We start from the raw sequence: 230686 nt of genomic DNA on the forward strand, positions 1-230686 counted from the left end.
ACCAAGTAGGCGAACTTATTAGCGGCATGGTAAAGAAAGCGACACGCGACAATATTATCTTAGACTTAGGTAATAACGCTGAAGCTGTGATCTTCCGTGACGATATGCTTCCTCGCGAAATGGTTCGCCCTGGTGACCGTGTTCGCGGTTTACTATACGCGGTTCGCCCCGAAGCTCGCGGTGCTCAGTTATTCGTAAGTAGAACTCACCCTGAGTTCCTTATCGAACTATTTAGAATTGAAGTGCCAGAAATTGGCGAAGAAATGATTGAAATCAAGGGTGCTGCGCGCGACCCAGGTTCACGTGCGAAAATTGCCGTGAAGTCTAACGACCGTCGCATTGACCCAGTTGGTGCTTGTGTTGGTATGCGTGGCGCGCGTGTTCAAGCCGTGTCTGGTGAACTTGGCGGCGAGCGCGTTGATATTGTGATGTGGGACGATAACCCAGCACAGTTCGTAATCAACGCAATGGCTCCAGCTGAAGTTGTTTCTATCGTGATGGACGAAGAAACGCATTCAATGGACATCGCTGTTGAAGAAGGTAACTTAGCGCAAGCAATCGGACGGAATGGTCAAAACATTCGTTTAGCAAGCCAACTTACAGGTTGGGAGCTAAATGTAATGACTACAGAAGACTTTAACTCACGTAACGAAGCCGAGTCTGCTCGCTTAACTGAACTATTTACGTCAGGTTTGGACATCGACGAAGATTTCGCGGCAATCCTGATCGACGAAGGGTTCTCATCATTAGAAGAAGTGGCTTATGTTCCTGTAGCAGAGCTGTTATCTATTGATGGTTTAGACGAAGACACCGTTGAAGAGTTACGTGCTCGTGCTCGCGATTACCTAACGACAAAAGCGCTTGCAAGCGAAGAGTCGTTGGAAGGCGCTGAGCCTGATGAAACATTGTTGAATCTTGAGGGCTTAGAGCGCCACTTGGCGTTTGAGTTGGCTGCCAAAGGTGTAGTAACGCTGGAAGATTTAGCAGAACAAGGTATTGATGACCTTGAAGAAATAGAATCGTTAACACCAGAAATGGCTGGCGAATTAATTATGAAAGCCCGCAATATTTGCTGGTTTAGTGAAGAAGATAACAAGTGAGGTGAGAGTTAAATGGCAGAAGTCAAAATAGATAAACTTGCCAGTGATATCGGTACCTCCGTTGATCGCTTGCTGAAACAATTAAGTGATGCGGGTATTACTAAGAAAGCTGGTGATGCTGTAACTGAAGACGAGAAACAGCAACTATTAGCTCATTTGAATAAAGCGCACGGTGGAGACGGCGATTCAGCGCCTGCTCGTATGACTTTAAAACGCAAAACTCGCAGCACTTTGAGTGTTGGCGGTGGTAGCGGAAACAAGGCTGTACAAGTTGAGGTGCGTAAGAAGCGTACTTACGTGAAGCGCGACCCTGTTGAAGAACAAAAGCGTGAAGAAGAAGAGCGTTTAGCTGCTGAGCAAGCAGCTGCAGAAGCTGCTAAAGCGGAAGAAGAAGCGCGTGCAAAAGCAAAAGCGGAAGCAGAGAAGAAAGAAGCTGAAGCCAAGAAAGCACGTGAAGAAAAGCGTAAAGCTCAGGAAGCAGCGAAAGCTAAAGCGAAAGAGCAAGCAGCTAAAACTCCAGAAGAGAAAGCTGCGGCTGAAGCTGCGCGTGTAGAAGCAGAAAAACTTCGTCAAGCGCAAGAAGCTGAAGCGGCTAAGAAAGCTGAAGAAGAAGCTAAACGTCAAGCTGAAGAAGCTCGTAAGCTAGCTGAAGAAAACCAAGCTCGCTGGGAAGAAGAAGAGCGTCAGCGTAAGAAAGCCGAAGAGGAAGAAGTACACTTTACTACTTCTGAAACTGCGAAATACGCTGAAGAGCAGCAAGACAGCGAAGAAGAGCGTCGCTCTCGTCGCAAGAAAACTAAGCAGAAAAAGACCAAAGAAGAAGAGGAACAACCGCGTCGTGAACGTCGTCGTAAAGGCGGTAAGATGCGTGCACCTCAAACGCTTCAGCATGGGTTTAATAAACCAGCTGCACCGGTAGTGAAGGACGTGAAAATTCCTGAAACTATTACAGTAGGTGATTTGGCAAACCGTATGTCGGTGAAAGCTTCTGAACTTATCAAGACCATGATGAAAATGGGCGAGATGGTTACCATTAACCAGGTTCTCGACCAAGAAACAGCGTCTCTTGTGGTTGAAGAGCTGGGTCACACGCCAATTACTGTAAAAGACAATGCGCTTGAAGAGTCGGTACTTAGCGACCGTGAAGAAGCGGGCGAACTAACGCCACGTGCGCCAGTTGTTACGGTTATGGGTCACGTTGACCACGGTAAGACATCGTTATTGGATTACATTCGTAAAGCCAAGGTTGCAGATGGCGAAGCCGGCGGTATTACGCAGCACATTGGTGCATACCACGTAGACACCGGTCACGGCATGATTACGTTCCTTGATACACCAGGCCACGCCGCATTTACTTCAATGCGTGCTCGCGGTGCAGGTGCTACGGACGTTGTTATTCTTGTTGTCGCTGCAGACGACGGTGTTATGCCTCAAACTATTGAAGCGGTACAGCACGCGAAAGCTGCTGGCGTTCCTTTAGTAGTTGCTGTAAACAAAATTGATAAACCAGAAGCAGACCCAGACCGCGTTAAGAATGAACTTTCTCAGCATGACGTAGTTTCTGAAGAATGGGGTGGTGATACTCAATTCGTTCATGTTTCTGCGAAGTCTGGTGAGAACATCGACGCGCTACTAGAAGCTATCTTGTTGCAAGCTGAGTTACTTGACTTGCAAGCTGACCATAACGGTATGGCACAAGGTATTGTTATCGAATCGCGCTTGGACAAAGGTCGTGGTCCAGTAGCTACAGTACTTGTACAAAGCGGTACGCTAAACCGCGGCGACATCGTGCTTTGTGGTTTGGAATATGGTCGTATTCGAGCGATGCGTGACGAACTCGGTAGAGACATACAGTCTGCTGGTCCTTCAATTCCTGCTGAGATTCTTGGCCTGTCAGGCGTACCTCAAGCTGGTGATGAAGTTACCGTGGTGAAAGACGAGCGTAAAGCCCGTGAAGTTTCGAACTATCGTCAAGGTAAATACCGTGACGTGAAACTGGCTCGCCAGCAAAAAGCTAAACTTGAAAATATGTTTAGTAACATGCAGGAAGGTGATGTTTCTGAGCTTAATATTGTATTGAAGTCTGACGTACAAGGTTCACTGGAAGCAATTTCAGATTCATTAATGAAGCTTTCAACTGATGAAGTGAAGGTAAACATTGTGGGTAGCGGTGTAGGTGGTATTACTGAAACCGACGTAACCTTGGCTGGTGCTTCGAACGCAATCGTAATTGGTTTTAACGTTCGTGCTGATGCTTCTGCGCGTAAAGCTATTGAGAGCGAAACCATCGAGTTACGCTACTACAGCGTAATTTACGACCTAATTGATGAAATCAAGCAAGCAATGACGGGTATGTTGTCGCCTGAATTCAAACAGGAGATTATCGGCCTTGCGGAAGTTCGTGACGTGTTTAAGTCACCGAAGATCGGCGCAATTGCAGGTTGTATGGTTACGGAAGGCATCGTGAAACGTTCTGCTCCAATTCGTGTACTACGTGAAAACGTAGTGATTTACGAAGGTGAGTTGGAGTCACTACGCCGCTTTAAAGATGACGTTCAAGAAGTTCGCAACGGTATGGAATGTGGTATCGGTGTTAAGAACTATAATGACGTTAAAGTAGGCGACCAAATCGAAGTATTCGAGACGGTTCAAGTAGAACGTAGCCTTTAATCGTTAAGACAAAAGCCGATCTGTGTGTCGCACTGATCGGCTTTTTTGACTCTAGGAGAAATAAAATGGGTGACTTTAAGCGCGTGGACCGTTTTTCACAGCAGCTGCAACGAGAAGTCGCGATGATTTTACAGCGTGAAATCAAAGATCCGCGAGTCGTTATGCCTACGGTTTCAGACGTCGAAGTGTCTCGAGACCTTTCATACGCCAAAGTTTTTATTACGTTTTTACAAGACGATGATGAGGCGAACAAGCAAGCACTGTCTGTACTTAACGAAGCTTCTGGCTATATTCGCTCGCTATTAGGTAAGCGTTTGAAAGCACGAGTTACACCTCAACTTAAATTTATGCACGACCAGTCAACCACTGAAGGCATGAGAATGTCAGCATTGGTGCGTGAAGCTCGCGAGTCTGATGAGCTTAAGAAGCGTGGTTCGTCAGAGGAAGAATAAGTGGCGAGAAGAAGAAAGAATGGACGTAACGTTCATGGCATGATTCTTATCGACAAGCCTGAGGGTATTACTTCAAACCGAGTGGTACAGGTTACACGTCGCTTGTTTAATGCGAATCGAGCTGGGCATACCGGTGCGTTAGACCCTTTAGCTACAGGTATGCTTCCGGTGTGTTTAGGTGAGGCGACAAAGTTTTCTCAGTTCCTTTTAGACGCCGACAAGTCTTATCGTGTAACGGCTAAGCTAGGTGAGCGCACCAATACCAGCGACGCCGACGGTGAAGTCATAGAAACTAAAAGTGTACCGTCAGTTGGTGTTCCTGAACTTGAACAAGCCATTGCGCCTTTTAAGGGTGAAATTGAGCAAGTGGCGTCAATGTTTTCTGCGCTGAAATATGAGGGGAAACCTTTATACGAATACGCGCGTGCCGGCATAGAAGTACCAAGAAAGAAACGCCGAATAACGCTTTACAGTATCGACATAGTTGATATTGATTTGCCGTTTATCACATTAGACGTGGCTTGTAGTAAAGGAACTTATATTCGTTCTTTTATTGATGACTTAGGCCAAGCTTTAGGCTGCGGTGCGCACGTTACCGTGTTAAGAAGAACGGCTGTTGCTGATTATCCGATGCAGTCAATGTTGTCGTTATCGGCTCTTGAAGAGTTAGCCAGTAGCCTTCCAGAAGGTGAGTACACTGATTTAGATCAGTTATTGCTTCCTATGGACACGCCAGTGGCTTCGCTTCCGTTAGCTACGGTGAGTGACGTGATGGTTGGTGCATTTACTCATGGGCAGCCTTTAGATCTTGAAGCGAGTGAGCCTTTGCTTCGCATATTTGATGACCAGGGTGTATTTTGGGGACTGGCGGAGCAGCAAGAAGATAAGCGCTTCTGGCCGAAACGCGTCGTGGTCTATAGTTAAATTATAGGTTGTAAATTAATAGGCGGGCTCGTATAATGCGCGCTCGAAATTACTGGGGCTAAATTAGTGATTGGCTTCAGTTGACTTAAACGCAAGCACACTCTTGCATATTTTTTGGAGTAAGTTATGTCACTAACTGCTGAACAGAAAGCACAAGTTGTTAAAGATTTTGCACAAGGCGAAGGCGATACAGGTTCACCTGAAGTACAAGTAGCACTTCTAACTGCCCGCATCACGCACTTGCAAGATCACTTTAAAGAGCACAAGCACGACCACCACTCTCGCCGTGGTTTGCTACGTATGGTTAGCCAACGTCGTAAGTTGCTTGACTACTTAAAAGGTAAGAGCGAACAGCGTTACCTAGACCTGATCAAGCGTCTTGAATTACGTCGCTAATCAGCAAAAATGAAGTTTATTTAAAAAAAGGGGCCTAATTGGCCCCTTTTGTTTTTCGTTCGGGCAATGAATCCGTTATACTGCCTGCGCAAGAAATGTAAGATAAACGGTCTATAGTTAGGCCAAATGCACAAATAAAGAGTTTGTGTATGTCAGTCAGCCCGGGTTGGGCAAATGTAAGCAAAGGAAAAGAAAACGTGAATCCAATTATTAAACAATTTCAATATGGTCAGCACACAGTAACGCTTGAAACAGGTGCTATCGCACGCCAAGCAACTGCTGCAGTAATGGCAACAGTGGACGACACTTCAGTATTAGTATCTGTAGTTGGTAAAAAAGAAGCTCGTCCAGATGCTGACTTCTTCCCGCTCACTGTAAATTATCAAGAAAGAACGTATGCAGCGGGTAAAATTCCAGGAGGCTTTTTCAAACGTGAAGGTCGTCCTTCTGAGAACGAAACATTAACTTGTCGTCTTATCGACCGTCCTATTCGTCCTCTATTCCCTGAAGGGTTTTTTAACGAAGTACAAGTTGTAGCAACTGTTGTGTCGTTAAATCCTGAAGTATCTCCAGACATCGTAGCTCTAATTGGTACTTCTGCAGCTCTAGCAATTTCTGGTATTCCATTTAATGGCCCTATCGGTGCTGCTCGTGTTGGTGTTGTAAACAACGAATATGTTTTGAACCCTTCACAAACTGAACTAGAAAGCTCTGATCTTGACCTAGTGGTAGCTGGTACTGAAGCTGCTGTTCTTATGGTTGAGTCTGAAGCAAATCTTCTTAGCGAAGACACCATGCTAGGTGCAGTTGTATACGGTCACGAGCAAATGCAAGCAGTAGTTTCTGCGATTAACGAATTTGCAGCTGAAGTAAATACGCCTAAGTGGGATTGGTCTCCAGCAGAACCGAATACTTCTCTTATCGAGAAAGTTCGTGCTTTAGCTGCTGAGAAGATTGGCGACGCATACCGCATTACCGATAAAGCTGAGCGTAAAGACGCGATTACAGCTGTTCGTAATGAAATGATGGAAAAACTACGTAGTGAAGACGAAGAGCTGAATGAAAAAGAAGCTGGCGATATCTTCCATGACCTAGAGTCTGAAGTTGTTCGCTCTCGCATTATTGCGGGTGAACCACGTATCGACGGTCGTGAACCAGATATGGTTCGTGCATTACACGTTGCAACAGGTGTGTTGCCACGTACACACGGTTCTGCAATCTTTACTCGCGGCGAAACTCAGGCGCTTGTTACTGCAACGCTTGGTACAGAGCGTGATGCACAAAACATCGATGAAATTCTTGGCGCGCGCACAGACCGCTTCATGCTTCACTATAACTTCCCTCCGTACTGTGTTGGTGAAACAGGTATGGTTGGTTCTCCGAAGCGTCGTGAAATCGGTCATGGTCGTTTGGCGAAGCGCGGTGTGTTAGCGGTAATGCCAAGTGTAGAAGAATTCCCGTACACAGTTCGTGTGGTTTCTGAAATCACAGAATCAAACGGTTCAAGCTCAATGGCTTCTGTTTGTGGTACTTCACTTGCGTTGATGGACGCCGGTGTACCGATTAAATCATCTGTTGCAGGTATCGCAATGGGTCTTGTGAAAGAAGGCGACAAGTTTGTTGTTCTTTCTGACATCTTGGGTGACGAAGATCACCTAGGTGACATGGACTTTAAAGTTGCAGGTAGCACTGAAGGTGTAACTGCACTGCAAATGGATATCAAAATCGAGGGTATCACTAAAGAAATCATGCAACAGGCATTGGCTCAAGCTAAAGCTGCTCGTCTTCATATCTTAACCGTTATGGACGAAGCACTGGGCGGAGCACGTGAAGAAGTATCTTCATTCGCGCCTCGTTTCCATGTGATGAAGATTAACCCTGAGAAGATTCGTGATGTTATCGGTAAAGGTGGTGCAGTGATTCGTGAGTTAACCGAGTCAACCAATACTAATATCGAAATTAACGATGACGGTACAATTAAGATTGCTGCAACTGACGAGAAAGACGCGAAAGCTGCAGTAGAAAAAATTGAAGCGTTAACAGCTGAAGTAGAAGTTGGTCGCATTTACGAAGGTAAAGTTGCACGTATCGTAGACTTTGGTGCGTTCGTAACAGTATTACCTGGTAAAGACGGTCTTGTTCATATCTCTCAAATCGCTGAAGAGCGCGTTGAGAACGTGAACGACTACTTAACTGTTGGTCAAACAGTGAACGTTAAAGTTCTAGAGATTGACCGTCAGGGCCGTGTACGTTTAAGCATGAAAGAGGCTGCTCCGAAAGAAGAAAAGCCTGAAGAGAGTGACGGTTCTGAAGCTTCAGAATAAGCTCTATGCTGATGCAAAAAGGCCACTTCATTTGAAGTGGCCTTTTTATTTGTAAAGATTATTTTAGCAGTGGCTGAAATTTAAAGACGGGTATGCTGTAATGAAAACACTAACGATAAGGAGACGTAAGTGTTAAGAATTCTATCGATTGCCGCATTAGCTGTAGGTCTGAGTGCTTGTGCGCAACTTCCTACGAAAACAATTTCCACTTCTGAGCGCACGGATGAAACTCAGGCTTCAGAGGAACCTTCACGCAGCCCTCGTGCTGACTTAGCGATTATCGAGCCGCTACCCGCCTCTAGAGCCGCACAAAGCGAGGTTGCGCAAATCTCTATGCTGTTAGAAGGTGAGGAGTTGTCGGAAGAGCAACGACCAGTCGCTTTGTATCGTAGAGGCGTGTTATACGACCAAATGGGCTTGCCTGCGCTAGCTATGTTAAGCATGAACCAAGTGATTGAACTTGACCCTCGGTTCTTCGATGCCTGGCACTATATGGGCATTTATTATATGCAGCACGGCGACTATCAACGCGCATATGAAGCCTTCGATAGTGTGTTAGAGCTTAGCCCTGAACACGAGTATGTGTATTTAAATCGTGGTTTAGCTTCTTATTATGACCAGCAATTTGATTTAGCCTTAAATGACTTAGCAGATTTTTACTTTCAGAATACCTCCGATCCATATCGAATTATCTGGTATTACTTTGCCTTTAGAGAAGTGAATGAAACACGCGCTGTTGAACAGCTCAGTTCAAATCGAGACGATATTATTGATGATCCTTGGGGCTTAACCTTAGTGGACTATTTCCTAGGTCGGGTAAGCGAGCAACAGCTTATGAATCGAGCGTTTGATAATGTGGAAAGTCATCGCCAACTACTAGAAAGGCTTTGTGAAGCGTACTTTTATTTAGGAAAAGAAGCGGCTATGGCGAATGAGAACAATAGAGCGATGAACTTCTTTAAACTGTCACTAATGACTAATATTTATGACTTTATCGAGTACCGTGTTGCCCGCACAGAGCTAACACGTCTGAGATCCCAAGACTCTGAACAAGCTCAAGGCAGTGAATCTTAAACATTGCCTCGTCATTTTAGGACTAACATTATTGGTTGTGGGGAGTTCTCCTAGCTGGTCTCCCCAAACACGTCTAGCAATGCCATCTACCGCAGTTAAGGCTGCGGCGAACCAACCTAATTTATATGCCCAGAAAGACCTTGTGCGTGTGTATAACGACCTTCAGAAGCGCTCTGAGCATCAACTGTGGCTTCGTCGCTCTGCGTTACTAGGTGATGTTGAATCCGCTATTACACTCGCTAACCTATTGCCGGATGAGAGCAGAGCTTGGCTAACACACGCGGCAGACTTGGGCTCGACACAAGCGCGAGTTGAATTAAGTTACGCGCAAATAGATACACCTCCTAACTATACAATTGCCAGCGAAGCGATAGCTAATTTAACCGTTCCTCAGCGCAATCAATTAGCAATATTGGCAATGAGCTGGGATCAGCAAGCAACAGCTCAGCATTGGCGTAATATCGCGCCAGAAACAACGCGTTGGCAAAACCGTATTGAAGTCGATGATTGGTTTCGTGCCGCGACTAATCAATGTGATCGACATTTAGTGTTGTACACAGAGAACCCTAGTTCGATACCGAAGTTATATGACTGGCTTTATCAGATTAAAAAGCAATTTACCCCCAGTGCAGGAAGACTATGCGTAAGCAAAGCCCTGCCTCATCAAGCCTTGAGTTGCTCGCCTGTTGAAGGTAGGGCGCATTGCCAGCATCAAAGCTTCGAAGTGGAAAATAGCACGGCTGTTTACGTAACAGAGCGGGGGAGAGCGAATACTCGCAATGGTGTGGTATTTATAAACGACAGTACATCGTGGCATGTGTTCATACATGAACTTGCTCACGCTTGGGGTTTAGCCGATGAGTATCGCATGCACATCAGCGTGCGAGAGCCGTTTTGTGAAGGTCAATTCAGTTTTACGGCGAAAAACCTAGTGGTCTCTGACAGTAGTTTACTCACAGATTCTGAATATCAGAATTTCTTGTCTACCTTACCTTGGAGAGAAGAGCTTACTGTAGAAGCTGCGTCTAGGGTAAGAATTATGGGTATTGATTATTGGCGATTAGGCAGCTCTAGCGGTGACGGTATAGGTTTGTATCCGGCTGCAACATGCGAAGGTACAGGTGTTCAAGCTTGGAAGCCTCTGCGGGCTATGACTTTTATGGAGCAAGCTGAAATAGGGAAGATTCCAACACTATATTTAGAGTGGATGCTAGAGCCTAACTTATAGGCTCTAGCTTTAATGGATTATTTAACTTCAATACCTGCAGCTTGAAGATCTGCATGGTATGAAGAACGCACCAATGGGCCCGACGCCGCTTGAGTGAAGCCCATTTTGTCTGCTTCTTCCTTAAACATCGCGAATTCATCAGGTGTGACATAGCGTGTGACAGGAATATGGTGGCGACTTGGCTGCAAGTATTGACCAATGGTAAGCATGTCTACGTCGTGTCGACGTAAATCTTCCATGACCTGCAAGATTTCCTCATTAGTTTCGCCTAACCCAACCATTAATCCTGACTTTGTGCGAACGTCTGGGCGCCGTTCTTTATATCGCTTCAATAAGTCTAGAGACCATTGATAGTTTGCACCTGGGCGAGCTGCACGGTACATACGAGGCACGGTTTCAAGATTGTGATTGAAAACGTCCGGTGCTTCGTCACTAAGAATATCTAGTGCGATATCCATACGGCCACGAAAGTCAGGTACAAGTATTTCAATTTTAATACCTGGCGTGCGAGAGCGTATTTCACGAATACAATCCGCAAAGTGTTGCGCACCGCCGTCTCGAAGGTCATCACGGTCCACAGAAGTAATTACAACGTAATTTACACCCATATCTGCAATGGTTTCGCCAAGCTTTACGGCTTCTTCTGGATCAACCGGTAGAGGTCGACCATGCGCTACGTCGCAGAAAGGGCATCGGCGTGTACATATTGCGCCAAGAATCATGAACGTTGCCGTACCATGATTAAAGCACTCAGGAAGGTTAGGGCAAGAAGCTTCCTCACATACTGAGTGTAAGCCATGCTTTCGCATCGCCTTTTTAATATGGTCGATACGTTCTGTAGAGGCAGGTAACCTTACTTTCAACCATTCAGGTTTGCGGAGCATTTCATCTCGTTCAGTAGGAACGACTTGAACCGGAATTAACGCCATTTTATCGGCGTCTCTAAGTTTTACACCGGGTTCTACTCTAACTGGCTTTGACATATTGACTCTCTAGTCCGCTTTGTTCTTGAGTGGATTCGTACTGCATTTCTTTAATAAAGGCTTGTGTAACACGTTCAGCCGCTTCCGCGAATGTGGTTGGTCCACCGTGGTCCGCGGTTTGTGTCATCACCATACCGGCATAACCGCATGGATTTATGCGATGAAAAGGCGACAGGTCCATGTTTACATTCAGTGCTAAGCCATGGAAGCTGCACCCCTTACGAATACGCAAGCCTAATGAACATACTTTCTCTTCACCAATATAGACGCCAGGTGCGTCTGGTCTTGGAGCGCTCGTAATACCATACGGCTCAAGTGCCTTTACGACACTGTTCTCTATCGCTGTAACCAAGTTACGCACGCCTATTTTTCTTCGGCGAATGTCGATCATGAAATATACGACAACTTGCCCTGGTCCGTGATAAGTGACTTGTCCGCCTCGGTCAACGGGTACAACAGGAATATCTCCTGGAGCTAAAAGATGTTCTTCTTTACCCGCTTGGCCCTGAGTGAAGACAGGAGGATGTTCAACTACCCAGAGTTCGTCTTGTGTGTCTTGGTCGCGGCTATCCGTAAATTCCTGCATAGCGTGCCATACGGGAACGTAGTCAAGCTGGCCAAGATGGCGAATTATGATCTCATTCATACAGGCTGTGCTCTTATAGAACGTGTCTTACGCCTTCGATACGTGCAAGACTCTGATATAAGGTTTCAACGTGGTCTTTGTCTGTTACCGTAACTCGAATTGTTACCGAGTGGTAATTGCCTTTGCTTGAGGCTTTAGTTTCTGGGTTGTAGTCGCCAGGTGCATGTTCTTGCACAACTTCCACCACTTCTTCAGTAAGTCCGTCTCTTGCGACAGCCATTACTTTGTATGTAAACAAGCAAGGGAAGTCTAATAGTTCATCAAATTTAGTTTTCATCGGTAGACTCCTCAACACTAACCGGACGCGAATTTCTAAATGCTTGAGCAAGTTGGTCGGTTATTCTACCAGTTTTTCCGTCTGCGATCAGTTGTTCGCCAACAGTTCCGACCGGTTGAACTTCTCGGGTTGAGCTTGATAGGAAGCATTCGTCTGCTTGCATGAGGTCTTCGACTGAAAACGCCTCTTCTTTAAGCTCTAAACCCAGTTCGTGGGCTAGCTGAATAATCCACTCTCGAGTGATTCCTGCAAGAATTAGCTCATCTGCGGGCGGGGTGTAAATGACTTCATCTTTAACGATAAAGTAGTTACACGACGCTCCTTCTGTAATGCGTCCTGCGCGATGAAGAATAGGCTCAAACCCACCTTTTCTATGCGCTTCTCTCTTTAGATGAATATTGCCTAACAAGCTAATGCTTTTAATATCGCAACGATGCCAACGGATGTCTTCTAGTAACTCAACATTAACGGGTGGTGGAGTTGTTGTAGGTGGTGTCCAATGGGAGGCTGTTGCCATAAATGTCGGTTCAATATCCTCACTTGGAAGGTGAGCACGAGGATATTCCGCACCTCGAGTCACTTGGATATATACAATGGCGTTCGCTTCTGGTACTTGCTCTGCCAATGTTTGTAAAACACTCACCCATTCGTCGTTCGACAAAGGGTTAGGAATATCTATTGCTTCAAGGCTACGCTCTAGTCTTTCTAAATGATGATCGATAAGTAACGGATGACCTTGATAAAACGGAACGACCTCGTAAATACCGTCCGCAAACAAAAAGCCGCGGTCAAAAACAGAGACCACGGCTTGATCAGGGCGAAGCCACTCGCCGTTTAAATAAACTAGGCTCATTCGTCAGAGAATCTCCGCTTAATACTGTCCATCATGCGCTTAAAGAAGCCACCGCGCTGAACTTCATGTAGCGTTACTAATGGGAATGTCGCTATAACTTCTTCGTCCAAAGTTAGATTAACCGTGCCTACTTGCTCTCCCGCTTCTAAAGGAGCTTCTAGCGGACGGTCTAGAATAAAGTTGGCGTCTAAGTTTTGTCTCTGGCCACGTGGGATTGTTACAACCACGTCGTCTTGTACGCCTAATGTAATTTCGTCGCGGCTACCACCCCAAATGCGCTGGCTAGCAAAGCTTTCACCAGACTGGTATGCGGTGATGGTTTCAAAGTAACGGAAACCATAGTTCAATAGCTTTTTAGACTCTACAGCACGAGAATTCTCGCTGTCAGTGCCCATAACCACAGTAATCAGGCGTGTGTCACCGTCTACAGCTGAAGTAATAAGGCTGTAACCAGACTCGTCTGTATGGCCTGTTTTCACACCGTCTACGTCTAAACTTCTGTCCCAAAGTAGAGAGTTACGGTTATATTGACGAATGTCGTTATACGTAAATTCACGTTCGCTATGTAAGCGGTAAGTTTCTGGCAACTCACGAATTAATGCTGCGGTAAGCAAAGCCATGTCGTAAGCTGTTGTTTCTTGCCCTGGTGCCGGTAACCCGTGAGGGTTTCTAAATACTGTATTGGTCATGCCAATGTCTTGTGCATGAGCATTCATAAGGTCTGCGAAAGAGTCTGAAGCACCAGCGATATGCTCTGCCATAGCTACAGAAGCGTCGTTTCCTGAAGAAATAACGATGCCGCGTTGCAAGTCAGCTACGGAAACCTCGCGACCAACTTCGATAAACATTAATGAAGAACCTGGGAAGTTACGTGCCCACGCGTTCTCGCTAATCGTAACCATGTCGTCTAAAGAAATAGTGCCACGCTCAAGTTCTTTACCAATAATATAATTGGTCATCACTTTGGTTAAACTCGCTGGCCCATGCGTATCATGCTCATTCTCACTGGCGATGATTTGCCCAGTCGTGTAGTCCATAAGAATAAAGCTTCTTGCGTCTATGCTGGGCGCTGGGGGAACTATAGCGTTTGCCGAGAAAGAAAGTGCGGAGAGAAGTACTGCACTGGCTGAAATAAGTGGTTTTAAGACGTTCTTGTTCATGAGTCTAGAAGCTCTCTTTGTTCTTTAATTATGAATGGACAAGATTTAGGTGTTCAATAAACGGCGGAATTATACCAGATTATTCTGGTGCCTCCGAGCTTTCAGAAGGGTTTTGTTCGCTATTTTCAGAGCTGAATTCAACTCTAAATGCGCCTTCATAACCGTCAGCTCGTAATTGAGACAACCACCGTGCAGCCTCTAATTCACCAAATGGACCGGCTAACAGTTTATGTAGACCGTTGTTCTGGTAAATAGTTGCGGATAGGTTAAAGTTTTCTTGAAGTTCTGTCGCTGCGTTTTCGGCATTTTTGCGTTCTTGCGTTGCAGCAATTTGAATAAATAGGCCATGCAAAGATTGTGGCAACTCGCTTTGTTGTTCTTCGGGTGCCGCCACAATAGTCTCACTAACTTCAACGGGCTCTGAACTGTCAGACTGCTCCGCTAAATCTTCTAGCTCTGGCTGTAGCACTTCAATACGTACCTGCGCTGTCCCTGTTTCCGTGACACCCAGGCGGTAGGCAGCAGCATAGGAAAGATCAATGATGCGACCATCATGGAATGGACCGCGGTCATTGACGCGAACAATGGCTTCTTCTCCATTGTCTAAGTTAGTTACGCGCACATAACTCGGTAATGGCAGAGTTTTGTGTGCCGCGGACATACTAAACATATTAAAATACTCACCATTTGAGGTGAGATGGCCATGAAATTTTTGGCCGTACCAAGACGCAATTCCTGTTTCTTCGTATCCTCTTACGTCCTCTACAATTTGGTAGTCTTCACCGAATAAGGAGTAGGGCGCGTTACCTTGCCTAGTGTATGGTTCAAACCTAGGCGTTGGGTCCATAGTTTCAGCTTCAGTCGGCGTACGTGTGGGCGCATGGTCTTGGTCTATTTGGTAACGGCCGCCCGAAGTTTGGCTGCAGCCACTGATTAACAGGCTTAAAGCCGAAACTAGAAAGAGATACTTCTTCATTACATCTGCCTACGAAGACGTTCAGAAAGTTGGAACACCACCATCGCATATAACGGGCTGTGGTTATAGCGCGTTATGGCGTAAAAATTTTGGAAACCCACCCAGTAAGATGCGTTGCCTTGTGCTTCTTCAAATTTAAATAATCGAGCTCTTGTGTTGCTTGTTAGCTCTGTTGTGAACGCAACATGGTGCTCCTGTATCTCACCTACGGTATGGGTAAGTTGTGTGCCTCGAGAAGAGATTAGGGTATTAAATTCATGTTCTGAACTAGGCCACGCTGGCGTTATAATAGGCTGGTTTCTTTGCCAATTATGGCGAGCAAAATAGTTTGCAACACTACCAATGGCGTCAACAGGGTTGTTCAGAAGGTCGCGTTGTCCGTCTTGGTCAAAGTCTACCGCGTAGGCGCGGTAACTAGACGAAATAAATTGACCGAAACCCATAGCTCCTGCATAAGAACCATTTAGCGTACTTGGGTCTAGTTGTTCCTCTGCGACTAATGCTAAAAAGTGTTGCAGCTCCGAACGGAAGAATTGTGCGCGAGGAGGGTAGTGAAAAGCTAGCGTATATAAGCTATCCAGAACGCGATGACGCCCCATAATCTGGCCATATGATGTTTCTACACCAAGGATAGCGAGGATAATTTCGGCTGGAACCCCGTATTCCTCTTCGGCTCGCAAAAGAGTGTCTTGGTGCTCTTGCCAAAAGGCTATGCCGTTGGCTACACGTGATTCGGTTAAAAAGATCGGGTAATACTGAAACCAAGGTTTCGCTTCCCAAGGACGGGCTATCGCGTCTAAAACGTCCTGGCTACGCTGGGCATTTTGTAGGATTTGCTCGGCAGTGGTTCGGTCAATCTGAAACTTCTCTTCCAGTTCCTCATAGAAGTCAGCACTAATCTGAATAGGGGTCGAATTAACTTGTGTAGTGAATAGTATGGCAATGCTTATACATAATGCCTTTAAAGCTTTCATAGAATCCCCTAATTACTGACAACGAGTCGACGATGCGTCGCAATAGCCATGATAATACCGAACCCTGCCATCATGGTCACCATTGATGTACCGCCATAACTGATTAATGGTAGCGGCACGCCTACTACAGGCAGTAAGCCTGAAACCATACCTATATTCACCAACACATAAATAAAGAAGGTTAGGGTGATACTCCCCCCCATCAGGCGAGTAAACATGCTTTGTGCGCGAATGGAAATTAACATACTCCGAGTAATCACGAAGCCATAAAGAATGAGAAGTCCGAGTACACCTATTAAACCGAATTCTTCGCTAAATACCGAGAAAATAAAGTCGGTATGGCGTTCTGGTAGGAACTCTAGTTGAGATTGCGTACCTTGTAGCCAGCCTTTGCCTTCAACGCCACCTGAACCAATGGCTATTTTCGATTGGATAATATGGTAACCCGCACCGAGCGGATCGCTTTCCGGATTAAGAAAAGTGAGTACCCTTTGTTTTTGATAATCGTGTAAAGCAAAAATCCAAAGTAAAGGCAGTGATAATGCCGCTAAGAAGCCACCTAGTGTAATGAGTCGCCAACTCATCCCTGCCAGAAACAACACAAATATACCTGATGTCGCAACCAAAATTGCGGTGCCTAGATCAGGTTGTTTGTAAATTAAAAACGTAGGGATCATGACCAAAATAAGCCCACCAATTACGTGGGTTGTACGTATTGGAAGTTCTTTACGAGCGCAATACCAAGCCAGCATAAAGGGTACGGCTAGCTTCAGCACCTCAGAAGGTTGCACGCGAGCAATGCCCAGGTCTAGCCATCGCTGCGCGCCTTTCCCTGTAACACCAACAAAGAGCACGGCAACCAATAATGCAACACCAAATAAATAAATGAGGACTGCCCAGCTGGAATATCGAGCTGGATTAATTTGCGCGACAATGAACAATATGGCGAACGACAATCCAATACGAATACTTTGCGCAATCATAATTCGGCTATTTTCACCGCCAGCACTATAAATAACGAATAAGCTGACAACACATAGTGCTAACAGCCCCAAAAATAAAGGTCCGTCGATATGCAGCTTAGCTAACAGTGGGTGACGATCTCTTTCTTCAGTCGTTTGCATCTGTAGGCTCCTCTGCGGGTTCCACATAGTCGGCAATTGCTGAGATAGGGCGGCCATCGACACTTAAGTGTTCAAAGTAATAGTCCATAACTTCTCTTGCTATTGGAGCCGCATTACTGCCGCCACCGCCGACGTTTTCGATAGCTATTGCGATCACTATTTCAGGGGTGTCTGCGGGCGCGTAACCGATATAAGTTGCATTATCTCGAAAGCGTTCTTCCACATCCTCTGTTTCTGGACGTTCCGCATCGTCTTCATCAGCCAACCTTACAACCTGTGCGGTACCTGTTTTGCCAGCTGCAGTGTAGTTGGCGTCGTTAAAAGCCCGAAACGCTGTACCGGTAACACGAGAAGTTACGTGTTCCATAGCGGTTTGCACTGCATCCCAATATTCTTCGCTATCTACAACAATAGGCGTTTCAAATTGTGGAACAACTCTTCTCAGGCCTGCGTCTTCCTCCACAGCTCTTAAGAATCTCGGAACGCCTCGGCTACCTCGGTTAGCTAATACTTGAGTGGTCGTTGCCAATTGCAATGGAGTAACGGTCCAGTAACTCTGACCTATACCTACGGAAAGTGTTTCACCGGCAAACCAGGGCTCCCCAAAGCGAGCTTGTTTCCATCCCCGCGTTGGCATAAGTGCTGCGTTTTCTTCCAGAATGTCGACACCTGTTCGGTGGCCAAAGCCTACTTGGTGCATAAAGTCTGACAGTGTGTCGATACCAAGCTGTAACGACAGGTGGTAATAGAACGTATTACAAGACTCGGTTATCGCGCGGTCCAAGTTTACCCAACCATGACCACCGTCTTTCCAGTCCCTCATGCGTCGATCAACACCATCTATTTCGAAGTATCCTGGATCCCAAACGCGTGTTTCGGGTTCAATGATTTGTTCTTGCAGACCTAATAGCCCGATCAATGGCTTTACTGTGGACGCTGGTGGATATCGACCTTGTGTAGCTCGGTTAATCAGCGGGTTGTCTTGGTTTGATAACAGCGAACGGTATTGGGCAACAGAAATACCTCCTACAAACCAGTTAGGGTCGTAGGTAGGGGTACTCGCCATCGCTAGTACTCCTCCTGTTTGCGTATCAAGCACTACAATGGCACCGCGCTTGTCACCAAGTTGCTCAATAGCGACTTGCTGCAAACCTGCATCTACTTCTAAATAGATGTCTTGTCCGGGAGTAGGAGAGTTGAGCTCTAATGTACGTAAAACTCTTCCGCGGTTGTTTACTTCTACGGTTTGGTAGCCAACTTCGCCATGCAGCAGGTTTTCATAAAAACGTTCTACACCAAGCTTGCCCATGGTGCGTGTTGCAGCGTAGTTTGCTGACAGGCCGGCTTCTTCAAGTCGAGTCTCATCTTGCTCGTTAATTCTACCAACATAACCTATCGAGTGGGTAAATAATGGGCCAAATGGGTAATTGCGTTGTAAGCGAGCTTCTACAGAAAATCCTGGGAAACGATGCTGATGTACTGAAAACTGCGCAACTTGCTGTTCGGTTAAGTTATCGGCAAGTGCAATTTGCGGGAAACGTCGCGAGTAACGAAGTTGTTGGTTAAATTGTTCAATATTTTCTAAGGGTAAGCTAAGTAACTCGGTAACCTCAAGTAACCTTTCGTCGAGGTTGCGAACCTCTTCGGGAATGACTTCTAGGCTATATACAGGAATATTCTCAGCAAGAATTCTTCCATTGCGGTCATAGATTAGTCCTCGGTTTGGAGCTACCGGTAAAACCATGATTCGGTTACTGTTGGAGCGAGTTTGATATTCTTCGTGAGACGTAACCTGTAGACGATACAAGTTACCTAATAGCACTAGAAAAACAATGCAGACAACCACCAAACAAAAAGCAGCTCTTCTGAAAAACAGTTGAGCTTCAGCTTGATGGTTTCTAATCGGTACGCGTTTTCTTATCATTTTTATTCGCGATGATATGGGTGGTTATTTAATAAGCTCCAAGCCCTAAATAATGACTCTGCAATTAATACTCTGACGATAGGGTGAGGTAATGTCAACGGCGATAATGACCAGCGTTCATCTTTCGCTGCAATACACGCCGGAGACAACCCCTCTGGGCCGCCAACGAGTAATGAAATATCTCTACCATCAAACTGCCACGACTGAAGTCGCTCGGACAGTTGATGAGTAGTCCACGGCCTACCTTCAACCTCAAGCGTAACAATGCGATTAGACCGAGGGACTGCAGCAAGCATTTTCTCGCCTTCTCGTTCGGTAATTCGCACTGTGTCTGCTTTCTTTCCGCGCTTCTCTGCCGGAATTTCAGTTAAGGAAAACTGAATTTCTGGAGGGAAACGTTTGCTGTATTCAGCAAAACCTTCTTGAACCCAGCCGGGCATTTTTGTGCCTACGGCTACGAGTTGAATTCGCATGACTTACGGGTGGCCCCATAACTTCTCAAGTTGGTAAAAGTCTCTAGCACTGTCTTGCATGACATGAACTACAACGTCACCTAGGTCAACCAATACCCACTCAGACTCGTCTTCTCCCTCTAGTCCTAGAGGAGCGTTACCGGCATGTTTAGCTTCGGTTGCAATGTGGTTCGCAATACTCTTCACATGAGTTTTAGAGTTACCCGAACAAATCACTAAGAAATCGGTAACATCTGTTTTATCGCTAATATCGATAATTTGGATATCTCTAGCTTTAATATCTTCGGCTTTATCTACGACAAAATCTCGTAACGCTGTAGCTTGCAAGTTCAGTTATCTCCAATAATGATTTATGACAGGTAAAGTTTATCACGAGTTCCCGAATAAAGGGATTTAACGGTATAAATTATGTGTTTTTATGTAGTTTGCTACTTCAGGAGAAAGCAAACCGTCGGGCACATTATCGATCCCTTTAGTTTGAATCAATTCGCGAAGCTCTGTTGACGATATATTTACAGTGTTGGTTTGTGGAAAGAATAGCTTTCCTTGTTCTTTTTGCTCAGCAGCCCAAGCATTGAGTTCGGAAGAACACTGTGACAAATCATATTTTGGTCTGCCAAACACCACTAGGCGGGCATAATCAGTGAGCTCTCGCCAGCTTAGCCATTTATCTAAAGATACAAAGCTGTCCATGCCAATTAGGAAGTAAAGCTGGTCAGTAGAGTGTTGTTGTTTAAAATGCTTCAGTGTGGGCAGTGTACGCGAAGGCCTTTTCGAGCTTAATTCATAGTCATTGGCAACGAGATAGTTAGCTGTTTCAGCTGCCAGTTGAACCATCTCCCAACGTTGCTGGTCTGTTGCTATAGGCTGGTCGCGGTAGGGCGGTGTGAAGGTAGGCAATAGGTGAATTTGGTTCCACCCAAATTCATGTTGAACCTCCAACACCGGATCTAAGTGACCCGCATGAATAGGGTCGAAAGTACCCCCTAAAATGGCAACTCGCATTACCTAGCCTCTAGCTCTACGCCCGGAAACTCTTGTAGCTGTTCAACGCAATGTGAACGACATAGTGCAACGCCGAATTCAGCAAAAAGGGTAAATATGTCTTCTCCAGACTCGCGTTTAATCGCGAACTCTAAACGCTCTAATAGGTGTAAAAGGTGATGGTTGAGCGACATTTGATATTGTCTGGCAAGGTGCTCAAATTGTCCTTGCTGCTGAGCCCAAATACGTTCTCTATTGTATATTCCACGTAGGTCTTGCCTGGTAGCTATCGCTCTCGCAAGCTGGTCTAAGGTAGATTGCAACTTACTTAACGTCCAACATATCAGTACGGGTTCGGTACCTACTTCACGAAGCCTACTCAAGGTGTGTAAGTATTGCTTTAAGTTCTGCTGAATTAATGCGTCTCTTAGTGCAAAAATGTCGAAACGGCTTTGGTCCGAACTGGACTGTTGTAGCTCTTCAGCAGACCACACATAACTCGCGTCAGGCTGCCTAAGTTTAAGTTTTTTTAATTCTTGGTCTAACGCTAGCAAATTGCCCTCATACCATGTTGCCAATTGCTGAATGGCTTCTGGCTGCAATTGTATTTGGTAAAGTGAGGCTCTAGTTTTGATATATTGAGGTAACTTTGCTGCGTCGGGGGTGTATACCGGTACGAACACTCCAGCTTGAATAAGTGACTTACACCATTTTGTATTCTGCGTTGCTTTATTAATTCTTGGACCGAACACAATTAATACATGATCGTCAGTTCTTTGTTCAAGATACGCTAACAGCGCTTTGCCTCCTTCTTTGCCAGGCGCCGCTTTAGGCAACTCTAACTCTATAAGCTGTTTGCTCGAGAAGAGCGACATCGACTGAGTGGCGTCTGCAAGTTCAGACCAACTAAACTCTTTATCTTGAACTAGGCTTGTACGTTCCTCAAAACCCTGCTGTAGAGCCGCTTGGCGAATTTGCGCAATATGCTTCTGCAACAAAAAAGGGTCGTCTCCGAAGATCAGATAAACCGGCGCTAGGCTGGTGTTTAAGTGGCTTTGGAGTTGATCTGCTCGCAATTGCATTAGTCTTGCCGAACGTATTGGTTCAATAGAATGAGTGCACGCGAAACTGACTCTTGTCTCATTTCTTCAACGACTAATTCTAACTCTCTCATTTTTGCTAGGGCAAAGTTGGGGTTGTCTTGGTAGTCGCGCGTGAGCTGAATTGTTTGTTTCGCTTCTTTTCCTGAGGCAGTAACAAAGGTTACTGGCAAGGTATAAATCAGTTCGTACTCAGCAACTTGGCCAGAAGGTAATAAGGAGAGAATTCTTCTATCGAGTGTGTCTTGTTCAATGATAATCGACGGTATGCCATCTTGCGGTTGAGTAACTTCCACACCGCGTTGTGACAACGCCTGAATGAGAATCTCTCCAACTTCGCTTCTTTCCGGTGCAGAAACTGCTATTTCTTCCACATGTTCGGGAAGCTGGAAATCGCCACGTAAATGAAAACCGCAGCTGCTTAATAGCAGGACGCACAGAGCACAGAGGCTAAACCAGCCTCTGCGACTCCATGATTTAGCGTTAGTTGGCAACAATGTTAAGAAGCTTCCCTGGTACATAAATAACTTTGCGTATTGTTTTACCTTCTGTAAAAGAAGCAACTTGTGGTTGTTGCAATGCCACTTCCTCAAGCGCTTCTTTACTTATATCGGCGGCAACAGTTAATTTCGCTCTAAGCTTACCGTTAACCTGAACAATAATAAGTTTCTCGTCTTCAACCAAAGCGCTTTGGTCGACAGTAGGCCACTGAGCAAAGTTAATGTCGTTGTCGTGTCCTAGTGCTTGCCAAAGTACCTCACCTGCATGAGGTGTAATAGGGAACAGCATAACAACCATAGCGTCTAATGCTTCCTGCATAATCGCCTTGTCTTGGTCGTTGTCGAGTTTTGCTTTTTGTAAGGCGTTACTTAACTCCATGATCGCCGCAATTGCCGTGTTAAAATTTTGGCGACGGCCCATGTCGTCGGTTACTTTTTCAATGGTCTTGTGCAAGGTTCTGCGTAACGCTTTCTGTTCGTTGGTTAACGCTGCAACGTCTACCTTTCCAGCCGTTTCCACATGAGGCTGGAACTCATAGATAAGTCGCCACAAACGTTTTAAGAAACGGTGCGCACCTTCAACGCCAGACTCTGACCATTCCAATGTCATTTCCGGTGGAGCAGCAAACATCATAAACAAACGCACAGTGTCGGCCCCGTATTGGTCCACCATAATTTGTGGATCAATACCGTTGTTTTTAGATTTTGACATCTTGGTGACGCCAGCATGCTGTACAGGTTTGCCGTCAGCTTTTAATACAGCTTGCTTGATACCCCCTTTTTCATCTCTCTCAAGTTCTACTTCGGTTGGAGAGTACCAAGTTTTACTGCCGTTACTGTTTTCGCGATAAAAACTGTCAGCTAAAACCATGCCTTGACATAGTAAACGCTTGAATGGTTCGTCTGACTCTACTAAACCAGTGTCGCGAAGCAATTTGTGGAAGAAGCGCGCATATAAAAGGTGCAAAATAGCGTGTTCAATACCACCGATATATTGGTCTACGGGTAGCCAATAATTAGCTTGCTCAGGGTCAAGCATGCCATTTTCATAGCGAGGAGAGCAGTAGCGCGCGTAATACCACGAGCTTTCCATGAATGTGTCAAAGGTGTCGGTTTCATGTTCAGCTTCTTTGCCATGCCAACTCGTTTGACGCCACTCAGGATCGGCTTTAATTGGAGACGTTACGCCATTCATCACAACGTCTTCAGGTAACCGCACTGGCAGTTGGTCGTCAGGAACGGGTACAGAGTCGCCATTCTCGAGATTAATCATCGGAATCGGTGCGCCCCAATAACGTTGACGCGAAACACCCCAGTCACGTAAACGGTAATTCACTTGGCGCTCGCCGATGTTCATCGACTCAAGTTTGTCTGCAATCGCATTAAACCCTGATTTGATATCCAGACCGTCAAACTCGCTAGAGTTAATTAAGGTACCGTTATCAGTGAATGCGCTTTTGCTAAAGTCGTGCTCGCCCTCGGTAGGTTGAATAACCGGCTGAACCGTTAACTCATACTTTGTGGCAAATTCCCAGTCGCGTTGGTCGTGTGCAGGTACAGCCATAACCGCACCCGTACCGTAATCCATCAATACAAAATTGGCGACGTAAATCGGAATATCTTTACCCGTTAGCGGATGTTTCGCTGTAAAGCCGGTCGCTATACCACGCTTTTCCATGGTGGCTAGGTCTGCTTCGGCTACCTTTTGCTGTTTGCAAGACTCAACAAATTCAGCCACTTCAGCACTATTTTCTGCTGCTACTTTTGCTAACGGGTGCTGCGCTGCAACCGCCATGTAGGTAACACCGTAAAATGTGTCTGGTCGTGTTGTATATACCGTAAGTTGTTGGTCTAAATCGTTTACCGAAAAACTGATCTGTACACCTTCAGAGCGTCCAATCCAGTTCTTTTGCATGGCTTTAACTTGTTCTGGCCACTCATCTAACTGCTCTAAGTCTTCTAACAACTCTTCAGCGTAATCTGTAATTTTGACAAACCACTGTGGAATCTCTTTTTGTTCTACGGGTGCGCCAGAACGCCAACCTTTACCATCGACGACTTGTTCATTGGCAAGAACAGTTTGGTCTACAGGGTCCCAGTTCACCGTAGCGTTACGCTTATAAACCAACCCTTTCTCGTAAAGGCGAGTGAAAAACCACTGTTCCCAGCGATAATACTCAGGGTGGCAAGTTGCTATTTCACGATGCCAGTCGTACCCGAAGCCAAGCGCTTTAAGTTGTGTGCGCATGTCGCCGATATTTTTGTAAGTCCAATTTGCTGGTGCAGTTTCGTGTTGAATCGCTGCGTTTTCAGCAGGTAAGCCAAAAGCGTCCCAACCGATAGGGTGTAAAACGTTTTTACCTTGTAGTCGCTGAAAACGAGAAACTACGTCAGAGAGCGTATAGTTTCGAACATGTCCCATGTGTAGCTTTCCGCTTGGGTATGGGAACATAGACAAACAGTAAAATTTCTCTTTACTTTCGTCTTCTGAAACGTTGAAAATTTGCTCTTTCTCCCAACGCGCTTGAACTTGTGGCTCAATAGCTTGGGGATTATATTGTTCTTCAATTTTTTGCGTCATTTAACTTACAACCTGTCGACGACCTTGCTTTAAATTGATGTTGGCAAGGCTTAAGAAAGCCACATACCTACCCACATAACGAATGCTACAACGACACCCGCAAAACCGAAAAATGCATACTCGACGCGCGTTTTAGCGAGTTCTTCCGCAGATTGTTCTTCCGAACGTACAGGAATAATAGTCATAACAATGCTGGCAAGCCCTAAACCGAGTGCGCCAATCAAAGCCGTAAATAAAACTGCATGGAATAAATCAAGCATAGGTAATTCCTTGTGAGTACGAAATAGAGCCTAATTAAACTCGTACGAGCGCAGGCCCTAAAAATGAAAAATATAGGGTTAGTTTATCTTATTTTTCACTGGTTTTACTATGGCGAAAGGGGAAGTTTCTAGCGTTTTTTGTAGGCTTTACGGATTAACACGATTGCAGAGAGTAACAGGCTGATAAGCCAAGCAATGCTGTCTCCCCATTTTTGGTAAAGAGTTTCCCCTTCAACGAGCACAATTGTTTCTTGTAGCACGCCAGGAGCGAACTGAGCAATTCGTGCTGCTATATTACCGTTGTCGTCGATAACACCGGTTACGCCGTTGTTGGTGACTCTAAGCATCGGTCGGCCTAACTCTTTGGCACGCATTTGCGCTATCTGAAAATGCTGATGCGGACCATGTGAGCGACCAAACCAAGAGTCGTTGCTTATGGTAAGTAAAATGTCCGTGTCGCTGTTTACTTGTTGACGAATGTAGTCGCTGAATACCACCTCGTAACAAATATTGGCAGCAATATTGGTGTTTGCGACATTCAGGTTGTTTTGCTCCGTATCGCCGCGAGAAAACGAGGACATAGGCAAATTAAATAACGGTCCAAGTTTGCTTAACAGTGTTTGAAAGGGCACAAACTCTCCAATAGGCAATAGGTGGTGTTTTTCGTACCGGTTTTCGCCCATGTATTGATAAGGTTGGCTTTCTGAACCTAGTGTAATAATTGAATTAAAGTATTCGCGGGTTTCTCTGTTGTAATTGATAATGCCCGTGACAACTTCTGTACTTTGGGTACGCACACGATGGTCTAGTTCGTTTAGAGGTTGTTGTGCATACGGCTCAATAAAGGTAACTGCCGATTCAGGCCAAAAAACAATGTCGCTACTGGCATATAGTGGTCGGCTCAAGTCTTGATAGGTGAGATAATTAGGCCATTGTTGTGACTCATCCCACTTCAACGATTGCTGAATATTTCCTTGCACTAAGGCTACCGTTCGCGTTTCTCCAGTAGGTTGCATGGGATTAAAGTTCGGACTAAACCAGGCGATGGCGAACAATAAAACCGGTATAGCTAAATACTCGAGCTTGCGTTTTAGGAGAATTTCACAGAAGGCTATAGCAATAAGCCATAGCACGACGGTTATGCCGATCTCACCCATGTGGGGTGCAAGGTTCCCTAGCGTGCTAGATGTTTGCGTGTAGCCCAAACCCAACCATGGAAAGCCAGTGAGAAGCCAGCTTCTTAACCATTCGGAAAAAAGCCAGAATAGTGGAAATGTCCACAATGCGTAGCTACCTGAACGAATACGAAACTTGTGCCAACTCCATGCAGCGATAGCGGGGTAAAGTGCTAGGTAACCACACAATAGAACCATGAGAAGAACAGAAAACAGTAGGGGCAGGCCACCAAATTGGTCGATACTCACGTAAACCCAACTGACACCAGCTCCAAACCAACCTAAACCGAAGGAGAAGCCCACAAGTAAGGCTTGTTTTGCTGTAGTGCTTCTAACTAGGACAAGTAATAAGCCTGTTAAAAGCACAGGCATAGACAAATGTAAGGAAAATGGTGCGTAGCTAAATACGGTAGTTCCACCCAACAGAGCCGCGGCTATGCAGCGGCCCGAAGGGTATCGCCAAAACGACAACCAAAAGTGTTTATTCAGCAGAAGATTCAACTTCATTCTGATTGGTTACGTGAAGGTGTTGAATACGACGACGATCAGCGGCGGCTACTTTAAAGGTAAAGTCGCCAATATCGACTGACTCTCCAATTTCAGGAACATGACCAAAAGCCTGTGCAACAATACCTCCAACAGTGTCGTGCTCTTCATCAGAGAACTCAGTTGCGAAGTAGTCATTGAAGTCTTCAATGGTGGTCAGGGCTTTTACTGAGTATCTAGAAGTACTCAATCGTCGAATATTAGACTTGCTATCTTCATCGTCAGTCTCGTCTTCAATTTCACCGACAATTTCCTCTAACACGTCTTCGATAGTGACTAGGCCAGAAACTCCGCCATACTCATCGACTACAATCGCCATGTGGTAGCGTTTGGAGCGGAATTCTTTTAGCAAAGCATCAACGCGTTTACTCTCTGGAACAATGACCGCAGGGCGCATAACTTTGTCGATAGAAAAGTCTTCGTCGCGTAGGCCAAATCCAAAAGGAAGAAGATCTTTAGCGAGCAAAATACCCTCGATATGATCTTTGTTTTCAGTGACGACGGGGTAGCGGGAATGCTGTGTTTCTATCACGATAGGTAAAAACGACTCTACCGATTGGCTTTTGTCGATGGTTACCATTTGTGAGCGGGGTATCATGATGTCGCGAACCTTCAGTTCAGCAACATCCAGAACACCTTCAATCATTTCTTTGGTATCTGTATCAATAAGATCGTTGTGTTCTGCGTCTTGGATTATGTCAACTAAGTCCTCTCGGCTACTCGGTTCTGCTGTAAAGCTTTGCAGTAACCTGCTCGCCCAAGATTTTTTAGTTGACTGACCCGACGGAGGGTTTTCATCGCTCATGCGTCGCATTCGCTCCTTTGTGGTTATAATTCAACAATTCTCGTCTCCCTCTAGCGTTCTACGTAAGGGTCTTGAATATTCAATTGCGCAAGAATTTGTCGCTCTAAGTTTTCCATTTCTTCTGCTTCTTCGTCATTTATATGGTCATAGCCAAGTAAATGCAATGCCCCATGTATAATCATGTGCGCCCAATGCTCGTGAAGAGCTTTATTTTGCTCTTTAGCTTCTTGGGCTACAACGCCCGCGCATACGATTAAATCACCAAGCAATGGAATAGGTAATTCTATGTCACTGTCGAATGGAAATGACAGTACATTTGTGGGCTTGTCTTTGCCTCGGTAGTCGTGATTGAGAGTTTGGCTCTCTTTCTCGTCGACAATACGAACGGTGAGTTCACCGTTGCTTAACTTCATGACTTCCGCAAAGGTACGCAACCACAAACTGATATCTTCGTCAGTGGGAAGGTTGTTCTGCTCAGAAACAATTTGTAAATCGAGTTCAAGACTCACGAGGTTCACCAGACTGGTGGGCTTTTTTCTTTTTGTCGAAAGCCTCGTAGGCCTGTACCACTTTTTGCACGACGGGGTGTCGAACTACGTCTGCAGCGCTAAAGAACGTGAAGCTTACGTCTTCAACTTCGTGAAGTATTTCGATTGCCTGACGTAAACCCGAGCGTTGGCCTCTTGGCAGGTCAACTTGAGTAATATCGCCAGTAATTACTGCTTTCGAGTTAAAGCCAATACGGGTGAGGAACATTTTCATTTGTTCAGGTGTCGTGTTTTGGCTCTCATCCAGAATAATAAATGCGTCATTAAGTGTGCGTCCACGCATATAAGCAAGCGGGGCAACTTCAATAACATTACGTTCAATGAGCTTTTCTACTTTCTCAAAACCCAGCATTTCAAACAGAGCGTCGTATAGCGGGCGAAGGTACGGGTCAACTTTTTGCGCTAAATCACCAGGAAGAAAACCAAGCTTTTCGCCGGCTTCGACAGCAGGGCGTGTCAGCAGAATTCGACGAATTTCTTGGCGCTCAAGAGCGTCGACAGCTGCTGCAACCGCAAGATAAGTTTTACCGGTGCCTGCAGGACCGATGCCGAAGTTTATGTCGTGCGCGATCATGGCGCGAACATAGTCTTGTTGATTCTTATTTCGTGGCTTAACCAAGCCACGCTTGGTTTTTATCGTGGTGTGCTTGTCGTCTTCAGGTTCACGCGATTGTTCCATGGCTTGGCTTTCTTGAATCGCCAAGTGAACTTGGTCCGGTTCGACTACCGGCATTTTGCCGCGAACAGGAGCCGTTTCTACGTATAAGTCACGCAAAATTTGAGAGGTAGCAAGAATGCTCGCAGAAGAGCCGATGAGTTGAAAGTGATTGTCTCGATAACTAATTTCAACGCCAAGTCTGCGTTCAATATGCTTGATGTTGTCGTCGAATGGCCCGCAAAGGTTGGCAATTCTCTTGCTGTCTGCGGGCTCTAAATACAATTCAAAAGTGTCGAGTTGCGAGCTCAATCAATATCTCCAATTATTTGTGAGGGTTAGCGGTTGGCACATATTTGCCAACACCAGAAGTGTCCACGGTTTCCGCTTTTTGCTTCTGTAAAATACTCTGTGGCGCAACGTCTACACGAAGTCCCATATCTGCTTCTTCACGAATAAGGTCTCCGCGTAAAGAGTTAGGTAATGCTTCGGTAATTTTTACGTCAACAAACTTACCAATCATATCCGGACGACCTTCGAAGTTAACCACTCGGTTGTTCTCAGTTCGACCTGCTAGCTCCATCGGGTTTTTCTTCGATGGACCCGTCACTAAAATGCGTTGCTCTGTGTGCAGCATTTGTCGCGCGTGACGTTGAGCTTGTTGATTAATGCGTTGTTGTAAAAGCTGTAAACGTTGCTTTTTGGTTTCTTCAGAGACGTCGTCTGGCAAGTCTGCCGCAGGCGTTCCTGGGCGTGCGCTGTAAATAAAGCTAAAGCTAATATCAAAGTCTACAGCTTGAATAAGGTCCATTGTTTTTTGGAAGTCGTCGTCGGTTTCACCAGGGAAGCCGATGATGAAGTCAGACGATAGCGCTATGCCTGGTCGTGCCTTTTTCAATTTGCGAATTTGCGACTTATATTCCAAAGCTGTATGGCCACGCTTCATAAGCGCTAAAACACGGTCTGATCCGCTTTGTACCGGGAGGTGCAAATGACTTACCAGCTCAGGAATAGTTTCATATGCGGCAATAATGTCGTCTGTAAATTCTACTGGGTGTGAAGTGGTGTAACGTATGCGGTCAATTCCGTCTATAGCAGCAATCAGTTCCAATAGCTCTGCGAACGAGCAAATCTCTCCATCGAAATGATTACCACGAAATGCGTTCACGTTTTGGCCGAGTAGATTAACTTCTCGAACGCCTTGCTCTGCAAGCTGTGCAACTTCGTAAAGAACGTCATCGACAGGACGGCTAACTTCTTCACCACGCGTATAAGGCACGACACAAAATGTACAATACTTGCTGCAGCCTTCCATAATGGAAACGAATGCGCTTGGGCCTTCAGCAACAGGTTCCGGTAACCGATCGAATTTTTCGATTTCAGGGAATGAAACGTCTACAACTGAGCCTTTACCGCTTTCCAAATCTGCAATCATTGCGGGTAAACGGTGCAGTGTTTGTGGGCCAAACACAAGGTCGACAAAAGGAGCGCGGGTACGAATTGCCTCGCCTTCTTGTGACGCGACACAGCCACCAACACCAATCACTAGATTTGGGTTATCTTTTTTAAGGTTTTTCCAGCGACCTAGCTGGTGAAATACTTTTTCTTGAGCCTTCTCGCGAATTGAGCAAGTATTTAACAGAATAAGATCAGCGTCTTCGGCTTCGGAAGTGCTTTCATATCCCATTTGAGCGTGTAATAGGTCAGCCATTTTGCCCGAGTCGTACTCGTTCATTTGGCAGCCCCACGTCTTTATGTAAACCTTCTTAGACATACTCTCAACTTCGCTTTACTTCATTAAAAAAGGGCGTGTATTTTACTCCGATCTTAATGCAGATGCTACCGTTGTAACGTGGATTCGGTGATTGGCTGAATATTAAGGCGTTGGGTCTTCTAAAACGGTGCGTTTTTGGCGCTTCAGCGCGAAGTAACCCGCGATAAATATAAGCACTGTACCCAAAATCATTTCATGGGTAATTGCTTCACCCCAAACCCAGTATCCCAATAAAGCAGCAAAGATAACCGAGCTATAGGTGAATACACCAACTTTTGACGGTGACGCCAAACCAAACCCTTTGGTCATTGCGAGTTGGCCCGCCACAGCGAGCACTCCGATACCCACGATTCCGGGCCAAGCTTCAACAGGAACGGGTTGCCAACGTAGCATCATGGGTAAAGCTGATAAGAGCGTGGCTAAAAACGAGAAATAAAAGACTATTTTACTGGAAGACTCGGTCACCGAAAGCTTTCGAATGACTGTTTTCGTAAACGCGGCGAAACAGGCTGCGATAAGTGCAACGAACACCATAGGATGAATTGCTTGCTGCCACGGAGAGAGAAATATAATCGCCCCGGAAAAACCGATTGCAATTGCCATAATGACTTGCAGTGTAATCGACTCTTTTAACCAAAAGTGGCTAATTACTGGAATGATAAAAGGCGCCATAAGAAGAACTAGCGTTGCTTGCGCCAATGGAATGGTTGCGATAACCCAAAAGAAAAGGTACATCGCGGCTATGCCTAAGCAAGCGCGTAAAATATGCAAGCCTGGTTGTTGAGTTTTAAAAGCGTCGCCACGCTTTTTCAGAATCCAAGGTAATAAGATAATAAGCGCAAACAAATTTCTAAAAAATACCAAGTGCTCGTAGGGCAGCAATTGCGATGTATGCTTAACCAATGCACTCACACCTGCAAAACACATTTCTGCCAACAGAACGAGGGCAGACGCAATGAAAAGAGGTGACTTGATAGGCATAAAACTTCTGGCTCGTTAGCAAGTAATTCGAGCCATGTAGCTTATCATATAGGGTGAATTGCGGCATAATAAAACGCTTACAAGACAAGGAATAAAGCTTTGCAATCGAGAATACAAACATCCGTGTTAGTTGTTGGTGCCGGTATGGTTGGAGGCGCTTTAGCGATTGGGCTAGCGAAGAAAGGGTACGACGTAACTGTGCTCGACCCTAACTTTACCAGAGCCTGGAGCGCTGCCAGCGACTACGACCTTCGAATTTCTGCGGTAACGGCAGACAACATTGAGTTACTGCAAAGTCTTGGTGTTTGGCCTGAGATTGCAAAGTGTCGTGCAAATCCTTTCTTTCAACTCGCGGTAACCGATAGTTCGGAAAACTGGTTAGAGTTTGGAGACTCGGAGGAAGGTAATCATCCGCTGGGCTATATGATTGAGAATTCTGTATTGCAATATGCAGTTTTCCAACAACTTCAACAATATCCCAATATTCAATTACTCGAGGCAGGTTTACAGTCTATCGACTTCAATAATAGGGTGGTTAAGGCTGAAACAAAGGCTTCACCGGAAGGTGGGGATGAGTCGCATTATGAGGTTGAATTTGAACATTTGCTAGGCTGCGATGGTGCAAATTCAAAAGTTCGTGAGCAAAGTGGTATTGGTGTATCGGGAAAGCAATACAAAGACGCTTGTTTGTTGGTTAATGTGAAAACTGAAAAGCCGGTGGCGAAGCGGACTTGGGAGAAATTTAGCGCGGATGAAATTCATGCGCTGCTCCCTTTGGACCCGAATCACGCTTGTTTAATCGTGTATGCGAATAAAGAAACAATTTCGAATTGGTCGAGCTCGAAAGATCAATTGGCTGAGCATTTGAACAGTCGCTTCGAAAGTATTGGACCTTTTAGCGTCGAAAGTTACGGACACTTTCCTTTGCAAAGGCAGAGTGCTAATCGGTACGGCATTGCGCCGGTTACGCAAAACTCAGAGTTAAAAACACCTTTTATAGCTTTGTTCGGAGATGCCGCACATACCATACATCCACTTGCAGGGCAGGGTGTGAACCTAGGTTTCAGAGACGTTGAATGCTTTTTACAGCAAGTCGACAAATTTGGCTTTAGTCAGCAAGCTCAAGCTCGATATGAAAAGCAGCGTAGGCTCGACAATGAATTCATGGCGCACAGCCTCGAATGGGTCGGCTGGGGAATGCGTTCTGAAAATAAAGCACTTAAGCGAGTGCGAGCTTTCGGTTTGAATATTTTAGGTAGACTGCCGGGAATGCAATACGCGTTGTCTGCATATGCTAGCCGAGCTTGGAAAGTATCAACGAAAGGTTAATGTCTTGAATGGTGCGGACGGAGAGACTTGAACTCTCACGCCGTGAGGCACTGGAACCTAAATCCAGCGTGTCTACCAATTCCACCACGTCCGCAATTCAAAGGTAGTTCTTTTAGGTTTGGCTGGGGTACCAGGATTCGAACCTGGGAATGGCGGGATCAAAACCCGCTGCCTTGCCGCTTGGCTATACCCCATCAGACCATAGCGAGAGGAAGAAGAGTGGCTGGGGTACCAGGATTCGAACCTGGGAATGGCGGGATCAAAACCCGCTGCCTTGCCGCTTGGCTATACCCCAACAGCTCAGAAACTTGGTGCGGACGGAGAGACTTGAACTCTCACGCCGTGAGGCACTGGAACCTAAATCCAGCGTGTCTACCAATTCCACCACGTCCGCATCGTTTTGTTTTGGTGGCTACGGCGGGATTCGAACCTGCGACCCCATCATTATGAGTGATGTGCTCTAACCAACTGAGCTACGTAGCCATCAATGTTTTGTTTCTGTGCACCTCAGCGCGGCGCGTATTATGCGAATCCACGCCGCTACCGTCAATACTTTTTCACAAAAAAACCGTGTTTCTTTTACTAATTGGTCAAAAAAACACAGGATTGCACAAAAGTCGTGCAATTAGAATGGTAGAACTTCGCCATTGCTATGCCAAAACGTTCCGGTGTTATCGATGTTTAACTCTTCGATACGTTGAATAAGCCGTTCAGCAGCTGTGTCCGCACTTATGTCGCCGGCATGGTTCACCATGTCGGTTTGTACGAATCCTGGGTGTAGAAGCGCAACAGCAATACCTTCACCATGTAAATCTCTCGCTAATGAAACGCCAGCAGCATTCAATGCTGCTTTCGACATGCGGTAGCCGTAGTAGTTACCACTACCATTGTCGGTCATTGAGCCCATACGGCTGGTAATAAGCGCCACTTTGGAGCCTTTAGTTAAATGCTTTTTAAGGGCGATGGTCAGGGTTAGTGGGGCGAGTGCATTCACTTTAAACTGCTGAGTAATAGCTTCAGGAGCTGCATTTTCAATCGACTCGCGGGTTAAAATGCCAGCGTTTTGAATCAGTACGTCCAACTGCGTTGTGCCTAGCGCTTCGTGAATTAACGTTGCGGCGTTGTCTGCTGTTACGTCTACGCCAGAAATAATATTGACGTTGGCATTGCTTGCAAGAGACTGCAACTGTTCAGACGGCTGCCGGCAAACGGCCCAAAGCGTGTGACCCTTTTCGCTAAGTTGGCGCGTAAGTGAAAATCCAATGCCACGGTTTGTGCCTGTAATGAGAATATTCAAAACCAGTTTACTCCTGTTGTGGTTGGGTTAAATTTTTAGGATCAAGAAGAGACTCTAACTCTGCTTTAGAAATATCTGTTTGGCGCGCCGCAACATCGATTATAGGCTCACCTGTTTTGTATGCTTCTTTGGCTATTTCTGCTGCTTTGTTATAGCCCACTCTAGAATTCAATGCGGTTACCAATATTGGGTTCTTCGCTACGGTTTTATCAAGTTGTTTCTCGTTGAACGTTAAGCTAGCAATACATTGGTCGGCTAGGCTAATAGCGCTGTTCGTCATTAATTCGATGCTTTGCAATAAGTTATATGCAATCACAGGCAGCATTACGTTCAATTGAAACGAACCTGATTGACCGGCGACGTTTATCGTAGTTTGATTGCCAAAAACCTGAGCACACGCCATTGCAACGCTCTCTGGAATTACAGGGTTAACTTTCCCTGGCATAATGCTCGAGCCTGGCTGCAACGCCTTTAAAGATGCTTCTCCTAAACCAGAAAGAGGGCCGCTATTCATCCAACGCAGATCGTTACTTATTTTCATAAGTGCTGTAGCTAAAGAACTGGTGATGCCGGCTGTTGCGACCGCAATGTCTTGTCCGGCAATTTGGCTAAATGGATTATGCGTCGGTGTGTAAGGGCATTCAGTAAATTCTGATAGTGATCTACAAAACTCTTCCCGAAATTGAGGGTGCGCGTTAATGCCTGTGCCAATTGCAGTACCACCTTGTGGAAGAGCTCGTAATTGGGGAAGCATTTGTTCGAAGCGCTGCTCTGCAGACTCTATTTGGGCTGCCCATGCGCGTAACTCTTGAGCGACTGTCATCGGCATGGCGTCCATTAAGTGTGTTCGCCCCGTTTTAACCAAGGTCTCATTTTCTGAAGCTCGTTTTTCAATGATCTCTCTTAAATGACTTAGCGCGGGTAGTAGCTTTCGTGTAATTCTGCGGGATGCACTTAGTTGAATTGCAGTAGGTATGACATCGTTACTACTTTGCCCCATATTTACGTCGTCATTGGGGTGAATGGTTAAGCCTGAGGCTCTACTGGCAAGTGTGGCAAGCACTTCATTAACGTTCATGTTTGTACTGGTGCCAGAACCCGTTTGGAAAACATCTACCGGAAATTGCGATTGCCAACGACCCTCGAATACTTCAAGCGCAGCTTGCATAATGGCGTCGGCTTTCTCACTGTCGAGTACACCCAGCTTACTGTTGGCTTCAGCAGCACAATACTTAATTAAGGCAACAGCTCGAATGAAAGCAAAGGGAAGTTGCAACTCACTTATGTTGTGATTGTTCAGCGCGCGCTGAGTTTGCGCGCCATATAGAGCGTCTGAAGGAACCTCTACTTCGCCCATGCTGTCTTTTTCCGTTCTAAACTCACGCATTTGTACTCTCCATTAAGGGTTCACTCTTACTATGGTGGTGACAGTTCTTACAATTTTCAACGTAAATTACGTTTGCTATTTGTTCTATTCAGCGCAACTATAGGTAGGAAAAGGGGGAAAGTATGCTATTTCGACAACAATATACTCTGGCTTTTACTGCATTTAGTGCTGTTTGCTTGCTAATTGCTGCTACCGCTCAGGCCGGAGAAGTCTTGATTAAGGACGAGCGAGGCGAGCCTTTGCAGGGCGCTGTTTTAGTTCAGTTCCAAAGTGAATCAGACAGTGCGTCGCGCGAACCCCAGGTTCATATTATGGACCAGGTTAATCGCCAGTTCGCTCCCCAACAAATCGTGATTCGTAATGGCGACTTTGTAAATTTTCCAAACAGCGATAATGTAAGACATCACGTTTATTCTTTCTCAAGTGCAAAAACATTTGAATTAGAGCTATATCGTGCAGGTACTGCAGAAGATATGGAGTTCCCAACACAAGGTATTGTTGTGGTGGGGTGTAACATCCACGACCAAATGCGCGGACATATAGTAGTTTCTGGCTCAGACTTAACCGCTACAAGTGATGAAAACGGGACACTAACATTTAATGATGAATGGACCGGGTTAGGTGATTGGTATGTGTTCCACCCTTGGATGTCTGACCAAGGACTTGAACCTATAGCGGTAGACTTGTCATCATGGTCACAAACCGATGGACAGAGTGAATATATGATTCCAGTGACACGGCCTCGAAGAGACAGAGGCTCTGAGCTAGAGAACAGATTCCGTAGGAGAGGCACGGGTGGCGGCTATTAGTTTTCGAGCGAAGCTCTTACTTTTTATAAGTGGTTTAGTTGTTGCTTCGCTCTCTGTAGTCATCGTTGCGATTGTATTGACCACCAATTCAACGGTAAACCGTAACATCGATCGTGAACTTGGTGTTGCCGAGCGTGTGTTTACCCAGCTTTTGGAAATTAGAGAAAGTCAGTTAAACCAGTCAGCTACTGTTCTTGCAGACGACTTCGGTTTTCGCCAAGCCGTCGCCACAGGTGACGAAAATACGATTCTATCTGTACTGGTCAATCACGGTCAGCGTGTTGCTGCGGATCTGATTACCTTAATCTCTCCTTCCGGAGAAATTGTGGTCTCAACTCATGAGATTGCAGCCCCTGAAACACTTATGACTATGAGTACTACAGACCGAGAAACCGACTTTGGGCTGATCGTGGCTGAAGGGGAGATATACCAACTCGTGGTTGTGCCTGTTCGAGCGCCTCATTTAATTGGTTATGTCGTGCTTGGCTTTGTCGTTGATGACTCATTGGCGACACAGTTGTACCAGCTTACCAATACTCAAATTACCTTTGTTGCTCGCTTCGAGGAAAGAGAACCTATTGTTGTTTCTTCTTCTTCACAGCTTATGGAATCAGGGTTTAGTGCGGCTGTGGCAACAGAATCACAAGTTCATAATTTCCTCTCAGAAAATGAATTGCGCGGTAACTGGATTACCCTGGAAGGTTCGCAAACTTTAGAGGGTATTCAAAAGAAAGACTTAAGTGTGCTTATATCTGCTTCGGTTAAAGAAGCAGCCGCACCGTTTTCTGCACTTCGTTCTAATCTTATAGCTATTGCTTTGGTTACGCTTACGTTATCTACGCTACTTGCCATGCTGATCGGTAATCAGGTGGTAGAGCCGGTCCGAATGTTGGCGAATGTTGCTAAGCGTATCGCTGGGGGGCGCTATGACCAGCGTGTAGAAGTTTCAAAACAAGATGAAATAGGTCAATTAGCCAATAGCTTTAATAAAATGCAGTCAGCGATTTCGGAACGTGAAGCGCGAATCTCTCACCAATCATTTCATGATTTACTTACCGACTTGCCGAACCGACGTTTCTTGAACGAAAAAATAGATGAAAATATCCAGAAAAATAATGGATTCGTAATTGCCGTACTTAATTTAGATAACTTCAGCCGGTTAAACGATATGTTTGGCCAGACGATTTGCGACCAGTTATTAGTGCGCTTGGCAGAGCGGCTGAAGAACCAGTGCGAAGATTTGATGTGGCCATCGCACTTACACGGTGATGAATTCGTAGTTCTAATTCCTGAAGAAAATTACCAAGGGGTAGAACAAATTCGAGACATGTTGGCCTTCTTTAACCAACCCTACGACCTCGAGCAAGTAACATACAACCTGCAGGTTTCAGCTGGAATTGTGCAATACCCACAAGGTGGGGAAGACATTGATATATTGCTTCGTAGAGCTCAATTTGCACGCCTGCGCGCTCGGGAGAATAAGTCGTCTATTGGGGTGTTTGAACTTGGTGATGACGAACCTCACATGCGTAAGTTACAAGTAGCAGCTGCCCTTAGAGACATTACCGAAAGTGGCCAGCTGTCACTCGCTTATCAGCCTCAACTGGACATTCAGTCCAAGAAAATTCATGGCGTAGAAGCTTTAATTCGGTGGATTCATCCTGAATTAGGTTTTGTCAGCCCTGTTGAGTTTATTCCGCTAGCAGAACAGAGTGGTGACATCACTCGCATTTCCTATTGGGTTATTCACGAGGCAGCTCGGCAAGTTGCGCAGTGGGCAGAGAAAGGCCACCATTTGAATATATCAATTAACCTTTCTGCAGCCGATTTAATCGACGAAGGACTGATCGAACACATTATGAGTTGCGTTAACCAATACAAGCTTAAAGCTGAAAACTTCACCTTTGAGGTTACTGAAAGCTTAGTTATGGTTGACCCTGAACGGTCGATCCAAAGGCTGAATGCATTAAAACAAGCGGGAATGGGGGTGGCTATTGATGATTACGGTACAGGGTATTCGTCACTTTCCCAGATGAGAAGTTTACCTGCCGATGAGCTTAAAGTTGACCGAGCCTTTGTTATGGAGATCGACACCAATCAAGACGATCAAACCATAGTTCAGTCGACTATCGATTTAGCTCATCGACTGAATATGCGTGTAGTAGCAGAGGGTGTAGAAGAACAGTCTGGTTGGGCGCAGTTGGGTAAGTTTAATTGTGATATTTTGCAAGGCTATTATATTGCTAAGCCAATGAAAGGTGAAGATTTTACGAGTTGGTTAGAAGCGTTTGACTATGATCAGATAGCACCAAAGTAAGCGCTTAGGATACAGAGGATAAGTATGAAAAAGAGCATGTTAGGCGCACTAGGCGTTTGTTTATTTGCAACAGGCATAGCAAGTGCACACGCCAGTGGCGGTAAGCTATTAGCAACTGGTGGCGTAACCTCAATTGAGGGCGCAGCAGGTGGCGGCTTAACGCCTTGGGCTTTACTCAGTAGTTACGCCGAAGAAGGAGAGTGGGGCGGTACCGCTGCAATGAGCCAAGCCAATGTTAGCGACTTTAGGCTTGACCTAACCGCAGCTAGCGTGAATTACAGTAATAGAATAGAGCTTTCCGTGGCACAGCAAACGTTTGATTTGCCGGAGGTAATTGGTGGGGAACTCGAGCAAACCATTTATGGAGCGAAATACCGTGTTTTGGGTGACGTTATATATGGCAACTACCCTCAAGTTTCGGTAGGAGTTCAATATAAAGAGAACACGCGAGCCGCTTTACCTACAGCTGTTGGTTCGCAAAGAGATTCAGACTACGACGTTTATGTTGCTGCGAGCAGAGCGTGGCTTAACGGCCCGTTTAATCGCACATGGCTAGCCAATGCAGCGGTACGTGCAACAAGAGCTAATGAAATTGGCTTGTTGGGATTTGGCGGTGATTTAGAAGACGACCATCAATGGGTTGCAGAAGTTTCTGCTGGCGTGTTTCTTCATAGGTCATTAGTTGTGGGTGCTGAGTATCGACAAAAGCCAGACAACTTAAGTTTTGCTTCTGAAAGCGACTGGACATCGGTATTTGTAGCATGGTTTCCTTCGAAATCTTTGGCACTTACCGGGGCTTATGTAGATTTAGGCGAAATTGCTGGTTTGAGCGGACAAGATGGGCTGTATCTTAGCCTTCAAGGAAGTTTCTAGGAGGTTTCATGAAATATTTGAACGGTTTTATTTTCGTTTTTGTGTTGGCTTTAAGTGCACCTGCCGCTAAAGCCGAGTCTTTATATCAACAGTTAGGTGAGCAACAGGGTATTTCTGCGTTAGTGGAGCAAATGCTTTTTAATATCGCTGACGACCGCCGTATTAGGCATCATTTTGAAGGTAGTGATTTGTCGCGTGTGCATGAAATGCTTACCGAACAGATTTGCGACCTCAGTGGTGGTCCTTGTACCTACTCTGGTGAAGACATGGAAACTTCGCACAGTGGAATGGGGGTAACTCGCTCAGACTTTAATGCGCTAGTGGAGAACCTGCAGTTGGCTATGGACGACTTAGATGTGCCAACCGGCACACAAAACCAATTGCTAGCTTTACTGGCTCCTATGCACCATGAAATCGTTGAATAAAACGGTATAAGCAATAAAAAAGCCACCCTGAGGTGGCTTTTTTATTAGGTGAAGCGCTTTGCTTAAACGTTAAAGCGGAAGTGAATCACATCGCCGTCTTTAACAATATATTCTTTACCTTCCAAGCGCCATTTTCCTGCGTCTTTAGCGCCTTGCTCACCGTTGTTGCTGATGTAGTCGTCGTAACCTACGATCTCAGCACGAATAAAACCTTTTTCGAAGTCTGTGTGAATACGTCCTGCAGCTTGTGGGGCAGTTGAGTTTTTCTTCACAGTCCACGCGCGAACTTCCTTTTGTCCAGCAGTGAAGTATGTGTGTAGATCAAGTAGCTCGTAACCTGCGCGAATCACTCGGTTTAGGCCTGGCTCTTCAAGGTTCATGGTTTCCAAGAACTCTACTTTCTCTTCGTCTTCAAGCTCTGCAATTTCAGACTCAATTGCAGCACAAACTGGTACTACAATGGCGTTTTCGCTAGCAGCAATTTCTTCTACTTTTGCCAAGTAAGGATTATTTTCAAAACCATCTTCGCTGACGTTGCAAATATACATGGTTGGCTTAAGGGTCAGTAGGTTATATGAGCGAATTGTTTTACGATCGTCGTCTGACAACTCAACCGAGCGCGCCATATTACCTTCAGAAAGAGCTGGTAGTAGTTTCTCTAATACAGCAATTTCTGCTTTCGCTTGCTTGTCTCCACCTTTTGCTTTTTTACCTAAACGGTGAAGCGCCTTTTCAACAGAGTCTAAGTCGGCTAACGCAAGTTCAGTGTTAATGGTGTCGATGTCTTCTTGCGGATCTACTTTTCCAGCGACGTGAACGATATTCTCGTCTTCGAAACAGCGTACAACGTGACCAATAGCATCTGTTTCGCGAATATTAGCGAGGAACTGGTTGCCGAGACCTTCGCCTTTTGAAGCGCCTTTTACCAAACCAGCAATGTCCACAAATTCCATCGTTGTAGGAATTACCTTTTGTGGATTAACAATAGCTGAAAGCTTGTCTAGGCGGGTATCTGGAACCGCTACTACGCCGGTGTTCGGCTCGATCGTACAGAAAGGAAAGTTTGCCGCATCAATACCTGCTTGTGTTAATGCGTTGAATAAAGTTGATTTACCTACATTCGGCAAACCTACGATGCCACATTTAAATCCCATAACACTTTCCTTCTCAGTAATACTTATTCATGTCGTGACGAGTGCAGTGATTGTTTTGCTTCTAACAAGCGGCCCTGCAATAAGTCAGGTACTACACGCACTGCGTCATCAATAATTGCATCTATAATATTTCGTTCCGCTTCAGGTGGCTTGCCTAGTACGTAGCCAGTCACTTTGTCTTTGTGACCTGGATGACCTATACCGATGCGTAAACGATGAAAATCTTTTTGGTTACCTAGAACCGAAATGATGTCGCGCAAACCATTATGGCCACCATGTCCACCACCTTGCTTCAATTTAGCAACGCCAGGAGGAAGGTCGAGTTCGTCGTGAACGACCAATATTTGATGAGGCTCTAATTTATAAAATTGCGCTAAAGGACCCACAGACTGTCCGCTGCGATTCATAAATGTTTGTGGCATTAAGAGGCGAACGTCAGGGTACGGGGAGGGTAGGCGCGCTACCAGCCCTTTATATTTACTGTCGGCTGTTAAACTAACAGAAAAGTAATTTGCTAAGGACTCTATGAACCAAAACCCGGCATTGTGCCGGGTTTTGTCATATTCGGGGCCTGGATTACCCAAGCCCACGATGAGTCGAATGTCGTTGGACATCCTAAACGACTCGCTTACTCAGATTTGTCTTCGTCAGCGCTTGAGTCGCTTGCTGCGTCAGAAGCTTCTGAAGACTCATCTGCGTCTTCGTCAGTTTCTGCTTCAACTTTAGGTGCAGCAATAGTTACGACTACTTGGTCGTGATCTTCACCACGGGTAAGCTCTAGAAGAGTTACACCTTTAGGAAGTTTAAGATCAGTCAAGTGTACGTTGTCACCGATTTCCATGCCGTCTAGATCAATTTCTAGATACTCTGGAAGATCTTTTGGTAAACAGCTGATTTCAACGTCGTTCAAGTTGTGAACCACAACACCACCAGCTTTCTTCACGCTTTCTTCATTCAAGAAATGAAGTGGGATATTTGTGTGAAGCTCTTCTTTCGCACTTACGCGTTGGAAGTCTAGGTGAGTAAGCTTTGGCTTGTACGGGTGACGTTGAATGTCTTTCAAGATAGCTTGGTGCTTCTTGCCGTCGATAGTCAAAGTTAAGATGTGGCTGTAGAAACCTTCGTGGTCTGCAGCGTTGTTCACTTTGTCGTGATCAAGAGTGATAGATACAGCGTCTTTGTTTCCGCCGTATAAAATCGCTGGAACTTTACCCTCGCGACGTAGGCGGCGGCTCGCACCTTTACCCATATCGCTACGGAGTTCAGCGTTAAATTCATAAGTTGGTGAACTCATAATAATACTTCTCCAAAAGAAAATGATGTTGATTTCCGCGACCAGAAATCAACAGGAAGCCCTTTTTCAGGGGCGGCGCATTTTAGCACTATGGCACTGGCCGCGCAACGACCTATAACCTTATATTTATTTTCTAATTGAGCCTGGTCGTTTATTGTATAGTAAGTTTGGATTTGCAAAGTATGAACCGTTCGGGAATAGTGAGCCTGCTGCAAGGCGTATGTTCATGGACAGAATCTTAAGGCAATAATTTTAAAGGACTTTATTCGTGACAAAATCAAAATGGTATAAAAATCCTGAAATGCTAATAGCGCTTTCGGCACTCTTCATCGGTTTTCTTACTGCTATTATTTCCATCTACTCCGCAGCTATTGACCGCCAATATGCGCGAGCCGCTGTCTGGCCTAAATTGGAGATTTTCAGAAGCTTCAGTGCGCACTCATTTAGTTATAGCGTTTCAAACCGAGGCACCGGCCCTGCAATAATTAAATACGCGATCGTAAAAGCTGACACACAATACATAGAGAGATGGTCGGATTTAGATGCCTTCTCTTCCAATGTTAGGCAATCTCATATCAGCACGACAACAATGTCTTCTGGGCAAACTATTAAAGCTATTGAATATTCTGGTGAGTTAGCCTCTAGCGGTATAGCCGAGGTCGACGCCACTTTGTCTATAGAGCTTTGCTATTGCTCTATTTATGATGAGTGTTGGCTTGTTGATAGAACGAATGAGAATAGACCTGTCTCGCAATGTGACGCTACTATTGAGCATGGTTTTGAGCAGTAACGATCAACGAGTTCAAGCAATAATATTATGAACATAAAAACAATCATTCACGAATTCTGGCTTTTTGGCTTAAAACAAGCGAATGCCTGTATCTTCGGTGGCTTTCTACTGGGTGTCATGATCGTTACTAATTATTGGTATCCGATTGAAAGCCTACACCGCTACGACTTCATTTTTCTCGCTGCAATCGCGTTTCAGTTGTTTCTTCTTATTTTTAGACTTGAAACGCCGCGCGAAGCCTTGGTCATTATCGTATTTCATATTGTCGCTACGGTAATGGAGTTGTTCAAAACATCAGACAGCATAGGCTCTTGGGTGTACCCGGAAGAGTTCATCTTTGGCATTGCTAATGTGCCTTTATTTACGGGTTTTATGTACAGCGCTGTGGGAAGTTACATAGCCCGAGTTTGGCGTATTTTCGAGTTTGAGTATTCCCACTACCCGAATAAAGCCGCAACTATCGTGCTGGTTGCTTTAATCTATATGAACTTCTTCACCCATCACTACATTTGGGACTTACGTTGGCTCTTGTTGGCCTTTACTGTGTTCTTGTTTTATCGCACGCATATTTACTTCAAAATTATTAAAACTCACCGCAATATGCCACTTCTGTTAGGCTGGTTTCTGGTTGCTTTGTTTATTTGGATAGCCGAGAACATTGCTACATTTACGAATATCTGGATTTATCCGAATCAGACAGAGCAGTGGGAAATGGTGTCGTTTTCTAAATTGAGCTCTTGGTACTTGTTAATGCTGTTAAGTTTTGTACTGGTGTCGTTGATAAATCAGATTCAAATTCGCCGAGTACTGGGTGCCAAAGCTATTGGGGATAATAGTGAACCTGCAGCTTAGACAATCAAGGAAGCAAAACATCATCGACCGTATTTACCGTATGGTATGGCAAGTGCTTTTGGGGTTAATTCCTCTGCTTGTACTGAGCGTTATTCTGAACGGAAAAGTAGATGACAGCCTAATTACCATGATTGCAGTGTTGACTGGAATTTGGCTTGTAGGTGTACCGCTTTGGATGATGTTTTACAATCGTGGAAATGTTGCAGTACTAGAGTATGGATTAGATGTTGATGATGTTCAGATTAGGTACACCTACTATGACATGGTAACCGCTGTAGATTGGGACAATTATAACGGATTTGAAATATCACTTTTTTGGCCAAAAAGAATAAAGATTATGGCTAAAGAAGGTAAAACTATTGAGTTGAGTTATTACACGTTTTCGGCGGAGCAACGCAAACAAATCTTTCGAGTATTGTCGGAACAACGAGAGAAATTATGAAAGCAGAATTTTGGCACAACCGTTGGAAAAATCGTGAAATTGGTTTTCACTTAAACGAAGTTAATCCATATCTCATTCAATACTTCGACACATTAGCTATAACTCGAGGCGGACGGCTGCTTGTGCCCCTTTGTGGCAAAACCCATGATATTGGATGGTTATTAAAGCAAGGTTACAGCGTAATAGGAGCAGAACTGAGTGAGCAAGCCATTAAAGAGCTGTTCGAGAACTTAGGACTAAATCCAGCAATCGAACCATCGAAAAGTGGGTTGTGGTATCGTGCTCAAAATATTGATGTCTGGGTTGGTGATATTTTCGATTTGAGTGTTGCGGATATTGGCCGAGTTGATGCGATTTATGATAGGGCAGCATTAGTGGCATTGCCAGAAGACATGAGAACACGTTATGCAGGACACTTAGTCAACTTAACTCAGAAAGCACCTCAGCTGTTGATCACGTTTGAGTATGACCAACAAAAAATGGAAGGACCACCTTTTTCTGTGGGTTCAGACAGAATCTCGAAACTGTACCGCGAACATTACAGTAGCAAGCTTTTGCAAAGAGAGCCGCTTGAAGGTGGTTTAAGAGGCAGTGTTGATGCTCAAACCGTAGTTTGGCTGCTTAGGTAATCCAGCTCAGCGTTATCCATACTTTGAAAAACTCAGGGTCACGTAGGTTACATAGGCGAGCAGAAGTAGGCTTGCTTCCGCTCGTGATAGCTTCCTACCCGTATAGAGAAAAACCATAAGCACTGCTGTTGTTGCTAATAATACCCATTGGTCAAACTGCAGGATTCTTTCGTTTATAGACAGAGGCTTTACGACGGCAGAGATGCCAAGAATACCGAGTAGATTAAATATATTACTACCAAGAACGTTGCCAATCGCAACATCGGTGTGCCTGCGGAGTGCCGCTATTACACTGATGGATAGCTCAGGTAATGACGTGCCAATAGCAACTAGAGTTAAACCGATTACGGCTTCAGACACTTGAAAGTGCTCAGCAATATTAACTGCGCCTTTCAACAAGGACTGGGAACCCAGTATCAGTAGCACCAAACCTACGATGCTGACACTTATAGTCCAACCTATACTCCTGATATTTTTCGGTTCTTCTGACTTTGGTTCCTCTGATTCTGTTTGATAAGCATAAATCAGAAATGCAGCGAGTAAGACTATAAATAGAGCACCTGCCAATCTTGAGAACAGGGCGCCCCCAATCAAAATAAAAAGCAATGTTGAAAGTAGGACTGCCGTTCCGTCTCTTTTTAATACAAGAGGCTTCACAGAGAGAGGGCTGATAACCGCACATATCCCAAGAATCAGCAAAATATTGCCAATATTACTACCAATAACATTACCTACGGCAATGTCGGGTTGGCCATTGATTGTTGCATCCAAAGAAACGGCAAGCTCAGGTGCTGATGTTCCGAATCCTACAATAACAAGGCCGGTTAACAGCGGGGAAACATTGAAACGTTGTGCGGTGGCTAAGGCTCCTTTTATCAGGGCCTCGCCTCCCGTAAACAGGAGTGCTATTCCCATCGCAATCAGTAAAATGTCCACTACGGTTCTCCTTTCCACGCTGAGTAGACAATGCTAGCGCTTTCACAGGGATTCTATCAATAGGCTAAAAAATGATATTTGAGAGAAAAGAAAAACGGGAGCAAAAGCTCCCGTTTTTTAATACTTAAAAATGTAAGAATCAATATTCAAACATTGCAGAAATAGACTCTTCATTGCTTACTCTGCGAAGAGCTTCTGAGAGCATTCCGCTAAGCGTAAGCTGAGTAACCATTCCTGTAGCTTTCATTTCTTCTGAAAGCGGAATACTGTCTGTAACAATTAACTCGTCGATTTCTGAGTTTTTAATATTCTCTACAGCGTTGCCTGAAAACACTGGGTGAGTAGCATAAGCGTAAACTTTACGCGCACCATTCTTCTTCAGAGCTTTCGCAGCTTGCGCAAGTGTTCCACCGGTGTCGATCATGTCGTCAACCATAACGCAGTCGCGACCATTCACGTCACCAATGATATGCATAACTTGTGACTCGTTCGCTTTTGGACGACGTTTATCGATAATCGCCAAGTCTGCGTCGTTCATAAGTTTTGCCATTGCACGCGCACGAACAACACCGCCGATGTCAGGCGACACCATTACCGCGTCGTGGAACGTTTGTTGCTTCATGTGTTCAAGAAGTACTGGGCTACCAAAAACGTTGTCTACCGGTACGTCAAAGAATCCTTGAATTTGCTCTGCGTGTAAGTCGACAGTTAAAACACGGTCAACACCTACACTTGAAAGGAAGTCGGCAACAACTTTAGCTGTGATAGGAACACGAGCTGAGCGTACGCGACGATCCTGACGTGCATAACCAAAGTAGGGTAATACCGCGGTAATACGCCCAGCAGAAGCACGGCGTAACGCGTCAACCATAACGATAAGTTCCATGAGGTTGTCATTGGTTGGAGCACAAGTAGATTGGATGATGAATACGTCCGAACCGCGGACATTTTCGTTGATTTGAACACTGATTTCGCCGTCACTAAAGCGACCTACATCGGCATCGCCTAATTTGATGTAGAGTCGATCAGCAATCTTGCGGGCCAGCTCGGGTATTGCATTGCCAGCGAAGAGCTTCATGTCAGGCACGGTAAACCTCGACCAAATTGTTTTTGTGGATGCGGAAAATGTCGGAATTTAATCTTCCAGTTGTTTCGCCAGGGCAAGATGCGCTGTTGAGCGATTCATGCCTTTTGCAACCCAACCCCGATAATCCTTTGGAAGACTTGCCAGAGCTCGTTTTGCTTCGTTTTCTGATGAAAATGGAGCAAATAAGCAAGCACCGGTTCCCGTCATTTTAGACGCCGCGTATTGTAGCAACCACTGGTGCGCAGCCGCAACACTAGGATAAAGATTAAAGACAAGTTGCTGACAATCATTACCAAGTTGCTGCCAGTTTAACCCTGTAATTACTTGGTCTGTATGGTGAATTGGCTTTGTAGAACGAGGCAGTTCTGGATGAGTGAAAACTGCCGCGGTACTTACATGTACTTGCGGATGAACAATGACATACCAGCATTCACTGGGACTTGCAGCTTCCAGTTCCTCACCTACGCCCCGTGCTAAAGATGCTTCGCCGTGGATAAAAATAGGCACATCAGCTCCTAGCTTCACCCCTATATCTGCAAGTTCTTGGTAAGAAAGGTTGAGATGCCAAAGTGCATTCAGCGCAATAAGCGTTGTTGCTGCGTCGGAAGATCCGCCGCCTAAGCCACCGCCCATGGGTAGGTTTTTCGTAAGGTTTATGTCTGCACCCAAAGATGTGTCGCCGGCGATACCTCGCAAAGCTCTAGCCGCTTTTATAATGAGATTCTCTTCTGTGCTCACACCTTCAATTTGTGGAGACAATCGAAACTCGCCGTCGTCACGAGCGCGAAAAGTTATTTGGTCGGCTAAATCTACAAACTGAAACAAGGTTTCAAGCTCATGATATCCGTCTTGGCGCCTGCCCGTAATATGCAGAAACAGATTCAGCTTGGCAGGTGCGGGTAAGGTAATTTCCTTATTCACTAGTAATGTCCCACCTTTGTATCTGCAGTTTAATGCGTGTCCCTGCACCTGTTAACTCAATGCTGGTGGGCAGTTGCACCCATTGTTCTTCGTTGTCGACTAATAATGGATATGCACGGTAGTGGTTAAACTCAACAAACCACTCTTGATAGACATCACTATTTCTATAGGTGTAAGACCAAGGTGTACCGTCTTCATAGTATTTAACAGCCTGTATATCACTTGAGTTTGGAATAAGGCTGGTCATTGCGTTTTGTACCAAAGTGTAGGGTAACGGCAGGTTCAAATAGTAAGACAGAAGGTAATCTACATTTTCAGCGGTATAACTTTCGTCTTCGAGCTCTAACGTAGACATGTCTTGCTGAACAGTTAACCGCGCTAATGTCCCTTGTAACGGGTGGTACAAACGAAATACGGAGCTAGTGGGGGTAACTAATGTACTTTGCCATGTTAGGTTTGCTGCAGAGCGATCCTGATTAACGTCATCGAAAAAAGCTATTCGTCCTTGCACTTGCCAATTACGAATGAGCTGAACTTGTTGTTGATGGTACTCAATTGCGGCGTTGGAAACGTCTTCATAACCCGTTTGATTTGGGCTTTGGGATGCACAACCTACGACAATAAGAGTTGCTAAAACCAGTGATAGAGAACGGAAAAAGTTAATAACATTCACCTTATATTCAAGTAGAAACGCCATGCAACTTGGCTTTTAATCATGTGACCCTTAGCTTACAATAGCGCGCTAAGTTCATGCCAGACGTTTTGCGGGTTTAATTAAGACTTCATGACCATCCTTGCAGTGGGTATTAATCACACAACAGCGACCGTAGACATACGGGAACGTGTTGCATTTCAGCCAAAGCAGCTAGAGTCTGCTTTGCAGTCTATGCTGCAACAAGGGCTGGCAACAGAGTCTGTGATTTTGTCGACTTGTAACCGCACGGAACTCTACTTTTGCGCAGAACAAGACAATTTAGAGCAAGTGATTGAATGGTTGGCCATGTACCACCAAGTGTCGAAAGAAGAGCTTGGTGAATATGTTTATCAACACCAAGACGAACTTGCTATTCAGCATCTTATGAAGGTGGCATCAGGGCTAGATTCACTAGTTCTGGGAGAGCCGCAAATTCTTGGACAAGTGAAAGAAGCATACCAAGCAGCAAGAAATGCTGGTGCTATCGGTAGTGTATTCGACCGCTTGTTTCAAAACACATTCTCGGCTGCGAAGTCTGTGCGTACAGAAACTCAAATAGGTCAAAACGCGGTTTCTGTTGCCTATTCAGCGGTGAATTTGGCGAAGCATATTTTCGACTCGCTAGAAAAAGCTGAAGTATTAATTGTGGGTGCGGGTGACACAGCAGAGCTAGCGGCTCGTCACTTAAAAGACCAAGGTGTACGAAAGCTAAATGTAGCGAACCGCACGCAAGAGCGAGCTGAAGAGTTAACTTCAGTGGTAGGTGGTAAAGCATGGTCGCTCGACCAGTTACAGCATCTTTTGCCACAGGCTGACATTGTTATTAGCTCTACAGCGAGTCCTGTTCCGGTTATTGGTAAGGGTTGGGTGGAAACTGCAATAAAGCAGCGTAAACACAAGCCTATGTTGTTTATTGACTTGGCTGTACCTCGTGATATCGAGGAAGAAGTAGGCGAGTTAAACGACGTATACTTATACACCGTTGATGATTTACAAAAAATTGTTTCGCAGAACAAAGAACAAAGACAGCAAGCTGCAAAAGAGGCGAGTGAAATCATCGCTCGCCATGTTAGTGAATTTGAAGAATGGATGCGCAGCTTGAATGCAGTTTCATTATTGCGTGAATACAGAGTCAATGTGGAACGAATTGCTCAAATTCAAAAAGAAAAGGCGTTAAATGCCATTGCTGCAGGTAAGCCACCTGAAGAAGTTATTCATGAGCTGGCGACTAAACTCGCAAACACTTTGGCACATAAGCCAACAACCGCTATACAGAATGCTGCGAAAAAGAATGATTTAAATGCGTTAGCAGCATATCAACAATTGATTCATCAAGAGGCAGAAGAATAATAATGCTAAAAGCGTCGTTAGTGACCAAGTTAGAGTCGTTACAAGAGCGTTATGAAGAATTACAAGTTCTTCTAGGAAGTCCTGAAATTATCTCGGACCAAAACCAGTTTCGTGCGCTATCGAAAGAGTACTCTCAACTTGAAGAAACAGTAGCCTGTTTTCATGCTTGGCAGCAGGCTAAAGAAGACGAGCAAACTGCACAAGACATGATGAGCGACCCTGACCTAAAAGAAATGGCCGAGGAAGAGCTCGAAACAGCACAAGCTGAACAAGAACGCTTGAGCAGCGACCTACAAATTCTACTGCTACCGAAAGATCCTAACGACTCAAGACCGTGTTACTTAGAAATTCGGGCTGGTGCAGGTGGTGATGAAGCCGCTATTTTTGCGGGCGATTTATACCGAATGTATTCACGTTACGCCGAAGACAACGGTTGGCGAGTAAGCATGGTAAGTTGCAACGAGGGCGAGCACGGCGGCTTCAAAGAGGTTATTGCTTATGTTGCCGGTGACGGAGCTTATGGTCGCATGAAGTTTGAGTCGGGCGGTCACCGTGTGCAACGTGTGCCAGAAACAGAGTCGCAAGGTCGAATTCATACTTCGGCGTGCACCGTAGCGGTTCTTCCAGAAATTCCAGAAGCCGAAGCGATTGAAATCAACCCGGCAGATTTACGCATTGACACTTACCGTGCTTCAGGCGCTGGTGGTCAGCACGTTAACCGTACAGATTCTGCAGTGCGTATTACTCACATTCCGTCCGGTGTTGTTGTTGAGTGTCAGGAAGAACGTTCACAGCACAAGAACAAGGCTAAAGCTATGTCTGTGTTGTCGTCTCGCCTACAAGCGGCAGAAGATGCAAGACGCGCCGAGGAAGAGCAGTCAACGCGTCGCGATTTGGTGGCTAGTGGTGACCGTTCAGAGCGTATTCGTACTTACAATTACCCGCAAGGGCGTGTAACAGACCATCGTATAAACCTTACGCTATACCGCCTTGATGAAGTTGTGGAAGGTAAGCTAAATCTTATTTTAGATGCGATTCTGCAAGAGCACCAAGCTGACCTATTAGCGTCTCTAGCTGACGGTGGCGAATGACCATAGCAGAGGCACTGTCTTATGCAAAAGGGTTATTTATAACGTCTGAAACGCCGTTAATTGATGCTCAGTGGCTGCTTATGAAAGTTTTAGATTGTGACCGTGGGTACTTATACACATGGCCAGAAAGGAAACTTTCCGATGAGCAGTTAGAGCAGTTTAAAGCATTTAGTGAGCGCAGAGCTAAAGGCGAACCTGTCGCTTTTATTACCGGATCACGGTCGTTTTGGACTTTTGACCTAGAGGTTAACGACTCTACATTAATTCCCAGAAGTGATACTGAAATACTGGTTCAAACCTGTTTAGAGCTTGAGGTGCCCGAGCACGCCGATGTGCTTGAATTGGGCACCGGGACAGGAGCTATCGCTTTAGCCCTGGCCTCTGAAAAGCCTGACTGGGCAATTATTGCGGTGGACAAGTCTCATGAGGCGGTGGAATTAGCCCGAAGAAACCTAGCTAGACTGGAGTTTGGTAATGTAGAAGTATTCACGAGCGACTGGTTCAGCAAGGTAGAACTAGGCAAGACATTTAACCTTATTGTATCTAATCCTCCGTATATAGACCCCGAGGATCCTCATTTAACTCGCGGTGATGTTCAATTTGAACCGAAATCTGCTCTTATTTCTGAGCATCAAGGTTACAAGGATATCGAATACATTATTACAAACGGGTTAGATTTTTTGTGCAACGAAGGGTGGCTGGCGCTTGAACATGGCGCTGAACAGGCATTACAAGTGCGGGATATTTTTTTGAAAAAAGGTTATAAAAGGGTTAACACCGTTCAAGATTATGCTAATTTGGATCGCGTAACCTTTGCGCAGAAAAGTGTATAAAGCTCGTTTTCTAATAAGCGACAAGATGCAGTTGGGAGATTGAACGCCTGATGAAAAGTAACTTTCTATTTGCAGATGAAGCAGAGAAAGAGCAGGATTTACCCGAAGAAAGCTGGAAAATCCTTATCGTAGATGATGAACCGGAAGTTCATGCCGTTACTAAGCTGGCTTTAAGTGATTTTCAATTTCTAGGGCGTGGCCTAGAGTTCCATAGTGCTCATTCGGGCGCCGAAGCAAAAGAACTGATTAAGAACAACCCTGATGCAGCAATAGTGCTTTTAGACGTCGTGATGGAAACAGACGACGCAGGGTTAAATGTTGCGCGCTATATTCGTGAGGAGCTTGGCAATCGTTATACACGTATTATTTTGCGCACTGGACAACCAGGACAAGCGCCAGAGCGCACAGTTATCGTTAATTACGACATCAACGACTACAAATCTAAAACTGAACTTACCGCACAAAAACTGTTTACAGCAGTGATGTCTAGCCTTCGTAGTTACCGTGACATTATTTCCATTGTGCATAGCCGTAATGGGTTAGAAAAAATTATTGCTTCGACTAATGACCTTTTTGCTTTGCAGTCAATGGAGCAATTTATTTCAGGTTTAGTCCAGCAATTAAGTTGGCTAATTGGCGGTGCTCGACAAACGTTCTATGCGGCGGCAGATGAAACTCAAAAGTCGAGTGAAATGAAGGTTCGTGCAGCATACGGAGAAGACGCCGACCATCTGCAAGGACAAATTATCAAGTCTGCCTTACCGAAAGAGGCTTTGGTGGAGCTCGACTCGGTTATTCGTACCCATAGTATTTATTATGGCGAAGACTTTGTTTTGGCCTATTGTCCGAGCCAGTGCCGGCCTCAGGGAGCTTTGCTTTGTCTCGCAGGGCTATCTCGCCCCTTAACTGTTAAAGAGAAGGAGTTGCTGCAATTGTTTGCAGACAACGTGCAAGTTGCTCTCGATAACGTAATTTGCCTACAAGACACAGACCAGTTGCTATCAGAGCTAGTTGCTCGCCTTATGGAACTTGAGCAGGAAAGCTATGCTCAACACCCAGAAAAACAAAGCGCCTATGTACAGCTTGTTGCTGAATTTATGAAAGAGTTGAAATGGTCTGGCGAGAAAGCACAGGTTGCCGGCACGGCTGCAACACTGTTTGAGCGCGCGGAAAAGCTATTTGCATTAATAGAAGAGCAACCAGCCAGTAAAGTATCACCTTGCCAACAACGTATAATACGCGCCATTCGACCACTACAAATGGCCGACAGTAAAGTAAGCCAAGTTGCTGTGCGTGCTTTGGATGAGCGTTTAGAACGCAGTGACGGCATGGGACTACCGGCCGGTAAATTAGCAGACGAAATTTCTGATGAAGCATTTGTATTTGGTTTGGCGCGAATGTTTTATGAATTGGTTCACCAAGACCTACCACTTGAAGATATCATTGGCCGTATTGAAGCTGAGAGAGGCAAAATATATCCTGCTGAACTTTGCGACTTGGTTAAGAAAAAAGGTCAGTCATTTTATGAGCTAGTAATGCGGCTCGACTCGTTATAGGAGATATTCAGTGTACGAAGGGTTTAAACATTTACATGCCTTATTTGCGGTATTAAGTTTCGTATCGTTATTGGCCAGAATAGTATTGGCATGGAAAGACTCCAGTAAGCTGAATAGCAAACCACTTAAAATTGTTCCTCATGCTGTAGACGGTTTATTCGTTCTCTCGATTGTGGGTATTTTGGTGGTTACGGGAGCTCATCCATTTACTAGCGGTTTCCACACCGAAAAGTTTATTGGTTTCCTCATTTATGTCGTATTTTCTGTGCTGGCTGTTTTGGCATTGAAAGGGCGTTTCCCAGCTGTAACTAAAGTGCCGTTTTCTCTAATCGCTATTCTCACTTGGTTATGGTTAGCGCACGTAGCATTTGCAAAACAACCTATTTTGTTTGCAACTGTGCTGTAAAAACTTCAAGAGGCGAACATGCAAATTCAACAAGTAGATGTTGCAGGAATTCCTGTTAACAACGACAAGCCGTTTGTTTTATTTGGTGGTATGAATGTACTTGAGTCTCGTGACTTAGCTATGCGAATTGCAGAGCATTACGTAGATGTCACACAGAAACTCGGTATTCCTTACGTATTTAAAGCATCATTCGACAAAGCTAACCGCTCGTCTATTCATTCGTTTCGTGGCCCTGGCATGGAAGAAGGGTTACGTATTTTTGAAGAGATCAAGAAAACATTCTCAGTGCCGTTGATTACAGATGTGCATGAACCTCACCAAGCTGCCCCGGTAGCTGAAGTTGTGGATGTTATTCAGTTACCAGCATTTTTAGCTCGTCAAACTGACTTAGTCGTTGCTATGGCTAAAACCGGTGCAATTATTAATGTGAAAAAGCCACAGTTTTTAGCACCGCATGAAATGCGTCACATTCTGACTAAGTTTGCAGAAGCAGGAAACGAGAAAATCATGCTGTGCGAACGCGGCTCTAGCTTTGGTTACAACAACCTTGTTGTTGATATGCTCGGCATGGACGACATGAAAGCCTTCGCTCCAGTTATTTTCGACGCCACACATGCGCTGCAAAGACCTGGTGGAAGAGCTGACTCTGCCGATGGTCGTAGGGCTCAAGCGGCACAACTAGCCCGAAGTGGTATGGCTTTGGGAATTGCAGGTTTGTTTATCGAAGCACATCCGAACCCAAATGAGGCAAAATGTGATGGTCCATGTGCATTACCACTGTCTCGTTTGGAGACGTATTTACAACAAATGAAAGCTGTAGATGACCTAGTGAAAAGCTTTTCACCGCTAGATACGTCAGTGTAGTTGGGCGATATTTTATCGTTTGACAATACTTGTTCAATATATTGCAGTCAGGTACAGTAACCCAATAATTAAACACCTGTTTTAAACAGGGTGGTTACAGTATCTGGGTGCAAGTATTTCATGAAAAAAGCAGCGAAAACCTCTGAGCGTATTCTTCGAGCAGCAGAAACTTTGTTTTCAGAACAGGGTTTTGAAGCCACTTCTTTAAGAGAAATAACTCAAGTAGCAGATGTTAACTTGGCGTCAGTTAACTATCATTTTGGTTCGAAAAAAGCGCTTATTCAGGCGGTTATGGCTCGTTATCAGTCGGTTTTTATGTGTGCGCTACAAACAGAGCTCGACGCTTTAGATGACAATGAATTACCTAGTAACCAAGATATTCTCGCGTGCTTTGTACGACCACTCTCTCAGCTTGAAGAAGTACGTAATGGTGGCGCTGCAATATATTTAAAACTACTAGGTTACGCATACAGCGAGATACAAGGGCACCTGCGTGCATACACCATGCAAAGATTCGGTGAAACTATTAGCTATGTTTTCAATTTATTTCATCGGGCAAATGCGCATTTGTCTGCCGAAAATCTATTTTGGCGGCTACACTTTGCATTAGGCACAGTTTTATTTGCTCAAGTATCTAGCCAAGCGCTATGTGAAATTGCAGAAGCAGATTTCAATGATCCCGAACCACAAGAGCAAATGCTAACTAGATTATTACCCTATATTGCAGCGGGTATCGCCGCCAAATAGCAACTATTGCATCGGAGTACAGAATGACTTTATTACTGTTAATCATTATTGCCGGCCTTATCGTATTTGGTATTCCAGATGTGCGGAAAAGGCTTATTTCAAAGCCAGCGTTTGCATTTTTCAAGCGAGTACTTCCGCCAATGTCGACGACTGAGCGTGAAGCCATGGAAGCCGGAGATATTTGGTGGGACGGTGAGTTATTCTCAGGTAATCCGAAATGGGAGAACTTGCTAAGTACGGAGCCTGCAAAGTTTACCGAAGAAGAACAAGCGTTTATTGATAATCAGCTAGAAACGCTGTTAGACATGCTCGATGATTTTGAAATTATTGCGCATCAAAAGGACTTACCTGAAGAGGTGTGGAGCTACCTCAAAAAGGAACGATTCTTTGCCATGATTATTGGCAAAGAATATGGTGGCTTAGACTTTTCCCCTGCGGCTAATTCTCATATTGTGGCTCGTATTGCCACCCGTTCATTAAGCGCCGCTGTCAGCGTTATGGTGCCAAACTCGTTAGGTCCAGGCGAGCTTTTAACCCATTACGGTACAGCAGAGCAAAAAGAGCGTTGGCTTCCGGCTTTGGCTTGCGGTGACGAAATCCCATGTTTCGCTCTAACGGGACCAGAAGCAGGGTCAGACGCCGGCGGTATTCCCGACACAGGCGTGGTGTGCCGAGACCAATTTGAAGGCAAAGAGGCTATTGGTATTCGCCTGAACTGGGACAAGCGTTACATTACATTGGCGCCTGTTGCTACAGTTCTTGGCTTGGCATTTAAGCTTTATGATCCCGAGCAATTACTGGGTGATAAGGAAGAATTAGGCATTACCTGTGCGCTTATTCCAACAAGCCATAAGGGCGTAAAAACAGGGGACCGCCATTTACCGCTTATGCAAGCGTTTATGAACGGCACAACTCAAGGTAAAGACGTATTTATACCACTAGACTGGATTATTGGTGGTGTTGACTACGCAGGTAAAGGCTGGCGTATGCTCGTCGAGTGCTTGTCAGCTGGTCGGGGGATCTCATTACCTGCTCTCGCTACTGCCTCCGGCCATAATGCGGAGCGTTACACCGGCGCTTATGCTTATGTAAGACAGCAGTTTGGTTTGCCTATTGGGAAATTTGAGGGTGTACAGTCTGCGATGGGCCGTATTGGCGGTTTAAATTACAGTTTAGAGTCGATGAGACGTTTAACTGTACTGTCTCTTTATAATGGTTATAGCCCTTCTGTGATTACCGCAATGACCAAATACCACATGACGGAAATGGGGCGCACTGTATTAAATGACGCTTTAGACATTCATGCGGGTAAAGGCATACAAATGGGGCCGTTAAACTATTTAGCGAATGGCTATTTGGGCGTTCCTATTTCAATTACGGTTGAAGGGGCTAACATTCTTACCCGAAATCTGATGATTTTCGGTCAAGGTGCAACCCGTTGCCACCCATATGTATTAAAGGAAATGGAAGCCGCAAGCAATTCAGACGAAGAGCAAGGTTTAAAAGACTTCGATGCATTGCTTATTCGCCATATTGGCTTTGCCGCAAGGAACACGTTGGGTAGCTTCTGGCATGCTATTACCTCTTCGCATTTCGCATCTGCTCCTGTGAGCGGTGAATTAGTGCGTTATTACCAGCACTTTTCACGACTAAGTAGGGCACTTGCGCTATGTGCAGATATGTCTATGTTAACTCTCGGCGGAGATTTGAAACGTCGTGAAATGCTTTCCGCGCGTTTAGGCGATGTACTTTCCCACCTATACATGGGCTCTGCAGTTCTTAAACGATTTGAAGACGAAGGGCGCTTAGCTGCCGACTTGCCGTTTGTTCGCTATGCGTTAGATCATCATTTATTTGAGATTGGGAAGGCATTTTCAGCTGCGTTTGATAACTTCCCAGCACGTTACGTGGGTAGTATTTTGCGTCGTCTTACTTTCCCGTTCGGTGTTCATTTCAAAGCACCATCAGACAAAGACGCTCGTGATATTTCAGAGCAAATGATGATACCGGGTGGAACACGTGATCGTCATACGTTCTTGTCATATTACAAAGAAGATCCAAAAGATATGACCGGCCACATGGAACTTGCTTTCCAGCTTATGTTTGAACTGAAGTCAGTATATAAAAAGCTATTGAAAGCAGAAAAAACCGGTGAGTTAGACCGCAACTTAAGCGGTGATGAATGGGTTGATGCTGCTGCAAAACTAGGACTCGTTGACGAGGACCAAGTTCCTGCACTTAAAACCTGTGAAGAGCTACGTAAACGAGCTATAGCTGTTGATAGCTTTGCCTTCGAAGCATTTAAGAACAACAAATATGAGAGCTTAGTCGACTAAGCAAGGACTTGAATAAGATGGAACTTATTTTACCTACCAAGGAATACGAGCTGTCGTATAGAAGCTATATTGAAGAACTAGGGGACGAGGAACGTTATCCTTTTCCCTTAGACTTCGACCATCAAGATTTTTCCGCACTTTTAGAACGTATAGAAGAGATTCGAAACGGTATTCGATTGCCTGAAAATTACGTTGCCAGCACTACCTATTGGCTTATTGATAAAGGTGAAATAGTCGGTGTGTCCAACTTACGGCACCAGCTTAATGACTCCATTAGGTTTATGGGTGGGCACATAGGCTTAAGTACTCGGCCATCGGTAAGGAAAAGTGGTGTCGGTAAAATTCTCATGCAAAAGACTTTAGAGCAGGCAACGAATATGGGTATTCGAGAAATCCATATTCATTGTGAAAAGTCTAATCCAGCATCAGCTAACCTCATTCAGTCATGTGGTGGAGAGCTCCACTCTGAGGTTACTGGTGATGCTCACTCTGGTGTTGTTCAGCGTTTTATAATCCGCACCCTTTGACGGCTGTCACGCTAGGCGTTACAATTGATCAAGTCATTTGCTAATAAAAGAACATTAGAGTTCTTTAATTGGGGGCGTTGTAGGAAACTACCGTTTAGTCTTCATGAGCGGGCTTCAAGAAAGTTGGATTATTTAAATTCGGCTACAAGTATTGAAGATCTGAGAGTTCCTCCAGGTAACAAACTCCACGCATTAAGCGGTGATCGTGTAGGGCAACACGCCATATCAGTTAATGACCAATGGCGCATCTGTTTTCGTTTCGAAAATGGAGATGCTTACGATGTTGAAATATGTGATTACCATAAATAAGGGGGCTATTTTGTCATTGGTTAATTGTAAACGTCCCTACAGAGTGCCTACTCATCCGGGGGCAATGTTAAGAGAGGATTTTTTTCCTGAGTATAATCTCACGGTGAGCTCAGCTGCGCGTTTACTTGGTGTCTCTCGTCAATCCATAAATGAATTAGTTCGTGAGAAAAGGGCGGTAAGTCCAGAGATGGCGTTGAGGTTGTCGCGGTTGTTTGGTAACTCCGCTGATGTGTGGTTAAACGCTCAACGTGAATTAGATTTGTGGTTAGCTGAAAAAGCTATTAAAGATAAGCTTGAGCAAATAGAAACGATTCAGAGCGAAGTTACTGTTAGCTCTTGATTGGATCTTGAACATTATATTTAGGCTAACAAGGAACTCACTATGGCTGTGTACGCGCTAAACCTTTTCGATATTGCAGACAAAGCAAGTTACTTAGCTTACGCCAAACGATCAGTATCCGAAGTTACGGCGCATGGTGGCAAAGTGATTTCGTTGGGAAAGTTTCGTGAGGCTGCGAAGGGTGATATTGAGCCACGCACAGTAATGATACTTGTTGAATGGGAATCTAAAGAGGCTTTTGAGAGCTACCGAAACGACCCCAAACTTGCCGACCTGCATCCTCATAGGGAAAAGGGAGCAACCAACTATATTTGGCACTTGTTCGATAAGCTAGAAGACTTACGCCCCATCTTAAAAGACGAGGCGTAAACTCCACTTAATGCTCGCTTTCAAATTTATCGAGTAGCGGATTTCTTTGCATGGGCTGCCAATCAGTCGTTGAGGTCGTGGCAGTTGCCGGGCAGCTACCGTTCTCAATGTAGTGATAAGCAGTTGACAGCAATGGGTCGTTATTGTCTCCCCAGTCTCCAACTATAGTGTCAGGTGCACTGCAGTCAGGTGCTATGCCATCGAAGTACCCACCTTGTCCTACGGCGTTTACTGTTTCGAAATTGATAGAGAAGAGAATTTCATCGCAGAATTGTCGTGGGCTTTGGCCTACTGGTTTGCCGCACGTTCTATCACCAATGGTGACTACGTCGACAAACGGTCTTAGGCTGTTAATCACTAACTCTGATGAAGAGCAGCTCGATGGCGTAGTAAGTACGTAAACTTTATCTACGTTGAGTCGGGTAATACCTTCACCCAAATCAAATAGAATGGAGTTGGGTTGGAAGTTGTCGTTGTATCTGTAGGTCACGAAGATCTCGTTTTGAACACTGTTCCAAGCGGCTTGAGACGATAATTGATTAGCGATACGAATAAGACCGCCGCTGTTGTAACGCAGGTCGATCACGAGCTCGTCTACGCCGTCTAGTTGGTCATAAGCGGTATTCAAATCTTGTGCAGAGCGATTGATAAACGTGTCGAATACAAAGTAACCCACTTCAACATCACCCACTTGTTCCCTTTGAGTGTGCATAACAGTGTTTGTTTCAACTTCCTCTTTACTCATAATGGCGCTGAGTACTTGACCGTCAGGTGTCCGCCATACAATGTCTTTTTCAATGCCTAATTCGTTCGGTCCGAATATGTCGCTATTTGAGGCAGTGCCCTGTGATATGCGATTGAACCATTCTTCAATGCTAACACCGTCAACCTCAATAATACGGTCTCCACGGTTCAGCCCAGCTTGCCCTGCGGGAGAGCCATCGTAGACATAACGAATTTCAATAACGTCTAGGTCTGTTCTGTTATTGCTGCTAAAGCCAAACCCGTAATAAACAGCATTTACATAGCGGTCGATGTATTCTTGTTCGGTGAGTAAAAACGAGAATTGATCGTCGGGCCTTTTCATCGCATTAAGCAGTGCGTCTAAGCTAGAATACTGGGAGGGATTAATATTCGCAGGAATGTCGTCATTCCAAAGGTAAGATTCATACATGAAAGCAGCCATTTCACGATTCTTCCCTGTTTGGCTACAACTTCCAACAACGTCGCCTACAACTTCCATTTGCGTGAAGTCTTCGACATTACAACTGGTGGCTAACAGACTTAAACCTAAAATAAGCGGATATTTTACTTTCATAACGTTTCACACCTCTAAACATCTTAGTAACATAATGAGTGAGCGTTACCGATAATTCAAGAAGAGAAGAGAGTGCATGAGCGGTTATTTGATTGATATTGAAGGCACAAGATTTGAAGAGAAAGATGCAGAACTGTTCCAACATACTGCTGTACAAGGCATGATTCTGTTCACTCGTAACTTTGACAATACGTTACAATTAAAAGAGCTAATCCAAGACATTCGGAACGCGGTTCAAAGACCTTTTTTGATTTCCGTTGACCACGAGGGGGGGCGAGTACAGCGTTTCCGCTCTGAATTTTCACCTATTCCTGCCATGGCAAGCTTTTACCAGCACTACCCAAACGACCTCGAGAAAGCCCAAAATGACGCGAAAGAGATGGGCTGGCTTATGGCTTATGAGTTGCGATGCTTAGACATCGACCTGAGTTACGCGCCAGTACTCGACGTATTCGGGGACAGTGAAGTTATTGGTAATCGTGCTTTTGCAGAACAACCAGAGCTTATTGTAAAGCTTGCAAGTGCATTTATGCAGGGTATGCGTGAAGCAGGAATGCGTAATGTAGGTAAGCACTTTCCTGGTCACGGAACGGTAGTAGCCGACTCGCACATCGCGATTCCGGAAGATATGCGCAGCAAACAAGAGATATGGTCGAAAGATTTAGTACCATTTAAAGAACTGGTAGACCAATTAGACGCCATTATGCCTGCTCATGTCATTTACCCTGAGCTAGACACTATGCCTGCTGGCTTTTCAAAGTTTTGGGTGCAGGACGTACTTCGTGAAGAATTGGGCTTTAAAGGTGTAGTGATCAGCGACGATTTAACTATGGAAGGAGCTAAGGTAGTAGGCGATGTGAATGCCAGAGCGCAAGCGGCTTTTAGTGCCGGTGGCGAGCTACTGTTAGTGTGTAACGACCGAGAAGCAGCAGAAGCTGTAATTAGCGGAACACCCGTCCCAGAAGGCAATGAAAGCGCGGTTACCAAGCTATTAGGGCAAGCATTTGAGCAAAACCCTGAACGTCACCGCGCTGCGAAAGAACTTGCTTATTCGTACGCTAGTGGGTCTTGAATGTTATTAAGTTCAAAAGCCTGTAAACGTTCGCGGCATGCGCTACAACGTCCGCAGGCTTTTTCTCTACCGTTATAACAAGTCCATGTGTTGCTGTAGTCGAGGTTCATATTTAAGCCATCGGCAAGAATTTCAGCTTTGGAGTTAGTTAGGTAAGGCGAAACAATGTCTACCGGTTCATAGTTAGCTATTTGGCTAACGTCGTTCATGGCTTTTACAAATTCTGGCCGACAGTCTGGGTAAATTGCATGGTCGCCAGAGTGCGCGCCGTACCATACCTCTTGTGCATCCAGTGACACCGCATAGCCAATTGCAAGTGAAAGGAGAATCATGTTGCGGTTAGGCACCACAGTGTTTTTCATGTTCTCTTCTGCATATTCTGCGTCTGGAACATCAATGTCGTCCGTTAAGGAAGAACCTGCAAGAAGCGAGTTAATTGCGCTTATATCTACAACTTTGTGTGGAATGTTGTATTGCTCGCAAACTGCGGCAGCGGCAACCAATTCACGTTTATGACGTTGCCCGTAGTTAAACGACAGTGCGTGAACGTTTTTCCCTGATTGAATTGCTTTGTGCAACACCGTAAATGAGTCCATTCCGCCAGAATAGATAACCACAATGTTTTTCTTTAACGCCGATTCGCTCACAGCTGTCTTCTCCTTTATAATTCCCGTATATTTTAGCGCACTGCGAAGCTCGATAGAACTTTAAATACAATAAGGACCGTTTGCATGAAAATTGCCCCCGCACCCCAAATTCAAACAACTTTGCCGGTGAATGAAGCATTTGAAACCATTCAGGGCGAAGGTGTTTATACAGGTGTGCCAGCAATATTCTTACGCTTACAGGGGTGCCCAATAGGTTGCCCATGGTGCGACACCCAGCATACGTGGCCTATGGAGCAAACCGACAAAATTGAAATTAAAGACGTATTGGCTAAGAAAAAAGAGTCGAGTCAGTGGGCTTCGCAAACTCCAGCGCAAATATTAGAGCAATTCCAGCAACAAGGCTGGACCGCCAAACATGTAGTGATTACCGGGGGCGAGCCATGCATGTTCGACCTAACAGAACTTACCACAACGCTTCACAAGGCCGGTTATCAATGCCAAATTGAAACCAGTGGTACATTTGAAGTGCGCGTACACCCAGACACATGGGTAACCGTAAGCCCGAAAGTAGACATGCCCGGCGGCTACGCCATTTGCGCACAGGCCATGCAACGTGCGAACGAAATTAAGTACCCAATAGCCATGCAAAAGCATGTCGACGCATTAGACGAGTTGCTAAAAGAACACCCCGTAGACCCCACAGTTTCAATAGCATTACAACCCATCAGCCAACGGCCACGAGCAACAGAACTTGCCATAGAAACCTGCATCAAACGCAACTGGCGTTTATCGGTGCAGCTTCATAAGTACTTGGCGATCGATTAAAACCGCTAGGTTTTCTTTCCCAACTTAAATTTGCCTGCTAGACCTTGTGAAAGTGAGTTTTCATAGGGAGGTAGTTATGCGAGTTATCAAGTCTTCAGGTCAAGGTATGACTGAGTACATTGTTATTTTGGCATTAGTGGTGGTGTCTGCTATTGGGGTGTATTCGTTATTTGGGAAAACATTACGTAATCAAATCGCGGGTGTTGCTCAAGAAATATCGGGGCAGTCTGCAAACGATTCTCTCTCAGAAGCTCAAGACGCTGCTGACGATGCTGAAGACTCAGCAGCAGAAGACTATGGATTAGCAGATTACGATGAGTCAAACGAAGGTGATGGAGATTGAGGCTCGCACGGGGACAGGTTCTGGTGCTCGGTGTTTTACTTCTTAGCGGGATGTTTTTTGGGCTAGTAGCGGTGGTTAAGTTAGCAGTTCAGAGCCAACAGCAAGTGCATGTTGAAAAAGTAGCTCATCATGCCGCTCAATCATTGGCAGTTTTGGGGGCTAGAGACTTAAATTTCAAAGCTGCAACCAACCGTGCAATTTTGGCCAATGAAGTCTTTATTGGGCAATTAATGGCACTTCACTCATGGTTTTCTATGACTGAAGATGTCAGCGTGCGAACTGCGTTATTTACGAGTTGGGTTCCATATTTAAATGCAGCAACGCGAAGCCTAGCGAAAACCGTCCAGAGAATGAAGCAGCCCATCAATACAGGGATAAGCCTTACTATTGAAGCCCAGTCAGCGATTATCAAGGGGCTAGAATTCGCTCAAATGGCATTTCATCATGCTAGCTGGGTTTCTGCTTTGGAAACAGTGAATGAAGTTGTTGGACAAAGTGGGGAAGGCTATCAGATCGCGCTTCTTAACCACCAATCTCTTACGGGAGCTTCCGAATTATGGCTTAACTTTCAGCAGCGAAAGCAACCCGAAAATTACGCCGAATGGGTCGGGCATAGCAGAGACCCCTTTACTCGGAATAGGTCATACAATTGGTTCGATCTGCGATGGGTTTCGGTAGACCGTGCTGGAGGTTCTGAACTTGTGTCGAGAAATAACCAAGTGTATTGGCAAAGCATAGACACACTCGCAGTTCATCAGCGTATTCTGTTTAGTCATCATGAGTACCGTTATGGCGGCGGCGCTAGCTATAACCGTCAGCGTCCGCCTCGTAGAGCCTCGAGAAATGAGTTTGGTGGAACTTATCAAATTAATAGAAGAACGACCGGTAGAGCTTTAAACCGAGTGAACAGAATCGCTAGGGCACGTGCGACACCATATCAATATCTTCTGTCAGAAGAGAGTAATGAATTCCCTCAAGTCACCGTAGTGGTTACTTCTTCGGTGAAACATGAATTATCGCAACAACCCCTCCTACATGTAGGTATAGGAAGGTATGAAGTCGCTTTTTCTCGACCTCAATCTCTATTTCCGCGCCGAGATAGAAATACAGAGTCTCCTAACTTATTTAATGGCTTATGGTTTGAGCGAGCGCATCCGGTAACGACTATTGATAGATCTGTAATCGAACAACAGGTTAGGGCGGTAACTTTATGATATTTGAAAAAGGGCAAGCCATGCTCGAGTCCTCACTTTTTATCGGATTGGTGGGATTGATTGTATTGTTCGCGTTTGGAGAATTCTCGGAGCGACTAATCGACAAGTATGACGCCGACCAGCAGGCAAATATTGTGTTAGAACAAGCATGGATTAGAAACGCTTTGAATATGCGCGCATTAATTCCTGAAAAGCTTGACGAGGACTATGATTTTGCTGAAGGAGATGAAATTGATTTCAGTCTAGAAACGGATGAAGAGTATTCTTCGGCGAGCGTTTTATCAGGTGTTTGGAGCACTTTACCTGGAATTGAAAATTCACATTTTCCACTTGGAAACCAAAACCGGGTAAAGGTACTAAATCGTGGCGAAGAGTGGTTTAGTTACCGAAAAATCAATGATAGTTGGAGCGCAAAATCACAAGGTGATCTCTCAAATGCTCCACGCCAATTTGTAACTTCACATCATATATCTAAACTTCCTTTTGAAACCGTTCAACAATGGGTCGCAATCCTTCCGTTTGCTCGTGAGTTTGGCCCGAGTAGCTTGAAACTGGGCTGGGTTGATCCTGAGGTTGTACCCGAGTATCAACCGGAAGAGCATTGAATCTCGCTTTATTAGCTTTGGTGATGAACGGTGAAATTGCTTCGTTCGACATTCCTGAGCACTGGGAAACAAGGGTCGTTCTACCCGCTACAGATCTTCATGTTTTTGAAGTTCAAAGTTTGGAAATACGAGAGTCGTTCTCGGACATTGAAGCTTGGTTAGCAAATCGTTCGTGTCACGAGGTGTATCTGGGTACAAGCGATACATACACAGTCGTAGAAGAAGTTCGAAACTATTGGATATGTGTAGACCCAGAGCAAATAGTCAGTGTGGAAGCTTCGACGAATAAAACATTGTGGCATCAGACGAAATTAAAGGAAAACGCGTCTGAGCATCAGTCATTTGCATATCGTTGGCCAGGGACAATATTAAATACTTCATACAGCTCTATTAGCTTGTGGAGATATGCGAGGAAAATTGAAAGTGAGCTAGGCAGAGGTACGAACCAAGTTGTCCTTCGCCAAGTAGCGACTCAAAGCTATGTAATTGCATGGTATGAAGAGGATAGCTTTGTCGTAAAGACAGCACAAAAGAAAAATGGAAAGTTGCTAACTTTTGAGCTGGAAATACATCAAACGGAAATTGGTGAGTGATACAGCATGAGCAAGAAGAAACTACTTGTAAATTTATTTATTCCCCTAATTTTGGCTGTCGTGTTTTCTGTCGTAGCGTTTGCGATGATGAGACTAGAGGTTGAGCGTCAGGTAAATGCTCGCCCGAGGCTACCTCCTTTACCCGTAGATAAGCGCGCAGTTTTAGTTCCTGTTCGAGACTTAGACGTTGGAGAAGTGGTTTCTAACGAAAACCTTGCGGTTAGAAGACTAGCTGTTGAAGCATTGCCGGTAGACACACTTGTGATAGGCAGTCTAGAAAATGTTACTGGTTATAAGACTAAGGTCGCTGTTTTTGCGGGAAAACCTCTTCAACGCATACATTTACAGGAAGGTGATAATGGATTTGTCGAGCATTTAGAAGAAAATTATTACCCATTTACTGTCGAAGCCGAGCCCGTATGGACTCACGATAGAGCTTTTCAACTCGGTGACTCGGTAAGCATTTATCAAAGAAAGGTAAATCTGTGGGAATTGTTGGTTTCCCAAGCTCCTATCATTAGGTTGTCACCACTGCATGTCGGTCAAAGTGAGCAGGAGTATGACTACGTCACATTTGGAGTTCCACAACGTCAATATGCGTTACTTAATGAGTTAAATCACCGCTCTGAATTGAAATTTGTCATCTCTAATGGACAGTCAGAACCTATTTTAAGGTCATTCACTGAACCTAGTCTCTTTGGCGTAGCTTACGGGGCGCGGTGAAGATGCGATTTCATATACTGGGTTTATCGCTTTATTCCTTTCTGACGCTTCTTTCAATTAAGTTATACGCTAATGAAAGAATGATACTCGAAGTGGGAGAGCAAGTTTCGATAGAACTGCCATTCAATCCAAGTCGAGTGGTGTCGAGTCAGCCAGAGCTTGCGGAAGCATTATTAAGCGATACCTTTCTTCATGTAAGAGGGCTTAGAGCTGGCTCTTTAAACATTACAGCTTGGAATGAAAATGCTACGGAGCGAGAGAAGGTAGAGTATGATTTTGTTATTTCTCCCCCAGAGAGAGCCATTTTAATTCATTTTCTAGATGTGATTTTAGCAGGCAGCAATGTAGAGCGGTTGCAAACACCTGAGAGTATTTGGTTATCAGGACGGCTTGAGGAAAAGACGTTTGAACAGGTAAGACAGCTTGCAAGTTCATTTCAAAGCTTGGATGTCTCACAATTAACAAAAATTGAGAAGCAGCCAGAAATGCTGATTTTTAATATTCAAGTTGCAGAGCTAAAAAAAAGCTCATTAACTCAGTACGGAGTGAACTGGAGCGATAGCGTAAATGGTCCGTCTGTATCTTTATTCACCCAGTTCTCCGAGAGCAATACCGGCAGAAGTGATGCTCTAACAAACTTGAATCTTGGATGGGATTTTTCACTATCTTCGATACTTAGCTTGCTTCAACAAAGAGGTGAAGCAAGGCTTTTAGCCTCTCCAACTATCCGGTCCTTGGAAAATGTTTGGAGTGAGTTCCATGCTGGAGGTGAAATTCCAGTGCCTGCTGCATCAAATGATGGTAACCCCAACATTAACTTTCATCCCTACGGAATTAAAATTAGGACGAAAGGAGAAATCGATGATCAGGGCGATATCAAAGTTTATGTTGATGCGGAAATGAGTAATTTGGACTCGGCAGTATCAATAAATGGTATCCCAGGTTTATTAACTCGCCGATCTCAGTCGGAAGTCGTGGTAGAGCCTAATGAAATTTTGATATTAGCGGGTATGAAAAGCCAAGAAAGCTTTCAGAGTAATAACAATACCCCTTTAGAGTGGCTAGGTGGCTCACAAGAGATTCGTAGTCAAATGACGGAGCTAGTTGTGTTTCTTCAGCCAAACATAGTCTCCTTGCAAGAAAACCGTGCGACCGAAACTGAACTAAGAACAAGACATCTTACAGAGCAACTTCAATTAGCGCAGTGTATTGAATAAATGGAGAGTTAGGCATGGATGCTTATGAACGAATTAAACAGTTAGCAATACGGCAATTGGATCAGAGTCATAATGTTCTAGAAGATATGGAGGAGAGCGCGGTTCGGAATTACCTGACCAACATGATTGATGGAGAAGTTCAAAGTACCTTTGATGAAGGTGGGTTTAATGGAGGATTTGAGCACCCTAGAGAAGTTGTTCGTACTTTACTAGACGATTTGTTGGGGCTTGGTCCTATTGACGATTTACTGAGAGATCAACAGGTTTCTGAAATTATGGTGAACCGGTTTGATACTGTGTTTGTTGAGCGTGGAGGGAAACTTAAGCGTTCACCAGTGAACCTCGAGAGTGAGCAGCGTGTTCGCCAGATCATTGATCGTATTGTTACTCCTCTAGGGCGGCGTATTGATGAGAGCTCCCCCATGGTGGATGCTCGTTTGGCTTGTGGCTCTCGTGTAAACGCGATTATACCTCCTCTCGCTGTTGACGGTAGTAGCCTAACTATTCGTAAATTTTCAAAAAAACAGTTAACCCTTGATGATTTAGTGCAAAGCGATAGCTGTTCAGCGGAACTCGCTGATATTTTACCCATTCTGGTAACGAGTAAATTTAATATTTTGGTAAGTGGAGGAACAGGAAGCGGGAAGACAACTTTACTGAATATATTGTCATCATTTATCCCCGGTGAAGAGCGCATTGTTACTGTGGAGGATGCGGCTGAATTACAGGTAAACCACAGTAACCTTGTTAGATTGGAGGCCAGACCTGCCAATCAAGAAGGTGAGGGCGAAGTTTCTATTCGTAAGTTGGTTGTTAACGCTCTTCGTATGCGTCCAGATAGAATCATTGTAGGTGAGTGCCGAGCTAGTGAAAGCTTAGACATGTTGCAAGCTATGAATACTGGTCACTGTGGCTCTATGACCACAATACACGCAAATACATGCAGAGATGCGCTGAGGAGATTGGAAACTTTAGTGCTTATGTCTGGAATGGAGTTACCGATTAATGCGATTCGTCAGCAAATGACTAGCGCTATTCACTTTGTACTGCAAGTTTCAAGAACATCAGAGGGAAAGAGAAGAATTGAGTCATTGTGTGAGGTTCAGGGATCTGAATCGAACACAATACAGCTCGCAGAACTGTTCAAACGTGATCCGGTAAGTCAAAAACTTATCCCTACTGGTGAAGTCTCTTTGTTGACCCAAGTTTTACCTGAGAGTTATAAAGCGCGAATTATCTCAGCCACAATGGGCGCAGACTAATTCTAGCCGCTGCGATAATGATAAGTATTGGCTTAGTGACATACACGCTGTATTCGGCGTGCAAAGCTGCGTTGAGCGATTATTTTATGGCGTTAGAAAACCGATACGAGGAACAGATACAGCAGGGGTTAGTGGAATTGTTTCTATTTATACCCGCACGGCAATTCTTGTTTATCTGTATGTCATTAGCTGGTTTTTTAGCAATACTATGCTGGTTATTAACCCAAAGCTTGGCTTTAACGTTTAGTTTTTTTCTGATTAGTTTTATTTTTCCTCCAGTCCTTTTAAAACGCCTTAAAAATACTCGTGTATCGAAACTGGTTAAGCAACTTCCCGATGCAAGTATCATGTTAGGTAATCATGTTTCATCTGGAGGCTCATTAAATAGCGCTTTTGACTTTGTTGCAGCTAATGCCGAGTATCCTTTAAGCCAAGAATTAGGGTTAGTAATGAGGCGTGTACGGTTAGGGTGGAAGCTCAATGAAGCTTTGCAAAGAATGGCCGCAAATCTTGAAAATGAACAACTGGAAAGATGGGTGTGCATGTTGACTCTTATATCCTCTTCTGGCGGGCAACTGGCAAAAATTCTTGAATTACTGGCAAACAACATGCGCTTGCGCAGTCGCTTGCAAGACCGGGTAAGAAGCCTTTCGGCGCAAGGTAATATGCAAGGCAAAGTGATGTCGGGTCTTCCATTTTTATTGTTTTTGGCGCTTTACATGATTGAGTCGGAAGCGATCACCATTCTCATAAACAGCACATTTGGAGCTTTACTTATGGGAACCGTTATTTTCTTGGTTGTTACAGGACAGCTTTGGATGAGAAAATTATTGAATGTCAGGGTTCCGTTGTGATTTATATATCGCTCACTCTGTGTATTGTTATTAGTGCGTTTTATTGGTCATTGCGCTACTTGTTGACGCATGGGGTTATTATTAGGCGCTATTTAAATTCTATTGCGGCATACCTATTTGAGAGGCTACCCAAATCGAGTAAAGGCGCATTACTGTTTCCCATGCGCTTAGCTGGATACAGTCAAGAATATGTACAACTAAGAACCACTTTACTCGTGCTGTGTTTCTTTTTGCTGGCACCACTCAACTTTTTTCTAATGAATCCCTTTTTCTTTGTGGCCAGCGCCATCGTTTTATTGTGGCTTTTAAAGCCTTTTTTAAATGCGTCTCGAAAAGCGAAATCGAGAAGAAAAGAAGCTGTATATCAGTTACCGCATGTACTTGATGGTCTTGCGTTACTATCTATAGCGGGTTTTCCCATTGCCACTGCATTGCAGAGGGTGCTGAGGGATATAAGGTCGGGTCCTTTAACGGAAGAGTTGAAGCTAGCTATGAGCCGTCTGAAGACAGGGTACTCTTACTCTCAAGCGATTGAGTCTGTTTACTTAACTTTACCGTGCCCGCAAATTAGAATCTTTATAAACTTACTGAAGCAGTCGGCTCTTCAGGGAAGTGGTGTACATGCTCTCATGACAGAGCAATCTAGAATTAATCGTGAAAATATCGAGTTTGAAATAGAAAAAGTCGCGCAAGAAACGCCTGTAAGGCTTCTTGCCCCGCTCGCATTACTGATCTTTCCCGCTACCTTACTGCCATTTGTTGGTCTGATTTGGGTGAAGATGCAATGAAGCAGTTGTGTGAAGAATATGGCATAGAGAAATTATGGCGCCCCATGTCATTTTGGCATCGAGCATTAGGTTGGATGGTAAAACCGAACCAGTGTGATGCATTGTATTTACCGAAGTGTAAATCAATACACACAATGTTTATGTTTGAATCGATCGATTTGATTTGGCTGGATCATAACGGACGCGCACTTCAGCAGCATAAAGCAGTGAGGCCTTGGTCCGTTAGAACTTGCTGGAACGCTTATGGAGTCATCGAAAAGCGGACAGCTGTAAGCTCTTAAACAAGGACGTAAAAATGAATAAAAATCGATTCCCCGCGTACATGGGGTTTGTACTATCGCTGAGTTTATTGACAGGATGTGAACTTACCGGCTTTGCTCAGTCTACCTGGTCTCCAATTAAACGTTCCGAGTTAGAGTTAAGAGCTAGTCAGGCAATGAATCGTGGGGACTATTTAACAGCGGAAAGCGACCTAAGAAAGCTTTCGCGTAACTACCCAGAAGACTTTCAGTATCAACTAGAACTTGGCTATTTATATCTTCGAACGGGTGAGTATATGAAAGCACATGGGTTGATATATGGCGTAACTCAGCAAATTCCAAAGAATATACAAGCGTGGGAGTTACTCGGACTAGTACAGCTGCGCCTCGCAACCGCGTCATTTATTGAGTCTCAAACATTAGCTTCATCGAACAAGAATAATCAAATTATAGAATGGCTATTCGAACTTCAAACAGGGCAAAACTTTCCTCAATTAGACGAAACAAAAACCACCTTACCGGGTTCTGACTAAACATGGGCATGAAAGGAGGAGCAGGTTATTTTATTCCTATTGCTTTGGCTATTCTTGGGTTGGTGAGTGCAACATTAACTACCGCCATGTTGATTAATGCGGTTAAAACTGCGGAGACTCAACGTAGCTATGCTCTCCAACAGATCCATGAGGTTCGGATGCATCTTCTCAGGCTATATTGGAGTAAATCAAAAACTCAGAGTTTCAATCAATGGGTTGAGAGTAATGGTGTAGTAAAGGCACTCGCCAGTTTAGGAGAAATAGCTACACGCGTAGAGGTATTAGAAAAGCCATTACGTTTAAATATTGCCTTTCTGCGAGCATCGATGGCACAAGAAGTTTCTAAAGTACTTGTGGATGTGTCTCTGGATAACTCTACTGTATCACTGTTGCTGCCAGAGTCCTTTGATATCGTGGGCAGTCGAATTGCTACTAGGGGAGCTCACAATACGAACGGAAATCTACAAATGCGCGCCTCTTTAGAATTTGAAGAACACAATATACAGCAGAGTAACGATGTAAGTGTAACTGATCTACATGCCGAGACTGCAACGAGTGATTCCGCAGATTCTGTTGCGTTGAGCACCGATACTCTAATTGGGAGACATGGGGATATTTCTGAGCTGGACTTTCAGGATATACAAAGCAGTTCTGGAATTCTTGGAAATACAAATATAGGTGCCGCCAGTATGAATGAGGTTAGTTCAGCACAACTGTTAACTGAATCAGCTGATGTAAAGGGGCTCGTCTCCGTAGAAAGTTGGTCAGAAGAACTTAACGCAACTGAAGTTAAGGCTTCGGAAGTCGTCATTCGCAACAATCTTGTTCTGTCTGGTGATGCTAACACGCGATTTTTAGAGGCATTTTATCGCTTAGAAGAATTACAGACTAGCGTAACTCGCTGTGTACAGGTGAGTTTATGGTGTCTAGCCGCAGAGCCTCCCAAACTCAGTAATTACTCTTGTGAAGGGTGCAGTGTGGAGCAAATAGATAAACAATTTAGTGCTACGCTCCATATGCATATCGAGTCATGTATTCATGGCTGTAGTATTCAAGCTCAAGCTTCAAATGGCGCAGAAGTGATGTGTGACAAGAACAATATCCCGCCTCATGAGTTTGGTGATCTTGTTTGCTGGGTAAGCCATGAGCTAACTACTGAGGGGGAATATAATTCGGAAGTTGTGATTTCGGCGAGAAACTTAAAAAGTACCAGTGTCTCCACTTATTTGGTGGCACAAATGGAATGGATAAAACTTCCAGAACATAACAACGAGTGTGCTGGCTATGCGTATTTTCACCCGATATATAACTCTACGCCCCAAATGTTTGCCAATTTTGTGATACCCACTATTCCGTTGAATGAAGTTCATACAGATATCGTTTCAGGACGAGAGTGTGAGATGCTCAACCCTGCAAGTTTCTATAATTGCAGGATTGAACAAAAGTGCGGTTCCGATGGAAACTGGCTTCCTGTGAATGCAAATTGCATTTGCGAAACTTAACGAACCTCGTGCTTCAGCATCCGCTCTTTCTGGCGTGCCCAGTCGCGGTCTTTAATGGTGTCGCGCTTGTCGTGAGACTTCTTACCTTTAGCAAGGTAAATTTCAAGCTTCACCCAGCACTTCTTCCAATACATAGCGGTGGCGACAATAGAGTAGCCTTCGCGTTCAGACTTGCCGATAAGGGTACTTAATTCGCGCTTTTTCATAAGCAGCTTGCGTGTACGCTCTGGGTCGCACACTACATGGCTTGATGCGCTGTTGAGTGGCTGAATGCGAGAACCAATCAGAAAGGCTTCGCCGTTGCGCAACAGAATATAACTGTCGGCAATGTTTACTTTACCTGCGCGGATGCTTTTTACTTCCCAACCTTGAAGCTCGATTCCGGCCTCGAACTTGTCCTCTAAAAAATACTCGTGGCGGGCTTTTTTATTGAGGGCGATGGTACTACTGGAATTCTTTTTTGATTTCATGCGCCTATTATACCTTTTCAGGCGTTGCATGAAAGGAAAAAGAATTGGTTTTTGACGGTAGCAGGCAAGGGCAGTACACGTTAAAATGTGCGCCATTTTGAAAAACTGAACTTCTAATAAAGAGGTTGCGCAATGCCGCAAGTGGAACGCAGCGCTTTAGTGCACTATAGCTGCGAACAAATGTTTGACTTGGTGAACGACATAACCGCTTACCCAGAGTTTGTGCCTGGTTGTGTGGGTGCGCGTTTATTAAGCTCGAACGACGTTCATGGTAACCAGGTTATAGAAGCCGAGCTTTCCATTAGTAAGGCGGGCATTCAGCAAACATTTGCCACGCGAAATACGTTGCATCCGCACCATACGGTAGACATGCAATTGCTGAATGGGCCTTTCAAGTCTTTGCAGGGGGGGTGGAAGTTCGAACCGCTTTCAGACGACGCTTGTAAAGTTATCTTGCAACTCGATTTTGAGTTTTCCAGTAAGTTACTTCACTTTGCCTTTGCAAAGGTTTTTAATGAGGTAACAAGCCGAATGGTAGACGCGTTCGCAAAACGCGCAAAACAGGTATATGGCAGTGGCGGAACTCGTTAATGTTGAAGTGGTGTATGGCACACCAGAAAAACAGAAAATTGTTTCTACGCAAGTTCCTGAAGGAACCACAGTGGAAAAAACAATTGAGCTTTCTCAAATTGATAAGTTTTTTCCTGAGTTCGAGGTAAGTGCCGACCGTGTGGGTATATGGAACCGCACTTGTAAGCTTACCGACACGGTAAAAAATGGCGACAGAGTTGAAATATACCGACCGTTAATTGCCGATCCAAAAGAAATACGCCGTCGCCGCGCAGAGCGTGCGAAAGAAGAAGGGCGCGCCGACAAAGTAACCGGTGGTCGGCCAGACAAACAACGTAGTGAATCGAAGTCGAGTAGTACATCGTGAAGTTATATATTATGCGTCATGGCGAAGCCGAGCCTCCTGTAATGCGCCCATATCCAGGTGCAGACGCGAATAGGGTATTAACAGATTGTGGCCATGCTGAAGCAGAAACTGCGGCGCAGTGGTTGAAGAAGCATGAGAAGGGTATTGATTTAGCTATTGTGAGCCCGTATTCGCGTGCTCGGCAAACCTACGACCATGTTGCTGAGCAAATTCCTGTAGAAGTCACTGAGATTAGTACCGAGATTACACCAGACGGTGACCCTGAAATGTTTGCTGGCGCTTTGTTAGCAAGGTTGCAAATTGAGCCTGCAGAGTCGGTGCTGGTGGTGTCTCACATGCCTTTTGTGTGCTATTTGGTGCATTATTTAGATACCGCAGTGCAAGCGCCTTTGTTTCCAACTGCCGGTATTGCCGTTTTAGATGTAGAGCCTTTAGCCATGAGTGGTGCTCTGAAGTCGTTTTATAAGAATCAAGATGAATAGGAGCTTGCGCCATGGGCGAGAAGCACGAGCACGAAAAGAATACTGAAAGCAAAAAAATAGAGCTAGGCAAAGGTTTAAAAACAATCGCCGACTGGCAGCGCTATATTGCGACTAAGCTTCACCATGAAGACGTTTGGTTTGGCCATGGGGCTGAGAGTGGCTGGGAAGAAGCTAATTTACTTCTTTCTGAAGTGACCTGTTTACCGTTTGAGGCGTTGTCTGAATATGGCAACTGTCGTTTAGCGAAAGAAGAACGAAAGCATTTAGCAAAAATGCTTGAGCGCCGGCTATACGACCGTGTTCCAGCGGCTTACTTAGTGCATAAAGCATGGTTTGCGGGATTGCCGTTTTACGTAGACGAGCGCGTTCTTGTTCCTCGTTCACCCATTGGTGAACTGATTACGAAACAATTCTCGCCTTGGTTAACGCAAGAGCCAATGCGCATTCTCGACTTGTGTACGGGTTCTGGCTGTATTGCTATCGCATGTGCCGCGGCATTCCCTGAAACATACATCGACGCGAGCGATATTTCAGAAGACGCATTAGCAGTAGCTCAAATGAATGTTGCCGAGTACGACTTACATGAACAAGTTACGCTTATTCAGTCGGACGGATTTACAGACATACCTGCACAAAGTTATGACTTAATTGTCACTAATCCGCCTTATGTAGATGCTGAAGACATGGATGACTTGCCGCAAGAGTATCACCACGAGCCGGAATTAGGCTTAGCGGCTGGCGAAGACGGATTAGATCTTGTGAAGAATATTTTGCTCGACGCTCCACAGTATTTGAGCGAGCAAGGTATGCTGATATGTGAAGTGGGCAACAGTGAAGTTCATGTAGCAGAGCGTTGGCCGGAACTACCGCTAACTTGGTTAGCATTTGAAAACGGTGGTACTGGTGTTTTCCTTGCCTACCGTAATGACTTGGTTCAGTTTAAAGACCATATACAAAGCCGTTAAGCAGTGCTCTGTTAAGTACTGATAGCACAAAACTGATTTATTGAAGGGGTCTGTGATGCCTGGCAGTAGTTTGGGAACCATTTTCAAAGTTACAACCAGCGGCGAAAGTCATGGGCCTGCTTTAATGGCCATTGTCGACGGTTGTCCTCCAGGCTTAACTTTAAGCGAAGCCGATATTCAAAAGGAACTAGACTTAAGGAAGCCGGGCGGAAATCGGTACACCACGCCACGCCAAGAAGCTGACCAAGTGAAAATTCTTTCTGGTGTGTTTGAAGGTAAAACTACTGGAACGCCGATAGGTTTACTGATTGAAAATACCGATCAGCGTAGCCGCGACTACTCCAATATTAAAGACCTATACCGACCAGGACATGCCGACTATACGTACGACCAAAAATTTGGCTTTAGAGATTACCGCGGTGGCGGGCGCTCATCCGCTCGAGAAACAGCGATGCGTGTTGCCGCTGGTGCAATTGCCAAAAAATGGTTGTCACAACAAGGCATAAGCATTGAAGCCGCCATGGTACAAATGGGGCATATTCAAGCAGAGAAGCTAGACTTAGAGTTAGCGAAAACCAATGCTTTCTTTTTTCCAGACGACACTAAATTAGATGCGTTAGACCAACTGATCCGCGACTTAAAAAAGGAAGGTGACTCAATTGGTGCTCGTATTCGGGTGCAGGCAAAAGGGTTACCACCTGGTCTTGGTGAACCTGTCTTTGACAGGCTAGAAGCAGATTTAGCAAAGGCATTAATGAGCATTAATGCAGTTAAAGCTGTTTCCATAGGAGACGGTTTTGAAGTTGTCACTCAAAAAGGCAGTGAGCACCGAGACGAAATTACTCCCGAAGGTTTTAAAAGTAACCGAAGTGGCGGAGTGTTAGGGGGCATTAGTACGGGCCAGCCTGTTGTTGCCGACATAGCGTTGAAGCCAACTTCTAGTATTAAAACTGCGGGGCAAACGATTACTAATCAGGGTGAGCCTACTGAGGTTTCAACTGGCGGTAGGCACGACCCTTGTGTTGGAATTCGTGCTGTTCCTATAGCCGAAGCCATGATGGCTTTGGTGGTTATTGACCATTTCTTACTGCAACGTGCTCAAAATGGTGATGTAACACCAACAACTTTCCGGGTTCCATGAAGGCTTTTCGATTATTAGGTTTTGCCTATTTTGGGTACTTTGGCGTACTTGCGCTTCTTGTGCCGTATTTGGGTGTTTTTCTCGACGCGTTAGGCTTTAATTCGAAGGAGATAGGCGAACTTATAGCCTACGCTACGCTGTGCAGAATTATTGGTCCACCTCTCTGGGCAACATACACCGACCGAACAGGCAAGCGCCTGCCCATTATGCGGTTTGCAGTGCTTATTTCTTTAGTCTTCTTAAGCGTGCTCTATTTTGCGGAAAGTTACATTCAGGTTGCTTTTGTACTTGGTGGTATGAGCTTATTTTGGTCGGCTATTTTGCCACAGCTTGAAGTGGTTACTTTAAATACCCTGGGCGACCAACACCAGCGCTACAGTAAAATAAGGTTAGGCGGCAGTATTGGTTTTATTATTGTTGCGCTAGTTGCCGCTGAACTCATGGCATGGGGTGGTAAAACCTCGTTTCCGTTACTCGCAGCCTTGTTGCTTCTACCGCTTGCCGTTGTCGTGTTTTTGCTTCGAGAACCAAATATAAAACCGGTAGAAACCTCGGAAATTGACACGGAATCGCTTTGGACAGCGGTTTTTTCTCGCCCGTTCATCATGTTTATGGCGTCTAGCATTCTATTGCAACTTAGTTTTGCACCGTTTTATGCGTTCTTCGCGCTTTATTTAGGCCAGCTAGGTTACGACCCAACCGCAGTAGGAATAATCATTGCACTAGGCGTTGCAGCCGAAGTGGTTATGTTTGCAGTAGCTGGCAGAATTGTTGGGCGGTTTAGAGTGTCGAGAATTTTGGCATTGTGCATGGGGTTAACCGCAATACGTTGGTGGGCATTAGCTTCTTTTGCCGACATTCTTGTTTTACTTGTCTTAGTACAACTTATTCATGCATTTAGCTTCGCGTTGCACCACAGCACTGCAATGAGGTTTATTCATAGGCACTTCCAACAGAAACACCAAGGTAGGGGGCAAGCTATTTATGTCAGTGTTGGCTTTGCCGGCGGCGGGGCTATTGGTGCATATATTTCAGGTATTTTGTGGCAAGACGGCGCAGGAGCCGATTTAACGTATTTAGCTGCATCTATTTCTGCATTTTTAGGCATGCTAGCTGCGTTCGGTGTGGCTCGCCCTAAACATGAGCGACTACAAAATTCGACCAACCACTGAACTTTACGACTGATAACTCCCTAGTAACTAGAGTCTGTGGCTTATATTGGTAATAATCGAAGCATCTACTTATAAAAAATGAGGCAACTCATGGCAAAAACACAACATATTGTTTCTTTGGCGGTATTGCTGCCGCTTACTTTTGCGTCTTGGCAGGGCGTTACCACGCTTGCTCATGCTGACGAGCCTAGTGGCGAACAGCGACCATTGTCGGTTTCCGATATTATGAAGTTTCGCGAAATTGAGCGCCAAGACTGGAGCGATTCAGGCTTAGTGTATGCGTATGACGCTGTTCCAGATTTAGGCGACCCAACAGGCTATGTTGTTCGTTCAACAGAGCAACTTTCAGTAAGTAATCAATGGGAAGTTGAACGAGGCACACACCCGCGTGTGTCTGCAAATGGTGCTTATGTTGTATTTACACAACGACCTGCTTTGTTAGCACGTGAACAAGCTGAAACGGACGAAGAGAAAAAGGCATTGGTTACCAATCAAGTATTGGTGAACGTGGCTACGGGTGAGCAAACTGTATTCGAGAATGCTGAAAGTGCTGAATTCACGGGGTCAAGCCAAACCTTAGTAGTGTTGCAAACCCAAACATTGAGTGATGCCGAGGATGATGGCAAAGAGACGCCGGTTCTAGTTTTTGTTGATGTAAACACGGGGCAACAACGCTCTGTACAGAACGTTTCACAATTTGTTGTAGCAGATTCGGGTGATCGTGTGGCTTTTCAAACTAAAGCTACCGACGAGAATCCAGGAGAGGTTTGGGTTCGCAATACATCAAATAACTCACAACTAGAGCTTATTGAAAACACCGGAAAAGCAAAGGCTGCGATGAGCTTTGACGAAGCTGGTGACAGTATTGCGATTCTTGCGGCGGCTCCAGACAGCGACAAAGACGAAGAAACACGCCAACTATTTGTTTGGAATTTCGGTGAAAGTGAAGTTTCTTCTGTTGCGTATGAAAGAGACGGTTGGGCTATATCAGAGCATAGCCGAGTTTCTTGGTTATATGACGACACAGCAATTGAAGTAGGTTTTCGCCCGCTAACAGAAGAAAGCGAAGATCTTCCTAAACCAGAAACTCTTGAAGATCTTTACTCATTGGAACGTATTTTGGACGACCGACGCGTACAAGTGTGGCATGGTGACGACGACCGCATTTCTACCCACCAACGTGAAGGTTATCGCCGCTCGCAACGTGCAACTGCGGAGTCTTTATATTGGGTAGATACTCAGTCATGGGTGCACTTAAGCGACGATGTTGAGCTAAGCACTTGGATTGACGACGACTATGCTGCGGCTATGCAGTCGGACGCAACGCCTTATCTGCGTGAAATTACGTGGAACGGCTTCTTCCATGATATTTACCACGTGAATGTTCGCACTGGCGAGAAACAACTTGTAGCGGAGAAAGTGCCGAGCTGGCAGCGTGGAGAAATGTCACCTAACGGTGAATACATTGCATTCTTACAAAACGAGAAACTCAACCTATTCAGTGCCGAAACCAGTACAAGCCAAGAAATCGGTAGTGGAATTGATGTTTCTTGGGTAGACGAAGAAAACGATCGCCCACAAGGTGCTTACGGCTATGGCTTCGGTGGTTGGTTAGCCGATAGCTCTGCGTTCTTTGTTTATGATCGCTTCGACATTTGGCAGTTTAATGCGCAAGGCGACTACCAGAACTTAACGTCTGGACAAGGTCGTGAAACCGAGCGTTCTTTCCGAATTGTAGAGAAGGACGAAGGCTTTTATGGCGCTAACGAGGCGTTGTTCTTACGCGCATACAACGAAGACACCAAGGGCAGTGGTTTCTATGCGCTTAACCGCGGTAACCAAGGGCTTTACGAGTTAGTTGCGGGTGAGAAAACTTACGAACTTGTGCATTGGGAAAACGAAACCAATGTAATTTATTTTACTGAGGAAGATTTCAGACAATTCCCTGACGTTCAAATCACTGACTTTGGATTTGCTGAGCCTACACGGATTACTGAAGTAAACCCTCAACAAAGCGACTTTATTTGGGGTGACGCAGAACTTGTAACTTGGGAGTCAACGGTGGGTGAAGAGCTAGAAGGCATTCTAATTAAGCCTGATAACTATGATCCGAACCGTCAATACCCAGTTATGGTTTATTACTACGAGAAATTCTCGCAGCGTCTGCATCAATTTAACCAGATGAAAGTAAACCATAGACCCAACTTCCCATTTTACTTAGGCCAAGAATACTTAGTGTTCTTACCTGACATTAACTTCCGCGTTGGTGCTCCGGGACCTAGTGCAACAGAGTCACTGGTACCGGCAATGGAAATGTTAGTTGAAGAAGGCATAGCGGACCCTGACGGTCTAGGGCTGCATGGACATAGTTGGTCTGGTTACCAAACTGCGTTTGTTGTTACCGAAACCGATATTTTCGATGCGGCAGTTGCCGGTGCTCCAGTTTCAAATATGACCAGTGCATATAGCGGAATTCGTTGGGGTAGTGGTTTGGCTCGTCAATTCCAGTACGAGCAAGGGCAAAGTCGCCTAGGCGTAAACATGTATGAGGATATCGACCCGTACATTGAGAACTCGCCAGTATTTTTTGCTGACCGTATTAATACGCCAATGCTTATTCAATTTGGTGACGAAGACGGAGCTGTACCATGGGAGCAGGGTATTGAATACTATTTAGCTCTGCGCCGCTTAGACAAGCCTGTGGTGATGCTCCAGTACGAAGGCGAACCACATCACTTGCAACAATACGCAAATAAAGTCGATTACACGCTAAAAATGTTAGAATTCTTTGATTACCACTTAAAAGGTGAAGGTTCACCGAGTTGGTGGCTTGAAGGAGTCGAATATCAGGCGTATGACTGATGAAGTTTTAAATGCAAATGAAATAGTGCGGTTATTTAACCGCACTTTTTTGCATACATATCACACGGAGCTTATCCAAGGTGGCTCTGAGCCACTTTACCTGCCGGCTGCAAGAAATCGAGCCTATCATCAAATTGTATTTAGTCATGACTATGTACGTTCCGCGTTACATGAAATATCGCATTGGTGTGTAGCTGGGAAAGTACGACGTCACCTATTGGACTACGGTTATTGGTATGCGCCAGACGGTCGTAACGCAGCTCAGCAAGCCGACTTCTTAAAAATGGAAGTGAAGCCACAGGCTTACGAGTGGTTGCTAAGCCTTTGTGCTCAAATTCAGTTTGAAGTGAGCTTAGACAACCTAAATGCGCCCCACGCGGTTCAAAGCCAACAGAAGTTACAATTTACGCAGGATGTCGTCGAATACGCGCAAACTTTATACAAAAACGGCTTACCCGAGCGGTTACTGAGCATGTGCGAAACACTGTGTAATTTTCACGAGACAACCATGCCCAATTTTTATGAACTAGAGCACTACGCTCATTCACTGTTAAACCAATGCTGTCAGAAAGAAGGACTTCGCGCTGTATGAAACGACTAAAAATAGGTTTGGTTGTTAACCCATATGCTGGTATTGGCGGCTCGACCGCATTGAAAGGCAGTGACGGCAAAGCTATACGTGAAGAAGCGCTGAAGCGGGGCGCCATTCAGAACGCCCCAAACCGTGCAAAAGCGGCGCTAACGGTATTATTTGAAGCGTGCGGGAATGAGCAAGAAGCCATTGAATGGCTAGCCCCAGAAGGAACTATGGGGGCTGATTTACTGAGAAGCTTTGGCGTGGATCCTGTCGTTTGCTATCAACCTAATGAGCAGCAAACCGAAGCGAGTGATACTCAAAGTTGTGTGCAGGCTTTTCTAGAGCATGGCGTTGACCTCATTCTATTTGCGGGCGGTGATGGCACTGCAAGAGATCTAGCAACCGTAATTAAAGACCAAGAGATTCCAGTTATCGGTATTCCTGCCGGCGTTAAAATTCATTCGGGTGTTTATGCTATTCACCCGCGGGCAGCAGGGCAGGTAGCAAGCATGGTTGTTTCTGGTCAGCTAACTACGGTGCGCTGGGCCGACGTAATGGATATCGACGAGACCGCGTTTAGGCAAGGTACAGTTCGCGCTAAACGATATGGCGAGCTTATGGTGCCCAGCGAGTTGGAATATATGCAAGCCGTTAAAGTGGGTGGAAAGGAAAGCGACGAGCTAGTTTTAACCGACATCGCAGACGATATTATTGAGTCTATGGAGCCAGGTCATTTATACATCATGGGCTCTGGCTCTACTGTAGCCGCAATAATGGAGCGGTTAGGCGTAGAAAATACGCTTTTAGGGGTAGATGCAGTATGTGATGAAAAGCTGGTGGGCCAAGACTTATCTGCTCGGGAACTTGTGGAATTAAAAGAGCAATACCCAGAAACACATTTAGTGATTACATTAATTGGTGGTCAGGGCCATTTACTGGGCCGCGGGAATCAGCAGTTGAGTCCTGAGTTGTTAAGGTTAATTGACCGTTCGAACGTGCATATTGTCGCTACGAAAGAGAAGCTAAAAGCATTGAACGGAAGACCTTTAATTGTTGATTCAGGTCAAAACGACGTGGACGACTTATGGGCTGGACTTATTTCTGTGGTAACGGGCTACCATGACCGAACTATGGTCACGATAGCCGCATTCAACCGAAGTTAGAACTGAGATACCGGCATTCTTACGATAATGCCATCAAGTTCTTCGGTCATTTCGATTTGGCAGCTTAGGCGGCTGTTGTCTTCCGGCTCACGTGCCACGTCGATCATGCTTTCTTCAATATCATCAGCAGCGGGTAGTTTGTTTAACCAAGCTTGATCAACATATACATGGCAAGTAGCGCAAGAACATACGCCTCCACACTCTCCAATAATACCGTCGATCATGTTATCTGTCGCAGCTTCCATTAGGCTTTGTCCAACTGGAACGTCTACTTCATACTCACCACCTTGGTGGTCGATAAATACTGCTTTTGGCATGGAATTACCTTATCTATTCAATCTTTAGTTTAAGCGCTGTCGCGATTACGTTATTGCTAATGCTATGATGTTTAATATTGTACCACGACCCAAAAGTTCAAGGGAAAACAGAATCTATGAGCCAGCACGATCACAAAGAATATTTCGTTTCTTGGGAAGAGTTACACCGCGCTACACGCGAATTAGCCCGCAGACAGTTGCCGGCAGAGCAGTGGAAAGGAGTTATAGCTGTAACTCGTGGTGGTTTGGTACCCGCAGCTATTCTGTCTCGTGAACTGAATTTACGTGTAGTAGACACCGTTTCGATTCGTTCTTATATGCATCAGTCGCAACAGGCAGAACCTGAAATGTTAAAGCCAGTGCAAGCTACTGAAGATGGTGAAGGTTTTATTGTTATTGATGATCTAGTCGATTCTGGTAACACCCTTCGATACTTACGTAAACAATTACCTAAAGCGAAGTTTATTACGGTATACGCTAAACCTGCTGGCTTACCTTTAGTAGACGACTATGAGGCGGATATAGAGCAAACTACGTGGATTCATTTCCCGTGGGATATGCGTTTGCATTATATTGACCCGTTAGCAGGGCATGAAAGTTAAGTTAACTTACTCAAAATAAAAAAATCCGCAGAGGTTTAGGTACCTTTGCGGATTTTCACATCTAGCAAAATAGAATTAGCTCGTTTTCGAACGTAGGAACTCTACTGCATCTGCAAGGCTTACCTTTTCCTTGTCTGAAGCCGAGCGATGTTTATATTCCGCCGCGTTGTCATCAAGGTTCCGCTCGCCAATAACAAATGTGTGTGGAATACCGATAAGTTCCATATCCGCAAACATTACACCAGGACGCTCTTTACGGTCGTCAAACATAACATTGAAGCCAGCCTGTTGTAGTTCCTCGTATAGCTTTTCAGCTGCAGCTTGAACGCGTGCAGACTTGTGCATATTCATAGGTAAAACCACAACGTCGAAAGGGGCCATGCTTGCTGGCCAAATAATACCGTTGTCGTCGAAGTTTTGTTCAATAGCTGCTGCAACGATGCGGGTTACGCCGATACCATAACAACCCATCATAAGGTGCTGATGCTTGCCTTCTTCATTAAGAACGCCAACATTCATAGCTTCGCTATATTTTGTTCCTAGCTGGAAAATATGACCAACTTCAATGCCTCGAGCAATACTTAGCGTGCCGTTACCACAAGGGCTCGGATCGCCTTCAACCACGTTTCGAAGGTCAGCAACGTCGGTAAACTCTGCATCGCGGCCCCAATTGATACCAAAATAATGGAAGCCATCTTCATTAGCTCCTGCACTAAAGTCTGACATCACGGCTACGCTACGGTCGACGATAACAGGCATAGGTAGGTTAATTGGACCTAGAGAGCCTGGACCCGCGCCAACCGCGTCTCGAATTTCTTCGTCGCTCGCGAATTGAAGAGGGCTAGCAACACCTTCAACTTTAGATGCTTTTATGTCGTTTAGTTCGTGGTCGCCACGAACCATTAAAGCCACAAGTTTTGAACTGCCTTCAACTTCGGGATCACCATGTACAATAAGTGTTTTAACGGTTTTCTGAATATCGACCTTAAAGTTCTCAACGAGTGCTTTAATTGTTTTCGTATTAGGTGTTTGTTCTTTGCGAAGCTCTTCAGTCGCAACGTCTTTCTCTGTTTTCTCTGAAATAGCTTCTGCTAATTCAACGTTGGCCGCGTAATTAGAACTGTCGCTGAATGCAATGGCGTCTTCACCTGATTGAGCTAGCACATGAAACTCGTGTGAAGCATTACCACCAATAGAGCCCGTGTCGGCAATAACCGGACGGAAATCGAGCCCTAAGCGTTCGAAGATACGACTGTAAGCGTCGAACATGGCTTGGTATGTTTCTTTTAATGAGTCTTCGTTGGTATGGAAAGAGTATGCGTCTTTCATGATAAATTCGCGCGAACGCATTACGCCAAAACGAGGTCTTATTTCGTCGCGGAATTTAGTTTGAATTTGGAATAAATTAAGAGGTAGCTGTTTATAACTACTAATTTCTTTACGAACGAGTTCGCTTATTACTTCTTCATGGGTTGGGCCAAGCACAAACTCGCGGTTGTGTCGGTCGTTGAGCCTCAGAAGCTCTGGGCCATAGTCTTCGTAACGACCTGATTCTTGCCATAAGTCTGCAGGTTGCACCATAGGCATTAATACTTCGATAGCGCCTGCATTCTCGAGTTCTTCTCGAACGATAGCTTCTACTTTCCGTAGCACACGAACGCCAGTGGGTGTCCAAGTATATAAACCTGAAGCAACTTTACGGATCATTCCAGCTCTTAACATAAGCTGGTGGCTGACAACTTCTGCGTCAGCAGGGGTTTCTTTTAAAGTTCCTAGTAAATACTGGCTCGATCGCATGGGCTCTTTCTCGTTCTCAAATTAGTGTTTTTCGAATGAATGTTTTTAACTCAACATTGACGCGCGAAATGACATGGCATTCTAGCAGTCGAAGCGCCGCACAAAAAGCCTTTCATGCGAGTTGAAGGGTATTTTCAGCGATGCTCTAGCTCGACTACATACGCCACGTTGCTTATTACTCGCCATTTAATATTGAAATCGTATAATGCCATGCCATAAACACGGTCTTCATTCTGGTTTGTATGATAGGCGGGGCGGGGATCCTGTGCTAGAACTTCTTCAATCAGTTTATAAAGGTAAGGGAAATGCTTAGCTTGCGTACTAAGAGCTTCACGGGCGCACTCAGAGAACTCAACCTTAAGATCAGAGCTTGGGCTTTCTTGTGCAAAACCACTTATTGCCTTTGGTAATGCATCTGAGTAAGCAATATAGGGCTTTATGTCTAATATTGGGGTTTGGTCTAATAAGTCGATTCCACTAACACTTAAAGCAACAGTGCCTTTATGTTCATTTATAGCTTCAATTTTCACAACTGAAAGGCCAATCGCATTTGGACGAAACGTCGACCGTGTGGCAAATACTCCGCGCTTTTCATTTCCACCCAAACGAGGAGGGCGAACGAGTGGCTTCCAACCCTTAGCCTGAGTTTCATGAAAAATAAATTGAACCCAAAGGTGAGAAAACTCCTCTAAACCTCTAAAACACTCAGCTTGATTATATGGTGAATAAAAGTCTATACGGCCAATTGCACTAGGAACTAGTCCAGGTTGCCGAGGAATTGCGAACTTTTCTTGATATGGAGAATGAATAATTCCAATTGGATTCATAATTGTTAAATAAGGAAGTCGCTTTTACTGCCACCCGTGTTTAAAGCCTTTTGAATTGGTTTTGGTGCACGACCTTGTCCAGTCCAGGTTTGGCGATTGCCGTTATCATCTATATATGCGTATTTCGCTGGTAATGGCTTACGCTTTTTGCGAGGTTTGGCTTCACTATCACCTCCCTCAATTAATTCCCCAGCGCTAATATTTGCTTCTTTCATTTGGCGCTTTAAGTCTTCAATAACTCTTTGTTTTTCTTCTTGTTCGCGCAAATATTCTGCCTCTTCTTCAACTCTTTTTTCAATAACAGTTTGAAGCTTATCTGCTACTTCTTTTAATTCGGCAACGCTCATAGATTTAGTTGCAGCATTGAGTCTACGAGCATGAGAAAGAATATTTATAAAGTCTTTCATGTTTTTACCTTATTCGGACAATTAGAAATTATTGAAAAACAAATGCGATTGAATATTTATAGATTAACTTTACAGTCAAAATATAGAAATAAACAACACATAAAATTAATAAAAAGGGTAATTCAGATATCTCTTACTGTATTTAATTAATGATTAATTTTTATTTCCATAAATAAATAAGCCGGCGTGAAAGCCGGCTTATTTTGATATTACATATTCGGGTAATTAGGACCACCGGTACCTTCTGGGGTAACCCAAGTAATATTCTGGCTAGGATCTTTAATGTCACAAGTTTTACAGTGTATGCAGTTTTGTGCATTTATCTGAAAAACCGATTCGCCATTGTCGTCTTCTACCACTTCGTATACGCCAGCAGGGCAATAACGTTGCGCAGGCTCCGCATACTTAGCTAAGTTCACTTGAATCGGTATATTTGCGTCTTTTAACCGTAGGTGGCAAGGCTGATCTTCTTCGTGGTTCGTATTCGATAAGTAAACCGAAGAGTTACGGTCAAAGCTTAGTTGGCTATCCGGTTTCGGGTAATCAATTTTGCTCGCTTTACTAGCTTCAAGCATACCTTCATGGTCAGGGCGTTCGTCCTTAATAGTGAAAGGTAGCTTACCGCCAAACCAGTTCTGGTCGATTGTGTTGTATGCGCCACCCATCCATGTACCGAGCTTATGGATTGCTGGACCAAAATTACGAGAACCGTAAAGCTCCTTGTATAGCCAGCTCGCTTTAAAATTAGTTTCGTATTCGGTTAAGTCGGTATGGGACAAGTCTTTCTGAAGCGCTGCAAATATAGTTTCTGCAGCAATAATGCCACTCTTCATTGCAGTATGGTTGCCTTTAATTTTCGCGAAATTCAGCGTACCAGCGTTACAGCCGGTCATAACTGCACCAGGCATGGTCATTTTAGGAAGCGAGTAGAACCCGCCTTTTGCAATAGCTCGAGCGCCGTAGCTTACGCGTTTACCACCTTTCAGTACTTTCGCTATTTCTGGGTGATGTTTATAGCGTTGGAACTCAGCAAAAGGATTAACGTGAGGGTTCGTGTAGTTTAGGTCGACAATAAGACCAACGAAAACTTGGTTATTTTCGGCATGGTATAGGTAACCACCACCTGTCGCTTCATCGAGTGGCCATCCCGTGCTGTGTACTACTAAACCTTCTTCATGTTGTTCTGCAGGTACATCCCAAATTTCTTTAAATCCAATAGCATAATGCTGTGGAGATTTGCCTTCATTCAGGTTGTACTTGTCGATTAGAGTTTTTCCAAGGTGCCCTCGGCAACCCTCAGCAAAAACGGTGTAACGTGCACGAAGTTCCATGCCAGGCATGTAACTGTCTTTCTCTGAACCGTCTTCGGCAACACCCATATCACCGGTGATTACACCTAAAACTTCATTGTTGTCGCCATATAGAACTTCTGATGCAGAGAAGCCTGGGAATATTTCTACGCCCATACCTTCCGCTTGTTCGGCAAGCCAGCGACACATGTTTCCCATGCTGGTAATGTAATTGCCGTGGTTATGGAATGTCTTTGGAACCATAAAGTTAGGAAGTTTGGTTGCGCTGGTTTCATTTTTAAACATGAAAATATCGTCGCGCTTTACTTCGGTGCTCAAAGGAGCACCAAGCTCTTTCCAGTTTGGGAAAAGTTCAGTTAAAGCACGTGTTTCGAACACAGCTCCAGAAAGAATATGAGCGCCAACCTCAGAGCCTTTTTCAATGACGCAAATTGACAGTTCTTGCTCAGCGGCTTGTGCTTGTTGTGCTAATTTACATGCAGTGGACAAACCCGCAGGTCCTGCACCTACAACAAGTACGTCGAACTCCATACTTTCGCGTTCCATAACTACTCCTACAACCTGTTAGTCAATTTGAATGGGCACTAAACCTTCATACCGCGTCAGCAATTCTGTCATTTCTTCTGCTGGGATAGGGCGGCTGAACAAGAAACCTTGCCCAATAGTACAACCACGCTCTAGCAGAAAGTCGAGTTGCTCTTCGGTCTCAACGCCTTCAGCAACGATACCTATGTCTAAGCTATTCGCGAGGTTAATGATGGTTTGTGTAATTGTAGCATCGTCTTTATCGTCAGGTAGGTCGCGTACAAACGAGCGGTCTACCTTTAAAGCATTCACCGGGAAGTGTTTGAGATAAGACAATGATGAATAACCAATACCAAAGTCGTCGATGGCAAGTGTCATACCGTGCTCGCGTACTGCATGCATGAAGTTAGTATGCGACTTTATATTTTCTATAAACACTTGCTCGGTAAGTTCGAGTTCGAGTGAACCATTTGGAATTTTTGTTTGCTTAATTACATCCAGAATGAAATGGATAAGATCCGGCGATTGAAGTTGCTTACCCGACAAGTTTACGGATAGTTGCAGGTCGTCAAACCCGGCGTCGTGCCACTTTTTCAACTGTGCACAGGAAGCCTTCAGTACGTAGTCAGAAATCGGAATAATTAAACCGGTGTCTTCCGCGAGTGGAATAAAGCGGTCAGGTCCAATAATACTGCCGTCTTCGTCTATCCAGCGCACAAGAGCTTCTAAGCCAATAACCCGGCGACTAGTCATGTCTACCTTAGGCTGATAGTAAACCGTTAACTTCTCGTTCTCTACCGCACTTCTTAGCTTCTTCAAAAGCTCAATTTTGTCGTTAAGTTCTTGGTGCAGCTCATGGCTGTAGACGTGGAAAGTACCTCTACCGCGCTCTTTTGCTCGGTACAGAGCCGTGTCTGCGTTCCGCATAATATCTTCGCCTTGGTCTTCGTCAGACTGGCTGATGGCGATACCGATACTTGCGTTTATATAGAGTTCGTAATCGTCGATAATAAAGTGCGTTTCTAACGCGTCAATCACATTGCGGGCTAACGACTCTAACGTGCCGATAGAGTGAATTCCTGTAAGGGTCATGGCGAATTCATCGCCGCCCATTCGCGCAAGTATACCGTTATCACCTTGTAACTGAGACAGACGCTCTGCTACGCGTTTAATAAGTGCATCGCCTACGGTGTGTCCCAGTGCGTCATTTACTTCTTTAAAATTGTCTAAGTCGATAAGTAGCGCGCCGACTTGCATGTCTGTGTTGCGCACTCGCTTCATTGCTTTCTCGAGATGTTCCATAAGCGCGTTTCGGTTGGCTAGGTCAGTTAGCCAATCGTGTTCAGCTAAGTAAGCCATACGCTTTTCAACACGCTCTCGTTCTTCAATTTCGGCATAAAGGTCGAGGTTAGTGTCGGCTAGTTCCTGTGCGCGCACTCGGCTTACGCCTAAAACGACGAGAACGAAGGTAAGCAGCCCTGTAGAAAGTAAGCCTGCGATAACCACAAATAGGGGTAAGCGACCGCGCATTTCGCCTAGTCGTTCTGCAGAAGGCCATAGGTCTAGAGCAAAATTCTGATCAAACAATCGAACGGAGTTTGTGGTCGACCATGTCTGATAATACTTTTTGTCGGCAAAAAACTCGAAAATGGCATGGGTACCATTTGCAGGGCGAATTTGGAACTGAGAGCCTTCAGATAAGAACCGACTTGTCGTGGCTCTGAGGAGTTGGTTCATGTTGATTTCGCCAACATAATAGCCGCGTGGGTCTTGCTCCAACTGAGAAACAACCATTAGCATGTCTGCTGCATGTTGGGCCATATCACCAGCGGGGATAAGATATCGGTTGGATCCGCTTAAACCCGAGAGACTTTGGCCTGAATGTGCTGAAAACCGCTCGTTGCGCATTTCGGAATTCAAAATGGGTGGATACGCTCCTTCGATAACTCCATCCACATTCACCCATAATAAAGAGCGAAAATGAGGGAAGTAAGCGTGAATAGACTCCGCGTCTTCTAACCAAGCCGTACCGGAACTTTGTGGTTGTGCTGAATGTTGCCTTGCGACCCAAGTTAAACCAAACATGTGAAATTGCACTTCTCGCTCAATTTCACTTTGTAGGGCAGAAAGTTCATCTTGTAGACTGGATTGTATGTTTTTATTGTCAATATAGCGAAGGGCTAGCGTAACCACTAAGGTTAACGCTAGACCGCAAATAGCCGCTAAAATTGCCTGTCTATAATGAGTTAATTGCTGCATTTAATTCTGTCTTATTTTTCAAAGCAAGCCCTGATGATTACTTAAACACTACTTTTACGCAACTATAATCACGATTATAGGGTTAACTCTGAACGATCTTTAAACAAGTCTAAGGCTTCAGGATTCGCAAGTGCGTCAGTATTTTTAACCGTTTCACCGTGAATAACCTGTCTTACCGCTAATTCAACAATTTTTCCGCTAATAGTTCTCGGTATATCAGCCACTTGCAAAATAACAGCTGGAACATGTCGTGGTGTTGCGTTAGCGCGAATTGTTTGCTTAATCTTTTTGATTAAGTCGTCATTCAACTCAATGTTTTCGCGAAGACGAACGAATAGCACCACACGTTCATCGTCACCCATGTTTTGACCAACCGCTATACTCTCGAGAACCTCGTCCACTTTCTCAACTTGGCGGTATATTTCGGCAGTACCTATGCGAACACCGCCAGGGTTTAAAACTGCATCTGAGCGACCATAGATGATCACACCATCTTGATCGGTAATTTCCGCGTAGTCACCGTGTGCCCATATATTTTTAAATCTCTCAAAATAGGCGCTTTGGTATCGGCTGCCGTCAGAGTCGTTCCAAAAGCCAATAGGCATACACGGGAATGTTTGAGTACAAACAAGCTCACCTTTCTCATTTCGAACGGCTTCACCTTGCTCGTTAAATACATCCACCGCAAGTCCCAGCCCGCGACATTGGAGCTGTCCTCTGTAGACTGGAAGAATAGGGTTACCTAACGCAAAGCAACTAATAATGTCTGTACCACCCGAAATTGAAGACAAACACACATCTTCTTTGAAGTCCCGGTAAACATAGTCGAAGCTTTCCGGTGGTAAAACTGAGCCTGTAGTCAGCACAGCTTTTAAAGAGCTTAAGTTATGAGTTTCTTTCGGCTTTGCACCAGCCTTTTCTAGTGCAGACAAATACTTAGCACTGGTACCAAACACCGTAATACCTTGCTTGTCGATAAGGTCAGGCATGGCGTTTTCATTCGGGTAGAACGGTGAACCATCAAATAAAGACAAACGCGCGCCAATAGCTAGTCCGGAAACAAGCCAATTCCACATCATCCAACCGCAGGTAGTGAAGTAAAATAACGTATCTTCGCGGCGCAGATTGGTGTGTAGACCATGTTCCTTATAATGCTGAAGTAACGTACCGCCGATACCATGAACAATGCACTTGGGAACACCCGTAGTGCCCGAACTAAACATGATATAGAGTGGGTCATTAAAGCAGCGAGGCTCAAATTCAATGCTCTCGGCTTGGTGATCTAGGAAGTCGTTCCACTCTATGCAGTCACTAACTTGATGCTCAATACCCGCGAAAGGGATGAGGATTTTAGATTCTACGCTCGAAAGCTTGTCTAAAATGCCATTTACTTTGTCAGAAATGTTGAGTGTTTTGCCGTTATAGAAATAACCATCTACGACAAATACCACCTTTGGTTCGACTTGGCCGAAACGGTCTAATACACCCTGTTCACCGAAGTCTGGAGAACAGCTAGACCAAACTGCGCCTAAACTGGTGGTGGCTAACATCGCCACAATCGTCTCGTTGCAGTTAGGTAACATACCAGCAACGCGATCTCCTGGCTTTACACCAGCTTTCTTCAGCGCTGAAGCCAAAGCTGCAACTTGACTGTAAAGTTGTTGGTAACTTAATTCTTGGGTTTGACCATGCTCGTTTTGAAAGATAAGAGCAGGGCGGTTGTCTCGATACCGCAATAGGTTTTCGGCGAAGTTTAATTTCGCGTCTGGAAACCACTGCGCACCGGGCATCTGCCCTTCATTAATTAAAGTCCGCTCGCCACGCTCACCAATAACATCGAAATAGTCCCAAATCATCGACCAGAACGTGTCTTTATGCTGAATTGACCAGTCGTATAGAGACGAATATCGTCCTTGAAATCGTTGATTCTCGCTTTTCTCAACGTAATTCATAAAGTCTGTCATGCGAGCGCTTTTAATTGTTTCTTGGCTCGGCTTCCACAAGGGTTGACTAACTTCTGAGCTCATTGGGTTCTCTCTTAAACTGTTTATGGTGAATTATGATGTAGCTAATGCCGCAAGACTAACATTAGAACGCGGCCCATGCTCTAGGTGTTGGCAGATTTCGTGACCTGCTCGGATGACTTTGTCTAAGTCTACGCCTGTTTCTATGCCCATCCCGTGCAACATATAAAGCACGTCTTCTGTGGCTACATTACCACTCGCACCTTTGGCGTAAGGGCAGCCGCCTAAACCGGCAACTGCACTGTCGATAACACTTACACCCAGTGGTAAACATGCGCATAAGTTTGCAAGCGCCTGACCGTATGTATTGTGAAAATGCAGCGCTAGGCACTCCATGGGCACTTGTTGCGCGACAGCGGTGAGCATTTCGACTGCCTTGGTGGGAGTTCCGATTCCAATGGTGTCACCTAGTGATATTTCATAGCAGCCCATGTCGAAAAGTGTTTTGGCGACACGCACTACGTCTTCTAAAGGCACTTCTCCCTGGTACGGGCAACCCAACACACATGAAACGTAGCCCCGTACTGGTAGGCCTTTTTCTTTTGCGGCTTCAATGACCGGTTTGAAACGCTCCAAAGACTCTTCGATAGTGCAGTTTATATTCTTTTGGCTAAATGCTTCTGATGCCGCACCAAAGACCGCTACTTCGTCAGCATTTACCGCGACGGCGTTTTCAAAGCCCTTCATATTAGGTGTCAGCGCTGAGTAGGTAACGTTCTGCTTGCGGTTGATCTGTCCAAAAATTTCCGAACTGTCAGCCATTTGAGGTACCCATTTAGGGCTCACAAAGCTACCAGACTCGATGGTTTGTAAACCCGTTTCGGACAGCGCATTGATCAGAGCGACTTTGGCCTCCGTTGGCACTGAAGTTTCGTTCTGTAAGCCGTCTCGCGGCCCAACTTCAACAATTTTCACTTGCTTAGGTAATGCCATAATAAAGCCTTAACCTTCCTCGTTCGGTAACAGTGAGACTAGTTCCGCGCCGTCGCTAACAAGGTCTCCAGCCGCAAAAAACACTTGGTCTACTTGCGCATCTACGGAGGCTCGAATGGTGTATTCCATTTTCATCGCTTCCATAATAACTAGCGCGTCACCTTCTTGAACGTTATCACCAGCTTTCACTAGAACTTCCAGAATAGTACCGTTCATGGGTGCTGTTAGCGTTCCTTCGGCTTCTTCATGCTCTAATGCAGAAATAGGGTCATAGTGTAGTGCAGACAATTCACCTTGCGATGAAAATAAGTGATATCCATCTTCGGTAGCGTACACATTATATTGGCTGCGATGACCATTTAGTGTCGCCGTGGTTGCGTCATGCCAAGTAATGGCTATGTCGTGCTCTTTATTTTCAAGCGTTTTGCCATTTTGGCTGAATAGAAATGTTTCTACATTCTCGCCAATCAGTAGCTCTACTCGGTGTTGTGGGCGCTTGTTCAGGTGCCAGCCTTTAAGTTGTTCCCACACGTCACTGCCTTCGTTAGCTTGAGAGGCCACCCAGCTCGCTAAAATCCAAGACAGTTGAGAATGAACTTCCGTTTCTAAGCTATGTTTTAAATCGTCTTGGTAGTCATCTATAAAATGGGTACTAGCTTTAGCATCTACAAACACTGGGTGTGTCGCAATGCTATGCAGATAATTGGTGTTGGTATGAGGACCTACAATGTGAGTTTCTCGCAAGGCATTCTGTAGCTTACGTAACGCCGCATCACGGTTTTCGTCCCATACGATCAACTTCGCGATCATGGGGTCATAAAAAGTCGTAACCTCGTCACCTGCAATTACTCCAGAGTCTATGCGCACACTCTCGCTAGCCTCTGGGAATTCGAGTACATTTAATACACCAGAGCTTGGCATAAAGTCTTGTTCGGCATTTTCTGCGTATATCCGGGCTTCAAATGCGTGGCCATTAATCTGGATATCTTTCTGTTTCAGAGGCAAAACTTCACCTGCAGCAACACGAAGTTGCCACTCAACTAAGTCAACGCCCGTGATCATTTCGGTTACTGGGTGCTCTACTTGAAGACGAGTATTCATTTCCATGAAATAGAAACTCTCGTCTTTGTCGAGTAAGAACTCTACGGTGCCCGCACCTTCGTAATTAATCGCTTGTGCAGCTCTAACCGCGGCTTCACCCATTGCTTTACGCGTATCTTCCGACAGGCGTGGGGCAGGGGCTTCTTCAACTACTTTTTGATGTCTACGCTGAACTGAGCAGTCACGTTCTGCTATATATACCGCGTTACCGTGACCGTCACAGAATACCTGAATCTCAACGTGGCGCGGTTGTGCAATGTATTTTTCAACTAGCATCTTGTCGTTAGAGAATGACGATGTTGCTTCGCGCTTGGCTGAGGCTAGTGCCTCGCTGAACTCACGCTCGGAGTTCACGATTCTCATACCTTTACCGCCACCGCCGTAGGCTGCTTTGAGTAAAACGGGGAATCCTATTTTCTTCGCTTCGCCTAGAAGAAAGCTCTCTGCTTGCTCTTCACCGTGATAGCCAGGAACAAGTGGAACGTCTGCTTTTTCCATAATGGACTTTGCGGCACTTTTTGAGCCCATTGCCGCAATTGCAGATTCAGGCGGACCAATGAAGGTAATGCCAGATGCCTGCAAGGCATTTGCGAAGGTTTCATTTTCAGAGAGAAAACCATAACCAGGGTGCACCGCTTGAGCCCCTGTAGACTTCGCTGCTTCAATAACTTTGTCTACTTGTAAGTATGACTCACTGCTTGGAGCTGGGCCGATATAAACAGCTTCGTCTGCTTGCAGAACGTGTTGTGCGTTTTTATCTGCTTCCGAGTAAACCGAAACGGTTTTTACGCCAAGTTTCTGGGCTGTGCGAATAACTCGGCAGGCAATTTCACCTCTGTTCGCAATTAAAATTTTACTAAACATGTATTAATTCCCGTCCGTTGACTCAATCCAAGAGGGCTTTCTTTTTTCTAAGAAAGCAGACAAACCTTCTTGCCCCTCTGGAGACACTCGAATTTCCGCAATACGTCTTGCTGTTTCGGCAATCAGTGCTTCGTTAATCTCAGCATTTGTGACGTCTTGAATAAGTTTCTTACCTGCTGCAACAGCTGCAGGACCATTTTGTGAAACGTGATTCAAAATATTTTGAATACCTTCGTTTAAGGCTTCTTCAGACGCGTAAATGTCGTGTAGTAGTCCACAATCTTTTGCTTCTTGAGCAAAAAACCGCTCTGCGGTTAAGGTATATCTTCTTGCAGCTCGAGGACCCATGGCTCTGGTTACATAAGGACTAATAACCGCAGGAATGAGCCCAATTTTTACTTCAGATAAGCAAAAACTTGCGCGCTCTAAACCCAAGCCAATGTCACAACATGCGACTAAGCCTACAGCGCCTCCGAATGCCGCGCCTTGCACTCGAGCAATGGTTAAGCAAGGGAGTTCATCTAGTTCACGCATAAGCGCGCCTAGGTTGCCCGCGTCTTGCACATTCTCTTCGTAGTTTTTCTTCGCCATCGAGCGCATCCAATTTAGATCTGCGCCGGCTGAAAAGCTTTTACCCTCTGAACACAAAACGAGAGCCCGAATGTCTCCGCGGACACGTATTTGGGCAAGTGCTGCACGAAGGTTGTCGATCATTTCGTCGTCGAATGCGTTATGCACTTCCGGTCGGTTCATGCTCAATGTAGCAATACGATTCTCGTCTATGTCTAACTGCACGTAATTCATACTTTCACCTTACATTCGGAATACGCCGAATTTCGTGTCGTTAATTGGAGCGTTAAGCGCGGCGGAGATACTTAAACCAAGCACATCACGAGTTTGTGCAGGGTCAATTATGCCGTCGTCCCATAATCTGCCTGAAGCGTAGTAGGGGTGACCTTGGCTCTCGTAGGTATCAACTATTGGTTTCTTGAATTTTGCTTCGTCTTCAGCAGACCAAGTTTCACCTTTTCTTTCTTTTCCGTCGCGAGTAACTTGCGCCATAACGCCAGCAGCTTGTTCGCCACCCATCACGGAGATTCGTGCATTTGGCCACATGAACATCATGGTTGGGTCGTAAGCTCGTCCACACATTCCGTAGTTACCTGCGCCATAGCTACCACCAATGAGTACGGTAAACTTAGGTACTTGTGCACAGCTCACTGCGGTCACCATTTTAGCGCCATGCTTGGCAATGCCCTCGGCTTCGTATTTTTTCCCGACCATAAAGCCGGTGATGTTTTGCAAAAATACCAATGGAATTTTACGTTGCGCACAAAGCTCAATGAAGTGTGCGCCTTTTTGTGCCGATTCAGAGAAAAGAATCCCGTTGTTGGCGACAATCCCGACGGGAAACCCGTGAATTCGAGCAAATCCTGTGACTAAGGTATTGCCGTAATTCTGTTTAAACTCATCGAAATCAGAGTCATCAACGATGCGTGCAATAACTTCATGCACGTCATAAGGCTTTCTTAGATCGGTGCCAACGATGCCGTATATTTCTTCAGGGGCATATTTCGGTGGCTGAGACGGACGAATATCTAATTTCGTCTTTTCCTTTTTGTTCACACGTTTAATGGCATTTCTCGCTAAACCTAAAGCGTGTTCGTCATTTACTGCATAGTGGTCCGCAACACCTGAAATCCGTGTGTGAACATCTGCGCCACCTAATTCTTCAGCACTTACTTCTTCGCCGGTGGCTGCTTTTACAAGCGGTGGTCCTGCAAGGAAAATCGTACCTTGTTCTTTGACGATAATGGACTCGTCAGCCATGGCTGGTACATAAGCCCCACCAGCTGTACATAACCCCATAACCACCGCAATTTGCGGAATACCTTGGGCAGACATATTCGCTTGGTTAAAGAAAATACGTCCGAAGTGGTCTCGATCTGGAAATACTTCGTCTTGTCTCGGAAGGTTTGCTCCGCCAGAGTCGACTAAGTAAATACAAGGTAAGTGACAGCGTGCAGCAATGTCTTGGGCGCGTAAGTGCTTTTTCACGGTTAGCGGGTAATATGTACCGCCTTTAACCGTAGCGTCATTGGCAATAATCATGCATTCAGTGCCTTCGACACGACCGATACCGGCAACTACACCAGCAGCTGGGACATAATCTTCGTATACGTCCCAAGCGGCGAATTGACCAATTTCTAAAAATGGTGAGCCCGTGTCGATTAGGCGTTCGATACGGTCGCGGGCCAACAACTTACCCCGTGAAACATGGCGTTCTTGGTAGCGTGGACCGCCACCTTGCTTGATTTGCTCTAGTTTCTCTTGCAAGTCACTCAATGCTTCAAGCATCGACTCGCGGTTTGCAAGATAGGTTTCGTCTCGCGTATTAACTTTCGACTGAAGAATAGCCACAAAGCTTCTCCTTTAACTCAGGTACTATTTAGACTCGTTGAATAGCTCGCGACCAATCAACATACGACGAATTTCTGAAGTTCCTGCGCCGATTTCGTATAGTTTTGCGTCGCGCAATAAACGACCTGTAGGGTATTCGTTGATGTAACCGTTACCGCCAAGTAATTGGATGGCGTCTAGTGCCATTTTAGTTGCGAGTTCAGCTGCATAAAGAATAGCACCTGCTGCGTCTTTACGAGTTGTTTCGCCGCGGTCACAAGCCTTGGCTACTGTGTAAACATAAGCTCTTGCTGCGTTCATTTGGGTGTACATGTCGGCTACTTTGCCCTGTACTAATTGGAATTGCCCAATTTCCTGACCAAACTGTGTACGCTCGTGAATGTACGGCACTACAACGTCTAAACAAGCTTGCATGATGCCTAGAGGGCCAGCAGCTAATACTGTGCGCTCATAGTCTAAACCACTCATAAGCACTTTTACGCCCTCGTTAAGGTTACCCAAAACATTTTCGGCAGGCACACGAGCGTCTTCAAATACAAGCTCACATGTGTTGGAACCACGCATGCCTAACTTGTCGAGTTTCTGCGCCGTGCTAAACCCTGGTGTGTTGTCGCGTTCGATAATAAACGCGGTAATACCTTTAGAGCCTTTAGTAGGTTCTGTTTTTGCGTAAACAATTAGAATGTCAGCGTCTGGGCCATTGGTAATCCACATTTTGTTGCCGTTCAATACGTAGTGGTCGCCGTCTTTTTTTGCTGAAAGCTTCATGCTCACCACGTCAGAACCTGCATTCGGTTCACTCATAGCTAGTGCGCCCACGTGATCACCAGAACATAGTTTGGGTAGATACTTTTCTTTTTGTTCTTGTGAGCCATTAATTTTTAACTGGTTTACACAAAGGTTTGAGTGCGCACCGTAGCTTAAGCCAACAGAAGCCGAAGCACGGCTAATTTCTTCCATTGCTACGATATGTTCAAGGTAACCCATACCCGAGCCACCAAACTCTTCAGGAACGGTAATTCCGAGTAATCCCATGTCGCCAAACTTCTTCCATAAGTCCGCTGGGAACTCGTTTTTCTCATCGATCTCAGCCGCTCTTGGTGCAATTTCCTCGCGCGCAAAACTGTTAACTGCTTCACGCAACATGTCAGCGGTTTCACCAAGATCAAAATTCATGGCTTTGAATTGACTAATCATTACTTCTACTCCTCGGAATTAACTGGCTTCTGGGGTTTGCTCAGGGGCTAAACCATCGGTTACCGGTTTGGATTTTTCTTCAAGTTCGGCACGACAACCGGCTTCAACTGCGGTTAATTCGTGAAGAACAACTTGAATGTCGTCTAATTGTTGATGTAGAGCTGCTTTTTTGTTTTCTATCAGCTCTAGCATGATTTGAAGTTGATTGGTTGAGCTGCCGTCGCGGTCGTACATGTCGAACAGTGTTTTAGTTTCCGCTAAGGTAAAGCCAAGACGTTTGCCTCGAAGTATAAGCTTCAGGCGAACTCGGTCCTTTTGGTGATAAATCCGCGTTTGCCCACGTCTTTCTGGTTTCAGTAGGCCCTGGTCTTCATAGAAACGAATACTGCGGGTAGTAATGTCAAACTCGCGTGCTAAATCACCAATACTAAAGGTGTCTTGGGTACGGCGCACGCGCTCTGGATTCATTTTAAATGTGTTGTTCATGGCTCAGCACTCAACATCTAAGAACTGCACAATAGCTTAGATGAAGTTTACGTTAACGTAAAGTTTTGTGTTGAGTGACTGAGCCGAATGGAATGTTAAAAGGGATAGACCAGTGAGAAGCCAAAAGCTTTCGGTGCGGTGTCGTACGAAATGTTAATGCCAAAACGGTCGTCTCGCCCAAAGCGATAGAGGAAACCTGTATTTACATTAAGGTAGTTTTTGTTTCTTTCGCCGATGGAATTTGCAGAGTCAGTATACACTTGGTGAGCGTAACCAAGACCGCCATAGACTTGGAACTCTTGAGAGAACGAATAAATACCGCCCGCATTTAGGAGATTAAAGTGGTTGTCGTCTGCAGAAACCCCAGTAATTTTATGCTCGGGAATGCCTAGTGAAGCGTAAACACCAATGCCGCCAGGCTCTGCATTAAACTTTCCGACCCAGCCAATGTAGTATGCTGGGTCACCTAATGAAGCTTGAATTAACCTGTTCCCTGCGTCGTTTTCAGTACCAGAAGCAACGCCCACGGTGAATACTGATTGAATATCATCTGCGTATGCATTAACCGAAGCTAAAGTGAGTAGCAGTGGCAAAGTAATCTTTTTAATATTCATAACAATCCTTTGAAATCGGTGATTCTTCTATTTTATAAATCATGTGAATAGATTACGCCAATGGCGATTAGTTCAACATTTGTTTTACTGCATGATTGTGCGAGAATGCTGCGCAAATAATTTAAGGAGTTTAGTATGAATTCAGATCCAGTAGTTATTGTTTCAGCTTCGCGTACCCCAATGGGCGGCTTTCAAGGCTCATTAAGTGACGTTTCAGCGACCGAATTAGGTGCTTCTGCCATTAAGTCTGCGTTAACTAAAGCAGGCGTTGACGGCGGTGACGTGAGTGAAGTTCTTATGGGGTGTGTGTTACCTGCTGGCCTTAAACAAGCTCCAGCACGTCAGGCTATGTTAGGCGCGGGCTTGCCATTTGGAACGGGAGCTACAACGTTGAATAAAGTCTGTGGTTCTGGATTAAAAACAGTAATGATGGGACACGATTTGATTGTTGCAGGTAGCGCGGATGTGGTTGTTGCCGGCGGTATGGAAAGCATGTCGAATGCACCTTACTTGCTAGACAAAGCACGCTCTGGCTACCGCATGGGGCACGGGCAAGTTATCGACCATATGATGTGGGACGGCCTACAAGACGCTTATGAAGGCAAAGCTATGGGTTGCTACGCGCAAGACACAGCCGACCAATATGGCTTTACGCGCGAAGACATGGACAACTTTGCAATTCGTTCTTTAACACGCGCACAAAAAGCGATTGAAAGTGGTGCGTTTAAAGATGAAGTTGAGCCCGTTACTGTTAAATCTCGTCGCGGAGATACGGTTGTAGAAATTGACGAGCAACCCGGTAATGCGAAAATCGATAAAATTCCGAGCTTAAGACCTGCATTTGCTAAAGACGGAACCGTTACTGCAGCAAATTCTAGCTCGATTTCAGATGGTGCTGCAGCATTGGTACTGATGCGTGCTTCTGAAGCAGAAAAGCGCGGATTAAAGCCATTAGCAAAAATTGCTGGGCATGCAACGCATTCACAAAAGCCTTCTGAATTCACCATGGCGCCAGTTGGAGCAATGAATAAATTGCTCGAAAAAGCGAACTGGACAAAAGACGATGTAGATTTGTGGGAAATCAATGAAGCATTCGCCATGGTAACCATGATTGCGCTAAAAGACATGGACTTAGACCCGGAAAAAGTAAATGTGAACGGCGGAGCTTGTGCATTAGGTCATCCTATCGGAGCCTCTGGCGCACGATTATTAGTTACACTGCTACACGCGTTGAAGGCGAACAACAAGCAACGTGGTGTTACCTCGCTGTGTATCGGTGGCGGTGAAGCGGTAGCGCTCGCAGTAGAAATGCTTTAATTTTTGCGTAGGTAAGTTAAAAAGCCGCTAGTTATTAAAGCTAGCGGCTTTTCTATGCTTACGAGTGTGGTTTGGGGGAGTGGGAACCTAGCCAAACAGACAGAGCTATAATGGCTCCGCCGACACTCAGTGCGAGCCAATTGACACTGCTTTCCCAGAACAGGAAATTTACGATGAGACCCGCTGGAATGAGGGCGTTATTCATCGTTGCCAACTGCGCTATATTGACTTTTTTACTGGCGATACTCCACGCCACATAACCTATTCCTGAAGCGACCACACCTAGCCATAGTAATACTATCCAATGGGTAGTTGTGCTGGGTAGTTTGCTCGAATCTCCAAAAAGAGCAAAGGCAATTGAACTGACTATAGTTGCGCCAATAAAAAACCAGCCATATTGGGTTATTTGAGTGTAAGTGCCTTCAATAGGAAGTCGCTTATATGCAACTTGCCCGGCTGCGAAACACAGATTTGCCGCTTGGATTAGCAAAAAGCCGACCATAAAGTCACTCGAGGGCTGTTGATACCGAATAATAGCGGCACCCAGTACAGAAAGTCCTGCTGCAACCCACCATTTCATGGGTATTCTTTTTCTATTGATGATGAATTCGTCAATAAGTGTGATGTAAAGCGGCGTCAAAATGGTAAAAAGCAGAACCTCTGCTACCGATAAATAGGCGAATGCGTGATAAAGAAATAAGTACATCAAGCCTATTTGTACTGCACCAATTGTCATCAGGTTTAAGGGTAAGCGCGAAGCATTCGGTCGGGATCGTTTTATATGCCCGTATATCAGAATGGGCAGTAGAAGTAGGGTAGCTAGAATCATTCTAATGGCGACAGCCGCATATGCGTCCACACTACCTGAGAGATACTCACCGATAAGAGAAAAACTTAACGCCCATAAAATGGTAATTGCGATTAGTGCGGTCATAAAATGAAACAAATTCCTCGGTTAATACACAGTGTTTTTAATCACTTCATTAAAGCTGCGTAGTATTATACGGATACTGGAAGGGTTCAATCTTTGTGTGAAATTCACAATGATCTGGTGAATTTTCCCAATTATAGGTTATTTATTTTGGTTTAACCGACAAGGTATTTTAATAAAGTATTGATTTGCATGGTTTTTAAGGGTTGGCAAACTATTTGCAGTGACGTCGGTGATTCTTATCCAATATGTAGAGGAATAAAAATGAAGAATAATGTTTTAAAAGGTATGGTTGCTGGTTTGGCTGCATTGAGCTTAAGTGCTTGTGTTGTTGTAGTTGATGGAAATGGCGACGAAGATGGAAGCTGGCAGAGTCAGGAACGTGAAAACCGCCGTTCGATCGCACGATTAGATTTGGGTGTTACGCCAAACTCTGTAATTCAGCGCATGGGTATTCCAGAGTTTGACGAAAACCTTTCTGTAGATGGCTCTACCTACCGTGTACTCTACTACCGTACCCAGCGTGTTTCTGGTGACGGAGTAACGACGAAAGACGAATGTACGCCTTTAGTGTTTATGAACAACGAACTATTAGGCTGGGGCGAAGCGAAGCTAGATTCAATTCGCTAATTGATATTTAATAAAAAACCTCATTGGCTTGCGCCTTTGAGGTTTTTTTGTGTCTACAGTCTTTTCATTGGTGAACAAGAGCCGAGTTTTCAATAAAAAAATGCCCGCTATTACGCGGGCATTTGAATTATTTGAGTTTAAAGTTAATTGCTATGCATTCTCGGTAGATTCAACATCAGCACTTTTAATGGTTTTACTTCCTTTCCAAACTCTACCCCAATGACTCCGCCAGAACAGCAAACGGCTGTATGCATGAGGTACGAAATACAAGCTTGTAACCGTTGAAAAAATTAGGCCGCTTATGATGGTAATAGCCATTGGTGCGTACGGAGGGCCGTCACCACCTATTTGCGTTGAGCCGAATGCTAGTGGCATAAGACCCAGTATAGTAGTAGCTACGGTCATAAGAATAGGGCGTATTCTTCGAGACGAACCTTCTAAGATTGCATCTTCCAAAGGCACACCTTCGTCGCGTAGCTGGTTGATCTGATCAACCAATACAATGCCGTTATTGACTACAATTCCCATCAAGATCAGCATCCCAATCATAGCCATAACTTCAATGCCTGTGCCCGTTACCATAAGTCCCCAGAATACACCTGTAATCGCGAGCAGAAGTGAACCGATTACTGCACTAGGCAACAATAAAGACTCGAACAATGCGGCCATAACCATATAAACCAAGCATACAGCCAATAACATGTTCACCAGCATAAGTGCTTGTTCTTCTTGTTGACGACGGAATCCGCCATCTAATGACCATTGATAGCCTGTAGGCAGCGCAATTTGTTCCATGACGTTTTGAATTGCGTCTCTCGCTTCATCCATTTCAATGTCATTCAAATTAGCGCTAATACGCATAGCTGTTTCGCGGTCTACACGTCGAATTTGTTCTAATCTTGGATGACGTTCAAAGTGAGCTACTTGATCCAAACGTACAAGCTGATTTCCATCTCTTGCTACCGTCATTGCCTCTAGCAGTTCTAGATCGAGTTCGTAGGTTTCCGGATAACGAGCTTCAATACGTACGTCGCCTTCTGGATTATGTCTAAAAGAGCGAAGAGGTGAGCCGCGTAAAGCGAGAGAAACTTGCTGTGCCACGTCTTGTGTAGACAAACCATAACGCTCAGCTTGTTCACGATTCACAATGACACGCAGCTCGTCGCTACTATTGCCAGTATCGGTTTGGACGTCTTCGATACCTTCAACGTTTTCTAAGATGGGAATAAGCTCATCCGCAATCATTTCAAGGCGTTCGGTAGAGCGTCCTTTGAGCATGATTTGAACACCTTGGTTGTCTCCGCCACCCCAACCGAAGTATGGGTTACTGCGAGACATTGGAGGCATATTAGAGCGTACGCGATCTTGAAGTTCTGCCACAGAAATCGAACGTTCAGGTTTGAGTAGCATCGTTGTTATTGCATAACCAGGAGTGTAGTAGCTATAAACATCTTCTAGTTGGAAAGCTTCCTGATTCGCATACAGGTAGTCTTCGAGAATATTAACTTCATTCTCAACCTCTTCCAGTGAATACTGCCCACCTAAGTCATAGTTGATAAACAAACGGTCATTATATGCAATAGGGGCTTGATCGTTACCCACTTGCGACAATGGAATCGCCGTTGAAGCTAACAACACCAGGATCATAATTGTGGTTGCTACAGGGTGTCTGTGCGACCAACGTAAAGAGCGTAAGTATACTTTTTTCAACTTACTCTCTTTAACGTGCATTTTCTCAGGGTTTACTTTGAGCTTGCTCAACAGCAACGGAATAAGTGTTTGAGCGATTAACAGCGAAGCTAGTAGTGAAATACAAATAGCAATGGCCACATGCTCAAGGAAAATTGTGATTTGCTCTTTTTCACCAAATATATTGGGTAAAAATACAATCGCTGTCGTAAAGGTACCAGCAATAATCGCCAGTGCGACACGACCCATACCAGTTTCTATCACCTCTGTATTTAATGGACGACCTTCGCGAACTGCCATTTCCTGTTCTTGCTTTACACTCTCACTGACTACAACTGCATTGTCGATAAGCATACCAATCGCGAGCATTAGCCCCATCATTGATAAGATGTTTAAGCTGTAGCCAAGCAAGTACATCGCACCCAATGTTAAGCAAATAGAGGCCGGTACAGAAAGCACAATAATGAGAGTGATTTTCCAATCACGCAAGAACATATAGAGCACTGCCGTAGAGAGGAAAGCACCGATAAGTCCAGCAAGCAAAAGGTCACTTAATGACTGAGTTACACTGTCTGCAAGGTTATCCATCATCATAAGTTGGATACCGTCAAACTCTTCAGTTCGGCCAGCTTCGTCAATCACTTTGACCACTTCATTGGCAACGTCTACTAAGTTTGCGGTGGACTCTTTGAAGACGTCAATGCCGATAGCGTAATCCCGGTTAAAGTGACGACCTTCGCGCATTCGTGGCAGCTCGTACTCAACCTCTGCAATATCATCAACGGTTAAGAATTGCGTAATAGGCAGTTGGCGAATCTCATCTAAATTATGAAACTCTGACGAGGCACTAATGCGAAGTTTATTGTTTTCTGTTTCGGTAAAACCGGCTGTTTGCGTAAAGTTTTGGGTACGCAGGGCACCTAATACTTGTTCTGTACTTAAGTTCGCAGCAGTTAAGGCGTCAGGATTCAAACGAATCATGATCGTGCGCGGGTTCACACCATACAAGGTAACTTGGGAAACACCGGGGGCACGCTCTAGTGGTTGCTTGAGGTTTCGATTCAACAAGTCCCATGCAAATTCTAAATCGCGTTCACTAGAAATTCGCAGTTGTAGTACAGGCATATCCTCCGTATTGAACTGCATTACGTATGTGCGCTCTACATCGTCTGGAAGTAGATGGCGAGCTGCTTCTACTTTTTCACGAACTTCAATACTTCGCGCATTAACGTCTTCTTGCCAGTCGAACATGAGCACAATGAAGCCGCTGTCTTCGTTTGAGAAAGAACGAATTTCCTTCACATTGGAAATGGTTGCTAGCGTTTCTTCTAACGGGCGAACAATTAACCGCTCTACTTCCGCAGGAGTGGCATTAGGGTAGGGAACCTGAACCATAACTTGCGGGATGTCTATCGCTGGAAATTTTTCCAGCGGTAGTAGTTTCGACGAGGCTAAACCTAGAATAAGCATCGCTAGGAACGCCATCCAGATAGTTACTGGACGGCGAAGAGCAAAACGCGCTAGCGGAGCTGTGTATTTATTGCTCATGCTGCGGTCTCCTGTACGAAGCGTTTGCGGTCGAACAATTGGTACACGATAGGAATGAAGAACAAGGTAAGTACTGTTGCGAACATCAGCCCTGAAATAACCGTGATAGCCATAGCTTGGGTAAGCTCTGCACCTTCACCTATACCTAGTGCAAGAGGGAATAATCCCAATACCGTAGTTAATGTAGTCATTAGAATAGGGCGTAGACGCTGCGAAGAAGCTTCTTTAATAGCAGCTGTCTTTTCCATGCCTTCGGTACGTAATTGGTTAATACGGTCGATAAGTACAATGGCATTATTAACCACAATACCTGCAAGCATAATGAGTCCGATAAACACCACCACACTTAGCGGGGTATTCGTGAGCCACAGACCAAGAATAGAGCCAGACGCTGCCAATGGTACAGAGAACATGATAAGCAACGGATGGCCGAAACTCTCGAACTGAGATGCCATAACTAAGTAAACAAGGAATATTGCTAGTGCTAAAGCGAACATCAAAGACTTGTAAGACGACTCTAGCATGTCGCTTTGTCCGCCAACACGAACGTCTATACCTGGTGGCATTGTAAGCTCTGCAATCATTCCCTCTAACGTGGCTGCTGCAGCACGTAAATTGCCATCTTTAACACCCATAGACACGATGGCCACGCGCTCTTGGTTTAAGCGTGTAATCTCACCGGGACCTGTCATCAATGAAACCGTTGCCACCGCAGAAAGAGGAAGCTCACGTTCAGCGCCAGGATTTACGATTAGATTTTCGACTTCATTCGGATCTTGTCTGTGAGCGTCTGGGAGACGCACGCGAATGTCGATTTGACGGTCATCTAGGCTGTATTTCGATGCAACTTGCCCACCCATTTTCTGGGTAATGACTTGTGCCACTTCAGGCGCTGTTAAACCTGCAAACGCGAGGCGTGCATGGTCGAAACGAATAGTAAGCTCAGGTTGACCATCTGCGATACCAGCTCTAACATCTTGAAAATTATCGTCTGCCGCAAGGCTGTCTTGTAATTGAACAGCAACTTGACGCACACGCTCGAGGTCATGTCCTTGAATTTCAACAGTTAATGGCATGTCGATACTAATTAAGCTAGGAAAGTCGACAGTGCTATTCAAGTCAGGGTGGTTGCGAAGGGTTTCACGAACATCGTCGATCACTTGAAGTCGCTCATTACTTGTAAGTGACTTCTCAGTAATAACATGAAGTCTACCCCAGTATTCACCACCTTGATTGGCGGAAATTTGCATAAGACTGCCTATCCCTGCAACAGAGAATGATTTTTCAATACGAGGGTCTTCGCTAATTTCCATAGCAATATCTGCCAGGGTTTGGTCGGTGCTCTCGATTGGAGTTCCCCGTGGCAACTCAATTTCAACGTAGAACTCTTGTTGCTCCATGTCTGGTATTAATTGAGCTTTCAATTGGGGTAGCAATACGAAGCTAGCACCGGTAATGGCAACAAACACCACAAAGAATACTGATGGAGCTTTTAATGTCCCTGAAAGCGCCGCTCTATGAGCTTGTTGTATTTTGTTAAGCAAGAACTGGAATGCGCCAAGTACAGGTGAGAACACCAGTCTGGTGACAAACTTCACTGCAGTGCCTATTTTGCGAAGCGTCCATAAAATTAAGTGTGGAAGGAGTACCCACAGTGTGTAGCGTATCCAAGCGAAAGGTGTGAAAATCTTTCTCCAACCTTTGCGTGGTGCAGGGCGTTCCATACGACTTGGGTGACCTGCCAATTTTTGCGGTGCTCCGCGAGACGCTAACATAGGGATAAGCGTAATAGCGACTAATAACGAAGCGATAAGCGCGAATGTTACGGTGAGCGCTTGGTCAAAGAATAATTGGCCAGCAATACCGGAGATAAAGACCATAGGCACGAAAACGGCAAGAGTGGTAAGCGTGGAAGCTGTAACAGCACTTGATACTTCTGAAGTGCCTTCTATTGCTGCTTGCTCAATACCGTCACCCATTTCGCGACGTCGTGAAATGTTTTCCAATACAACGATCGCGTTATCTACCAGCAGGCCAACGGCTAGTGCAATGCCTCCTAAAGACATGATATTCAAGCTTAGATTTGCCGAATACATAAGGAAGAATGAGGCAACTACGGAAATTGGAATAGCCAACGAGATAATCAGTGTGGGCTTAAGCTGGCGTAGAAATAGTAAGATAACTGCCATGGCAAGTATGCCACCAACAATAGCGTTTTCTTTAACCGATGAAATCGCGTTTTTAATAAACAGAGACTGGTCGCTGAGTAGCTCTAGGTTATAGTTCTCAGGCATATCTTCTGTAATTAAGTCCAGAGAGTTTTTCACACGCTCAGCAACCGCTACGGTGTTTGCTCCGCCTTCTCGGTACAAATTAAATTCAATGGCTTCAACACCGTTAACGCGGCTAATTGAAGTACGATCTTTATGACCTAACCGGACCGTCGCAATATCCTTAAGTTGAATAGGACGACCTTCGACAGCGGTAATATATATATTTTCTATCTCAGAGAGGCTCTGGAACTGGTTCATGGTTCGCACGAGAAACTCTAAACGACCACTTTGTACACGTCCTCCTGAGCGGTTTACGTTTTCCTCACGCAAACGAGAGACCACAAATTCAGGCGTAATATTAAGTGCAGCCGTGCGTTGCTCGTCGATAAGCACCTGGATTTCGTCTTCCAGACCACCACCTGTGCGCACTGCGGCAATACCGTCGATGGTTTCAAAGCTTCTTTTTAGCTCTTCGTCGGCGTACCTGCGCAGCGACTGTAAGTCTTCGTCGCCACTCAGAGCAAAGCGTAAGATAGGTTCTAGGTTAGGGTCAAAGCGTAAAAGAATGGGTTTTTGGATATCTAATGGAACTTGCACCATGTCGAGCTTCTCACGAACCTCGATTGCAGCCATGTCCATATTCGTTCCCCACGCGAACTCTAACAAAATATCTGACTGCCCTGCGCGAGCGAATGAAGTAATCGTTCTTATACCTCGAACCGTACCTAATGATTCTTCGATAGGGCGGTTAATAAGCTGTTCAATTTCAGCAGGAGCTGCGCCCGGATATTCAGTTCTAACGGTTAAACTTGGGTAACTTAACTCAGGGAGCAAAGTTACCGGTAAACGGTTAAGCGCCACCATCCCGAACAGCGTGATCGCCAGGGTAAACATCACCACTGTTACGGGACGATGGACAGCAACTTTTACAAGACTCATGGTTCGATTACCTCAACTTTAGATTCGTCTCTGAGGTTCGACTGGCCAGTAATAACAAGCATATTGCCGTCACTTAAGCCTTCTTCGATTTCAACCCAGCCATGGTCTCTGATACCTGTTTGCACTGTAACTTTGTGTGCAACACCGTCTTCTACACGGAATACGTGTGACTGATTATCAACACTAATAAGCGCGTCTTGCGGTATACGTACAACGTTTGTTTTCTCTGCGTAATGGATGTTTACACGAGTAAATAGTCCAGGACGCAGTTGTTGATTCTCATTTGGCACATTTAGCACTACACGGAAAGTACCCGAGCCTGAATCCACGATAGGGCTAATACGCTGAACATGCGCGTCCATAGTATTTAAGCTAGGCAGTGCAGGAACAGCAATTTCAGCATTTTGACCTGACACTAAATGTTGTAGTGCACTTTCTGGTAAATGAACGGTAGCGCGCAGTTGGCTAATGTCCACAATGTGAAACATCGTCTGTGGTTGCCATGCTTGGATTAGGTGACCTTCACGTGCATAACGTTCTGAAATATGACCCGAAATAGGCGCACGTACTGTGGTTTCGTCTAAGTCTTTTTGGGCTAACTCAAGTTGAGCTTGCAACGAGTCGTGTTGTGACTGTAAACGACTTACTGCGTCAGCACTTACGAGTTGTCTTTCAGCAAGTTGAACATGACGAGTTAATTCTTGGCGAACATTTCGAAGTTCAGCATTAATTTGGTTTAAAGCGAGTTGGTAACGTGAAGACTCCAGTTGCGCCAGAATTTGGCCTTCTTCTACATAGTCGCCTTCTTCAACTAAAATTTGCTCTACGATGCCATTTACGCGTGGAATAACGTCAGTGCTTTTTTCTGCTTCTAAAATTGCACTTCCTGTAAATGACGCTTTAACTTCACCAATTGAAGCGGTAACCACTTCAACGGGAACGCCGCGTTCAGTTTCCGCTACTTCTTCCTCTACAGGACCGTTAGCGCCTACATTGCCGCAACCCGCAAGCATAGTGCTTGCAGACACTAGAGCAAAAACCGATAAAAGTTGATTTCTTAAACGTATGTTCACTGCTTAAACCCCCTGGCTAGACACTGTGTGTTCGCCGATTAAACAAATTAAATGAATTAGCATTATCTTCGCTAAGTAAGTTGCCGACTACTCTGCAGCGAGCATGCCAAAGTTGATTTTAACTTATAAGTAACTGAATTATTGTTAATTTTTGTCGATTGTGGATTCTTTGTGGAAGTTTCAGATTTTCCTGATTAACCATTTGTTAGCGGATTTCACACAATAATTGGCGAAATGTTAAATAAACATCTAGACATTTAGCCGTCTAAACGGTTATCTTGGTTTTTTAACGGAGGAGCAGAACCATGAAACCAGAAACAATAGCGTTGCATTTCGGCTATGAGGCTGAGAAGCCACAGCGATCAGCAGCAGTGCCTATTTATCAAACTACTTCTTTCACATTCGACAATACGGCACATGGCGCAGACTTATTTAATTTGCAAGTTGAGGGAAATATTTACTCAAGAATCATGAACCCCACCAATGCAGTGCTAGAGCAACGGCTAGCAGCATTAGAGGGAGGAATAGGAGCGTTAGCTGTGTCTTCTGGCATGGCCGCTATAACGTACACGGTTCAAACATTAGCTCGAGCAGGAGACAACATTGTTAGTGTGAGTCAGCTCTATGGAGGAACATATAACTTATTTGCTCATACGTTACCTCAACAGGGCATCGAGGTTCGTTTCGTAAATGGATTAGACGTGCAAGCCATCGCTTCGTTGATTGACGAAAACACCAAGCTTATTTTCTGTGAGTCGATTGGTAATCCAGCTGGAAATGTTGTGGATATAGCCGCATTGTCAGAGATAGCGAATCAACATGGTGTTGCGTTGGTGGTAGATAACACGGTCGCTACACCGGCTTTATGTAAACCATTCGAACATGGCGCGCATATTGTGGTGCACAGTTTAACCAAGTATATCGGAGGCCATGGAACTACTGTGGGCGGAGCAATAGTAGATAGTGGAACTTTTCCATGGCAGGAACATAAAGTGCGTTATCCGCAACTAAATGAGCCGGACCCGTCTTATCATGGAGTCGTTTATACTGAGGCTCTGGGTGAAGCCGCGTTTATTGGCAGGGCTAGGGTTGTTCCATTAAGAAATACAGGAGCATGTCTTGCCGCTCAAAGCGCATTCCAAATTCTACAAGGTTTGGAAACGTTGAGTCTGCGGATTGAAAAGCATTGCGCAAATACCAAAATCGTAGCGAATTATTTACAGCAACATCCTGGGGTTGCATGGGTGAATTATGCGGGGCTGGAAGACAGTCCATATCATGAATTAGCGACACGTTTTACGAAGGGAACAGCAGCAGGCATATTAAGCTTTGGTATTAAAGGTGGTGAGGCGGCAGCGCAAAAATTCATAGATGCGTTACACCTTATTTTAAGGCTTGTGAATATTGGTGATGCTAAATCTCTAGCCTGTCACCCTGCGTCAACGACACACCGTCAGCTGAGTGACTCTGAATTAGAGAGTGCTGGGGTTACACGTGACCTAGTAAGGTTGTCGATTGGTATTGAACACCCAGACGATATTATCGCTGATATTGACCAGGCTTTAACGGCTGCGCAAAGCGAACTGCAACCAGTTCTCGAGGATGGTGCGACCGTTTAATTGCCAATAGGGCAGCTGGTTAGACGTTTCAGAGTTTGGCGATGGCTTTTGCCAAACTGGAGGCTTTGTAGCGAGGCCACTACGTTGGTCTCGCTTATATTCGTTTTGCAGTGTGTCTTCCGCATATTCAGGGTGAGCAAGCAAAAGCAGCGTTTCATGCTGATCGATAAGCATCGCCGGACCTTCATTCGGCACTTCAAGCAAAGGCTCTATGTGCTCATGTTGCTTGATCTCGTCGGGGTCTATAAAAGCGTAGCGTGATTGCGGTAACCATATACTCGGCTCGAGTCCATTTAAAACAGGGTGATGTTGGCTTTGTTTGTGCTCAAATACACCGAATAGCTTTTCTGAACGAATGTTTGGTGTTAATTGGTATTTTGCATATAAATACGCATTAGCCGCCCAGCATGAGCAGAACATGGGAATTCGATGTTCAATGCAGAAGTCAAATAATGCCGCTAATTCACCCCAGTACTTCACGTCTTGATAAGGTGTTCTACCCAAGGGAGCACCAGTAATAATGAGTGCGTCAAATTGAGCCGGTTTGCCAACACAATAGCGAGGTAATAACAGACTTATGTCGGTACTTTTGGGTTGATATGACTCAGTAATAAAAGGTTGCCAATTGATGTTATTGCGGGTTGGCTCCACTAGCTTTAGCCACTGTCGTTCAGTGTCTATTTTGTTGGGCATTAGGTTGAGAAAAGCAAGAGTGGGGCGCATGAAATTTCAGTTATTGTTATGTTGCCAATGAAGTTTTAAATATGCATTAAAAAAGCCAGCGCGACAACAGGGTATCGGCTGGCTTCTATTCAGTTCAAACCGTTACTTTTTAATAGGTTTGAATTCGCGTTGAGCTTCACCCGTATACAATTGACGTGGACGGCCAATTTTCTGAGTTTTCTCACTCAGCATTTCATGCCAGTGTGACGTCCAACCTACTGTACGCGAAAGTGCGAAAATTACAGTAAACATGCTTGTTGGAATACCAATGGCTTTCAAAATGATACCTGAGTAGAAGTCTACGTTCGGGTAAAGTTTCTTCTCTACGAAGTATGGGTCTTCTAGAGCAATTTTCTCTAGTTCCATGGCTACGTCGAGCAGTGGATCTTCAATGTTAAGCTCTTTAAGAACTTCGTGACATGTTTCACGCATAACTTTCGCTCGAGGGTCGAAGTTTTTGTATACGCGGTGTCCGAAGCCCATAAGACGGAACGGGTCGTTCTTGTCTTTGGCTTTATCAATGAACTCTGGAATACGCTCTACGCTGCCAATTTCGCTCAACATTCTTAGGCATGCTTCATTAGCACCGCCATGTGCAGGACCCCAAAGTGATGCTACACCAGCTGCGATACACGCGTATGGGTTAGCACCTGAAGAACCAGCTAAACGAACCGTTGAAGTTGAAGCATTTTGTTCGTGGTCAGCGTGCAACGTGAAGATTCTGTCCATTGCTTTTGCAATAACAGGGTTTACTTCGTAGTCTTCTGCTGGAACAGAGAACATCATGTTCAGGAAGTTTTCCGAATAGCTCAGGCTATTTTTCGGATAAACGAAAGGTTGGCCAATACTATGTTTGTAACACATAGCAGCGATTGTTGGCATTTTCGCGATTAAGCGATATGCACTGCGAACACGTTGGTCAGGATCAGAGATGTTCAAATCGTCGTGATAAAACGAAGAAAGTGCACCAGTTACCGCGCAAAGCATTGCCATTGGGTGTGAGTCGCGACGGAAGCCGTTAAAGAAGTTATGGATACCTTGGTGAACCATAGTGTGGTTCGTGATGGTTTTGCGGAACTTCTTGTACTCTTCAGCGCTAGGTGCTTCACCGTGAACTAGCATGTAGCAAACTTCTAGGTAGTCAGCTTCAGTGGCAAGTTGCTCAATAGGATATCCGCGATGCAGAAGCACACCGTTGTCACCGTCAATGTAGGTGATTTGTGACTCACAAGAACCAGTTGCAAGAAAACCGGGGTCAAATGTGAAGTAACCGTGCTTACCTAATGTGCGAACATCTATAACGTCATGACCAGCGGTTCCAGAAAGTACTGGAAGTTCGATGGTATTGCCGTCGACTTGCAAAGTGGCTTTTTTGTCAGCCATAAGGAAATCTCCTCGCTTTCGTTGCGTCTCGGGAAAAAAAAGTGCGCTATTTGTACTTGATCCGACCAGTGAATGTCAATTTTACTCGTCCGATCTGCGTAAAAAGTAAGCACTTTCAACGTGGATTTAATCGTTCTTCTAATAAAACGATAAAATTAAAATATGTCGTAATGATGAAGTATAGGTAATTCAGGACAAATTGGATTACTTGAACTTGTCTTATTCTTATACTTTAGTCTAGTACAGAGGTGTTCCAGAGCCATATATAAGAAACACCTTGTTTAACAGGCTATTTTCTGACCTTTGCGACGGTTTCCATCATTGTATTTCTATAATTCGGTGGATATACTTGACGCACCGACCTCCATTGCGTTTTAACAGAAGGCAAAAGTGGTGAAAAAACAAAGACCCGTAAATTTACAACTGAATACAATCAGTTTTCCTCCAGCTGCTATATCGTCAATCTTACATCGCGTGTCAGGCGTAATTATGCTTGTGCTTGTAGGTTTGTTAGTTTGGCTTTTGGCAAACTCACTTCAATCACCTGAAGGGTTCGCGCAAGCGCAAAGCGTTTTTGCTCATCCTGTCGTTAAGTTTTTAGTTTGGGGCTTCTTAACAGCTCTTGGCTACCATTTGTTGGCAGGTATACGCCACATGGTAATGGACTTAGGCATATGGGAAGAGCGTGAATCAGGTAACGCGAGTGCAGTAGTAACAATCGTTCTAGCTGTAATTCTCGCTGTGTTAGCAGGAGTTTGGCTATGGTAAAGGTAGCATCTACTTTCGGTCGTAGCGGAGCGCACGACTTCGTTCTCATCCGCGCGTCAGCATTGATTATGGCAGCATATGCTATTTTCTTGGTGATCTGGCTGGTAGCAAACCCAGGTATTGATTACCAACAGTGGGTAACCTTATACAGTCATATCGGCATGAAAGTGTTTACATTGCTGGCACTCACCGGACTATTAATTCACGGCTGGATTGGTATTTGGCAGGTTTTAACCGATTACGTCAAGAACTCACGCCTACGTGGCGCAATTCAGTACATCACAGTGATAGCGCTCGGCGTATACTGGTTCACTGGCCTATTAGTTTTATGGGGTGTTTAAGTGAGTAACGTAAAAGAATTAGAATTTGATGCAGTAGTTATCGGCGCGGGTGGCGCGGGTATGCGTGCTGCATTGCAAATTTCAGAAAATGGCATGAGCTGTGCGCTTATGTCTAAAGTATTCCCAACTCGTTCACATACAGTATCAGCGCAAGGTGGTATTACCGTTGCGTTAGGTAACGCACACGAAGATAACTGGGAATGGCACATGTTCGACACCGTTAAGGGTTCTGACTACATCGGTGACCAAGATGCAATCGAATACATGTGTAAAACTGGCCCAGAAGCTATTTTAGAGCTTGAAAACATGGGTTTACCGTTCTCTCGCTTCGAAAACGGTAAAATATACCAGCGTCCGTTCGGTGGTCAGTCTAAAGAATTTGGCGGTGAGCAAGCTGCGCGTACTGCGGCTGCAGCAGACCGTACAGGTCACGCACTTCTTCATTTGCTTTACCAACAAAACGTAAAGAACAAAACTACAGTTCTTTCTGAGTGGTATGCGCTAGACATCGTGAAAAACCAAGACGGTGCAGTGACGGGTGTAACCGCATTAGATATCGAAACCGGTGAGGTTTACCACATTAAAGCAAAGTCTGTTGTGTTGGCAACTGGTGGTGCAGGGCGTATCTACGCTTCAACCACTAACGCACACATTAATACAGGTGACGGCGTAGGTATGGCACTTCGTGCTGGTGCGCCAGTGCAAGACATGGAAATGTGGCAGTTCCACCCGACAGGTATTGCAGGTGCAGGTTCGCTTGTAACCGAAGGTTGTCGTGGTGAAGGTGGTTACCTTCTAAACAAAGATGGCGAACGCTTTATGGAGCGTTATGCGCCAAATGCTAAAGACCTTGCATCGCGAGACGTTGTAGCTCGTTCAATGATGACCGAAATTCGTGAAGGTCGTGGTTGTGATGGTCCGTGGGGAACTCACATTAAACTTAAACTTGACCACTTAGGACGTGATGTTCTTGAGTCACGTTTACCTGGTGTATGTGACCTAGCTAAGACATTTGCTCACGTTGACCCGGCGGAAGAGCCTATTCCAGTTATTCCTACCTGTCACTACATGATGGGTGGTATTCCAACTGACGTAAACGGCCAATGTTTGCAAGTTGATGCCAACGGTCAAACGAAACCAATTCAAGGCTTGTTTGCTTGTGGTGAGATTGCGTGTGTATCAGTACACGGTGCAAACCGTTTAGGCGGTAACTCGTTACTTGACCTTGTAGTATTTGGCCGCGCAACAGGTCTTCACTTAGGTGACGCTCTAGCTGCAAATACAGAATCTCGCACTGCTTCTAACGACGACGTAGACGCTGCATTGGCACGCGTTAACCGTTGGAACAATACACAGAAGGGTGAAGATCCAGTACAGATTCGCCGTGACCTACAAAACTGCATGCAAATGAACTTTTCGGTATTCCGTGAAGGTGACGCAATGGAGCAAGGCTTGAAAGAGTTGCGCGAAATTCGTGAGCGCTTGAAGCATGCACGTTTAGACGACACGAGCAGCGACTTCAACACGACTCGCATCGAGTGTCTAGAACTTGATAACTTGATGGAAACTGCATATTCAACTGCTGTTTCTGCAAACTTCCGTCAGGAAAGCCGGGGTGCTCACAGCCGTGCTGACTACCCAGATCGCGACGACACGAATTGGTTAGTACACTCTGTATATCGTCCAGAAGACGAGAGCATGACGAAGCGTGATGTAAATCTCGAACCTAAACTTCGTGAAGCTTTCCCGCCTAAAGCGCGAACTTATTAAGAGGCAGAACGATGAAAAAATTTACTTTTTCTATCTATCGTTACAATCCTGATACGGATACAAAGCCTCGTATGCAGGAGTACACTTTAGAGCTAGAAGATAGCCAAGACTTGATGGTGCTTGAAGCGCTGATCAAGATAAAAGAAGAGCAGGACCCAACGTTGTCGTTTAGACGCTCATGCCGTGAAGGTGTGTGTGGTTCTGACGGCTTCAACATCAATGGTAAGAACGGCTTGGCGTGTATCACCAACCTTTCTTCATTGAAGTCGAACAAAATTACAGTGCGCCCACTGCCTGGTTTGCCTGTTATTCGTGATTTGATTGTTGATATGACTCAGTTCTATCAGCAATATGAGAAAGTAAAACCTTTCCTTATCAACGATGACAAGACTCCACCAGCGCGTGAACGTCTACAAAGCCCTGAAGATCGTGAAAAATTGGATGGCTTGTACGAATGTATTCTTTGCGCATGTTGTTCTACTTCATGTCCGTCGTTCTGGTGGAACCCAGATAAGTTTGTTGGACCAGCGGGTCTATTACATGCTTATCGCTTCCTTGCAGACAGTCGCGACACTGCAACAGAACAACGCTTAGACGATTTAGACGACGCGTTCAGTGTATTCCGCTGCCACGGTATTATGAACTGCGTTAATGTGTGTCCTAAAGGCTTGAATCCAACTAAAGCTATTGGTCACATAAAATCGATGTTGTTGAGTCGTGCGGTTTAGCAAAATCGCAAGGCTTTGATATATTAAGAATGTGCTTTGAGATTCGCCACCCTAATTGCAGGGTGGCAGTTTCTTAAAATCTGAACAATTCCGGTTGTTTTTCACCGTTCATGATTGGAAAGGAAAAGCAATGCAAGAAGGCGCAATGCAAGCCTGGATAGAATCCTCACCTCTGGCCGGAGGTAACGCGGCCTACGTCGAAGAGCTTTTTGAGCTTTATCTTGATGATCCAAATTCTGTGGGCGAAGAGTGGAGAAAACTTTTCGAACAGCTACCTGCCGGCGCATCGAATGACGTTAAACATAGTCTTATTCGTGACCAATTTAGAGAAGCTGCCAAACATAAGCTTAAGCAGTCTGGCGGTGGAGAAGGAATAAACTCGGAATTTGCGGAAAAGCAGGTACGTGTTCTTCAGCTTATCAACGCTTACCGTTTTCGTGGTCACCAACACGCCAATATAGACCCCTTAGGTTTGTGGAAGCAGGAAACTGTTCCTGACCTTTCACTTAACTTCCACTCGTTAGAGAAAGAAGACCTAGATACCGAATTTAACGTGGGCTCCCTCGTTATTGGTAAAGACGTAGCGAAATTAAAAGATATTCATAAGGCCCTTGAGTCCATTTATTGTGGCTCCATTGGCGCTGAATACATGCACATCGTGAGCACAGACGAAAAACGTTGGATTCAACAACGTTTGGAATCTCAACTGGGCCAGCCTAAATTTGACGAAGCTGAGCGTAAGCGACTGTTAAAAGAGTTGGTTGCTGCTGACGGATTAGAAAAGTACCTAGGTAAAAAATTCCCGGGCGCAAAACGCTTCTCGCTTGAAGGTGGTGACGCTTTAGTTCCGCTAGTGAAAGCACTTATTCGCCGCTCTGGTAACCAAGGTGCGAAAGAAGTCGTCATTGGTATGGCTCACCGCGGTCGTTTGAATCTTCTGATTAACGTGCTGGGTAAAAAACCACAAGAATTGTTCGACGAGTTCGCAGGACGCAACACAACTGATAAAGCCGGTGACGTTAAATATCACATGGGCTTCTCGTCAGATTTTGCAACCGACAACGGTAACGTTCACTTAGCTCTTGCGTTTAACCCATCTCACTTAGAGATTGTTAACCCAGTGGTTATTGGCTCTGTTCGTGCTCGAATGGACAGACGTGGGTGTAAAGACGGTAGCCAAGCATTACCGATTACTATCCATGGTGACGCGGCGATTGCCGGCCAAGGCGTAGTTCAAGAAACATTTAACTTGTCGAAAACTAGAGCGTATGGCGTTGGCGGAAGTATCCGCATCGTAGTGAATAACCAGGTTGGTTTTACTACTTCTAAACAGGAAGACGCGCGTTCTACGCAATACTGTACTGATATTGCAAAAATGGTGCAGGCACCAATTTTCCACGTGAATGCGGACGATCCTGAAGCTGTATTATTCGTGTCGCAATTAGCTGTAGACTATCGCAACACGTTCAAGCGTGACGTAGTTATTGATCTTGTTTGTTATCGCCGCCACGGCCATAACGAAGCTGACGAGCCAAATGCTACACAGCCTTTGATGTACCAAAAAATTAAGAAGCATCCGGTTCCTCAGGCGCTTTATGGTAAGCGTTTAACAGACGATGGACTGCTTTCAGAAGACGAGCTGAAGAAGCTTGTTTCTGATTATCGTGATGCGTTAGATAAAGGTGAGTGTGTAGTCGACGAGTGGCGTGAAATGTCACAGCATTCAGTGGACTGGACACCGTTCGTTGGAAAAGAGTGGAACGTAGAGTATGACTCCACAATTTCTATCGATGAATTAAAAGTACTTGGTGAGCAAGTAAGCCACGTTCCAGCCGACTTCAAGCTGAATAAACAAGTTCAAAAAGTATATGAAGAGCGCGCGAAAATGGCGCGAGGCGAGCGTACTTTAGATTGGGGTATGGCTGAAACTTTAGCTTATGCTTCAATGGTAAAAGGCGGCACGCGTATTCGTATGACAGGTCAAGACTGTGGCCGTGGTACGTTCTTCCACCGCCATGCGGTTTTGCATAACCAAGAAGACGGTTCTACCTTCTTACCGTTAACCAAAATTTCTGAAGATCAGGCTCCTATCGAAATTTATGACTCGGTGCTGTCGGAAGAAGCGGTTATGGCTTTTGAATATGGTTATGCGACTGCAGAGCCAAACTCACTCGTTATTTGGGAAGCACAGTTCGGTGACTTCATGAACGGTGCTCAGGTAGTCATTGACCAATTCTTGAGTTCAGGTGAGCAAAAGTGGGGACGTTTATGCGGCCTAACGTTGTTGTTACCTCATGGATACGAAGGTCAAGGCCCTGAACACAGTTCAGCGCGACTAGAACGTTTCCTACAGCTATCGGCAGACCATAATTGGTCGGTATGTGTACCAACTACACCTGCTCAGGTGTTTAATATGCTTCGTAGACAGCAACTTCGTCCGGTTCGCCGTCCGTTGATTGTTATGACACCGAAGTCATTGTTGCGTCACCCAGAAGCAGTATCTAGTTTAGAAGATCTTGCAGAAGGTGTTTACCACAACGTATTGCCAGAACAAGACAAGCTAGACGCGAAGAAGGTTGACCGTGTTGTGATGTGTAGCGGTAAAGTTTATTACGACTTGCTGAAAGCCCGTCGCGACAATGAACAGAATAATGTAGCTATTATTCGTGTAGAGCAGTTGTATCCATTCCCACATGAGGAAATGGCTGAAGTATTGAAGCCATATCAGCACGTGAAAGAATTTGTGTGGTGTCAGGAAGAGCCTCAGAATCAGGGCGCTTGGTATTGTAGCCAGCACCACTTCAGAGAAGCTATTCCGGAGAAAGCTAAACTTACGTATGCAGGGCGTCAGGCATCAGCGTCGCCAGCTGTAGGTTATGCGGCAGTCCACAAAGAACAGCAAGAAAAACTCGTAAATGAAGCGCTAAGCATTTAACAGGTGATAAATAATGGCGATTGAAATTAAAGTACCTGAGTTACCAGAATCTGTTGCAGACGGCACGATTGCGACGTGGCACGTAAAAGAAGGCGATACCGTGAGCCGCGACCAGAATTTGGTTGATATTGAAACGGACAAAGTTGTACTTGAAGTTGTAGCGGAAGCCGACGGTGTAATCGGCAAAATCTCTGCGCAAGAAGGCGACACTGTTAGCGGACAGCAAACCATTGGCTCTATTGAAGAGGGCGGTTCTGGCTCGAGTTCAAGCAAAGACGATGACAAGTCTGACGATAAAGCTGAAGAGAAGAAAGAGTCTGAGAAGACTGAGTCGAAGTCAGAAGAGAAGTCTAGTAGCAAAGGTTCAGGTAAAACGATTGAAGTTAAAGTACCTGAATTACCTGAATCAGTTTCTGAAGCAACGATTGCAACGTGGCATGTGAAAGCTGGTGAGTCTGTAACGCGCGACCAGAACTTAGTTGATATTGAAACCGACAAAGTGGTTTTGGAAGTTGTTGCCGAAGCAGACGGAAAACTTGCTGAGATTTTGCATGACGAAGGTGCAAACGTGAGCGCACAAGAAGTTATCGGTAAAATTGCCGAAGGTGCGTCAGGTAGCTCTAGCTCGAGTGAAGAAAAATCATCGTCGGAAGAGAGCTCGTCGGACAGTGGTAAAGATGCTTCCGATGCAGTTAGCCCGTCTGTTCGTCGTTTATTGGGCGAGCACGGCTTAAACGCTAGCGATGTAAAAGGCACCGGTAAAGATGGTCGAATTACTAAAGAAGACGTAGAGAAACACGTTAAATCTAAAGGTAGTTCAGAAAAGAAATCAGAATCATCAAGTCAAAGTGGAGCTCCTGCAGTGAGTGGAGATCGTACTCAGAAGCGCGTTCCTATGACGCGTTTGCGTAAAACAATCGCTAAGCGTTTGTTAGATGCGAAGAACTCAACAGCGATGTTAACTACGTTTAACGAAGTGAACATGGCGCCAATCATGACCTTACGTAAAACGTATCAGAAAGAGTTTGAAGAGCGTCATGGTATTCGTTTAGGTTTCATGTCTTTCTACGTGAAAGCTGTTGTTGAAGCACTTAAGCGTTTCCCTGAAGTGAATGCTTCAATTGACGGCGACGATATTGTTTACCACAACTACTTTGACGTGAGCATTGCCGTTTCTACACCTCGCGGTCTTGTTACACCAGTTCTTCGTGACTGTGACAAGCTAAGCTTGGCTGAAATTGAAGCCGGTATTAAAGAGCTTGCGATTAAAGGTCGAGACGGAAAGCTAACCCTAGACGAAATGCAAGGTGGTAACTTCACCATTACTAATGGTGGCGTATTTGGTTCGTTGTTATCAACGCCAATTCTGAACCCACCGCAAAGCGCGATTTTAGGTATGCATAAGATTCAGGACCGTCCTATGGCGGTTGATGGAAAGGTGGAAATACTGCCAATGATGTATTTGGCATTGTCTTATGACCACCGCATTATCGATGGTAAAGAGTCAGTAGGCTTCTTGGTGACAGTGAAGAATCTCCTAGAAGATCCGCAACGTTTACTTCTCGATATCTAGTGAAATATCAGCGGCGGTCAACTTAGACTGCCGCTGTCATTTTATGTGTTATGCGCGTATAATATTGCGCGGTAATTCGGGTAAGCAGCTACGGCTGCTTTCGTTTTGAATGAACAGACGGAAAAAGCATCATGAATTTGCATGAGTATCAAGCAAAACAGCTTTTTAAAGAGTTTGGTTTACCAGTATCTGATGGGTACGCGGTAGACACCCCAGACGAAGCTGTAGAAGCTGCTAAGAAAATTGGCGGCGATAAATGGGTTGTTAAATGTCAAGTACACGCAGGTGGCCGTGGTAAAGCAGGCGGTGTTAAGCTTGTAAGCAGCCTAGATGAAGTACGTGCATTTGCAGAAAACTGGGTAGGTAAAAACCTAGTAACTTACCAAACAGACGCGAATGGTCAGCCAGTTGCGAAAATTTTGGTAGAAAACTGCACAGATATCGACCAAGAACTTTACCTAGGTGCGGTTGTAGACCGTGCAACGCGTAAAGTTGTATTCATGGCCTCTACTGAGGGCGGTGTTGAAATCGAGAAAGTTGCGGAAGAAACTCCTGAGAAAATCTTGAAAGCAACTATCGACCCACTTGTTGGTCCTCAACCTTTCCAAGGTCGTGATTTAGCATTCCGTTTGGGTCTTAACCCAGCGCAAGTGAAGCAATTCACTAAAATCTTCTTAGGTCTAGCTGAGATGTTTATCCAGTACGACTTCGCATTGCTAGAAATCAACCCGTTGGTTATCACTGACGAAGGTAACTTGCATTGCCTAGACGGTAAGATCAACATCGATAGCAACGCGCTATACCGTCAACCTAAGATCAAAGAAATGCACGATCCTTCACAAGAAGACTCTCGTGAAGCGCATGCAGCGCAATTCGAACTTAACTATGTTGCTCTAGACGGCAACATCGGTTGTATGGTTAACGGTGCTGGCCTAGCAATGGGTACTATGGACATCGTTAAGCTTAACGGTGGTGAGCCAGCTAACTTCCTAGACGTTGGTGGCGGCGCTACTAAAGAGCGTGTTACTGAAGCGTTCAAAATCATTTTGTCAGACGACAATGTGAAAGCAGTATTCGTAAACATCTTCGGTGGTATCGTTCGTTGCGACATGATCGCAGAAGGTATTATCGGTGCTGTTGAAGAAGTAGGTGTTAAGGTACCAGTTGTTGTTCGCCTTGAAGGTAACAACGCTGAGCTAGGTGCGAAGAAGCTTGCTGAAAGTGGATTAAACATTGAAGCTGCAACCAGCTTGACTGACGCAGCGCAAAAAGTAGTTGCTGCAGCGGGAGGTCAATAATGTCTGTATTGATTGATAAAAATACCAAAGTTATCTGTCAGGGTTTCACTGGCGGTCAGGGTACTTTCCACTCTGAACAAGCAATTGCTTATGGTACACAAATGGTTGGTGGTGTGACTCCTGGTAAAGGCGGTCAAACTCACCTTGGTCTTCCTGTATTCAACACAGTTAAAGAAGCTGTTGCTGAAACAGGTGCAACTGCGTCAGTTATTTATGTACCTGCGCCGTTCTGTAAAGACTCAATCATCGAAGCTGCTGACGCAGGTATCGAGTTGATCGTGTGTATCACTGAAGGCATTCCAACTTTAGACATGATGTACGTGAAAGAATACCTTACTCATAAAGGTGTTCGCATGATCGGTCCAAACTGCCCGGGTGTTATTACTCCTGACGAGTGTAAGATCGGTATCATGCCTGGACATATCCACAAGAAAGGTAAAGTGGGTATCGTTTCTCGTTCAGGTACGCTTACGTATGAAGCTGTTAAGCAAACTACTGACGAAGGTTTCGGTCAGTCTACTTGCGTAGGTATCGGTGGTGACCCAATCCCAGGTTCTAACTTTATCGACATCCTTGAGTTGTTCGAAAAAGACCCAGAAACTGAAGCAATTGTAATGATTGGTGAAATCGGTGGTACAGCTGAAGAAGAAGCTGCTGAATACATCAAAGCCAATGTGACTAAACCTGTAGTATCTTACATTGCAGGTGTTACTGCGCCTCCAGGTAAGCGCATGGGTCACGCTGGTGCAATTATTTCTGGTGGTAAAGGTACAGCAGACGAAAAGTTCGCTGCACTTGAAGCTGCTGGCGTTAAAACAGTTCGTAGCTTGGCTGATATCGGCAAAGCACTTCGCGAGAAGACTGGCTGGTAAGACGCAACAGTAGAGTAAATCGAAAAGCCGAATGACGTGAGTCATTCGGCTTTTTTGTATGCGCGTTGTTATTCGGCGAAATTTTAATCATACTGACATTGCCTTCATGGGGAATAGGACACGCAGATGGGAACGCAAACGATAAAAAAGATCTCCGAACTTCGCGCTGTTGAGCTACTTAGTCGCGCAGCGATTTTTAAGTCTTTAACGTCGGAAGACAAAAGAAGATTCGCAGTTACACCAAACCTATTCCAACATGCGAAAGCAGGCTCAAATGTTATTGAGCAAGGTGATACCGATGCTTGTATTTATATCGTTATGGCAGGTGCCGCGAAGATTATTAAAGACGATGTGCATGTTGCTGATATAGAAGCCGGACAGTTTGTGGGTGAGGTTGCTTTTATTACCGGAGAACCTAGAACGGCTACAGTACAAGCCGAAAGCGATATGATCCTGCTAAGAATCACCACCGGGAATTTTGCCAATATTCCTATTCGGGCAAGAGAAATTATGAAAGACAAAATTATCGGAGGGCTTGAGCAACGTATAGCTGATATGAATGAAATCATTAAGAAATATCGAGCGCAAGAAAACCAGAAAGAGACGACCGAACAGCCTACAGAATAGATAAATGGACCGACAATGAGGTGGTGGTCCGATGTTTAATCCGATACGATGAAATAAAACAACTATATAAGAGGTTTTCATGTACGGATTGTCGGAACATGGGCAGAAATGGCTTGAGCGCGTTACCGCGTTTATGGCCGAAAATATCTTACCTTTTGAAGCTGAATATTACGCTTCTAATATAAAGAATAACGCTCACCCAGACTGGACGAGCTGGAAGCTTGATCCGCATATCGAGAAACTAAAACAAAAAGCACAACAAGAAGGTTTGTGGAATTTATTCCTGCCTGACTCTGAGATAGGCCAAGGACTTTCTACGTATGAATATGCGCCTATCGCAGAGCAAATGGGGCGTAGTTTAATTGCTCCGGAAATCTTTAACTGCAATGCACCAGACACTGGCAATATGGAAGTGCTTTATCACTTTGGCTCTTCCCATCAAAAAGAAACGTGGTTAAAGCCGTTATTGGCAGGCGAAATTCGTTCCGTGTTTGGCATGACGGAACCACAGGTTGCAAGTTCGGACGCAACGAATATGGAAACGGAAATTGTTGCTGACGGTGATGAAGTTGTGATTCGCGGGCGGAAATGGTGGTCGACTGGTTTAGGACACCCCAACACGACATTTGCCATTGTTATGGGAAGAACCGATAAATCTGCTGAACGCCACCGCCAACATTCGATGGTAATCGTGCCGCTGAATTCAAAGGGGGTGCAAATAGAACGCATGCTTCCTGTATTTGGCGACTATGACGCACCTTACGGTCATGGTGAGGTTTCTTTTAACGACGTTCGCGTACCTAAAGAAAATGTAATTGGAAACTTAGGCGCTGGCTTTGCTATCGCACAAGGACGATTAGGGCCAGGAAGGATTCATCACTGTATGCGCGCCATAGGTGCTGCCGAGCGCTCACTAGAGTTGCTCATACGAAGAGCAAGTAGTCGCGAGGCATTTGGTAAACCATTGTTACACCTTGGCGACAACGGCAGGCGTATTGCTCACCATCGCATGGCTATCGACCAAGCACGTTTGTACACCATGCATACAGCGAAAATTATTGACGAACAGGGAGTGCGAGCTGCAGCCAGCGAGATAGCAGGTATTAAAGCCGTTGTACCTAAAATGCTTGAAGCGGTTGTAGACGATGCCATTCAGGTTCACGGTGGTGCAGGACTAAGCCATGACTTCCCACTAACAGCTTTCTTTGCGATAGCAAGGGCGTTGCGCCTTGCTGACGGGCCAGATGAAGTGCACGAAGTGAGTGTACTTAAAGAAGAATTAAAGAAGTATAAGAGGTCTTAGTTATGTCGTTCGAAGATCAAGGTAAAGCCGTTCGAGAAGGAGAGGAGTTACCCATACAGCCTGTAGAGGCGTGGCTGAAAAACGAATTGCCCGATATTCGGGGACAATGTGAGGTGACTCAGTTTCACGGTGGGGCTTCCAATTGGACCTATCGGCTAAAGTACGAAAATTACGATCTTATTCTAAGAAGAGCACCTGCAGGCACAAAAGCTAAGTCAGCTCATAATATGAAACGGGAGTTTGAACTTCAGCAGGCGATAAAGCCCTATTTTACAAAAGTGCCTGATTTAGTTGGCTATTGCGAAGACGATAGTCTGATCGGTTCAGACTTTTATGTCATGCACCGGGTGTCGGGAATCATACCACGAAAAAATTTACCTAGAGGACTTGAGCTTAGTGCAGAGCAGGTACGTTCTTTATGTAAGACCATGATAGACACATTAGTAGAGCTTCATCAGATATCAATTGAAGACAGCGGTTTGACAAAACTCGGTAAAGGCGAGGGGTTTGTTAAACGCCAAGTCGAAGGCTGGAATTCTAGGTATCAAAAATCGCGTACGTGGAATGTACCGAAAGCAAAGAAGTTAATGGAATGGCTACAAGAGAATCAGCCTAGTGAAGAAACATTATGTATGACGCATAATGACTTTCGCTTCGATAACTTAGTTCTTAATGTTGATGACCCAACGGAAGTGCTTGCTGTTTTGGACTGGGAGCTAGCTACTATTGGAGATCCGCTCATGGAAGTGGGGAACCTATTGGCGTATTGGGTTGAAGAAAATGACGACTTTATAGCCCAGTCTACAAGAAGGCAGCCGACTCATCTTAAGGGCATGATGACCCGTGAAGAGGTTATAGAATATTATTTCGAAAAATCGGGCGTAACTCCTGTAGACATGACTTTCTACCAAGTATTTGGATTGTTTCGGTTATCGGTAATTGCACAACAGATTTATTACCGGTATCACCACAAGCAAACACGTAATCCTGCATTTAAGAATTTTTGGTTTCTCATTCATTATCTTCACCATCGTGCATGGAAGCTTATTAAAAAGAGTAGGAAGTCGTCGTGATTGTAACTTTAGTTCGCCATGGACAAGCGTCGTTTGCAGCTGACGATTACGACCAGTTGTCAGAACTTGGACGCGAACAGTCTATACGCTTAGGTCATTTTCTAAAAACACAAGAAGAAGATTTAGGCACTGTTATAACGGGTGGTTTGCTTAGGCATAAACAAACAGCAGAAGCGTTGTTTGAAGGTTATGGTTCCGAATTCAACACCTTGGTAGATGAGCACTGGAATGAGTTTGATCACGTAGATGTGATACGCCAATTTGTTGTGCGCCACCCTCAGTATCAAGACGATGTACTCTCTAAAGATGCTCGTCGAGTGCTGCCTGTACTCGCAGAGGCATTACGTTTTTGGCAAACGGGAAAAGCCGCAGACAGTTACATAGAGTGTTGGGAGACATTTCATCAACGTTTAAAAAAGGGGTGGCAGCAACTCGTTGGCGTAGCGGAAGACACAACCAAAGTTACAGTGATTACATCTGGGGGCCCGATTGCTTTGTCGTCATTGCTTGCACTACAAGCAGACCACAAACACTTCGTAGACTTTAATACGAAGTTGGTGAACTCCAGTTACAGTAGATTCAATTTAACAGCACAGAAGCACGAGCTATTAAGCTTTAATGAACAAGCTCATGTTTCAGGTAAATTTTCAAAGTTAAGAAGTTACAGGTAAGAAAAGTATGGAACGTAAAACAATTATAATTACAGGCGCAAGTTCAGGTCTAGGTGCCGAAATGGCACGTCAGTTTGCGGCTAAAGGCAGAAACCTAGGGCTATGCGCGAGAAGAGTAGAGCGCTTGGAAGGCTTGAAAGAAGAAATTGAGCAAAACCATCCGAACGTAAAAGTAAGCTTGAAAGCACTAGACGTGAACGATCACGATGCAGTATTTAAGGTGTTTAATGAATATAACGAGGAATTTGGTTCGATTGATCGCGTTATTGTTAACGCCGGCATGGGTAAAGGCGGATCGCTAGGCACAGGCCTGTTTAAGCACAATAGAGATACTATCGAAACGAACCTAGTTGCAGCTTTAGCACAATGCGAAGCTGCCTTAACCTTGTTTAGAGAGCAAAATAGTGGCCACTTGGTTACGATATCTTCGATTAGTGCGCTTAGGGGAATGCCAAGAGCTATGACTGCCTACGCAGCCAGTAAGGCCGGCTTAGTGAACCTAACTGAGGGTATCCGTGCTGATTTAATGAAAAGTAAGTCACCGATAGCGGTGAGCTGTATTATGCCGGGCTTTATTCGTTCAGAAATAAATGAGAAGGTGAAAAATACGCCATTTATGATTGATACAAAGCCTGGTGTTGCGGCAATGGTAAAAGCGATAGAGGCAGAGAAAACTTCAGCATATGTGCCGGGCTGGCCTTGGCGTTTAATCGCATTTTTAATGAAAAGGTTGCCGTTAAAACAAGTACTAAAACTAGGTTAACATTATGATTAATATTCCGATTTACCAAGTAGATGCGTTTGCAGATGCGCTATTTTCGGGAAATCCTGCGGCGGTATGCCCGTTACCTCATTGGCTTCCAGAAAAGGTACTTAAAAATATAGCCGCCGAGAATAACCTTTCGGAAACTGCTTTTATCGTCACCCAGCAAGGAGAGCATGAAATCAGGTGGTTTACGCCAGAGGATGAAGTCGATCTGTGCGGTCATGCAACCTTAGCAGCTGCCTATGTCATGTTTCATTATTTAGGGTACGAGCAGCAGTCAATTGCTCTCAATAGTCGTAGCGGTATTCTTAATGTTTCTCGCGAGGGTGAGTATTTAGCGCTCGATTTTCCTGCGCTTATGCCTGAGCTTTGTGAGGCGCCTGAAGCGTTGGAAATCGGATTGGCTATAGAGCCTGAGCAGGTATATAAGGGCTATGACTATATTGTTGAATATGCAAACGAAACCGAGCTTCGAGCAGTAGAGCCGAATTTAGAGGCTTTTTGTCATTTAGACGGGCGAGGTGTGGTATTAACAGCACCCGCAGATGAATATGCCGAGTATGACTTTGTAAGTCGCGCTTTTTTTCCAAAACTTAAGGTTCCGGAAGACCCTGTAACTGGTTCAGCTCATTGCGAATTAGCTCCGTTGTGGGCGTCTGTATTAGGTAAACAGGAGTTAATCGGCTACCAGGCCAGCGCCAGAGGCGGCCGAGTACATTGTACAGTTAAAGATGATCGTGTGACTTTAAAAGGTCAGGTTGTACCTTATTTAAAAGGCGAAATACTCATTCCTTCACAACTTCTTAGGGATTCAGAATGAAAATTATAAAATGGATTACCGTAGCATTATTCGTATTATTAGCTCTTTTGATTATTTGGGTTAGTGTTCTGCATTTACGAAGCTTTGAAGAGTCTGAAGCCTATACTCAGGAGTTCAAAGCGAATGCCGCAGGTGAATTTGTAAGTTTGGAAGTGGGAGAAACTCATTACACTATAGACGGCGACGAAACCGCACCAACAGTCATTTTAGTGCATGGCTTTAGTATGCCTATGGAAGTGTGGGGTACAACAGCAAGAAACCTAGTTGCTAGAGGATATCGTGTGGTTCAATATGACTTGCTCGGCCGTGGTTTCTCAGAGCGTCCGGACGTGCCGTACACGGGCGAGTTATTTGAGCGGCAGTTAATCGGGTTAATGGACGCATTAGGAGTCGATAAAGCTCGAGGAATAGTTGGACTTTCAATGGGGGGAGCGGTGACAGCGCGGGTTGTCGCGAATCATCCGGACCGATTTGAAACAGCCGCTTTTATAGCACCTTTGCACGAACCTATTGCAGCACCTGGCGTGCCAGCGTCATTGGGGTTTTATATGTTTAGTGCGTTTTATGTTCCTTCATTAGAAAACTCGATTTCTCCTGAACATTACGGTGCTTCTGTGGCTGCTCATTTAACTGAAAGTTACCAGCAACAAAGAAAAGGCGAGGGCTTTGTTCGCGCAATTACTTCTTCGGTTTATAACTTCACTCCAGATGATCATCCGGCCTATTACGCACGCATCGCTGAAGCCGGAATTCCAACACTTCTGTTCTGGGGCACGGCAGACAAAACCGTCCCATTTGCTCAACATGAAGCTGTTATGGAGAGTTTAAACTTAGATGCAACAGGCCTTGTAACCTTTGAAGGGGCGGGGCATTTGCCCCACCTTGAACAACCTGATGTTTTCGTGGAGTATCTAACCGGCTTCTTACGTTAACCGTTATGACTCCGCGTTAAATGCGCGGAGTCAGCCCTTTTGTTAAAGCAACTCTGTAACCCATATAGCTCGGCACGAGAGCAATAAGTAAAGTTAATATCACACTGATTATCGCTAACTGTATTACTTCGGTGTTCAATGGATTGGTAGAAATGAGTATTCCATAGGTACTCATCAACCAATTCTGAGCCGCGATGAGCATTCCCCAAATAAGCAGAAATGCACCCACAATAGAACTCAAGATTAAAGCTAGAACCTCTAATTGAATGAGTGCAAAAATGGTCAATGGCTTGGCACCAACGGCACGAAGAATTGCTATTTCTCGCTCTCGCTCTTTCATAGCTGCTAACAAGGTTGTGGTAAGCCCTGTTAACGTTGCAATAAGTACGAGGAAGCTAATCAGTCGAAGTATGTTTTCGAAACTAGACAACGTTTTCCAAAGTTCCGTCATTGCCACGCCTGGAATGATACCGGTTAATGGTTCGTCGTTATATGTGTTCACATAGCGTTGCAACAGTAACGTTGCCGCGCGCATATCGATGCCCACAAAAAATGCACTAATAACACGCGGTTCATAATCTAGACTTATACTCGAATGTTCCGATTGTGCAGCGTCGTGTTCGTGAGCGTGGGCGTTTTCGTGTTCATGCTCATGGTCATCTTCATGGTCATGCGTATCATGGCTTGTGTGCTCTTCATGATCCGATGAGCTTGTAGCCGAAAAGTCAGGTGTTCCTGCTGCAGTGGTCGTTGTTGGTTCACTGTGGTGCAAGGCATCTATGCCTGCAAACGCAACATGGATACTTTGATCAACAGGGGTGCCAGTTGGATTCAATATACCTTGCACCGTGAAATATTGTCCTTCATGTTCACTGAAGCTTATGCCGCCAGTTCCATGGGATATGGTAAATTCATCGCCTAGTTCATACCCTAGCTTTTGGGCAACTTCAGCACCAACTACCGCACCAAATTGAGTATCGAAAGGATGTCCTTGAGAAAATGTTAGGGACTGTTGCCTTCCAAACTGAAAGTGCTCGAAATAATTGTGATTGGTACCAATTACACTGTACCCCTGATGGCTATCGCCTAACGAGATAGGAATAGTCCAAGAAACTCTTGGATGTTCCTTTATAGACGCATAACTCTCCCATGTAACGGCAGAGGTGGGGTTACCCACACGAAATACTGAGTGCAAAAGCAAGTTGAGCTGTCCTGAGCGTGCACCAACGATTAAATCCGTTCCTGAGATCGCGCTTTGAAAACTCTCTTTAGACTGCTGACGAATATGCTCGATGGAAAAAAGCAGTGACAAGCTAATGAGAAGCGACGCAAAGGTCATAATAAGCGTAGCTTTTCGATTCAATAAACTTTTGAGTGCTATACGAATTAGCATACGGCTTGGTCCTTAAACGAGTGTATATCAAGCGTTCGCTGAAAATGCTTAGCGAGTGAACGGTCGTGACTGACAAAAATCACCGACGTGCCATGTTGCTCTGCTTCGCTCAATAGTAGTTCCATAAATTTGTCGCGATTATCGGAGTCTAATGCTGAGGTTGGTTCGTCGGCGACAAGTAACGAGGGTTTAAGGAGTAACGCGCGGGCTATAGCGACGCGTTGTTGTTGGCCGACGCTGAGCTGGGATGCACTCTTGGTCATTGCGTCTGCTTGAAAGCCTAAGGATTCAAGTAATTGCCTAGCACGTTCTTTAATTGTTTTATCGTGCCTATGTGCAAAGTAAGCAGGAAGAAGAACGTTCTCTAAAACACTTAAGTAAGGGATAAGGTTGAGCTGCTGAAAAATTAAACCGATATTTTTACTGCGAAAAACGTCGCGCTTTCCAGTAGACAAGCCGTATAAAGATTGTTTTCCGATAAACACTTCACCTCTACTGGGCTTAAGAATTCCGCATATAATATTCAGGAGTGTCGTTTTACCCGAACCTGAAGCTCCATACAAAAATAAGTGCTCTCCGCGCTCAAGTTGCAGGCTCGGTATGTTAAGCAAAGGCGGTTTGTTGTTCTGCCATGAGAACGTGATGTGCTCGAGTGTTAAAGTGGCATCGTGACTTTGTTGATTTTCCATTTCAGCTCTCTAACTACAAATGAAATGGAAGTGTACCTGAACTTATGGTGAATTCTCTAGCGTTTATGGAGAGGAAAGCACCGACCCATGCACAAGTCGGTGCTTATATTTTCTCTTAGAAAGGCGCTGAACGTGTAATGACTTGTTCAAGTGCGATTTGCTGCTCAGCGTTAGGTAGTTGTTTCATTGACTCTAGTGTTTGAGAAGGAATGCGGATTGAGCTAGTTCTTCTCATTGAGCGAACTTCTGACTCCAACTCAAATTGTGCTGTTTGAGCATTGCTTTGATGGAGGTTTTTGCATTCTTGGCGAGTAGGTTGATAGCCCAAGCGCTCTGAGTATGCGCGCAACACGTTAGTACGGGTAGGACCCATTGCATTAGCTAGTTCGCAGTATTCTACATTGCTAAATGTTTCCATTGCTTGCTCTGTAGCATTAACATGTATGGACGTTGCGGCAACAAACGCGGTTAACATAGTGATTGCAGTTTTCATGGTTAAACTCCGTTGACAAGTTTGAAGGTGTAGTTGAATTTGCCGCGCATGGTAGAGTGAGAATGTGACAGAAATATGAACGGTTTATTTCTTAACCATTAAATATAAATCTCTGAAAAACATGATAAAAATAACAACAAAAAGTGCCTAAAAATTTAACTTTTGATTAATATCTGATTAACAATTCCAACTGTTTTTTAGCAATATTTTGAGTTTTTGGAAGTACGGTTTTGGTTGAATTTAAACTTATAAGAAAAAAAATGCGCTCCATTCGTATTCGGGTAAAGGAACCTTTGGGTGAGGTTGTTGTAAGCGCACCTGTCCGTATCTCAGAAAAGTACATTTATGATTTTGTTCAGTCAAAAAGTGACTGGATTAAGAAGCAGCAAGATTATATTGAACAATTACCCAAGCCCGACGTTATCGATCGAGCTCGTTGCAAACAAATAATGCTTAAACATGTTCCTGAACTTCTCGACAAATGGAGTAAAGCCTTAAATGTCGAGTACTCGGGTTGGAAAACTCGATTTATGAAAACCCGGTGGGGCAGCTGTAATATTCGTACGAGAAATATTAATTTAAATGTAGCCCTTGGCCATTACCCAATAAAGCTCTTGGATTATGTAGTACTTCATGAGCTTGCACACCTCATAGAAAAACATCATAACTCAAATTTTTATGCAATATTAAAACATCATATGCCTGATTATGTTCAGAGAGAAAAGGATTTGAAGCAAGCTCGCTATCTATAATTATTCATTAAATATGAATAAATATATTGAATAGGTAGAGTCTTCGACGTATTATTCATCTCATTAAGAGGAGATGAATAAGTGAAGTGTGTTGTTTTTGGTGCGGCAGGATATGCCGGTGCAGAGCTCGTAGAGTGCATACTACGGCATAAACAGTTTGAGCTTGTACGGGTATTTGGATCTCATGAGTCCGGTCTTAAGAGCTGGCACAAGAATGTTCCGCATAAACCGTACCTGAATGTAGACAATATTTATCCAGCAACAGAAGAAGCTATTAAGGGCGTTGATTTTGACGTCGCATTTTTGGCTTTACCCCACGAAGCAAGCTTCCATTGGGCTTCTTTCCTTGTAGAGCAAGGGGTAAGGGTTTTCGATTTGTCGGGCGCATTTCGCTTGCAGAACGTCGAGCTTACCCAGCAAGTATATGGTTTAAATATTGCTGATGAAGCACGTTTTCAGCATGTACCTTATATGCTCATGCCTTGGTTTGATAAAAGCATTAAAGGCAGTCTATTTTCTATTCCCGGCTGCTATCCCACAGCATCACTTCTAGCGTTAAAGCCGTTGGTGGAGCATGGTTTAATTTCATCATCCGCAGATATTGGTATTACTGGTATAAGTGGGGTTTCTGGTGCGGGCAAGGCTCCGAGTGAGAGAAACTCGTTTTGTGAGGTAAGTATTCAGCCTTACGGATTACTTAATCATCGGCATGAGCCTGAAATTTCAATTCATCTTGGTATACCTGTTCATTTTACTCCGGTGATTAGTGCGATTCCACGAGGTCTTCTGGTTGTTATCGACTTTAAACTGAAAGACTCTGCGACCACCGAACAATTAACAGCTCTATATAACAAAACCTACAAAGACCATGCATTAGTTCATGTTGTTGAGCAGGCACCCGCGGCTCATCATGTGGCGCATACTCCTTACTGTCATGTTTCTATTCATAGTAGAGGCTCAAGTGGCGTAGTGGTTGCCGCAATAGATAACTTAATGATGGGGGCGGCAACACAGGCTCTGGAAGCTGCCAACGTGGTATGTGGCTTTAGCCGTTATGAGGGAATTATAAAATGAGTTTTGTTGTAGTGAAATTAGGTGGTGAAGCACTGGTAGACAAAGGGGCTCTTAGTTATTTTATTACGTCTTTATTGAGTAGCTGTTCTGAACACAAAATTATTCTTGTTCATGGCGGTGGTAGTTATGTGGATGAAGCACTTGAGCATCTTGGTGAAACAACACACAAGATTGACGGGGAAAGACAAACACCAACTCACCATGTGCCTTGGGTCGTAGGAGCTCTTGCCGGTTACGCAAACCAGTCTTTTGTGTCTGTGCTTAAAGCTGCCGGCTTCAATGGAGTAGGACTTTCTTTATCTGATTGCGGTGGCGTTCCACTAATCCAATCAATAACCGCTGGCTCGGTAGCTGCGCCTGATTGGGAGAATGTAGACAAAGCAGAGGCGTTAAAATCAACGCTTAGCTATTTCTGTGGAAAGAATGTTATTCCAGTTGTTAGCCCTATAGGGTTGTTAGATTCCGGTGTACTCGTAAATGTTAATGCCGATCTGGCGGCCGCAGCTTTAGCAATTCTCCTGCAAGCACAACTAGTTTTACTCAGTAATGTTGAAGGCGTACTCGACGCTGATAAAAACATTATTACCACAATACCTGCTTCAGAATGCTTGCAATTGCAACAGTCTAACTTTGTTTCAGACGGCATGAGAATTAAGTTGCTAGCAGCTCAGAACGCGACGATTCGAACACGACGAAGCACCGCGATTACAAGCTGGTCTTCAGCTGAGAATGTAATCGCAGTATTAAACGGTGCCTCAATAGGTACGCAAGTCGTAGTTTAATTATTAGGAAATAGAATGAACGTATTGTCGTTATTTGACTTAAAAGCAGACCAGATTCATCACGTATTAAAAATGGCTGCAACTATTAAAGCGCACCCTTCAGGGTATTTAAATGTTCTGAAAGGGAAAAGCATAGCAATGCTTTTCGAGAAACCGAGCTTGCGAACACGAGTAACGTTTGAAGTCGGTATTCAGCAAATGGGTGGGCACGCAATTTATCTTGACCAAAAAATGATAGAGCCGGGTGGTCGTGAGTCTATTCAGGACATTGCAAACAATTTGTCACTATGGACAGACGCTATTGTGGCACGGGTATTTAAACATGAAACACTTAAGGAACTGGCAGGATCGAAAATACCGGTAATTAATGCTTTGTGTGACATTCATCACCCATGCCAAACCCTGGCCGATCTGTTAACCATTCAAGAGCGGTATCCGGTTGATCTCCGGGTCGTTGATATTTTGTACCTAGGAGAAGGAAACAATGTTTGTCAAAGCTTCATGGTTGGTGCGGCAGCATTGGGACTAAAGCTGACCGTGGTTACTCCGGAGGGATACGGCCCTACTCCTGAGATCTGGCAGGGCATCGATGAGGTTTATCCAAATCATAACATTCGCGTGATTAATGACTTGAGCGAAGTGCAGCATGCAGATGTTGTTTACACAGATACGTGGGTTTCTATGGGCTCGAGTATGAGTGACAAAGAAGCTGTTGATGTTTTTGGTCATCTACAAGTCAATCAAGATCTTATTGAGCGGCTGCAAGCCACAACGTTTTTACACTGTTTACCAGCTCATCGTGGGCATGAAGTTACAGATGAAGTTCTTGATGGACCAATTAGTGCAGTTTTACAACAAGCGGAAAACCGTTTGTACGTGCAAAAAGCGTTGTTACACGAAGTTTTTAACGGTTAGAGGTTATTTAAAATGAGTCAAATTAAAAAGGTTGTATTGGCATATTCCGGTGGTCTAGATACCTCTGCTATCGTTCCATGGTTAAAAGAAAACTTTCAATGTGAAGTTATCGCGTTTGTGGCGGATGTCGGGCAGGGCGCGGAAGAGCTTGAAGGAATTTATGACAAAGCTATCAAGTCTGGTGCATCAGATTGCTATGTGGTGGACCTACAAGAACAATTTGTAGATGAAGTAATCGCTCCATCTCTACGTGCTGGCGTTTTGTATGAAGGCGAGTATTTATTGGGCACAGCGTTAGCTAGGCCAGTGATTGCACAAGCGCAAATAGAGCTTGCGTTAAAATTAGGTGCTGATGCTGTCGCGCACGGTTGCACTGGCAAAGGTAACGATCAGGTTCGTTTCGAAAGTGCGGTTGCGGCCCTAGCTCCTCACCTACAAGTTATCGCGCCATGGCGTGAATGGTCGATGCGGTCTCGTAAAGATCTGTTGGACTACTTGCAAGAGCGCAAAATTGAAACCAGTGCATCTTTAAAGAAAATATATAGTCGTGACGCAAACCTTATGCACATTTCACACGAAGGTGGAGAATTAGAAGATCCATGGCAGTCGCCTAGCGACCAAGTATGGACGTTGTCTAAATCTCCCCAACAAGCTCCAGACGAAGAAGAGGTGGTTACCCTTAGCTTCAAAAAAGGTGAACTAGTAGGTGTGAATAACCAGTCGTTTAATCAGCTTCATGCGCTTAAGAAATTGAATCATTTAGGTAGTGAGCACGGTATCGGACGAATCGATATTGTTGAAAACCGTCTCGTTGGTATGAAGTCTCGTGGTTGCTATGAAACTCCTGGTGGAACCATTTGGAATACTGCTTTACGAGGTTTGGAGTCATTGGTTCTAGACCGCCCGTGTTGGCGTTTAAGAAACCAGCTTGGTGTGCAATTAGCCGATGTTTTGTACGACGGCCAGTGGTTCACTCCGGTGCGGAAGGCTCTTTTAGCTGCTACTGAGAACTTGGCGCAAAACATGACTGGTGAAGTTCGCCTAGGTTTGTATAAAGGACAAGTTCGTGTACTCGGACGCAAGTCTCCGAACTCTCTATATTTGGAGTCTTTCGCGACTTTTGACGAAGACGAAGTTTATAGCCAAAAAGATGCTGAAGGTTTTATTCGTTTATTTAGCTTGTCACAGAAAATTAGAGCGTTGGTGCAGGAGGGCTCATGAGTATGTGGGGAGGGCGCTTTCAAGAAGCGTCGTTACAAGCTTTTAAAGACTTTAATGACTCCATAAGCTTCGATTATGTTCTTGCTCCGTATGAGATTACGGCGTCCTTGGCATGGGCTGAAATGCTTGCAAATAAGGGCATTCTTACGGAAGCCGAACTCAACTCGTTGAAGCTCGGTTTATTGGGATTAAAAAAGGAACTTGAAGCAAATCCAAAGCTTCCGGTTGCCTCGGGTGAAGAAGATATTCATGGTTGGATTGAAGTTACCCTAGAGCAACGAATTGGTTCTGTAGCCCGTAAGCTTCATACCGGTAGAAGCAGAAATGATTTAGTTGCGACAGACTTGCGTTTGTACGCCCGTGAGCAATGCAAACAGCTATCTGCCGCGTTAGCCAAGGTGATTCAAGTGCTCATCGATTTTGCAAAGACATGGGAAGGAGCAGTTATGCCGGGCTATACCCATTTGCAAAGGGCACAACCCATTCTTGTTTCTCACTGGGCGTTAGCTTATGTGGAGATGTTGGAGCGGGATTTCCAAAGGTTACAAGAAGCAACTAGCCGATTAAACGTGTCTCCTCTAGGAGCAGGGGCTTTGGCGGGCTCAGGAATGGCCATAAATCGACTTCAGCTTGCGCAAAGTTTAGGTTTTACTGAACCATCGCGTAATAGCCTAGATGCGGTTTCTGACCGAGATTTCGTGGTTGAAATAGTACATGTGGCAAGTCTTTCGATGGCTCACCTATCACGGTTGTCTGAAGACATCGTGTTTTATTGTTCTGGTGAAGCTGGTTATTTTCAATTAAGTGACAAAATTTCTAGCGGCTCGTCGCTTATGCCGCAGAAGAAGAATCCCGATGTGTTCGAGCTTGTTCGCGGCAAAACAGGCCGAGTTTGTGGGCATTTGCAGTCTTTGCTCATGATGTTGAAGGGTACTCCGTTAGCCTACAACAAAGACTTTCAGGAAGATAAAGAAGCGTTTTTTGATGCCGTTAATCAGTGGCATCAATGCTTGGTGGTGCTACAAGGCTCTATTCCGGAAATATCTGTGAACCGCGAGGCTACTTTGAAGGGTGCTGAACTAGGCTATAGCAATGCTACGGACCTTGCTGATTACCTAGTGGATAAAGGCATACCTTTCAGAGACGCACATGATATTTCAGGAAAGCTTGTGCTCACCGCAATAGAGCAAAGTATTCCGTTAGAAAAGTTAACCCTTGGCGAAATGCAGTCGGCAAGTAAAGAGATTGAAAAAGATGTGTATGACAAGCTGACCATAGCTTCAAGCTTGGAACGCCGCAATATTTTTGGGGGAACTGCGCCTTCGCAAGTGAAGGAAGCAATTCGGCAAGCTCAACTTCGGGCACGAGGAGAGCGAGCTGGAATAGCTAAAGTTCGCCAAGCAACATTGCACGACGTGAACGCTATTGTTTCTTTGATTCAATACTGGGTGAAAGAAGGTGAACACCTTCCTAGAGCTGCAGAAGACATTATGCAGGCCATTCACACCTTTACTGTCGCTGAGTATGAAGGTGAAGTTGTCGGTTGTGGTGCTTTGTATGTATACGGCACTGGATTAGCTGAAATTCGCTCTTTAGGCTTGGTTCCTGAACATGCAGGCAAAGGGCTTGGTAAAGCTATGGTGGAGTTTTCGCTAGAACAAGCTCGTTTACTCGGTATATCACGCGTAATTGTGCTTACCCGAAAACCCGAATTTTTCGAGCGTATTGGTTTCGCTACTGCGAATAAATTCGATTGGCCAGAAAAGGTTATGAAAGATTGTGAAATCTGCCCGAAAAAATCTTGTTGCGATGAAACGGGTCTTGAAATTTGGATTACGCAGCGTGCAAAACTAAATTGATTAGACTAGTATTAGGTTTGACCAACATCATAAATGGGACTTAACTCTATGAACATAAATAAAATTGCTGTGGCAGTTCTCGCTACAACTGCACTCAGTATTCCCCAGCTAGCGGAAGCCCAAAAAGGTAATTTACCGAACTGGCGAGCAAACCCTGTGTTTACAACGGCAACTCTAAACTCAGGCTTTATGCCAGATCCATGGACATACTCCATTCAGGCCGGTGGTTCCCAAGAAGTGCAGGGGTTAGGCTCATCATGTGTTGGCCACATAAACTATCAAGCGCCAGATATTGACCTTAATTACTCGTCTGGTGGCGTTTTAGGGTTGTATGTATATGTTCGCGCCAACAGCGACACAACTTTGGTCATTAACGCACCTGATGGTCGCTGGTACTGCAACGACGATTCAAGCGGCTTAGACCCTATGATCCACTTCGCCAGCCCGCAAAGTGGTTTGTACAACATTTGGGTAGGAACATATAGTGACGGGGAATTACAGCCCGCCACGGTTCATATTTCCGAAATAAATCCGAATAACTAATTCATTTAAAACCCGCCATCCGGCGGGTTTTTTTTATCTAAAAAAGTTTGATCTAGCTCAAAGTTTGTAAAGCAAGTATTGTTATTATATTAGAAAATTCTTATCTAAGGACGTAGCCATGGAACTCGATCCCTTATTACTCTCACGAATTCAATTTGCGTTCGTGGTTTCATTTCATGCCATTTTCCCTGTGTTTACGATTGGATTAGCTTCCTATATCGCCGTACTGCAGGGATTGTCGTTTAAAACTCAAAACCCTGTTTGGGAGCAGTTGTCAAAATTCTGGACTCAGGTGTTTGCCGTAGTGTTTGGTATGGGGGTTGTTTCTGGAATCGTAATGGCTTTTCAGTTCGGAACAAACTGGAGTGAGTTTTCTCGGTTGTCTGCTAACTTCCTTGGACCTGTATTAAGTTATGAAGTAGTGACGGCATTCTTTCTAGAAGCGGCGTTTCTAGGTATTTTGCTTTTCGGTCGAGGCAAAGTTCCACAAGGTATTCATTTTCTGTCTGCGGTTATGGTTGCTACTGGAACCTTCATTTCGTCTTTCTGGATTCTCTCTGCAAACAGCTGGATGCAAACCCCAGCAGGTGTAGAACTGAGAGACGGTTTATACCATGTGGTGAGTTGGAGTGATGCTATTTTTAATGCCTCGTTATGGCCTCGCTTTTTCCACATGGCGCTAGCCTCGTTCCTTACCGGTGCTTTTGTAGTGGCTGGAGTGAGTGCATGGTTTATTCTGCGCAAGCGAGACGTAGAAGTACACCGTAAAGCCTTGTCGATGACCTTATGGCTGCTGCTAGTCATCGCGCCAGCTCAGGTGGTCGTTGGTGATATCCATGGTCTTAACACGCTAGAACACCAACCCATTAAAGTAGCCGCCATGGAGGGGAACTGGGAAAGGAAAACAAACGTTCCGTTATTGCTTTTTGCAATTCCAGATCAGGAAGCAGAGAAGAATCACTTTGAAATCGGTATTCCATCGCTTGCAAGTATAATTCTCGCGCACGACCCAAATGGTGAAGTGCCTGGCATTACAGACGTTCCCAAAGACGAAAGACCACCTGTTGCTATTGTTTTCTGGTCGTTCAGAGTGATGGTAGGCTTGGGTATGTTAATGGTTCTCTTCGCAGTAATTGGCCTAGCATTACGATACAAGCAGAAATATGTGAAGTCACAATGGTTCCTCAAGGGTTTAACTTACATGAGTTTTGCTCCTTTTATAGCGGTGCTTGCAGGTTGGTTTGTGACAGAAACGGGTCGAGCTCCATGGCTTATTTATCAACAGTTGTCTCACGCTGATGGCGTCACTCCGTCCTTAACCGGCTGGATGGCCTTGTTCACTTTGATTGGCTACATCCTTGTGTATGCCATTGTATTCGCCGCTGGTGCTTATTACCTGATGCGAGTCATTCAAACGGGCGTAACCCAAGGTCCAGAAGACGAAAGTGAACACCCGGAGCAACGAGCTAAGAGACCACTGTCAGCCGCTGGTGCAAGCTGGGAATTAGAGGAGCAACAGTCATGAGCGAACCTGTATTTGATTTAACCTTTATTTGGGCCGCTATTATCGCATTTGGCGTCATTATGTATGTGCTTATGGACGGCTTCGACTTAGGGCAGGGAATTCTATTTCCATTTGCTCCAAGTGAAGAGTCGAGAGACGTAATGATGAACTCAGTCGCTCCTGTTTGGGACGGCAATGAAACTTGGCTGATATTAGGTGGAGCGGGGTTGCTAGCGGCATTTCCTTTGGTGTACACCATATTTCTTCCGGCACTTTATATCGGTGTATTCCTGATGCTAGCCGGTCTCATTTTCCGCGGCGTTGCGTTTGAATTTAGATTTAAAGCCAAAACCTCAAAGTATCTATGGAATTGGGCGTTTGCTGGTGGTTCTATTGTTGCTTCTTTTGCGCAGGGTGCTGTTGTAGGGGCTTATATTCAGGGGTTTGAAGTTGTAAACGACGTATATGTTGGTGGTGCTTTCGATTGGCTTACACCATTTACAGTACTTACCGGTTTAGGGATGGTAGCTGGTTATGGTTTGCTGGGGTCGACTTGGTTAATTTTAAAATCTGAGGGTGAAACTCAAGAGTTTGCCTATCGGGTAACAAAGCGTTTATTGCTAGCCGTGCTTGTTGTTTTTGTCGCCATTAGTTTGTACACGCCATTTGTCGACGAGTTTGTCTCGAATCGTTGGTTTAGCGGTATTTCTGTTATTTGGTTGCTTCCTGTTTTGGCATTGTTATGTGCATGGAGAATTTATAGCGCTGTGCAACAAAAGCGTGATGGAACGCCATTCGTAGCCACTATGGGCTTGTTTATCTTCACCTATTTCGGGCTATTAGCCTCTAAGTTTCCTTACGTAGTGCCGCCAAGTATTACTTTGTGGGACGCGGCTTCTGCACACGAAAGTCAACTCTTCCTATTATTAGGGCTGCTTTTCGTGATACCTATCGTACTTGTGTACACGGCATGGACATACTGGGTTTTCAGAGGCAAAGTTAAAGCCGGTCATGGCTATCACTAATTAAACAAACTTTATGTCAGAACAAGAAAAAGCGCGCCAGTTATTGGCGCGCTTACACCGTTCATTCTCTAAAACGTCGACAATTCTGACTCTGTTGGTTGTTTCTAAGCAACTTACAAGAGTAGTTTGGATTGGCTTACTCGCTTATATTCTCGCAACCGTTATTGGAAGTGATCATGACTTGATGCCATGGTCCGCTATTACGTTGTGGCTGTTTGTTACTTTATTAAGTTATCTGATATCTATATGGGAAGTACGTTGGAGCTCAGTACTTCGCTATAAGATGCGTAGTGCGACAAATAATGCCGTAATCAATTATTGGCAAGCTAATGCTGGCCAGCAAATCGACTTTTCTGAATCAAATTTGTTGATAGAGCCTGTTGCCGCAATGGAAAGCTATTTTCTGAAATACCTTCCTCAGCGATATGTGTCTGTTGTTATTCCATTAGCCGTGATCAGTGTTGTTTTCTACTTAGACTGGATCGCAGGTCTATTTTTACTGTTTTCTGCCCCTTTAATACCGTTATTTATGGCGTTAGTGGGGATGGGAGCAGAAAAACTGAACCAAAAGCATTTTCAAACATTGCGGCGGGTTTCTTCTATTTTCATTGATCGTGTCCGAAACATTACCACGCTACGTTTGTTTAACCGCAGTGATTGGGCAGAGCAGGAGATTCACAGAGCTTCCGAACGATACAGAATGATTAATATGCGCACTCTAAAAGTCGCCTTTTTATCGTCAGCGGTGCTCGAATTTTTCACTGCTGTAGCCATAGCAGCAGTGGCCATATATGTAGGGTTCGCGCTTTTGGGCTTTCACAGTATTGGACCCGCTAGCGAGATGACTTGGTTTTCTGGATTGTTACTGCTGATGTTAGCTCCGGAGTTTTTTCAACCGATAAGAGAGTTTGCAAATTACTACCACGATCGTGCTAAGGCACTAGGTGCTGCCGCAGACTTAATCACACGAGTCGACTTCGAGCCATCTACGACTGCTGGCGAGCGTGAGAACTTTGTGGTGCATGCTATTCGCGTAGAGAAACTTGAGCTCGGATACAATGGCGAAAACCTTGCTTTGTCACCCATTTCATTTGATGTGAATAAAGGCGGATGCGTGGTTATTACCGGGCCAACAGGTGTGGGCAAGTCTACTTTGTTGAAAACTATTGCGGGGCTTCAACCTGAAAGAGCTGGCAATGTTCGTATTGAACCGGAGACCTTTGAACAGGCTGCAATTAATTATTTGCCGCAGATGCCAGCAGTTATACAAGGTAGCTTAAGAGAAAACTTTAAGTTGGCAGCTCCGAACTGCACTGATGAAGAGATTATTTTTTGCCTACAGCAGGCGGGGTTGGGATCGCTATTCAATGAGCTGCCGAACGGTTTAGAAACTTATTTAGGGCCGGATGGTTTTGGTTTATCTGGAGGTGAATTAAAGCGGTTGGCGGTGGCGCGAGCATTGATTAGTTCGTCAAATGTCGTGGTGTGGGACGAACCTACGGCGAGCTTAGACCGACACCATGCTGCCCAAGTAATTAACTTAATACAGCAATTGAAACAGCAGGGTTATGTAATGATTATTGCTAGCCACGACGCTGATGTTCTGGCGGTTTGTGACAAAGAGATAGCTATATGTGGCACCGCCTTGGAGTCAGTCAATGTTTAGGCCTATCTTGCACCCTTTGTTTAGAGGTTTGTCAAAAGACAAAGCTTTGGTAAGAACTTTGTCATGTGGGTTGGCCTTAGCTTTTATAAGTTTAATTTCCACGGTTGGCTTACTCGCGCTGAGCGGGTGGTTTATCACGGCTTCGGCATTCGCCGGGGTATTGGCGTTGATTGGAGCTATCAATATTTATACGCCCGGAGCTGCTATTCGACTTTTTGCTGTGCTTAGAACCGTTTCTCGTTACGGTGAGCGTGTGTTTAATCATGACGCTATTCTAAAAATACAGAGTATATGGCGCGTGTGGACCTTTAAACAGCTACGGCAAATGGATTTTGCCACAATAAAAGGGCTCTCCGTTGCTCAACTGTCACACAAAATAAACCGTGATTTGTCGGTTTTGGAACTGTATTGGTTGCGTATAGCAACACCTTGGTTGTTATTCATATCCACTTCTATGTTGATGCTTGTAGTGCTTGCCATCGTGTACTGGCCCGTAGCAATTATCTATGGAGTCTTTGTAGCGTTTACCGCGTGGTTTGTACGTAAAGGGGCCGAAAATGCAAAAATAAAATCGAAAGCAGAATACACCTCTGAGTTCGACTTTAAGAAAAATACATATAATTTCCTGGCGTTATTACCAGAGCGCACTGCTTGGGGCTTAACGGAAACTCACCGAAAATCTATGGTAGAAATCAGTGAGCAGTATGCGCAATCGGTGGATGATAATGAATCCATGATGGGCCTCAAGATGGCAGGAACTGTGTTTATTCATGGAGTAATGGTTCTCTTCATCACACTCACAACTATCCATGCTTGGAAAAATGACAGTATTTCAGGCCCGATGGCTGTGTTTATTGTACTGGGTTTAGTAGCTCTAGCAGAGAGTTGGCAGCAGTTGATTGTAGGTAGCTTACGATACGGCGAAGTAACGTCAGCATTGTCTTCGCTGTCTGAATTGACTCAAGAAACAGGCTCAAAGATTGAGGTTACTGACTGCAATACAAATGGGTTAGTGATAAAAAATTTAGAAATCTACAGGCGTGAACGCTTATTGTTGTCGGTACAACACCTAAAGATTGAAACCCGAAACCATGTCGCGGTACTCGCTAGCTCAGGCGTGGGAAAATCAAGCTTAGCTGACGCTATAGTCGGCATTTTACCTTTAACGAAGGGACGTATTATTTGGGGTGGACAGCCTGTTAGCCCAGAGACTTTAAAAACGCAGCGGATATCTTACCTAATGCAGGGAGATGAAATTTTTTCGGGAAGTTTATGGGAAAATTTAACATTAGGTGATGTGTCTATTACGGAGCAGCGGGTTTGGGATGTGTTAAATACCGTGCAGTTAGATGACTGGGTTAAATCTCACAAGAAAGGATTAGCCATGCTACTGGAAAGCCAGGGCGCTAACGTTTCCGGTGGACAAGCAAGGCGAATATCTCTAGCTCGAGTATTGCTACAAGACAGTGAATTCATTATTTTAGATGAGCCTTTCCGTGGCATAGATAAAGCTACGCGCGAGAAGATTGAGGGAAAATTAAGTCTTTTATTCAAAGACAAAACGGTAATCTACTTCGCTCACAGGAAAGCGGATGTTCCACCCGTAGATCGGTACTTAAACATGACTAATCAGCAGCTTGAAGAACTATAATTTTTGAAAACACTAATAATATTTAATCCTATTTATGCCGAAAAGCGCGCCAAAGTATTGGTGATGCTGAAGCAAAAATTGAAGCAACTTGGGCGTGAATATGTTGTTTTTACAACAGAGCCTAAGTTATCTGAAGCAAAAGACAAATTCTCCGAGCGCCTTGAGAGTTTTAGCGACGCCATAGTCATTGGTGGTGATGGGACGTTGCACCAAGCGGTTAACCTATTAACTGATTTTACTGGGGATATTGGTTATATTCCCGCAGGCACAGGTAACGACTTTGGACGTTATTGGTTGGGGTTAGGTAAAGGCCTTGAGTTCTATATTGAAACCGCCGTACTCGGAAAAAGTGAAAGCTGTGATGTAGGGCAAGTAAACGATACAAAGTTTATTGACTCTGTGGGGATCGGTTTTGATGGCGCTTTAATTAAACGCATTCAGTCCAGTAAGTCTTTCTTTCCTGTTTTAACTTATGCGTTGTCTGCTATTCGTATGTTGTTTACTTATCGTGGTAAGCCATTTTCAGCGACAACAGATGAGGGTGCTATTGAACAGCTGCGATGCTTAATGTTTGTAGTCGCAAACGCTCCGTATTATGGGGCCGGAATGAAAGTTGTACCCCATGCAGATGCTCAAGACGGCTTCTTGTCATATACCTGCGTTGAAGATCGCTCGATTGTTGCGAAAATGCGGGGTTTTGCACAGATATTCAAAGGGACGCATACCTCCAAAAGATTTGTGACTACCGGTCAGTTTAAGTCTATTGATGTAACAACCGACAATTTACCGATGCACGCAGATGGCGAGTATATAGGGGAAACACCGGCGCATATTAGTTTAGCTACGGCGCAGCTTCATATTCGTAAGCGTCTGTAAAATTAAGTACTGCAACTTCTTTGTAGTTGGTTGAGCTCTGACTGATGCTGCTCAAATGCTTGTTGTAATGCTTGGTAATTACCGATGAAATTAAGGTGCTGTTGCCAGCCAGCATGTTGTACTAAACCCTTTAAAGTGTTGATTGATTCACGTGCTACTTCCCCCGCATCTATGGTGCTTGTTACTAAAGGCGATATTTGCTCATTGAACTTAGTCATAATTTGCTGAAAAGCTTCATACTGGGATGGTGTGCAAGTTGATTCTTGTAGTAACTCTTGTAACTGCTGAGATGCGCTTCTGAGTTGCTCTGTAGACCTAGTAATCGACATCCATAATTGAGGTAAATAGCTTCCCCTATGTAACGTTTGCAAACTCTCATTCCATGTTTGTTTGTCAATTGCATAGCCTTCACGTAACTCATTCATGTTATTTAGCTCCTGTGCGACATAGGCGAGTGCTTGAAGCTCTTCAGAGTCGTCTGTAGTTACGCGTGAAAAAGTTCTACTTGAGGGAGTAAGCGCATTTTGCATAGCTTCGCTTGCCACAATAAAGTTATGAATATGAGCGGAAATTTGTGACGTTTTAATAGAAGCCATCTCCTGAAGTGTTAACGCGAGATCTTCGCTGATATTTTGGTTCTCAATACACTGAGGAATTGCTTGTAAAACCTCTATATTATGCAAAAGCTCGTTGGCAGGGACTAATACGTTGCCAAGGGAACTGTTGCGTTGAGCAACCAGCTGCCCCAATTTACAATGATTGAGCTGCAACGAATTGTAGAGCGTTATTTGCGGGTTGTTGAGGTTGATCACAGAGTTTCGTTTCGCCGGCGGCCAACGAATGGAGTCTGTTTCAAACTCTGCATTATTCTCAGAAAATTGAGATATAGCGGCGTGATAACTCAACCATACGGACTCCCCTTTAGTGCAGCTAACTAACGCCATAGTTAGGAGAAAAGCACATATAAGAGAAAGATAGCCTCGGCTGTGGTGGTGAAAATTTAAATTTCGTACAATACGTAACATTATTAAAGAATTACCTATGGCGGTTATTTCATGTTTACAGGAATCGTGCAAACTCAAGCTATCGTTTCTGACATTGTCGATCAATCAGAGTTTAGACAATTAACCGTGTCGCTTGCCGAAAAGTGGATAGAGAATTTAGAAAAGGGCGCAAGTGTCGCGGTGAATGGTTGTTGTTTAACAGCTGTTGAGTTTGGACTTAAATCAGGTCGTGCGTTTATTCGTTTTGACGTGATTGACGAAACTTTAGATAAAACCAACTTGGGTTTGCTTGAAGTCGGCACTCAGGTGAATGTTGAGCGCTCCTTGCAAATGGGTACTGAGCTTGGTGGACATATTGTTTCTGGTCACGTTCAGTCTCAGGGAACACTACTAGAGAGGGTTGATACGGAAAGCAACTGCCGTATGCTTATCGGGCTTTCGGAACCTTGGCTGGAATATGTTTTCTCAAAGGGATTTATTGCTGTGAACGGTGCAAGTTTGACAGTAGGGGAGGTGGAGAAGCAAGGTTTTTGGCTTCATTTAATCCCTGAAACGCTTGAGGTGACGAACTTGGGTAGCCTTAAAGCCGGCGATAAGGTCAATATTGAGGTTGACCAAACAACCTTCACGACCGTTGAAACAGTTAAGCGTGTAATGGCTAGTGGCAAATTTGGGCTATCCGCTAACTAGTAGTATTGCTCGTCGTCTGCGTTAATTCGAAGGTGATATTTTTCGTCACTTGGGTGTAAGAACAAGTGTAAATGAATGTCACCTCCGCACGCTTGGCACTCTTCCATATAATCTTGCTCATCTTCACTAAGGTCGATGTCGACATGCACGTTATGGCCGCAGTGTGGGCAGTGCACAATAGCGTCTTGCAGTTTCTCCTCAGACATAAGCTTGTCTCTTGTTGCCGAACCTAAATTAAGTTTAGCAACGCTTTTGCACTGTGAAAGGCGGGTGATTGCTTAATCACTTAACTATCGATGAATACGGCATATTTAGTTAAAAACTATGTTTAAACCCAAATAAACAATGTTGTTATGCCAAACATAGCTATGATAGTTCCGCCGATAGCTCTTAATGTCGGTTTGGAGCCGGTAACCATTTGTGTAGCCAACAAAAACAGTGGTGCAGTGGAAAGTAAGGTCTGGGCAATACCTGGTGATACAGTAGCTACTGCGACTTGTTGCAACCAAATCGCTAAAAATGTACCCACAAATACCGCGAAAAATAGCGATTTTAGGTTTGTGTGGCGCAAACTGGCTTGAGTTCGCCTAAATATTTGCTGTTGTGTTAGAGCTAAAGCAACGGTTAACACCAGCGTACCTCCGCCAATTCGTACAAAAGCCGCTTCGATGGGGGAGACCTCTATGTTAGAGAATGCGGAAAATGCCATAACTAACCCGATCGCTTGGCAGAGAGCTGCACCCACCCCAAACAAATAATATGCGTACTTTCGTGGTTGTCCTTCGTGGTTTTGTTTCTCAGTAATGACACAAAGCACACCTAGTATAACGATTAAACTTCCAAGGCCTTGCAATAAAGAAAGTGTTTCTCTCAGGGTTAGCCAAGCTATAACAGCAGCTAACGGCGGAGCTAAATACTCGAGAAGAATTGTTTTACCAGGGCCTAAACGCCTTAAGGATGCGAAATATAACGAGTCCCCGATAGTTATCCCGATAACACCGCTAATCAGCATAAGAGCAAACTGCGGCATATCCCATCCTTGCCAAAAGTTGCCGGGCATTAGGATGGCTACAAGCAACAGCAGCGGAGTAGCAATTAGACTTTTCACAAAGTTTAGTTGCATAGAGCTTAATGTTTGGGTACTTCGACTATATAAAATAGTGGCTAAAGCCCAACATGCGGCTGCGGTAAGTGCCGCAATTTGACCAAGGTAAATAGACATTTAGAGTTACTTTGCTGGTTTGATTCAAGTGCCGATTTTAGGTATAGTTTCGCTTCTTTTTGAGGCGGTGCACAATGTACTACCGTCTACCTTTTTATACAATGCATATACAAGTGGCACTTGGTAGGTGTCACCACTGTGAAAGGAAATAGAAGTCATGCCTGTAATTACGCTTCCCGATTCTAGTAAACGCGAATTCTCTAACGATGTTTCTGTACTCGACGTCGCTGCTGATATTGGCCCTGGTTTAGCCAAAGCAACGATTGCTGGACGTGTTAACGGTGAACTTGTCGACGCTTGTGACTTGATCACTGAAGACGCAAGCTTAGAGATTATCACCAGTAAAAACGAGGAAGGTTTAGAAATTATCCGCCACTCGTGTGCTCACTTACTAGGCCATGCTATTAAACAGCTTTGGCCTGATACGAAAATGGCGATTGGTCCAACTATCGATAATGGCTTTTATTACGACGTAGATATCGACAAACCTTTGCAGCAAGACGACCTAGATGCGTTAGAGAAACGCATGAAAGAGTTGGCGAAAACAGGCTATGCGGTCGTCAAAAAGAAAGTAAGCTGGGAAGAAGCAAGAGAAACCTTTGTGCAGCGTGGTGAGTCATACAAAGTTGAGATTCTTGATGAGAACATTGAGAAGAGTGACCGCCCGGGTTTATATCACCACGAAGAATATATAGATATGTGCCGTGGACCGCACGTGCCTAACATGAGCTTCTGTCAACACTTTAAAGTTATGAAAGTAGCCGGTGCGTATTGGCGTGGCGACTCAGACAACAAAATGTTGCAGCGAATTTATGGCACAGCGTGGGCAGACAAAAAGCAATTAAAAGCTTATTTGCAACGCTTGGAAGAAGCAGAAAAGCGTGATCACCGTAAAATCGGTAAAGCGCAAGATCTATTCCATTGGCAGGAAGAAGCACCTGGAATGGTATTTTGGCATCACAACGGCTGGACTGTTTTTCAGGAATTAGAAAAATTTGTACGTGAAAAGCTTCGCGAATACGATTACCAAGAAGTTAAAGGTCCGTTAATGATGGACCGTGTGCTTTGGGAACGTTCTGGCCACTGGGATAAGTTTTCTGAACTGATGTTTACAACGCATTCAGAAAACCGTGACTACGCGGTGAAGCCGATGAATTGCCCAGGCCATGTTCAGATATTTAACCAAGGCTTAAAGTCTTACCGCGACTTACCTTTGCGTATGGCTGAATTTGGTTGCTGTCACCGTAACGAGCCGTCAGGTGCTTTACACGGACTAATGCGGGTTCGTGGATTTACTCAAGACGACGCACATATTTTCTGTACTGAATCTCAGGTACAAGAAGAAGTTGCGGGCTGTATTCGTATGGTTTACGAGACATACCAAACATTTGGTTTTGACAATATCCAAGTGAAATTGTCGACTCGGCCAGAGAAGCGTTTAGGTGACGACGCAATGTGGGACCGTGCTGAAAGTGCATTGTCTGAAGCGTTGAAGTCGCAAGACATTGAATTTGAATATTTGCCAGGTGAGGGCGCTTTCTATGGTCCGAAAATTGAATTCACGCTTTTTGATACAATCGGCCGTGCTTGGCAATGCGGAACAGTTCAGCTCGACTTTGCTCTGCCGGAGCGTTTAGGTGCGAGTTATGTTGGCGAAGATAACGAACGCCACATTCCAGTGATGATTCACCGTGCAATTTTAGGTTCTCTAGAACGTTTCATGGGGATCTTAATCGAAGAATACGCTGGATTTTTCCCAACTTGGTTGTCGCCAAACCAGGTTGTGGTGATGAATATTACCGATAAACAGGCCGATTATGTCTCAAATTTGGTGTCAGAACTGAAAAATAAAGGATTTAGGGCGACAGCTGACTTGAGAAATGAGAAGATTGGCTTTAAAATTCGCGAGCACACGCTTAAACGCGTGCCTTACTTGTTAGTTGTTGGTGACCAAGAAGTCGAACAACAACAAGTTGCGGTACGTACTCGCAGTGGTGAAGATTTAGGAAAACTCACGACCGAAGCGTTTATAGAAAAGCTTGGTAGTGAAGTAGCTGCTCGTACTCTTTAATAAAATTTGCTGGAGGAAGAAACCATTAAAGGTGGAAGAAAAGGTCAAAAGACCGATAAAACCCGGATTAATGATGCCATCACCGTTTCGGAAGTACGGTTGATTGACGCAGAAGGTGAACAAGTCGGAGTCGTAAGTATTAACGAAGCGATAGGGATGGCTGAAGAAGCCGGTCTCGACTTGGTAGAAATTAGCCCTAATGCTGAACCGCCCGTATGTCGAATCATGGATTACGGCAAGTTTCTTTACGAAAAAAGTAAACAGCAGAAAGAGCAAAAGAAAAAGCAGAAACAGATTCAGGTTAAGGAAGTTAAATTCCGTCCTGGCACAGATGAAGGCGATTACCAGGTCAAACTGCGCAACCTGCGTCGCTTTCTTGAGGGGGGGGACAAAGCTAAAGTCACCGTGCGTTTCCGTGGCCGAGAAATGGCACACCAAGAGTTGGGTATTCAACTTCTAGAGCGAATTAAACTCGATTTAGATGAAATATCTAACTGCGAGGCTTTCCCTCGTCGGGCTGAAGGTCGTCAAATGATTATGGTTTTGGCACCTGATAGTAAGAAGTAGCAGTGGTTCTCAAGTAGAAATCATGTCGGTTTCTCACCCTGTAACTCAATTGGCAATCAATGCGGAGTTTTTGTAATGCCAAAGATGAAAAGTGTAAAAGGCGCTACTAAGCGCTTTAAGAAAACTGCTTCAGGCGGTTATAAGTGCAAGCAGTCTCACTTGCGTCACATTTTGACCAAGAAGAGCTCTAAGCGTAAACGTCACCTTCGTGCGAAAAACATGGTACATCAGAACGATGTAGTGTTAGTTGATCGCATGTTACCGTACGCATAAGAGGAGAGATAGAGCATGGCACGAGTAAAACGTGGTGTGATCGCGCGTGCGCGTCACAAAAAAGTACTGAAGCAGGCGAAAGGTTATTACGGTGCACGTAGTCGCGTTTATCGCGTTGCGTTTCAAGCTGTAACTAAAGCGGGTCAATATGCATACCGTGACCGTCGTGCGAAGAAGCGTCAATTCCGCCAGTTGTGGATTGTTCGTATCAACGCTGCAGCGCGTCAAGGTGGTTTGTCGTATAGCCGCTTTATCAATGGCTTGAAAAAGGCATCTGTTGAGATCGATCGTAAGATTCTGGCAGACATCGCTGTTCACGACCAAGCAGGTTTCACTGCTCTTGTTGAAAAAGCGAAAGAAGGCCTTTCAGCTTAATTTAAGCTGAGGTTTGTCTTAAGAAAGGGAGCCAATTGGCTCCCTTTTTCTTTGCTTTCTGGTATTATTCTGCCTTCAAAAACTGCAGAACATATAATTGCCTCCGCCAGCAGAAATACAGAGGATTCTAATGGAGTTACAAGCAACGCTTAATGCTGCCAAAACAGCGATAGAAAACGCGAGTACCGTGCAGGAACTCGATGAAGTTCGAGTTTCTTACATGGGTAAGAAAGGTCAATTTACAGAACACCTGAAAGGGTTAGGTAAGTTGTCGGCAGAAGAACGGCCAGCTGCAGGTCAGGCAATTAACGAAGCAAAGCAAGAATTCCAGTCGTTGCTAAATGCACGTAGAGACGATTTACAGCGCGAAGCTATGGCTGTAAAGCTCGAAGCTGAAAGGGTAGACGTAACGCTGCCAGGGGTTTCCGTGAAAGCAGGCGAGCTTCACCCTGTTACACGCACCATTCAACGTATTGAAGCTTATTTTGGTCAACTTGGTTTCAGCGTTAAACAAGGTCCTGAAGTTGAAGATAGCTTCCACAACTTTGACGCATTGAATATTCCCGCACAGCATCCAGCGCGTGCAGACCACGATACCTTTTATTTTACCCCTGAAACGATGCTTAGAACGCAAACTTCAGGTGTACAGATTAGAACCATGGAAGTGGAACAACCTCCTTTACGCATTATTTCTCCTGGGCGTGTTTATCGTAACGACTACGACCAAACACACACGCCGATGTTTCATCAGGTAGAAGGCTTGATGGTTGACAAAAATGTGAAATTCACTGAATTGAAAGGAATTTTGCATGACTTTTTACATCATTTTTTCGAAGAAGATTTGGAAATTCGTTTCAGACCTTCGTATTTTCCATTTACAGAGCCCTCTGCAGAAGTTGATGTGCGGAGAAAAGGTGGTAAGTGGTTAGAAGTTTTAGGCTGCGGTATGGTTCACCCGAACGTACTGAAGGCCGTAAATATTGATCCTGAAGAATATACTGGCTTCGCATTTGGTATGGGCGTTGAGCGCCTAACGATGTTGCGTTATGGCGTAAACGACTTGCGCGCGTTCTTTGAAAACGATTTGCGTTTCTTAAGCCAATTTAACTAAGGAGTAGGATAATGAAGTTTAGTGAAAATTGGTTACGTGAATGGGTAAGCCCAGAGTTAGATAGTACGGCACTCGCTGAGCAATTAAGTATGGCTGGCTTGGAAGTCGACGCTGTTGAACCTGTTGCAGGTGAGTTTACCGGCGTAGTTATCGGTGAAGTTAAAGAATGTGGACAACATCCTAATGCAGACAAGCTTCGTGTAACTAAAGTAGACGTTGGTGGTGACGAGCTTCTAGATATCGTTTGCGGTGCGCCAAACTGCCGCTTAGGTATTAAGGTTGCTGTCGCGGTTATTGGTGCGGTCTTACCTGGTAACTTTAAAATTAAGAAAACAAAGCTGCGTGGCGAGCCCTCGAATGGCATGCTTTGTTCAGCGTCTGAACTAGAGCTAAACGACGACCACGACGGTATTCTTGAGCTTCCATCGGACGCACCTATAGGTACAGACTTTCGTGAGTGGATGAATCTGGACGACAAAACTCTAGATGTCGACCTAACCCCAAACCGTGCAGACTGCTTAGGTATTCGTGGTATAGCGCGTGAAGTGGGTGTACTTAACAATTTAGATGTAGCTGAACCGCGTGTTAACGACAATAAGGCAACGATTCGCGATACGCTAGCTATTCAGTTAGATGCTAAAGAAGCTTGCTCTCGTTATCTTGGTCGCGTCATCAAAAATATTGATATGAATGCCAAAACACCACTATGGATGGTGGAAAAGTTAAGACGTAGCGGTATTCGTAGTATCGATCCTGTGGTCGACATTACCAACTTTGTATTGCTAGAACTTGGTCACCCGATGCATGCGTTCGACTTCGATACTTTAAAAGGTGGAATACAAGTTCGTTTCGCGAAAGAAAACGAGTCGCTTAAGACTTTAGATGGTGAAGTTGTTGAGCTTTCAGATGATGTATTAGTGATTGCCGATCAAGAAAAGGCTTTAGCTATCGCAGGAATCTTTGGTGGCGAAGCGTCTGGAGTAACCGAGAAAACTCGTCATATTTTTTTAGAGAGCGCGTATTTTAACCCTGAATTCATAATGGGTAAGGCTCGTCGTTTTGGCCTTCATACGGACGCGTCACACCGTTATGAGAGAGGCGTAGACCCCGAGTTACAGCGTATCGCTATGGAACGTGCTACTTCACTTGTATTAAGTATTTGCGGTGGTGAAGCAGGCCCGATTACAGAAGCGAAAGATACGAACTTTTTACCACAAACGAAGAACGTAACTTTGCGTAATTCACGTTTGTCGAAAGTACTTGGTATCGAATTAGATCCGCAAAAAGTGACAGAAATCCTTCAGCGTTTGGGCTTCTCTACGAAGTTTGATGATAATGAATGGAGCGTTAAAGTTCCTCCTTATCGTTTTGATATTGCTATAGAAGAAGACCTCATTGAAGAGGTGGCACGAGTATACGGCTACAATAATATTCCATCTGTTGCGCCTACAGCTGAGTTAAAAATGACGCGTCAGGAAGAGTCTGTGACTCCGCTGAATGAATTACAACAACGTCTTTTAGACCAAGGCTATCAAGAAGCAATTACCTATAGTTTTGTTGATCCTAAACATCAGGCATTACTCTACCCTGAGAGTGCGGCGCTTAATTTGCCTCACCCAATTTCAGTAGATATGTCGTCTATGCGCCTAGGCTTGCTGCCAGCCTTGCTGTCTGCTGCGGGTTATAATCAGAAGCGACAGCACTCGAGTGTGAAGCTATTTGAAACGGGGTTAAAGTTCACACCTCAGGAAGATGCGGAAAATGGTATTTCGCAAGTTTCAGTGATCGGTGGCGTTGTTTATGGGCCTGTTTATGGTGAACATTGGCAACAAGGTTCGAAGCCAACTGACTTCTTTACGGTGAAAGGTCATGTAGAGTCTCTATTAAAGGCTCATGGTTTCTTGTCTGACTACCGCTTTGTAGCATCCGAACATTCGGCGTTGCATCCAGGACAAAGCGCGGCGATTTATAAAGACGGCCAATACATAGGCTTCGTTGGTGCGTTACATCCGCAGTTTGAAAAAACATTCGGATTAAAGTCCAGAACCTTTGTGTTCGAGCTTGAGTTAACACCTATTTTAGAGCGCAATATTCCGGTTGCGAAGTCCATTTCTAAGTTCCCGTCTATTCGTAGAGACTTAGCTTTAGTGGTAGACAAAAACCTAGCGGCAGGCGAATTGCTAGAATCTGTCAAGAAAGTTGGCGCAAATCATGTAGTTGACCTACACTTATTTGACGTTTATCAAGGTGATAATCTACCTTCTGATAAGAAAAGCTTGGCATTAGCACTTATACTGCGTGCTGAAGACCGTACATTGGAAGAGCAAGACGTTAATGAATCTGTGGCAACCGTCGTTGACCTACTTAAACAAGAGTTTAACGCGGTATTGAGGGATAGTTAAAATGGCACTAACGAAAGCAGATATTGCAGAACAATTACATGAAAGGCTCGACATTAGTAAGCGAGACGCCAAAGAATTGGTTGAAATGTTTTTTGAAGAAATAAGAGCTGCTCTTGAAAGTGGAGAGCAAGTGAAAATATCTGGTTTCGGAAATTTTGATCTCCGTGATAAAGCGGAACGGCCGGGCAGAAACCCTAAAACAGGCGAAGATATTCCTATTTCTGCGCGTAGGGTGGTTACCTTTAGACCTGGTCAGAAGCTTAAAGCGAGAGTGGAAGACGCCAAAAAATAGGCTTGCGGAAGCAGGAAGGAAAAAAGGTGAATGCGCTGCATTCACCTTTTTTTATGCTTATTTGAAAAATAAATTACTGAACGGGTTGAGTAACCTTGCGATACCTGAGGTGAAGTATAACGGAGCGTCTAAAGAGGCAAGCGTTAAACAATCTTCATGTTGCGTTTCAGGTGTATGGGTATGTTTCTTATCGAGTAAAACAAAGTCTCCGTCGCGGTACTCGTTCTTTTCGTCATTGAAAACGCCATTTAGCACGAGTGTAATTTCTTGACCTCGGTGCGTATGCTCCGGAACCTTGCTGTTTTCAGCCATATAAATAAGGTCTAAAGTCTCTTGTTCTCCAATATCAACATGCGCCTTCATCATTTTTCCGGGAACCCAACTCCAATGCCCGATACGATGCTTTTGACGCGCCAGCGTGGAAGGTAGACGAAACTTTTTCCCCTCCAAGCTGATAAACGGGTCAACTTGTTCCTGTTTCAATTCTTTCGGCGGGCGAGACTCGATAATCTGCTCGAACATTGCTTCAAGGTTTGCGCTTCTGGGCGTTCGGATGTCTTGCAGCACACGACGAGCCATAATTTCTTCAGCATCTTTTACCTGTTGCTGACAGCGCGAACACATATCAACATGAGTTGCTACTGCGACTGATGTGGCTGTGCACAAGCTGCCAGCAGCATATTTCTCAATAAGTTGGTCGTTGGGGTGAAATTTAATCATGGCTAACAATCATCTCCTTTAACTTCTGGAGAGCTAATCGAGTTCTAGACTTTACCGTTCCTAATGGTATTTCTAACGCATCAGAAACTTCTTGCTGAGACTTTCCTTCCAGATAAATTTTTTCTATAACAATACGTTGGTTGTCGGGTAATTGAGCATAGTAACTCTGAATTTCTTGTAGTAAGACCGTTTGATCTAAAGATACGTCGTCGTCAAACGATTCGTTCGTTTCTGCAAGAATGGGCCATAGATCGTCCGCACTAAGGTCGTTCATTCGATGTTTGTTCTTACGAAGGAAATCGAATCTGATGTTACGTGCGATGGTGAAAATCCACGTTGTCGGTGAACCTTTGTCTGCTTTGAACAAATGAGCTTTGTGCCATACGTTTGTCATGGTTTCCTGAACCAAGTCTGAAGCAATAGCTTCATTGCCAAACTGTCGCGTGCCATACGCCAGTAATCTCGGGGCGAAATAGCTGAATAGTTCACTAAATGCAGCCCTAGACTGTTCGAGAGCAACTTTCGACAGTAACCCTGAAAGATACTCTGCTGAACATTTTGCGCTATCGGCAATGGCGCTTCTTTTCATTTGTTTACCGTTATTTCTCGCTTGTGCAACCTGCATAGTAGTCTACGCCTTCTAAGCTTATATACAAACGTTGTTTACTAAACAATTTACTCCGGAGGTTTCTATATAGATCACTATTTATTCGGTTTCTTTGCTCATCTGCTCTTTTTCAAACAAAGACGCGATGTATTCAGTGAGTACATGGTGGCATTGATGGGTCAGCAAGCTTTGCTTAACGCTAGCTTCTAACGGCAAAATTTCCAACCAACGTAAGCACACCCAACTGGCGTCGTCGTAATATTTTTTCGGATATAGAGCCTCTAGTTCGGGGAATTGTTCAAAAACTTCTTTCAGCTTCTCGACCAATACTGGAAATGCTTCAGGAGTTTGCAACGTTGAATTATGCTCCAAGAATTCAATGTCCCCACGTCGTAAGTTGGTTTTGTCAGTGGTGATATTGAATATTCTGACTAGTCTAGCGCCTTGAACAGTTATCCCCAGCATACCGTCATTCAACGCGTCAAAATCAACTATCTCGACTATTGTGCCTATAGGATGAATGTGCGTGTTTTCATCTGTATTTCCTTTGCTATTTAAGGAGGCACAGATAAAACCCGCGTTGTTCTTCATGGCTTCTTTAACCATCGACAAAGAGCGTGGTTCGTATATGCGCAATTTCATTCGGCCGCCTGGTAAAACGACAGAAGATAGCGGGAACAATGGTATTTGCTTTTGACTCTGATACATCATTTGCTTCAAAAACGTTGTGAATTCGTTCCTTTTACGCATACTGTTAGTATTTCGGATCTAAATAATTTGATTAAATTTTCATCTTCGTTTCGTGAATTGAACGTTGTGTTTTATTTCACAACTGCGAGCAACAGCTCTGCGAGGGACAACTATGAATAACCCGATAGGTTGGTTTGAATTGTATGTAAGTGACATGGCCCGTGCTGTGAAGTTTTACGAAAGCGTTTTTAAAATTAAACTCGAGCCGATAGGAAACCCAACGGAAGAACAACTTGTTATGAGAGGTTTTCCCTCGGATATGTCTGCATACGGAGCTTCTGGAGCGCTAGTGTGTACCGAAGGTGTTTCACCCAGTAACAACAGCACTATCGTCTATTTCTCGTGTGAAAATTGCGCGGAAGAGGAGGCTCGTGTCGGCGTGAGTGGAGGTTCTATCGTTCGTTCTAAAATGTCCATAGGTGATTATGGATACGTTGCGCTCGCTAATGATTCAGAGGGTAATATGATTGGCCTACATTCAATGAATTAGTTGTATCAACAAAAATGTTGTTAGGCTGAACCAATGGAGTCGTTGCAACGTATTTGTTTCAAAGCTTTTAAAAAAATCGAGGTAAAACATTGATTAAGGTTGGAATTAGCTCTTGCCTGATGGGCCAAAAAGTAAGATTTGATGGTGGCCATAAAGCCTCTTTATTTTGTCAACAAGAACTCAGTAAATATGTACAGTTTCAACCATTGTGCCCCGAGGTCGGTATAGGATTGAGTGTGCCTCGTCCCTCCATTCGCCTTGAGCAACATGATGAAAAGGGGGTTCGAGCGTTCATTCCAAAAACAGAAACCGATGTCACCGAGCAATTACAGGGATTTGCCAATCAGCACCAAGATAAATTCACGCAGTTAAGCGGTTACGTTTTGTGTGCCAAGTCTCCTAGCTGTGGAATGGAAAGAGTTCGAGTATATAAGCCTGGGGAAAAGCATAACGAAAAGAATGGAGTCGGCATCTTTACCCAGCGGTTAATGGAGTTACAGCCTAATTTACCTATTGAAGAAGATGGTCGCTTGAATGATCCATTTCTGCGTGAAAATTTTATTTTGCGCGTGTTCATATACGCAGACTGGCAAGGGCTAACTCGCCCGCTTACAAAAAAAGCGTTACTTGATTTTCATACTCGCCACAAATTGCTTCTACTAGCACATAACCAGCCTCTTTATCGACAGATCGGGCACGAGTTGGCACAAACCCACCAAATTACAGAGCGATTTGAAAACGAGTACATTTCTAGAGTTATGGAAGCGTTAAGTAAACCCGCGTCACGAAAGAATCACACTAACGTGATGCAGCATGTCCAAGGTTATTTTAAAAATTACCTATCTGAGGTCGAAAAGGAAGAGTTGGCGGAACTCATACTTCAGTATCGTAAAGGCATAGAGCCGTTGAGCTCACCACTTACATTATTAAAGCATTACCAAAAAATTTACCCCAACGACTACTTGGCAAGTCAGTCGTATTTTAATCCTTATCCTCAACAACTGAAACTAAGATACGGGTTGTAGCTATGGCCGGACTTATTTGGTTTAAGCAGGATCTACGCCTGTTTGACAATCAAGCTGTGTCGCAAGCATGGAATAACCAGGATACGCTTCATGCTGTTATTTTTGAAACCGAGCAAACGTGGGAGGAACATGATTGGGCTCCTATAAAGAGGGACTTGTATGAGCGGCGTGTGAATGCGCTTGGTCAAGAGTTGGCAGAGCTTGGTGTAGTACTCGAAGTTATCTCGGTGAAGGAGTATGCAGAGTGTGCAGGCAAGTTAGTTAAGATATGTAAACAGCAAAATATAGAATCCGTTTATTTTAATCGTGAAATGCCAGTTCACGAGAAACAGCGCGACAAAGCGGTTGCGTCTTGGTGTCAACAGCACAACATTTCTACCCATATTTTCGATAACGTCATCGCCGTTGCACCGGAAAAGGTAAAAACCGGGCAGGGGACTTACTTTAAAAAGTTTACGCCTTTCTATCGAGCTTGGAAAAAGTTATTAGCAGAAAGCTTGCCTGAGTCTCCATCGTCTTTGTCAGCAAAGGCAGAGCCGTTGAGCTTTCAAAAAGTATCGCTAAAAGGAAAAAAGAATAGTAGTAACAGTTGGAGTACGGATACCAAAGATATTTTAAAGCACGTCGATGCGTTTACTCATGACGTTGTGAATCATTATCACACTGGCCGTGACGCCCCCAGTGAGCGCTCTACGTCACTATTTTCACCATGGTTTGAAATTGGGGCTATCGGTGTAAACACGGTTATAAGAAAGCTGATGGAAAGTTCGCCAAATTTTCCGGATGGTCTTAACCAAGGACAAGAAACCTGGCTATCCGAATTAGCGTGGCGTGATTTTTATCAGCACCTAATGTGGCATGTTCCTCGCCTGAGTTACGGTAAAGCGTTTATTCAAGAAACCGACGCGTTCAATTGGGAAAATGATGAGAAGAAATTTGCAGCATGGTGCTCGGGCAATACTGGTTACCCAATCGTTGACGCGGGAATGAGGCAGCTAAATGAAACGGGTTGGATGCACAATCGCCTTCGCATGATCACCGCAAGCTTTTTAGTGAAAGATCTTCTCATCGACTGGCGTTGGGGTGAGAAATATTTTATGCAAAACCTCATTGACGGAAGCTTCCCAGCAAATAACGGAGGTTGGCAGTGGAGTGCTTCTACTGGTACTGATGCTGTGCCTTATTTTCGAGTATTCAATCCAGAAAGGCAGAGCGAACGGTTTGATCCTAATGGTGACTTTATCCGTTCTTGGGTCAAAGAGTTAAAGGACGTACCTAAAAAATATATTCACCGTCCTGAAGAGTACTTGAAAAACAAACAGAGCGACTACCCGCGACCTATTGTTGATCACAAGACTCAACGGGAGAAGTTTTTAACGCAATTTAAGAGCATAAAAAATGGTTAATGACGAGATTATTGAGTTGATTAAAGCTTTTTATGCTGACTTGTCTGTAGATTCACTTTCGATGTTGCCAGATATTTATGATGTGAACATTATATTCCAAGACCCTGTGCAAAAGGTTGAGGGTTTAGACGCGTTAAAGAGCTATTTTCAACACGGTTTGGCGAACGCCAAGCGTTGTACGTTTGACATACAAGAGACGACAGTCGTTAAGAATACTGTGTTCTTAGTATGGACCATGACATTAGAGCATCCGAAATTGAATGGTGGCAAGTTTTTCTCTATCGATGGTACCAGCCGGCTTATTACTAATGACAACGGAACTAAAGTCGTGTTTCACCGTGACTACTTTGATTTAGGTGCAATGCTCTACGAACAAATTCCAATCGTAAGTTCGGTTATTCGGGCAATCAAAAAGCGAGCAAAATTATGAAGACGGTCTTAATTACAGGTGCAACGTCAGGTATTGGTAAGCAACTCGCATTAGATTACCTTGCACAAGGGAACAAGGTTATTGCTTGTGGAAGGAACAAAACGAAGCTTAATGAATTATCTCAGAGTTCCGAGGGCGCAGGAAAGAATGGAGAGTGCGTCTTAAAAACTTTTGACGTGACAGATAGAGAGAGCGTCAAGGATGCGCTAAGCAGCGAAAACCATATTGACTGTGTAATCCTCAATGCGGGTGTCTGTGAATATGTAGATGACGCAGGAGAGATGGATTCAGAGTTGTTTCAACGTGTATTCGACGCGAACTTCATGGGAGTTGTGAACTGTGCCAGTGTGCTGATACCCAAACTACCTGCTGGCAGCCAACTAGTGGTCATCGACAGTATGGCTAGACTTCTTCCTTTCACTCGTGCTGAAGCCTATGGGGCAAGTAAAGCGGCAGTTCATTATTTTACCAACAGCTTAAAGTTAGATTTGAAGTCTCGAGGTATACGCGTAACTTCGGTTTCCCCTGGGTTTGTGAAAACGCCCATGACTGATGCGAATGATTTTGAGATGCCTTTTCTTACAACAGTGGAGGAGGCGTCAAAAGCAATACGTAAAGGAATAGACAAGGGGAAAGCACAAATTTATTTCCCACGAGTCTTTGGATGGGCTCTGCGCTTTATGAGTAGATTGCCAATGAGATTACAGGTTCTGATTTCGAGCCGTTTAGACAAGGAATAAAGCATGAAAATCGCCGTAGTAGGCAGTGGCGTTTCAGGGCTCACCGCTGCTCATTTGTTAAGTCAAAAGCATGATGTTGAAGTATTAGAAAAAGCGTCAACGATTGGGGGCCATACAGCCACCGTTGATGTAACGCTAGCAGGAAAGAGTTATGCGGTAGACACCGGTTTTATCGTTTTCAACAACAAAACCTATCCGCTTTTTCGTAACCTTATGCGTTCGTTGCAAGTAACTTGGCAAGACACTGAGATGAGTTTTAGCGTGACGAACCCAGACAGTGGGCTTGAGTACAACGGACACAACCTTAATACTTTGTTTGCGCAACGCAGAAATTTATTGTCTCCAAACTTCTATCGGTTCATTTCAGAGATTTTGAAATTCAACAAAGCCGCTAAAGAGCAAGCAAACCTGCCTAGTGAAGCACTCGACAAAGTGACGTTGAAACAGTTTATGGACGAACTTTCCTTGTCGCAAAGCTTTCAGCACAATTATTTAAAGCCGATGTGTGCAGCCATCTGGTCTGCGTCTTTGAAAGACGTTGAAGATTTTCCCTTAGGGTTTTTCCTGCGGTTTTTTGAAAATCACGGTTTACTCGACATTAAAGATAGACCGCAGTGGCATGTTATTAAGGGAGGATCTAGAACCTACCTTAAACCGTTATGTAAACGTTTTGAGAACAATATAAAGGTTAACACTGAAATAGCGTCGATTGAACGGCGGGCCCAGGACGTGCTGATTACTCTTGCTTCGGGTGAGCAACGCGTCTACGACCACGTTGTTTTTGCTTGCCACAGCAACCAAGCGTTATCGCTTTTAAAGGATGCAACAGAAGACGAAAAACGCGTGTTAGACGGAATTCCTTATCAAGCGAACGAAGTGGTTTTACACACGGATACGCGTTTATTGCCACGCAAACAGAGAGCCTGGGCAAGCTGGAACTACTTATTACCGTCTGTAAAGGCTAACGAAAGCGAAGCTTTGACCATGCCGACAACATTGACCTACAACATGAATATTCTGCAAGGCATTGAGGCTAAAGACACATTTTGTGTAACCTTAAATAGCACTTCAAAAATTGACCCTACTAAGATTTTAAGAAGTTTCGTCTACGACCATCCGGTGTATTCAGTGGAATCATTCGCGGCCCGAAAAGAACGAGGGGCTATTTGTGGTGTAAATAGAACACACTTTTGTGGAGCCTATTGGTATAACGGTTTTCATGAGGACGGCGTGCGTAGTGCCAACGACTTATGTGAGCGCTTTGATGTAGATCCCATTGTTCCTTCTCCGCAAGATGGTATAGCCCATGTCTAGCCATTCAGGCGTTTACTGGGGCGTTGTGGGTCACCGCAGACTCATGCCTCAAAAGCATCAACTGCGTTATAAAATTATGCAGTGGTGCTTTGATTTGAAAGAACTTTCATCTATACATTGCCTAAGTAAATTTTTGTCAGTGGAAAGGAAGCGTTGGGCACCGCTACACTTCAAAGATACTGATTATTTGAAAGGTTATTTCCAACCAGAATATGAGGATATTCATGATGCGGTGCTTCGCAAAATGAATGATCTTTCTGACCAACCTTTATCTGGGAATATTACGTTTTTGGGTAATATTCGAAATTGGGGCATATATTTCAGTCCAATTAATTGCTTCTTCCTACGTAACACGCAGGGGTTGTACACCCACATGTTGGCGGAGGTGTCTAACACACCTTGGAACGAGCGCCACTATTACTTAGTTGACTTAGAAGACCAACAGCCTACCCAAAAAGCGTTTCATGTGAGCCCGTTTAATCCGATGGATATGACTTACCATTGGCGTATTAAGGCTCCAAAAGATACCTGCGTAGTACACATTGGTGTTAAGCGCCATGAATTAGAGTTTGATGCGACATTGAAATTGTCGAAGCAGGAATTGAACTCAAAATCTATTCGTTCCGTATTAAGAAAGCATCCAATACAAGTCGTTAAGATTGTATGGGGTATTTACTGGCACGCAGTGAAACTTTTTCTAAAGAAAGTCCCGATTTATAAGCATCCTTAAGAAAGGAATTGAAAATGCCGAGAGTTCGACAATTACAAAGCTTAAGCAACTCAACGATGACTCTTTCTGCTTTAGACAAGCTGTCTAGAAAAATTCTATTTTCGGTGTTGTCGCGATTAAAGTTCGGTCAACTGAAGTTGATTGAAGGCGCGAACGAAATGACGTTTGGTGACGCAACCAGTCCATTGGTTGCGACGATTCAGGTGAAAGACCCTAAAATGTTTAGCCGCTTCGTTTTGCAAGGTGACATTGGTGCTGGTGAATCTTATGTTGACGGGTATTGGGAAAGCCCAGACTTAACTTCAGTCATTCAGGTGTTTGCGCGTAACTTAGAAGTGCTTGACGCGTTAACAAGGCGAATTTCTTGGTTGAGCTGGCCATTTCAAATGATAGCTCACGGCCTGCGCAGTAATAGTAAATCACAAGCGAAGCAGAATATATCGGCGCATTATGACTTGGGCAATAACCTATACACCCGATTTCTTGACTCGAAGATGCAGTATTCTAGTGCTGTCTTCCCAGGCCCTAATTCGAATTTAGAGGAAGCCCAAGAACATAAGTTACAACGCCTTTGTGAGATGTTAGAGCTCAAGCCGAGCGACCATATTGTGGAAATAGGAACGGGCTGGGGTGGACTTGCCATATATGCAGCCCAGCAATATGGCTGCAAAGTAACGACGACGACTATTTCGGAAGAGCAGCATGATTATGTCGCGTCTCAAATTAAAGCACTTAAGCTTGAAAACAAAATTACGTTGTTGAAACAAGATTATAGAGACCTCGAGGGACAATTTGACAAACTGGTTTCTGTTGAGATGATTGAAGCTGTGGGCGCCAAGTATCTTCCTACTTTTTTCAAAAAATGTGCGTCTTTATTAAAACCAGACGGCAGAATGGTGCTGCAAGCCATTACCATCGCAGATCAGCGCTTAGAGCAATACAACCGAAACGTAGACTTTATCCAACGGCACATATTTCCCGGAGGATACTTACCTTCGGTGGAGCTTGTGAGCAAGATGTTTAGAAAGCACACCGACCTAACGCTGCGTCAACTAGACGACATAGGATTTCATTACGCAGATACTCTGAAGTCTTGGGCAAAGAACTTTAATGACAAGAGAATTGAATTAGAAGAATTCGGTTATGACGAGCGCTTTGCTCGGATGTGGAATTACTATTTTTCTTACTGTGAGGGTGGTTTTAGAGAGCGAACAATTAGTGCAGTTCAGCTTCTTGCCACGAAAAGACAATGCAAAGCAGTACTCTCTGGTCTATCGGTTACCGAATAGTCTTAATTCTAGGTTTCGACCTAGTGTGGTTGTCTGCTGTAGTAGGCAGACAAGATTATCTTTGGCTTACCGCTATTTTAGTCGCGTTGGTCTACGCCGTTAATTTCAAAATGGTTTGGAGTAGACGAGCTGAGATCCTCTATCTGATTACGTTTGGACTGCTCTGTGAGTGGCTCGTGGTTGAGTTGGGCGTTCTACAGTTTTCCGGAACGAGCGGTCTGCCATCATGGTTAGTGCTCCTTTGGTTAGGGTTTGGTGCATTGGCGTTTACCGCGATGGATTGGCTAGCAGGTCGTTATACGCTTGCTTGGCTGTTGGGAATTGTTTTTGGTCCTTTAACCTATGTTGCTGGTATTCGTTTTGGTGCGGCAGAACTAACGTCAACCTATCCACTTCTAGTGGTGGCATATGGGTTTAAATGGGGAGTTATCATGCACTTCTTGGCTTTCCTGTCTTCGCGCGCAAGGTTTAAATATGAAATGGCTTAACACAGTTCATTTGGTCGGAGTAGTTGCCCTTAGCGTAGGTGCATCTGCCAATGCTTGTGAAATGAACAGCGAAAACTTACAGAGAGTTGGAGAAACAAGGTTGGAAGTTTTCTTCTTTGATGTTTACGACGCTGCGTTATTTACCGACACAGGCCGTTATCCTGAGGCGCAAACGATTAGATTACGGCTAGATTATTTACGAGACTTTAAGGCTCGAAGCCTTATTGAACGAACCGAAGAAGAGTGGCTTAAGCTTGATATACAAGTCGGAGAAAATCATCAACGGTGGCTCGAACAACTTTATGATACCTGGCCAGACATAACTAAGGGAGACTGCTTGGTTGCACAGTGGGATAAAGCTTCAGGCTTGCAATTTTACACTAAGGAAGGGGCAGTTGGAGAGCTTTTTCCAGACGAATTTGCTGCCGATTTTTTGGCAATATGGCTTTCTGAAAATGCATCATACAGACGAAACAGAGATGAATTAGTGGGAGAAAACAATGGCTAAGTTTATGGTTAAGTTAGGTTCGTTTTTTATTGCCGCGTTATTTTTATTAGGTTGCTCCGCGAACATAAGTGACTTTGAAGGCTCTCAACCTGAACTTAAATTAGAAGAGTTTTTTGTAGGTGAGCTTGTGGCTTACGGAATGGTACAGGATCGTTCTGGTGCAATGAGCCGTTCTTTTCGGGCTGATATAACGGGAACCTGGAATGGTAATCAAGGCACACTAGATGAAACCTTTTACTGGAGTGACGGTGAGCAGCAAGAACGCGTTTGGCAACTAACAAAAGTGGGGGAAAACCGATACAATGGCACTGCCTCTGATGTAGTAGGTGTCGCGCAAGGTACAACCGCAGGTAATGCACTTCATTGGGTATATCAACTAGAGGTTCCATACAATGACGGCACGATTACTGTAACGTTGGACGACTGGATGTACTTGCTGGATGAAAACAGGTTGATCAACAAAACAGAAATGAGAAAATTTGGTTTTCATGTAGGGGACATTACGCTAGTTATTGAGCGCGTGAATTAACCATTATAGCCTTGTCAAAAGTTGCCGATACATTAGAGAGCAACTTCAAAATAAGAGTATTAGAGTGAATCAGGTATCTTTCGTATACAACGACCCCGACTTTTTAGGGCAGACCATTTTCGTTAAAAGAGGGCCTCACCAAGGTAAGTTAGGTGTGGTCAAACGCGTAGTGTCGAAAGATATTTTTGAAGTAGGTCAAGGCGACTTTGGCGATAACTTTGTAAAATTTAAAAGAGAAGAATTCTTAGTTTATCGCCATAGGAAATTGAAAATGCGTGCGGATAGGGTGAAGTCTACTGCAATATAGTTAGAAATAAAAAATCCGGCTGTTGCCGGATTTTTTGTTAGAAGCCTCGAGGAAGTCGACTCTGTGTCTTTTCTTCTTCAAGTCTCTTTTGCCAAACTTCTTTAGCGGTCATGCCACCAGAAGACTTTTTCTTACTAGTTGCCTTTTTCGCCGCAGGTTTAGCTGCTTTCTTAGCAGCAGGCTTTTTAGCTGCAGGTTTTTTCTCTGCTGGTTTTGCAGCAGATTTTTTCGGAGCAGCTTCCTTTTTGCCACCTGAAAGTTCTTTCGCCCATTCGTCAAGCTTCGCAAGACGCATGTTCTTCCCACCGTCTACGCTAAACCAACCACTTTTTTCTTCGATTTTAGGCTTTTTACCTTCAGCAGCTTCGAACGCCGCAGAAAATTCACTGAGAACTTTCTCTTTATCCAGTTTGCTCATTGATTATTTCCTGTGTGTTAATATTTAAGCTTCATGTAATTTATACATTCTTTTTTGTGCAGTGTCTAATGAACTCAAGGGGCAAATATGCAACGTGCTGAACTTTTGGAAACACTCAACGCGTGGTTAAAACCTAATCTAATAAAAGATTTCAGTCCGAATGGCTTACAAGTCGAAGGTGGAAATGAAATTGCAAAAGTTGTAACGGGTGTAACGGCAAGTCAAGCTTTAATCGATAAAGCTATTAGCGCTCAAGCGGACGCTATTTTAGTTCACCATGGGTATTTTTGGAAAAACGAAGCACAGCCGATAGTTGGAATGAAAAAACGACGTATAGCGGCGCTGCTCGAAGCAAATATAAACTTGATCGGTTACCACCTGCCACTTGATGTACATCCCGAGTTTGGAAATAACGTCCAACTTTTAAAGCGTTTAGAAGCTGTGGAAATAGAACCAGTTGCAGAGATTAAACCCGAAGGATTACTTATGAAGGGCCGTTTGGCACAAAAAGTATCAGGTTCTCAATTTGCACGTGATATCGAAGCACTAGTGCAAAGAAAGTTGGTTGCTTCGGTGCAAAGTGAAAAGTTAATCGAAACTGTGGCTGTATGTACTGGTGGTGGTCAATCTTTTATAGAACAGGCCGTAGAGTGTGGCGTTGATGCTTTCATTACCGGTGAGGTTTCTGAGCAAACAATTCATGTTGCCCGAGAATGTGGAATTCAGTTTTTCGCTGCTGGTCATCATGCTACAGAACGATTTGGCGTTTTTGCGTTAGGCGAGAAAATTAAAAACGAATTAGGATTATCGGTCCAGTTTATTGACGTAGATAGCCCTGCATGAGTGATCGTTTATTTGAAAATGATGCCTTGAGATTTTCTAACAATATCTACGGCACATTGAAGGGAAAGATAAGAGAGCATGTACTGAAAGAAGACTTATCTTTCCTGAACAATGGCAAGAGTCGCTCTATAGTTGATTTAGGTGCTGGTATAGGGCAAGTGAATAGTTGGCTAGCCCAAGCAGGCCATAATATTACCCATGTTGAGCCGTCTTTAGATATGTTGAGTGAAGCTAAGTCACTCCATGCGAAGCTTAACTTAACTGAACAATATGAATACTTTAATGACACGATTCAGTCCTTTGCGACTGAGGGAACATTTGATCTGGTATGTTGCCATGCGGTTCTCGAATGGCTCGAAAATCCATGGCTAGCTTGGTTAAAGCTTACAGAGTTGGTCGCAGACGGTGGTTATTTGTCGCTGATGTTCTACAACATCGAAGCGAAACGCATGGCAAACCTAGTTTATGGCAACTTTGACTATGTAAACGCTGGTTTGAAGGTTAAAAAGAAAGTTCGGTTTAGTCCCTCTAATCCCTTAAAGGTTTCAGAGGTTATGAATTGGGTGGCTGCCTCTAAGTTAGAGATTGTTCAACATAGTGGCGTTCGCGTGATTCATGATTACTTAAAATCGCCTGAAAAAATAGACGAACAAGCATTAATAGACCTTGAGTTACGATATCGAAAACTTGAGCCTTACCGTGCTTTAGGTCGTTACCAGCATATTTTATTAAGAAAAATTTAAGGAGAGTACCGTTGAAACAAGTCGCGTTTATTGGTTTGGGTGTAATGGGTTATCCAATGGCAGGGCATTTGAGTAAAGCCGGCTATGATGTGGTGGTTTACAACCGAACGTATGCAAAAGCGGAACAATGGTGTACCGAATATCAAGGTCGAGCAGAACGAACACCCAAAGAAGCTGCGAAAGGCTGTGATGTCGTGTTTATGTGTGTGGGTAACGACCAAGATGTTCGAAGCGTGGTGTATGGTGAGCAGGGCGTGCTAGCAGGGTTAAATAAAGGTGCTTTTCTTGTAGACCACACTACGGCATCTGCTGAACTTGCTCGAGAGTTAGAACAGGCGTGCCAAAAGCAAGATATTCACTTTCTGGATGCGCCAGTATCGGGTGGCCAAGCAGGCGCGGAAAACGGTGCGCTTACCGTTATGGTCGGCGGCGCTGAGCAACATGTTGAAGCGGTACGCCCGGTAATGGAGCATTTCAGCAAATACATTGGTTGGCAGGGCGAAGTCGGTACAGGTCAGCTCGCTAAGATGGTGAACCAGATATGTATAGCGGGTGTCGTGCAGGGACTCGCGGAGGGAATGCAGTTTATCGAAAAATCAGGTTTAGACGCTGAGCGTGTCATTCAAGCTATTTCTCAGGGTGCAGCGGGCAGTTGGCAAATGGAAAATCGCTGGAAAACAATGTCAGAAGGAGAGTATGACTTTGGCTTTGCTGTCGACTGGATGCGAAAAGATCTAGGATTAGCGCTTTCGGAAGCGAACAACAATGGTGCTAGGCTTCCATTAACGGCACTCGTTGATCAATTTTATGGTGACGTTCAGGCGATGGGAGGTAACCGTTGGGACACCTCATCGTTGCTTACTCGTTTTATTCAACGAGACAAATAAATTATAATTTAACAATTAAAAAACGGGCCAAGAGGCCCGTTTTTAGTTTCTGTATCAGTGCTACACGTTTTATTAACGAATACCTAAGCGGCGAAGTGCTTGGGTTGTGTAGTCTGAACGGCTAGCTTCTAGTTCGAAGTTCATGTATTCGTCTTCTTCGTTAGCTAAACCTAGCGCAATGTAACGACCATTGTTTAGGTCATATACAGCTTCTGCAGCCATCCATGGAACGTCGTGACTGTAGAATTGCGTGTTATATGCTTCAGATACGCGCCATAGCTCACCACGGCTGTCGTACTGGTCGATTACAGATGCTGTCCAAGTATCTTCATCGATATAGAAGTGACGCTTCGCATAAATATGACGTTCGTCGTCTTTAAGCGTTGCTTCAACTTCCCATACACGGTGAAGTTCGTAACGAACATGGTCTTGATTCAAGTGACCCGCATCAAGAATGTCGTCGTAGCTAAGGTTTGTGTTCATCATATCGAAGTTGTTGTACGGAATGTACAACTCTTTCTTGCCTACTAGGCGCCATTCATACTTGTCTGGGGCACCGTTAAACATGTCTAGGCCGTCCGAAGTACGAAGACCGTCAGACGCTGTACCTGGACCGTCATACGCTACGTTTGGCGCGCGTCTTACACGACGTTGACCTGCGTTATAAATCCACGCACGGCGACCTTCTTTAACTTGGTCAATTGTATCGTGAACAAGTAGAACCGTACCTGTTAAACGTGCAGGTGCAAGAACTTGTTGTAGGAAGTAGAAAAGCACGTTGTCATCTGCTTGTGGATCTCTACCGCCTTCTAAATATTCTGGCCATACAAGTTGTTCGCGAAGGAGTACTTTTTCAAAGTCACCGTTCGCTTGTACAGGAAACTGACCTACGATACGTTCTGCCGCACCACCGCGGAAACGTGTAGTGTGATTCCAAATTACTTCCAGACCTGAAGACGGAATAGGGAATGGAATCGCAGTTTGGAAGTCGTTTAGACCACTACCACCTTCAACTAGCGTTGTATTCACGGCATTTTGGGCAATTAGACCGTATAGCTCATCTGGATACGCCGCAGTTCGATGCGTAGGGTAGACATGCATTTTGTAAGTGCTGTAACGATCGAACATCGCAATTTGACCCGCCGATAGACGATCACGGTGTTGGTCCAAATTGTCATGCGTGATGGTGTAAAGCGGTTCTTCATCTGCAAAAGGGTTGTAGTTACGATCAAACTCGCGGTCGAGCTGTAAACCGCCGTCCCACGCTGGGATACGACCGTCTGCTCCACCGGCACGCTCAGCTCCCATAGGAGTCAGGTCTTGACCTAGTCGAGCTGCTTCTTGAGGTGATACTGCAGCGTTTACGCTTGTTGATAAAAGCGTTAACGCCATAACCCCTGCACCTAACATCATTTTTTTCATTGTCGTTGTCCTTAGTTCTTGTGCGTTCGTATCAGTCTACTACCAATTCTGGTGTTGGTTGACATGATTACCGTTAAGCTACATCAAATCAATCAAAAATAAAATATCAAATAAATTCCAATTAGGGGTTTTCAAACGCCTGTTAGAATATACAATCATGGGTTACACGTTTAGTCGAAACAATTTGTATGCTTTTTCGACTGTTTTGCGAATGCGGAGTTCAATAATGAAAAAAGTTGCATTAGCGACACTAATGTCAGCTGCAATAAGCACGAACGTCATTGCACAAGACTATGATCCCATTTACGCGCCATCCCCAGAAGCTCGCAATGCTGCGAAAGCAACACTAGTTGGGCTGGACCAAGGGCATGGCCATACAGTTGCCGCCGGACTATTCGGAACCATCGTCACCAAACAAGACGAGCAGTGGCAACAAGCTGAAAGCCCTACCTCAGTGCTACTCACTAGTGTAGACATCGTCAATGAAGATTTAATTTTTATATCTGGTCATGAAGGTGTGTTGCTAAAAAGTAACGACGGCGGCCAAACTTTCACCCGTATTTTAGACGGTTTCGAATTATTAAATCTTGAATTGCCATGGATAGATGCACAAGTTCAGGAACTGGAAGCCGCTATTGATAACGCTGAAACACCGGCGGAAGCTTCTGAATATGAGTATTTGTTGGAAGAACTCGGCTTTCTTATGCAAGGTTTGGAGATCCAACAAGAGGTGGGACCAACCAAGCCTTTGCTAGACGTTGAGTTTATTAATGAGTCTGTAGGCGTAGTTGCGGCTGCATACGGAACATTATTGAGAACAGAGGATGGTGGTGAAAGCTGGGAAGTTATTTCAGACCGTATAGAAAATCCTTTGGGTTACCACCTGAATCAACTCATCGTTGATCCTGACGGACATCTATTTTTAGTCGGCGAATATGGCTTAATGTTTAGAAGTGACGACCAAGGCAAGACTTGGAGCACTCTAGCTTCTCCTTATCACGGCTCCTACTTTGGTGGGCTAGTAGATTCTCAAGGGCGTTTTTGGGCGTTTGGACTTCGCGGCAATGTTTTCGTTTCGGAAGATAAAGGTGAAACCTTCCGTGCTGTGGATACACCAACGCGTTACAACCTAAATAGTGGCCATGTGCTTGAAGATGGTAGTGTTTTATTAGTAGGGCACTCTGGAGTTATTGTACATATTGATGAAGAGTCACTTGACGCCGAATTATATAGCCATGAGTCGAATGTTCCTCTTGCTGGCGTGAGAGAAACGGAAAATGGAAATTTAGTTTTTGTAAGCCGTGCAGGTATTCAAAACTTCACCTTACCTGCAGCAGAAGAGGAATAATTTAACATGCAAGAGACGACTAATATTGCAGATGTAAAACCTCCGATGCTAGAGAGAGTTTTATTCGGAGCTTGTAAAACGTGGCTCTTTATTTTTATCGCGTTAACTGGCTTTTTGCTTTACCACGCAGCGCAGGTAAGACCCGACGCGAGTTTTCAAAAAATGATTCCGACAAACCATGAGTTTGTTCAGAATTATTTCAAATATGAAGAAGATTTATCGAGTCTAGGCAATGCTATTCGTGTTGTTGTCGAAACTAAAGAAGGCACGATTTTCGACGCGGAATATCAAGAAGTTTTGCGTCGAGTTACCGACGAATTAAATTATGTATCGGGTGTTAACCGTTCGGGTATTCGTTCTATCTGGACACCAAACGTACGCTGGTCAGAAGTTACAGAAGACGGTTTCGTTGGCGGACCGGTTATACCAGATACGTATAATGGTGACGAAGACTCTATTCAGCAATTACGCCAAAACATATTGCGGTCGGGTGAAGTAGGGAACTTGGTTGCCAACAATTTCCAGTCGGCGCTTATTTATGTGCCGCTCAATGAAGTAGACCCAGAAACAGGTGAGCGCCTTGACTATCACCAGTTTGGCCAAAACCTTGAGGAGCAAATTCGCGATAAGTTTGGCTCTGAAACCATTAGTATTAAAATCGTTGGCTTTGCAAAAGTTGTAGCTGATCTTATCGACGGCGCCATGCAAGTAGGGATCTTCTTCCTATTGGCGATGCTTATTACGTTTGGAATGCTCTACCTCTACAGTCGTTGTTTACGCGGCTCATTTATGGTTTTGTTGTGTTCAGTAATCGCCGTTATTTGGCAGTTGGGCATTATTAAGCTCATCGGAAGCGGAATTAATCCATACTCTATGCTTGTTCCGTTTCTGGTATTTGCTATCGGCGTGAGTCACGGTGTTCAGATAATCAACGCGTTAGTCACTAACCGCACCGACGGGCACTCAAAAGAAATGTCATCTCGGTTAGCGTTCCGCAGTTTATATGCGGCAGGGCTAACAGCATTGGCGAGTGATGCTATAGGCTTTACTACGCTTATGGTAATTGATATTGCGGTAATCAAAGAACTTGCGATTGCTGCCAGCATTGGTGTAGCCGTTATCGTGCTTACTAATCTTGGATTGCTGCCGGTCTTAGCCAAGTATTTAGGGGTGAGTGAAAGTGGTATCAAACACCTCCAAAAAACGCGTCGTGAATCACATCCATTATTAACTTTCTTTGGCAAGTTCACCCAGCCTTCGTACGCAAAAGGTGCGGTATTAGTAGCCGCAATTATGGCAGTAGTAGGCGTTTGGCAAGCGCAAAACCTTAAAATTGGTGACTTAGACACCGGCGCGCCTGAACTACGAGCAGATTCTCGTTATAACTTGGACAACGCGTTCTTGGTGGACAATTACAGTGCCAGTACAGATATTTTTGTTGTGATGGCCGAAACTCCACCTGGTGAGTGTATCGATTGGCAAAACATGGTGCTTATGGACCGTTTCCAATGGCACATGGAGAACGTTCCAGGTGTTCAAACCACGCGTTCAATTACCTACGTTTCGAAGTTGGGTATGGCGGGTATTAACGAAGGTAACTTAAAGTGGTATAGCATTAACCGCGATGACTTCGTGATCAATGCGTCAATTTCGCAAGCACCATCGGGATTGATTAACCAAGAATGTACCATGGCTCCGCTTATTCTTTACTTAAACGACCATAAGGCAGATACGTTGAACCGTGTGGTTGATGAAGTAAATGCATTTGCTGACGAGTATGAAACTGACAACATCGAGTTCTTGTTAGCTTCAGGTAACTCGGGCATTGAAGCTGCAACCAATAAGGTTATTGAAGCGGCGCAAATGAAGATGTTGATTTGGGTATACGGCGTGGTTATTGCACTTTGCCTCATTACCTTTAGAAGCATTAGAACGGTTATTTGTATTATTCTTCCACTCATGTTTACTACGGTAATGAGCCAAGCGCTCATGGCGTGGCTGGGTATTGGCGTGAAAGTAGCTACGCTGCCAGTGATTGCACTAGGTGTGGGTATTGGTGTCGATTACGGTATTTATATCTACAGTAAGATGAGAGAAGCACTCAAAGAGAATATGAGCCTTACTGAAAGCTATGCTTATGCATTATCGAAAACAGGTAAGGCAGTAGGCTTTACGGGCTTAACTCTAGCGATTGGTGTAGCAACTTGGATTTGGTCACCAATTAAGTTCCAAGCTGACATGGGCTTGTTACTTACTTTCATGTTTATATGGAACATGCTTGGTGCGCTTATTCTTATCCCTGCGTTGGCAAGACTATTTAAAGTTGGGCCAAAGGGTGAAGACGGGAAACCGGTAATGTAACTTACATAAAGCAATAAAAAGCCACGCTACAAAGCGTGGCTTTTTCGTATGGGCTTTGTGTTTAGCTTAATTAAGCAGAAGCTCTATAGATTTTGTGCCCACAAATAAAGATCTTTTAGTATTCTTACTTTTGCGGGGTCGTCGGCATGACGTTCTGACGCTTCATTCAGCGCAAGCGCAAAGTCTTCTAGGCTTAAGTAACCGTCACCACCAAACTGCATTCTTTCCCGACAATGCTGCATCCAACGATTTAGCTCGTCGTCGCTTAATAGCTGGGGATAGTTTCTAGCCTTGTACCTTTTTAACAAGGTATTAAACCGGTTGTCTTCAAATACAATTTGAGAGCCTTGCAATTGTTCGGGCTGCATTGACCTAACCATGCTCATATGCGACTTGGTTTGGTTACTGATAAAACCTCCTGAATAAAGCGTTTGATCAACGTCGTTTATATCTGGAAAGTCAGGCTGTTGGGAGCTCACAGCTTGCACCAATATCTCTTTTAAATGGTCACTATTTTGCAGAGCCGATAAGTGCCCTTGAACGGCAGCTAAATCAATACCAATTTCACTTGCACGTGCTTGCTCCAGAACGCCTGCGGGTGCTAAAAATGGGCACTGATTCAACGTGATTTTGACCAATCCAGGTTTTTCTTCCGGCCCGAGTTCTTTACTGTAAAGCGCGGAAAGTATCTCTTCCGGTGTCGCGTTGTGCCATTGTTCAGGGTTTATATCCAAACGCCAAGCAATAAGTTGATTGGATTGCTGTGGGTGAAAAGCAACAGGCATAATTAACCTACAATACCTATTTGCCTTGCCATAAAAGCCCGACACATGCACAAGGGGCTTCTGCTGAACCATGCTCTGCTCAATTAATGTGACTAAGTCATTCTTTTTTCGTTTACTGAATGCAAAGTCAAAAAGCTTCGGATGTTTAGTTTTAATAAGCTTTGCAAGCGCGATAGATGCATACACATCGGAAAGGGCATCGTGTGCTTTGCCGTGGTCAAGTTGGTTTACTCGGCTGAGATCTTCAAGTTTCAAGCTTACAGAGCCATCTTCTTTTTCTGGCCAAGTAATTCCTTCTGGGCGCAGCGCGTAGCAGGCGCGAACCAATTCTAAAAGATCCCAACGTGAATTCCCGTTTTCCCATGTATGCGCGTAGGGGTCGATAAAATTCCGGTAAAACAGAAACCGTGTCATTTCATCATCGTACCGCACATTGTTATAGCCAATAGAAACCGTACCTGGCACAGAAAGCTCTTGGGCAATTTTTCCTGCAAATTCCGTTTCGATAAATCCGTCACGTTGGCATTGTTGTGGCGTTATGCCAGTGATTAAACAGGCTTCGGGGTGAGGCAGGTAATCAGGGGCTAACTGGCAGAATATATTTAGTGGTTCGCCAACAATATTTAGGTCGCTATCTGTGCGTATGCCGGCGAATTGCATAGGGCGGTCTACCCGAGGGTTTACGCCACCAGCCTCGTAGTCGTGCCAATAAAAAGTTGTTTGGGTCATAAAATACGTGTTTGAATTAATTTATTTTGAAAGGATACCACCCACTTTACTTGTTCGCGAGGTGGTAGATTGCGCATAATGAACTAAATTAATTGGAAGGCTAGTGTTTAAGGAGAACATATGAAGCTTCGTCATCTTGTTATTGCGTTAACTGCGGGCGCTACACTGTTAGCGTGCAGTGATAACGAGCCGAATAGTGTTGGTGATGCCCCGATTGCTATAGCGATACACGGTGGGGCCGGCACGATTACTAGAGATAACTTGTCTCGAGAAAAGGAAGCTGAGATACGTGAAGCATTAACTTTGGCTACTGAAGCGGGTTATGCGGTGCTAGAGTCGGGCGGTGAAGCTGTAGACGCTGTTCAAGCTGCTATTCAGGTATTGGAAGAGAATCCATTGTTCAATGCCGGCAGAGGAGCCGTGTATACCTATGAGGGTAGGCACGAGCTAGATGCATCGATTATGCTGGGCGATACCCTAGAAGCTGGAGCGGTATCAGGCGTAACGAATATTAAAAGCCCAATCGAGGCTGCTAGGGCAGTAATGGAGCGCTCTAGACACGTATTTTTAAGTGGAGAAGGCGCAGAGTCTTTTGCGAGAGAACAAGGTTTGGAGCAGGTTAGTAACACTTACTTCAATACGCCTCACCGTTACGAGCAGTTACAACGAGCGCTTACCGCTTTGAATCAAACGGAAGACGAAACGACATTAATCGCGCATCAGCACTGGGACAATGCGTTTAACATGGGAACTGTAGGGGCTGTGGCTCTTGATGCAGACGGTAATCTAGCCGCAGGAACTTCTACTGGCGGTATGACTGCGAAACGTTGGGGCCGTATCGGTGATTCTCCAGTAATTGGTGCAGGTACATGGGCAGATAATGAAAGTTGTGCTGTATCAGCGACTGGGCACGGAGAGTACTTTATTCGTTACCATGTGGCAGCAGACATTTGTAGCCGGGTGAAGTACCAGCAGTTGTCTGTAGTCGAAGCTGGTGATCAAGTTATTCATGATGTTTTGGTAAACGCTGGCGGTACCGGTGGGGTTATTATTTTAGACCCGATGGGAAATATTAGTATGCCCTTCAATACAGAGGGTATGTATAGAGCTAGTAAAACCTCAAATGAACAACTCACCGTAGGAATCTATCGCGAGGAGTAAAACTATATGCGGTCACTTAAAGTTAGTGAATACATGAATAGACATCCAATTACATTTACTTCGGCTATGCCTATTGAAGATGCTGTACATCGTTTGTTGTCTGCACAGCAAAGTGGTGGTCCTGTTATTAATGAAAATAGAGAAGTAATTGGTTTTTTGTCGGAACAAGACTGCATTATGATGATGTTGGAAGGGGCTTACCATCAAGAGCAAAGTGCCACTGTAGCAGACTGTATGACGGCTCATGAGCCAGTCACAGTTTCTGATGATATGGCTATTGTTGATTTGGCTCAGCAGCTGGGCTCAGGGAAGCCAAAGTTGTTTCCAGTGGTAGATGAGTTCAATCGTTTGGTGGGAGCTATTAATAGAACTGATATTTTGCGAGCTATTGACCTTCACTTGAGTGATGCGTACGGAAAACATTAATTAAGATGTATTAACAAAGAGCCGCCGAGTTTTGATAAACTCTGCGGCTCTTTTCGTTGGGAAGTTGGTTGTTGAAATGAAGTCGTTGTTGTCTTTACTTGCTGAATGTAGAACTCAAGATCGTCATAGTCTGAGACGTAAAATTCGTGAGCTTGGGAAAAACAGTGACGAAGAAAAGCTTGCGATTCTCAAAGCTAAAATTGAAGCCTCCCGTGAAAAAGTAAGCCAGAAAAGATCTGGATTTCCGAAAATCAATTACCCTGAGGACTTACCTGTTGTTCAGGCAAAAGATGACATTAAGAAAGCAATACAAGAAAACCAAGTTGTTGTCATTGCGGGAGAAACTGGGTCAGGCAAAACCACACAATTACCCAAGATTTTATTGGAAATGGGCTTTGGGGCAGCGGGTCTTATCGGCCATACGCAGCCACGTCGATTAGCGGCGCGCTCTGTAGCTACACGAATAGCTAGCGAACTAGGTGAGTTAGGAAATAGTATTGTTGGTCATAAGGTTAGGTTTCAAGATAAAACAGGTGACCAGACGTCAGTTAAATTAATGACCGACGGTATATTACTGGCAGAGTTACAAAATGACCGGTTTCTTAACGATTACGAAGTTATTATTATTGATGAAGCCCACGAGCGAAGCTTAAATATAGATTTTCTGTTGGGCGTGTTGAAACAGATTACCGAAAAGCGTACCGACCTAAAAATTATCGTTACTTCCGCGACAATCGAAACTCAACGATTTGCTGAACACTTCAGCAAGGCTCCTATTCTTGAGATTTCTGGCAGAACATATCCTGTGGAAGTTCGATATTCGCCGCTTGAGCGTACAAGTTATGCAGACGACATTCCTAAAACCTACGAAATAGATTTTGAAGAGGGTGTGGTTGACGCTATCGAAGAGCTTTGGCATGAAGCCGTTGGGGATATACTCATTTTCCTAAGTGGTGAGCGGGAAATTCGAGATTTAGCAGAATATCTGTCGAAACATTTGCGTTATCGCAATATTAACCCTGAAATTATTCCATTGTTTGCGCGTCTGTCTGCCCAAGAACAAAACCGTATATTTCAGCCACATCAGGGCGTAAGAATAGTTTTAGCGACCAACGTAGCGGAAACCTCTCTGACCGTACCAGGGATTAAATATGTGATTGACCCAGGTATGGCCAGAATTAGTCGTTATAGCTATCGCTCGAAAGTACAACGACTTCCTGTAGAGCCTATTTCACAAGCAAGCGCGAACCAGCGCGCTGGTCGGTGCGGGCGTCTCGAAGCCGGTATTTGCGTTCGGTTATACAGCGAGGATGACTTTAATCAGCGTCCAGAATTTACCGACCCAGAGATATTAAGAACTAACCTTGCGGCCGTTATTTTGCAAATGGCTAGTCTTAAACTAGGCGACATAAAGGCATTCCCCTTTCTACAAAGGCCTGACGACAGGTTTATTAATGACGGTTTACGGTTACTTGAAGAGCTGCAAGCCGTTGTGCCTTCGGCGAAGCGAAAAGGGAAGTTTGTTCGCCTGACTCCTATGGGGAAGCAGTTAGGGCGCCTTCCTATAGACCCCAAATTAGGCAGAATGATTCTTTGTGCAGCTGAAAAGCATTGTATGCGCGAAGTATTGATTATTGTTGCCGCTCTAAGTATTCAAGATCCGAGAGAGCGTCCGTTGGATGCTCAACAAAAGTCTGATCAGTTGCATGCTCGATTTCACGATGAAACCTCCGATTTCTTGGGTTATTTGAAGCTGTGGAACTATCTCCAAACACTTCAGAAGGAAGTGTCTAAAGGTCAGTTTAGAAAACGCTGTAAGCAAGAGTTCATTCATTACCTTCGAGTTAGGGAATGGCAGGATCTGTACAGCCAACTTAGGATGTCGGTGCGTGAGTTAGGCCTACCATTAAGCGAAGAAGAAGGCGTACCTGATCATATCCATCAAGCGTTGTTGTCTGGGCTACTGTCGCAAATTGGTACAAAAAGTGAGCAGCACGAATACTTGGGGGCAAGACAGACCAAGTTCTTTGTTTTTCCTGGCTCAGCACTGTTTAAGTCACAACCGAAGTGGATTATGGCCGGCGAACTTGTGGAAACATCTCGGCTGTACGCACGTAGTGTAGCGAAAATCAATCCACAATGGATTGAGCCCTTAGCGCTTCATTTGGTGAAGCGCACATATAACGAGCCTGTTTATTCTAAAAAGCAGGGCGCAGTTGTGGCGAACGAGCAGGTCACACTTTACGGGTTGCTTGTTGTTCCGCAGCGCAAAGTTCAGTTTGCTCGAATTGATCCGATACTTTCTCGTGAAATCTTTATCAAAGAAGCACTAGTGAATGGCCGGATACAAAAGGCACCGGAATTCGTAAAACATAACCTAGAACTGATTAGTGAAATACAAGATCTCGAGGCGAAGTCGAGAAGGCGAGATCTATTAGTTGACGAGATTGCTTTGTTCCATGCATATGAGCAATACATACCCGAACATATTTATGATGATCGAAGCTTATTGAATTGGTGGAAGAAGCTTTCTAAAGCCGATAGAGAAAGCTTGTTTTTTACCCAAGCGCAATTATTGAAACAGTCCACCGAGCACGTTCAGGAAGAACAATATCCAGACTTTTGGCAGCAAGGACAATTAAAAATACCGCTTAGGTACGTGTTCGAGCCGAGTGCAGATGACGACGGTGTGAACGTTACGATTCCATTGGCAGCTTTAAATCAAGTTCAAGAGCAAGGCTTCGACTGGCAGGTTCCTGCGTTTAGAAAGGAATTAGTCGCTGCATGGATTAAGAGTTTACCCAAGAAGTGGCGTCGAAACTTTGTGCCAGCGCCAGAGTTTGCGCAAGCTATTTTAAGCTCGGTTGAAAGCACGAAAGAACCATTGTTAAGTGTAATGACGAGGGAATTAAAGCGTATCACCGGTATAGAAGTACCTGCAGATGAATGGAATGCAGAACTTATTCCTAAGCATTTAAAAATTCATTTCAACGTGATTGATGAAAATGAGAAATTAATGCTGCGTGCGGATAGCTTAGATGAAGTAAAGCGCAAGTTAAAAGGCGAAGTGAAGGAAACCATTAACAATGCTGCTGGGCAAGATCTAGAGCGCGAAGGAATGACCGAATGGACTTTTGGGGCTTTACCTAAGCCTGTAGAGAAAAGTGAGGGAATATTTACGGTTAAGGCATTTCCAGCACTTCATCAAGAAGGTAAAACGGTTGCAATACGCGTTTTTGAGTCTGAGCATGAGGCTGAGAAATCGCATCGAGAGGGCGTAATTCACTTGCTGTATTTGGGCTGTAGCTCGCCCGTAAAGTATTTACAGCAGTCGCTGCCCGATAAAGCTAAATTGGCGATGTATTTTAATCCGTGGGGCAAAATTGAGGCACTGATTGATGATTGCATTAAGGCTGCAATTAGTAAGCTATTAGGCTCTCAAAATATAAAAGACCAAGAAGCGTTTGCTCGTACCTTAGAACATGTTCGCGGTAACCTTAATGAAGAAACATTACAGATTGCGCAATTAGCGCAAGAGTGTTTGTTGGTAGGACATGAGGTAAGCAAACGTATTAAAGGGAAAATTCCGCTAGCTCAGGCTCGTTCGTATGCAGATATTAAAGAGCATTTAGACAACCTTATTTTCCCTAAATTCGTTTCGAGCTATGGTTACGCTAAATTGCCCGACGTATTGCGGTATTTGCAGGCCTTGAGAAAACGGGTTGAGCGATTAGACGCAGATCCAAATCGTGATCGATTACGCGTTTTACAGGTTGAGAAAGTTACAGAAGAATGGAAAAAGCGTGTCGCGAAGAAGAAGCAAGATAACGAAAATACTGAAACGTTAGATCCGTTTAGGTGGCATATAGAAGAATATCGTGTATCACTATTTGCTCAAGAATTGGGCACGGCGTTTCCGGTGTCTGAGCAACGACTTATGAATGCACTGAAGGAACTGAATTAAAGAAAGGCGTTTACCGCGCTAGATAGCGTGGTAAACGGTTTCAAGTGAGCGTTAAGCGTATAAGCCTAAATTCTCTTTCGCGTAAGCTTCAAACTCTGTACAGCCGCCAATATGTTTCTCGTCGACAAAAATTTGTGGAACGGTGAGTACGGGTTTACCAATAGTCTTTTCTAGATCAGCTTTGCTGATACCCTCCGCAATAATATCTACATAACGATATTCGAAATCGTCTTTTTCGTGTTGGAGAGTCTCTGCGATTTGTTTCGCGCGAACGCAAAATGGGCATGAATCGCGCCCGAATATAACTGCTAGCATTTAAAGCTCCTTTACTACTTGGCTGCGCTAAATTAATTTCTTTTTATATTATGCCTGATTTCGATAAGTGCTACTAATCGTATGTGTAGATGTCGCTATTCGGGAGAATCGATTCCTTAATGCTCGATTTCTAAGTCGGTTTTAGCTTTGCAGGCGCAAGGTAAAATTTCTTGGGGTCTCATGTAGGCGAGGGGGTCGTTAATATACTCAACTTCGCCCGAAATAAGTGTTGTGCGGCAGGCTCCGCAAAAGCCACTGCGACAATGGTAACGGGTTTCAACCCCAGCTTGTTCTAAGGCCTCTAAAAGCGTTTGAGGTTGACCGGGGTCAACCTCAATAACTTGGCTCTTGTTTACTTTAACCTTTAACTTGCTGTTCATGAATTAAAGGTCGAAGTCTCCGAAGTCACCAGCGCTTACTTCACTGTCGATTTGGCCCACTAAGTACGAGCTAATTTCGGCTTCTTGCGGCGCAACTTGCACATTGTCAGAAACTAGATATTTATTCATCCAAGGCAAAGGATTGCTAGTCTGGTCGTATTGAGGCTCGAAGCCAATTGCAGCCATACGAAGGTTCGCAATGTACTCTACATACTGACATAAAATGTCTTTGTTCAAGCCAATCATAGAGCCGTTCTCGAACAAGTATTCAGCCCAGCCTTTTTCTTGCTCTACCGCTGAAGTGAAAATTTCTAATGCTTCTTCACGACACTCTTCGGCAATTTCTTTCATTTCTGGGTCGTCATCACCGTATTGCCACAAGTTTATAATGTGCTGTGTAGAAGTTAGGTGAAGGTTCTCGTCGCGCGCTATAAGGCGAATAATTTTCGAGTTGCCTTCCATAATTTCACGCTCTGCGAAAGCGAATGTACATGCGAAACTTACATAGAAACGAATCGCTTCCAAAGCATTTACAGAGTTTACGCAAAGGAACAACTTTTTCTTCAAGTCACGTACTGAAACTTGGTAGGTTTCGCCTTCAACTTCTACAGTTCCTTCGCCATGGGTTTGCCATAGCTGCGTATAGAAAATAAGGTCATCGTAGTACTTAGAAATGTCTGTCGCGCGTTTGCGAATCTGATCGTTCATGACGATATCGTCAAACACTTTCGCTGGGTCGCTAAACAAATTTCTTAAAATGTGGGTGTATGAACGCGAGTGAATGGTTTCAGAAAATGACCAAGTTTCAATCCAAGTCTCGAGTTCTGGCAATGACACTATAGGAAGTAGGGCGATATTCGGGCTACGGCCTTGTACTGAGTCTAACAACGTTTGATATTTCAAGTTTGAAATGAAAATGTGTTTTTCGCTGTCAGTCATCGCTTGGAAGTCCACGCGGTCGCGGCTAACGTCAACTTCTTCAGGGCGCCAGAAGAAGCTTAACTGCTTTTCAATAAGCTTCTCAAAAATGCTGTGGCGCTGCTGATCATAACGGGCAACGTTAACTGGATTACCGAAAAACATCGGCTCACCAAGAGGATTCACATTCGTTTGATTAAACGTTGAATAGCGCATGTTTAAACTCCTTAAATTTTACAAGCGCCGCCAGCGCAGTCGTCGTCTTCTTCTATCGTTGCAGTCACAGCCGCTTGAGCTTGGTCTGCCTTGTCTTCCATTTTCTTACGAGCTGTAGCTGAAAGGTCGGTTTGACTGTCTGCCGCACCATCGCGTGTATTATGGTAATACATGGTTTTTACACCCAGCTTGTACGCATACAGTAGATCTTGCAGTAACTGACGCATCGGTACTTTACCGCCTTCAAACTTGCCCGGATCGTAGTTGGTGTTTGCAGAAATGGTTTGGTCCACAAACTTTTGCATAATCGCGACAAGCTCTAGGTAACCTTTATTACTTGGGATTGACCACAGCAATTCATACTGGTCTTTCAAACGTTCGAACTCTGGTACAACTTGCTTCAACACACCGTCTTTTGAAGACTTAATGCTGATATGACCACGAGGCGGCTCAATACCGTTTGTCGCGTTAGAGATTTGCGACGACGTTTCAGAAGGCATAAGCGCCGACAACGTAGAGTTACGAAGACCATACTCCTTAATTGAAGCTCGTAAGCCTTCCCAGTCTAAATGCAGAGGTTCTTCACAAATGCTATCGATTTCTTTTTTGTACGTGTCGATAGGCAAGATACCGTCGGCATAAGTTGTCTCGTTAAACTTCGGACACGCACCTTTTTCTTTTGCCAATTCGTTAGAAGCTTTCATGAGGTAGTACTGAATAGCTTCAAAGGTTTTGTGAACCAAGCCGTTTGCACTTCCGTCTGAATAGCGCACACCATTCTTAGCTAAGTAGTAGGCAAAGTTAATAACACCTATACCGAGTGTTCTACGCGCCATGCTTGCACTACGTGCAGCAGGAACAGGGTAGTCTTGGTAATCCAGTAAGCTGTCTAGTGAACGTACCGCTAGGTCGGCAAGTTCTTCTAAATCGTCTAACGACTTAATTGCACCTAGATTAAATGCAGACAAGGTACAAAGCGCAATTTCGCCATTCTCGTCGTTGATATGCTCTAGTGGCTTAGTGGGTAGTGCAATTTCTAAGCACAAGTTACTTTGACGTACAGGAGCAAGTTTCGGGTTAAACGGGCTATGGTTGTTCGTATGATCTACGTTTTGTAAGTAAATACGACCCGTGCTGGCACGTTCTTGCATAAACAAGCTAAACAGTTCGATAGCTTTTATCCGCTTCTTACGAATTGAATCGTCAGCTTCGTATTGCACGTACAAACGCTCAAACTCGTCTTGGTCTGCGAAAAACGCGTCGTATAAACCTGGCACGTCTGAAGGGCTGAATAATGTGATGTAGTCGTCTTTAATCAAACGCTGGTACATGGTTTTGTTGAACTGCACACCATAGTCTAGGTGGCGCACACGGTTTTCTTCTACACCGCGGTTGTTTTTAAGTACCAGTAAAGACTCAACTTCCAAGTGCCAAAGTGGGTAGAACAACGTAGCCGCACCGCCACGAACACCACCTTGAGAGCAGCTTTTAACTGCTGTCTGGAAGTATTTGAAAAACGGAATACAACCTGTGTGGTAGGCTTCGCCATTACGAATAGGGCTACCTAACGCGCGAATACGGCCTGCATTAATACCAATACCCGCACGTTGAGAAACGTATTTTACAATTGCACTTGCCGTTGCATTGATGGAGTCGAGACTGTCACCACATTCAATAAGCACACAGGAGCTAAATTGACGAGTAGGGGTTCTTACACCAGACATGATAGGTGTAGGCAACGAAAGCTTGAATGTAGATGCTGCGTCATAGAAACGGCGAATGTAGTCTAAACGTGTTTCAGCTGGGTATTTGGCGAACAAGCATGCGGCCACTAAAACGTAAAGGAACTGGGCGCTTTCAAACACTTCGCCAGTAACACGGTTTTGAACAAGATATTTACCTTCCAACTGTTTAACAGCAGCATAAGAGAAGTTTAAGTCTCTGCTATGCTCTAGAAAGTCGTTCATCTCGTTGAATTCTGCTTCGCTGTAGTCTTCCAGCAAGTGTTTGTCGTAACGGTTGCTTTCAACCATTGCTTTTACGTGCTGGTATAAGTGCGGAGGCTCGAACTCACCATATGCTTTTTTGCGTAGGTGGAAAATAGCTAGCCGTGCAGCTAGGTATTGATAATCGGGTGCATCTTCAGAGATAAGGTCAGCAGCTGCTTTGATGATGGTTTCGTGAATGTCGTCGGTGCGAATACCGTCATAAAATTGAATTTGTGACTTTATTTCAACTTGCGAGACAGAAACATTGTTTAAACCTTCAGCTGCCCAACTCACCACTCGGTGGATTTTGTCTAGGTCTAATGCTTCTCTTGTTCCATTGCGCTTGGTGACTTGGATAGACTGGCTCATGGCTCCCTCACTCATTTATTGTTATCACTATATCTTGTGTCCGTAGTGGTGTTGGTCTGAAAATAACCACAAGATATTGTGTTGGGGTATGTGCGGTACTTTAGTGAGGAATGTGGTTTTGATCAAGCAAGAAATTTGAAGATTTGAGCATTTTTTTTATTGAACTTTGCGATAGCCATAACTGGCGTGGGTTTCGCTGTTAATTCGATTTTATAATAAAATAATAACCGACAAAGACGACTTAGCTATATATGACTTTTGCGGTAATTTTCTGTCTATTATAAAAGCAGGTACGCCATCAACCTAACCACTGCGCTATGGCCTCTGGTGCTTCTGCGACGAAATCATAGCCCCAGCTCTCTGGGTTGTCCTGCTCGGTAAAATAGCCCCAGTTTGCTAAAACCGTTTTCATATTGGCACGGCGACCGGCTTCTATGTCCCGTGCAGCATCTCCTACGTATAAGCAATGCTCGGGTCTTACCTCGAGCTGTTGAGCTGATAGTAAAAGTGGCTCGGGATTCGGCTTCGCCACGCTTAAGGTATCGCCACTGATTATACTTTTCATCGCTTTTAGTTCATCGAACGCCTGTACAATCGGCACCGTATATTTATGAGGCTTGTTGGTTACTACACCTGTTTTAATTCCGATACATTGAAGCTGATTAAGCAACTCTTGTACACCTTCAAAATATCGGGTTTTACTAAGTAAGCACGACTCATATACGCTTAAAAACTCAGTTCTTAATTGGTGTTCGGTTTGAGCATTAAAGTCGTCGCCAAATCCAAGTTGCAACAACCCCCTCGAGCCATGGCTTGCTATTGGGCGTATGCGGTCGTATGAAATTATTTCTCTTTGCCGTTGACGTAACATTTCATTCAATGCGAAACCAAGGTCATGGGCCGTGTCGAGCAGTGTACCGTCAAGATCGAAAATTACGGCCTGAATATCAGTAAGAGAAATGTTTTGCATGACTAGTCCTAAGCTTCTTTTTCACAGCAAACAATGTAGTTTACGTCTACGTTTCTGTCGCTGGTATAAAAAGCAGAGGTAAGTGGGTTGTAATGTATGCCAGTCATTTGCTTCGCAAATAGGCCATTTTCACTGGCGACAGAGAGTAACTCAGATGGCTTAATAAACTTGTTGGCGTCGTGCGTTCCTTTCGGTACCCATTGAAGCACATATTCAGCCATATAAACGCCTAGTAACTTAGCTTTAAGCGTTCTGTTCAATGTAGAGAAAATAACTTTCCCACCAGGTTTAACGAGCTGAGCACAAGCTGCGACAATACTTTCTGGGTGCGGAACGTGCTCCAACATTTCAAGACATGTAACAACTTCGAATTGCTGCTTGTGGTTTTCCGCAAACTCTTCAGCAGTGGATTGCTGGTAATCAATTGAAACTTTGCTCTCTAGCGCGTGAAGCTTGGCTACGCTCAGGCCTTCTTCGCCCATGTCTATAGCTGTTACATTTGCACCAGCTTTTGCCATTGCTTCACTGAGTAATCCACCCCCGCAGCCCACGTCGAGTACTTTTTTGCCATTTAGTCCGGCTACATTCATGTCTATAAACTGAACACGCAGGGGATTGATTTGATGCAACGGCTTAAATTGACCTTCAGGGTCCCACCACTGAGATGATATATCATTAAATTTATTGATCTCAGTAGGATCTACGTTTTGCATGAGGACTCCGAGAAATAGTTTTTTATAAGAATATTAAGTTGTATTAAAGTGTACCTGAGCAAAAACTTTGAAACCAGATCTTGATGCGTTAGAGAGGTGTCAACATAGCATTGCTATGGTATGCTAACTCAGTTCACAGCTCACTTAAGTGAAGACATAACAATAACGATATGAAGTCGAAAGATTCAGGGAATAAAATATGAGCGATCTTGCCAAAGAAGTCCTACCGGTCAATATCGAAGACGAGCTAAAAAATTCGTACTTAGACTATGCCATGAGCGTCATTATCGGTCGGGCACTTCCAGATGTACGGGATGGATTAAAACCAGTTCATCGTCGCGTATTATTTGCAATGAATGTACTGGGTAATGACTTTAACAAGCCGTACAAGAAGTCAGCACGTGTTGTTGGTGACGTTATCGGTAAATACCACCCGCACGGTGACTCGGCTGTATACGATACGATCGTTCGAATGGCTCAACCGTTCTCTCTACGGTATATGTTGGCCGACGGTCAAGGTAACTTCGGTTCTGTAGACGGCGACTCCGCTGCAGCAATGCGTTACACCGAAGTTCGCATGGCGAAAATTTCGCACCAGTTACTTGCCGACTTAGATAAAGAAACGGTCGATTTCGTGCCGAACTACGATGGCACAGAACAAATTCCTGAAGTTTTACCTACCCGCATTCCGAACCTGTTAGCTAACGGTTCTTCGGGTATTGCCGTAGGTATGGCGACAAACATTCCTCCGCATAACCTCAATGAAGTGATTAATGGCTGTCTTGCTATGATCGACAACCCAGACATTACTCTGGAAGAGGTTATGGAATACATTCCGGGTCCTGACTTCCCAACCGCAGGTATCGTTTCAGGGCGCCAAGGGATTATTGATGCTTATAAAACAGGCCGTGGCAAAATTTATATTCGTGCACGTGCTGAAGTTATTGTGGACGAGAACTCAGGTCGTGAAACGATCATCGTTCATGAACTGCCTTACCAGGTAAACAAAGCGAAGCTTATTGAGAAAATCGCTGAGTTGGTTAAAGAAAAACGTATTGAAGGTATTAGCGCATTACGTGATGAGTCTGACAAAGACGGAATGCGTGTGGTTATAGAGCTTAAGCGTGGCGAGTCTGGTGACGTAATGCTTAACCACTTATACCGAAACACCCAGTTGCAAGTAGCATTCGGGTTTAACATGGTTGCCTTGGACAAGGGCCAGCCTAAGTTATTCAACCTTACCGAAATGTTAGAAGCGTTTATTACTCACAGACGAGAGGTAGTAACACGCAGAACCGTTTATGAATTACGCAAAGCGAGAGAGCGTGCACATACACTTGAAGGCTTGGCGATTGCTCTAGCCAACATTAATGATGTGATTGAGCTGATTAAGCGTTCACCTTCACCTGCGGAAGCAAAAGCTGAATTGATCAGTAAAGGTTGGTCTTTAGGCGACGTAGCCGTGATGTTGGAGCGTGCAGGCGTAGACGCTGCGCGTCCTGACTGGGTAGAAGTTGGCTTTGGTGTGGTTGACGGCGAATATCGCCTAACCGAAATCCAAGCGCAAGCCATCCTTGATTTGCGTTTACACAAGTTAACCGGTTTAGAACACGAGAAAATTCTTAACGAATATAAAGATCTTTTATCGCTGATAGAAGAACTTATGCATATCTTGGCAAGTTCTGAGCGCTTAATGGAAGTTATTCGTGAAGAACTTGAGCAGGTTAAAGCTGATTTCGGCGACGAGCGCCGCACAGAAATTACTGCCGCAAGTCACGACATTAACTTGGAAGACTTGATTGAGCAGGAAGACGTTGTGGTAACACTTTCTCACCAAGGTTATGTGAAATACCAGTCACTAGGTGAGTACGAAGCGCAAAAACGCGGCGGTAAAGGCAAAGCAGCGACGAAAATGAAGGACGAGGACTTTATTGAGCGTCTGCTTGTTGCCAACACCCACGACATGATTTTGTGTTTCTCAAGTTTAGGCCGTGTGTACTGGATGAAGACATACCAGTTGCCGCAAGCAAGCCGTGCGTCACGTGGTAAGCCGATTGTTAACTTATTGCCATTACAAAGCGACGAGCGTATTACTGCAATACTGCCAATTTCAGACTTTGAAGATGACAAATTCGTATTAATGGCAACTCGCAGTGGAACTGTTAAGAAGACTCCATTAGTAGAGTACTCTCGCCCACGTTCAAACGGTATTATCGCTTTGAATCTCGCGGAAGGTGATGAGCTTATCGGCGTTGATATTACCAACGGCTCGAATGAAGTGCTGTTGTTCTCTGACGCCGGTAAAGTGGTACGTTTTGCAGAAGACCAAGTACGCTCGATGGGCCGCACAGCCACTGGTGTTCGAGGAATGCGAATTGAAGACGAGCAAAAAATTGTGTCTTTAATTATTCCGCGTTCGCAAGACAATGCAATTCTAACGGTAACAGAAAACGGTTTCGGTAAGCGTACGCCATTAGCTGATTACCCAGCGAAGAGTCGTGCAACGAAAGGTGTCGTATCTATTAAAGTAAGCGAACGAAATGGCGCTGTGGTTGGTGCTCTAGAAGTTGAAAGTGGTGAGCACTTAATGCTGATTAGTAACCGCGGAACCCTAGTTCGAACTCGTGTAGATGAAGTGTCGCAAGTCGGCCGAAATACACAAGGCGTTACGTTAATTCGAACTGCAAGTGACGAAGTTGTTGTTGGTGTAGCTCGTATTGCGGAAATCGAAGTTGACGAAGATGCTGAGTTAGATAACGAGAGTATCGACGGGGAAGTTGAAGCAGGCGAGGGTGAGAATAACTCGCCAGAGCAAGGAGAATAAACTTGATCTATAACTTCTCAGCGGGGCCGGCAATGTTGCCGGCTCCTGTGTTAGCGAAGGTACAAAAACAGCTAAATGACTGGCAAGGACTTGGCTTCTCTGTCATGGAAATCAGCCATCGCGACCCGGTATTTATTAAAATGGCGGACGAGTCTGAGCAAGACCTGCGAGACCTCATGTCGATTCCTGACAATTACTCTGTGCTATTTATGCATGGAGGTGGTCGAGGCCAGTTTTCTGCATTACCGCAGAATATTGCAGGTGCAGACGCGACCGTAGACTACTTAAACACCGGCATTTGGTCTCAATATGCGATCAAAGAAGCCCAAAAGTACGTGAAAAACGTGAACGTAGTAGACGCTGTAACTGAGCTTAATGGTAAGAAGCGGGTTCAAGACGTCGACACATGGAACCTTTCAGATAACGCGGCTTACTTTCATTATTGTCCAAATGAAACTGTAGACGGTATTGCTATTCACAACGTACCGCAGGTTAAAGCCCCTGTAGTTGCGGATATGTCATCGGTTATTTTGGCTGAACCGATCGACGTGAGTCAGTTCGGCGTAATCTACGCAGGTGCGCAAAAGAATATCGGGCCTTCGGGGTTTGCCGTAGTCATTATTCGTAATGACTTACTGGAAACGCAACAGGACCGCGTATGCACGGTGATGAACTACAACGTGCAAGCCGAAGAAAAGTCTTTGTACAACACCCCAAATACATTTGCTTGGTATTTGTCAGCGGAAGTATTTAAGTGGATTAAGGCCGAAGGTGGTTTAGAGGCTATGGCTGATTTAAACCACCGAAAAGCCAAATTACTTTATGAATGTATCGATAGTTCGGCGTTTTATAATAACGCTATAGATACTCAGAATCGTTCGATTATGAATGTCCCATTCCAACTTAAAAACCCTGACCTGGACGCGCTTTTCCTGAAACAGTCTGCCGACCAAGGGCTTATTGCGTTGAAGGGGCACCGATTTGTAGGTGGTATGCGAGCGAGTATGTATAACGCAATGCCGTACGAGGGTGCGGTAGAACTTGTAAACTTTATGACCAAGTTTGCACAAGAACATCAATAACAAAAATTGAATTAACAATGAGGTAGTCATGCACGAGTTTGATGCTGCGAATCTTGCCTTACCTGGCATCCGTAACTTAAGCCCTTATCAAGCGGGGAAACCGATTGAAGAACTAGAACGCGAGCTTGGTATAAAAGATATTGTAAAACTTGCGTCTAATGAAAATCCTTTGGGCGTGAGCGAGAAGGTTCGCGAGGCTTTAATAAACAAAGTTGAAGCTTTAGCACGTTACCCAGACGCGAACGGTTTCTACTTAAAATCGGCAATTAGTGAGAAGTTTGGTATCGATACAAACCAAATCACGCTTGGTAACGGCTCTAACGATGTTTTAGAGCTGCTTGCGCGTACCTATGTTACTTCTGAGCATGAAGTTATTTTCTCTCAGCACGCATTTGTGGTTTACCCGTTGGTCACGCAAGCTATAGGCGCTACTCCTGTTAAGGTCCCTGCTAAGGATTACGGCCACGACCTGGACGCGATGAAGGCTGCTGTAACCGATAAAACACGTATGATCTTTATCGCAAACCCGAACAATCCTACCGGCACATTTTTGTCGAGTGAGGAAATTGAAGGTTTTATTAAAGATATCCCACAGCACGTTTTAGTCGTTCTCGACGAAGCTTATTACGAGTACGTGCCGGAGCAGGAACGTGCGCCTTCGTTTTCTTGGATCAAAAAATATCCAAACTTAGTGGTGAGCCGCACATTCTCTAAAGCGTATGGTTTAGCGGGGATTCGTGCCGGTTTTGCTGTTTCACACCCAAGTGTTGCCGATTTGATGAATCGTATTCGTCAGCCATTTAATATGAATGAATTGGCGTTAACAGCCGCTTTAGCAGCGTTACAAGACGATGACTTCCTAGCCAAGTCTGTAGAGGTGAACGCTCGAGGTATGAAGCAGCTTATTGCATTTTGTGAGGAGGTTAATTTGTCGTATATTCCGTCTCACGGCAACTTCATAACAATTGAATTTGGACCTCAGTCGGCAGAGATATACGACAAGTTACTTCACTTAGGTGTGATTGTGCGCCCAGTGGCTGGCTATGAGCTTCCAAACCATCTACGCGTAAGCATCGGGACAAAGGAAGAGAACGAAGCGTTTATAAAGGCTTTTTCGCAAATTCTTAATGGCTAAAGATCAACTTACGATAGCAGGACCGAGGCACGCCGCTGGTGTGCTTCGTCTTCCTGGTTCAAAAAGTATTTCTAACCGTGCGTTGCTTATGGCGGCGCTTGGTGCTCCAGCGCATCTCTCCAATGTTCTTATGAGCGACGACACACAACGTATGCTTGATGCGCTGTCCTTATTAGGTGTTCGAGCCACCATCGAAGATAACAACGTTAATTTGGTTCAGGGTTTAAGTCATCAAACTGATGCCAAAGAGAACAAACTACATACCCTGGATTTGGGGAATGCGGGAACAGCTATGCGCCCGTTAACGGCAATATTAGCGGCTCGCCCTGGTCAATATCTGCTTACCGGTGATAAACGTATGTGCGAGCGGCCTATTGGTCCACTTGTAGAAGCTTTACGCCAATTAGGAGCAGATATCGAATATAAAGGACAAATTGGTTTTCCACCGCTACTTATCCATGGAAAAGCGCTAACGGGTGGCTACTGTGAACTCGACGCTACGATGTCTAGCCAGTACATTACCGCTCTATTGATGATGTTACCGTGCCTTGCAGGCGACTCTACATTGACTCTGAAGGGAGAATTGGTGTCGTGGCCTTATGTCGAGATTACCTTGAAGATGATGGCAGATTTTGGAATATCGGATGTTCTCGTTCGTGGGCGTACAATTCACACAAGAGGTGGCCAGAGCTACCAATGCGCAGAGAGTTATCAAGTCGAAAGTGATGCTTCCTCGGCGTCTTATTTTATTTCAGGGGCTGCGATAACGAATAGTTCACTCGTGCTAGAAGGAGTAGGGAAGAATAGCGTTCAAGGAGACATCCAGTTCGTAGATGTTATGCGTGAAATGGGTGCGCAAATTGAAATTGAGAAGGGCTCAATTCGAGTACTGGGCGCACCTAACGGACTTGTAGGCTTGGACTGCGACCTAAATCATATTCCCGATGCAGCCATGACCATCGCCACCGTTGCCATATTTGCCGAAGGACCTACAACGATTCGTAATATCGAGAACTGGCGCATAAAAGAAACCGATCGTCTCGCCGCTATGGCGACTGAATTGAGTAAAGTCGGAGCGCAAGTCGAAGAAGGCCGAGATTTCTTAACCATATATCCTCCTAAAATTCATACTCATGCAATGATTGAAACCTATGATGATCACCGCATGGCAATGTGTTTTTCGCTACTAGGGCTAAAAGGCCCTGGCATCACTATTTTGGACCCTCAATGTTGCTCTAAAACCTACCCCGGTTTTTTTGAAGACTTTGAAAGGGTGTTTGTAAAAGACATGTCTGCTAGCTAACTACGAACAAATCTTCGTGCATTTTTCCTCAAAGTCCGTATAATTTTGCGGCTTAAATTTTTTAAGTTGGCATTCAACCGAAGCAAGTTTAGAGGCACTGTCTATTTATGGAAACGACTTCCAATGCAACCCAAGCCCCTGTGATCACTATTGATGGTCCTGGTGGTGCTGGTAAAGGAACGATAAGCCGAATGGTTGCAGACCGTCTTGGTTGGAAGCTTTTGGACAGTGGCGCAATTTACCGCGTACTCGCTGTCGCCGCTTCACATCATAACTTTAAACCGGAAGACGAAGAGGGCTTAGTCGCTTTGGCTGCAGACCTAGACGTTGAGTTTATCGTTAATGAGAAGACAGGCTCTACCCACGTGGTACTTGAGGGCGAAGACGTAACAGAAACAATTCGCCAAGAAATAATGGGGCAAACAGCCTCTAAAATAGCAGCCTTGCCTAGAGTTCGCGAGGCGTTATTGCGCCGTCAGCGTGGTTTTAGGGAGTTACCTGGTTTAGTTGCCGATGGTCGTGACATGGGCACTGTAGTTTTTCCCGACGCGCAAGCTAAAATATTTTTAACGGCAAGCCCTGAAGAGCGCGCAAAACGTAGGTTTTTGCAATTGCAGGAAAAGGGTGTTGATGCTAAAATGAACAATCTCGTTGTGGAAATTAAAGAACGTGACGACCGAGACATGAACCGCTCTGTAGCACCTCTGAAGGCTGCGGAGGGTTCGTTGATTTTAGATTCTACTGATAAATCAATAGAATCGGTTTTGAAAGAAGTTTTAGAATTTGCGCATTCGCAAATTTCTGGAAAAATTTGAAGCACCTTTGTGTGCTCCAAGGGTCGGTTTTAGGATGAAACCGATTTCGTGTAACAACCCCGTTGGCAAGGAAATTCAACGGATGTCTAAACTTTGTGAAGTTATTTAATATGACCGAAAATTTTGCTCAATTATTTGAGGAAAGCCTCAAAGAAATCGAAACCCGCCCTGGCTCAATCGTTACTGGTACGGTTGTAGCAATCGAAAAAGACCTAGTTCTAGTAGACGCTGGTCTTAAATCTGAAAGTGCGATCCCTGCTGAACAATTCATGAACTCAGATGGCGAATTAGACATCAATGTTGGTGATTCTGTTGAAGTAGCTCTAGACGCAGTAGAAGACGGTTTCGGTGAAACTATCCTTTCTCGCGAAAAAGCGAAGCGCTACGAAGCTTGGGTACAACTTGAAGCTGCGTATGAGAAAGAAGAAACAGTTACAGGTATCATCAGTGGTAAAGTTAAAGGCGGATTCACTGTTGATCTTAACGGCGTTCGTGCGTTCTTACCTGGTTCACTTGTTGACGTTCGTCCAGTTCGCGATACTGCGCACTTGGAGAACCGTGACCTTGAATTCAAAGTAATCAAGCTAGACCAGAAGCGTAACAACGTTGTTGTATCTCGCCGTGCTGTTATTGAGAAAGAAAACAGTGCAGAGCGTGAAGAGTTACTTGAGAACCTTCAAGAAAGCCAAGAAGTTACGGGTATCGTTAAGAACCTAACTGACTATGGTGCGTTCGTTGACTTGGGCGGCGTAGACGGCTTGTTGCACATCACTGATATGGCTTGGAAGCGTGTTAAGCACCCAAGTGAAATCGTGAATGTTGGCGACGAAATCACTTGTAAAGTATTGAAATTTGACCGTGATCGCACTCGTGTATCACTAGGTCTTAAGCAACTAGGCGAAGATCCTTGGAGCGATATCATCAATCGTTACCCTAAAGGTCTACGCATGTCTGGTCGCGTAACTAACCTAACTGACTACGGTTGCTTCGTTGAAATCGAAGAAGGTGTTGAAGGTCTTGTACACGTTTCTGAAATGGATTGGACAAACAAAAACGTTCACCCATCTAAGATCGTTAACTTAGACGACACCGTTGAAGTTATGGTTCTAGATATCGACGAAGAACGTCGTCGTATCTCTTTGGGTATCAAGCAGTGTAAAGCTAACCCATGGGAAGAGTTCGCGAAGAACAACCAGAAAGGCGACAAAGTTAGCGGTAAGATCAAGTCAATCACTGACTTCGGTATCTTTATCGGCCTAGACGGCAACATCGACGGTCTTGTTCACTTGTCTGACATTTCTTGGAATGCGACTGGTGAAGAAGCGGTTCGCGACTTCAAGAAAGGCGAAGAAGTTGAAGCTGTTGTTCTTCAGGTTGACGCAGAACGTGAGCGTATCTCTCTAGGTATCAAGCAAATTTCTGAAGATCCAGTGAATAACTATCTGGAATCTCACAAGAAGGGTGCTATTGTTACTGGTACGGTTCAAGAAGTTGACGCTAAAGGTGCAACAATTGAACTTGCGGACGGCGTTGAAGGCTACGTACGTGTTGCTGACATCGCTCGTGAGCGCATCGAAGACGCATCAACTGCATTGTCTGTAGGCGATAAAGTTGAAGCACGCTTTATGGGTATCGACCGTAAGAACCGTGTAATCAGCTTGTCAATCAAAGCGAAAGACGAAGCTGAAGAGAAAGCTGCGCTTGAAAGCGTTAATCAGCAAGAAGATAGCGCAATCAACAACGCAATGGCTGAAGCGTTTAAAGCTGCTAAGACTGACGACTAATAGTTGTTATTGCGGCTGAAGAAAGAAAGGAATTATCTGTTATGACGAAGTCAGAGCTGATTGAAGTACTTACGACTAAGCAGCCGCAAGTGTCTCCAAAAGACGTTGAGGCAGGAGTTCGAGGAATTCTAGAAACGATGATTCAATCGTTGGCCAGTGGTCAGCGTATTGAAATAAGGGGCTTTGGTAGCTTCTCATTACATTACCGTAAACCTAGAGTCGGACGTAATCCTAAAACGGGTGATAAAGTTGAGTTGGACGGTAAATACGTTCCTCACTTTAAGCCGGGTAAAGCGCTAAGAGAACGCGTTGATCAAAGCGCTGGTTAACCGCTTTTGGAAAGCAAGACGATTATCTAAAAGGCATGCTATACTGGCATGCCTTTTTTATTAGCTTGGAAAGGATTTTCTATGGCGCGCTTTTTCTTAGCTTTACTGCCTATTCTTTTGCTGTTTCTTATAGCCCTTTTAATCGGTTCTAGAAACACGCATATCATTGATGTCAATTTGTTGCTGGTTCAGTTACAGCTGAAAACCTCTACACTCATGGCATTTTCTTTAGGCTTAGGTTTCCTAGTAGGCATCGTCGCATTCTTGTCGAGTTACCTAAAACTTCGAGTTCGTTACCGTCGCCTGAGAAAAGAGCTCATACAACACGCTAAAGCTAACCTGTAATTATGCTCGAGCTTCTCTTCCTCATTTTACCGATTGCTGCAGCCTATGGTTGGTTCATGGGTCGCAACAGTGTTCGCCAAGAGCAAAGAGAAGAGCAAAAGAAATTTTCAAAAAACTACGTTACTGGAATAAACCTTTTACTTTCAGACCAAAGTGACAAAGCAGTCGATTATTTTACCGAGATGCTGGAAGTAGACAGTGAAACGATAGAAACACATTGGACTTTGGGTAAACTATTTCGCCGCCGTGGTGAGGTAGACCGAGCAATTAAGATTCACCAAAACTTAATTGCTCGTCCTGCAATTACCGAGAGTCAGCGTTATCAAGCAATGTTTGAGCTAGGCCGAGACTATCTCTCCGCAGGGTTTTATGACCGAGCTGAAAAAATGCTAAGTGAGTTAGCTCAACAAAAGCTTTTCCGGGAGCCTAGTGAACGTTACTTAATGCAGCTCTATGAAGCGACCAATGAATGGAACAAAGCGATCAGGGTTGCGCTAAAGATTAGAAGATACGACAAAGGCATCGAACCTAATATTGCACAATTCTATTGCGAGTTAGCTGAGCTTCAAGACAAACAAGATGAAGTATTAAAGTTTTATCAAAAGGCTTTGTCTCATGACAAAGATTGTGTACGTGCAAGGCTTGCGTTAGGGCGCTGGTATTTGGGACATAATAAAGCGAAAGAATGTTTGAGTTATTTTCTGCCGATTATTGAAGACTCTCCTGAGTTTAGTTCTGAAGTACTACCTTTATTGGAAATGGCTTATGCCGAACTTAACGACGAAGACGGTTTATTAAGTTGCCTTCACGACCTAGTTCTTGAAAATCCAAGTGCAACTGCAGTAATTATGCTGGCAAAACATATTGCGGCGCAAAACGATGCGGAAGCTGCCGAGCAGTTTCTACTTACAGCTTTAAGACGAAACCCAACGATGCGCGGATTTCATAAGCTTATTGAGGTTCATGTACAACAAGCGGCCCCAGGGAAAGAGCGTGACGCTCTGAGTCTGCTTCAGTCTATTGTTGCCGAACAAATCAAGCAACGGCCTAAGTATCGTTGTAAACATTGTGGCTTTTCGGCCCAGCAGCTTTATTGGCATTGCCCCTCGTGTAAAGTTTGGGGTGAAATTAAACCTCTTCGTGGAATTGATGGTGAATAATGAAAGAAGTAATTGTCGCTCTAGACTTTCCTAATCCTATCGACGCATTGGCATTTGCAGATAAGTTAGATCCTGATACATGTCGCGTAAAAGTAGGTAAAGAGCTTTTTACATCAGCTGGTCCTGAGTTGGTGAAAGAACTTGTAGCTAGAGGATTTGATGTTTTTTTAGACCTTAAATTTCACGACATCCCTAATACCGTTGCAGGTGCAGTTCGTGCAAGTGCCGAATTGGGGGTTTGGATGGTGAATGTTCACGCTTCCGGTGGAGAGCGTATGATGCGCGCGGCACGGGAAGCATTGGAGCCATATGGAGAGCAACGGCCACTATTAACAGCCGTAACGGTATTGACGAGCATGAGTGAAGCCGAAGTTCATTCGCTTAATGTTTCCGTACCGTTGCAGGAACAAGTATTACACCTAGCGCGACTCACTAAAAACTCTGGGTTAGACGGCGTTGTGTGCTCTGCAGAGGAAGCTAGGCTGCTCAAAGGGGAGTTAGGGAACTCATTTAAACTCGTTACACCAGGTATTCGACCTGAAGGCAGCGCGGCTAACGACCAAACACGCGTTTTGACTCCAAAAGCAGCTATGGAGGCGGGGTCTGATTATTTAGTGATAGGAAGACCCATTCGAGAGTCGGACGCGCCCGCGGAACTAATTTCAGCAATTAACCAGCAAATATCCTAATCCAAACTCAAGCATTTACAGAGCTCCTCGCTATACTGTAACCGTTGCATAGGAAGCAACGGTTACTTAAAAGGAGCATATATGTTTAAACCTATTCGTTTTCTTATTCCCATTCTATCGTCCGTTCTTGTTTTTGCAGGCCCTGCTCATGCTGAAACACTGCAAGATTCTGCTAAAAACTCTTTAGCAGACCTCAAAAGCCAGTCTAAGCAAATGCAGGAAGTGAAACAAAAGGTCAGTAAATTAACGCCTTATGTTTCGATGCATCGGTTACGTGCTGAGAACGATGTCACTGAAACTGTAAACATTAATACCGCCAACGCGATGGAGTTAGCTAAAAAGCTTAAAGGTGTTGGTTCAACTCGCGCTCAAGCTATTATCGAACTTCGCGAGCGTTTAGGTGGGTTTTCAGATATCGAGCAACTTTTAGAAGTGCGAGGTTTGGGCGTGCGAACTTTAAACGCTAATCGGGAACGTATCGTCTTGTAGGTATGCCACATAAAAAAGCCTCGACCCCAAAGTTGGGAGCCGAGGCTTCTTTTTAAGACGTATTATTCTTGGCTAGGACACGCTTGCATGTCTGCGTAAGCTTTTGAAGTAGGGGTGTTAACGCCTGCTACTTTGCCGCTATGCTGAATTTCTGCTCGTGCTGAAGCAGGCATTGCTTGTAGTGCTGCAATGTCTGCAGAAATTTCGCCTGCAGGGGCTTTAGCCATTTCAGCAAACGTAAAGTGAATACCTTTCGCCTTAGTTTGCGCTTTCGGTTTAGCTTTAGTTTTGGCTTTTGGCTTTTCTGCTTCGACCGTGATTTCTTGCTCAGCATCTGAATTTGCAGCTTCTTCCGCTTGAGGTTGAGCGATTTCCTCTTCTTTTGCTGGTGAAACTTCCTGTGTTGAAGGTGCTTCTTCCACGGTTTCTTCAACAGCATCTGCCTCTACTTTATCAGCTACTGCTTCTTCAGAAGAAGATTCGTCGGTCACAGACTCTTCACTCTTTGGAGCTTCTTCGTTAACTGAAGGTTGCTCTTTCGCTGACGGCTCTTGTTCCGCTGATGGCTCTACGGCACTACTTTCGCTGTTAACTGAGGTATCGTCACCATTTGAAGCTTCTGTTTCAGGTGACGCTTGCTCGGCCGTTTTCTCAGCTTTCGGTGTTGCCGGGGTTTCTGCAGTGTTTTCTACAACAGGAGTTTGCTCTTCTTTGTGTTTAGTCGCTACCGGCTGCTCGTTCTTAGTTACTTCTTGAGTATCTACTGGAGCTACTACTGTATTTTGGTTTTCTTCTTCAGAAACCTTCGCGTCTGTTTTCACACGCACCGAGCTTTTTAGATCTCTACGTTGACGGCGTTGAGCAGGTATAGACTCTTGCTGCTTGTTATTTTGCGTAGCTTGACCATTGTCTTGCTTTTCCTGCTGCGGCTTGCGTCTACGGTTACGACGATTACGGTTCTCTTGGTTCGATTTATTCTGGGTTGCGCTATCGTCTTGAGACTTCGAATTCTTGCGCTCTTGCGCATTATTATTGCGTTCTTGGCCACGCTCTTGGTTACGCTGGTTATTGCGGTTCCCACGACGTTGATTGTTACGGTTACGGTTGTTCGATGAACCCTGGTTACGGTTGTTGCGTTGACCGTTTCGTGTGTTTTTCGCAGGCTTTTTCGGTTCGTCACTAGCAAATAGAGACTTCAACCACTTCGCAATTTTCGAAACCAAAGAAGGTTCGTTAGAAGTTTTAACCGTTGGAGCAGGAGCTGCTTCAGGGGCAACCATCTGTTTAAGTGCTGGTTTCTCACTAGCCTTCGGTGAAGGTTGAGAAATCTCAACACTTTGTACTGGAGCTTTTTGTATAAGCTCAAAGCTTTGGTTCTGGCTCATTTCATCTTTACGAATACGAACGACTTCAAAGTGAGGCGTGTCGAGATGCTGATTCGGGATGATAATGATGCTTGTTTTATTACGCTTTTCAATTTGTTGAATAGGTAACCGTTTTTCATTAAGCAGGTACGTTGCAACCGACACAGGTACTTGTGCCATTACTTGTCCTGTATTGTCTTTCAACGCTTCTTCTTCAATTAAGCGAAGAATGGAAAGGGCAATAGACTCGTTACTACGTATCGTGCCTTGTCCACTACAACGAGGACAAACATGGTTAGCTGACTCGCCAAGCGAAGGACGTAATCTTTGACGTGACATTTCAAGAAGGCCGAAACGTGAAATGCGAGTAACTTGAACGCGTGCACGGTCTTGCTTTAACGCTTCACGTAATCTGTTTTCTACTTCACGTTGGTGCTTCATCGGTGTCATATCGATGAAGTCGATAACAATCAGGCCACCCACATCACGTAGACGAAGTTGACGCGCGATTTCGTCCGCAGCTTCAAGGTTGGTTTGGAAAGCCGTTTCTTCGATGTCTCCGCCTTTTGTTGCGCGCGCAGAGTTAATGTCGATAGAAGTTAATGCTTCGGTTGGGTCGATAGAAATTGAACCACCTGAAGGTAGTCGTACTTCACGCTCAAAAGCCGACTCAATTTGGCTTTCAATTTGATAGTGATTAAATAAAGGAACATCACCTTTATACATTTTTGCGCGCTGCAAAAAGTCTGGGCGTACAATTTTGATATGCTCAAGAGTTTGAGCGTAGATGTTCTCATCATCAATCAGAATTTCACCAATGTCTCGACGTAAATAGTCACGAATCGCACGGAAAATAACGTTACTTTCTTGATGAATTAAGAACGGAGCTGGGCGGCTCGACGCAGCTTCTTCAATGGCTTCCCAATGATGAATAAGTACTTTTAAGTCCCATGCTAATTCTTCAGCAGACTTACCTACGCCAGCTGTACGAACAATTAAGCCCATTCCGTTCGGAACGCGCAAGTCAGCCATTGCTTCTTTTAGCTGTGTGCGCTCTTCACCCTCGATGCGGCGAGAAATACCACCCGCACGTGGGTTGTTCGGCATTAAAACTAGGTAACTACCTGCTAATGAAATAAAGGTAGTGAGTGCAGCACCTTTTTGGCCACGTTCTTCCTTATCGATTTGAACGATAACTTCCTGACCTTCTTTAACCACATCTTTGATGTTTGGGCGGCCATTAATTTTATAATCAGCAGGGAAGTAAGACTTGGCAATTTCTTTAAGAGGGAGGAAGCCATGGCGTTCTGCACCGTAATCAACAAAAGCGGCTTCTAAACTGGGTTCAACGCGGGTGATTGTGCCTTTATAGATATTTGCTTTTTTTTGTTCGTGACCTGGGCTTTCAATGTCTAGGTCATAAAGGCGTTGGCCGTCTACCAACGCTACACGCAATTCTTCTTGCTGCGTGGCATTAATTAGCATTCTTTTCATATTGTGACTCATTTTAATTAGTAAAACGCCACAACACTGAACTGCTTATAACACTTTGTTTTGTCAACGAATAAAACCGGCCCTTCGATTACGAGTTTGCTCGTAATTACCGGCTTTTTACATATCTTTTCTGCTTTCTCATTCCTACTGCACAGGCATTGGCCTTGCGCATGTAACCCGTGGACATTGGTCTCACGTTTTACAGTAATTTCTGCTGAACTAAAACAAGCGTATTCGCTTTTCGTCAGTGCTGCCGCTGGTTAAAATCTTTTCGCGGACTAAAAGTCAACGCGTTAACCATCTAAATGGTTTTGCACAACTATTGTCGCATTTTTTAACTGCAAAAAACAAGCCAGAAACATATTTAAAATAGAGGTAAAGGTAGGGGACTGCGTGATATAATTTTTCTATGAGTGAACAGAATCCATATAACAAGGTTTCCTGGCATGAAGTCCAGGACGATGAAAGCGGCCAACGTCTAGATAATTATTTGTTGTCTAGGCTAAAAGGCGTGCCGAAGAGTTATATTTACAGAATTATTCGCAAAGGTGAGGTTCGTGTAAATAAAGGACGCATTAAGCCGGACTATAAATTAAAAGCTAATGATCAAATACGTGTTCCTCCTGTAAAAGTTGCAGAGAGGGCGGACACGCCAAATCCCAAATTAGAAGTTATTGCTCAGCTTGAGTCGTATATATTGTTCGAGGATGACTCGTTGCTCGTTGTCAATAAGCCGTCGGGTTTAGCAGTGCATGGCGGTTCGGGCCTAAAGTTCGGTTTAATTGAAGGACTTCGAAGCCTTCGTCCGCAACAAAAGTTTCTTGAGCTTGTACATCGTATCGACAGAGACACCTCTGGAATAATATTGGTTGCAAAGAAACGGTCAGCGCTGCGCGAACTGCATAAACAGTTACGCGACAAAACGGTTGAAAAAAAATACCTCGCATTAGTTGCGGGTACATGGTCTAAAAACAAGAAAACAGTAGAGTCCCCTCTAAAGAAAAACACACTCAAGTCGGGCGAACGGGTTGTTCGTGTTGATAGAGAAGGTAAACCGTCTAAAACAAAGTTTGGTGTAGTTGAGAAGTTTGGGCAAGCAACCTTGATTGCCTGTGAACCCGTTACGGGACGAACTCACCAAATCCGGGTACACACCCAGCATGCAGGCAACCCGATAGCTGGAGATGACAAGTACGGCGATCCTAGATTTGTGCATATTGCAGAACAACATGGTTTGAAGCGTTTATTTTTACATGCACACGAAATTGCATTTATACATCCTAAAACGGAGACAACAATGCGGTTATCAGCGCCTTTAGACGATGAACTAGAGCGCGTTTTAAAGTCGTTTAGAAAAACAGGTTAAGCAGAATGAGCTCAGTCAAACCGTTTATTATATTCGACTGGGATGGAACCTTAATGGACTCCATCCCTAGAATCGTTTCTTGTATGCAAAAAATGGCCGCCGATGCTCGATTACCCGTGCCTACCGAACAAGCTACACGAGACATTATTGGCTTAAGTTTGCCGGTAGCGCTTGAAGTGCTTTTTGACTGTTACGACAAAGCAGAACAAACCGCGTTAATAGATATCTACAGACATTACTATATAGATGCTGATACTACACCGAGCCCGATGTTTGATGGTGCTACAGAGCTTTTGCAGCGTCTTCATAAACAAGGGTTTCCGCTCGCAGTAGCTACAGGGAAAGCCCGACCTGGTTTATTACGTGTTTGGGAAGAGACAGGAACAGAACGCTATTTTGTGAATTCTCGCTGTGCCTCTGAAGCTCCTTCAAAGCCGAACCCTGCTATGTTAAAGGACCTTATGGCAGAGCAGGGGGCAGATATCCAAGACACGCTTATGATCGGTGACTCTAAACACGATTTACGCATGGCTAATAATGCGGGAATAAAGTCATTAGGCGTTACATTCGGTGTTCACGACGCACATACTTTAAATGCGGAGAGTCCATTCGGTCTTTGCCATACTTTCGATGACGTCGAGAGCACTATTCATGACTGGATCGAAAGTGTAAATAGCTCACGCCAGCGTGCTCAAGCATTGTTGTAAGTTTTATCAAGGGTAGCCCGATTAGACTGTTGGGGTCGCTCGACTCTATTTTCTCGAAAAGGCTAATGCCTAACCCTTCACATTTAAAGCTTCCCGCACAGTTAAATGGTTGTTCCTGCTTTATGTAATGCTCGAGTTCTTTTTGAGAACGAGTCCTGAAAGTAACCTCGACCTCATCAATATCGCTCTCTTGTTCTTTGGTTTCGCTGTTTAAGACAGTGAGACTGGTAAAGAAGCTAACTCGTTTACCTTGAAAAAGAGACAACTGCTTTAATGCGTTTTCGTGGTTTCCTGGCTTACCTAGTATTTTGCCTTCGCAAACAGCGACTTGATCTGACGCTATTATAATGGCGTTAGGGTAAACCGCTGCTACTTTATGTGCTTTTGCAGCTGCGAGCCTCAGCACCAACTCTTTCGGGTCTTCATGCTCAAGAGGTGTTTCATCGATGTCAGGTGAGTAGGTTTCGAAAGCTAAACCGAGGGTTTTTAACAATGCTTTTCTAAAAGGTGAACTAGAAGCTAAAACAATAAGAGGTTGTTGTGTAGTTGGCACAGCATTTATCCTTTTTCCATATAGGCGAAAAGAATGACATAAATAGCTTATATTTCGCAATTTCCTTTGACTATGAAAGCGACAATCAGTATTATTCGCGCGCTATGCAAAAGGTTAGAATACCCGTAACGGTCGATCCAATACGCAGTGCAACGAAGAGATTAAGCTATAATGGTGAAGTACCAACGGCTTCTCTTGAGAGACTGCAGGATGTGTCACTCGAAATAAAAGGTGAGGCAGACGTATGCCTTACATTTGATCGTGACGAACAGAACCTAGTTTTCATTCACGGTACTGCCGAAACAACGGTGGTAGTTGCTTGTCAGCGATGTGGTGAAAATATGGATGTACCGGTTACATGTGAATTTCGATATGCACCAGTCAATCAGAAAGTGAAAGCTGAAGATTTGCCTGAGCATTACGACCCAGTGGAATTAAACGAGTTTGGAGAGTTAAACCTTCATCAAATCGTTGAAGATGAGTTAATTCTCGCACTGCCGCTGGTTGCAATGCATGCTGAAGAAGATTGCAGAATTGATCGTAATACCATGACATTCGGTGAGCTTCCGAAAGAGGAAGATAAACCCAATCCGTTTGCGGTGTTACAAAAGTTAAAGAAATAACTGTACCAGGAGAACTCTAATGGCTGTACAACAAAATCGTAAAACCCGTTCTAAGCGTGGTATGCGTCGTGCGCACGATAGCTTAAACGGAGCTGCATTGTCTGTAGACCAAACTAGCGGTGAAACGCATCGTCGTCACCACGTATCTGCAGACGGATACTACAAAGGTAAGCAAGTTACCGCTAAATAAGTCGCATGCGTCCTATAACGCTTGCACTTGACGCGATGGGCGGTGACCGAGGTCCCGCCATCATAATTGCAGCGCTCAAACGAGCGCTGCAAGCGTTTCCTACTACCCATTTTCTGGTGTTCGGTGATGAGCAAGAACTCAAGCCATTACTCCGGTCGATTCCTTCCCAGTATTCCTCTCGATATCAAATTGTTCATAGTGCTCAAGTGATCGAGATGGATGACAAACCTGGACAATGTATTCGAAGTAAGCCCAAAGCATCAATGCGTTTAGCCATTGACGCTGTCGCAGAAAACGATGCCGACGCTTGTGTCAGTTGTGGTAACACTGGCGCACTCATGGCGTTGTCCTACCTGAAATTGAAGACCATACCTGGTGTTATTCGACCTGCCTTGGTCGCTCCACTTCCTAATCAGAAGGGACATCAAAGCTTTTTACTCGATTTAGGCGCTAATCCTCAGTGTGACGCTGAAACTTTGCACCAATTCGCGGTCATGGGGTCGGTTCTGGCAACGGAAGTTGCGCGTGTGAAGCGTCCTAGAGTTGCTTTACTCAATATGGGCGAGGAAGAAATCAAGGGTAACGACGTTGTCAAAAATGCAGCGCAACTGCTAAAAGAAAATCAGGCTATAGAGTATGTTGGCTTTATTGAAGGTAATGACATATTTGCTGGTAAAGCTGACGTTATAGTGTGCGATGGATTCACAGGTAATGTTGCATTGAAGAGCTGTGAAGGAATGGCTCGACTTCTTTATGAAAACCTTAATCAGTCGTTGAAAACGCATTGGTTTAGTAAACTACTGGCATTATTCGTTTATAAACGCCTAAAAAACTCACTCTCATGGCTCAAGCCCGACCAGTATAACGGTGCATCTTTGATAGGATTGCGCGGTGTTGTGATAAAGAGTCACGGCAATGCATCTGCAGAAGCATTTTTTAGTGCAATAAAGCAGGCTCAAGTTGAGGCTGAGAATAAATTACCCAGCCGCATTCATGATCAAATTGCAGCAGAGCTAGGAGAGCAGTCCTAGCCAAATTACTCGAAGGTAACGATGAGGCTGGATATGTTTACTAGAATTGTTGGCACAGGTCATTATCTTCCTTCCCAACGGTTAACCAACCAACAATTAGAACAACGTGTAGATACTTCTGATCAATGGATCCGTGAGCGAACTGGTATTCGTGAACGCAGAATTGCTGAGGCGCATGAAAACGTAGTTTCAATGGCGGCTCATGCGTCAACTGATGCATTACGCTCTGCAAATATTGATGCGCTTGAGCTAGATATGGTCATTGTAGCGACCACTTCAGCAGATAAGTCCTTCCCAAGTGCTGCTTGCGAACTACAGGCTGCGATTGGAGCAAAGAATGCTGCGGCGTTCGATGTGGCTGCAGCATGCGCTGGGTTCATGTTCGCTATGAGCGTTGCCGATCAGTATATTAAAACCGGGGCAGCGAAAAAAATTCTGATCGTGGGTAGTGACGTATTGTCTCGGCTTTGTAACCCTGAAGATCGCAATACGATCGTACTTTTTGGCGATGGTGCAGGTGCTGCTGTGCTTGAGGCTAGTGAGAAGCCAGGCATTCTTTCGACGCATATATACTGTGCTGGCGAATATGCTGAGTTACTGGGCGCTGACTTGCCCACTCGACGCCCTGACGCTATAGAAGAACAAGCTTGGTTGTATATGAAGGGTAACGAAGTATTCAAAGTTGCGGTTCAGAAATTATCGGAATTGGTGCAAACTACGCTGCAACAACATGATTTAAGCCCTGAAGAGCTTGACTGGCTGGTGCCTCATCAGGCTAATTTCAGAATAATTCAGGCAACAGCTAAAAAATTGTCGATGCCATTGGAACAAGTGGTGTTAACGTTAGACTATACAGGAAATACCTCAGCTGCTTCCGTCCCAATAGCTTTAGATGTTGCCGTTAAAGACGGCCGCATTCAGCGTGGTCAACGCGTTTTACTCGAAGCGTTTGGCGGCGGTTTCGCTTGGGGTTCAGCATTGATTACATATTAAGGTTTTGAATATGGCTAAAACAGCGTTTATTTTCCCAGGTCAGGGTTCACAAGCTAAAGGAATGCTTGCGGACTTAGTTGCAGAAACACCTGTGGTTGGGCAAACCTTCGCAGAGGCAAGCGAAGCTCTCGGCTATGATCTATGGTCGATTATTGAGCATAACGAAGACGATCAATTGAACCAAACAGCTATTACTCAACCCGCAATACTTGCTGCAAGCGTTGCGGTTTATCGTGCTCTAGGCGAACCTAAAGTAGACTTCATGGCAGGGCACAGTTTGGGTGAGTATTCCGCTTTAGTATGCTCTGGAGCGTTAGCATTCCAAGACGCCATTCGGTTAGTGTCTTTGCGTGGTAAGGCTATGCAAGAAGCTGTTCCCGCCGGTGTGGGAGCTATGGCTGCGGTTATCGGTTTAGACGATGAAAGCGTTATTAGAGCATGTGAAGCAAGTGAGCAGGGCGAGGTTGTTTCTGCGGTTAACTTTAACTCTCCAGGCCAAGTTGTTATTGCAGGTAACAAAGCTGCGGTAGAGCGCGCAGGTGAGAAATGTAAAGAGGCAGGCGCAAAGCGGGTATTACCATTACCTGTTAGTGTTCCTTCGCATTGTGCACTTATGCAAAGCGCAGCGAAAGAGCTTGAAGCGGCGTTAACCTCGGTAAATATTGAATTACCTACGATTCCTGTGGTCCATAATGTTGATGTTACAGTCGCCGAATCTGTCGACGATATTAAAACAAAACTAGTACAGCAACTTTATTCTCCAGTGCAGTGGACAAAAACCGTCGAATGGTTGGTTTCTCAAGGCGTAGAAGAGTTTCATGAAGTCGGACCTGGAAAAGTATTGTCGGGGCTGGTTAAACGAATTCATAAACCTGCACAAGTAGGTGCTATTCATAATATTGAAAGCGTTCAAACGTTTTCAGAATAATAAAGAGTGAAGAGAGGACGCATGTCTAATTTTGCAGATAAAGTAGTGGTGGTTACTGGTGCGAGTCGCGGTATTGGCCGTGCAATTGCGGAGCAGTTCGCAGCCGGCGGTGCTAAAGTGATTGGTACGGCAACCAGCGATAGTGGTGCGGAGGCTATTAGCAGCTATTTAGGTGACCATGGCCAAGGTATGAGGTTAAATGTAACCGAAGAGAATGCTATCGATAGCTTTATTAAGCATGTTCAAGACGAGTTCGGTGCTATTGATATATTAGTGAATAACGCAGGTATCACTCGAGACAACTTGTTAATGCGAATGAAAGAAAGCGAGTGGGACGACGTTATTGCGACCAACCTTACTGCGGTGTTTAAAATATCCAAAGCCGTAATGCGTGGTATGATGAAAAAGCGTAACGGTCGTATTATTAACATTGGCTCGGTTGTCGGTACAACAGGTAACCCTGGCCAAGCGAATTATTGTGCAGCGAAAGCCGGACTCATTGGTTTTACTAAGTCTTTAGGGAAAGAAATAGCGGCTCGAGGCGTTACCGTAAACGCGGTTTCTCCAGGATTTATTGACACCGATATGACAAAAGCATTGACGGAAGAGCAAAAGAGCAAAATTTTTGATACGATTCCTGCTGCTCGATTAGGTAAGCCTGAAGAAATTGCGGCAGCTGTGATATTCCTTGCGTCTGAAGGTGCAGCTTACATTACAGGTGAGACTATTCACGTAAATGGTGGGATGAATATGGCCTAGTTGAGGTCATACCTCGCACCATTATTTAAATTTTTGCTTTAATCATGCGGTTCGTTTGTCTAAACTACCCGCAAATTTAATCAGAGACCGATTGAGGGATCCAAATGAGCACTATCGAAGAACGCGTAAAAAAAATCATTATTGAGCAACTAGGTGTTAAAGAAGAAGAAGTAAAGTCTGAAGCTTCTTTTGAAAACGACCTAGGCGCAGACTCTCTAGACACAGTAGAGTTGGTTATGGCTTTGGAAGAAGAGTTTGAAACTGAAATTCCAGACGAAGAAGCTGAAAAGATCCGTACGGTTCAAGCTGCAATCGACTACGTGAAAGCGCACTCTGAAGAGTAAGCTGTAGAATTCTAGAGAAAGGGCGGAATGTTGTCATTCCGCCCTTTTTTTATCTGCGTTATAGTAGGGGACTTGGTAAATAAAAATAACTATGGATTTCGTTTATGTCTAAGCAACGCGTTGTTATTACAGGCCTAGGTACAATTTCTCCAAATGGTTTAGATACCGAAACAACTTGGCGCTCAGTACTGGCTGGTCAGTCTGGTGTTGGCATGATCGAGCATTTCGACACAACCGATTACAACACTAAGTTTGCGGCTTTGGTTAAAGACTTTGAGCCGACGAATTATATGTCTCGTAAAGACGTAAAGAAGATGGATACCTTTGTACAATATGGTGTTGCGGCAGCAAAGGAAGCTATAGAGCATGCAAAGTTAGCAGTGACCGACGAGAATTGTCATCGCATAGGTGTAATGATTAGTTCGGGTATTGGTGGGTTAAAAGGTATTGAAGAGAACCATCAAAAACTCACAGAAGGTGGTCCACGAAAAGTATCTCCATTTTTTGTACCGTCTTCGATTATTAATATGATTTCTGGCCAAGTTTCAATGCTACATGGCCTGAAAGGTCCTAATCTTTCTATTGTTACAGCCTGTACCACAGGCGTTCACAGCATTGGACAAGCCGCTCGTATTATTGCTTACGGAGATGCCGATGTGATGATAGCTGGGGGAGCTGAGAAAGGTTCAACGCCATTAGGTATAGCCGGGTTTAATGCAGCACGTGCACTTTCGACACGAAATGATCAACCTCAACAGGCAAGCCGGCCCTGGGACAAAGACCGCGACGGTTTTGTTCTTGGTGATGGTGCAGGAGTCGTTGTTCTAGAGTCTCTTGAACACGCTTTAGAGCGCGGTGCCGATATTATTGCTGAAGTTAAAGGGTTTGGTATGAGCGCAGACGCCTATCATATGACGTCTCCGCCAGAACATGGAGAGGGTGCTGCTGCAGCAATGATCAACGCGTTGAACGACGGACAAGTGGAAAAATCGACCGTGGATTACATTAACGCGCACGGAACATCAACGCCCGCTGGCGATGTAGCTGAGGTGAGGGCAATTAAAAGCGTATTTGGCGAGCATGCATCCAAACTATGTGTGAGTTCTACAAAGTCGATGACAGGCCACTTGTTAGGAGCTGCCGGTGCGGTAGAGGCAATATTCAGCATTCTTGCTATCCGGGACCAAATTGCTCCACCTACCATTAATTTAGATAACCCAGCAGATGAATGCGACCTAGACTTTGTAGCCCACACTGCACAGAAACGAAGCATTCATTCCGTGTTATGTAACTCCTTTGGCTTTGGTGGCACAAATGGAAGCTTGTTGTTTACTCGTTATGAGTAAGGTGGCAAATGGATAGCGATAAAATATCGATTAAAGACCGAGGCTTTCTTTATGGTGATGGCTTTTTCACTACATTACGCATTAGTAATCGGGCTCCAAGCTTTTGGTTACTTCACTGGCAACGTATAACAGAGTGTTGCAGCGTGCTAGGAATCGACACGCCAAGTGAAGAATACATACTTAGGTGCTTGAAGCATGAAGCTGAAGAAAACGACATGCCTTGCGATTGTGGTGCCCGAATAACCATAACTAGGGGAGAAGGTGGTCGTGGTTATCAAGTGCCGCTAGAGCAACACGTAAATGTGATTATTTCTGTTTTTCCTATTCCGGAGGATTATGCCGAGTTTAAGAAACAGGGAATGAACGTAGGTGTTGCTGAACGAAGGTTAGGAACTGTTATGCCTGAGCTTCGAGGTTTGAAGACTTTGAACCGTTTAGAGCAAGTTATGCTTAAAATGGAGTTAGGTGATAAGCCTTGTTTTAACGACCTTATCGTTCTCGATACAGACCAAAAGGTAGTAGAAGCGACGGCCGGTAATGTTTTTTGTCGATGGGGTACAAACTGGCGTACGCCTAGCTTGAGAAATTCTGGAATTAGAGGCGTAATTCGTGAACATATACTGTCGCAGAGGCCAGACTTTGAGTGTGTGGAATTTAACCTTGACGATCTACAACAGGCGGACGAGATAGTTATTACGAACTCCTTGCTAGAGGTTGTAAGCGTCCGTACACTTAATGCAAACAACCTTAACGGTTTTACACAACGTAGTCTCTACGATCTTGGAAGTTGGTAAGCGATTAGTGTTTAGAATTATAAAAGTTACTTTTGTTATTGGCTTGGTGCTTGGTATTGCGTTAATAGCAACAAGCTACTTTTATTTAAAAAATGTTTATGAACAAGAGATTTCAGTGGGTGACGATGTTGTCTATTTTGAAATCGAGCCAGGGTTTACCGCACGAAAAGTACTGAATGAATTAGAAAAAGTTGGAGTGGTAAAATCTGCGGAACACGCATATTTGGCATCTCGAATATTTACAGACATTTCTCAGTTACATGCGGGCGTTTATTCACTGCCAGAATCCACTTCATTAGCTAGTCTCTGGAGAATGTTCAGCAATGGAGAGCAACATTTATTCTCAATAACCTTTGCTGAAGGGCTGAATTTCAAAGAGTGGCGCGAAATTATCGCCCAGCACCCATGGTTGGAATTGGAGTGGGACGGTCTCTCTGCACAAGAGGTTGCTAGACAATTAGAGCTTCCTTTTTCGGCTGGGCACCCGGAAGGACTATTACACCCCAATACCTACCGGTTTCATGCGTATACCAGTGACGCCGAGATATACCGCCAAGCCGCCCAGCAAATGGAAACCATTCTAGAAGAGTTGTGGCAAAACAGGCAGGAAGGTTTACCTATTCAGTCGCCTTACGAAGCCCTCATTCTTGCTTCGATTGTAGAAAAAGAAACAGGAGCCGACGGTGAACGTAGCCTAGTGGCCTCGGTGTTTGTGAACCGGCTAAACCGAGGGATGCGACTACAATCTGATCCCACAATTATTTATGGTTTAGGTGAAAGGTATCGAGGTGTAATTTACCGTTCTGATATTCAAGAGCATACCGCGTATAATACATATCGCATTAATCGTTTGCCGCCAACACCTATTGCTATGCCAGGTAGAGCGGCACTAGAGGCAACGCTCAATCCACCGCAAACAGATTACTATTATTTTGTCAGTCGAAATGATGGAACCCATGTGTTTTCTAAATCGCTGATCGAACATAATAGAGCCGTACAACAGTATCAGAGAAACTAATGAAACCTGCGTTTATTGTTATTGAAGGATTAGAAGGTGCCGGAAAATCAACGGCAATTGTTACGGTTTGTGAGTGGTTGAAGCAAAGAGGCTTAGCATTCGAGCAAGTTCGCGAGCCTGGCGGAACGCCGTTAGCGGAAGAACTAAGAGAACTCATTAAGCGAGACTGGGCAGAGAAGGTTACGGCAGAGGCTGAGCTTCTCGTGATGTATGCAGCGCGCTCACAGCTGGTAGAGAACAAGATTAAACCGGCTTTAGAAAACGGATATTGGGTTGTTGGCGACCGACATGACTTGTCTTCAAGGGCTTATCAAGGCGGAGGTCGGGAACTTGGTCAAGAATTACTGGCTCAAATTTCAGAAATTACGTTACACGGATTTAAGCCTGACCTAACGTTGTATCTAGATATTACACCTGAGGTAGGTTTGCAAAGAGCTAGAACTCGTGGTGCGCTAGACCGCATAGAAAAAGAACAGATTAGCTTTTTCGAAAGAACTCGCGAAGCTTATCAACATTTCGCGGATATAGACGATAGTATCGTGACTATAGATGCGCATAATAACGAAGTTGAAGTTAAACAAGCAATCATCGACGCTTTGGAGCAACAATGGCCGAAGTGAATTTACCCTGGTTAAGCCCATTGTGGATGCAGTGGGTACAGGCTAAGCATGGTAAGGGGCTACCTCATGCCATCGGGGTTCCATGGCAACCAGACGCCGGTAGCCAACGCATAACTCAAGCTTTGGTCGCCTGGCTGATGTGTCAGGAAGATGGAAATAGTGCTTGTGGTCGTTGTAAGTCTTGCTTGTTATTTGAGGCTGGTAACCACCCTGACTTTCTTAGAGTAACTCCAGAAGATGATAAAAAGATTGGTGTGGATGTTATTCGAAAAATGCAGGAGCGCGTGTGGGCAAGGGCTAATCAATCCGGATGTAAGGTTATTTGGATAGAACATGCAGAGAAGATGACCGAAGCAGCAGCCAATGCGTTGTTAAAAGTACTTGAAGAGCCGCCCGAAAAAACTTACCTCATTGTTTCTCCTGAACGTTTTTCTAGATTGCTGCCAACCATACGAAGTCGGTTAACGCTATTTTCTTTGCCTAAACCGAGCCTTGAGGAATTGCATGATTGGTTAAAGGCTCATTCTGGTATCAAGCAAACAGATTCCGATACGCTGACCTATGCTCAGTCTCGGCCGCTCAAAGCATTAGCTGATTTGCAGTCGAGTAATTTAGAGGCGACAAACGCTCTGCAACAATTATTGGCAGGTCAGCTTCCAGAGTTTCCCGACAAAGGTGAAGAGCTGGAACAATGGCTTGATGATTTCCTTTTAAGCTTACAGAAAAAAATCAGGACACAAACCCTTGAACAGGCAAGCGTCGAACCGGAACTGCTTTCTTGGTATAATCAGGTACTTGAACTTAAGAAGCAGAACCAGTCAGGCGGCATGAATATGAATACACTTATTCATTCATTATTCAGTGACATAGCCGTGAAGTCCTTTCAATAGAAGCTAAAGCGACAACATTTATGCAGTTTGTAGATTCTCATTGTCACTTAGACAAAATTAAGCACGCAAAGCCCGCTGATATCTTGCGTGAAGCCAAGTCTCAGAATGTGGAACATGTTTTATGTGTGGGGGTAACGCTTGAAGACTACCCAGAGATGCGTGAAGCCGTAGGAAACCCCAGTGGCGTTAGTTTTTCCTGTGGTGTTCACCCGCTTTACATGGAAAAGGGCAATCTAGATGAAGCGGTGTTACGAGAATGTTTGCAAGACGATCGCGTTGTTGCCGTGGGTGAAACCGGTTTAGACTACTATTACGACAAAGAGTATCACCAGAAACAGCAAGACAGCTTTGCTCGTCATATAGAAATTGCGTGCGAAGTAGACAAGCCACTGATTATCCATACAAGAGACGCGCGCGAACACACCATTGGAATGCTTAAAGAAGGCGGTGCAGAGCGTTGTAGTGGAGTTCTCCATTGTTTTACAGAGTCGTTGGAGATGGCAAAGCAAGCCATTGACCTTGGTTTTTACATATCAATTTCCGGTATCGCGACCTTTAATAATGCGAAAAAACTTAGGGAAGTCGTTAAAGCATTGCCTATCGATCGAATGCTTATAGAAACTGACTCTCCATGGCTCGCACCAGTTCCTCACCGTGGAAAGGAAAATCAACCTGGTTTTGTGCCTCACGTAGCCCAATGTATTGCGGGTGTGAAAGGTATTTCGGTAGCGGAGGTAGCAGAGCAAACTCGCACGAACTTTTACGATTTGTTCAAACTAGCGAAAGGCAATGGTCAGCTTTAGTTAGTGAAGCCAAATTGAAGACAAAGAAAAGCTCGGAACCAAGGCAGGTGTTCCGAGCTCAGGGGAAAAGGCTCTTTCGAGCCATGCGCTAACTCCTGCAAAGGCGGCGATGTTTAAATGATACGTCGCCGCAGGGAGAATCCTACGAAATGCTTAAAAAATAAGCATATAAATAAAATATAGTCGCTAAAATTTTATTCTCAAATTTTTTTCCTTTGAATTCTTTAAATTGTGTGTAAATTGTCGATAAGTCTCTGTGTTTTTTGATCTTTACTTTGGCTTTTAATGGAATGCTACTACACTCAAAGTATCTTAATCACGGCGCTTGTACATTATGATGAAGCTTCCCTCTAGGCTGTCATTTCACCTAACTTTGTCGCTCGCAATTGCTCTCATTATTGTGATGGCAAGTATTGCTATTGTTTCGTTTAAATACCAAAAAGAAGCCATGGTAGAGCGAGCAACGCATGAGTTGATGGAACGCACTGAAAATGTAGGTTTTGCCGTACAGCAGATGCTGCGTAATAGAGAAATCGTGCTGGAAACGTTAGCAAGCAGAATGTCGTCTCAAGGTGAGCCGGAGGGAGCCGAAGAGCTGTTTACCCAGCTCTCAGAAACAATGACGCAAGCTGCCGAATTTGACTCGCTTTGGCTTATTTCTTCGAATGGCCAGTTGCTTCAAACCTCAAATGAATCGATGCGACCAACGGAAAGTACCAAAGAGCTCGTCATAAGTTACGTACTACCAGAGGTTATTGCCTCTGAGCGATTTAAGATTAGTGAGCCGATTAGCCTCTACGTGTCTGAAAAACGAATACTAAGTTTTGCAATGCCTGTAGTAGTTCAAGGAGCTGCTAGGTATGTGTTGGTAGGTAACACCGAAATTGCAAACAGTTCATTTTTTCAAAGCTTAGGTGAGTTGTCTGTTGGTGGCCATAATGAAGTAGGTCTCCTGTCGCCGCAACTTAATGTGATTTTGCATCCTAACTATACAGAGTTTAATAGTGTGTTACCTGCTTCCAGACAAATGGTGGTGGCATCTCGCCTTGGCTCTGCCGAACATGCAGCGTCTGTAGAGCAATACGACGGCGAAAATTGGTTACAAACCTATAAACGACTCCCAAATTCGCTTTGGGTGGTTGGTGTAGCTATTCCCTTAAGTGACGTATATAAAGAAATTTCCTCGCTACAAATGCTACAACTGCAAACTGGCACCATTGCTGCGCTTTTCGCTATTTTACTCATATCATTTATTGTTCGGCGAAGACTGAAGGTGTTCAAACGTTTAACTTACAATGTTGAGCGAGTTAGATCGGGTAAAGCTATCGATTTGGGATTAACAGGGTTAGACGAGTTGGATGTCTTGGTTGGACGGTTCAATGACCTTTTACGTGAAAAGGAAAGTGCGCGACAAGAACTTAAGCAGCAAGAAGCGTATCTCGACCTCGTATTAAGTACATCCTCTGTAGGGCACTTTATGGCTAACCGTGAGGGCCGTTTGGAATACGTGAATGAAACCTTTATGACTATGACTGGGCATACGAGAGAAGCTTTGTTGAAAGGTGCATTTGTAGACGGTTTTCAAGAAGAGGATAAGCAAGGTATTCGAGAGCAATGGTTGGAGGCACTGAATGAAGAGCGCGAGTACGAGGCCGAAGTGCAGTTTTTAAACCCGGACGGCATCGTGAAATGGTTCCACATTCAAAGTAAGCCTGTAGTCGACCATGGTATTTGTTTAGGGCATGTAGGAACGGTTACTGATGTTACAGAGCGGAATTCCAAAATTGAAGACTTACAGTCGAAAGCCTACCGCGACGAACTTACCCGAATTCTCAATCGAAGAGGGCTCGAGCAAGTTATGCATAATTCTTGGCACGACGCTCAGTTGTTTAATAAGCAACTCGTATTTTTAGCCCTAGATTTAGATAATTTTAAGCTTGTAAATGACACCTTTGGGCATGAGAAAGGTGACTGGGTGTTGGCCGAAGTTGCACAAACATTAGACAACATTATTCGTGACTCTGACTGGGTAGGGCGGTTAGGTGGTGATGAGTTTGTGGTTGTTTTACCGGGCTGTCCGAATGAGCGAGCTGTTGAAATTGCACAACAAATTGTCGATAGCATTTCGCAAGTTACCAGCGAAGCAGGGTTAATTGAGGTTACTGTTAGTGTAGGGGTAGCGCAGCGCCAGCTAACCGACCAAAGTGAATTAGACATGCTGCGCCGTGCTGACAAAGCTGCTTACAAAGCGAAAAGTGCGGGTCGAAACCAGTGGGCTTTAGCCGATGAAAACGGTGACTAGTTAGATAGTTCACCGCGTAAATTTCGAGCGAATTCAAAAGCTAACTGCTTATCACTAATACCTTTACTTAGTAAGTAGTGAAGCTTGGTGAGCGCTGCTTCAACCGTAAGATCCTCGCCACTCAGAACCCCCATGTCGGCAAGAGCATTGCCTGTTGCATACCCACTCATATTCACGGTTCCTTTAAAGCATTGGGTAATATTGATTACCGGAATATTCGCGTCAACAGCGCGCCCAATGGCTTCAATTAAAGGTCCTTTGTGAGGTGCGTTACCGACTCCAAAACTTTTTATAATAAGGGCCTTAACTGGTTGATTAATTAAACTGTCTATAATGGTTGAGCTCATACCAGGATATAAAGTCACTACGCCAATTTCCTGCGCGGTAACCTGTTGAACACGCAATTTTTCGCCGTTCGATTCCTGAATTTTTCCAGCCACAAGTTCAATGTCTATTCCCGCCTCGATAAGTGCTGGAAAGTTAGGTGAAGCAAAAGCATCGAAACCATCCGCATCTGCTTTCGTGGCGCGGTTGCCGCGGAAAAGGTAGTGGTTAAAGAAAAGACCAACTTCTGGTATTGGGTAATGCGCAGCAATATACAAGGAGTTAAGTAAATTAACCTGCCCGTCTGAACGTAGTGCTGCAAGCGGTATTTGAGAACCTGTTACTATGACGGGTTTATTCAAATTTTCAAACATAAAAGAAAGCGCAGACGCCGTATAGGCCATAGTATCTGTGCCATGCAGTACTACAAATCCATCGTAGTCATCGTATTTTGATTCAATATCGGAAGCTATACGTTGCCAGTCACGAGGACTCATATCTGACGAGTCCATCAATGGATCGTATTCACAAAGTTCAAACTCAGGCATTTCTGGACGGTAAAATTCAGGCATACCTTTCAAAGACTGCTCAAGAAAGCCTGGAGCCGGCACGTAGCCTTGCTCTGAACGCATCATTCCGATCGTACCGCCTGTGTACGCGATATAAATTTTTTTACGGTGACTCATTGTACGAGTAACTCCTGACAGCTGTAACAACGTGCGTAAACATTGCGCGGATCGTTATATTGTTCAATATGCTCAAGCTCGTTTAATACGCGTGGCAATAACGTTTGACGTTGCTGATTAAATAAATTGCTTTCAACAGCCTTACTGTTGAACAATTGGCTCACCCATTGAGCAAAGAAAGACCTTTCCTTGGACGAGCGGTTAACAATATAGTTTTCTAACTCTGCGTGTTCCGCTAAAGAATTTATCGCTTCGGTAATGTCACCAATTTCGTCTACTAAGCCATGAGATAGTGCTTGCGTACCGGTCCATACACGCCCATTTGCAGCTGTTAAAGCCTGGTTGTAATTCATAGCGCGAGATTCAGCGACTAACCCTACGAATTGTTCATAAGTTGTGTCTACATCGCGTTGCAAAATAACCTCGGCGCTTTGAGATAAGTCTTGGAAGCTGTCGATAAATGGGTACTCAGTACTTGCTATACCGTCTGATTGAATACCAACATTAGAAAGCGCCTCTTCCATGGTAAATACGATTCCGAACACACCGATAGAGCCGGTTAGTGTGCTTGGTGTTGCGAAAATACGGTCAGCAGCCAACCCTATCCAATATCCACCTGATGCCGCCGTAGACCCAAAAGAGGCAAAGACGGGTTTTCCTGATTCTTTAAGTGCTATAAGTTCTGTGCGAATAAGTTCAGAGGCGAAAGCACTGCCCCCTGGACTGTCAATACGGAGCAATACCGCCTTTACGTTGTCGTCTTCTCTTGCTTCTTGAATTTCATTGATAACATCGAAGCTGCCAGCGTTGGATGTTTGCCCGCTGTGTCCGTAATAAATTTCGCCAGATACCGTAATAACTCTTACTTCGGGTAGGTCGTGTTCTGTAGCACCTATTTCATGTTCTCTTGTTTGCAAATAATCACGATAACTTATTTGGGTAAAGTCATTGTGTTCTGCCGTTTCACTAGCGTGATCATAGAACGCTTGACGCGATGAAAGCGTATCGACTAGACCTGCGCGAACGGCAAGTTCACTTCGCTTATATCCTACCTCTTCATATATAGATAAATAGTCTGCCAGTAAACCGCTTGCTACGCGCTGGTCAACAATACGGTGCTCGGTCACATTGTCGATATAATAGCTCCAAAGCTGATTTAACCAAGACGAGGTTGCTTCTCGCGCCTCTGGAGACATGCTATTTCGAGAAAAGGGCTCAACTGAACTTTTGTAATCACCGGCTTTAAAGATATGAGCTTTAATATTTAAACGCTCCAATAAACCGGACAAGTAGGTTTGGTAGGTATAAAACCCTTGTAGATCGACCGAACCTGCCGGATCTAGGAATACTTCAGTTGCGTGCGCCGCAACATAATATTGGCTTTGGCTGTAATATTCTCCAAATGCATAGACTGGTTTGCCCGTCTGCTCGCGGTATTCAATTAGTTTGTCGGCAAATTGAGTCAGTTTACTTAAGCCGCCGCCAGCAAAGTAACGTAAGTCCAAAACGATTCCAGAAATTCTTTCGTCTTGTGAAGCATGGTCTACCGCGGCCATTAGGTCATAAACACTAATCTCAGAAACATCTCTTTGGCCACTAAAGGAGTTATTTCTAATCTGTTCAATCAGTGGGGTATAACTAACTTGCTCTACTAGGTAACCGTTCGGATTGATCACCAGATATCCAGATTCCGGAATTTCAGTGTAATCAGGGCCGCTGAACATCAGAAGCCCAGCGAACAGCACAAGAATGATAAAAACTAAGTTGACGACCACCTTTTTGAAGAAGTGAAAAGCAGCTCTAATTTTTTTTAAAATCAAACGAATCCAACTCATATTGCTAAACGCCTATACCCGTCGAAAGAGGTCGTTATTTAGTGTTTTTATAGTTATGCTAGTGTACCGATTCACAGCATAAAAACGAAGTGCAGATATATCAAAAAGGTAAGCTGTATGCATGCTCGTCATTTACTCTTAAATCGTTCTTCTATGCCCATGTTAGTTTCTCCTGGGCCAACTCCCGCTGATCTTGAGTTATTTCATGCGGCAGCATTAAGGGTGCCAGACCATAAAAGCTTGGTGCCATATCGTCTGATTACTTTTCAAGGTGACGAGTTAAAGCTGCTAGGTGATATATATTACGAGGCCGCTCTAGAGGAGGAGTATGGTGACCAAGCTATAAATAGAGCTAAAGAGCTGCCATTACGTGCCCCTATGATCATTACGGTAGTCACGAATTACCAAGACGACCAGGGAATTCCTAGGGCAGAGCAGTTCGCGACAGCAGCGTGTGCTGCACATTCAATTGTTCAAGCCGCTTTTGTACAAGGTTATGGTGCGATCTGGCGCACAGGACCTTATGCAGAGTCTGATACTGTGAAAAAGCGTTTAGGCATTGATGGAGAGGATATCGTAGGGTTTGTATACCTCGGTACCCCAAAGGTGGATATACCTATCAAACCATCAAAACCTCAATCGGTAATGGTTTCCGCGACTGATTTTTTGCAGGTATAAAAAAAGCCCTTTCGGGCTTTTTTTAAAATTCTGCGCTTTTCGGACTCCGAGGGAACGGAATAACGTCTCGAATATTCTGAACACCTGTCACGTAAGCTACCAAGCGCTCAAAACCCAGTCCAAAGCCTGCATGTGGAACCGTGCCGTATTTTCTAAGGTCACGATACCAACTGTATTCTTCTTTCGGTAAGTTTAGTGCATCAATTCGGTCGTCTAGAACATCTAGTCGTTCTTCACGTGCGCTACCACCGATAATTTCACCAATACCTGGGGCTAATACATCCATTGCAGCAACGGTTTTACCGTCGTCGTTCTGACGCATGTAGAATGCTTTAATATCACGTGGATAGTTTTTCAGAATGATAGGTGCACCCACGTGCTTCTCCGCTAAGTAACGCTCGTGTTCAGACTGTAAATCTGTACCCCAACTCACAGGATATTCAAATTTCTCACCACAGTTTTGCAGTATTTCTACAGCATCTGTGTAGTCCATGTGAACAAAGTCGTTGTCGATAACATTTTGTAGTCGAGAAACCGCTTCTTTGTCGATTCGCTGAGCAAAAAATGCCATGTCATCAGCGCGTTCTTCTAATACAGCCTTGAAAACAAACTTCAGCATGTCTTCAGCTAAACCTGCTACGTCATCTAAGTTAGCGAAGGCGACTTCAGGCTCGATCATCCAAAACTCGGCAAGATGTCGGCTCGTGTTCGAGTTTTCTGCACGGAATGTTGGACCGAACGTGTATACATTAGAAAGAGCACAAGCATAGGTTTCTACGTTCAGCTGACCAGAAACTGTGAGGAATGCTTCTTTTCCGAAGAAGTCTTCTTTGAAGTCGACTTCACCATTTTCCTTTTTCGGCAAGTTCATTAGGTCTAAGGTAGAAACACGGAATAACTCGCCAGCACCTTCAGCGTCGCTGGTGGTGATAATAGGGGTGCTAATCCAGTAAAACCCTCGTTCGTGGAAAAAGCGGTGAACAGCTTGAGCAAGACAATGTCTTACGCGTGTAACAGCGCCGGTGATATTCGTGCGAGGGCGCAGGTGTGCGTATTCGCGCAAGTATTCCATACTATGGCGTTTAGGCGACATGGGATAGGTGTCTGGGTCTTCTACCCAACCTAATACTTCAATGTGTGTACCTTGCAATTCAAAGTCTTGGCCTTGACCAGCAGATTCAGCTACGGTCCCTGTTATCGCAACAGAGCAACCTGTGGTTAGCTTTTGAATTTCGTTCGCATAATTTGGAAGATCATTTGGGGCAATAACTTGAACAGCATCGAAGCACGAGCCGTCATGAATATTGATAAAAGAAATACCAGCTTTCGAGTCGCGGCGGGTTCTAACCCAACCACGTACAACTACAGTATCGCCAACAGAAAATTTGCCCGATAGGACGTCCTTTACAACAGCAACGGCCATGAATGTCTCCAACATTATTTTATTAATTGCGGTTATGTTACCGAGAACTTAGCTAGACTCAAGTAAAATATAGGATTCAGCTTGTTCACAAAGGTCTCGAATTGCTCCGATCAGTATATCAAGTTCTTCACCTGTAATTATATAGGGCGGCATAATATATATAAGCTTGCCGAAAGGACGTATCCAAACACCGCACTCGACAAATAGAGCTTGCGCTTTAGCAACGTCTACTGGGTAAGTCATTTCTACCACACCAATTGCGCCCAGTACCCGCACATCATGCACATACGAATATCGGCTTAGGCTAAGTAAACCATCTCGGAGTTGTTGCTCTATATGAGTTACTTGTGACTGCCAATGATTCTCCCGAATCATAGCTACACTTTCGTTAGCAATGGCGCACGCGAGCGGGTTACCCATGAAGGTTGGTCCATGCATAAGCGCACCGGCTTTACTTTGCCCAATGGTGTGTGCGACATGTTGAGTGGTTAACGTAGCTGCAAGTGTTAGGTAACCTCCACTTAGGGCTTTTCCTACACACATAATATCGGGTGATATGCCTGCGTGTTCACAAGCAAAAAGCTTACCTGTACGGCCGAAACCAGTAGCAATTTCGTCTGTGATTAAAAGAACGTCGTACTGATCGGCAAGTTTTCTAGCTTCTTTTAAGTATTGCGGATGGTAAAAGCGCATACCTCCCGCACCTTGCACAACAGGTTCTAAAATAATTGCGGCGATAAACTCGTGGTTTTGGTGGAGTAGGTTCGCAAGAGACTCAATATCTTCTTGGTTCCATTCATCATGAAAACCACACGAAGGAGCTTCTGCAAAAAAATGTTGTGCAAGTGTACCGGTGAAAAGCTCATGCATACCATTTACAGGATCACATACCGACATGGCGGCAAAGGTGTCGCCATGGTAACCCCGCTTAATGGTAAGCATTTTATTTTTCGTAGGTTTATTACGGCTATATTGGTATTGAATAGCCATTTTAATAGCCACTTCTACACTTATGGAGCCCGAGTCAGCCAAAAACACAGCTTGCAATGGTTCCGGTGTTATTTCTACCAACTGTCTAGCAAGCGCAACCGCAGGTGGGTGAGTGATACCACCAAACATGACATGCGCCATATTATCTATTTGCTGTTTTCCTGCTTCGTTCAGCCTTGGATGGTTATAGCCATGCACTGCGGCCCACCAGGAGGCCATCCCATCAATAAGTTCACGACCGTCATCTAATATAAGTTTGCAACCGTTCGCCGAAACAACGGGATAAGTGGGTAGAGGCTTATGCAAAGAGGTATAAGGATGCCAAATATGGGCTTTATCGAAAGCTAAATCTTTCTCGGTTGATTGAAATTTAACCATTGGTAAACTCTTGGTGGGTGTTCATGTTGACAGTGTACCGATTCTCACTAATCTATGCGACCAATATGCAGCAAAAATTTGAGGAAGCCATGACAGTTAAGATTCACGATCCAAACCAAGTAAAATGGTCAAAAAAAGCCATAAGTGACTTATTCGCATTACCATTTAACGACTTACTGTTTAAGGCTCATCAAACCCACAGAGAGTATTTTGCGCCGAACGAAGTGCAAGTGTCTACGCTATTGTCGATAAAAACCGGAGCCTGCCCGGAAGACTGCAAATATTGCCCGCAAAGCGCAAGATATAATACTGAATTAGAAAAAGAAGCGTTGATGGAAGTTCAACAAGTGCTTGAACAAGCGCACCGTGCTAAACAAACAGGCGCTACTCGCTTCTGTATGGGTGCTGCATGGAGAAATCCTAAAGATCGCGATATGCCTAAGCTGCGGGCCATGATTGAAGGTGTGCGAGAAATGGGAATGGAAACCTGTATGACGTTGGGCATGCTAAGTGCTGAGCAGGCGACGGAATTAGCATCTGCCGGGTTAGACTATTACAACCACAATATCGACACTGCACCTGAATTTTATGGAGACATCATTACCACCAGAACCTTTCAGGACCGACTAGATACACTTGATAATGTACGTTCTTCTGGTATGAAGGTGTGCTCTGGGGGAATTGTCGGCCTCGGGGAAGAACAGTCTGATCGCGTTCTATTTATTTCTGCATTGGCAAACATGGAAACACCTCCTGAAAGTGTACCGATTAATATGCTTGTTAAAGTAGCTGGAACGCCCATGGAAAATGTCGAGGACATTGATCCGTTTGACTTCATTCGAACGATAGCTGTGGCTCGTATCACTATGCCTAATTCACACGTTCGCTTGTCAGCTGGGCGCGAGTCGATGAGTGATGAACTGCAAGCGCTCGCGTTCTTTGCTGGTGCGAATTCTATTTTTTACGGGGAAAAACTATTAACCACAGCAAATCCTGTAGCCGAGTCAGATCAGAAACTGTTTCAACGCTTGGGTATCAAACCAGAAGCGCCAGCTTGTAACTCAAAGCAAAGCGAAGAAGCTAGGGATGAGGCTCACGCGTAATGCAAACACCATTGCAGCAGTGTCAGCAATGGATTGATAAGCGCAGTAACGATGGCTTACTGCGTGAGCGTAAGCTGATGCCTTCGAATAATGTCGATTTCTCAAGTAATGACTACCTTGGCCTAAGTAAAGATGAACGCTTAATTACTGCATATCAGAACGCCGTGGGTAAGTGGGGAGTTGGTAGTGGTGGTAGCCCTTTAGTTTCCGGATACCAGCAGCCCCACCATGAACTCGAAGAAGAAATAAAAGACTGGCTCGGCGTAGAGGCTGTTATGCTTTTCTCATCGGGCTTTTCCGCAAATTCAGCCTTAATGCAGTTCCTTTTAAAGACAGGTTTTCACCCGTTCCTAGATAAGCTATCTCATGCATCAATTTTAAGTGGGGCGGGATTGCTGGAGAAGTCGCGTGATCCTAATAAACATAGTGTTAACAGATACAAACATAACGACTTTAATCACTTACGGCGTTTAGTCGATCAACCGGAAACCAGCGATCGATTTCCGTTAGTAGTGACCGAGGGCGTGTTTAGTATGGACGGTGACTTTTTAGATTACGGCTCTTGTAAGGATCTAGGTATTCCTTGTTGGGTGGACGATGCCCATACTTTAGGTTGGTTTGGTAAACAGGGTGAGGGCTCAGTGAGCCAGCTACCTAAGGAGCAGCTAACCTTCGTTACTGGAACCTTCGGCAAAGCATTAGGTTGCCATGGTGCATTTGTAGCGGGACCTTCTGACTGGGTAGAAGGAATGGTCAACTATGCTCCAGAATACATCTACAGCACGGCTATGCCAGCTGCTTTAGCGGCTACCGTGCAAAAGGCCATTCAAATAGTGAGAAGTGACAATAGTTTACAAGAGAAGCTGATGGGTAATATCAAAAGCTTCAACCGATTAGTTCAGGAAATTGGCTTGAGCACAGTAAACACCATCACACGGAATGATTTGCAAAGTCCTATACAGCCAATAAAAATGCAGGACCTAGCTCAAGATCCATTGAGCTCCACAGAGGAAATGGAACTACTTACTCGCTGTGCCAATGCTTTGCAGAATAACGGATTACAGTGTGGTTTAATTCGGCCACCTACCGTGGCACAAGGATCTTCGAGGTTACGGGTTTCTCTAAGTGCAACGCATTCTCTAAATGACATCGAACATTTACTAGGGTGTGTTTCGGAGCTTGTGCAATGAGTGAGTTAAACATCGCGAGAGCCTTTAACAGCGCTGCAAGTAACTATGCAACTATTGCGCATGCGCCCGTGCGGGAAACGTTACAGCGCCAAACTAAGTTACTGTTAGAGCATGAACTTGAATGTATTACGCCAGGTAACACATTACTCGACTTAGGGTGCGGTCCGGGCGTGAGTGCAAAGAAACTTGAGCTGTACTGCAAACATTACATCGGCGTAGATATTGCTGAGAAAATGATTGAGCTGGCACAGCAAGAACACAATGGCAAAACATGGTTAGTCGGTGATATGCATACAATTCCTTTAGCCGATGCCAGTGTTGATATAGTTTATTCAAATTTAGCTTTTCAATGGTCGAATGAGCAGTCGGAATTACTTAAAGAGGTTGCTAGGGTACTGAAGCCCGGTGGCAGAGTTGTATTTTCTACTTTATTAGAAGGCTCGTTACCTGAGTTTAAGCGATTATATGAGCGAAATATTACGCGAGGCTACCAATGTTACCCAACGTTTGAGGACTGGTCATTGAAAGCTAGCGCCCATGGCTTTGCAACTTTGTCCAGCGAAGTGCAGTCGATAAATACCCGGTTTGATAGTGCCAAGAGTTTGCTAGATAGCGTAAAGGGGATTGGCGCGGGTGTGTTAACTATTCACCAACGTTCAAATGAAAGCGGGCTTAAAGGAAAGACTTGGTACTCAAACCTTATCAATGCCATTCAGCAAGAGTGCTCGGATAGTGACGGGAGCTTGCATTTAACCTACCAGATAGGAGTATTTCACCTTCAATTTAAAGGTGATTAAAAGTTATGTCAGATTGCGTTTTTGTAACAGGTAGTGACACTGAGGTAGGGAAAACAAGGGTTACCTCGTTACTGCTCAAAAGGTATAAGAAACTCGGAAGTATAGGTGCTTGGAAGCCTATATCTGCAGGAGCTGAATGGGTGAATAGTCGATGGGAGAACGACGACGCCTTAAGCTTAATGAAGGCCTCTGGTGAGCGCAGATACAAGTATATAAATCCCATTGTCTTTGAGCCTGCAATAGCGCCTCACATAGCCGCAAAAGAAGCAGAGTTTCAGTTGGATATGTCACTTCTTGACGATACTTGGAAACAGCGTGAGACAGAAGAAAAGCTTACTTTGGTAGAAGGCGCTGGTGGCTGGCTATTACCGTTAAACGACACTCAACTATTGTCGGATTGGGTTGCGCAAAAAGGTTGGGGTGTAATTGTTGTGGTAGGTATGCGTCTCGGTTGTCTTAACCACGCATTACTTACCGTACAAGCTATTCAACAGTCGGGGCTGCCGGTGCTAGGGTGGATAGCTAACCAAATTGAACCGATCGGTATGAACCGCCAGCAGGAAAACATAGCTTCGCTGCAAGCAATTATGAAAGAGCGGTTTAAAGTTCCTCTGTTACTCGAAGTTCCGTATCTACAACATGAGGATGAAGAGGTGTTTTGGCTTCAAAACGACCAACAATTTAACGTTGTTGACCGTCTACTGAAGCCAAAAATCTAATTAAGTCGTCAAACTACAAGAGGTAAGAAAGGTCTCTACTTGGCTTTAACTCTGTTTCTTTGAAGTTTTCAAAGAGCACGCCTGAGTCTTCACCCAATAACGTCATTTTACTGTTTTGGATGTGAAGTGCGGTACCTTCTGCGATACCGATTATAGGTGTGTGGTTGTCGACATGCATGAATTCATGGATACGTTGGCTACGTGTTTCACCGCGGTGTCCTGGGGGAGTCGCGTTGGTGTAGTGGGGATTAAGTTGGAAAGGCACGGCATTTAGCGCACTAAACGAGCGAGGTTGAATAATAGGCATATCGTTGGTAGTTCGAATGGAAGGTCCAGCAATGTTAGAACCAGCACTCCAGCCAGCATAAGGCATGCCGTTATTGATGCGATCTTTCAAGGGATCGTAAATGCCGTTTTCATAAATGAGGTTAAGTAACATGAACGTGTTACCTCCTCCAACTGCCACTGCTTCCGCTGACTCAATAGCTTTGCGTGGGTTAGAGAATGATTCTATACCTCTAAGTTCAATTTCAGCTTTTTC

The 230686-nt window shown here is 44.7% G+C and carries 219 protein-coding genes, 5 tRNA genes and 3 pseudogenes (2 of these 227 running past the window's edge); 143 read left to right on the forward strand and 84 right to left on the reverse strand.

Annotated features, from left to right (window positions below):
* The 8 genes from nusA to EYQ95_RS01785 form a co-directional block, all read left to right on the forward strand.
* On the forward strand, positions 1-1100 hold the 3' portion of the coding sequence (gene nusA, locus EYQ95_RS01750; protein ID WP_111914480.1) for a transcription termination factor NusA. 406 nt of this gene lie to the left of the window's left edge; 1100 of the gene's 1506 nt are visible here — the last part of the coding sequence; its start codon lies beyond the left edge, outside the window; the stop codon is at positions 1098-1100.
* Positions 1101-1112: 12 nt separating this feature from the next.
* Positions 1113-3770, forward strand: a complete 2658-nt coding sequence (infB, locus tag EYQ95_RS01755; RefSeq protein WP_111914478.1) for a translation initiation factor IF-2 — start codon at positions 1113-1115, stop codon at positions 3768-3770.
* A gap of 65 nt (positions 3771-3835) precedes the next feature.
* Positions 3836-4222, forward strand: a complete 387-nt coding sequence (gene rbfA, locus EYQ95_RS01760) for a 30S ribosome-binding factor RbfA (RefSeq protein WP_111914476.1) — start codon at positions 3836-3838, stop codon at positions 4220-4222.
* A 39-nt stretch (positions 4223-4261) separates the two neighbouring features.
* Positions 4262-5146: a tRNA pseudouridine(55) synthase TruB gene (gene truB / locus EYQ95_RS01765; protein ID WP_207916196.1), complete on the forward strand. Its 885-nt coding sequence runs from the start codon at positions 4262-4264 to the stop codon at positions 5144-5146.
* A 126-nt stretch (positions 5147-5272) separates the two neighbouring features.
* Positions 5273-5542 carry a 30S ribosomal protein S15 gene (gene rpsO / locus EYQ95_RS01770; protein WP_111914472.1) on the forward strand — a complete coding sequence of 90 codons (270 nt, stop codon included), beginning with the start codon at positions 5273-5275 and terminating at the stop codon, positions 5540-5542.
* Positions 5543-5691: 149 nt separating this feature from the next.
* Positions 5692-7866: a polyribonucleotide nucleotidyltransferase gene (gene pnp, locus EYQ95_RS01775; protein WP_370451212.1), complete on the forward strand. Its 2175-nt coding sequence runs from the start codon at positions 5692-5694 to the stop codon at positions 7864-7866.
* A 129-nt stretch (positions 7867-7995) separates the two neighbouring features.
* Positions 7996-8940 carry a lipoprotein NlpI gene (nlpI, locus tag EYQ95_RS01780; protein ID WP_111914470.1) on the forward strand — a complete coding sequence of 315 codons (945 nt, stop codon included), beginning with the start codon at positions 7996-7998 and terminating at the stop codon, positions 8938-8940.
* Positions 8930-10168, forward strand: a complete 1239-nt coding sequence (locus tag EYQ95_RS01785) for a hypothetical protein (RefSeq protein WP_165924683.1) — start codon at positions 8930-8932, stop codon at positions 10166-10168. The genes nlpI and EYQ95_RS01785 overlap by 11 nt, the downstream gene beginning before the upstream one ends.
* A gap of 17 nt (positions 10169-10185) precedes the next feature.
* Here EYQ95_RS01785 and lipA read toward each other — a convergent pair whose 3' ends face one another.
* The 22 genes and pseudogenes from lipA to EYQ95_RS01895 all read right to left on the reverse strand — a co-directional run bounded on the left by lipA (position 10186) and on the right by EYQ95_RS01895 (position 31467).
* Complete coding sequence (lipA, locus tag EYQ95_RS01790) at positions 10186-11151, reverse strand: lipoyl synthase (protein ID WP_111914466.1); 966 nt, start codon at positions 11149-11151, stop codon at positions 10186-10188.
* On the reverse strand, positions 11135-11797 hold the full coding sequence (gene lipB / locus EYQ95_RS01795; protein WP_111914464.1) for a lipoyl(octanoyl) transferase LipB: 663 nt from the start codon (positions 11795-11797) through the stop codon (positions 11135-11137). Before lipB ends, lipA begins: the two co-directional genes overlap by 17 nt.
* Before the next feature lie 13 nt (positions 11798-11810).
* Positions 11811-12074: a DUF493 family protein YbeD gene (gene ybeD, locus EYQ95_RS01800; RefSeq protein ID WP_111914462.1), complete on the reverse strand. Its 264-nt coding sequence runs from the start codon at positions 12072-12074 to the stop codon at positions 11811-11813.
* On the reverse strand, positions 12064-12927 hold the full coding sequence (locus EYQ95_RS01805; protein WP_111914460.1) for an aminotransferase class IV: 864 nt from the start codon (positions 12925-12927) through the stop codon (positions 12064-12066). The genes ybeD and EYQ95_RS01805 overlap by 11 nt, the downstream gene beginning before the upstream one ends.
* Entirely contained in the window at positions 12924-14087 is a 1164-nt protein-coding gene (locus tag EYQ95_RS01810) for a serine hydrolase (protein WP_111914459.1), read from the reverse strand. Before EYQ95_RS01810 ends, EYQ95_RS01805 begins: the two co-directional genes overlap by 4 nt.
* A gap of 79 nt (positions 14088-14166) precedes the next feature.
* A complete protein-coding gene (locus EYQ95_RS27210) occupies positions 14167-15063 on the reverse strand; it encodes a septal ring lytic transglycosylase RlpA family protein (RefSeq protein WP_111914457.1) in 897 nt (298 codons plus the stop codon).
* Positions 15063-16037 carry a lytic murein transglycosylase B gene (gene mltB, locus EYQ95_RS01820; RefSeq protein WP_111914455.1) on the reverse strand — a complete coding sequence of 325 codons (975 nt, stop codon included), beginning with the start codon at positions 16035-16037 and terminating at the stop codon, positions 15063-15065. The genes EYQ95_RS27210 and mltB overlap by 1 nt, the downstream gene beginning before the upstream one ends.
* An 8-nt stretch (positions 16038-16045) precedes the next feature.
* Positions 16046-17161 (reverse strand): rod shape-determining protein RodA, encoded by a 1116-nt coding sequence (gene rodA, locus EYQ95_RS01825; protein WP_111914453.1) that lies wholly within the window; start codon positions 17159-17161, stop codon positions 16046-16048.
* A complete protein-coding gene (gene mrdA, locus EYQ95_RS01830) occupies positions 17148-19085 on the reverse strand; it encodes a penicillin-binding protein 2 (protein WP_207801080.1) in 1938 nt (645 codons plus the stop codon). Before mrdA ends, rodA begins: the two co-directional genes overlap by 14 nt.
* Positions 19086-19087: 2 nt before the next feature.
* On the reverse strand, positions 19088-19558 hold the full coding sequence (rlmH, locus tag EYQ95_RS01835) for a 23S rRNA (pseudouridine(1915)-N(3))-methyltransferase RlmH (protein ID WP_111914451.1): 471 nt from the start codon (positions 19556-19558) through the stop codon (positions 19088-19090).
* Positions 19559-19561: 3 nt separating this feature from the next.
* Positions 19562-19885: a ribosome silencing factor gene (gene rsfS, locus EYQ95_RS01840; protein WP_111914449.1), complete on the reverse strand. Its 324-nt coding sequence runs from the start codon at positions 19883-19885 to the stop codon at positions 19562-19564.
* 66 nt (positions 19886-19951) lie between these two features.
* Positions 19952-20563, reverse strand: a complete 612-nt coding sequence (nadD, locus tag EYQ95_RS01845; protein WP_111914447.1) for a nicotinate (nicotinamide) nucleotide adenylyltransferase — start codon at positions 20561-20563, stop codon at positions 19952-19954.
* The gene (gene holA, locus EYQ95_RS01850) at positions 20563-21624 is read right to left on the reverse strand and encodes a DNA polymerase III subunit delta (RefSeq protein ID WP_111914445.1); all 1062 of its coding nucleotides are present in this window, start codon (positions 21622-21624) and stop codon (positions 20563-20565) included. Before holA ends, nadD begins: the two co-directional genes overlap by 1 nt.
* Positions 21624-22163, reverse strand: coding sequence for an LPS assembly lipoprotein LptE (lptE, locus tag EYQ95_RS01855; protein WP_111914443.1), 540 nt, complete (start codon positions 22161-22163; stop codon positions 21624-21626). The genes holA and lptE overlap by 1 nt, the downstream gene beginning before the upstream one ends.
* Complete coding sequence (leuS, locus tag EYQ95_RS01860; RefSeq protein WP_207916197.1) at positions 22126-24723, reverse strand: leucine--tRNA ligase; 2598 nt, start codon at positions 24721-24723, stop codon at positions 22126-22128. Before leuS ends, lptE begins: the two co-directional genes overlap by 38 nt.
* 50 nt (positions 24724-24773) lie before the next feature.
* On the reverse strand, positions 24774-24983 hold the full coding sequence (locus EYQ95_RS01865; protein ID WP_111914441.1) for a hypothetical protein: 210 nt from the start codon (positions 24981-24983) through the stop codon (positions 24774-24776).
* Positions 24984-25111: 128 nt separating this feature from the next.
* Complete coding sequence (lnt, locus tag EYQ95_RS01870; protein WP_111914439.1) at positions 25112-26665, reverse strand: apolipoprotein N-acyltransferase; 1554 nt, start codon at positions 26663-26665, stop codon at positions 25112-25114.
* Entirely contained in the window at positions 26640-27509 is an 870-nt protein-coding gene (gene corC / locus EYQ95_RS01875; protein WP_111914437.1) for a CNNM family magnesium/cobalt transport protein CorC, read from the reverse strand. The genes lnt and corC overlap by 26 nt, the downstream gene beginning before the upstream one ends.
* Before the next feature lie 50 nt (positions 27510-27559).
* Entirely contained in the window at positions 27560-28018 is a 459-nt protein-coding gene (gene ybeY, locus EYQ95_RS01880; protein ID WP_111914436.1) for an rRNA maturation RNase YbeY, read from the reverse strand.
* Positions 28008-29024, reverse strand: a complete 1017-nt coding sequence (locus EYQ95_RS01885) for a PhoH family protein (RefSeq protein WP_111914434.1) — start codon at positions 29022-29024, stop codon at positions 28008-28010. The genes ybeY and EYQ95_RS01885 overlap by 11 nt, the downstream gene beginning before the upstream one ends.
* 136 nt (positions 29025-29160) lie before the next feature.
* Positions 29161-30486: pseudogene (gene miaB, locus EYQ95_RS01890) on the reverse strand (tRNA (N6-isopentenyl adenosine(37)-C2)-methylthiotransferase MiaB); the annotation flags it as partial.
* A gap of 102 nt (positions 30487-30588) precedes the next feature.
* The gene (locus EYQ95_RS01895) at positions 30589-31467 is read right to left on the reverse strand and encodes a DMT family transporter (RefSeq protein WP_111914430.1); all 879 of its coding nucleotides are present in this window, start codon (positions 31465-31467) and stop codon (positions 30589-30591) included.
* Between the two features lie 123 nt (positions 31468-31590).
* Between EYQ95_RS01895 and EYQ95_RS01900 the strand changes: the two genes are divergently transcribed.
* Entirely contained in the window at positions 31591-32796 is a 1206-nt protein-coding gene (locus EYQ95_RS01900) for an FAD-dependent monooxygenase (protein WP_111914428.1), read from the forward strand.
* 9 nt (positions 32797-32805) lie between these two features.
* Here EYQ95_RS01900 and EYQ95_RS01905 read toward each other — a convergent pair.
* The 7 genes from EYQ95_RS01905 to EYQ95_RS01935 form a co-directional block, all read right to left on the reverse strand.
* Positions 32806-32890, reverse strand: a tRNA-Leu gene (locus EYQ95_RS01905).
* A gap of 25 nt (positions 32891-32915) precedes the next feature.
* Positions 32916-32990: transfer RNA gene (locus EYQ95_RS01910), tRNA-Gln, on the reverse strand.
* 26 nt (positions 32991-33016) lie between these two features.
* A tRNA-Gln gene (locus EYQ95_RS01915) sits at positions 33017-33091 on the reverse strand.
* 14 nt (positions 33092-33105) lie between these two features.
* Positions 33106-33190, reverse strand: a tRNA-Leu gene (locus tag EYQ95_RS01920).
* Positions 33191-33202: 12 nt separating this feature from the next.
* Positions 33203-33279: transfer RNA gene (locus EYQ95_RS01925), tRNA-Met, on the reverse strand.
* A 142-nt stretch (positions 33280-33421) separates the two neighbouring features.
* Complete coding sequence (locus tag EYQ95_RS01930) at positions 33422-34093, reverse strand: SDR family oxidoreductase (protein ID WP_111914426.1); 672 nt, start codon at positions 34091-34093, stop codon at positions 33422-33424.
* A gap of 7 nt (positions 34094-34100) precedes the next feature.
* Complete coding sequence (locus EYQ95_RS01935; RefSeq protein WP_111914424.1) at positions 34101-35480, reverse strand: aspartate ammonia-lyase; 1380 nt, start codon at positions 35478-35480, stop codon at positions 34101-34103.
* A 122-nt stretch (positions 35481-35602) separates the two neighbouring features.
* On the opposite strand from EYQ95_RS01935, the gene EYQ95_RS01940 reads away from it, so the two are divergent.
* The 4 genes from EYQ95_RS01940 to EYQ95_RS01955 are packed head-to-tail and all read left to right on the forward strand — an operon-like array spanning position 35603 to position 39904.
* Positions 35603-36289: a methylamine utilization protein gene (locus EYQ95_RS01940; RefSeq protein ID WP_111914422.1), complete on the forward strand. Its 687-nt coding sequence runs from the start codon at positions 35603-35605 to the stop codon at positions 36287-36289.
* Positions 36276-38606 carry a bifunctional diguanylate cyclase/phosphodiesterase gene (locus tag EYQ95_RS01945; RefSeq protein ID WP_111914421.1) on the forward strand — a complete coding sequence of 777 codons (2331 nt, stop codon included), beginning with the start codon at positions 36276-36278 and terminating at the stop codon, positions 38604-38606. Before EYQ95_RS01940 ends, EYQ95_RS01945 begins: the two co-directional genes overlap by 14 nt.
* 36 nt (positions 38607-38642) lie before the next feature.
* On the forward strand, positions 38643-39479 hold the full coding sequence (locus tag EYQ95_RS01950) for a DUF3034 family protein (protein WP_370451215.1): 837 nt from the start codon (positions 38643-38645) through the stop codon (positions 39477-39479).
* Between the two features lie 8 nt (positions 39480-39487).
* Complete coding sequence (locus EYQ95_RS01955) at positions 39488-39904, forward strand: group 1 truncated hemoglobin (RefSeq protein ID WP_111914418.1); 417 nt, start codon at positions 39488-39490, stop codon at positions 39902-39904.
* 62 nt (positions 39905-39966) lie between these two features.
* Here EYQ95_RS01955 and ychF read toward each other — a convergent pair whose 3' ends face one another.
* Genes ychF through EYQ95_RS01970 form a run of 3 tightly spaced genes read right to left on the reverse strand, consistent with a single transcriptional unit; the run spans position 39967 to position 42352 of the window.
* Complete coding sequence (ychF, locus tag EYQ95_RS01960; protein ID WP_111914416.1) at positions 39967-41058, reverse strand: redox-regulated ATPase YchF; 1092 nt, start codon at positions 41056-41058, stop codon at positions 39967-39969.
* A gap of 23 nt (positions 41059-41081) precedes the next feature.
* Positions 41082-41672 (reverse strand): aminoacyl-tRNA hydrolase, encoded by a 591-nt coding sequence (pth, locus tag EYQ95_RS01965; protein WP_111914414.1) that lies wholly within the window; start codon positions 41670-41672, stop codon positions 41082-41084.
* A 14-nt stretch (positions 41673-41686) separates the two neighbouring features.
* Positions 41687-42352 carry a 50S ribosomal protein L25/general stress protein Ctc gene (locus tag EYQ95_RS01970; RefSeq protein ID WP_111914412.1) on the reverse strand — a complete coding sequence of 222 codons (666 nt, stop codon included), beginning with the start codon at positions 42350-42352 and terminating at the stop codon, positions 41687-41689.
* A 268-nt stretch (positions 42353-42620) separates the two neighbouring features.
* Between EYQ95_RS01970 and EYQ95_RS01975 the strand changes: the two genes are divergently transcribed.
* The 4 genes from EYQ95_RS01975 to tmpT are packed head-to-tail and all read left to right on the forward strand — an operon-like array spanning position 42621 to position 45065.
* Positions 42621-43142 (forward strand): hypothetical protein, encoded by a 522-nt coding sequence (locus EYQ95_RS01975; RefSeq protein ID WP_111914410.1) that lies wholly within the window; start codon positions 42621-42623, stop codon positions 43140-43142.
* Positions 43143-43169: 27 nt separating this feature from the next.
* A complete protein-coding gene (locus tag EYQ95_RS01980) occupies positions 43170-43994 on the forward strand; it encodes a DUF817 domain-containing protein (RefSeq protein ID WP_111914408.1) in 825 nt (274 codons plus the stop codon).
* Positions 43978-44436, forward strand: a complete 459-nt coding sequence (locus tag EYQ95_RS01985) for a hypothetical protein (RefSeq protein ID WP_126266334.1) — start codon at positions 43978-43980, stop codon at positions 44434-44436. Before EYQ95_RS01980 ends, EYQ95_RS01985 begins: the two co-directional genes overlap by 17 nt.
* On the forward strand, positions 44433-45065 hold the full coding sequence (gene tmpT, locus EYQ95_RS01990) for a thiopurine S-methyltransferase (protein ID WP_111914406.1): 633 nt from the start codon (positions 44433-44435) through the stop codon (positions 45063-45065). The genes EYQ95_RS01985 and tmpT overlap by 4 nt, the downstream gene beginning before the upstream one ends.
* Before the next feature lie 12 nt (positions 45066-45077).
* Here the strand turns inward: tmpT and EYQ95_RS01995 are convergent, their stop codons facing one another.
* The 4 genes from EYQ95_RS01995 to lolB form a co-directional block, all read right to left on the reverse strand.
* Entirely contained in the window at positions 45078-46001 is a 924-nt protein-coding gene (locus EYQ95_RS01995) for a calcium/sodium antiporter (RefSeq protein ID WP_111914404.1), read from the reverse strand.
* A gap of 139 nt (positions 46002-46140) precedes the next feature.
* On the reverse strand, positions 46141-47079 hold the full coding sequence (locus tag EYQ95_RS02000; protein WP_243699851.1) for a ribose-phosphate pyrophosphokinase: 939 nt from the start codon (positions 47077-47079) through the stop codon (positions 46141-46143).
* 57 nt (positions 47080-47136) lie between these two features.
* On the reverse strand, positions 47137-48009 hold the full coding sequence (gene ispE, locus EYQ95_RS02005; RefSeq protein WP_111914401.1) for a 4-(cytidine 5'-diphospho)-2-C-methyl-D-erythritol kinase: 873 nt from the start codon (positions 48007-48009) through the stop codon (positions 47137-47139).
* On the reverse strand, positions 48002-48706 hold the full coding sequence (gene lolB / locus EYQ95_RS02010) for a lipoprotein insertase outer membrane protein LolB (protein ID WP_111914399.1): 705 nt from the start codon (positions 48704-48706) through the stop codon (positions 48002-48004). The genes ispE and lolB overlap by 8 nt, the downstream gene beginning before the upstream one ends.
* A gap of 87 nt (positions 48707-48793) precedes the next feature.
* Here lolB and hemA point away from each other — a divergent pair, with 87 nt between their 5' ends.
* The 12 genes from hemA (at position 48794) to EYQ95_RS02070 (ending at position 59431) form a co-directional block, all read left to right on the forward strand.
* Positions 48794-50053, forward strand: coding sequence for a glutamyl-tRNA reductase (gene hemA, locus EYQ95_RS02015; protein WP_111914397.1), 1260 nt, complete (start codon positions 48794-48796; stop codon positions 50051-50053).
* A 2-nt stretch (positions 50054-50055) separates the two neighbouring features.
* Positions 50056-51144 carry a peptide chain release factor 1 gene (prfA, locus tag EYQ95_RS02020; protein WP_111914395.1) on the forward strand — a complete coding sequence of 363 codons (1089 nt, stop codon included), beginning with the start codon at positions 50056-50058 and terminating at the stop codon, positions 51142-51144.
* Positions 51141-51977 (forward strand): peptide chain release factor N(5)-glutamine methyltransferase, encoded by an 837-nt coding sequence (gene prmC / locus EYQ95_RS02025; protein WP_111914393.1) that lies wholly within the window; start codon positions 51141-51143, stop codon positions 51975-51977. Before prfA ends, prmC begins: the two co-directional genes overlap by 4 nt.
* A gap of 50 nt (positions 51978-52027) precedes the next feature.
* On the forward strand, positions 52028-53533 hold the full coding sequence (locus tag EYQ95_RS02030) for a DUF3369 domain-containing protein (RefSeq protein ID WP_111914391.1): 1506 nt from the start codon (positions 52028-52030) through the stop codon (positions 53531-53533).
* A 10-nt stretch (positions 53534-53543) separates the two neighbouring features.
* Positions 53544-53939, forward strand: a complete 396-nt coding sequence (locus EYQ95_RS02035; RefSeq protein ID WP_111914389.1) for a SirB2 family protein — start codon at positions 53544-53546, stop codon at positions 53937-53939.
* A gap of 18 nt (positions 53940-53957) precedes the next feature.
* Positions 53958-54803, forward strand: coding sequence for a 3-deoxy-8-phosphooctulonate synthase (kdsA, locus tag EYQ95_RS02040; protein ID WP_111914388.1), 846 nt, complete (start codon positions 53958-53960; stop codon positions 54801-54803).
* Positions 54804-54923: 120 nt separating this feature from the next.
* On the forward strand, positions 54924-55550 hold the full coding sequence (locus tag EYQ95_RS02045; protein ID WP_111914386.1) for a TetR/AcrR family transcriptional regulator: 627 nt from the start codon (positions 54924-54926) through the stop codon (positions 55548-55550).
* 23 nt (positions 55551-55573) lie between these two features.
* The gene (locus EYQ95_RS02050; protein WP_111914384.1) at positions 55574-57886 is read left to right on the forward strand and encodes an acyl-CoA dehydrogenase; all 2313 of its coding nucleotides are present in this window, start codon (positions 55574-55576) and stop codon (positions 57884-57886) included.
* A gap of 17 nt (positions 57887-57903) precedes the next feature.
* Positions 57904-58413: a GNAT family N-acetyltransferase gene (locus EYQ95_RS02055; RefSeq protein WP_111914382.1), complete on the forward strand. Its 510-nt coding sequence runs from the start codon at positions 57904-57906 to the stop codon at positions 58411-58413.
* Positions 58414-58437: 24 nt separating this feature from the next.
* Positions 58438-58722 (forward strand): type II toxin-antitoxin system RelE/ParE family toxin, encoded by a 285-nt coding sequence (locus EYQ95_RS02060; RefSeq protein WP_111914380.1) that lies wholly within the window; start codon positions 58438-58440, stop codon positions 58720-58722.
* A complete protein-coding gene (locus EYQ95_RS02065) occupies positions 58694-59062 on the forward strand; it encodes a HigA family addiction module antitoxin (protein WP_207801079.1) in 369 nt (122 codons plus the stop codon). Before EYQ95_RS02060 ends, EYQ95_RS02065 begins: the two co-directional genes overlap by 29 nt.
* Positions 59063-59104: 42 nt before the next feature.
* A complete protein-coding gene (locus tag EYQ95_RS02070) occupies positions 59105-59431 on the forward strand; it encodes a DUF1330 domain-containing protein (protein WP_111914378.1) in 327 nt (108 codons plus the stop codon).
* A 7-nt stretch (positions 59432-59438) separates the two neighbouring features.
* On the opposite strand, the gene EYQ95_RS02075 is transcribed toward EYQ95_RS02070, so the two are convergent.
* Positions 59439-60749 (reverse strand): S41 family peptidase, encoded by a 1311-nt coding sequence (locus EYQ95_RS02075; RefSeq protein WP_111914376.1) that lies wholly within the window; start codon positions 60747-60749, stop codon positions 59439-59441.
* A gap of 76 nt (positions 60750-60825) precedes the next feature.
* Between EYQ95_RS02075 and nagZ the strand changes: the two genes are divergently transcribed.
* Positions 60826-61821 carry a beta-N-acetylhexosaminidase gene (gene nagZ / locus EYQ95_RS02080; protein WP_111914374.1) on the forward strand — a complete coding sequence of 332 codons (996 nt, stop codon included), beginning with the start codon at positions 60826-60828 and terminating at the stop codon, positions 61819-61821.
* Here nagZ and queC read toward each other — a convergent pair.
* Positions 61797-62468 carry a 7-cyano-7-deazaguanine synthase QueC gene (gene queC / locus EYQ95_RS02085; protein WP_207916198.1) on the reverse strand — a complete coding sequence of 224 codons (672 nt, stop codon included), beginning with the start codon at positions 62466-62468 and terminating at the stop codon, positions 61797-61799. The two genes, nagZ and queC, sit on opposite strands and share 25 nt — an antisense overlap.
* A gap of 84 nt (positions 62469-62552) precedes the next feature.
* Between queC and queE the strand changes: the two genes are divergently transcribed.
* From queE to EYQ95_RS02150, 12 genes are all read left to right on the forward strand, one after another.
* A complete protein-coding gene (queE, locus tag EYQ95_RS02090) occupies positions 62553-63254 on the forward strand; it encodes a 7-carboxy-7-deazaguanine synthase QueE (RefSeq protein ID WP_111914370.1) in 702 nt (233 codons plus the stop codon).
* 76 nt (positions 63255-63330) lie between these two features.
* Positions 63331-63597 (forward strand): Flp family type IVb pilin, encoded by a 267-nt coding sequence (locus EYQ95_RS02095; RefSeq protein WP_111914368.1) that lies wholly within the window; start codon positions 63331-63333, stop codon positions 63595-63597.
* Positions 63598-63620: 23 nt separating this feature from the next.
* Complete coding sequence (locus tag EYQ95_RS02100; RefSeq protein WP_132327467.1) at positions 63621-64811, forward strand: hypothetical protein; 1191 nt, start codon at positions 63621-63623, stop codon at positions 64809-64811.
* Positions 64808-65416 (forward strand): hypothetical protein, encoded by a 609-nt coding sequence (locus tag EYQ95_RS02105; RefSeq protein ID WP_111914365.1) that lies wholly within the window; start codon positions 64808-64810, stop codon positions 65414-65416. The genes EYQ95_RS02100 and EYQ95_RS02105 overlap by 4 nt, the downstream gene beginning before the upstream one ends.
* Positions 65413-66009 carry a hypothetical protein gene (locus EYQ95_RS02110; protein WP_111914363.1) on the forward strand — a complete coding sequence of 199 codons (597 nt, stop codon included), beginning with the start codon at positions 65413-65415 and terminating at the stop codon, positions 66007-66009. The genes EYQ95_RS02105 and EYQ95_RS02110 overlap by 4 nt, the downstream gene beginning before the upstream one ends.
* Before the next feature lie 6 nt (positions 66010-66015).
* Positions 66016-66732, forward strand: coding sequence for an SAF domain-containing protein (locus EYQ95_RS02115; protein ID WP_111914361.1), 717 nt, complete (start codon positions 66016-66018; stop codon positions 66730-66732).
* 2 nt (positions 66733-66734) lie between these two features.
* A complete protein-coding gene (locus EYQ95_RS02120; protein ID WP_111914359.1) occupies positions 66735-67949 on the forward strand; it encodes a pilus assembly protein N-terminal domain-containing protein in 1215 nt (404 codons plus the stop codon).
* A gap of 14 nt (positions 67950-67963) precedes the next feature.
* Complete coding sequence (locus EYQ95_RS02125; protein ID WP_111914357.1) at positions 67964-69211, forward strand: CpaF family protein; 1248 nt, start codon at positions 67964-67966, stop codon at positions 69209-69211.
* 86 nt (positions 69212-69297) lie between these two features.
* Positions 69298-70065 carry a type II secretion system F family protein gene (locus EYQ95_RS02130; RefSeq protein ID WP_165924684.1) on the forward strand — a complete coding sequence of 256 codons (768 nt, stop codon included), beginning with the start codon at positions 69298-69300 and terminating at the stop codon, positions 70063-70065.
* A complete protein-coding gene (locus tag EYQ95_RS02135; protein WP_165924685.1) occupies positions 70026-70853 on the forward strand; it encodes a type II secretion system F family protein in 828 nt (275 codons plus the stop codon). The genes EYQ95_RS02130 and EYQ95_RS02135 overlap by 40 nt, the downstream gene beginning before the upstream one ends.
* Before the next feature lie 295 nt (positions 70854-71148).
* On the forward strand, positions 71149-71646 hold the full coding sequence (locus EYQ95_RS02145; protein ID WP_111914349.1) for a M48 family metallopeptidase: 498 nt from the start codon (positions 71149-71151) through the stop codon (positions 71644-71646).
* A 2-nt stretch (positions 71647-71648) separates the two neighbouring features.
* Positions 71649-73148: a hypothetical protein gene (locus EYQ95_RS02150; protein ID WP_111914347.1), complete on the forward strand. Its 1500-nt coding sequence runs from the start codon at positions 71649-71651 to the stop codon at positions 73146-73148.
* Here EYQ95_RS02150 and smpB read toward each other — a convergent pair.
* The gene (smpB, locus tag EYQ95_RS02155; protein WP_111914846.1) at positions 73145-73648 is read right to left on the reverse strand and encodes an SsrA-binding protein SmpB; all 504 of its coding nucleotides are present in this window, start codon (positions 73646-73648) and stop codon (positions 73145-73147) included. The two genes, EYQ95_RS02150 and smpB, sit on opposite strands and share 4 nt — an antisense overlap.
* 102 nt (positions 73649-73750) lie before the next feature.
* Here smpB and EYQ95_RS02160 point away from each other — a divergent pair, with 102 nt between their 5' ends.
* The 9 genes from EYQ95_RS02160 (at position 73751) to EYQ95_RS02200 (ending at position 82917) form a co-directional block, all read left to right on the forward strand.
* On the forward strand, positions 73751-74209 hold the full coding sequence (locus EYQ95_RS02160) for a type II toxin-antitoxin system RatA family toxin (RefSeq protein WP_111914345.1): 459 nt from the start codon (positions 73751-73753) through the stop codon (positions 74207-74209).
* The gene (locus EYQ95_RS02165; RefSeq protein ID WP_207916199.1) at positions 74193-74555 is read left to right on the forward strand and encodes an RnfH family protein; all 363 of its coding nucleotides are present in this window, start codon (positions 74193-74195) and stop codon (positions 74553-74555) included. Before EYQ95_RS02160 ends, EYQ95_RS02165 begins: the two co-directional genes overlap by 17 nt.
* Positions 74552-75037, forward strand: a complete 486-nt coding sequence (gene sixA / locus EYQ95_RS02170) for a phosphohistidine phosphatase SixA (RefSeq protein ID WP_126266330.1) — start codon at positions 74552-74554, stop codon at positions 75035-75037. The genes EYQ95_RS02165 and sixA overlap by 4 nt, the downstream gene beginning before the upstream one ends.
* A gap of 11 nt (positions 75038-75048) precedes the next feature.
* A complete protein-coding gene (gene prmB, locus EYQ95_RS02175) occupies positions 75049-76002 on the forward strand; it encodes a 50S ribosomal protein L3 N(5)-glutamine methyltransferase (protein WP_111914339.1) in 954 nt (317 codons plus the stop codon).
* A 55-nt stretch (positions 76003-76057) separates the two neighbouring features.
* The gene (aroC, locus tag EYQ95_RS02180) at positions 76058-77143 is read left to right on the forward strand and encodes a chorismate synthase (RefSeq protein WP_111914337.1); all 1086 of its coding nucleotides are present in this window, start codon (positions 76058-76060) and stop codon (positions 77141-77143) included.
* Positions 77140-78315, forward strand: a complete 1176-nt coding sequence (locus tag EYQ95_RS02185) for an MFS transporter (RefSeq protein ID WP_111914335.1) — start codon at positions 77140-77142, stop codon at positions 78313-78315. Before aroC ends, EYQ95_RS02185 begins: the two co-directional genes overlap by 4 nt.
* 90 nt (positions 78316-78405) lie before the next feature.
* Positions 78406-81177: a S9 family peptidase gene (locus EYQ95_RS02190; RefSeq protein WP_165831927.1), complete on the forward strand. Its 2772-nt coding sequence runs from the start codon at positions 78406-78408 to the stop codon at positions 81175-81177.
* Complete coding sequence (locus tag EYQ95_RS02195) at positions 81170-81769, forward strand: elongation factor P hydroxylase (protein WP_111914331.1); 600 nt, start codon at positions 81170-81172, stop codon at positions 81767-81769. The genes EYQ95_RS02190 and EYQ95_RS02195 overlap by 8 nt, the downstream gene beginning before the upstream one ends.
* Positions 81766-82917, forward strand: a complete 1152-nt coding sequence (locus EYQ95_RS02200) for an ATP-NAD kinase family protein (protein ID WP_111914329.1) — start codon at positions 81766-81768, stop codon at positions 82915-82917. Before EYQ95_RS02195 ends, EYQ95_RS02200 begins: the two co-directional genes overlap by 4 nt.
* Here the strand turns inward: EYQ95_RS02200 and EYQ95_RS02205 are convergent.
* Entirely contained in the window at positions 82914-83234 is a 321-nt protein-coding gene (locus EYQ95_RS02205) for a 2Fe-2S iron-sulfur cluster-binding protein (RefSeq protein ID WP_111914327.1), read from the reverse strand. The two genes, EYQ95_RS02200 and EYQ95_RS02205, sit on opposite strands and share 4 nt — an antisense overlap.
* Before the next feature lie 116 nt (positions 83235-83350).
* On the opposite strand from EYQ95_RS02205, the gene gpt reads away from it, so the two are divergent.
* Positions 83351-83836, forward strand: coding sequence for a xanthine phosphoribosyltransferase (gene gpt / locus EYQ95_RS02210; RefSeq protein ID WP_111914326.1), 486 nt, complete (start codon positions 83351-83353; stop codon positions 83834-83836).
* A 75-nt stretch (positions 83837-83911) separates the two neighbouring features.
* On the opposite strand, the gene EYQ95_RS02215 is transcribed toward gpt, so the two are convergent.
* From EYQ95_RS02215 to EYQ95_RS02275, 13 genes are all read right to left on the reverse strand, one after another.
* Entirely contained in the window at positions 83912-85633 is a 1722-nt protein-coding gene (locus tag EYQ95_RS02215) for a proline--tRNA ligase (protein ID WP_111914325.1), read from the reverse strand.
* A 134-nt stretch (positions 85634-85767) separates the two neighbouring features.
* The gene (gene tsaA / locus EYQ95_RS02220) at positions 85768-86460 is read right to left on the reverse strand and encodes a tRNA (N6-threonylcarbamoyladenosine(37)-N6)-methyltransferase TrmO (RefSeq protein WP_111914324.1); all 693 of its coding nucleotides are present in this window, start codon (positions 86458-86460) and stop codon (positions 85768-85770) included.
* Between the two features lie 5 nt (positions 86461-86465).
* Positions 86466-86867 carry an H-NS family nucleoid-associated regulatory protein gene (locus tag EYQ95_RS02225; protein WP_111914323.1) on the reverse strand — a complete coding sequence of 134 codons (402 nt, stop codon included), beginning with the start codon at positions 86865-86867 and terminating at the stop codon, positions 86466-86468.
* Positions 86868-87076: 209 nt separating this feature from the next.
* Positions 87077-88723, reverse strand: coding sequence for an electron transfer flavoprotein-ubiquinone oxidoreductase (locus EYQ95_RS02230; protein ID WP_111914322.1), 1647 nt, complete (start codon positions 88721-88723; stop codon positions 87077-87079).
* Between the two features lie 18 nt (positions 88724-88741).
* The gene (locus EYQ95_RS02235) at positions 88742-90961 is read right to left on the reverse strand and encodes a bifunctional diguanylate cyclase/phosphodiesterase (RefSeq protein WP_111914321.1); all 2220 of its coding nucleotides are present in this window, start codon (positions 90959-90961) and stop codon (positions 88742-88744) included.
* A gap of 74 nt (positions 90962-91035) precedes the next feature.
* Positions 91036-92988, reverse strand: coding sequence for an acetoacetate--CoA ligase (locus EYQ95_RS02240; protein ID WP_111914320.1), 1953 nt, complete (start codon positions 92986-92988; stop codon positions 91036-91038).
* Positions 92989-93018: 30 nt separating this feature from the next.
* Complete coding sequence (locus EYQ95_RS02245; protein WP_111914319.1) at positions 93019-93918, reverse strand: hydroxymethylglutaryl-CoA lyase; 900 nt, start codon at positions 93916-93918, stop codon at positions 93019-93021.
* A 9-nt stretch (positions 93919-93927) separates the two neighbouring features.
* Positions 93928-95883, reverse strand: coding sequence for an acetyl/propionyl/methylcrotonyl-CoA carboxylase subunit alpha (locus EYQ95_RS02250; protein WP_111914318.1), 1956 nt, complete (start codon positions 95881-95883; stop codon positions 93928-93930).
* 3 nt (positions 95884-95886) lie between these two features.
* Positions 95887-96687: an enoyl-CoA hydratase/isomerase family protein gene (locus EYQ95_RS02255; RefSeq protein WP_111914317.1), complete on the reverse strand. Its 801-nt coding sequence runs from the start codon at positions 96685-96687 to the stop codon at positions 95887-95889.
* Positions 96688-96696: 9 nt separating this feature from the next.
* The gene (locus EYQ95_RS02260) at positions 96697-98304 is read right to left on the reverse strand and encodes a carboxyl transferase domain-containing protein (RefSeq protein WP_111914316.1); all 1608 of its coding nucleotides are present in this window, start codon (positions 98302-98304) and stop codon (positions 96697-96699) included.
* Positions 98305-98328: 24 nt separating this feature from the next.
* Positions 98329-99480, reverse strand: coding sequence for an isovaleryl-CoA dehydrogenase (locus EYQ95_RS02265; protein ID WP_207916224.1), 1152 nt, complete (start codon positions 99478-99480; stop codon positions 98329-98331).
* Positions 99481-99519: 39 nt separating this feature from the next.
* Entirely contained in the window at positions 99520-99987 is a 468-nt protein-coding gene (locus tag EYQ95_RS02270) for a MerR family DNA-binding transcriptional regulator (protein WP_243618877.1), read from the reverse strand.
* A gap of 95 nt (positions 99988-100082) precedes the next feature.
* Positions 100083-100601 (reverse strand): hypothetical protein, encoded by a 519-nt coding sequence (locus EYQ95_RS02275; protein ID WP_111914314.1) that lies wholly within the window; start codon positions 100599-100601, stop codon positions 100083-100085.
* A 135-nt stretch (positions 100602-100736) separates the two neighbouring features.
* Between EYQ95_RS02275 and EYQ95_RS02280 the strand changes: the two genes are divergently transcribed.
* Positions 100737-101918 (forward strand): acetyl-CoA C-acyltransferase, encoded by a 1182-nt coding sequence (locus tag EYQ95_RS02280; RefSeq protein ID WP_111914313.1) that lies wholly within the window; start codon positions 100737-100739, stop codon positions 101916-101918.
* Positions 101919-101976: 58 nt separating this feature from the next.
* On the opposite strand, the gene EYQ95_RS02285 is transcribed toward EYQ95_RS02280, so the two are convergent.
* The gene (locus tag EYQ95_RS02285) at positions 101977-102852 is read right to left on the reverse strand and encodes an EamA family transporter (RefSeq protein WP_111914312.1); all 876 of its coding nucleotides are present in this window, start codon (positions 102850-102852) and stop codon (positions 101977-101979) included.
* A 261-nt stretch (positions 102853-103113) separates the two neighbouring features.
* On the opposite strand from EYQ95_RS02285, the gene EYQ95_RS02290 reads away from it, so the two are divergent.
* Positions 103114-103479: a DUF3192 domain-containing protein gene (locus EYQ95_RS02290; protein ID WP_111914311.1), complete on the forward strand. Its 366-nt coding sequence runs from the start codon at positions 103114-103116 to the stop codon at positions 103477-103479.
* A 150-nt stretch (positions 103480-103629) separates the two neighbouring features.
* On the opposite strand, the gene EYQ95_RS02295 is transcribed toward EYQ95_RS02290, so the two are convergent.
* Genes EYQ95_RS02295 through EYQ95_RS02305 form a run of 3 tightly spaced genes read right to left on the reverse strand, consistent with a single transcriptional unit; the run spans position 103630 to position 111001 of the window.
* Positions 103630-106716: an efflux RND transporter permease subunit gene (locus EYQ95_RS02295; RefSeq protein ID WP_111914310.1), complete on the reverse strand. Its 3087-nt coding sequence runs from the start codon at positions 106714-106716 to the stop codon at positions 103630-103632.
* Positions 106713-109928, reverse strand: coding sequence for an efflux RND transporter permease subunit (locus EYQ95_RS02300; protein WP_111914309.1), 3216 nt, complete (start codon positions 109926-109928; stop codon positions 106713-106715). The genes EYQ95_RS02295 and EYQ95_RS02300 overlap by 4 nt, the downstream gene beginning before the upstream one ends.
* A complete protein-coding gene (locus tag EYQ95_RS02305) occupies positions 109925-111001 on the reverse strand; it encodes an efflux RND transporter periplasmic adaptor subunit (RefSeq protein WP_111914308.1) in 1077 nt (358 codons plus the stop codon). Before EYQ95_RS02305 ends, EYQ95_RS02300 begins: the two co-directional genes overlap by 4 nt.
* Before the next feature lie 305 nt (positions 111002-111306).
* Here EYQ95_RS02305 and EYQ95_RS02310 point away from each other — a divergent pair, with 305 nt between their 5' ends.
* Positions 111307-112620 (forward strand): O-acetylhomoserine aminocarboxypropyltransferase/cysteine synthase family protein, encoded by a 1314-nt coding sequence (locus tag EYQ95_RS02310; RefSeq protein ID WP_111914307.1) that lies wholly within the window; start codon positions 111307-111309, stop codon positions 112618-112620.
* Here EYQ95_RS02310 and EYQ95_RS02315 read toward each other — a convergent pair.
* The gene (locus EYQ95_RS02315; protein ID WP_111914306.1) at positions 112564-113343 is read right to left on the reverse strand and encodes a homoserine O-succinyltransferase; all 780 of its coding nucleotides are present in this window, start codon (positions 113341-113343) and stop codon (positions 112564-112566) included. The genes EYQ95_RS02310 and EYQ95_RS02315 overlap by 57 nt on opposite strands.
* Positions 113344-113445: 102 nt before the next feature.
* The gene (locus tag EYQ95_RS02320) at positions 113446-114726 is read right to left on the reverse strand and encodes a citrate synthase (protein WP_111914305.1); all 1281 of its coding nucleotides are present in this window, start codon (positions 114724-114726) and stop codon (positions 113446-113448) included.
* Between the two features lie 393 nt (positions 114727-115119).
* On the opposite strand from EYQ95_RS02320, the gene sdhC reads away from it, so the two are divergent.
* The 16 genes and pseudogenes from sdhC to EYQ95_RS02395 all read left to right on the forward strand — a co-directional run bounded on the left by sdhC (position 115120) and on the right by EYQ95_RS02395 (position 131203).
* The gene (gene sdhC / locus EYQ95_RS02325) at positions 115120-115494 is read left to right on the forward strand and encodes a succinate dehydrogenase, cytochrome b556 subunit (RefSeq protein WP_111914304.1); all 375 of its coding nucleotides are present in this window, start codon (positions 115120-115122) and stop codon (positions 115492-115494) included.
* Positions 115488-115835, forward strand: a complete 348-nt coding sequence (sdhD, locus tag EYQ95_RS02330) for a succinate dehydrogenase, hydrophobic membrane anchor protein (RefSeq protein WP_111914303.1) — start codon at positions 115488-115490, stop codon at positions 115833-115835. Before sdhC ends, sdhD begins: the two co-directional genes overlap by 7 nt.
* Entirely contained in the window at positions 115836-117605 is a 1770-nt protein-coding gene (sdhA, locus tag EYQ95_RS02335; protein ID WP_111914302.1) for a succinate dehydrogenase flavoprotein subunit, read from the forward strand.
* An 11-nt stretch (positions 117606-117616) separates the two neighbouring features.
* Positions 117617-118333: a succinate dehydrogenase iron-sulfur subunit gene (locus EYQ95_RS02340; RefSeq protein WP_111914301.1), complete on the forward strand. Its 717-nt coding sequence runs from the start codon at positions 117617-117619 to the stop codon at positions 118331-118333.
* 130 nt (positions 118334-118463) lie between these two features.
* Complete coding sequence (locus EYQ95_RS02345) at positions 118464-121268, forward strand: 2-oxoglutarate dehydrogenase E1 component (RefSeq protein WP_111914300.1); 2805 nt, start codon at positions 118464-118466, stop codon at positions 121266-121268.
* 13 nt (positions 121269-121281) lie between these two features.
* A pseudogene (locus EYQ95_RS26580) lies at positions 121282-121491 on the forward strand (biotin/lipoyl-containing protein); the annotation flags it as partial.
* A gap of 153 nt (positions 121492-121644) precedes the next feature.
* Positions 121645-122841: a 2-oxoglutarate dehydrogenase complex dihydrolipoyllysine-residue succinyltransferase gene (gene odhB, locus EYQ95_RS02350; protein WP_207916225.1), complete on the forward strand. Its 1197-nt coding sequence runs from the start codon at positions 121645-121647 to the stop codon at positions 122839-122841.
* Between the two features lie 131 nt (positions 122842-122972).
* Entirely contained in the window at positions 122973-124139 is a 1167-nt protein-coding gene (sucC, locus tag EYQ95_RS02355) for an ADP-forming succinate--CoA ligase subunit beta (RefSeq protein ID WP_111914298.1), read from the forward strand.
* Positions 124139-125011 carry a succinate--CoA ligase subunit alpha gene (gene sucD, locus EYQ95_RS02360; RefSeq protein ID WP_111914297.1) on the forward strand — a complete coding sequence of 291 codons (873 nt, stop codon included), beginning with the start codon at positions 124139-124141 and terminating at the stop codon, positions 125009-125011. The genes sucC and sucD overlap by 1 nt, the downstream gene beginning before the upstream one ends.
* 126 nt (positions 125012-125137) lie before the next feature.
* Positions 125138-125638, forward strand: a complete 501-nt coding sequence (locus EYQ95_RS02365; protein WP_111914296.1) for a cyclic nucleotide-binding domain-containing protein — start codon at positions 125138-125140, stop codon at positions 125636-125638.
* Positions 125639-125717: 79 nt separating this feature from the next.
* On the forward strand, positions 125718-126941 hold the full coding sequence (locus EYQ95_RS02370; RefSeq protein ID WP_111914295.1) for an acyl-CoA dehydrogenase family protein: 1224 nt from the start codon (positions 125718-125720) through the stop codon (positions 126939-126941).
* Positions 126942-126943: 2 nt separating this feature from the next.
* A complete protein-coding gene (locus EYQ95_RS02375; protein ID WP_111914294.1) occupies positions 126944-128014 on the forward strand; it encodes a phosphotransferase family protein in 1071 nt (356 codons plus the stop codon).
* Positions 128011-128685: a histidine phosphatase family protein gene (locus tag EYQ95_RS02380; protein WP_111914293.1), complete on the forward strand. Its 675-nt coding sequence runs from the start codon at positions 128011-128013 to the stop codon at positions 128683-128685. The genes EYQ95_RS02375 and EYQ95_RS02380 overlap by 4 nt, the downstream gene beginning before the upstream one ends.
* A gap of 7 nt (positions 128686-128692) precedes the next feature.
* Complete coding sequence (locus EYQ95_RS02385; RefSeq protein WP_111914292.1) at positions 128693-129448, forward strand: SDR family oxidoreductase; 756 nt, start codon at positions 128693-128695, stop codon at positions 129446-129448.
* Between the two features lie 4 nt (positions 129449-129452).
* Complete coding sequence (locus tag EYQ95_RS02390) at positions 129453-130271, forward strand: PhzF family phenazine biosynthesis protein (RefSeq protein WP_207916201.1); 819 nt, start codon at positions 129453-129455, stop codon at positions 130269-130271.
* Positions 130268-131203 (forward strand): alpha/beta fold hydrolase, encoded by a 936-nt coding sequence (locus EYQ95_RS02395; RefSeq protein ID WP_111914291.1) that lies wholly within the window; start codon positions 130268-130270, stop codon positions 131201-131203. Before EYQ95_RS02390 ends, EYQ95_RS02395 begins: the two co-directional genes overlap by 4 nt.
* A gap of 16 nt (positions 131204-131219) precedes the next feature.
* Here EYQ95_RS02395 and EYQ95_RS02400 read toward each other — a convergent pair whose 3' ends face one another.
* From EYQ95_RS02400 to EYQ95_RS02410, 3 genes are all read right to left on the reverse strand, one after another.
* Entirely contained in the window at positions 131220-132596 is a 1377-nt protein-coding gene (locus EYQ95_RS02400) for an ABC transporter permease (RefSeq protein ID WP_111914290.1), read from the reverse strand.
* Entirely contained in the window at positions 132590-133285 is a 696-nt protein-coding gene (locus tag EYQ95_RS02405) for an ABC transporter ATP-binding protein (protein ID WP_111914289.1), read from the reverse strand. The genes EYQ95_RS02400 and EYQ95_RS02405 overlap by 7 nt, the downstream gene beginning before the upstream one ends.
* Before the next feature lie 115 nt (positions 133286-133400).
* A complete protein-coding gene (locus EYQ95_RS02410; RefSeq protein ID WP_111914288.1) occupies positions 133401-133778 on the reverse strand; it encodes a hypothetical protein in 378 nt (125 codons plus the stop codon).
* A gap of 260 nt (positions 133779-134038) precedes the next feature.
* On the opposite strand from EYQ95_RS02410, the gene EYQ95_RS02415 reads away from it, so the two are divergent.
* The 12 genes from EYQ95_RS02415 (at position 134039) to EYQ95_RS02470 (ending at position 147646) form a co-directional block, all read left to right on the forward strand.
* Entirely contained in the window at positions 134039-134530 is a 492-nt protein-coding gene (locus EYQ95_RS02415) for a M48 family metallopeptidase (RefSeq protein ID WP_111914287.1), read from the forward strand.
* Positions 134531-134611: 81 nt separating this feature from the next.
* The gene (gene argC / locus EYQ95_RS02420) at positions 134612-135604 is read left to right on the forward strand and encodes an N-acetyl-gamma-glutamyl-phosphate reductase (protein ID WP_111914286.1); all 993 of its coding nucleotides are present in this window, start codon (positions 134612-134614) and stop codon (positions 135602-135604) included.
* Positions 135601-136386 carry an acetylglutamate kinase gene (locus tag EYQ95_RS02425; protein ID WP_111914285.1) on the forward strand — a complete coding sequence of 262 codons (786 nt, stop codon included), beginning with the start codon at positions 135601-135603 and terminating at the stop codon, positions 136384-136386. Before argC ends, EYQ95_RS02425 begins: the two co-directional genes overlap by 4 nt.
* Before the next feature lie 15 nt (positions 136387-136401).
* The gene (gene argF / locus EYQ95_RS02430) at positions 136402-137301 is read left to right on the forward strand and encodes an ornithine carbamoyltransferase (protein ID WP_111914284.1); all 900 of its coding nucleotides are present in this window, start codon (positions 136402-136404) and stop codon (positions 137299-137301) included.
* A 12-nt stretch (positions 137302-137313) separates the two neighbouring features.
* The gene (locus EYQ95_RS02435) at positions 137314-138522 is read left to right on the forward strand and encodes an argininosuccinate synthase (protein WP_111914283.1); all 1209 of its coding nucleotides are present in this window, start codon (positions 137314-137316) and stop codon (positions 138520-138522) included.
* Positions 138519-140381, forward strand: a complete 1863-nt coding sequence (argH, locus tag EYQ95_RS02440; protein WP_111914282.1) for an argininosuccinate lyase — start codon at positions 138519-138521, stop codon at positions 140379-140381. The genes EYQ95_RS02435 and argH overlap by 4 nt, the downstream gene beginning before the upstream one ends.
* 48 nt (positions 140382-140429) lie before the next feature.
* Positions 140430-140924 (forward strand): hypothetical protein, encoded by a 495-nt coding sequence (locus tag EYQ95_RS02445; protein WP_207801077.1) that lies wholly within the window; start codon positions 140430-140432, stop codon positions 140922-140924.
* A 118-nt stretch (positions 140925-141042) separates the two neighbouring features.
* Positions 141043-142449 carry a cytochrome ubiquinol oxidase subunit I gene (locus EYQ95_RS02450; RefSeq protein ID WP_111914281.1) on the forward strand — a complete coding sequence of 469 codons (1407 nt, stop codon included), beginning with the start codon at positions 141043-141045 and terminating at the stop codon, positions 142447-142449.
* Positions 142446-143453, forward strand: a complete 1008-nt coding sequence (gene cydB, locus EYQ95_RS02455; protein ID WP_111914280.1) for a cytochrome d ubiquinol oxidase subunit II — start codon at positions 142446-142448, stop codon at positions 143451-143453. Before EYQ95_RS02450 ends, cydB begins: the two co-directional genes overlap by 4 nt.
* Before the next feature lie 13 nt (positions 143454-143466).
* Entirely contained in the window at positions 143467-145119 is a 1653-nt protein-coding gene (gene cydD / locus EYQ95_RS02460) for a thiol reductant ABC exporter subunit CydD (RefSeq protein WP_111914279.1), read from the forward strand.
* Positions 145112-146770 carry an amino acid ABC transporter ATP-binding/permease protein gene (locus EYQ95_RS02465; RefSeq protein ID WP_111914278.1) on the forward strand — a complete coding sequence of 553 codons (1659 nt, stop codon included), beginning with the start codon at positions 145112-145114 and terminating at the stop codon, positions 146768-146770. Before cydD ends, EYQ95_RS02465 begins: the two co-directional genes overlap by 8 nt.
* Before the next feature lie 3 nt (positions 146771-146773).
* Entirely contained in the window at positions 146774-147646 is an 873-nt protein-coding gene (locus EYQ95_RS02470; RefSeq protein ID WP_111914277.1) for a diacylglycerol kinase family protein, read from the forward strand.
* Positions 147647-147648: 2 nt separating this feature from the next.
* Here EYQ95_RS02470 and EYQ95_RS02475 read toward each other — a convergent pair whose 3' ends face one another.
* Positions 147649-148671, reverse strand: coding sequence for a DUF3080 family protein (locus EYQ95_RS02475; protein ID WP_111914276.1), 1023 nt, complete (start codon positions 148669-148671; stop codon positions 147649-147651).
* A 30-nt stretch (positions 148672-148701) separates the two neighbouring features.
* Here EYQ95_RS02475 and EYQ95_RS02480 point away from each other — a divergent pair, with 30 nt between their 5' ends.
* A complete protein-coding gene (locus EYQ95_RS02480; protein ID WP_111914275.1) occupies positions 148702-149340 on the forward strand; it encodes a riboflavin synthase subunit alpha in 639 nt (212 codons plus the stop codon).
* Here EYQ95_RS02480 and EYQ95_RS27130 read toward each other — a convergent pair.
* Together EYQ95_RS27130 and EYQ95_RS02490 are read right to left on the reverse strand one after the other, a co-directional pair.
* On the reverse strand, positions 149337-149546 hold the full coding sequence (locus tag EYQ95_RS27130) for a CPXCG motif-containing cysteine-rich protein (protein ID WP_111914274.1): 210 nt from the start codon (positions 149544-149546) through the stop codon (positions 149337-149339). The two genes, EYQ95_RS02480 and EYQ95_RS27130, sit on opposite strands and share 4 nt — an antisense overlap.
* 122 nt (positions 149547-149668) lie before the next feature.
* Positions 149669-150562 (reverse strand): DMT family transporter, encoded by an 894-nt coding sequence (locus tag EYQ95_RS02490; protein WP_111914273.1) that lies wholly within the window; start codon positions 150560-150562, stop codon positions 149669-149671.
* A gap of 157 nt (positions 150563-150719) precedes the next feature.
* Here EYQ95_RS02490 and thrS point away from each other — a divergent pair, with 157 nt between their 5' ends.
* From thrS to ihfA, 7 genes are all read left to right on the forward strand, one after another.
* Complete coding sequence (gene thrS, locus EYQ95_RS02495) at positions 150720-152633, forward strand: threonine--tRNA ligase (RefSeq protein WP_111914272.1); 1914 nt, start codon at positions 150720-150722, stop codon at positions 152631-152633.
* A 24-nt stretch (positions 152634-152657) separates the two neighbouring features.
* Positions 152658-153200: a translation initiation factor IF-3 gene (gene infC / locus EYQ95_RS02500; protein WP_207916226.1), complete on the forward strand. Its 543-nt coding sequence runs from the start codon at positions 152658-152660 to the stop codon at positions 153198-153200.
* Between the two features lie 75 nt (positions 153201-153275).
* A complete protein-coding gene (rpmI, locus tag EYQ95_RS02505; protein ID WP_111914271.1) occupies positions 153276-153473 on the forward strand; it encodes a 50S ribosomal protein L35 in 198 nt (65 codons plus the stop codon).
* Positions 153474-153488: 15 nt separating this feature from the next.
* The gene (gene rplT, locus EYQ95_RS02510) at positions 153489-153848 is read left to right on the forward strand and encodes a 50S ribosomal protein L20 (RefSeq protein ID WP_111914270.1); all 360 of its coding nucleotides are present in this window, start codon (positions 153489-153491) and stop codon (positions 153846-153848) included.
* A 130-nt stretch (positions 153849-153978) separates the two neighbouring features.
* Positions 153979-154959, forward strand: a complete 981-nt coding sequence (pheS, locus tag EYQ95_RS02515) for a phenylalanine--tRNA ligase subunit alpha (RefSeq protein ID WP_111914269.1) — start codon at positions 153979-153981, stop codon at positions 154957-154959.
* A gap of 11 nt (positions 154960-154970) precedes the next feature.
* Complete coding sequence (gene pheT, locus EYQ95_RS02520) at positions 154971-157361, forward strand: phenylalanine--tRNA ligase subunit beta (RefSeq protein WP_111914268.1); 2391 nt, start codon at positions 154971-154973, stop codon at positions 157359-157361.
* Position 157362: 1 nt separating this feature from the next.
* Positions 157363-157653: an integration host factor subunit alpha gene (ihfA, locus tag EYQ95_RS02525; RefSeq protein WP_111914267.1), complete on the forward strand. Its 291-nt coding sequence runs from the start codon at positions 157363-157365 to the stop codon at positions 157651-157653.
* A 57-nt stretch (positions 157654-157710) separates the two neighbouring features.
* Here ihfA and EYQ95_RS02530 read toward each other — a convergent pair whose 3' ends face one another.
* The 3 genes from EYQ95_RS02530 to EYQ95_RS02540 all read right to left on the reverse strand — a co-directional run bounded on the left by EYQ95_RS02530 (position 157711) and on the right by EYQ95_RS02540 (position 159730).
* Complete coding sequence (locus EYQ95_RS02530) at positions 157711-158373, reverse strand: ChrR family anti-sigma-E factor (RefSeq protein WP_111914266.1); 663 nt, start codon at positions 158371-158373, stop codon at positions 157711-157713.
* Complete coding sequence (locus EYQ95_RS02535) at positions 158366-158998, reverse strand: sigma-70 family RNA polymerase sigma factor (RefSeq protein ID WP_207916202.1); 633 nt, start codon at positions 158996-158998, stop codon at positions 158366-158368. The genes EYQ95_RS02530 and EYQ95_RS02535 overlap by 8 nt, the downstream gene beginning before the upstream one ends.
* A gap of 81 nt (positions 158999-159079) precedes the next feature.
* Positions 159080-159730, reverse strand: a complete 651-nt coding sequence (locus EYQ95_RS02540) for an LON peptidase substrate-binding domain-containing protein (RefSeq protein ID WP_111914265.1) — start codon at positions 159728-159730, stop codon at positions 159080-159082.
* 112 nt (positions 159731-159842) lie between these two features.
* On the opposite strand from EYQ95_RS02540, the gene EYQ95_RS02545 reads away from it, so the two are divergent.
* The 12 genes from EYQ95_RS02545 to EYQ95_RS02600 all read left to right on the forward strand — a co-directional run bounded on the left by EYQ95_RS02545 (position 159843) and on the right by EYQ95_RS02600 (position 168986).
* Entirely contained in the window at positions 159843-160220 is a 378-nt protein-coding gene (locus tag EYQ95_RS02545) for a VOC family protein (RefSeq protein WP_111914264.1), read from the forward strand.
* 89 nt (positions 160221-160309) lie between these two features.
* Positions 160310-161245 carry a DUF523 and DUF1722 domain-containing protein gene (locus EYQ95_RS02550; RefSeq protein ID WP_111914263.1) on the forward strand — a complete coding sequence of 312 codons (936 nt, stop codon included), beginning with the start codon at positions 160310-160312 and terminating at the stop codon, positions 161243-161245.
* A 2-nt stretch (positions 161246-161247) separates the two neighbouring features.
* Positions 161248-162651, forward strand: a complete 1404-nt coding sequence (locus tag EYQ95_RS02555; RefSeq protein ID WP_111914262.1) for a deoxyribodipyrimidine photo-lyase — start codon at positions 161248-161250, stop codon at positions 162649-162651.
* A complete protein-coding gene (locus EYQ95_RS02560; RefSeq protein WP_111914261.1) occupies positions 162644-163081 on the forward strand; it encodes a nuclear transport factor 2 family protein in 438 nt (145 codons plus the stop codon). The genes EYQ95_RS02555 and EYQ95_RS02560 overlap by 8 nt, the downstream gene beginning before the upstream one ends.
* Positions 163078-163821: an SDR family NAD(P)-dependent oxidoreductase gene (locus tag EYQ95_RS02565; protein ID WP_111914260.1), complete on the forward strand. Its 744-nt coding sequence runs from the start codon at positions 163078-163080 to the stop codon at positions 163819-163821. The genes EYQ95_RS02560 and EYQ95_RS02565 overlap by 4 nt, the downstream gene beginning before the upstream one ends.
* 3 nt (positions 163822-163824) lie before the next feature.
* Positions 163825-165135 (forward strand): NAD(P)/FAD-dependent oxidoreductase, encoded by a 1311-nt coding sequence (locus tag EYQ95_RS02570; RefSeq protein WP_111914259.1) that lies wholly within the window; start codon positions 163825-163827, stop codon positions 165133-165135.
* Positions 165128-165865, forward strand: coding sequence for a DUF1365 domain-containing protein (locus EYQ95_RS02575; protein WP_111914258.1), 738 nt, complete (start codon positions 165128-165130; stop codon positions 165863-165865). Before EYQ95_RS02570 ends, EYQ95_RS02575 begins: the two co-directional genes overlap by 8 nt.
* Positions 165866-165879: 14 nt before the next feature.
* Entirely contained in the window at positions 165880-167154 is a 1275-nt protein-coding gene (locus EYQ95_RS02580) for a cyclopropane-fatty-acyl-phospholipid synthase family protein (RefSeq protein ID WP_207801076.1), read from the forward strand.
* The gene (locus EYQ95_RS02585; protein ID WP_111914257.1) at positions 167115-167642 is read left to right on the forward strand and encodes a DUF2878 domain-containing protein; all 528 of its coding nucleotides are present in this window, start codon (positions 167115-167117) and stop codon (positions 167640-167642) included. Before EYQ95_RS02580 ends, EYQ95_RS02585 begins: the two co-directional genes overlap by 40 nt.
* Positions 167629-168150 (forward strand): chalcone isomerase family protein, encoded by a 522-nt coding sequence (locus EYQ95_RS02590; RefSeq protein ID WP_165831925.1) that lies wholly within the window; start codon positions 167629-167631, stop codon positions 168148-168150. Before EYQ95_RS02585 ends, EYQ95_RS02590 begins: the two co-directional genes overlap by 14 nt.
* The gene (locus EYQ95_RS02595) at positions 168143-168679 is read left to right on the forward strand and encodes a DUF3833 domain-containing protein (protein ID WP_207916203.1); all 537 of its coding nucleotides are present in this window, start codon (positions 168143-168145) and stop codon (positions 168677-168679) included. The genes EYQ95_RS02590 and EYQ95_RS02595 overlap by 8 nt, the downstream gene beginning before the upstream one ends.
* Positions 168680-168743: 64 nt before the next feature.
* Entirely contained in the window at positions 168744-168986 is a 243-nt protein-coding gene (locus EYQ95_RS02600) for a DUF3912 family protein (protein ID WP_207916204.1), read from the forward strand.
* Between the two features lie 37 nt (positions 168987-169023).
* Here EYQ95_RS02600 and EYQ95_RS26325 read toward each other — a convergent pair whose 3' ends face one another.
* On the reverse strand, positions 169024-169404 hold the full coding sequence (locus EYQ95_RS26325; RefSeq protein WP_165831924.1) for a hypothetical protein: 381 nt from the start codon (positions 169402-169404) through the stop codon (positions 169024-169026).
* Between the two features lie 87 nt (positions 169405-169491).
* Between EYQ95_RS26325 and EYQ95_RS02610 the strand changes: the two genes are divergently transcribed.
* The 3 genes from EYQ95_RS02610 to EYQ95_RS02620 are packed head-to-tail and all read left to right on the forward strand — an operon-like array spanning position 169492 to position 171877.
* Complete coding sequence (locus EYQ95_RS02610; RefSeq protein ID WP_111914253.1) at positions 169492-170247, forward strand: Nif3-like dinuclear metal center hexameric protein; 756 nt, start codon at positions 169492-169494, stop codon at positions 170245-170247.
* A complete protein-coding gene (locus tag EYQ95_RS02615) occupies positions 170244-170990 on the forward strand; it encodes a methyltransferase domain-containing protein (RefSeq protein WP_111914252.1) in 747 nt (248 codons plus the stop codon). Before EYQ95_RS02610 ends, EYQ95_RS02615 begins: the two co-directional genes overlap by 4 nt.
* An 11-nt stretch (positions 170991-171001) precedes the next feature.
* Positions 171002-171877 carry an NAD(P)-dependent oxidoreductase gene (locus tag EYQ95_RS02620; RefSeq protein WP_111914251.1) on the forward strand — a complete coding sequence of 292 codons (876 nt, stop codon included), beginning with the start codon at positions 171002-171004 and terminating at the stop codon, positions 171875-171877.
* A gap of 72 nt (positions 171878-171949) precedes the next feature.
* Here the strand turns inward: EYQ95_RS02620 and EYQ95_RS02625 are convergent, their stop codons facing one another.
* On the reverse strand, positions 171950-173299 hold the full coding sequence (locus EYQ95_RS02625; RefSeq protein ID WP_111914250.1) for a DUF1329 domain-containing protein: 1350 nt from the start codon (positions 173297-173299) through the stop codon (positions 171950-171952).
* Between the two features lie 226 nt (positions 173300-173525).
* Here EYQ95_RS02625 and EYQ95_RS02630 point away from each other — a divergent pair, with 226 nt between their 5' ends.
* Positions 173526-174647, forward strand: coding sequence for a YCF48-related protein (locus tag EYQ95_RS02630; RefSeq protein WP_165831923.1), 1122 nt, complete (start codon positions 173526-173528; stop codon positions 174645-174647).
* A gap of 6 nt (positions 174648-174653) precedes the next feature.
* Positions 174654-177008: an RND family transporter gene (locus EYQ95_RS02635; protein WP_111914248.1), complete on the forward strand. Its 2355-nt coding sequence runs from the start codon at positions 174654-174656 to the stop codon at positions 177006-177008.
* 83 nt (positions 177009-177091) lie between these two features.
* On the opposite strand, the gene sbcB is transcribed toward EYQ95_RS02635, so the two are convergent.
* Positions 177092-178522 (reverse strand): exodeoxyribonuclease I, encoded by a 1431-nt coding sequence (gene sbcB / locus EYQ95_RS02640; RefSeq protein ID WP_111914247.1) that lies wholly within the window; start codon positions 178520-178522, stop codon positions 177092-177094.
* A 120-nt stretch (positions 178523-178642) separates the two neighbouring features.
* On the opposite strand from sbcB, the gene EYQ95_RS02645 reads away from it, so the two are divergent.
* The 3 genes from EYQ95_RS02645 to hrpA all read left to right on the forward strand — a co-directional run bounded on the left by EYQ95_RS02645 (position 178643) and on the right by hrpA (position 184073).
* A complete protein-coding gene (locus tag EYQ95_RS02645; RefSeq protein ID WP_111914246.1) occupies positions 178643-179683 on the forward strand; it encodes an isoaspartyl peptidase/L-asparaginase family protein in 1041 nt (346 codons plus the stop codon).
* Between the two features lie 6 nt (positions 179684-179689).
* Positions 179690-180109, forward strand: coding sequence for a CBS domain-containing protein (locus EYQ95_RS02650; protein WP_111914245.1), 420 nt, complete (start codon positions 179690-179692; stop codon positions 180107-180109).
* A gap of 76 nt (positions 180110-180185) precedes the next feature.
* A complete protein-coding gene (gene hrpA, locus EYQ95_RS02655; protein WP_111914838.1) occupies positions 180186-184073 on the forward strand; it encodes an ATP-dependent RNA helicase HrpA in 3888 nt (1295 codons plus the stop codon).
* 51 nt (positions 184074-184124) lie between these two features.
* Here the strand turns inward: hrpA and EYQ95_RS02660 are convergent, their stop codons facing one another.
* From EYQ95_RS02660 to ubiG, 6 genes and pseudogenes are all read right to left on the reverse strand, one after another.
* The gene (locus EYQ95_RS02660) at positions 184125-184388 is read right to left on the reverse strand and encodes a GrxA family glutaredoxin (protein ID WP_111914244.1); all 264 of its coding nucleotides are present in this window, start codon (positions 184386-184388) and stop codon (positions 184125-184127) included.
* A gap of 116 nt (positions 184389-184504) precedes the next feature.
* Positions 184505-184768 (reverse strand): class I ribonucleotide reductase maintenance protein YfaE, encoded by a 264-nt coding sequence (gene yfaE, locus EYQ95_RS02665; protein WP_111914243.1) that lies wholly within the window; start codon positions 184766-184768, stop codon positions 184505-184507.
* A 3-nt stretch (positions 184769-184771) separates the two neighbouring features.
* Positions 184772-185902, reverse strand: coding sequence for a class Ia ribonucleoside-diphosphate reductase subunit beta (nrdB, locus tag EYQ95_RS02670; protein WP_111914242.1), 1131 nt, complete (start codon positions 185900-185902; stop codon positions 184772-184774).
* 11 nt (positions 185903-185913) lie between these two features.
* Positions 185914-188259, reverse strand: a complete 2346-nt coding sequence (nrdA, locus tag EYQ95_RS02675) for a class 1a ribonucleoside-diphosphate reductase subunit alpha (protein WP_111914241.1) — start codon at positions 188257-188259, stop codon at positions 185914-185916.
* 298 nt (positions 188260-188557) lie between these two features.
* Positions 188558-189229: an HAD family hydrolase gene (locus EYQ95_RS02680; protein ID WP_111914240.1), complete on the reverse strand. Its 672-nt coding sequence runs from the start codon at positions 189227-189229 to the stop codon at positions 188558-188560.
* Positions 189230-189237: 8 nt separating this feature from the next.
* A pseudogene (gene ubiG / locus EYQ95_RS02685) lies at positions 189238-189954 on the reverse strand (bifunctional 2-polyprenyl-6-hydroxyphenol methylase/3-demethylubiquinol 3-O-methyltransferase UbiG); the annotation flags it as partial.
* A 187-nt stretch (positions 189955-190141) separates the two neighbouring features.
* Here ubiG and gyrA point away from each other — a divergent pair.
* The 11 genes from gyrA to EYQ95_RS02740 all read left to right on the forward strand — a co-directional run bounded on the left by gyrA (position 190142) and on the right by EYQ95_RS02740 (position 201897).
* Positions 190142-192766, forward strand: a complete 2625-nt coding sequence (gene gyrA, locus EYQ95_RS02690; protein ID WP_111914238.1) for a DNA gyrase subunit A — start codon at positions 190142-190144, stop codon at positions 192764-192766.
* Between the two features lie 2 nt (positions 192767-192768).
* Positions 192769-193848 carry a 3-phosphoserine/phosphohydroxythreonine transaminase gene (gene serC / locus EYQ95_RS02695; RefSeq protein WP_343141657.1) on the forward strand — a complete coding sequence of 360 codons (1080 nt, stop codon included), beginning with the start codon at positions 192769-192771 and terminating at the stop codon, positions 193846-193848.
* 28 nt (positions 193849-193876) lie between these two features.
* Positions 193877-194983, forward strand: a complete 1107-nt coding sequence (gene hisC, locus EYQ95_RS02700; RefSeq protein WP_111914236.1) for a histidinol-phosphate transaminase — start codon at positions 193877-193879, stop codon at positions 194981-194983.
* Positions 194976-196286 carry a 3-phosphoshikimate 1-carboxyvinyltransferase gene (aroA, locus tag EYQ95_RS02705; RefSeq protein ID WP_111914235.1) on the forward strand — a complete coding sequence of 437 codons (1311 nt, stop codon included), beginning with the start codon at positions 194976-194978 and terminating at the stop codon, positions 196284-196286. Before hisC ends, aroA begins: the two co-directional genes overlap by 8 nt.
* A gap of 107 nt (positions 196287-196393) precedes the next feature.
* The gene (gene cmk / locus EYQ95_RS02710; protein ID WP_111914234.1) at positions 196394-197101 is read left to right on the forward strand and encodes a (d)CMP kinase; all 708 of its coding nucleotides are present in this window, start codon (positions 196394-196396) and stop codon (positions 197099-197101) included.
* A 110-nt stretch (positions 197102-197211) separates the two neighbouring features.
* Complete coding sequence (gene rpsA, locus EYQ95_RS02715; RefSeq protein WP_111914837.1) at positions 197212-198885, forward strand: 30S ribosomal protein S1; 1674 nt, start codon at positions 197212-197214, stop codon at positions 198883-198885.
* Positions 198886-198926: 41 nt separating this feature from the next.
* Positions 198927-199214, forward strand: a complete 288-nt coding sequence (ihfB, locus tag EYQ95_RS02720) for an integration host factor subunit beta (protein ID WP_111914233.1) — start codon at positions 198927-198929, stop codon at positions 199212-199214.
* A 48-nt stretch (positions 199215-199262) separates the two neighbouring features.
* Positions 199263-199559, forward strand: a complete 297-nt coding sequence (locus EYQ95_RS02725) for a lipopolysaccharide assembly protein LapA domain-containing protein (protein ID WP_111914232.1) — start codon at positions 199263-199265, stop codon at positions 199557-199559.
* A gap of 2 nt (positions 199560-199561) precedes the next feature.
* Positions 199562-200719 carry a lipopolysaccharide assembly protein LapB gene (gene lapB, locus EYQ95_RS02730; RefSeq protein WP_111914231.1) on the forward strand — a complete coding sequence of 386 codons (1158 nt, stop codon included), beginning with the start codon at positions 199562-199564 and terminating at the stop codon, positions 200717-200719.
* The gene (gene pyrF / locus EYQ95_RS02735) at positions 200719-201408 is read left to right on the forward strand and encodes an orotidine-5'-phosphate decarboxylase (RefSeq protein ID WP_111914230.1); all 690 of its coding nucleotides are present in this window, start codon (positions 200719-200721) and stop codon (positions 201406-201408) included. The genes lapB and pyrF overlap by 1 nt, the downstream gene beginning before the upstream one ends.
* 81 nt (positions 201409-201489) lie before the next feature.
* On the forward strand, positions 201490-201897 hold the full coding sequence (locus EYQ95_RS02740) for a helix-hairpin-helix domain-containing protein (RefSeq protein ID WP_111914229.1): 408 nt from the start codon (positions 201490-201492) through the stop codon (positions 201895-201897).
* 62 nt (positions 201898-201959) lie between these two features.
* Here the strand turns inward: EYQ95_RS02740 and rne are convergent, their stop codons facing one another.
* Complete coding sequence (gene rne / locus EYQ95_RS02745) at positions 201960-204755, reverse strand: ribonuclease E (RefSeq protein WP_111914228.1); 2796 nt, start codon at positions 204753-204755, stop codon at positions 201960-201962.
* A gap of 409 nt (positions 204756-205164) precedes the next feature.
* Here rne and rluC point away from each other — a divergent pair, with 409 nt between their 5' ends.
* Both rluC and EYQ95_RS02755 read left to right on the forward strand, forming a co-directional pair.
* Positions 205165-206121 (forward strand): 23S rRNA pseudouridine(955/2504/2580) synthase RluC, encoded by a 957-nt coding sequence (gene rluC / locus EYQ95_RS02750; protein WP_111914227.1) that lies wholly within the window; start codon positions 205165-205167, stop codon positions 206119-206121.
* Between the two features lie 5 nt (positions 206122-206126).
* Positions 206127-206828 carry an HAD family hydrolase gene (locus tag EYQ95_RS02755; protein ID WP_111914226.1) on the forward strand — a complete coding sequence of 234 codons (702 nt, stop codon included), beginning with the start codon at positions 206127-206129 and terminating at the stop codon, positions 206826-206828.
* Here the strand turns inward: EYQ95_RS02755 and EYQ95_RS02760 are convergent.
* On the reverse strand, positions 206767-207381 hold the full coding sequence (locus EYQ95_RS02760) for a nucleoside triphosphate pyrophosphatase (protein WP_207801075.1): 615 nt from the start codon (positions 207379-207381) through the stop codon (positions 206767-206769). The two genes, EYQ95_RS02755 and EYQ95_RS02760, sit on opposite strands and share 62 nt — an antisense overlap.
* Here EYQ95_RS02760 and yceD point away from each other — a divergent pair.
* The 14 genes from yceD (at position 207375) to EYQ95_RS02830 (ending at position 220022) form a co-directional block, all read left to right on the forward strand.
* Positions 207375-208004 carry a 23S rRNA accumulation protein YceD gene (gene yceD, locus EYQ95_RS02765; RefSeq protein WP_207916205.1) on the forward strand — a complete coding sequence of 210 codons (630 nt, stop codon included), beginning with the start codon at positions 207375-207377 and terminating at the stop codon, positions 208002-208004. The genes EYQ95_RS02760 and yceD overlap by 7 nt on opposite strands.
* A gap of 19 nt (positions 208005-208023) precedes the next feature.
* Positions 208024-208194, forward strand: a complete 171-nt coding sequence (rpmF, locus tag EYQ95_RS02770; RefSeq protein ID WP_111914224.1) for a 50S ribosomal protein L32 — start codon at positions 208024-208026, stop codon at positions 208192-208194.
* A 5-nt stretch (positions 208195-208199) separates the two neighbouring features.
* On the forward strand, positions 208200-209225 hold the full coding sequence (plsX, locus tag EYQ95_RS02775; RefSeq protein WP_111914223.1) for a phosphate acyltransferase PlsX: 1026 nt from the start codon (positions 208200-208202) through the stop codon (positions 209223-209225).
* A 21-nt stretch (positions 209226-209246) separates the two neighbouring features.
* On the forward strand, positions 209247-210218 hold the full coding sequence (locus tag EYQ95_RS02780; RefSeq protein WP_243699852.1) for a beta-ketoacyl-ACP synthase III: 972 nt from the start codon (positions 209247-209249) through the stop codon (positions 210216-210218).
* A gap of 10 nt (positions 210219-210228) precedes the next feature.
* Complete coding sequence (fabD, locus tag EYQ95_RS02785) at positions 210229-211146, forward strand: ACP S-malonyltransferase (protein ID WP_111914221.1); 918 nt, start codon at positions 210229-210231, stop codon at positions 211144-211146.
* A gap of 21 nt (positions 211147-211167) precedes the next feature.
* Positions 211168-211905, forward strand: a complete 738-nt coding sequence (fabG, locus tag EYQ95_RS02790) for a 3-oxoacyl-ACP reductase FabG (RefSeq protein WP_111914220.1) — start codon at positions 211168-211170, stop codon at positions 211903-211905.
* Positions 211906-212009: 104 nt separating this feature from the next.
* Positions 212010-212249, forward strand: coding sequence for an acyl carrier protein (gene acpP / locus EYQ95_RS02795; protein ID WP_072155431.1), 240 nt, complete (start codon positions 212010-212012; stop codon positions 212247-212249).
* A gap of 104 nt (positions 212250-212353) precedes the next feature.
* Positions 212354-213595: a beta-ketoacyl-ACP synthase II gene (gene fabF, locus EYQ95_RS02800; RefSeq protein ID WP_111914219.1), complete on the forward strand. Its 1242-nt coding sequence runs from the start codon at positions 212354-212356 to the stop codon at positions 213593-213595.
* 8 nt (positions 213596-213603) lie between these two features.
* Entirely contained in the window at positions 213604-214389 is a 786-nt protein-coding gene (gene pabC, locus EYQ95_RS02805) for an aminodeoxychorismate lyase (RefSeq protein WP_111914218.1), read from the forward strand.
* Positions 214390-214396: 7 nt separating this feature from the next.
* Positions 214397-215407, forward strand: a complete 1011-nt coding sequence (gene mltG / locus EYQ95_RS02810) for an endolytic transglycosylase MltG (RefSeq protein WP_165831922.1) — start codon at positions 214397-214399, stop codon at positions 215405-215407.
* Entirely contained in the window at positions 215407-216027 is a 621-nt protein-coding gene (tmk, locus tag EYQ95_RS02815; protein ID WP_111914216.1) for a dTMP kinase, read from the forward strand. The genes mltG and tmk overlap by 1 nt, the downstream gene beginning before the upstream one ends.
* A complete protein-coding gene (locus EYQ95_RS02820; protein ID WP_111914215.1) occupies positions 216015-216917 on the forward strand; it encodes a hypothetical protein in 903 nt (300 codons plus the stop codon). The genes tmk and EYQ95_RS02820 overlap by 13 nt, the downstream gene beginning before the upstream one ends.
* A gap of 20 nt (positions 216918-216937) precedes the next feature.
* A complete protein-coding gene (locus EYQ95_RS02825; protein ID WP_111914214.1) occupies positions 216938-217720 on the forward strand; it encodes a TatD family hydrolase in 783 nt (260 codons plus the stop codon).
* A 334-nt stretch (positions 217721-218054) separates the two neighbouring features.
* Positions 218055-220022, forward strand: coding sequence for a GGDEF domain-containing protein (locus EYQ95_RS02830; RefSeq protein ID WP_111914213.1), 1968 nt, complete (start codon positions 218055-218057; stop codon positions 220020-220022).
* Here the strand turns inward: EYQ95_RS02830 and ansA are convergent.
* Together ansA and sppA are read right to left on the reverse strand one after the other, a co-directional pair.
* Positions 220019-221032: an asparaginase gene (ansA, locus tag EYQ95_RS02835; protein ID WP_111914212.1), complete on the reverse strand. Its 1014-nt coding sequence runs from the start codon at positions 221030-221032 to the stop codon at positions 220019-220021. The genes EYQ95_RS02830 and ansA overlap by 4 nt on opposite strands.
* A complete protein-coding gene (gene sppA / locus EYQ95_RS02840) occupies positions 221029-222867 on the reverse strand; it encodes a signal peptide peptidase SppA (RefSeq protein ID WP_111914211.1) in 1839 nt (612 codons plus the stop codon). Before sppA ends, ansA begins: the two co-directional genes overlap by 4 nt.
* Positions 222868-222984: 117 nt before the next feature.
* Here sppA and EYQ95_RS02845 point away from each other — a divergent pair, with 117 nt between their 5' ends.
* Entirely contained in the window at positions 222985-223545 is a 561-nt protein-coding gene (locus EYQ95_RS02845) for a nitroreductase family protein (protein WP_111914210.1), read from the forward strand.
* Between the two features lie 22 nt (positions 223546-223567).
* Here the strand turns inward: EYQ95_RS02845 and asnS are convergent, their stop codons facing one another.
* Both asnS and bioA read right to left on the reverse strand, forming a co-directional pair.
* The gene (asnS, locus tag EYQ95_RS02850; protein WP_111914209.1) at positions 223568-224968 is read right to left on the reverse strand and encodes an asparagine--tRNA ligase; all 1401 of its coding nucleotides are present in this window, start codon (positions 224966-224968) and stop codon (positions 223568-223570) included.
* Between the two features lie 48 nt (positions 224969-225016).
* A complete protein-coding gene (gene bioA / locus EYQ95_RS02855) occupies positions 225017-226336 on the reverse strand; it encodes an adenosylmethionine--8-amino-7-oxononanoate transaminase (protein ID WP_111914208.1) in 1320 nt (439 codons plus the stop codon).
* A 65-nt stretch (positions 226337-226401) separates the two neighbouring features.
* On the opposite strand from bioA, the gene bioB reads away from it, so the two are divergent.
* The 4 genes from bioB to bioD are packed head-to-tail and all read left to right on the forward strand — an operon-like array spanning position 226402 to position 230145.
* Positions 226402-227439 carry a biotin synthase BioB gene (bioB, locus tag EYQ95_RS02860; RefSeq protein ID WP_370451213.1) on the forward strand — a complete coding sequence of 346 codons (1038 nt, stop codon included), beginning with the start codon at positions 226402-226404 and terminating at the stop codon, positions 227437-227439.
* On the forward strand, positions 227439-228629 hold the full coding sequence (locus tag EYQ95_RS02865; protein WP_111914207.1) for an 8-amino-7-oxononanoate synthase: 1191 nt from the start codon (positions 227439-227441) through the stop codon (positions 228627-228629). The genes bioB and EYQ95_RS02865 overlap by 1 nt, the downstream gene beginning before the upstream one ends.
* Positions 228626-229426, forward strand: coding sequence for a methyltransferase domain-containing protein (locus EYQ95_RS02870; RefSeq protein ID WP_111914206.1), 801 nt, complete (start codon positions 228626-228628; stop codon positions 229424-229426). The genes EYQ95_RS02865 and EYQ95_RS02870 overlap by 4 nt, the downstream gene beginning before the upstream one ends.
* A gap of 5 nt (positions 229427-229431) precedes the next feature.
* Positions 229432-230145 (forward strand): dethiobiotin synthase, encoded by a 714-nt coding sequence (gene bioD, locus EYQ95_RS02875; protein WP_111914205.1) that lies wholly within the window; start codon positions 229432-229434, stop codon positions 230143-230145.
* A gap of 13 nt (positions 230146-230158) precedes the next feature.
* Here bioD and pepE read toward each other — a convergent pair whose 3' ends face one another.
* Positions 230159-230686, reverse strand: partial view of a dipeptidase PepE gene (gene pepE, locus EYQ95_RS02880; protein WP_111914204.1) — the 3' portion only. 174 nt of this gene lie beyond the right edge of the window; the window shows 528 of its 702 coding nt (coding positions 175-702); the start codon falls outside the window, past its right edge — the gene reads right to left on this strand; the stop codon is at positions 230159-230161.

The sequence above is a fragment of the Lysobacter sp. N42 genome (assembly GCF_004344885.1).

Excerpts from the sequence above, each read along its gene's own strand:
- holA (WP_111914445.1), bottom strand. The coding sequence starts at position 21,624 with ATGCAATTGCGAGCAGATCAACTCCAAAGCCACTTAAACACCAGCCTA.
- gpt (WP_111914326.1), top strand. The coding sequence starts at position 83,351 with ATGAGCCAGCACGATCACAAAGAATATTTCGTTTCTTGGGAAGAGTTA.
- EYQ95_RS02145 (WP_111914349.1), top strand. The coding sequence starts at position 71,149 with ATGAATAAAAATCGATTCCCCGCGTACATGGGGTTTGTACTATCGCTG.
- cmk (WP_111914234.1), top strand. The coding sequence starts at position 196,394 with ATGGAAACGACTTCCAATGCAACCCAAGCCCCTGTGATCACTATTGAT.
- pnp (WP_370451212.1), top strand. The coding sequence starts at position 5,692 with ATGTCAGTCAGCCCGGGTTGGGCAAATGTAAGCAAAGGAAAAGAAAAC.
- EYQ95_RS02275 (WP_111914314.1), bottom strand. The coding sequence starts at position 100,601 with ATGAATATTAAAAAGATTACTTTGCCACTGCTACTCACTTTAGCTTCG.
- EYQ95_RS02205 (WP_111914327.1), bottom strand. The coding sequence starts at position 83,234 with ATGCCAAAAGCAGTATTTATCGACCACCAAGGTGGTGAGTATGAAGTA.
- hrpA (WP_111914838.1), top strand. The coding sequence starts at position 180,186 with ATGAAGTCGTTGTTGTCTTTACTTGCTGAATGTAGAACTCAAGATCGT.
- fabD (WP_111914221.1), top strand. The coding sequence starts at position 210,229 with ATGGCTAAAACAGCGTTTATTTTCCCAGGTCAGGGTTCACAAGCTAAA.
- pabC (WP_111914218.1), top strand. The coding sequence starts at position 213,604 with ATGGATAGCGATAAAATATCGATTAAAGACCGAGGCTTTCTTTATGGT.
- argF (WP_111914284.1), top strand. The coding sequence starts at position 136,402 with ATGAACGTATTGTCGTTATTTGACTTAAAAGCAGACCAGATTCATCAC.
- sppA (WP_111914211.1), bottom strand. The coding sequence starts at position 222,867 with ATGAGTTGGATTCGTTTGATTTTAAAAAAAATTAGAGCTGCTTTTCAC.
- queE (WP_111914370.1), top strand. The coding sequence starts at position 62,553 with ATGAAAATTGCCCCCGCACCCCAAATTCAAACAACTTTGCCGGTGAAT.
- EYQ95_RS02650 (WP_111914245.1), top strand. The coding sequence starts at position 179,690 with ATGCGGTCACTTAAAGTTAGTGAATACATGAATAGACATCCAATTACA.
- leuS (WP_207916197.1), bottom strand. The coding sequence starts at position 24,723 with ATGACGCAAAAAATTGAAGAACAATATAATCCCCAAGCTATTGAGCCA.
- EYQ95_RS02825 (WP_111914214.1), top strand. The coding sequence starts at position 216,938 with ATGCAGTTTGTAGATTCTCATTGTCACTTAGACAAAATTAAGCACGCA.
- EYQ95_RS02225 (WP_111914323.1), bottom strand. The coding sequence starts at position 86,867 with ATGAAAGACTTTATAAATATTCTTTCTCATGCTCGTAGACTCAATGCT.
- prfA (WP_111914395.1), top strand. The coding sequence starts at position 50,056 with ATGCTAAAAGCGTCGTTAGTGACCAAGTTAGAGTCGTTACAAGAGCGT.
- rpmF (WP_111914224.1), top strand. The coding sequence starts at position 208,024 with ATGGCTGTACAACAAAATCGTAAAACCCGTTCTAAGCGTGGTATGCGT.
- infB (WP_111914478.1), top strand. The coding sequence starts at position 1,113 with ATGGCAGAAGTCAAAATAGATAAACTTGCCAGTGATATCGGTACCTCC.
- EYQ95_RS27210 (WP_111914457.1), bottom strand. The coding sequence starts at position 15,063 with ATGAAGAAGTATCTCTTTCTAGTTTCGGCTTTAAGCCTGTTAATCAGT.
- EYQ95_RS02185 (WP_111914335.1), top strand. The coding sequence starts at position 77,140 with ATGAAGGCTTTTCGATTATTAGGTTTTGCCTATTTTGGGTACTTTGGC.
- EYQ95_RS02075 (WP_111914376.1), bottom strand. The coding sequence starts at position 60,749 with ATGAAAGTAAAATATCCGCTTATTTTAGGTTTAAGTCTGTTAGCCACC.
- EYQ95_RS02635 (WP_111914248.1), top strand. The coding sequence starts at position 174,654 with ATGCAAGAGACGACTAATATTGCAGATGTAAAACCTCCGATGCTAGAG.
- EYQ95_RS02395 (WP_111914291.1), top strand. The coding sequence starts at position 130,268 with ATGAAAATTATAAAATGGATTACCGTAGCATTATTCGTATTATTAGCT.
- EYQ95_RS02630 (WP_165831923.1), top strand. The coding sequence starts at position 173,526 with ATGAAAAAAGTTGCATTAGCGACACTAATGTCAGCTGCAATAAGCACG.
- EYQ95_RS01970 (WP_111914412.1), bottom strand. The coding sequence starts at position 42,352 with ATGAGTTCACCAACTTATGAATTTAACGCTGAACTCCGTAGCGATATG.
- EYQ95_RS02340 (WP_111914301.1), top strand. The coding sequence starts at position 117,617 with ATGAAAAAATTTACTTTTTCTATCTATCGTTACAATCCTGATACGGAT.
- EYQ95_RS02615 (WP_111914252.1), top strand. The coding sequence starts at position 170,244 with ATGAGTGATCGTTTATTTGAAAATGATGCCTTGAGATTTTCTAACAAT.
- lipA (WP_111914466.1), bottom strand. The coding sequence starts at position 11,151 with ATGTCAAAGCCAGTTAGAGTAGAACCCGGTGTAAAACTTAGAGACGCC.
- acpP (WP_072155431.1), top strand. The coding sequence starts at position 212,010 with ATGAGCACTATCGAAGAACGCGTAAAAAAAATCATTATTGAGCAACTA.
- thrS (WP_111914272.1), top strand. The coding sequence starts at position 150,720 with ATGCCTGTAATTACGCTTCCCGATTCTAGTAAACGCGAATTCTCTAAC.
- EYQ95_RS02865 (WP_111914207.1), top strand. The coding sequence starts at position 227,439 with ATGCAAACACCATTGCAGCAGTGTCAGCAATGGATTGATAAGCGCAGT.
- ychF (WP_111914416.1), bottom strand. The coding sequence starts at position 41,058 with ATGGGATTTAAATGTGGCATCGTAGGTTTGCCGAATGTAGGTAAATCA.
- lnt (WP_111914439.1), bottom strand. The coding sequence starts at position 26,665 with ATGAAGTTGAATCTTCTGCTGAATAAACACTTTTGGTTGTCGTTTTGG.
- EYQ95_RS02555 (WP_111914262.1), top strand. The coding sequence starts at position 161,248 with ATGGCCGGACTTATTTGGTTTAAGCAGGATCTACGCCTGTTTGACAAT.
- EYQ95_RS02365 (WP_111914296.1), top strand. The coding sequence starts at position 125,138 with ATGGGAACGCAAACGATAAAAAAGATCTCCGAACTTCGCGCTGTTGAG.
- rbfA (WP_111914476.1), top strand. The coding sequence starts at position 3,836 with ATGGGTGACTTTAAGCGCGTGGACCGTTTTTCACAGCAGCTGCAACGA.
- rpmI (WP_111914271.1), top strand. The coding sequence starts at position 153,276 with ATGCCAAAGATGAAAAGTGTAAAAGGCGCTACTAAGCGCTTTAAGAAA.
- EYQ95_RS02150 (WP_111914347.1), top strand. The coding sequence starts at position 71,649 with ATGGGCATGAAAGGAGGAGCAGGTTATTTTATTCCTATTGCTTTGGCT.
- bioB (WP_370451213.1), top strand. The coding sequence starts at position 226,402 with ATGCAGCAAAAATTTGAGGAAGCCATGACAGTTAAGATTCACGATCCA.
- mrdA (WP_207801080.1), bottom strand. The coding sequence starts at position 19,085 with ATGATAAGAAAACGCGTACCGATTAGAAACCATCAAGCTGAAGCTCAA.
- EYQ95_RS02625 (WP_111914250.1), bottom strand. The coding sequence starts at position 173,299 with ATGAAAAAAATGATGTTAGGTGCAGGGGTTATGGCGTTAACGCTTTTA.
- plsX (WP_111914223.1), top strand. The coding sequence starts at position 208,200 with ATGCGTCCTATAACGCTTGCACTTGACGCGATGGGCGGTGACCGAGGT.
- mltB (WP_111914455.1), bottom strand. The coding sequence starts at position 16,037 with ATGAAAGCTTTAAAGGCATTATGTATAAGCATTGCCATACTATTCACT.
- EYQ95_RS02320 (WP_111914305.1), bottom strand. The coding sequence starts at position 114,726 with ATGGCTGACAAAAAAGCCACTTTGCAAGTCGACGGCAATACCATCGAA.
- hemA (WP_111914397.1), top strand. The coding sequence starts at position 48,794 with ATGACCATCCTTGCAGTGGGTATTAATCACACAACAGCGACCGTAGAC.
- bioD (WP_111914205.1), top strand. The coding sequence starts at position 229,432 with ATGTCAGATTGCGTTTTTGTAACAGGTAGTGACACTGAGGTAGGGAAA.
- nagZ (WP_111914374.1), top strand. The coding sequence starts at position 60,826 with ATGAGCGGTTATTTGATTGATATTGAAGGCACAAGATTTGAAGAGAAA.
- EYQ95_RS02255 (WP_111914317.1), bottom strand. The coding sequence starts at position 96,687 with ATGAATTACGTGCAGTTAGACATAGACGAGAATCGTATTGCTACATTG.
- fabF (WP_111914219.1), top strand. The coding sequence starts at position 212,354 with ATGTCTAAGCAACGCGTTGTTATTACAGGCCTAGGTACAATTTCTCCA.
- EYQ95_RS02490 (WP_111914273.1), bottom strand. The coding sequence starts at position 150,562 with ATGTCTATTTACCTTGGTCAAATTGCGGCACTTACCGCAGCCGCATGT.
- rodA (WP_111914453.1), bottom strand. The coding sequence starts at position 17,161 with ATGCAAACGACTGAAGAAAGAGATCGTCACCCACTGTTAGCTAAGCTG.
- EYQ95_RS01940 (WP_111914422.1), top strand. The coding sequence starts at position 35,603 with ATGCTATTTCGACAACAATATACTCTGGCTTTTACTGCATTTAGTGCT.
- EYQ95_RS02780 (WP_243699852.1), top strand. The coding sequence starts at position 209,247 with ATGAGGCTGGATATGTTTACTAGAATTGTTGGCACAGGTCATTATCTT.
- EYQ95_RS02845 (WP_111914210.1), top strand. The coding sequence starts at position 222,985 with ATGCATGCTCGTCATTTACTCTTAAATCGTTCTTCTATGCCCATGTTA.
- EYQ95_RS02580 (WP_207801076.1), top strand. The coding sequence starts at position 165,880 with ATGCCGAGAGTTCGACAATTACAAAGCTTAAGCAACTCAACGATGACT.
- EYQ95_RS02300 (WP_111914309.1), bottom strand. The coding sequence starts at position 109,928 with ATGAGTCTTGTAAAAGTTGCTGTCCATCGTCCCGTAACAGTGGTGATG.
- EYQ95_RS02405 (WP_111914289.1), bottom strand. The coding sequence starts at position 133,285 with ATGGAAAATCAACAAAGTCACGATGCCACTTTAACACTCGAGCACATC.
- ihfA (WP_111914267.1), top strand. The coding sequence starts at position 157,363 with ATGGCACTAACGAAAGCAGATATTGCAGAACAATTACATGAAAGGCTC.
- smpB (WP_111914846.1), bottom strand. The coding sequence starts at position 73,648 with ATGCAACGCCTGAAAAGGTATAATAGGCGCATGAAATCAAAAAAGAAT.
- EYQ95_RS02660 (WP_111914244.1), bottom strand. The coding sequence starts at position 184,388 with ATGCTAGCAGTTATATTCGGGCGCGATTCATGCCCATTTTGCGTTCGC.
- lolB (WP_111914399.1), bottom strand. The coding sequence starts at position 48,706 with ATGGCGTTTCTACTTGAATATAAGGTGAATGTTATTAACTTTTTCCGT.
- hisC (WP_111914236.1), top strand. The coding sequence starts at position 193,877 with ATGCACGAGTTTGATGCTGCGAATCTTGCCTTACCTGGCATCCGTAAC.
- EYQ95_RS02435 (WP_111914283.1), top strand. The coding sequence starts at position 137,314 with ATGAGTCAAATTAAAAAGGTTGTATTGGCATATTCCGGTGGTCTAGAT.
- EYQ95_RS02540 (WP_111914265.1), bottom strand. The coding sequence starts at position 159,730 with ATGCGTAAAAGGAACGAATTCACAACGTTTTTGAAGCAAATGATGTAT.
- EYQ95_RS02315 (WP_111914306.1), bottom strand. The coding sequence starts at position 113,343 with ATGCGCCCCACTCTTGCTTTTCTCAACCTAATGCCCAACAAAATAGAC.
- EYQ95_RS02570 (WP_111914259.1), top strand. The coding sequence starts at position 163,825 with ATGAAAATCGCCGTAGTAGGCAGTGGCGTTTCAGGGCTCACCGCTGCT.
- yfaE (WP_111914243.1), bottom strand. The coding sequence starts at position 184,768 with ATGAACAGCAAGTTAAAGGTTAAAGTAAACAAGAGCCAAGTTATTGAG.
- rluC (WP_111914227.1), top strand. The coding sequence starts at position 205,165 with ATGAGTGAACAGAATCCATATAACAAGGTTTCCTGGCATGAAGTCCAG.
- lapB (WP_111914231.1), top strand. The coding sequence starts at position 199,562 with ATGCTCGAGCTTCTCTTCCTCATTTTACCGATTGCTGCAGCCTATGGT.
- EYQ95_RS02400 (WP_111914290.1), bottom strand. The coding sequence starts at position 132,596 with ATGCTAATTCGTATAGCACTCAAAAGTTTATTGAATCGAAAAGCTACG.
- EYQ95_RS02410 (WP_111914288.1), bottom strand. The coding sequence starts at position 133,778 with ATGAAAACTGCAATCACTATGTTAACCGCGTTTGTTGCCGCAACGTCC.
- EYQ95_RS02285 (WP_111914312.1), bottom strand. The coding sequence starts at position 102,852 with ATGACCGCACTAATCGCAATTACCATTTTATGGGCGTTAAGTTTTTCT.
- nadD (WP_111914447.1), bottom strand. The coding sequence starts at position 20,563 with ATGCGAGTTGCCATTTTAGGGGGTACTTTCGACCCTATTCATGCGGGT.
- EYQ95_RS02160 (WP_111914345.1), top strand. The coding sequence starts at position 73,751 with ATGCCGCAAGTGGAACGCAGCGCTTTAGTGCACTATAGCTGCGAACAA.
- EYQ95_RS02740 (WP_111914229.1), top strand. The coding sequence starts at position 201,490 with ATGTTTAAACCTATTCGTTTTCTTATTCCCATTCTATCGTCCGTTCTT.
- EYQ95_RS02215 (WP_111914325.1), bottom strand. The coding sequence starts at position 85,633 with ATGCGATCGAGCCAGTATTTACTAGGAACTTTAAAAGAAACCCCTGCT.
- EYQ95_RS02190 (WP_165831927.1), top strand. The coding sequence starts at position 78,406 with ATGGCAAAAACACAACATATTGTTTCTTTGGCGGTATTGCTGCCGCTT.
- gyrA (WP_111914238.1), top strand. The coding sequence starts at position 190,142 with ATGAGCGATCTTGCCAAAGAAGTCCTACCGGTCAATATCGAAGACGAG.
- sbcB (WP_111914247.1), bottom strand. The coding sequence starts at position 178,522 with ATGACCCAAACAACTTTTTATTGGCACGACTACGAGGCTGGTGGCGTA.
- EYQ95_RS01950 (WP_370451215.1), top strand. The coding sequence starts at position 38,643 with ATGTTAGGCGCACTAGGCGTTTGTTTATTTGCAACAGGCATAGCAAGT.
- argH (WP_111914282.1), top strand. The coding sequence starts at position 138,519 with ATGAGTATGTGGGGAGGGCGCTTTCAAGAAGCGTCGTTACAAGCTTTT.
- EYQ95_RS02870 (WP_111914206.1), top strand. The coding sequence starts at position 228,626 with ATGAGTGAGTTAAACATCGCGAGAGCCTTTAACAGCGCTGCAAGTAAC.
- EYQ95_RS02445 (WP_207801077.1), top strand. The coding sequence starts at position 140,430 with ATGAACATAAATAAAATTGCTGTGGCAGTTCTCGCTACAACTGCACTC.
- nrdB (WP_111914242.1), bottom strand. The coding sequence starts at position 185,902 with ATGCGCTATTCAACGTTTAATCAAACGAATGTGAATCCTCTTGGTGAG.
- EYQ95_RS02585 (WP_111914257.1), top strand. The coding sequence starts at position 167,115 with ATGCAAAGCAGTACTCTCTGGTCTATCGGTTACCGAATAGTCTTAATT.
- EYQ95_RS02245 (WP_111914319.1), bottom strand. The coding sequence starts at position 93,918 with ATGGCATTACCTAAGCAAGTGAAAATTGTTGAAGTTGGGCCGCGAGAC.
- EYQ95_RS02545 (WP_111914264.1), top strand. The coding sequence starts at position 159,843 with ATGAATAACCCGATAGGTTGGTTTGAATTGTATGTAAGTGACATGGCC.
- pheS (WP_111914269.1), top strand. The coding sequence starts at position 153,979 with ATGGAGTTACAAGCAACGCTTAATGCTGCCAAAACAGCGATAGAAAAC.
- EYQ95_RS02125 (WP_111914357.1), top strand. The coding sequence starts at position 67,964 with ATGGATGCTTATGAACGAATTAAACAGTTAGCAATACGGCAATTGGAT.
- EYQ95_RS02235 (WP_111914321.1), bottom strand. The coding sequence starts at position 90,961 with ATGCAGCAATTAACTCATTATAGACAGGCAATTTTAGCGGCTATTTGC.
- rpsO (WP_111914472.1), top strand. The coding sequence starts at position 5,273 with ATGTCACTAACTGCTGAACAGAAAGCACAAGTTGTTAAAGATTTTGCA.
- EYQ95_RS02105 (WP_111914365.1), top strand. The coding sequence starts at position 64,808 with ATGATATTTGAAAAAGGGCAAGCCATGCTCGAGTCCTCACTTTTTATC.
- EYQ95_RS02000 (WP_243699851.1), bottom strand. The coding sequence starts at position 47,079 with ATGAAGCTCTTCGCTGGCAATGCAATACCCGAGCTGGCCCGCAAGATT.
- asnS (WP_111914209.1), bottom strand. The coding sequence starts at position 224,968 with ATGGCCGTTGCTGTTGTAAAGGACGTCCTATCGGGCAAATTTTCTGTT.
- sucC (WP_111914298.1), top strand. The coding sequence starts at position 122,973 with ATGAATTTGCATGAGTATCAAGCAAAACAGCTTTTTAAAGAGTTTGGT.
- cydD (WP_111914279.1), top strand. The coding sequence starts at position 143,467 with ATGTCAGAACAAGAAAAAGCGCGCCAGTTATTGGCGCGCTTACACCGT.
- EYQ95_RS02065 (WP_207801079.1), top strand. The coding sequence starts at position 58,694 with ATGTTGAAATATGTGATTACCATAAATAAGGGGGCTATTTTGTCATTG.
- EYQ95_RS02535 (WP_207916202.1), bottom strand. The coding sequence starts at position 158,998 with ATGCAGGTTGCACAAGCGAGAAATAACGGTAAACAAATGAAAAGAAGC.
- EYQ95_RS26325 (WP_165831924.1), bottom strand. The coding sequence starts at position 169,404 with ATGAGCAAACTGGATAAAGAGAAAGTTCTCAGTGAATTTTCTGCGGCG.
- EYQ95_RS01895 (WP_111914430.1), bottom strand. The coding sequence starts at position 31,467 with ATGCCTATCAAGTCACCTCTTTTCATTGCGTCTGCCCTCGTTCTGTTG.
- EYQ95_RS02830 (WP_111914213.1), top strand. The coding sequence starts at position 218,055 with ATGATGAAGCTTCCCTCTAGGCTGTCATTTCACCTAACTTTGTCGCTC.
- EYQ95_RS02575 (WP_111914258.1), top strand. The coding sequence starts at position 165,128 with ATGTCTAGCCATTCAGGCGTTTACTGGGGCGTTGTGGGTCACCGCAGA.
- EYQ95_RS02475 (WP_111914276.1), bottom strand. The coding sequence starts at position 148,671 with ATGTTACGTATTGTACGAAATTTAAATTTTCACCACCACAGCCGAGGC.
- EYQ95_RS02645 (WP_111914246.1), top strand. The coding sequence starts at position 178,643 with ATGAAGCTTCGTCATCTTGTTATTGCGTTAACTGCGGGCGCTACACTG.
- pyrF (WP_111914230.1), top strand. The coding sequence starts at position 200,719 with ATGAAAGAAGTAATTGTCGCTCTAGACTTTCCTAATCCTATCGACGCA.
- EYQ95_RS01935 (WP_111914424.1), bottom strand. The coding sequence starts at position 35,480 with ATGCGTGAGTTTAGAACGGAAAAAGACAGCATGGGCGAAGTAGAGGTT.
- EYQ95_RS02045 (WP_111914386.1), top strand. The coding sequence starts at position 54,924 with ATGAAAAAAGCAGCGAAAACCTCTGAGCGTATTCTTCGAGCAGCAGAA.
- aroA (WP_111914235.1), top strand. The coding sequence starts at position 194,976 with ATGGCTAAAGATCAACTTACGATAGCAGGACCGAGGCACGCCGCTGGT.
- nrdA (WP_111914241.1), bottom strand. The coding sequence starts at position 188,259 with ATGAGCCAGTCTATCCAAGTCACCAAGCGCAATGGAACAAGAGAAGCA.
- EYQ95_RS02240 (WP_111914320.1), bottom strand. The coding sequence starts at position 92,988 with ATGAGCTCAGAAGTTAGTCAACCCTTGTGGAAGCCGAGCCAAGAAACA.
- ybeD (WP_111914462.1), bottom strand. The coding sequence starts at position 12,074 with ATGAAAACTAAATTTGATGAACTATTAGACTTCCCTTGCTTGTTTACA.
- tmk (WP_111914216.1), top strand. The coding sequence starts at position 215,407 with ATGAAACCTGCGTTTATTGTTATTGAAGGATTAGAAGGTGCCGGAAAA.
- EYQ95_RS02250 (WP_111914318.1), bottom strand. The coding sequence starts at position 95,883 with ATGTTTAGTAAAATTTTAATTGCGAACAGAGGTGAAATTGCCTGCCGA.
- ihfB (WP_111914233.1), top strand. The coding sequence starts at position 198,927 with ATGACGAAGTCAGAGCTGATTGAAGTACTTACGACTAAGCAGCCGCAA.
- ansA (WP_111914212.1), bottom strand. The coding sequence starts at position 221,032 with ATGAGTCACCGTAAAAAAATTTATATCGCGTACACAGGCGGTACGATC.
- aroC (WP_111914337.1), top strand. The coding sequence starts at position 76,058 with ATGCCTGGCAGTAGTTTGGGAACCATTTTCAAAGTTACAACCAGCGGC.
- EYQ95_RS02055 (WP_111914382.1), top strand. The coding sequence starts at position 57,904 with ATGGAACTTATTTTACCTACCAAGGAATACGAGCTGTCGTATAGAAGC.
- rplT (WP_111914270.1), top strand. The coding sequence starts at position 153,489 with ATGGCACGAGTAAAACGTGGTGTGATCGCGCGTGCGCGTCACAAAAAA.
- EYQ95_RS02200 (WP_111914329.1), top strand. The coding sequence starts at position 81,766 with ATGAAACGACTAAAAATAGGTTTGGTTGTTAACCCATATGCTGGTATT.
- EYQ95_RS02565 (WP_111914260.1), top strand. The coding sequence starts at position 163,078 with ATGAAGACGGTCTTAATTACAGGTGCAACGTCAGGTATTGGTAAGCAA.
- EYQ95_RS02310 (WP_111914307.1), top strand. The coding sequence starts at position 111,307 with ATGAAACCAGAAACAATAGCGTTGCATTTCGGCTATGAGGCTGAGAAG.
- kdsA (WP_111914388.1), top strand. The coding sequence starts at position 53,958 with ATGCAAATTCAACAAGTAGATGTTGCAGGAATTCCTGTTAACAACGAC.
- EYQ95_RS02610 (WP_111914253.1), top strand. The coding sequence starts at position 169,492 with ATGCAACGTGCTGAACTTTTGGAAACACTCAACGCGTGGTTAAAACCT.
- tmpT (WP_111914406.1), top strand. The coding sequence starts at position 44,433 with ATGAAAGCAGAATTTTGGCACAACCGTTGGAAAAATCGTGAAATTGGT.
- EYQ95_RS02560 (WP_111914261.1), top strand. The coding sequence starts at position 162,644 with ATGGTTAATGACGAGATTATTGAGTTGATTAAAGCTTTTTATGCTGAC.
- EYQ95_RS02115 (WP_111914361.1), top strand. The coding sequence starts at position 66,016 with ATGAGCAAGAAGAAACTACTTGTAAATTTATTTATTCCCCTAATTTTG.
- EYQ95_RS01810 (WP_111914459.1), bottom strand. The coding sequence starts at position 14,087 with ATGAACAAGAACGTCTTAAAACCACTTATTTCAGCCAGTGCAGTACTT.
- rpsA (WP_111914837.1), top strand. The coding sequence starts at position 197,212 with ATGACCGAAAATTTTGCTCAATTATTTGAGGAAAGCCTCAAAGAAATC.
- EYQ95_RS02120 (WP_111914359.1), top strand. The coding sequence starts at position 66,735 with ATGCGATTTCATATACTGGGTTTATCGCTTTATTCCTTTCTGACGCTT.
- EYQ95_RS02270 (WP_243618877.1), bottom strand. The coding sequence starts at position 99,987 with ATGAACAACACATTTAAAATGAATCCAGAGCGCGTGCGCCGTACCCAA.
- EYQ95_RS02820 (WP_111914215.1), top strand. The coding sequence starts at position 216,015 with ATGGCCGAAGTGAATTTACCCTGGTTAAGCCCATTGTGGATGCAGTGG.
- rlmH (WP_111914451.1), bottom strand. The coding sequence starts at position 19,558 with ATGCGAATTCAACTCGTAGCCGTAGGCACAAAAATGCCCGGCTGGGTT.
- fabG (WP_111914220.1), top strand. The coding sequence starts at position 211,168 with ATGTCTAATTTTGCAGATAAAGTAGTGGTGGTTACTGGTGCGAGTCGC.
- corC (WP_111914437.1), bottom strand. The coding sequence starts at position 27,509 with ATGAGCGATGAAAACCCTCCGTCGGGTCAGTCAACTAAAAAATCTTGG.
- EYQ95_RS02755 (WP_111914226.1), top strand. The coding sequence starts at position 206,127 with ATGAGCTCAGTCAAACCGTTTATTATATTCGACTGGGATGGAACCTTA.
- EYQ95_RS02290 (WP_111914311.1), top strand. The coding sequence starts at position 103,114 with ATGAAGAATAATGTTTTAAAAGGTATGGTTGCTGGTTTGGCTGCATTG.
- EYQ95_RS01805 (WP_111914460.1), bottom strand. The coding sequence starts at position 12,927 with ATGAGCCTAGTTTATTTAAACGGCGAGTGGCTTCGCCCTGATCAAGCC.
- EYQ95_RS02390 (WP_207916201.1), top strand. The coding sequence starts at position 129,453 with ATGATTAATATTCCGATTTACCAAGTAGATGCGTTTGCAGATGCGCTA.
- EYQ95_RS02050 (WP_111914384.1), top strand. The coding sequence starts at position 55,574 with ATGACTTTATTACTGTTAATCATTATTGCCGGCCTTATCGTATTTGGT.
- EYQ95_RS02415 (WP_111914287.1), top strand. The coding sequence starts at position 134,039 with ATGCGCTCCATTCGTATTCGGGTAAAGGAACCTTTGGGTGAGGTTGTT.
- EYQ95_RS02450 (WP_111914281.1), top strand. The coding sequence starts at position 141,043 with ATGGAACTCGATCCCTTATTACTCTCACGAATTCAATTTGCGTTCGTG.
- EYQ95_RS01955 (WP_111914418.1), top strand. The coding sequence starts at position 39,488 with ATGAAATATTTGAACGGTTTTATTTTCGTTTTTGTGTTGGCTTTAAGT.
- EYQ95_RS02680 (WP_111914240.1), bottom strand. The coding sequence starts at position 189,229 with ATGCAAAACATTTCTCTTACTGATATTCAGGCCGTAATTTTCGATCTT.
- EYQ95_RS02370 (WP_111914295.1), top strand. The coding sequence starts at position 125,718 with ATGTACGGATTGTCGGAACATGGGCAGAAATGGCTTGAGCGCGTTACC.
- sdhD (WP_111914303.1), top strand. The coding sequence starts at position 115,488 with ATGGTAAAGGTAGCATCTACTTTCGGTCGTAGCGGAGCGCACGACTTC.
- EYQ95_RS02725 (WP_111914232.1), top strand. The coding sequence starts at position 199,263 with ATGCCTTTTTTATTAGCTTGGAAAGGATTTTCTATGGCGCGCTTTTTC.
- EYQ95_RS01865 (WP_111914441.1), bottom strand. The coding sequence starts at position 24,983 with ATGCTTGATTTATTCCATGCAGTTTTATTTACGGCTTTGATTGGCGCA.
- EYQ95_RS02465 (WP_111914278.1), top strand. The coding sequence starts at position 145,112 with ATGTTTAGGCCTATCTTGCACCCTTTGTTTAGAGGTTTGTCAAAAGAC.
- EYQ95_RS01980 (WP_111914408.1), top strand. The coding sequence starts at position 43,170 with ATGAACATAAAAACAATCATTCACGAATTCTGGCTTTTTGGCTTAAAA.
- EYQ95_RS02195 (WP_111914331.1), top strand. The coding sequence starts at position 81,170 with ATGACTGATGAAGTTTTAAATGCAAATGAAATAGTGCGGTTATTTAAC.
- EYQ95_RS02030 (WP_111914391.1), top strand. The coding sequence starts at position 52,028 with ATGAAAAGTAACTTTCTATTTGCAGATGAAGCAGAGAAAGAGCAGGAT.
- EYQ95_RS02530 (WP_111914266.1), bottom strand. The coding sequence starts at position 158,373 with ATGATTAAATTTCACCCCAACGACCAACTTATTGAGAAATATGCTGCT.
- EYQ95_RS02595 (WP_207916203.1), top strand. The coding sequence starts at position 168,143 with ATGGCTAAGTTTATGGTTAAGTTAGGTTCGTTTTTTATTGCCGCGTTA.
- EYQ95_RS02480 (WP_111914275.1), top strand. The coding sequence starts at position 148,702 with ATGTTTACAGGAATCGTGCAAACTCAAGCTATCGTTTCTGACATTGTC.
- EYQ95_RS02230 (WP_111914322.1), bottom strand. The coding sequence starts at position 88,723 with ATGGAACGCGAAAGTATGGAGTTCGACGTACTTGTTGTAGGTGCAGGA.
- bioA (WP_111914208.1), bottom strand. The coding sequence starts at position 226,336 with ATGGTTAAATTTCAATCAACCGAGAAAGATTTAGCTTTCGATAAAGCC.
- EYQ95_RS02385 (WP_111914292.1), top strand. The coding sequence starts at position 128,693 with ATGGAACGTAAAACAATTATAATTACAGGCGCAAGTTCAGGTCTAGGT.
- EYQ95_RS02265 (WP_207916224.1), bottom strand. The coding sequence starts at position 99,480 with ATGAATTTTGATCTTGGTGAAACCGCTGACATGTTGCGTGAAGCAGTT.
- EYQ95_RS02070 (WP_111914378.1), top strand. The coding sequence starts at position 59,105 with ATGGCTGTGTACGCGCTAAACCTTTTCGATATTGCAGACAAAGCAAGT.
- EYQ95_RS02130 (WP_165924684.1), top strand. The coding sequence starts at position 69,298 with ATGGCGTTAGAAAACCGATACGAGGAACAGATACAGCAGGGGTTAGTG.
- EYQ95_RS02280 (WP_111914313.1), top strand. The coding sequence starts at position 100,737 with ATGAATTCAGATCCAGTAGTTATTGTTTCAGCTTCGCGTACCCCAATG.
- EYQ95_RS27130 (WP_111914274.1), bottom strand. The coding sequence starts at position 149,546 with ATGTCTGAGGAGAAACTGCAAGACGCTATTGTGCACTGCCCACACTGC.
- EYQ95_RS02590 (WP_165831925.1), top strand. The coding sequence starts at position 167,629 with ATGAAATGGCTTAACACAGTTCATTTGGTCGGAGTAGTTGCCCTTAGC.
- pheT (WP_111914268.1), top strand. The coding sequence starts at position 154,971 with ATGAAGTTTAGTGAAAATTGGTTACGTGAATGGGTAAGCCCAGAGTTA.
- lptE (WP_111914443.1), bottom strand. The coding sequence starts at position 22,163 with ATGTACCAGGGAAGCTTCTTAACATTGTTGCCAACTAACGCTAAATCA.
- tsaA (WP_111914324.1), bottom strand. The coding sequence starts at position 86,460 with ATGAATCCAATTGGAATTATTCATTCTCCATATCAAGAAAAGTTCGCA.
- EYQ95_RS02375 (WP_111914294.1), top strand. The coding sequence starts at position 126,944 with ATGTCGTTCGAAGATCAAGGTAAAGCCGTTCGAGAAGGAGAGGAGTTA.
- EYQ95_RS02095 (WP_111914368.1), top strand. The coding sequence starts at position 63,331 with ATGCGAGTTATCAAGTCTTCAGGTCAAGGTATGACTGAGTACATTGTT.
- EYQ95_RS02425 (WP_111914285.1), top strand. The coding sequence starts at position 135,601 with ATGAGTTTTGTTGTAGTGAAATTAGGTGGTGAAGCACTGGTAGACAAA.
- EYQ95_RS02345 (WP_111914300.1), top strand. The coding sequence starts at position 118,464 with ATGCAAGAAGGCGCAATGCAAGCCTGGATAGAATCCTCACCTCTGGCC.
- truB (WP_207916196.1), top strand. The coding sequence starts at position 4,262 with ATGATTCTTATCGACAAGCCTGAGGGTATTACTTCAAACCGAGTGGTA.
- prmB (WP_111914339.1), top strand. The coding sequence starts at position 75,049 with ATGGGCGAGAAGCACGAGCACGAAAAGAATACTGAAAGCAAAAAAATA.
- rne (WP_111914228.1), bottom strand. The coding sequence starts at position 204,755 with ATGAAAAGAATGCTAATTAATGCCACGCAGCAAGAAGAATTGCGTGTA.
- sucD (WP_111914297.1), top strand. The coding sequence starts at position 124,139 with ATGTCTGTATTGATTGATAAAAATACCAAAGTTATCTGTCAGGGTTTC.
- pth (WP_111914414.1), bottom strand. The coding sequence starts at position 41,672 with ATGTCCAACGACATTCGACTCATCGTGGGCTTGGGTAATCCAGGCCCC.
- EYQ95_RS02295 (WP_111914310.1), bottom strand. The coding sequence starts at position 106,716 with ATGAGCAATAAATACACAGCTCCGCTAGCGCGTTTTGCTCTTCGCCGT.
- prmC (WP_111914393.1), top strand. The coding sequence starts at position 51,141 with ATGACCATAGCAGAGGCACTGTCTTATGCAAAAGGGTTATTTATAACG.
- lipB (WP_111914464.1), bottom strand. The coding sequence starts at position 11,797 with ATGAATGAGATCATAATTCGCCATCTTGGCCAGCTTGACTACGTTCCC.
- cydB (WP_111914280.1), top strand. The coding sequence starts at position 142,446 with ATGAGCGAACCTGTATTTGATTTAACCTTTATTTGGGCCGCTATTATC.